Consider the following 225218-nt stretch of genomic DNA (forward strand, 5'->3'; position numbering starts at 1 on the left):
GGGCGTCAGGGCCGAACTGAGCCTGAGCAGCGCACAGGCCGGCCCGGTGGCGCTGCAGCAGCCCATCACGCTGTCGGTGCGCCTGAGCGACGAACTCAGCGGCGCGCCGCTGCGGGGCCTGCGCCCGCGCGTCTGGCTGAGCCGGCAAGGCACCGACCAAGCCCGAGGCCTGCGCGCCCCAGATCCGCCGCTTTGCCAGCGGCCGCCTGGCGCAGCGCGCCGACCGCGACCTGAACGGCTTCCAGCTCATCACGCTCAACGCTGACGCCAGCGTCTCGATCATCAACCCGCAGGTGCAGCTCAACAACACCCGGCTGGAGGCGCTGATCACGCTGCCGGGCGTCGGCACCGACTGGGTGCACGCCAAGGCGCTCGACCGGCTCTACATCACCCTGGCCGACCGGGGCGAGCTGGCGGTGGTGGACCTGAGCACGAACAAACTCGTCCACGTCAATTCCGCTCGGCACCGGCAAGCCGCGCCGGCTGGTGCTCAGCCCGGACGAAAGCACGGTCTGGGTCGCCGATGGACGACACCGACCGCCTGCATGGCCGTCGACACCGCCACTGCTCGCCGTGCGCCATGAACTCAAGATCGGCCGCGGCGCGCATGCGCTGGCCATCAGCGACGACGGTCGCCGCGTGGTGGTGAGCGCCAGCACCGACAACCGCGTCAGCGTGATCGACGCCCAGGCCGGGCGCGTGCTGGCCGACCTGTCGGTCAAGGGCACGCCGCTGGCGGTCGACTACAGCCCGCTGTCGCGCCGCGCCTATGTGGCCACGCTCAACGCGCCCAAGGTCACGGTGATCGACACCGAGACAGCGCGTCTGGAGCGCGAGATCAAGCTGCCCGTGCCGCTGTCGACCCTGCGCGTGGACAACAGCGGCCGGCACGTGCTGGGTGTCAACACCAGGTCGAGCCAGCTGGTGGTGATCGACGCCGCCAGCGCCCGGCTGGTGACCAGCGCCAAGACCGTGGCCCAGCCCGACCAGATCGCCTACACGCAGAAGTTCGCCTTCATTCGCGGACTGGGCAGCCTGACGGTGCAGATGGTCGAGCTGCGCGCGCTCAACGAGGGCCGGCTGGCGCTCAACGAGATTCCCATCTTCCAGAAACTGCCCAGCAGTCAGCCTGAGAACATCGGCCCGGCCGACCTGATGGCGCCCTCGCCCGAAGGCGACAGCATGGTGATGGGCAACGCCCCGGACACCGCGCTGTACTACTACACCGAGGGCATGATGGCGCCGCAAGGCACCTACCGCACCTACAGCCGCGCGGCGCGGGCGCTCAAGGTGGTCGACCGCAGCCTGCGCGAGACCGCGCCGGGCCTCTACACCGCCCGCTTCAAGCTCGACCGCGGCGGCCGCTACAGCCTGCCGCTGCTGCTGGACCAGCCGCGGGTGGTGCACTGTTTTGCGCTCGCGGTCGACGACACCGGCGCCACGCAGGACGGCCGCAAGCTGGAAATCGACTACGCGTGGTCCGCCGCCTCAGGCACCCAGGCGCCCGTGACCGAACTGACGGCCGGCGCCGAGCATCAGCTGCGCCTGAGCCTGCGTGACGCCCGCAGCGGCGAGCCGCTGACCGGCGTGCGCGACCTGCAGGTCATGGCGCTCGAAAAACCCGGCCTGTCGCAGCAGCGCGTGTTTGCGCGCGAGGCCGAACCCGGCGTCTACATCGCCCCGCTGCGCCCGCTGCGCGCCGGACTCTGGCGCCTGAGCGCGCAAAGCGTCAGCCAGGGCCTGAGCTTCGACCGCTCGCCGGTACTCGACTTCACCGTGCGCGGCGAGACGCCCGCTACGCCTGCCTTACCTGCCCCGCAATGAAATCCGCCATGTCGCTGACCTCTTACCTGAAACGCGCCGCCTGCGGCCTGTCGCTGCTGGCCGCCGCCGGCCTGATGCCGGCCACGGCGCAGGCGCAGAACGCCACCACGCCGCCGCCCGCGACCAGCACGCTCAAGGTCGACCTGCCCGATGTGGTCGTGCAGGACCAGAACGGCCAGAACCGCCGCTTCTTCAAGGACCTGGTGGCCGGGCGCAGCGTGGCGGTGAACTTCATCTTCACCTCGTGCACGTCGATCTGCTCGCCGCTGTCGGCCACCTTCAAGGCCATGCAGACCGAACTGGCCGCGCGCAAGCCCGCCGGCAGCGAGGACGTGCAGCTGATCTCGATCAGCGTCGACCCGCTCACCGACACACCCGAGGAGCTGCGCAAGTTCGGCGCCAAGTTCGACGCCGGTCCGGGCTGGACCTTCGTGACCGGTTCGCGCAAGAACATCGACGCGCTGCTCAAGGCCTTCGGCGTCGGCAACGGCGACCCCAACGACCACTCGCCGATGGTCTTTCTGGGCCATGAGCCCAGCAAGCGCTGGGTGCGCACCTACGGCCTGGCCAGCCCGCAGAAGCTGGCCGACCGGCTGCTGAGCCTGCGTCAGGCCACGGCCGCTGCGGACACGCCCGACCTCGCCCCCATGCGCCAGCTCGCCGCCCAGCAAGCCAGCCAGGCCAGCAGCGTGGCGGCCGGCAAGGGCACGCGCGGCGCCGAGTACTTCACCAACCTGCCGTTGATGACGCAGGACCGGCCGCGCGTGCGCTTCTATGACGACCTGATCCGCAACCGCGTGGTGCTGGTCACTTCGTTCTATACCAACTGCCGCGACGTCTGCTCGCCGGTGAGCTTCAACCTGCAGAAGGCGCAGGCGCTGCTGCAGGCGCAGATCAATATCCCTGTGCAGATGGTGTCGATCAGCGTCGATCCGGGCATCGACACGCCCGAGGTGCTGCGCGAGTTCGCCAAGCGCCATGGCGCCAAGCCGGGCTGGTCGTTCGTGACCGGCAAGAAAGAGAACATCGACTGGGTACTGCACAAGCTGGGGCTCTACCAGGAGAAGGTGGAGCAGCACACCGCCGTGCTGTGGATCGGCAACGACCGCAACGGTCAGTGGCTCAAGCTGCACGCGCTGGCACCGCCCGAGGCGATCGTCGACGCCGTGCGCAAGGTGCTCTGATGCGGGCTCGCGTGCGGTCGGCCGTGCTGCTGGCCGTGCTGGGGTGGAGCGCGTCGCTGTCGGCGGCACCCACTCCAACGGCGCCGACCGACAGCGACGCCGCCGCCCAGGCCGGTCAGCAGCTCTACCGCACCGGCCGCAACCGCTGGGGGGGCGAGCTGCAAGGTCAGGTCGGCTCGGGCGTCACGCTGTCGGGCCAGATGGCGGCCTGTGCGCGCTGCCACGGCAACGATGGCGCGGGGGGCCGTGAGGCCGGGTTGACTGCGCCGCCGCTGCGCTGGTCGGCACTGACGCAAGCCCGCGTCGGCCAGCTCGGTATGACCGACCGGGCCGGCTACGACACCGCCCGCCTGCTCGACGCCATCCGCCAGGGTGTCGACGCCAATGGCCGCCCGCTCGCCTCGGCCATGCCGCGTTTCGAGCTGCAGCCGCGCGAGGTGGCCGACCTGATCGCCCACCTGCAGCGCCTGGGCACCGAGCAGGACCGCGAACCGGGCGTGCATCCGGACCGCATCGTGCTGGCCAGCGTGCTGCCGCTGACCGGCGTCCGCGCCGCTCAAGGCCACGCCGCACGCGCCGCGCTGGCGGCCTGCGTGGCGCGCGGCAACCGCAGCGGCGGGCTGTACGGCCGGCGCATCGAGTTGCAGGTGCACGACGCGGCCGATCCCGCTGGCGATACCGCCATCGCGGCCCGCCTGCAGACCGAGGCCGTGGCCGTGATCGCACCCTGGTGGCGCGACAAGAGCGCCCGCGACATTGCCACGCTGCTGCCCGGCCTGCCGGTCCTCGGCCCGCTGGGCGCCGCCAGCGAACTCGAACCCGGCGGCGGCGATGTCTACGCCGTGGCACCGCAACTGAGCGAACAGGTGCGCGTGCTGATCGACGCCTACGCGCGCGGCGAGTTGAATCCGGCACCCCTGCCCGTCCGCAGTCGCCCTGCACGCCTGTTGCTGATGGCATCGCAAGAGCCGCAGCACCGCAGCGCCAGCCTGGCTGCGCAACGCCAGGCGCTGCTGTATGGCGCGCTGGACGTGCGGCTCTGGCCTGGAGCCAGCCCGCTGCAGCCCAGCAGCCCCGGCGCGTTGAGCGCCGCGCTGGCGTGGCTGGCGCAACAGGACCTGCAGCCCCAGGACGCCGTGCTGGTGCTGGGGCCGTCGACGTGGCTGCGCACCACGGCCGAGACGCTGGCCCGCGATGCCCAGGACGGATCTGCCCCGCTGCTGCTGGCCAGCGACGGACAAGCCGGGCGTGATCTGCTCGACGCGCCGGCTGCGCTCTGGGCGCGAACGGTGTTCAGCCACAGCCTGCCCGCGGCACAGGATCTCGACCCCCGGCCGCTGCAGCAGGATCTGCAACAGGTCAACGCCCGGCTCGATGCGCCAGCGCTGCAGAGCCTGGCCTACGCGGCGTCCTGCCTCGGGGTGGAAGCGCTGCGCCGCAGCGGACGGCTGGTCACGCGCGACCGGCTGCGCCTCAGCCTGGAAGCACTGCATGATTTCCGCACCGGCGTGCTGCCGCCGATCAGTTATGTGCAAGGGCAACGGCTGGGCGTGACCGGCGCTGCGCTGGTGCGCCTGAGCCCCCCATCCAGCGGGCAACCGGCCGGTTTGCGACCCGTATTGCCCTGGCGGCTGCCGCAACCCTGGTGAGTCCAAAGATGCGGGACCGGTCAATTTCCGCATGACATTGCGCGCGATCAAACCACCTAGGCATCAGAAACCGATGATGGGTATTGAACGTGAAACCCGCCACATTCCGGGCGGCAGGAGGTTCCAAATGCAACACTGGCACGCGTGGTTCAGTGACCGCGATGACGATGACAAGATCTTCGACCCCGCCCACTGGCGCTGGAATGAAGTGATGGAGACACAGCAACGCTTCTGGACCGAATGCGCAGAAGCCGGCCAGATCTGGCTCTCCTGGTGGGTGTCGGTCCTGCCGCCCATGAACTGGCCGCCCGTGGGCGTGGTGTTGCCTCCCGGCGAAACCAAGGCCACCGGCAACAGCAAGGATCCGGCTTCAGAGGCGCGCAGCGCCAGACTTAGCCCACCCGCAGACACCGCCTCCGCCGCTGCGCACAAGCAGCGCAGCGCGGTGGCACGCCATCACTGAGACCGGCCTTACAGCGGCTCGATGCGCTCGGCCTTGATGGTCACGTCCATCGACTTGCCCTTGCGGGCGCGCTTGCTGGTGTAGGCGCTCAGCGCCACCGGCTTGAAGGTGTCCTCGCGCATCTTGCCGCCCCGGCCCACGCCGGTCACGCGCACTCCCTGCGCCAGCGTGGTCACGGCGGCCAGCGTGTCGCCGGCCTCCACATCCATCAACACCAGACCCCGGCCACCGCCGGACTGGTGCTTGAGTTCGCTCAGCGGATACACCAGCAGGCGGCCGCTCTGCGTCGCGCAGGCCACTTGCGTGTGGGCCGGCGCGACCCGCACCGGCGGGAACCAGACTTCGGCGCCTTCAAGCGTCAGGAAGCTCTTGCCACCCTTTTGCCGCCCGACCATGTCACCCACCCGCGCCAGCAGGCCGGTGGCACCGCTGTGCGCCAGCAGGAGCAGCGTGTCAGCCGGTGCGGCCAGGTAGTGCAGGATCTGGCTGCCCGATTCAAGCTCGATCAGGCTGGTGATCGGCACGCCGTCACCCCGCGCACCGGGCAGCACGCTCACCGGCACCGAATAGACCCGGCCGTTGCTGCCCATCACCAGCAGCGGATCGGTGGTGCGGCACTCGAAGGTGCCGTACAGCCCGTCGCCCGCCTTGAAGGCGAAGCCCGCCGCGTCGTGGCCGTGGCCGGTGCGGGCGCGCACCCAGCCCTTCTGGCTCACGACCACCGTCACCGGCTCGTCGACCACGCGAAGCTCGACCACCGCCTTCTTCTCGGTCTGGATCAGCGTGCGGCGCGCGTCGCCGTGCAGCTTGACGTCGGCCTCGATCTCGCGGATCACCAGCCGCTTGAGCGTGCCGGGGTTGGCCAGAATGTCCTCGAGCCGGCTCTGGTCGCCGCGCAGTTCGGTCAGCTCCTGCTCGATCTTGATCGCTTCCAGCCGCGCCAGCTGACGCAGGCGGATCTCCAGGATGTCCTCAGCCTGGCGCTCGCTGAGCTTGAAACGGGCGATCAGCGCGGCTTTGGGTTCATCGCTCTCGCGGATGAGGTGGATGACCTCGTCGATGTTGAGCAGCACCAGCTGCCGGCCTTCGAGCACGTGGATGCGGTCGCGCACGCGCTGCAGGCGGTGTTCGGTGCGGCGGCGCACCGTCGCCATCCGGAAGCCGATCCACTCGGCCAGCATCTGGCGCAGGCCCTTCTGCGTCGGCCGGCCGTCGGCGCCGACCATGGTCATGTTGATCGACGCGGAGCTTTCCAGGCTGGTGTGCGCCAGCAGCGTCGTGATGAGCTCCTGCTGCCCGGTGGTGCGGGTCTTGGGCTCGAACACCAGCCGCACGGCGGCATCCTTGCTGGACTCGTCGCGCACGCAGTCCAGCACCGCCAGCACGGTGGCCTTGAGCTGGACCTGCTCGGGGCTGAGCGCCTTCTTGCCGGTCTTGATCTTGGGGTTGGTGAGTTCCTCGATCTCTTCCAGCACGCGCTGAGAGCTGGCGCCGGGCGGCAGCTCGGTCACCACCAGCTGCCACTGGCCGCGCGCCAGGTCCTCGATCTTCCAGCGCGCCCGCACCTTCAGGCTGCCACGCCCGGTGCGATAGGCCTCGGCAATGTCGGTGGCGCTGCTGATGATCTGGCCGCCGCCGGGGTAGTCCGGGCCGGGCACGAGGTCGAGCAAGGCGGCGTCACTCAGCGCCTCATCGCGGATCAGCGCGATGGCGGCAGCAGCCACCTCGCGCAGGTTGTGGCTCGGGATCTCGGTGGCCAGGCCGACCGCGATGCCGCTGGCGCCGTTGAGCAGCACGAAGGGCAGGCGCGCGGGCAGCTGGCGCGGCTCTTCGGTCGAACCGTCGTAGTTGGGGATGAAGTCGACCGTGCCTTCGTCGATCTCGTCGAGCAGCAGGCGGGCAATCGGCGACAGGCGCGCTTCGGTGTAGCGCATGGCGGCGGCGCCGTCACCGTCGCGGCTGCCGAAGTTGCCCTGGCCGTCGATCAGCGGGTAGCGCAGCGCAAAGTCCTGCGCCATGCGCACCAGCGCGTCATAGGCCGCCGTGTCGCCGTGCGGGTGGTAGCGACCCAGCACGTCACCGACCACGCGGGCGCTCTTGACCGGCTTGGAGCCGTTGGCCGCCAGCCCCATGCGCTGCATGGCGTAGAGGATGCGGCGCTGCACCGGCTTCTGGCCGTCGCAGACATCGGGCAAGGCGCGGCCCTTGACGACGCTCAATGCATATTCAAGGTAGGCGCGCTCGGCGTAGTGGGCCAGCGTCAGGGCGTCGTCCCCCACCGGCGAGGTGACATCAATTTCCATGTTTTTCAGGTGCGGGCGGCTCAGAGCCGGCGGAGTCTAGCAGCGCTCTTTTGCGCCGCACCACCCGTCATCGGCCCGCTTTTCAGGCCACGCGGCGCGGCTCATCCATGGGAACCAGCACAGTTTCCTGCGCATCAGGCGGCACGGCCGAGGCTGGCTTGGACGCAGCCAGATGCGCCGTTCGCTGCTCCAGCTCGAACTGCGCTTTCTGCAGCAGCGACACCATCTGCTGCATGCGCTCCAGCAGCAGGTCGCGCTCTTCGCGCACTGCAGCCAGCTGGCCGGTCAACTGGGTGTGCTCGCCCTCATGCAGGCCCAGCATCTGCGCCAGTTCGGCGCGGGTGGTGACGACCTGCTTGCGCAGCACGTCGACCTCTTCGCGGGCACGCTGGCGCTCCTGCAGCACGGTACGGCGCGCGGTTTCAGCCTTGGCCAGGTCCTGGTTGGCCTTGAGCAGCACGCCCGACAGTTCCTTGAGTTGCTGGTCGCGCTGCGCGAGCTTGACCTGCACGCTGGTGGCTTCGTTGCGGGTCTGCTCCAGCGAGCGGGCGATGTCGCGGCGGGCCTGTTCCAGCGCAGCCAGCGAGTTTTCATGGTCGGCGCTGAAAAAAGCCAACTGCTCGGAGTGGCGCGACTCGGCTGCCTGCATGGTCTCCTGGAAATCGGCACGCTTGGTCTCGAGACGCCGACCACGCCAGGCGCCACCCACCAGCGCGCCCATCAAGCCGGCCAGTAACAAGGACAAGCCGATCTGGCTGAGTAGAAACATCATGAACTCCCCGAAATTTTGAAAATGGACCTGATCGTGCGCAGCGTCAGCGGGTGGCTGTCGCGGTGGCAGCCGCTGGCACGGCGCGGAAATCGAGGCGCCCCATCTCGACACGCGCCACAGCGCTGGCGCCCGTGCTGTTGGCGTCCGCGCGGCGTGTGTCGATCTGCTGCAGCGGCACGCCCGCCATGATCAGCACGGCAGCAGCGGCGCGGGCGCGCTGGTCAGCAAGCTGACCGTCGACTTCAGCGCGGCTGTCGATCGGGCCGGTGACAACCACGCGCCACTCCGGACAGGCCTTGACCACCGTCGCCACGTCGCCGATCGCCTTGCGCGCGGCGGGTGAGTCAATCGCCACCGATCCCGGCACGAAGCGGATCACGGTGCGGGAAAAGGCGATGCGCAGTGCACGCTCGCAACCCATGCTCCCCACCATGCCACCGGCCGAGGCTGCAGCAGCAGTGGGGGTTGAAGCCGTCTTGGTGGATGCCGCAGGGGCCGCACTCGCCACATCAAGATGCTGCTCCAACGTAAGAAAAACGCCGGGCACGCCCATGTAAGGCGCCAGCAAACCGGCCGCTGCGCGCTGCAACTGGACCAGGCTGTCCTGATCAGGCGCCTGGCCTTTCAGGCGACCGGTCGAGTTCTCCACCTCCAGGCGCGCCCAGCCGAAGCCGGCTTGCATCAAGGCCGTGTCAGCGCTCGCCTGCGCGCGCTGAGTCAGCTGCGCAGGGCGCAGATCACCACGCACCCAACCTGAACCCACCAGCCCCAACGCCGCCATCAAGCCCAGACCCCACCCCCACCTTGAGGCACCGACAGGCATCCAACTTGAAAGCAACGACATTCAAACTCCACGGCTGATGCACGGCACGACAGTGCACCGCGCGACGGGCCAAATCAGAAAAACCCGATTGATTCTGGCCGACGCTCCGTGAAATCGGAGTCACGCATTCGCGGGGTGCTTCATGCATTTTCCGGAAAAAACCACGAAAAATCAGCACTTACCGCGATAAAAGTCGCACTTTATTGATCGACCTTGCGGGCTCAGATGTCGATTTCGACCGCGTCGCCGTGCAGCTCCATCAGTTCGCGGCGCGCTGCGGCCTCGCCCTTGCCCATCAGCTTGGTCAACGCCAGGGTGGTCGCGCCGAAGTCCAGCGCGCCGTAATCGACCCGCAGCAGGCGGCGGGTGTCGGGGTTGAGGGTGGTCTCCCACAGCTGGACGGCGCTCATCTCGCCCAGGCCCTTGAAGCGACTGATGGCCCAGCTGCCGTCGCGTGCGCCTTCCTTGCGCAGCTTGTCGAGAATGGCCTGCAACTCGCCTTCATCAAGCGCATAGAGCTTGGCCGCCGGCTTCTTACCGCGCGCGGGCGCATCGACCCGGAACAGCGGCGGCTTGGCGACGTAGATGTGGCCGGCCTCGACCAGCTTGGGGAAATGGCGGAAGAACAGCGTCAGCAGCAGCACCTGGATGTGCGAACCGTCGACGTCGGCGTCGCTCAGGATGCAAATCTTGCCGTAGCGCAGGCCGCTCATGTCCGGGCTGTCGTTGGCACCGTGCGGGTCGACACCCACCGCCACGGCGATGTCGTGGATCTCGTTGTTGGCAAAGAGCCGGTCGCGCTCGACCTCCCAGGCGTTGAGCACCTTGCCGCGCAGCGGCAGGATCGCTTGCGTTTCCTTGTTGCGGCCCATCTTGGCGCTGCCGCCGGCCGAATCGCCCTCGACCAGGAAGACCTCGTTGAGGCTCAGGTCGCGGCTTTCGCAATCGGTCAGCTTGCCCGGCAGCACGGCCACGCCCGAGCCCTTTTTCTTCTCGACCTTCTGGCCGGCCTTCTGGCGCGCCTGGGCCTGCTTGATGACCAGGTCGGCCAGCTTCTTGCCATGCTCGACGTGCTGGTTGAGCCAGAGTTCGAGCGCCGGCCGCACGAAAGCCGTGACCAGCCGCAGCGCATCGCGGCTGTTGAGGCGCTCCTTGGTCTGGCCCTGGAACTGCGGGTCGAGCACCTTGGCCGACAGCACGAAGCTGGCGCGGCTGAAGACGTCGTCGGGCATCAGCTTGACGCCCTTGGGGCAGAGCGCGTGCATCTCCACGAAGCTCTTGACGGCCTGGAACAGCCCGTCTTTCAGCCCTGCCTCGTGCGTGCCGCCGGCCACGGTCGGGATCAGGTTGACGTAGCTCTCGCGCAGGTTGGCGCCCTCTTCGCTGAAGGCCACGCACCAGGCGGCGCCCTCGCCTTCGGCGAAGGTCTCGGTCTCGCCGGCGCCCGCATATTGCGCGCCCTCGAACACCGGGATCAGCGGCTCGTTGTTGAGGTTCTGCATCAGGTAGTCGCGCAGACCGCCTTGATAAACCCAGGTCTGCACGTCGCCGGTCTTCTCGTTCTTGAGCGTCACGGTCACGCCCGGCATCAGCACGGCCTTGCTGCGCAGCAGGTGCATCAGCTCGTTGCGCGGCAGATCGACGCTCTCGAAGTACCTGGCGTCGGGCCAGACCCGCACGGTCGTGCCGTAGCGGCGCTCGCCGGCGGCCTGCGGACGGGTCTGCAGCGGCTCTATCACATCACCGCCGCTGAAGGCCAGTGTGGCGACCTGCTTGTCGCGGCTGACCTGCACCTGCAGCCGGGTCGACAGCGCATTGGTCACGCTCACGCCCACGCCATGCAAGCCGCCCGAGAAACTGTAGGCGCCGCCCGAACCCTTGTCGAACTTGCCGCCAGCGTGCAGCCGCGTGAAGACGATCTCGACCACCGACACGCCTTCCTCGGGGTGCAGGCCGAAGGGAATGCCGCGGCCGTCGTCCTCGACGCTGATCGAGCCGTCGGCATGCAGCGTCACGCCGATGCGCTTGCCGTGACCGGCCAGCGCCTCGTCGGCGGCGTTGTCGATCACCTCCTGCACGATGTGCAGCGGCGTGTCGGTGCGGGTGTACATGCCCGGGCGCTGCTTGACGGGCTCCAGGCCCTTGAGCACCCGGATCGAGGCTTCGCCGTAGGCGGCAGCGCTCGTGGAGGTGGAGGAAGATGAGTTCGAGGAGGAGTTCCGGCTGGCCATGGGCGCGGATTGTAGGGAGGGCACTGCGGTGCTAGCCTTGCGGCCTTCTGCTGCGGCCCAACTCAGGCCGCGCTCACTGCCAAGAGGGAAAACCATGACGAAAGCGCTGTCCATGCACCTGTCCACCGCCACCCGCGCCCTGGGCGCCGCTGCCTTGCTGGCCACTGCGGCCGGCCAGACCGCGCACGCCGCCGACCTCAGCAACTTCAACAGCCTGACGGCCACCGAGTTCCGCGCCCTGAGCGAAGACCTGGGCGCCGCGTTGTCCTACAAGGCCTTGGTGCCGGCTGAGGGCCTGGGCGTGATCGGCTTTGACCTGGGCGTGGCCGCCACTGGCACTGTGCTGAAGAACCGCGAGGTGTTCAAGAAGGTGGTGAGCGGCGCGTCCGTGCCGGGCTCGCTGCCAGTGGTCAGCGTGCGGGCCGTCAAGGGCCTGCCCTTCGACATCGACGTGGGCGTGGCCCTGGGCGCCGTGCCCGGCACCAATGTGCGCACCGCCGGCGGCGAACTGCGCTGGGCCTTTGTCGGCGGCGGTACGCTGACGCCGGCCATTGCCGTGCGCGCGGCCATCAACCAGGTCAACGGCGTCGACCAGCTCAAGCTCAACACCAGCAGCCTGGACGTGTCGATCTCCAAGGGCTTCGCGCTGTTCACGCCCTACGCCGGTGCCGGCCTGGTGCGCACCAAGTCCGAAGCGACCATCACCAACAGCGAACAGCGCCGCGAATCGTTCAATCAGAACAAGGTGTTTGCGGGCGTGAACGTCAACCTCGGCCTGCTCAATGTCGCCGTCGAGACCGACAAGACGGGCGAAGCCAGCAGCTACGGCGTCAAGCTCGGCCTGCGCTTCTGAGTTGTTGATCTGAATGTCGCACGACGGACTGCACTTGTCCGTCGTGCGGCACCGGGCGCCCGGCACATCGCCTAAAGTGCGCCCATGACCTCCCACACCACTTCGCCCGAGCGCCTGTCCATGCAGCAGGTGCTGCTCTGCGGCGCCCTGATCGTCACGCTGTCCATGGGCATCCGCCACGGCTTCGGCCTGTGGCTGGCGCCCATCACCATGGAGCGCGGCTGGTCGCGCGAGACTTTTTCTTTCGCAATGGCGGTGCAGAACCTCGCCTGGGGCCTGGCCGGCCCGCTGACCGGCATGCTGGCCGACCGCTGGGGCGCACTGCGCGTGCTGCTGCTGGGCAGCCTGCTCTACGCCGGCGGGCTGGTGCTGATGGCGCTGTCCACCTCGGGCTGGGCCTTCACCGCCAGCGCGGGGCTGATGATCGGCGCGGCGCAGTCGGGCACCACCTACGCGGTGATCTACGGCGTGATCGGTCGCAACATCGACCCGATGAAGCGCTCCTGGGCGATGGGCGTAGCGGCCTCGGCCGGCTCGTTCGGGCAGTTCCTGATGGTGCCGGTGGAGAACTGGCTGATCGGCCACCTGGGCTGGCAGACCGCGCTGATTGTGCTGGGCGGCGCGGCGCTGGCCATCATTCCGCTGGCCTTCGGGCTGAATGAGCGCCGCTCGGCGCAGCACGCCAGCAGCGAGCCGCACCAGAGCGTGGGCGCCGCGCTGCGCGAGGCGCTCGGCCACCGCAGCTTCCAGCTGCTGACGGCGGGCTACTTCGTCTGCGGCTTTCAGGTGGTGTTCATCGGCGTGCACATGCCGAGCTACCTCAAGGACCAGGGCCTGGCGCCGGAAGTGGCCACCGGCGCACTGGCGCTGATCGGCCTGTTCAACGTCTTCGGCACCTACGCGGCGGGGGTGCTGGGGCAGAAGTGGCCCAAACGCTACATCCTGAGCACGATCTACCTGGCGCGCGCGGTGGTCATCGGCGTGTTTCTGGCGGTGCCCATCTCGCCACTGAGCGTGTACGTGTTTGCGGCGGTGATGGGCGTGCTGTGGCTGTCGACCGTGCCTCCGACCAACGCGCTGGTGGCGCAGATGTTCGGCGTGCGCCACCTGTCGATGCTGGGCGGCTTCGTGTTCCTGAGCCACCAGATCGGCTCCTTCATGGGTGTCTGGCTGGGCGGGCGGCTCTATGACCTGAGCGGCAACTACACGCCGGTGTGGCTGATCTGCATCGCGCTGGGCGTGGTCGCCGCGCTGCTCAACCTGCCGGTGCGCGAGCACGCCGTCAGCCGCCCGATGCCGGCAGCGGCTTGAGCGGCCTGAGCAGCTCAAATAAAAACATGCCCGCACGCTTCACAGCCGCTTTGCGTCGGACACTGGTGTGGCTCAGTGTGACCGCTGCGCTCGCAGCGGTCACACTGAGCTACTTTCAGCCAGGTTTGACGGTAGACCTGGCCAACCGGATCTGGAGCTGCTTTTGAATCCTTCGACTTGGGTCCTGCGCTTTGCCGCACAACTGCCCCCCGCCTCACGCGTGCTGGACCTGGCCTGCGGCAGCGGTCGCCACGCCAAAGCCCTGATCACGCGCGGCCACAAGGTCACGGCGGTCGACAAGGACGGCGCGGCGCTGGCGAGCCTGCCGGTGGTGGCAGAGCGCGTCCCGGCCGATCTGGAAACCCGGCCCTGGCCACTCGCGGGCCGCACCTTCGACCTCGTGCTGGTGACACATTACCTGTGGCGCCCGCTGCTGCCGCACATCCTGGCCAGCGTCGCGCCCGGCGGCTGGCTGATCTACGAGACCTTCGCTGCCGGCAACGAGACCATCGGTCGCCCCAGCAACCCGGACTTTCTGCTGCAGCCGGGCGAACTGCTGGATCTGGTCGCCGGCCAGCTGCGCGTCGTCGCCTACGAAGACGGCTACCTGGACGCACCGCCGCGCTTCATCCAGCGCATTGCTGCCGTGCGCCCACCGCTGGTTGTCAGCAGCGATTCAGCGCCGCGATACACCCTTTGAACCCCGTCGGCCCGAGGGCATTTGACCGCCCCACGGGCAGCTAGAATCCGCACTCCTCCAAGGACAGCTTTGTGCACATGAAACCGATAACAGGCAGCATCGTCGCTCTCGTAACGCCCATGTACGACGATGGCAGCGTCGACTACCCCAGCTTGCGCCGCCTGATCGACTGGCACATCGCCGAAGGCACGGCATGCATCGGCGTGGTCGGCACCACGGGCGAGTCGCCCACCGTCACCGTCGATGAGCACTGCGAAATCATCCGCGTGGCCGTCGAGCAGACCGCCGGGCGCGTGCCCGTGATGGCAGGCGCCGGTGGCAACTCGACGCAAGAGGCCATCGAGCTTTCGCGATTCGCGCAGAAAGTCGGCGCCGACTGCACGCTCAGCGTCGTGCCCTACTACAACAAGCCCTCGCAAGAAGGCATGTACCAGCACTTCCGCGCCATCACCGAAGCGGTGGACATTCCGGTGGTGCTCTACAACGTGCCCGGCCGCACCGTCGCAGACATGCTGCCCGAGACCACGCTCCGCCTGGCCCAACTGCCCGGCGTGGTCGGCATCAAGGAAGCCACCGGCAACATCGAGCGCGCCTGCTGGCTGATCAAGCACGCGCCCGCAGGCTTCTCGGTCTATTCGGGCGATGACGGCACCGCCGTCGCGCTGATGCTGATGGGCGGCCAGGGCAACGTGAGCGTGACCGCCAACATCGCCCCGCGCGCCATGGCCGACATGTGTCGCGCCGCCATTGCCGGCGACGTGCAGACCGCACGCGAAATCCACCTGCGCCTGCTCGGCCTGCACAAGCTGCTGTTCGCCGAGCCGAACCCGACGCCGGTCAAGTGGGCCATGCAGCGCCTGGGCCTGTGCGGCGCGGCACAACGCCTGCCACTGGTGCCGATGACCGACGCGCTGGTACCCGGCCTGGAAGGCGCGCTGCGTGAAGCCGGCTTGCTGAGCTGAGTGAACTGAATCGCACGGGCGCGCCATCGTGCGCCCGTCTCTGCCCTGCTGCCTGTCTTCTCAGGCGCGCTGTTGGAGCCGACTTCGTGCGGCTCTGGAGACCCCCCAACGTGACGCGACGTACTGACGTCCCCTGCGACGCCCCCCTGGCCCTTCGCACCGCCATCGCGACCGGCTTGGTCGTGACCCTGGTGGGTCTGAGCGCCTGCTCCACGGTTTCCGATTCGCTGACATCAAGCAAGGTCGACTACCGTGCCGCCTCGACCAAGACGGCGCCGCTGGACGTACCGCCTGACCTGACCCAGCTCACCAACGACCCGCGCTACCAACCGCCCAGCGGCACGTCGGTCAGCGCCACGGCACTGCAGACCCGCGGCACCGCTGCAAGTCCGGCGGCAGCGCCAGCGACCAGCGCGGTGGCACCCAACAGCGCCGGCAAACTGCGTATCGAACGCGCGGGTAACCAGCGCTGGCTGGTCAGCCCGCTGCCCCCCGAGACGCTTTGGCCTCTGCTGCGCACCTATTGGCAGGACAACGGCTTCACCTTGGTCGACGATCGCCCCGAGGTGGGCGTGATGGAGACCGACTGGACCGAAAACCGCGCCAAGCTGCCGCAGGATTTCATCCGCCGCACGCTCGGGCGCGTGATCGACAGCCTCTACGACACGGGCGAGCGTGACCGCTTCCGCACCCGCATCGAACGCACACCGCAAGGCAGCGAGATCTACATCAGCCACCGCAGCAGCGTGGAACTGGCTGTGGGCGACCGCAGCAACGAAACCACGCGCTGGCAGGTGCGCCCGGGCGATCCGCAGTTGGAGGCCGAGATGTTGAGCCGTCTGATGCTCAAGCTGGCAGGCCCGGTCGACGCCACCAAACCGAGTGCACAGAACGTGGCCACCGCCAGCCAAAGCATCATGGCTGCACCCGAGACACCTGCCCGCGCTCGCGTGCTGAACAACGCGACAGCTGCCAGCCTGCAGGTGGACGATGCATTCGACCGCGCCTGGCGCCGGATCGGCCTGGCACTGGACCGCGGCGGTTTCACCGTCGAAGACCGTGATCGCACCCAGGGCGTCTACTTCGTGCGCTATGTCGATCCCAAGCTCGCCGGCCAGGAAGAACCTGGCCTCTTCGCGCGCATGCTGGGCGTCAAGCGCCAGGACCTGAGCGGTACGCGCTATCGACTCAAGGTGGTTGCCGCGGGCACTGCTGCCAGCACCGTGACCGTGCTCGACACCAACGGCGCCGGACTCAACGATGACGGCGCGCGCAGCATCATCTCGCTGTTGGTGACGGAATTGCGCTGAGGCGCACGCAACACACCGGCCTTCCAAGGCCAACCAGAGCCGGCGCGTACAGCGACCGGCTCTTTTTTCGTCTTTTCCCCAGCCTGCCAAAAGGTACAGACGTGAAAAAGCCGCCCGAAGGCGGCTTCTACCTCAAGTCAGCCGAAGCTTACTTGGAAGCAGCAGCGTCAGCAGCCGAAGCAGCAGGAGCCATTTCAGAAGCGGCAGCAGCAGGTGCCGAAGCCTCCATTGCAGGAGCCGAAGCTTCAGCAGCAGGAGCGGCAGCAGCCGGCTCTTCTTTTTTACCGCAAGCGGCCAGGGCAGCAGCAGCGATCAGGGCAGCCATCAGGAGCGATTTGTTCATGCTTATAACCTCAGTCAAAGAGACAACAATTACCGGTAATCGAGGGGCTCTCCGACCGATCTCCAAACAGAGAAGCCAAGTCGTCAAGTCCCGCCAATGATATGGGAAGCTCGAGCATTTCCATATCAAGCCCACTAGTATACATAGTTAACCCGAATGCGCCACTTACAAACCTAGGGTTGTCACGGATAACGCAACACTCGCATGCGCCAGAGATTCACGGACGCGCTCTGAAATGGCCTGAACTCGCCTCGGATCAGTGGTCAGACGCAAGGCCTGAAATCGGTTGGCGGGCGCAGCCATCGCCCAGCCGGGCGCAGCCAGAATGGTGGCCGACAGCCCTGCCACGTCACGCTCATCCGCTTGCCAGCCACTGACCTGATGCAGCCACGGTCGACGCCAGGTCAGCCAGCGCGGATGCTGGCGTGACACAGCGCTGAAATCCGCAGCCAACAACACCAGTCGGTGCCGACGCTGCATCCAGACCGTCAAGGCCTGCAGCACCTTGGCGTCGCTCAGCGGCCAATCGCTGAAATCGGTATCGACCAGCACCAACTCACGCGCGCCGCCGCTGGCCTGGGCAAGTTGTTCCAGCCAGGTGCGATGGGCGTTGGTCCTGCCAGCAGCACCGGTGTCGTCAGCGTCGGAGGACGAATCTGCAGTCGGGTCCACGTTTCGATCCCTCGATTCCAGCGCTCGGCTTGTCAGGCGGCTGTCGGGTGCAGCCAGCCGTCATCGCACCACTGCTCCAGCAGGGCACGCAGATCGGCGCTGGCGCTGCGCAGGCTGGCGGCGTCAAGCGTGCGCGCGTCAGCCAGTTGACGCAGGGTTTGCGCATCGTGACCGGCTGTCAGCCACGAGTCGCCGTTCATGTAGATGTGGTCGTCGTCGTAGAGCATGCAGCTGCGGCGGTCAAGTTGCACGCCACAGTCCGGCGGCAGCGGGTCGCCGAACTCGAAGCTGACCTGCGGCTTGGGCTCGCTCAGGTATTCGCCCAGGGCCCGCTCCAGCGCGCCTTTCTCGTCAAGCACCCGGCGCAAGCCTTCGGCGGCAAAATCGAGCAGCGCCGACGGAATGCGGCCCGGTGCAGCCGTCGCGGCCTGCTCAGGGTCACGGTAGATGATGGGGTGCGCCCCGCTGTCGGCCTCATCATCGACCGCATCAGCCAGGCGCAGCAGGGTTTCCCGCGCCAGCTCGGAGCGCTTGGGCGCACGGAAGCCCACCGAGCAGGTCATGCACTCACCACCCACCGCATCGCCGTCGTGCGCCCAGCCCGGCGGCAGGTAGAGCATGTCGCCCGGCGCCAGCAGCCACTCTTCCTCGAACTCGAAGTCCTCGATGATCTTGACCGGCACGCCGGGCTTGAGCTTGGCATCCGGCATGCGGCCGATGCGCCAGCGCCGCTGGCCGTGCACCTGGATCAGGAAAACATCGTAGGAATCGAAGTGCGGGCCGACGCCGCCGCCCTCGCTCGCCCACGACAGCATCAGGTCGTCGAGTCGCGCCTGCGGAATGAAGCGAAATCGCGTCAACAGATCCTGCGCCGCAGGCAGGTGCTGATCGAGCCCCTGCACCAGCACGGTCCAGCCCGGCTGCTTGAGCGCGGGCAGCGAGCGGCGCGACAGCGGCCCCTGCTTGAGCGTCCAGGTTTGCGCCTCTCCTTCACTGCGGCGCTGCAGCAGGCGCGACTCGACGGTGTCGCTCTCGATCAGCGCGAACAGCTCGGGCCGGCTCAACGGCGGCACCACGCCCGGCAGGGCTTGGCGTACCAGCAGCGGCTTGCGCTGCCAGTGCAGCTCCATGAAGGCCTGCGGACTCAGGCCGCCCAGCAAGGCACAGGGCTGATCCAGCGAGGGCACCGACGCATCCGGATGAACCGACGACGCAGAAGAAGTGGAAATGGAAGTTTTTTTGACCATCCGGTGATTCTGCCGATGAAAACCGCACGGCAGGCGCCAGCGCGCGCGCATGCGATCATTCACACATGCAGATACAAGCCCCCTGTGTCGTCAGCCTGACCTGGCGACTCGAAGACGCTCATGGCCAATTGATCGATGAATTGATTGAGCCCGTTGAATTTTTTTACGGCGGCGACGACCTCTTCGCCAAAGTCGAAGAGGCGCTGACCGACCAGCCCGCCGGCTTCGAAGCCACCCTGCACCTGGAGCCCGAGCACGCCTTCGGCCCCTACGAAGCCGAGCTGGTGTTCTTCGAGGAACGCAGCCTCTTCCCCGAAGTGGTCGCGCCCGGCCTGCAGTTCGAGGGGCCACCCGAAGGCAGCAAGACGCCTGACATGCCGGCCGACGTGATCTACACCGTCACCGAGGTCTACGACAGCCACGTCGTGCTCGACGGCAATCACCCACTGGCCGGCGTGGCACTGGTGCTGCAGGTCAAGGTCTGCGATGTGCGCGAAGCCGACGAAGAAGAGCAGGAAAAACGCACCGTGGAGCGCGCTGAATCCAGCCTCGTCAGCCTTGCGCCCCCGGGGCAGACGCTGCACTGAAATCCGTGCACGGACCTTAATGCACCGGCGCGGCTGCGCGATTGATGCAAATCACCGACTGAAACCGAGCAGCAACATCGCGTTGCTATCTTCGGAACCCTGCCCCTCACGTTGCAAGCCATGGCCAAAAAATCACTGCTCCTGATCCCTCTCGTCGTGACCGCCCTGGGAGCGGGGCTGTGGTGGCAGAGACAAGGCACCAGTAGCACCGCAGCGGCGGCCACAGCCGCTTCAGCCACCCCGGCGGCCTCGGGCGCAGCATCCGGGAGTGGCCGTGGCGGCGTCCAGACCGTGGGCGTGTTCGTGGCGCTCAAGCAGGACGTGCCGGTACAGGTCGAGGCCAACGGCACCGTCGCAGCGCTGAACTCGGTCGACATCCGCCCTCAGGTGTCCAGCACCGTGCGTGACGTCCTGGTCAAGGACGGCCAGGCCGTGCGGCGCGGCGACGTGCTGTTCCGCTTCGACGACCGCGCCGACCGCGCCAACCTCGACAAGGCGCGCGCCCAGCTCACCCGCGACCAGGCCACCCTCGCCGATCTGGAGCGCCAGTTCAAGCGTGCGCAGGAGCTGCGCGAGCAGAACTTCATCGCCCAGAGCGGCGTCGACAGCATCCAGACCCAGGTCGAGGCCCAGCGCGCGCTGCTGCTGTCCGACCAGGCCGCCATCCAGTCGGCCGAAGTCAGCCTGAGCTACCAGACCCTGCGCGCGCCGTTCAACGGCCGCGCCGGTGCGGTGGCCGTGAGCCCGGGCAGTCTCGTCACCAGTTCCACAGCCGTGCCGCTGGTGACCATCAGCCAGCTTGACCCGGTGGGCGTGACCTTCACGCTGCCCGAAGCCCAGGTCCAGCCGCTGCTGCAGGCGCTGCGCGGCAAGACGCCGCTGGAGGCCACCATCGTGGTGGCGGGCAATGCGCGCGGCGGCGACGTTGCCAAAGATGCTGCAAAAAACGCCGCCAAGGATGGGACGCAAGACGCCGTCAAGGGCACGGTCAAGTTCGTCGACAACCTGGTGGACAGCGCCACCGGCACCATCAAGGCCCGCGCCGAGTTCGACAACCGGGCACAGCTGCTCTGGCCCGGCCAGTACGTGCGGCTGCGGCTCAAGCTGCGCACCCTCAAGGACGCCGTGCTGATTCCGCAGGCCGCGCTGATCCTGCGCGGCAACGACCGCTCGGTCTACGTGGTCGACGCCGACAGGAAGGCCCAGATGCGGCCCGTGCAAGTGCGCCAGAACTTCGGTGAACTGGTGGTGGTCGAAGGTGTGCAGGCGGGCGAGAAGGTCGTCGTCGACGGCAAGCAGAACCTGCGCCCGGGTGGCCAGGTCCGGGACGTACCCGTGACGCCGGAAGGCGGCGGCAAGCGCGGTGGCAACGCCGCAGGCGCGGCCAGCGGTCCGGCATCCGCCGGCGCCAGCGACGCCGTGCCCGCTGACCGCAGTGCATCGGGAGCCCGCCCGTGAGCCTCGTCGAAGCCTTCATCCGCCGTCCCGTGATGACGGTGCTGCTCAACCTGGCCGTGCTGGCTGCCGGCCTGGCGGCGTGGTCCAAGATTCCGGTCGCAGCGCTGCCCAGCTACAACACGCCGGTCATCAACGTCAGCGCCAACCTGCCCGGCGCCAGTCCGGAGACCATGGCGGCCTCGGTCGCGCTGCCGCTGGAGAAGCAGTTCTCGACCATCGCCGGCCTGTCGCTGATCTCGTCGACCAGCACGCTTGGCAGCACCTCGCTAACGCTCGAATTCGACGCCGCGCGCGACATCGATGCCGCCGCCGTCGACGTGCAGGCCGCGCTGTTCCGCGCCCAGCGTAGCCTGCCGGCGGACATGACGTCGCCGCCGTCCTACCGCAAGGTCAACCCGGCCGATGCACCGGTGCTGCTGGTGGCGCTGACCTCGCCGTCCATGAACCTGTCGGAGCTGAACGACTTTGCCGAGAACCTGATCTCGCCGAGCTTCTCGACCATCGACGGCGTCGCCCAGGTCTCGATCTTTGGCCAGAAACGCTTTGCAGTGCGCATCAAGGCGCGCTCGGACCTGCTGGCGCAGCGCAACCTGACGCTCGACGAGTTGCAGGCCGCCATCCGCAATGCCAACGCCAACTCGCCGGTGGGCGTACTCGACGGCCCACGCCAGACGCTCACCATCCAGGCCAACAAGCAGCTGCGCAACGCGCGCGAGTTCGGCGCGCTGGTGGTGGCCACCCGCGACGGCGCGCCGGTCTACCTGCGCGACGTGGCCGAGGTGCAGGACAGCTACGAAACCGTCAAGTCCAGCAGCAGCTTCAACGGCGAGCGCTCGATCGTGCTGGCCGTGCAGCGCCAGCCCAACGCCAACACCGTCAAGGTGGTCGATGCGCTCAAGGCCATGCTGCCGCGCTTCGAGGCGCAGCTGCCCGCCTCGGTGCAGATCAGCCTGCTCAACGACCGCTCGGCCTCCGTGCGCGAGGCCCTGCACGACGTCTACCTGACGCTGGCGCTGACCGTCGTGCTGGTGGTGCTGGTGATCTTCCTGTTCCTGCGCCGCGTGGCGGCCACCGTGATCCCGACGCTGTCGCTGCCGGTGTCGCTGATCGGCGCTTTAAGCCTGCTCTACGCGCTGGGCTACAGCCTGGACAACATCTCGCTGCTGGGCATCACGCTGGCGGTGGGGCTGGTGGTCGATGACGCGATCGTGATGCTCGAGAACATCGTGCGCCACGTCGAGGACGGTGTACCGCCATTTGCCGCCGCCATTCGCGGAGCGCGCGAGATGTCGTTCACCATCCTGTCGATCTCGATTTCGCTGGTCGCGGTGCTGATTCCGATCTTCTTCATGCCGGGCGTGATCGGCCTGCTGTTCCATGAATTCGCGGTGGTGGTGTCGCTGGCCATCCTGGTGTCGGCCGTGGTGTCGCTCACGCTGGTGCCCATGCTGTGCAGCCGCTTCCTGCGTCACCACGAGCCCAGGGAAGAAAGTGCGCTCGGCCGTGTGTTCGAGGCCGGCTTCACCCAATTCCAGAACGGCTACATGCGCAGCCTGGACTGGGCGCTGGCGCACCGCTGGGTGATCGGCGTGGTGGCGGCCGGCAGCTTCGTGCTGACGGGCGTGCTGTTCAACGTCATTCCCAAGGGCTTCTTCCCCGAGGAAGACATCGGCCAGATCCAGGCCACCACCGAGGCGTCCGAGGACATCTCGTTCGCTGCCCTGCAGGCCCTGCAGGACCGCGTGGCGGCGCTGGTCGCCAGCGACCCGGCGGTGCTCAGCCTGGCGTCCTCGGTGGGCGGCGGCGGGGGCGGCACGACCAACACCGGCCGCATGTTCATCAACCTGAAACCGCGCGGCGAGCGCCCGCCCATGGCACAGGTGATGGAAGACCTGCGCAAGAAGACCCGGGGCGTGGCCGGCATCCAGGTGTTCCTGCGCCCGGTGCAGAACCTGCAGCTCGGTGGTCGCCAGAGCAAGAGCCGCTACCAGTTCACGCTGCAGAGCGTCAGCGCCGGCTCGCTCAATGAATGGGCCATCAAGCTGCAGGAGAAGCTGCGCGGCGACGCGATCTTCCGTGACGTGACGAGCGACTCGCAGCTGCGCGGCCTGCAGGCCAGCCTGCAGATCGACCGCGAGCGCGCCAACCTGCTGGGCGTCAATATCGCCGACCTGCGCTCGGCGCTCTACAACGCCTTCGGCGAGCGCCAGGTCTCGACCATCTACGGCGAGAGCAACAGCTACCAGGTCATCATGGAAGCGGCCGAGGCCGACCGGCGCGACGAAGACGCCTTCAGCAAGATCCAGCTGCGCGCCAAGAGCGGCGCCTTGGTGCCGCTGACGGCATTTGCCACCGTGCAGCGCACCCTGGGCCCCACGGCGGTCAACCACCAGGGTCAGTTGCAGGCGATCACGCTGAGCTTCAACCTGGCGCCCGACGTGCCGCTGGGCGACGCCACGGCCAGGATCGACGGCTTCGTGCAGGAAATCCGCCTGCCCGCCAGCATCATCACCAACTACGGCGGCGACGCGGCGGTGTTCAAGGACTCGCAAGGCGGCCAGACCCTGCTGCTGGTGATGGCGATCGTGGTGATCTACATCCTGCTGGGCGTGCTGTACGAAAGCTACATCCACCCGCTGACCATCCTGGCCGGCCTGCCCTCGGCCGCCGTGGGTGCGCTGGTGACGCTGTGGTGGTTCAACATGGACCTGACGCTGATCGCCACCATCGGCATCCTGATGCTGATCGGCATCGTCAAGAAGAACGCGATCATGATGATCGACTTCGCCCTCGACGCCCAGCGCCACCGGGGCATGACGCCCGAGGCCGCCATCCGCGAGGCCTGCCTGCTGCGCCTGCGGCCCATCCTGATGACCACGCTGGCCGCGCTGATGGGCGCGCTGCCCATCGCGCTGGGCCTGGGTGCGGGCGCCGAGTTGCGCCAGCCGCTGGGCCTGGCCGTGGTCGGCGGGCTGATCCTGTCGCAGGCGGTCACGCTCTACATCACGCCGGTGATCTACCTGGCGCTCGATCGCTACAGCGGTCGCGGCCCGATCGTCACCACCGTGGCCGATGCACCGCTGACGGCACATTCCTGAGCAGGACGCGCACCATGACCCTGAAACAACTGCCCCTGTTGCTGGCGCTGGCCTGCGGTGCGGCCCTGCACGCACCGGCTCACGCCGAGTCGATCGGTGCCGTCGACACCGTCTTCAAGTTCATCGGCCCCGATCACAAGATCGTGGTCGATGCTTATGACGACCCCAAGGTGGCCGGCGTGACCTGCTATGTCTCGCGCGCCAAGACCGGCGGCATCAAGGGCGCGCTCGGCCTGGCCGAGGACAAGTCAGACGCGTCGATCGCCTGCCGCCAGGTCGGCCCGATCGTGATCGCCAAGCCGCTGCCTGAGCAGGAAGAGGTCTTCAGCGAACGCATCAGCCTCGTCTTCAAGAAGCTGCGCATCGTGCGCATGGTCGACCGCAAGCGCAACACGCTGGTCTACCTGACCTACTCGGACCGGCTGATCGAAGGCTCGCCCCAGAACGCCGTCACCGCCGTGGCGGTCGACCGGGGCACCGTCATTCCGGTGCGCTGAGTCAACTTCAAGCGACAACACCCCGCGCAGCGCTAGGTTCCGCGCCGGAAACAGCCGATGATTTCCAGCCCAACGACTGGAGACCATCATGTTGCAAGACGCACCCGTGACCACCATGCTGCCCGTCAAGGACCTGGACCGCGCCCGGCGGTTCTACGAGGGAAAACTGGGCCTCAAGCCGGGCGGGCTGCGGCCGGACGGCAAGTTCATCTACGCCTGCGGCGGCGCCACGCTGGCCCTGTTCCCGAAAGAAGGCGGCACCAAGGCGGACCACACCGCCGTGAGTTTCCAGGTGCCCGACATTGCCGCCAGCATCGCTGCATTGAAGCGGGCCGGCGTGGTGTTCGAGAGCTACGACCTGCCGGGCCTCAAGACCATCGAGCACGTCTGCGTGCTGGGCTCGGAAAAAGCGGCGTGGTTCCTCGACACCGAGGGCAACGTCCTCTGCCTGCACGAGGCCTTGCCCGCCTAGCGCACGCTGCACCGTCCGCCGGCCTCAGCCGCGCCCGGTCGAGCCGAAGCCACCCTCGCCGCGCTGGCTCAGTCCGAAGTCTTCCACCTGCCGGAAGGTGGCCTGCACCACCGGCACGATCACCAGCTGGGCGATGCGCTCCAGCGGCTGCACCGTGTACGCCGTGTCGCCGCGGTTCCAGCAGCTCACCATCAGCGGGCCCTGGTAGTCGCTGTCGATCAGCCCGACCAGGTTGCCCAGCACGATGCCGTGCTTGTGGCCCAGGCCCGAGCGCGGCAGGATCACCGCCGCCAGGCCCGGATCGTTGAGGTGGATCGCCATGCCGGTGGGCAGCAGCACGGTCTGGCCGGGCGCGATCGTGGTCGGCGCGTCCACGCAAGCGCGCAGGTCCAGGCCGGCAGCGCCGGGCGTGGCGTAGGCCGGCAGCTGATCGGCCAGACGCGCGTCCAGCAGCTTGAAGTCGATTTGGGTGTTCATGGGGTTCTCTTTTCTATTGATGGCATTGGCGCACCACGCCGCCGCGCAATCTCGGCCACCAGTTCGCGCGCCAGCGTGAGCTTGTCCGCCGCACTGCCGTCCACCGGCAACTGCTGCGCGCGGTCGGCATCGACCAGCAGCAGCGCGTTGTCGTCGCGGCCGAAGGTGGCCGGCCCCAGGTTGCCGACGATCAGCGGCAGCTTCTTGCGCAGCAGCTTGGCGCGGGCGTGGGCTTCGAGCTTTTCGCTCTCGGCGGCGAAGCCGACGCAGTAAGGCGCGGCGTTCACCTCCGCCAAGGCCGCGACTGCGGCCAGGATGTCGGGGTTCTCAGTCAGCTCGAAAGTCGGCGCAATCTTCTTGCCGTCCTTCTTGAGCTTGTGCTGCGACAGGTGCGCCGGGCGCCAGTCGGCCACCGCCGCAGTGGCCACGAACACGTCGTGCGCGGCGGCCTGCGGCAGCACCGCGTCCCACATCTGCCGGGCCGATTGCACGTCGGTGCGCGCCACGCCCCGCGGCGTGGGCAGATGCACCGGGCCGGCCACCAGCGTGACCTGCGCGCCGGCCTCATGCGCGGCGCGGGCGATGGCGAAGCCCATCTTGCCGCTGGAATGGTTGGTGATGCCGCGCACCGGGTCGATCGCCTCGAAGGTCGGCCCCGCCGTGATCAGCCAGCGCTGGCCGGCCAGCGGCTTGGGCGCCAGCGCGGTGATCAGGTCTTCGACGATGGCTTCGGGCTCCAGCATGCGGCCGTCGCCCACCTCGCCGCAGGCCTGGAAGCCGGCGTCCACGCCCAGCACCACGGCGCCGTCGGCCATCACCTGGGCCAGGTTGCGCTGCGTGGCCGGGTGGGCCCACATCTCGCGGTTCATGGCCGGCGCCAGCACCAGCGGCACCGGCTGGGCGGCGCTGCTGCCCCAGGGGCGCGCCAGGCAGGTCAGGCTGAGCAGGTCATCGGCCCGGCCTTGCGCCAGCCGGGCGATGAAGTCGGCGCTGGCGGGCGCGACCAGGATGGCGTCCACCGGCAACGCATCCACGCCGCGCGTCAGGTTGATGTGCGGCATGCCGTTGGGCTCGGTAGCGTCCCAGATGTCGGTGGCCACCGGCGCGCCGGAGAGCGCCTGCATCGTCTCGGGCGTGATGAAGCGGCGCGCGCCGTCAGTCATTACCACCCGCACCGTGGCGCCGGCCTTGACCAGCAGGCGCAGCAGTTCGGCGCTCTTGTAGCAGGCGATGCCACCGCTCAGGCCCAGCACGAGGCGGCGGCCAGCCAAGTCGAGTCGTTGATTCATGGGCGGCGAGTCTAATCGGCGCGGCCATGATTTCCCGCCCCGCTTCGGGTCATGCCGACCCAAGGACAATCTGTACCATGCGCGCTCAAAAAACCCAGACCCACCTCCATTTCCAACGGACCCAGCTGACAGCCCTGATGCTGTGCATCGCCTCCGGTGCAGCACTGGCGCAGAACGCACCCGCTCAGACACCGGCAACGGCACCAGCGCCTGTCCCAGCCCCTGAGGCCGCACCCGCCGCGCCCAGCCTGGAACGGGTCGAAATCACCGGCAGCGGCAGCGAGGTGCTTAACGAAACCGCCCTGCGGCGCGAGTCGACCGCCGCCAAGATCGTCATCGGCCGCGAGGAGATCACGCGCATGGGCGACAGCAGCATCACCGAGGTGCTCAAGCGCCTGCCCGGCGTCACGCTCGGTGGCCGCCCCGGGCGCGGGGGCGATGTGCGCATGCGTGGGCTGGGCGGCGGCTACACGCAGATCCTGCTCAACGGCGAGCGCGTCGGGCCGGGCTTCTCACTGGACGCGCTCACGCCCGACCAGATCGAGCGCATCGAGGTGCTGCGCGCCCCCACCGCCGAAACCGGCGCGCAGGCGATTGCCGGCACCATCAACATCGTGCTGCGCGAGGACGTGCGCAAGCGCCTCAACACCGCGCAGCTCACGCTTTCGCATGAGGACGAGCGCTGGCAGCCCAGCGCCACCTGGACGCGCGCCGAGCAGCTCGGCGACTTCAGCTACAGCCTGAGCGGCAGCGCCAACCACAGTGACCGCAACAACGCCAACAGCCTGCGCACCACGACGACCACCACGCCGACCGGTGGCACCGAAGCCCTGAGCCTCGACCAGATCGAGGACGACGCCAGCCGCGACCGGCGCGACAGCATCAGCCTGAACGGCCGGCTGCAGTGGAAACTCGGCGGCCAGGACACGCTGTCGGTCACGCCCTTCCTGCTCAGCGCCCGCAACAGCGGCCACGCCCGCAGCACGCGCACGCTGCTGGCCGGCACCAGCCCCAACCCTTACGACACCAGCACGACCGATTCGAGCGGCGGCTATGACGTCGCCCGCGTCAACGCGCAGTGGCAGACCCGGCTGGAGAACCGCGCCAGGCTGGAGATCAAGGGCAGCCTCAGCGCCATGCGCTACGGCAGCGACAGCACACGGCAGGAGTTCCAGTCCGGCAGCGCCAGCCGCCAGCTGGTCGACCGCAGCCGGGTGCGCGACCAGTGGTGGAGCCAGAGCGGCAAGTACAGCCAGTCAATCGACGGCGAACACCTGCTCGCCGCCGGCTGGGACATCGAGCGCGGCCAGCGCCAGGAAAGCCGCAGCAGCGTGCAGACCAGCGGCGGCACCACCACCTCGCTGCTCGACGACGGCAGCGGCGACCTGCAGGCGCGCAGCCTGCGCACCGCGCTGTGGGCGCAGGACGAGTGGAGCGTGTCGCCCACCTGGTCGCTGCACGGCGGCCTGCGCTGGGAGGGCATCGGCTCGGCCAGTGACTCCGGCGGGCAGCGCGTGCGCAACCAGAGCAGCGTCTGGTCACCGTTGCTGCACGCGCTGTGGCGGCTCGACGAAGGCAGCAAGGACCAGATCCGCGCCAGCCTGACGCGCAGCTACCGCGCACCATCGCTGCAGAACCTAGTCGCGCGCCGCAGCATCTCCAGCCGCTACCCCACCAGTGGCGGCAACGAGCCGACCAGCCCGGACCGCATCGGCAACCCCGACCTGAAGCCTGAACTCGCCACCGGCCTGGACGTGGCCTACGAGCACTACCTGAGCGGTGGCGGACTGCTGAGCGCGAGCGTGTTCAGCCGCCGCATCGAGAACCTGATCCGCAACGTCACCACGCTGCAGGGCGTGGACTACGCCAGCGCGCCGCGCTGGGTGTCGCAGCCGCAGAACATCGGCACGGCGCGCACCAGCGGCATCGAGCTGGAAGCCAAGTTCCGCCTGGCCGAAGTCATCAAGACGACCACTGCGCTCGACCTGCGCAGCAACCTGAGCGTGTTCCGCTCCAAGGTGGAAGGCGTCGGCGGCCCCGACAACCGCCTCGACCAGCAGCCCGACTGGACTGCCAACCTGGGCGCCGACTACCGCGTGCCCGGCTGGCCGCTGATGCTGGGCGGCAACCTCAACTACACACCCACCTACGCCGTGCAGCAAAGCGAGCTGCAGCGCAATGACATTGCCACCAAGCGCGTGGTCGACCTCTACGCACTCTGGACCTTCAACCCCACGGTGCAGCTGCGCCTGAGCGCGGCCAACCTCGTCCCGCTCGACTGGCGCACCAGCAGCACCGTGACCGCCACCGACAGCACCGGCACCACCCGCCAGACGGCCGTCAACAGTGCACCGGGCGAAACCTACTGGGGCGTGAAGCTGGAGTTGAAGCTGTAAGGCGCAGAGGCGTGCCTATGATCCGCCGCATGCGCGCGCCAGCCCACACCCTCGCCACCCTGCTTCGTGCCGACCTGGCGTTGCTGCGCCAGAACCCCAAGTTCGCGGTGGCCGTGATCGGCTCGCTGTTCATTCCGGCGCTGTATGCGCTGATCTACCTGTCGAGCCTGTGGGATCCGGCCGCGCGCAGCCATGCGCTGCCGGCGGGCATTGTCAACAGCGATCAGGGCATGGTCTATCGCGGCCAGGAAGTGGCCCTCGGCACCGAGGTGCTGACCGCACTGCAAAGCCACGGCGACTTCGCCTGGCGGGTGTACGCCGACGCCGAGAGCGCCCGGCGCGCAGTGCGGCGCGGCGAGCTGGACTTTGCCGTGCTGCTGCCCGGGAACTTCAGCCGGCTGGCGGTGCCGGGCGCGGAAGCCGGCGGCGCCAAGCTGGTGATCTACACGTCAGAGGGCAACAACTACGCCGGCGCCGGGCTGGCGCGGCGTTTTGCGCCCGAGCTGGCGCACCGCGTCAACGAGTCGCTCAACGCGCGGCGCTGGCAGCTGGTGCTGGACTCGGCGGCCGGCTCCAAGCTCAGCCTGACGTCGTTGCGCGACGGGGTCGAGGCGCTGCGTGCAGGCTCATCCGAGCTGGTTCAAGGCAGCCAGCGTGCCAGCACCGGTGCGATTGATCTGGAACGCGGCCTGGCGCAGGCCGCCAGCGGCAGCAGCCAGTTGCGCCGCAGCGGCAACCAGCTGGCCGAAGGCAGCAGCGCGCTGGCGGGCGGCGCGCGCCAGCTGGGCAGCGGCTTGCGACAGCTGGATGCACGCCGCCCCAGCGAAGCGGACCTGCAGCCGCTGCGCAGCGGCACGCAGAGTCTGGTCAGCGCCCACCAGGACCTCGGCCGCGGCCTGAACCGGCTGCACAACGGCGCGCTGGCCCTGCAGGATGGCACCAGCCAGCTCAAGGCCGGCGCCGAGCGCATTCCGTTGGTGGGCGGCGATGTGGCTGCGGGCGCGGGCCAGCTGGAAGCCGGCAGCACCGCGCTGGCCGAGGGTCTGAACCAGGCGCGCGACGCGCAGGCGCACCTCCAGACCGGCTCGCAGCACCTGCAGCAGGGCGTGGCCACGCTGGCGGACGGCTTTCTGCAATACGGCGCCGGCGTGCATCAGCTGGCCGCCAACCTGCCCGACGACAGCCGGCTCGACGCCCTGGCCAGCGGCAGCGCCCAGCTCGCCCAGGGCCAAGCCACGCTGGACGAGGCGCTCAAGCGGCTCAGCGACGGCAGCGGCCAGCTCAAGGGCGGCCTGCTGCGTCTGCAGGACGGCACCGAGCGCCTGCACGCCGGGCTGGACGTGCTGGTCCACGCCCTGCCCGCCGATCTGCCGGTGCTGGAGGGCAGCGCCGCCGGGCTGGCCGATTCAGTGGCCGCCGTGGTGGAGGTGGCCGCACCGGTGGCCAACAACGGCAGCGGTTTTGCGCCCAACTTCGTGCCGCTGGCGCTGTGGGTCGGCGCGGTCATGACCGCGTTCCTGTTCCACCTGCGCCATGTGCCCGAGGCCGTGCCGGGCGATATCGCCCGGCGTTCGCGCCTGGCGCTGGCACTGGGCAAGCTCGCGCTGCCGGCGGCCGTGGTGGTGAGCCAATCGCTGGTGATGCTGGCCATGCTGCTGGGCGTGCTGGGAATTCAAGTCGCGCACACGGCGCAGCTGGCGGCCACGGCCTGTGCCACGTCGCTGGCGTTCCTGCTGATCCTGTTCACGCTGGTGCGCTGGCTGGGCGACCTGGGCAAGGTGCTGGGCGTGCTGCTGCTGATCGTGCAGATCTCGGCAGCGGACGCGGCCATGCCGATCCAGCTGGCCGAGCCGCTGTTCCAGACCCTGCACCCCTGGCTGCCCTTCACCTGGGTGGTCAAGACGTTCCGCGCCAGCCTGTTCGGCGCCTACGACGGCCTGTGGCTGCAGTACTGGGGTGTGATCGTGGCCTGCGCGGCCACGGCGCTGCTGCTGGCGACCTGCTTCGGCCGCTGGAAGCCGGTGCCGGCTGACGCCTACCATCCCGGCATAGAAATAGACTGATACCCATGTTCACCACCCTGATCGACCAAGACCAGCCCGACGTTCGCGCACAGGCACCCGACGCCCGCGAGCGCTTTCTGCGCCTGCTGACCACCGCCATCACCACACGTACGCTCAACAAGCTGGTGCTGGGCCAATACGTGGGTGATGAAGCCGGCCTGGAGCGCGTGCTGGTGCGCCCGGTGAGCCTGCGCGGCCAGCCGCACCTGCAGCTGGTCTGGCGCCATGCGACCAAGGACATCACCAAGAACCATCCCGACGCCGAAGCCGCTGTCGTGCTGGCCGCGCTGATCGGCCCGAGCTTCCGCAATGCCCACCTGATGACGGCCACGCAGGAGGTGCAGTTGAGCGTCAAGGAAAAAGGCGGGCGCGACAAGAGCCTGCTGCGCGTGGGCAAGGTCAAGGCATCAGACACGCCCACTGACACCGACACACCCGCCGGCCACAACCGCGAGAAGCAGCGCATGCTGCAACTCGCCAACCCCTACTGGCAGGATTTGGGCGTGGCCACAGCGCAGGGTGAGCTGGTGCCGGCCATGGCGCGCAAGTGGAAGCAGATCAACAAGTTCGTCGAGGTGTTTGCCAGCGCGCTGGCCGCCTCGCCGCTGGCGCAGCAGACGGACATCAGCGCGGTCGACTTCGGCTGTGGCAAGGCCTACCTGACATTCGCGCTACATGAATACCTGCGCGCCCAGGGCAAGACGCCCCGCGTCACCGGCGTGGAGTTGCGCGCCGAGCTGACCGAGCTGTGCAGCCGCGCCGTGCAGCACCACGGCCTGCAGGGCCTGCGCTTCGATGCCGGCGACGTGCGCAGCTACACGCCGGCCCAGGTCGACGTGATGATCGCGCTGCACGCCTGCGACACCGCCACCGACCACGCCATCCACCTGGGGCTGCGTGCCGGGGCCAGCATCATCATGTGCTCGCCGTGCTGCCACAAGGAGTTGCGCCCGCAGATGCAGACCCCCGCGCTGCTGCGCCCGCTGCTGCAGCACGGCGTGCACCTGGGCCAGGAGGCCGAGATGGTCACCGACAGCCTGCGTGCGCTGCTGCTGGACGCGGCCGGCTACGACACCCAGATCTTCGAGTTCGTGACCCTTGAGCACACCAACAAGAACAAGATGATCCTGGCCGTCAAGCGCCCCACCTCACCCGAGTTGCAGGAAGCGCAGGACGCCCACGCCCGCCAGGTGCGGCAGCAGATCGCCGATATCAAGGCCTTCTACGGCATTCGCGAGCACTGCCTGGAAGGTTTGATGCAAATCTGATGCACCCGACTTATCCACAGATTTCGCATTAATTCTGCGTGTCAGGATCTTGACAAATTCTTGACAGGGCCATGACGGGCTTGGCGCACCGGTACTGCCTCAATATCGGGCAATCCAAGAAAAATCCAGCATTGGCGCCACCTGGAACAAAGTTTCCCAGCACTTTCCACAGAGTTATCCAGAGCGTCTGTGGAATCACTCGGGCAGAGTGAGCGCCCGATAGTTATCCACAGACACGCCAGCGAACCCAGGCATCAGGGCTGGTATTTCCAGGCGCCGTTCTCGATCTTGACCATCACGCGGGCGCGCTGGTCGAGGCCCAGGTGGTCGGTGGCCGACATGTTGAAGATGCCATGCGCGCCGGGCAGTTCCTTGACGGTCTCCAGCGCATCGCGCAAGGCGGCGCGGAAGGCCGGCGTGCCGGGCTGGGCTTTCTTCAGCGCGGCAGGCACGGCCGCCGTCATCAGCAGGCCGGCGTCCCAGGCGTGGGCGCCGAAGGTGCTGACGCTGCCCTTGCCGTTGGCGGCCTCGTACTTGTCGACATAGGCCTTGGCGCTTTTCTTGAGCGGGTGGTTGGCGGGCAACTGGTCGACCACCAGCACCGGGCCGGCCGGCAGGTAGGTGCCCTCGACGTCCTTGCCGCCCACGCGCAGGAAGTCGTTGTTGGCCACGCCGTGGGTCTGGTAGATCTTGCCGGCGTAGCCGCGCTCCTTGAGCGTCTTGGCCGGCAGCGCGGCGGGCGTGCCCGAGCCGGCGATCAGCACCGCGTCGGGCGCGGCGGCCTGCAGCTTGAGGATCTGGCCGGTGACCGAGGTGTCGGCGCGCGCATAACGCTCGCTCGCCACCACCTGGATGCCCTTCAGGCCGGCGGCCTTGCTGAACTCCTGGAACCAGCCTTCACCGTAGGCGTCGGCAAAGCCGATGAAGGCGACCTTCTTGACGCCGGTGTCGGCCATGTGCGAGGCAATCGCCAGCGACATCATGATGTCGTTCTGCGGCGTCTTGAAGACCCAGCGCTTCTTGGCGTCCATCGGCTCGACGATGCGGGCCGAGGCGGCCATCGAGATCATCGGCGTCTGCGACTCGGCCGCGGCGTCGATCATCGCCAGCGAGTTGGGCGTGGTGGTCGAGCCCAGGATCACATCGACCTTGTCCTCGCTCACCAGCTTGCGCACGTTGGCAACGGCCTTGGTGGTGTCGGAGGCATCATCGAGCACGATGTAGTTGACCTTCTGCCCGGCGATGGTCGTGGGCATCAGCGCGATGGTGTTCTTCTCGGGAATGCCCAGCGACGCGGCCGGCCCGGTGGCCGACACACTGACGCCCACGTTGATATCGGCCAGCGCTGCGCCACTGAGGGTCAGCAGCGCGGCAGAGGCGAGCAGGGAAAAAGTGGTTTTCATGCGTAGGGCTCCGGAGCAATTCAGCGGGATTCAGCAGGGATGAGGCGGGAGATGCAGGCCGGATCAAATCTTGACCGACCGGTCGGTAAATCGTAGCCTTCGCGTCCGGGTTCAACAAGACCAGCCACGCTGGGAACAACCCTGATAGCGCCACATACAGAGCCACACGCCAACCGACACCCCCGGAGACCGCCCCATGCCCTGTTATTCCATCGACGGCGTGATTCCCGTCGTGCACCCAAGCGCCCATGTGCACCCGACCGCCGTGCTGATCGGCGACGTCATCATCGGCCCCGACGTCTATATCGGCCCGCTGGCCAGCCTGCGCGGCGACTTCGGCCGCATCCGCATCGAGGCCGGCGCCAACGTGCAGGACACCTGCGTGATGCACGGCTTTCCGGGCGCGGACACCGTCGTCGAGGTCAACGGCCACATCGGCCACGGCGCGGTGCTGCACGGCTGCGTGGTGCGGCGCGATGCGCTGGTGGGCATGAACGCGGTGGTGATGGACGAGGCCGAAATCGGCGCGCAGAGCATCGTCGCCGCCTGCGCCTTCGTGCGCGCCGGGCAGAAGATCCCGCCACGCTCGCTCGCCGCCGGCCTGCCCGCCAAGGTGATGCGCGCGTTGAGCGACGCCGAGATCCAGTGGAAACTGGAAGGCACGCTGGTCTACCAGGACCTGACCCGGCGCTGCCGCGAAAGCCTGGTCGAGGTGACGCCGCTCACCGAGGTCGAGGCCGACCGACCGCGCACCCAGGCGCCAGACGTGAAATCGCTGATCGCCACCAAGCGCGGGGAGGCGGCTTGATGCATCGGTCTTGATGCATCGGCTTGACCCTGGCGCCGGGCCGGCACTACATTACTGACCAGTCAGTCATTTAATGCAACCCTCCGTGCAGCCCGTGCCCTCCTTGCCTGAAGACCCTCGCCCTGCCCCGGCCCAAGGCCATCAACGCCGCAAGGCCGAGCGGCCGCAGGAGTTGCTCGATGCGGCGCTCGCCCTGTTCGTCGAGAAAGGCTTTGCCGCGACCAAGTCCGAGGACGTCGCCAAGCGCGCCGGCGTGTCCAAGGGCACGCTCTACCTCTACTACCCCAGCAAGGAAGACCTGCTCAAGGCGGTGATCGAGCAACGACTGTCGCAGCAGATCACTGCGGGCGCCCAGGCCGTGGCCGAGCACCAGGGCAGCAGTGCGCAGCTGCTGGAGGACGTGCTGTCGCGCTGGTGGATCGACGTGCTGGAGAGCGATGCCTCGGGCGTCTTCAAGCTCATCATCACCGAGGTGCGCAACTTCCCCGAGATCGCCACCTTCTACCAGCGCGAAGTGGTGCAGCCCGGCCAGATGCTGATCGGCCAGATCGTGCAGCGCGGCATCGATGCGGGCGAGTTCCGCGCCGTCGATGTGGCGTCCACCGTGCAATCCCTGGTGCTGCCGATGGTGATGCTGTGCGTGCACAAGCATTCGCTGGGCGCCTGCACGCCCGCCGACCAGCCACTGGACGCGAAAGCCTTCATCCGGGCCCACATGAGCCTGATCCTGCACGGTTTGCACCACGCACCCACGACGTTCTTCATACCGGCAGCACCGGCCGCCTCCTAAAATGCGCCGCTTTGTCGCGCCCGCGGCAGCTCCGCTTTAGCTCAAGTCAAGGTAAACCCATGAATCTCGAACAAGCCCGCTTCAACATGATCGAGCAGCAGATCCGCCCCTGGAACGTGCTGGACGGCTCGGTGCTGCAGTTGCTGGCGGTGGTCAAGCGCGAAGACTTCACCCCGGCGGCGCACCGCAGCGCCGCGCTGATGGATCTGGAAGTGCCGCTGCCCGGCGGCCAGGTCATGCTCGCGCCCAAGGTCGAAGCCCGCCTGCTGCAGGAACTCGCCCCGCACCGGCACGAACGGGTGCTCGAGATCGGCACCGGCTCGGGTTTCATGGCCGCGCTGCTGGCACACAAGGCCCAGCAGGTCGTCACGCTGGAGAGCCGCCCGGAGCTGGTCGCCATGGCGCGCGAGAACCTGCGCCACGCCGCCGTGATGAACGTCGAAGTACGCCAGGCCGACGGCAGCGCGGGCGTGATCGCCGGTGGTCCGTGGGACGCGGTGCTGCTGTCGGGCTCGGTGGCCGAGGTACCGCCATCGCTGCTGCAGCAATTGAAGGTGGGCGGCCGGCTGGTCGGCATCGTCGGCCAGGAGCCGGTGATGCGGGCGCTGCGCATCACGCGCACCAGCGAGCGCGACTTCCGCACCGACGTGCTGTTCGACACCGTCGCCCCGCGCCTGGACGGCTTCGGCGAACCCAGCCGCTTCGTTTTCTGAGCCCGGACGCGCCCGTGCAACAGGTCTCCGTCCGTGACGTGGCCGCGCTGGCAGCCCAGTGCCGCGACAACGGCCAGCCCGCCGTGCTGCTCGACGTCCGCGAGCCCTGGGAAGTGGCGCTGGCGCGCATCGAGCCTGCCGGCCTGCCGCTGGTGACGATCCCGATGCAGCAGATCCCCGCCCGCCTCGCTGAACTCGACCCCGCGCAGCCCGTGCTGGTGCTCTGCCACCACGGCATGCGCAGCCTGCAGGTCGCGCTGTTCCTGGAGCGCCACGGCCACGCCGAGGTCTTCAACATCCACGGCGGCATCGACGCCTGGTCGCGCGAGGTTGATCCCGACGTGGCGCAGTACTGACTGATCTTTGGTTCATTCCCTCTCTCTTTAGCCGACAAGGAAGTCCGCATGTCTCTCCCGCTCCCGAACAAGCCCCTGGGCTGGCTGACCCTGGCGGCGCTGAGCGCGCTGACTCTCCCGGCGCAGGCCCAAAGCCTCAAGGAGCTGTACGACGCCGCGCGCAGCTATGACGCGACCTACCAGTCGGCCCGCGCCCAGGCGGATTCGACCCAGTACCGCATCGAGCAGACCGAGGCGCTGCTGCGCCCCAACGTCGGCCTGCAGGGCAGCCTGTCACGCACCGAGAGCGACACGCCAGCCGCCGACCGCCGCAACCTCACCACCGCCGCCGTGGGCGTCACCGCCGTGCAGCCGCTCTACAACCGCGCCAACGGCCTGCAGATCGACAAGGCCCGCAAGACGCTGGATGCCGCCCAGGCCGACCTGGCCAACGCCGAGCAGGACCTGATCGTGCGCGTGGCGCAGGCCTACTTCGACGTGCTGGGCGCGCAGGACACGCTGACCACCACGCAGGCCAGCAAGAAAGCCATCAGCGAGCAACTGGCCTCGGCCAAGCGCAACTTCGAGGTCGGCACCGCCACCATCACCGACACGCGTGAAGCGCAGGCCCGCTTCGACCTGGCCACCGCGCTGGAAATCGCCGCCGACAACGACCTGCGCAGCAAGCGCATCGCACTCGACCAGCTGGTCGGCAGCAACGGTGTCATGCCCCTGCCGCTGATCACCCGCAACGCCCTGCCCAATCTGGCCGACAGCGGCGTGGAAACCTGGGTCGAGAAGGTCGAGCAGGCGCCCACCGTGCGCAAAGCCCGTGCCGGCTACGAGATCGCCAAGCTCGAAACCCGCCGCACGCAGGCGACCTCGCAGCCGACGGTCGACCTCGAAGGCAGCGTCGCCGGCAGCAACAACCGCGGTACGGCGGCTGTCTCGTCCGGCGGCGCCGGCACCAGCAGCAACGCCAAGATCGGCGTGACACTCAAGATGCCGCTCTACACCGGTGGCTCGATCCAGAACCAGGTCAAGGAAGCGGTCGTGCTGGAAGAGAAGTCGCGCAACGACCTCGACGCCGCCCGCCGCGCCGTCGCCCAGGTCACGCGCCAGGTCTACTTCGGCGTGCAGTCGGGCCAGGCCCAGGTGAACGCACTGCAGGCGGCCGAATCGTCGAGCAAGCTGGCACTGGAAGCCACGCAGCTCGGCTACAAGGTCGGCGTGCGCGTCAACCTGGACGTGCTCAACGCCCAGACCCAGCTCTACACCACCCAGCGCGACCTGGCCAAGGCGCGCTACGACGTGCTGGTCAACGGCCTCAAGCTGCGCCAGGCTGCTGGCGTGCTGTCGCCCGCCGATGTGGACACCATCAACGGGCTGCTGGGCAAGTAAGCGCCTGAGGGAATCGCGGCGGCAGACGTCGTGATTCCCGCATTTACCGCATCAGCCCCAGCAACTGCCTGGCCATTCGCCGCGCCGCGCCCTGATGCGCGGCGGCAAACGCCAGCGCCGCAGCTGAAGTCTTGGCGTGATCCAACGGATCACCTGCCAGTCTCAGCGTCTGCGCCACACCGTCGGCCATGTCGGCCACCCGCAGCGCGGCGCCCTGCGCCTGCGCCAGCTGAGCCGCCTCGGCAAAGTTGAAGGTGTGCGGGCCCATCACCACCGGGCAGCCGCAGGCCGCCGCCTCGATCAGGTTCTGGCCACCCAGCGGCGCGAAGCTGCCACCCAGCAAGGCCACGTCCGCCGCGGCGTAATAGGCCGGCATTTCGCGCATCGAATCACCCAGCCAGACATCGGCTGATGCGGCGGTGGCGTCAGGCATATCGCCTTGCCAACTGCTGCGGCGCGACAGGCTCAGACCCGCCGCCTGCACCAGCGCAGCCACGGCGTCGAAGCGTTGTGGGTGGCGTGGCACCAGCAGCAGCAGCGGGCGCGGCCCGGTCTGTGCGGCCTGCTTGGCCAACACCTGCTGCCAGGCGTGCAGCAAGGGCTCGTCTTCACCCTCGCGCCAGCTGGCGGCCAGCACGACCGGCCGGCCTGCGGAGGCATGCCAGCCCCGACCGCGCGCCAGCAAGGCCGGCTCGGGCTGCAGGTCGAACTTGATGTTGCCGCAGACCTGTACCTGCCGCGCGCCCGCCTGGAGCAGCCGCTGCGCGTCGATTTCGGTCTGTGCCAGCACCATCGTCATCGACTCGACCGCCGGGCGCAGCAGCGCATCGAAGCGCAGCGACTGGCGCAGACTTTTCTCGGACAGGCGCGCGTTGGCCAGCACCATCGGCACGCCGGCATCGGCGGCTTCGAGCAGCAGATTCGGCCAGACCTCGGTTTCCATCAGCACGCCAATGGCGGGCCGGTGGCGGCGCAGAAAACGCTGCACCGCGCCGGGCGTATCAAGCGGCAGCCAGCGTTGCGCATCGCCCCGCTGCAGCAGCGCCGCGCCGGTTTCGCGCCCGGTGGCGGTGCCGTGCGTCAGCAGCAGGCGCATGCCGGGATGGGCGGTGCGCAAGGCCTGGATCAACGGCTCGGCCGCACGCGTTTCGCCCAGCGACACCGCGTGAAGCCAGAGCGCACCGGGCGGCGTGGCCGCGCCGAAACCGAGCCGCTCCCCCAGCGCATGGCCGTAGACCGGCTCTTGGCGCGCGCGCCACAGCAGCCGCAGCAGCAGCGCCGGCAACAGCAGCCGCAGCAGCGTGCTGTAGGCCAGCCGCGCCAGAAATTCCGTAGCCACCCGCTTCAGGGAGCGCGTCAGATCCTGCACCGGCACCTGCACCGGCTTCAGTGCGCAGCCTGCTGCACTTGCGCTTCAGGCATGACACGGCGCAGCGCAGCCATGAAGTCGGCTTCGATGCGGTGCAGCGCCGCCTCGGTGTGGCCCTCGAAGCGCAGCACCAGCACCGGCGTGGTGTTGCTGGCGCGGATCAGGCCGAAGCCGTCCGGGTAGTCGCCGCGCAGGCCGTCGATGGTGCCCAGGGTCGCGCCAGGGAAATCGGCCTGGGCGATGAGCTTGTCGACGATCTCGTGCTGGTTGCCGGCCGGTACCGCCACGTTCAACTCGGGCGTGCTGAAGCTGGTGGGCAGGGCCTTGAGCACGGCGCTCGGGTCGGCAAAGCGCGACAGGATTTCCAGCAGGCGGGCCGCCGTGTAGGTCGCGTCATCGAAGCCATACCAGCGCTCGCCGAAGAAGATGTGGCCGCTCATTTCGCCGGCGATCGGCGCGCCGGTCTCGCGCAGCTTGGCCTTGACCAGCGAGTGGCCGGTCTTCCACATCAGCGGCACGCCACCGGCTTCCAGAATGCCGGCGCTCAGGCGCTGCGAGCACTTGACGTCGAAGATGATCGTGCCACCCGGGTGCCGGCTCAGGATGTCGCGCGCAAACAGTAGCATCTGGCGGTCGGGGAAGATGATTTCGCCGTCCTTGGTGACCAGGCCCAGGCGGTCGCCGTCGCCGTCAAAGGCCAGGCCCAGGTCGTAGTCGGTCGCGTGCACGACCTTGATCAGGTCGGCCAGGTTTTCCAGCTTGCTGGGGTCCGGATGGTGGTTGGGGAAATCGCCGTCGACGCGGCTGTACAACTCGATCACCTCGCAGCCGAGCGCACGCAGGATGCCGGGGGCCGACGCACCGGGAATGCCGTTGCCCGAATCGACCACGATCCTGAGCGGCCGCGCCAATTGGCAGTCGCTGGTGATGCGGTGGCGGTACTCGGGCAGGATGTCCATGGTGCCGATGCGGCCGGGCACGGTCTTGCGCTTGCCCTTCGGGGGCTTGACCTGCAGGTAGTCCTCGGCCTCCATGCGCTGGCGCAAGCGCTGAATGGCCTCACCGTGGATCGCCACGCCGGCCAGCACCATCTTGAAGCCGTTGTAGTCCTTCGGGTTGTGGCTGCCCGTGACCTGGATGCCGCTGCGGCAGCCGTGCTCGCCGCGCGTGGCGGCCACGTAGTACAGCATCGGCGTGGTGACCGCGCCCAGGTCCACCACATCCAGCCCGGTCCAGGCCAGGCCACGCATCAACGCCGCCACCAGCGACGGACCGGACACCCGGCCATCGCGGCCCACCGCCACGGCGCGCTCGCCCGCTGCAATCGCCTCGCTGCCGAAGGCGCGGCCCAGGTGCTCGGCAAACTGCTCGTCGATGGCTTGGCCGACGATGCCGCGAATGTCATAGGCCTTGAAGGCCTGGGTGTTGACTTGCATGGTGCTGCGTTTCCCTTGTGGTGTGACGTCTGTGCGTTGACTCAAAATCCGGCGCGATTGTAGGCAGCGCCACCTGCCGGCCTGAGCGTCGCCGCCCCCGCAGGCGCGGGGTGGGCGCACGTCGTGCGCGCATGGTTATGCTCATTTCATGCCTTCACCACACCCGCAAGCTTCCCTGCTGCCCGACGAGCCCGCCGACGCACCGGGCGTCATGCCCATGCCGCAGCCCGACGACGTCATTGCGCTGGCGCAGCAGCTGTCGCCGCACATCCACCTCGGCACCTCGTCATGGAGCTTTCCGGGCTGGCAGGGCCTGGTATGGGCCGGCGCGCACAGCGAGGCCGTGCTGGCGCGCGACGGGCTGGCCGCCTACGCGCGGCACCCGCTGCTGCGCACGGCCAGCATCGACCGCAGCTTCTACCGGCCCCTGACCGCCAACCAGTACGCCGTCTACGCCGCGCAGGTGCCGGCCGATTTCCGCTTCATGGTCAAGGCGCCGGCGCTCATCACCGACGCCGTACTGCGTGACGCCCACGGTCGCGGCCTGCAACCCAACCCGGCTTTTCTGGATGCGTCGCTCGCAACAGAAGAGTTCATCCAACCCGCGCTGCAAGGTCTGGGCGACAAGATCGGCGCGCTGGTGTTCGAAATCAGCCCGCTGCCGCCCGCATTTCGGCGCGATATGCCGGCGCTGATTGACCGCCTGGGCCGCATGCTGGCGGCGCTGCCCGCGCTGCAGCCCACCGCGCCCGAAGGCGTGATCGCCGTCGAGGTGCGCGACCCCGACTGGCTCAGCCCTCAAACCGCCCCGCGCCTGCGCGACGCGCTGCGCGCCAGCCACGCGCGCTACTGCCTGGGCCTGCACCCGCGCCTGCCGCCGCTCGATGCGCAATTGCCGCTGCTGCGTGCCATGTGGCCCGGCCCGCTGGTGTGCCGCTGGAACCTCAACCGCCGCCATGGCGCGCTCGGCTACGAGGCCGCCAAATCGACCTACGCGCCCTTCAACCGGCTGGTCGACCCCGACCCCGCCACGCGCAGCACGCTGGCGCGCGTCATCCGCGCCACGGCGGCGGCCGGCCAGCCGGTCTATGTCTCGATCAACAACAAGGCCGAGGGCAGCGCGCCGCTGTCGGTGCTGGCGTTGGCGCAGACCGTTGTGTCAGACACAGCGGAGGCTCGCGGCTGAAACAGCGCCAGAGTCCGGGCGGCAGGGTCAATCGCCGCGGGTGGCGTCCACGTCGTTGTCACGCGTGCTGGCCGACTGCCCACCGCGGCGGATCTGCTTCTTGCGCACCCGTTCGGCCTGCAGCGCGGCTTCAGCCGCTTCGGCGTCGCTGACCCAGCGGTTGAATTCCTCAGGTGTTTCCAGCGTGATGCGGCCGAGCTTGCCGGCGCGGAATTCGTACATCACGATCTCGGCCGCCTTCTGCAGGTTGGGACGACCGCCGCCCAGCACCGCGCCGCGCTTGCGGGCGATGGCTTCGAGCAGCTGGACCTCGTCCAGCGCCGCCACGTTGGTGAGCTTGTAGCGCTCCTCGACCTGGCCAGCGTAGTGCTGGCGCAGGATCTGCAGCAGTTCCACCGCCACCTCTTCCTCATCGAAAGCGTTGCGGCCGACCGCGCCGCTGGCAGCGAGGTTGTAGCCCGCCTGCTCGACCACGATCTTGGGCCAGAGCATGCCGGGCGTGTCGAACAGGTAGGCGTCGCTGGCCAGCGCCAGCTGCTGCTCGATCTTGGTGATGCCGGGCTCGTCGCCGGTCTTGGCGGCGCGCTTGCCCATCAGCGTGTTGATGAGGGTGGATTTGCCGACGTTGGGGATGCCGCAGATCAGCATGCGCAGCGGCTTGACCATGCCGCCACGCAGTGGCGCCAGCGCGCGGCAGGCGGTGACCAGGCGCTGGGCGGGCGCGGTGACGCTGGCGTCCAGGCCGATGGCGCGGGTGTCGGGCAGCGCGTTGTAGTAGGCCAGCCAGGCCTCGGTGCGCACCGGGTCGGCCAGGTCCTGCTTGTTGAGCAGCTTGAGCGTGGGCCGGCCTTCGGTCAGCTGGGCCAGCAGCGGGTTGGCGCTGGAGCCCGGCAGGCGGGCGTCGAGCAGCTCGATCACCACATCGATGCCCAGCTTGACGCGCTCGGTGATCGCCTTGCGCGTGGCGTGCATGTGGCCGGGAAACCATTGGATGGCCATCGGTGGGACTTTCTCAAAGCGGTGGCGGGCCGGCAGTGTGCCATTGACCGGCCCGACCACGGCACGCGCGCGGCGCCGGGCGCGACAATATCGACCCTTCCAGCCGCCAAGCCGCACCATGAAAAAAATCACCACTGTCGAGATCCAGCGTTACCGATCGGCCCGCAACGCCCACGGCCTGGTGGAGATCGGCTTTGACGGTCTGTTCGTCCAGAAACCGGCGCCTGAAGACCGCGAAGCCCTGCACATGCTCAGCATGAGCGAGGCCGACGCCCGCTCGCTCTTCATGCTGCTGAAGGCGCAGCTGGCTGAACTCGACGCACGCAAGCCGAAGTCGCGCCACGGCCGGCCGGGATAATCCCGCCATGACCGATACCCTGAACTCCTTCGCCGCCCTGCCGCTCTCGCCGGCCACGCTCGCCAACCTGAGCCAGCTGGGCTATGCGGAGATGACGCCCATCCAGGCCGCTGCCCTGCCCCACGCGCTGGCCGGCAAGGACGTGATCGCCCAGGCCGCCACCGGCAGCGGCAAGACCGCCGCCTTCGCGCTGGCGCTGCTACAGCGCCTGGACGGCGCCGACCTGCGCCCGCAGGCGCTGGTGCTGTGCCCCACGCGTGAACTGGCCGACCAGGTCACGCAGGAAATCCGCCGGCTCGCGCGCGCCGAGGACAACCTCAAGGTGCTGACGCTGTGCGGCGGCGCACCCATCAAGCCGCAGGCGCAGAGCCTGGAGTACGGCGCCCACGTCATCGTCGGCACGCCGGGCCGGGTGATGGACCACCTGGAGCGCGGCAGCCTCGTACTCGCCAGCCTGCGCACGCTGGTGCTCGACGAGGCCGACCGCATGCTCGACATGGGCTTCATCGACGACATCCGCACCGTCGCCAAGCAGTGCCCGCGCGATCGCCAGACGCTGCTGTTCTCGGCCACCTACCCCGAAGGCATTGCCAACCTGGCGCAGAACTTCATGCGCGCGCCGGTGCAGGTCAAGGTCGCCACCCAGCACAGCGGCGCGACCATTGCCCAGCACTGGTTCGAGGTCGCGGAATCCGGGCGCCTGCACGCCGTGTCGCAACTGCTGGCGCACTACCGCCCCACCACCACGCTGGCGTTCTGCAACACCCGCCAGCAGTGCCGCGACCTGGTCGAGGTGCTCAACGCCCAGGGCTACGAAGCCCTTGCCCTGCACGGCGACCTGGAGCAACGCGAGCGCGATCAGGTGCTGCTGCAGTTCGCCAACCGCAGCATCTCGGTGCTGGTGGCCACCGACGTGGCCGCGCGCGGGCTCGACATTGCCGATCTGGACGCCGTCATCAACGTCGAAGTCACGCCTGATACCGAAGTGCACGTCCACCGCATTGGCCGCACCGGCCGCGCCGGCGCCAGCGGCCTGGCGCTGAACCTGGCCAGCATGGAGGAGATGGGCCGCGTCGGCCGCATCGAAGTCCTGCAGGGCAAGACCACCGTCTGGACCGAACTGAACACGCTGGAACCCGCCAGCGCCAAGCCGCTGCAGCCCGCCATGGTGACGCTGCAGATCCTGGGCGGCCGCAAGGACAAGCTGCGCCCCGGCGACGTGCTGGGCGCCCTCACCGGCGAGGCCGGGCTGACGGCCGCGCAGGTCGGCAAGATCAACGTGGGCGACTACACCACCCACGTCGCCATCGCCCGCGACATCGCCGACCAGACCCTGCAGCGCCTGAGCGCCGGCAAGGTCAAGGGCCGCAAGGTCAAGGTGCGCTATCTGAAGGATGTGATGGGGGACATCAGCGCGGGGTGAGTTCGAACTCAAACTTAAACCACCCCTACCCTTACCCCTTCAACCGCCCCGGCAGCCCCAACCCCAGCACCAGCACCGCCGCCATGCCGCGAAACAGCACGGCGGTGCCCAGGCTGGCGCCCAGCACGCCGAAGCCCAGGGGCAGCAGGGTGGATGAAAAGTTGATCAGCGCCGAGCGCAGCGCAATCGCCTCACCCTGACGATCGGGTGGCGCCAGGTGGTGCAGCGTGGTCAGGATCATCGGCTGGGCCGAGCCGAGCGCCAGGCCCAGCACCAGCGCGCAGGCCGCCATGGTGGGCGCGGTGGTGGCCCAGGGGTAGACGATGAAGATGGCGGCGGCCACCGCCATCGCGCCGCGCAGGGTCTGCACCTCGCTCAGATGCCGCGCCAGTAAAGGCACGGCCAGCCGCACCGCCGTCACCGCTGCCGAGAACACACCCAGCACCAGGCCGATGGCCGAGGCGCTCAGGCCGCGCTCATGGCCCAGCACCGGCACCAGGAAAGTGTGAAGATCCCAGCTGGTCGAGAAAAACCAGTTCATCAGCAGCAGTCGGCGCATGCCGGGCACGGCCAGCAACTCGCGCGCCGGACGGCGCTGGCGCGGGGCGGCATCGGGCTGGGCTGCGCTGCCGGCCGTCAGCGCCACCGGCACCCGTCGGCTGCACCATGCCGTGCCCAGCGGCAGCGCGGCGAGCGCGCCAAACGCGAGCGCGAAGCCGCCCACGTCGATCAGCACCCCCGCCAGCACGGGCCCCAACACATTGCTGAACGGCGGTGCCATGCCGACCCAGCTGAAGACGCGCTTGAGTTCGGCCGAGCGGGCATCGGGGTCGATGGTGGCGTCCACCGCCGCATCCACCAGCCGCCCGGCGCTGCGCTGGATCGCGATCAGCCCCAGGTTCGAGCCCGCCCCGCAGCACAACGCCGCCAGCGCCAGCAGCACGCCCTGCGGCCAGCCGCTCAGCCACGCGGCCGGCTGCGCCAGCAACGCACCCAGCAGTACCAGCACCACGGCAGCGCGCACCGGGCGGTGGTAGCCGCGCCGATCCGCCCAGCGACCCGCCGGCAGCGCCGTGACCACCGGTGCCACCGCGAACAGGCCCAGCAGCAGCCCGGCCATGGCCTCAGCCGGCAGACCCGCCACTCCCACACCCTGGCGCAGCAGCATCAACGGCCCGGCCATGCGCAGGCCGGACATGGCCGAATGCAGGCAGATCTGGCCGGCGATGAGTGCCAGCAAAGGACGGTGAGTGGAGGATTTGCATTCACTCACCATCGTCATCCCCCACCGCCGCCGGACCGAGCAGCGCCTGCGCGTCGGGCTCCGGCAGCGCCTCCACCGCCTTCAGCTGGCGCGCCATCGCGCGGCTGCGCACCTCGGCGGCGTCGATGCTGTGGGTGGCTTCCTGCAGCTTCTTCTTGGTCTTGGCGAGTACGTCGCCGAACTTGCCGAACTCGGTCTTGACGGCGCCCAGCACGCTCCAGACCTCGGAGCTGCGCTGCTCCAGCGCCAGGGTGCGAAAACCCATCTGCAGGCTGTTGAGCATGGCCAGCAGCGTGGTCGGCCCGGCCAGCGTGACGCGGTGCTGGCGCTGCAGCGCCTCGCTCAGGCCGGGGCGGCGCAGCAACTCGGCGTAGAGGCCTTCGGTGGGCAGGAACAGGATGGCGAAGTCGGTGGTGTGCGGCGGCGCCAGGTACTTGGCCGCGATGGTCCGGGCCTCGTCGCGGATGCGCTGCTCCAGCGCGCGGGCCGAGACCTCGACCGCGTCACGATCGGCGCGGTCGTGCGCGTCCAGCAGGCGCTCGTAGTCTTCGCGCGGGAACTTGGCGTCGATGGGCAGCCAGACCGGCGCTTCCAGCCCGCCCAGGCCACCCGCCGCGCGGCCCGGCAGGCGAATGGCGAACTCGACCCGCTCGTTGCTGCCCGGCACGGTGGCGACGTTGACAGCGTACTGCTCCAGCGTGAAGACCTGCTCCAGCAGGCCGGCGAGTTGCACTTCGCCGAAGATGCCGCGCGACTTGACGTTGGTGAGCACGCGTTTCAAGTCACCCACGCCCTGCGCCAGCGTCTGCATTTCGCCCAGGCCGCGGTGGACCTGCTCCAGCCGCTCGGCCACCTGCTTGAAGCTCTCGCCCAGGCGGGTTTCCAGCGTGGCGTGGAGCTTTTCGTCGACGGTGGCGCGCATCTGTTCGAGCTTGCGCTCGTTGTCGCCCTGCATCTGCTGCAGGCGCTGCTCGACCCGCTCGGACAGGTGGTGCAACTGCGCATTGAGCTGCTCGTTCTGCGTGCGCGCCAGTTCGCCGGACTGGTTGAGCAGCAGACGCTGGAACTCGGCCAGCGTGGCGCTCAACTCCTGGCGCGTACCGCGCGCGCTGGCCTGCACTTCGGTGCGCAGTTCGCGCTCCAGGCGCTCATTGGCAGCGCGCAGCGCGTCGAACTCATCGAGCACCGCATCAGCGCCTTGATCCCCGCGATGCCAGATCAACCACAGCGTCAGGCCCTGCAGCAGCGCCAGCGCCCCCAGAACCCACCACAGCGCAGCGTCGGCCATTCGGCGATCAGGCGATCAGCGCGCGGATGGGCTCCGGCAGCGGCACCGACTTCTGCGCCCGGGCGTCCACCCACACCGTCTTGGCGCCGCCAGCGGCGTAGATCACGCCGGGCTGGTCGGCGCGCTCCAGCGTGGCGAACGCATCGAAGCTGCTGCGGCCGAGATTGGCGACGTAGTGCTTGGCGATGATGTCGCCGGGGTACTCAAGCTGCTTGTAGAAGTTGCAGAAGGCGTTGACCACCACCGGCCCGATGCCGCCCGGGTTGGGCAGGCAGGCGATGCGCTCGAACCAGTCGACGCGCACGATTTCCAGGTAGCGGAAGTAGATCGTGTTGTTGACGTGGCCCATCGCGTCCATGTCGCCCCAGCGGATGGGGATGCGCATTTCGTGGGTGAAACGCTTGTCTTCAGGCAAATCGAAACGCATGGTGGGCGGTCAGTGAAAGATCAAAAAGGGTCAGAGCTCGGCGCCCAGCGATTCGGCCAGCTTGTGCAACTGTGCGCGCAGCTCGGTCAGTTCCTGGGCCATGCGCTGCTGCTCGGCGCGCAGGAAGGCCACTTCGGCAACCAGACCGGAGTCGGCCTCCGCAGAGGCTTCGCTGGCGAACGCCTGCAGCGCGAACTCGCCGCACAGCAGGTGCGCCCAGCGCGATTCGCGGGCGCCCGGTGCGCGTGGCAGCTTGACGACGCGCGGCGGCTCCTTCCCGGCCTGCTCGTCCAGAAAGCCTTCGACCGACGACACGTCGGCGAAGCGGTGCAGGCGCTCGCTGTGCAGGCGTAACTCGGCCGCGGTTTGCGGGCCGCGCAGCATCAGCGTGGCCAGCAGCGCCACGGCTGCGCCGGGCGCGCCCAGCACGCGGGGCAGGTTGTGCTCGAAGCGCACCACGCGGCTGCCGCTGACCTCGTGCACCAGGTGCAATTCCTTGAGCGATTCGATGGCGGCCAGCACGTCGGCCTCGGACGCAGCCATGACCGGCTCGCGTGCGGTCTTCTGGTTGCAGCCGGCCGTCAGCGCGTTGAGCGACAGCGGGTAGGTGTCAGGCACGGTGGCCTGTTTCTCGACCAGCACCGCGACGATGCGGGCTTCGAGCAGGGAGAGCGTGCGCAGACTCATCGGCACGGCGCTCCTCAAAGGCCGAAGCCGTCGTCGGCCTGGATCACGGCGCCGTTGATGAAATGGCTCTCGTTGGCACACAGCATCAGCAGCGCGGTGTCGAGATCCTTGGGCTGGCCGATGCGCTTGCGCGGCAGCATGTTGACCAGCTTCTGGCCGCCTTCGGTTTCCCAGTGGTGGTGGTTGATCTCGGTGTCGATGTAGCCCGGGCAGATGGCGTTGACGTTGATGTCGAACTTGCCCCACTCCAGCGCCATGGCGCGGGTCATGTGGATCACGGCGGCCTTGCTCATCGAATAGACACCGATCTGGCTCAGCACGCGCAGGCCGGCCATCGAGGCAATGTTGACGATGCGCCCGCCGGTGTAGGTGCCGGGCGCAGCGCCGCGCGCCCGCGCCACCATGCGCTTGCCGACTTCCTGCGCCACGAAGAAGCTGCCGCGCACGTTGGTGTCGAAGACGAAGTCGTAGTCTTCGGCGGTGACATCGACCAGCTTCTGCGTCGTGCTGACGCCGGAGTTGTTGATGAGGATGTCGAGCGTGCCGACCTCGGTCTCGGCATGCGCCACGGCGCTCTTGATGCTGTCGATGTCGGTCACGTCCAGCTCGACCACGTGGGCGTCGCCGTCGGCAGCCTCGATCTCGGCGCGCAGCTCCTTCAGTCGCTCGGTGCGGCGGCCGGCCAGCACCACGGCGGCGCCGGCCTTGGCCAGCGTGCGGGCAAACTGTGCGCCCAGGCCGCTGGAGGCGCCCGTGACCAGCGCAACGCGGCCGGAGAGATCAATGGAATAGCTCATGTTGTCGGACTCCGAAAGGGGGACGGGATGCCGGTCAGCCCAGGGGCTGCGGCGTCAAGGGTGGGGTCGGCGGCAAGGTCGATAAGGGCAGGATCAGGGGCTGAGCCAGCGGCAACTGTGGCGCGGCGCCCGTGCGGCCGCGCATGCACTCGACCCAGTCGTCCACCGGCATCGGGCGGGCGAAGTAATAGCCCTGGAATTCCTGGATGCCGAGCGCGCGCAGCGTGTTGAACTGCGCCTCGGTCTCGACACCCTCGGCCACGGTCCGCATGCCCAGGTCGGCGCACAGGCGCACGATGTGTTCGAGCATGCGGGCGGCGCGGCGGTCCTGGTCGACGTCGAGCACGAAACTGCGGTCGATCTTGATCTTCTGGAACGGCAGGTGGCGCAGGTAGCTCAGCGACGAGTAGCCGGTGCCGAAGTCGTCCAGCGCCAGCTCGAAGCCCAGCTGGCGCAGCCGCTTCAGGCGCGGCGCGACCACGTCCATGCCACCGACGAGCGCGGATTCGGTCAGCTCCAGCTCCAGCAGGCCCGGCTCGATCTGGGCGCGCTCGCACGCCAGCAGCAGTTGCCGGTCCAGGCCGGGCTGCATCAGCTGCTTGGGCGAGAGGTTGACGGCCACCGGCAGGCGCACACCCGCTTCGATGCCGCGCGCGATCAGGCGGGCGGCGGCGTGCATGGCATGGCGGCCCATCAGGCCGATCAGGCCGATCTTCTCGGCGATCGGGATGAACTCGACCGGCGACACCGGCCCGAACGCGGTGGTGTTCCAGCGCATCAGCAGCTCGGAGCCGACCGCCTGGCCCTGCGCGTCGACCTTGGGCTGGGCGACGTAGCTGAAGCCGTTGCGCTCGACGTCGACCCGCAGCAGCGCATGCATGCGCACGCGGCGCTGCGCGTCGGTGTCGAGCGAGATGTCATAGAACGCCAGGCAGTTGCGTCCGCGCTCCTTGGCGGCGTACATGGCACTGTCGACCTTGCGCAGCAGCACGCCGACCTCGTTGCCGTCGCGCGGGCACAGCACCGCGCCGATGCTGGGCGTGACCGAGACCTGGTTGGCGTCGATGTCGACCGTGCGGCTGAGCGCGGCAATCACGCCCTGCGCGACCGAGCGCACCTCGGTTTCGCCGCTGCCCGCCGGCAGCGCCAGCACGAACTCGTCGCCGCCCCAGCGGCCCAGAAAGCCGTCGTCCTGCAGCACGTCCTGCAGGCGCCGGGCGATTTCGCGCAGCACGATGTCGCCGGCGTCGTGGCCGAAGGAATCGTTGATTTCCTTGAAACCGTCCAGGTCCAGAAACAGCAGCGCGAACGACTCATCTGCGGCCAGCTTCTGCGCCAGCGTCTGCTCCAGCGCGGCGCGGTTGGGCAGGCCGGTGAGCGTGTCGGACAGCGCCAGCCGCTCCAGGCGCGCTTCGGCGCGACGCTGCGAGCTGAGATCCGACAGCGACACGATGTAGCAGGCCTCGTGCGCCGCCTGCTTCTGCAGCGCCGTGATGCTGATGCGCACCGGCAGGCGCGCGGTGGCGGCGGTGCGCAGTTCACCCTCGCCGCTCCAGACGCCGTGGGCCTCCATCTCGCTGCGGTAGCTGGCCGGCCACGACAGCCAGGTGTCGAGCTGAAGGCCATCGAGCACAGCCTCGTTCCGGGCCGCATTCACGCCCAGCAGGTTGGTGAAGGCCTCGTTGGACTCGATCACGCGCCAGCGCAGATCCGTCACCACCAGGGCATCGCGGGTGCTATGGAAGGTGTTGGCCATCAGGCGCAGGGATTCCTCGGCCTGATGCTCTTCAGTCGTGTCCTTGATGGTGCCGCCGACGCGGAGGGCGCGGCCCGAGGCGTCACGCTCCAGGGCTCGACCGCGCATGCGCATCCAGTGGGTTTCGCCATCGATCAAGGCACGAAACGAGGCGGCGAACTCGCTGCTGGCGCCGCTGACGTGCAGGCGCCAGCTCAGGCGCACGGTTTCGAGGTCGCGCGCGTCGACCATCCCGAGCCACTGCTGCAGCGGCATCGACGGCCATGCGAATTTCCGGGCGTTGGCCTCCACGGCTTCGATCAGCATCTGGCCGGTGGCCGCGTCCCAGGTCCAGACGCTCTTGTCGCTGGCCCACAGCACCAGTCGCAGCCGGTCTTCGACCAGACGCACACGCTCAAGCTCGGCTGCGGCATGCCCCGGTGGCAAAACCGCGCTCATACGGCGCTGACCATCGACATGAAAAAATCTTTCTTCGGCATGACAACTTCGGATTTTGACCCATCTTGCACCCGCGCTGACTGGGGCAGGAAACGGCTGCCGTGCAATGACAAACGACAAGCCGACGCCAGACAGCCGGCCTGCTGCGCTGAGGCGACAAAATAAAAGCACGATCGTTCTTTTTATCTTGCGTGCCCGCTAGAATCCGGCGCGCCGCAAACCCGCCTCACATGAACCAAGGAAGCCCATGAACGCGCAGGAGATTCTTGACCAGTTCGGACCGCGAGAGTCCATGGAATACGACGTGGTCATCGTCGGCGCCGGGCCTGCGGGTCTGTCGGCGGCCATCCGCGTCAAGCAACTGGCGGCCGAAAAGGGCCAGGACGTGTCGGTGGTGGTGCTGGAGAAAGGCTCGGAGCCGGGCGCGCACATCCTCTCGGGCGCCGTGATGGACCCGATCGCCCTCACCGAACTGTTTCCGAACTGGAAGGAGCTGGGCGCGCCGCTCAACCAGCCCGTCACCGCCGACGAGGTGCTGTTCCTGAGCGAGACCGGCGCCACCCAGACGCCGCAGGCGCTGATTCCCGAGTGCTTCCACAACCACGGCAACTACATCGTCAGTCTGGGCAATGTGGTGCGCTGGCTGTCGCAGCAGGCCGAGAACCTGGGCGTGGAGATCTTCCCCGGCTTTGCCGCCGCCGAGGTGCTCTACAACGCCGACGGCTCGGTCAAGGGCGTGGCCACCGGCAACATGGGCGTGGGCAAGGACGGCACGCCGGGCGACAGCTTCCAGCTCGGCATGGAACTGCTCGGCAAGTACACGCTGTTGGCCGAAGGCTCGCGCGGCCACCTGGGCAAGCAGCTGATCGCCCACTTCAAGCTCGACGCCGGCGCCGATCCGCAGAGCTACGGCCTGGGCATCAAGGAGCTGTGGGAGATCGAGCCCGCCAACCACCAGCCCGGCCTGGTGGTGCACACCGCCGGCTGGCCGATGACGAGCGACACCTACGGCGGCGGCTTCCTCTATCACGCGGAAGACAACAAGGTCACGCTCGGCTTCGTCACCGGGCTGGACTACAGCAACCCCTACCTGAGCCCGTTCGAGGAAATGCAGCGCTGGAAGACCCACCCCAGCATCAGCAAGTACCTGAAGGGCGGCAAGCGCATCGGCTACGGCGCGCGCGCCATCACCGCCGGCGGCCTGCTGAGTCTGCCCAAGACGGTGTTCCCGGGCGGTGCGCTGATCGGCTGCGACGCCGGCTACCTGAACGCCGCGCGCATCAAGGGCAGCCACGCTGCCATCAAGACCGGCATGCTGGCCGCAGAAGCCGCCTACGAGGCGGTGACCGCCAGCCGCCAGCACGACGAGCTGGCCGCCTACCCGGCCGCGTTCCAGCAGAGCTGGCTGCACGCCGAGCTGAACCAGTCGCGCAACTTCAAGACCTGGTTCAAGAAGGGCGTGTACGTCGGCTCGCTGATGACCGGCATCGAGCAGTGGCTGCTGCCCAAGCTCGGCATCAAGAGCCCACCGTGGACGCTGCACCGCAACCAGCCCGACCACAGCTACCTCAAGCCGGCAGCTGAGTGCGCCAGGATCGACTACCCCAAGCCGGACGGCAAGCTGACCTTCGACCGGCTCAGCTCGGTCTTCATCAGCAACACCAACCACGAGGAACACCAGCCGGCGCACCTGACGCTCAAGAACGCCAGCGTGCCGGTGGCCATCAACCTGGCCCGGTTCGCCGGCCCCGAGAGCCGCTACTGCCCGGCGGGCGTGTACGAGTTCGTCAAGAACGAGGACAACTCCGACCGCCTGCAGATCAACGCGCAGAACTGCGTGCACTGCAAGACCTGCGACATCAAGGACCCGACCCAGAACATCGTCTGGGTCACGCCCGAAGGCGGCGGCGGACCGAACTACGCCGGCATGTGAGCCAGCCGGCCAGCGCTGCTCAGGCCCAGTCGGGCTTGCGCTTGTCGATGAAGGCCTGCACGCCCTCCAGCGCGCTGGCCTCCATCATGTTGCAAGCCATGGTCTGGGTCGCAGCCTGGTACGCCGCGCCAATGCCCATTTCCAGCTGGCGGTAGAACAGTTCCTTGCCCATGGCCACCGCCTCGCGCGGCTTGGCGACGATGCTGGCGGCGAGCTTGTCCACCTCGGCGTCCAGCGCCTCCAACTCCACCACGCGGTTGACCAGCCCGCGCTCCCGCGCCTGTTCGGCGCTGATGAAGTCGCCGGTCACCAACATCTCAAAGGCCTGCTTGCGGCCGATGTTGCGGCTTAAAGCGACGCTGGGCGTGGCGCAGAACAGGCCGAGGTTGACGCCGCTGACGGCAAAGCGCGCCGTGCTGGCCGCCACCGCCAGGTCGCACATTGCCACCAGCTGGCAGCCGGCTGCGGTGGCAATGCCATGCACGCGGGCAATCACCGGCACCGGCAGGCGCTGGATGGCCATCATGACCTGGCCGCAGGCGGCGAACAGCTCGCGGTAGTACGCCAGGCTGGGCGCAGCGCGCATTTCGCGCAGGTCGTGGCCGGCGCAGAAAGCCTTGCCAGCGGCGGCCAGCACGACCACGCGCACGCTGTCGTCGCGGGCGATGGCCTCGAACTCACGGCGCAGCGCCTGCAGCATCGCTTCGGACAGCGCGTTGAAGGCCTGCGGGCGGTCGAGCGTCAAGGTCAGCACGCCGCGGGCGTCCTGGCTGCGCAGCAAAAGCGGGTCGTCGAGGGTCAGCATGGCGGTGTCTCCGTCGGTTTATGGGGTCGCCGATCACTCTAGCCTAGGGCGCATGCGCCACACCATGGACAATCCCGCCCTTGCCATGGGGATCAACCCGGGTTGCCTACTTCGTCTGAATCTGATGCCTGACCGTTTCTCTAGATTTCTGAACCTGATCTGCTGCGGCCTGGCCATGCTGTTGGTCAGCGGCGTGGCCCATGCCCAGGCGCGCAAGCCGGCGCTGGCCGTGGCTGCGGCGGCACCCGCTCTGCCTTCGTACAGCGAGCGCGCCGAGGTGGTCGACTTCGCCCAGGCACTGGCCGAGCGCGAGCCGAGCCTGAACGCCGCCGCCATCCTGCAGACGCTGGCGCAGGCGCGCTACCAGAGCGCCACCGCCCGGCTCATCATGCCGGCCGCCACGGGCGTGGCCAAGAACTGGGCGGCCTACCGCGCCCGCTTCATCGAGGCCAGGCGCCTGCGCGCCGGGCTGGCCTTCTGGGCCGACAACGAGCGCTGGCTGGCACTGGCCGAGGCGCGCTGGGGCGTACCGGCGCAGGTGATCGTCGGGCTGATTGGCGTCGAGACCTTCTACGGCCAGCAGATGGGCAACTTCCGCGCCGTCGACACGCTCGCCACGCTGGGCTTTGACTTTCCCACCGGCCGCAGCGACCGCAGCGCCTTCTTCCGCGACGAACTGGCCGCCCTGCTGGTGCTGGCGCAGCGCGACGGCGTCGAGCCGCTCAGCCTGCGTGGCTCGTATGCCGGCGCGCTGGGCTGGCCGCAGTTCATGCCGAGCTCGTGGCTCAAGCAGGCGGTCGATCTGGATGGCGACGGCCGCATCGACCTGATCAACAGCCCGGCCGACGCCATCGGCAGCATCGCCAACTACCTGGTCGCCTACGGCTGGCAGGCCGGCCTGCCGACGCACTACCCGGTGCTGCCGCCCATGGACACCACGCAACGCGCAGCGCTGCTGGCGCCCGACATCCGCCCCACCTTCACGCCCGCGCAGATGGAAGCAGCCGGCGCGGCGCTCGACAGCCGCGCGCTGGCCCACACCGGCCTGCTGGCGCTGGTCGAGCTGCAGAACGGCGCCGAGCCGTCCAGCCACGTGGCGGGCACGCAGAACTTCTGGGCCATCACGCGCTACAACCAATCGTCCTATTACGCGCTGGCAGTGATCGAGCTGGGTGAGACCCTGGCCGCACTGCGCACCGCACGCTAAAGCCATTCAATTAAAGCCTTCACAAACGACATGCTTCAACTCAAGAACGTCACCCTGCGCCGTGGCACCAAAGTCGTGCTCAACCAGACCGGCTTCACGCTGCAACCGGGCGAAAAAGCCAGCCTGGTCGGCCGCAACGGCGCGGGCAAGTCCAGCCTGTTTGCGCTGCTGACGCACCGCCTGCAGTCCGACGGCGGCGACGTGGAAATGCCGCCGCGCTGGCGCATCGCCGAAGTCGCGCAGGAAATGCCCGAGACCGAGCAAGGCGCGACCGACTTCGTGCTCGAAGGCGACGTGCCGCTGATGACCGCCCGCGCCGCGCTGGCCGCTGCCGAAGCGGCTGACGACGGCAACGCCATCGGCGAGGCGTACATGGCGCTGGCCGAGGCCGGTGAATTCGATGCCACCGCCCGCGCGCAGACGCTGCTGATGGGCCTGGGCTTCTCGATGGCGCAGGTCGATGCGCCGGTCAACAGCTTCTCGGGCGGCTGGCGCATGCGCCTGCAACTGGCCCGCGCGCTGATGTTCCCGGGCGAGCTGCTGCTGCTGGACGAGCCGACCAACCACCTGGACCTGGACGCGCTGGTGTGGCTGGAAGCGTGGCTGCAGCGCTTCGACGGCACGATGCTGGTCATCAGCCACGACCGCGAATTCCTGGACGCCGTCACCAAGGTCACGCTGCACCTGGACGAGACCAAGCTGACGCGCTACGGCAGCAACTATTCGGGCTTCGAGCTGATGCGCGCCGAGCGCCTGGAACAGCAGCAGGCGGCCTACGGCAAGCAGCAGGAGAAAGTGGCGCACCTGCAGCGCTTCATCGACCGCTTCAAGGCCAAGGCCAGCAAGGCCAAGCAGGCGCAGAGCCGGGTCAAGGCGCTGGCACGGATGGAAAAACTCGCGCCGATCCTCACCAGTGCCGACTTCCAGTTCGAGTTCCGCGAACCCGCCAACCTGCCCAACCCGATGCTGGTGATGGACGACATCGAGGTCGGCTACGCCGGCGTCGACGGCGGCCCGGCCAAGAGCATCGTGCAGCACATCAACAAGAGCGTGATGCCGGGCCAGCGCATCGGCATCCTGGGCGCCAACGGCCAGGGCAAGTCGACGCTGGTCAAGACGCTGGCGCGCATGCAGGGCGCGCTGAGCGGCAACATCCAGGAAGGCAAAGGCCTGGCGATCGGCTACTTCGCCCAGCAGGAAATGGACGTGCTGCGGCCCGACGAAGGCCCGCTGGCGCACATGGTGCGGCTGGCGCGCGACGTGTCGCCGCAGGCGCGCGAGCAGGAGTTGCGTGACTTCCTGGGCCGCTTCCGCTTCACCGGGCCGATGGTGCAGCAGGAGGTCGGCAGCCTCTCCGGCGGCGAGAAGGCGCGGCTGGTGCTGGCGATGCTGGTCTGGCAGCGCCCCAACCTGCTGCTGCTCGACGAGCCGACCAACCACCTCGACCTGACCACGCGCGAGGCGCTCAGCATGGCGCTCAACGAGTACGAAGGCACCGTGATGCTCGTCAGCCACGACCGTGCCCTGCTGCGCGAGGTCTGCGACGAGTTCTGGCTGGTGGCCAAGGGCAAGGTCGAACCCTTCGACGGCGATCTGGACGACTACCAGAAGTGGCTGCTGGAGCAGAGCCGCGAGGCCGCCCGCGCCGCGCGTGAACCGGCCAGCAAGCCAGCCGCCGCACCAGTCGCCGCGCCGAAAGCCGTCCAGGCGCCTGTCGCCTCCCCCGCCGTGCGGCAGAAATCGGCCGACGAAGCCAAGCCGCTCAAGAAGGAGCAGGCCAAGGTCGAGCAGGAACTGGCCAAGGCGCAAGGCGCGCACGCCGAGTTGCTGGAAGCGCTGGGCCGCGCCGACATGTCGCCGGCCGTGCGGGCCGAGCAGGGGCGCACGCTCAAGCAACTGGCCGACAGCATCGAGGGGCTGGAGCAGCGCTGGATGGAAATCGGCGAATCGCTGGAAGCGCTATCGCGTGATTGATGCGCGGCTGATGTGATGAACGGTTGATACGCACCATGGAAGCCGGCCACCGCGCCGGCTTTTTCGCATCAACCCTGTTTCGAACAATTGTATTGTTCACAATCTACATTAACGTCATGCCTTCCGAAACAGCCCTCCTCCACTCCGCCAACCCGCTGGCCGACGCCGCGCTGCGGCTGGACCAGCAGCTGTGCTTTGCGCTGTATTCGGCCTCGCTGGCCATGACCAAGCTCTACCGGCCGCTGCTCGACGAGCTGGAGCTGACCTACCCGCAGTACCTCGTCATGCTGACGCTCTGGGAGCGCGATGGCGCCAGCGTCGGCGAGATCGGCGCGCAGCTGACGCTCGACTCCGGCACGCTGACGCCGCTGCTCAAGCGCCTGGAAACCGCCGGCTGGCTGCAACGCCAGCGCAGCGAGGGCGACGAGCGCCGCGTCGAGGTCCACCTGACCGACGCCGGCCGCGCCCTGAAGGAACAGGCCCGCAGCCTGCCGCCGCGCATTGCTGCGGCCACCGGTTGCACGCTCGACGAGTTGCGCTCGCTCACCCAAAGGCTGCAGGGCCTGCGCTCATCGCTGAGCCATTCCGTGCCCCCGACCTGATTTCCTTTTCGCCCGATCTCCGGGTAACTCCATGTCCCGAAAGGACCTCCACATGTCGATCGAAAAAGTCCTCTACACCGCCCACGCCACCTCGCAAGGCGGCCGTGCCGGCACCTCGGCTTCTGATGACAACCGCCTGTCGGTGACGCTGTCGACACCCAAGGCGCTTGGCGGCGATGACGGCGCCGGCACCAACCCCGAGCAGCTGTTCGCTGCTGGCTACTCGGCCTGCTTCCTGGGCGCGCTGAAGTTCGTCGCCGGCCAGAAGAAGGTGCCTGTGCCGGCCGGCACCACCATCAGCGCCGACATCGGCATCGGCCCGATCCCCACCGGCTTCGGCATCCAGGCTGCACTGACCATCAACCTGCCGGGCGTGGACCGCGCCGTGGCCGAAGAGCTGGTGCAAGCTGCCCACATCGTCTGCCCGTACTCGAACGCCACGCGCGGCAACATCGACGTCACGCTGACGACGGTGGTCTGACCAGCCGCTGATCAATGCTGCGCCAGCAGGCGCAGCAGCAACTCCACCCGCGCCTGCGCTGCCGTCAAGGCACCGGCGTGGGGCAAGGCGGCCTCGGCGTTCTCGACGATGCTGCCCGCACCACCCCGCAAGGCCCGCAGCACCGCCACGCCCCGCTGGCGCGCGCGCTGCAGCACGGCCAGCAGGTCGTCATGCACCGTGCCATTGCCGGTGCAGGCCACCACCAGGCCTTGCACCCCTGCGTCAACCACCAGCTGCGCCAGCGCACCGTCGCTGCCGGCGTGGCTGTGAATGATCTCGACCTGCGGCCAGATCTCGCGCGCCAGCACCTCGACGCCCAGCGCCTGCCCGCCCGGCCAGGGCCGCAACTGCCGCAAGCGCCCTTCTTCCAGATACGCCAGCGCACCGGCATCCCCGGCGTTGAAGGCATCCAGCCGGTACGGATGGACCTTGCGCGCCTCATCGGCCGCCCAGATGCAGCCCGCCAGACAGGCCAGCACGCCATGCACGCCGGGCGTGGCCGCGAGCGTGAGCGCGTCGAGCAGGTTCTGCGGGCCATCGGTGTGCAAGGCGGTGGCGGGTCGCATCGCGGCGGTCAGCACCAGCGGCTTGACGGGCGCCAGCACGCGCTGCAGCAGGTAGCCGGTTTCCTCCAGCGTGTCGGTGCCGTGGGTGATGACCACGCCGACCACCTCGGGCCGGGCCAGATGGGCTTGGCTGCGCTCGGCCAGCCGGCGCCACACCGCATGGCTCATGTCCTTGCTGTCGAGCTGGGCGACCTGCTCGAACTCCAGCCGCAAGCCCGTCTGCAGGCGCTGCGCCAGCCCGGATTGCGCGACCAGATCGGCCACATCCAGCTCGGCCGCCTTGTAGCCGACGTTGTCCGCCGCGTGGCGCGAGCGCCCGGCAATGGTGCCGCCGGTGCCCAGCACCACCAGACATGACGCCGGGGCAGAAGAACTTTCGAATTCCGCTGAATAAGCCACAGTGCTTGTCATTCTTGTTGTGCTGTATAAAAATACAGCCTCAGATTAAAGGGAAACATCTTGGAACACAGCCCCAAACTCACCGCACGCCAGCAGCAGGTTCTGGAGCTGATCCAGAGCGCCATCGAGCGCAGTGGCGCCCCGCCCACCCGGGCCGAGATCGCCACCAAGCTCGGCTTCCGGTCAGCCAACGCCGCTGAAGACCACCTGCAGGCGCTGGCGCGCAAGGGCGTGATCGAGCTGATCGGCGGCACCTCGCGCGGCATCCGTCTCAAGTCTGACATATTGCGCAGCATCAACGAGTCACGCGCCAAGGGCATCGGCGAGCAGTTCACCCTGCCGCTGGCGAGCCTGGCGCAGTTGTCGCTGCCGCTGGTCGGCCGCGTGGCCGCCGGCAGCCCGATCCTGGCGCAGCAGCACATCGACCAGAGCTACACGGTGGAAGCGCACCTGTTTGCGCGCCAGCCCGACTTCCTGCTCAAGGTGCGCGGCATGAGCATGCGCGACGCCGGCATCCTGGACGGCGACCTGCTCGCCGTGCAGAAGGTCAGCGAGGCCAAGAATGGACAGATCGTCGTGGCACGGCTGGACGACGAGGTCACGGTCAAGCGCTTCCGGCGCAGCAAGAACGGCATCGAACTGGTGCCCGAGAACCCCGACTTCGACATCATTCACGTCAAGGACGAGGCCAACTTCGTCATCGAAGGTCTCGCGGTCGGCCTGATTCGCAACACCCTGCTGGTCTGAAGATCGACTGCAACCAGCAGGTCGGGTCAACTGCCGTGCGTAAGTCGCAAAGCAGCCTCCAAATTTTTCATTTATGGCATCAAGCTTTGCGGTGGTCCGTCGAGATCAAGGCATCGAACGTTTTCCATGATCGCCTGACAGGAGACTCACCATGACCGGCTCACTGCTTCGTTTTCTCAGCCGCCGCCCGCTGACGATGCCCGGCGCCGCCCTGCTGCAGGGACACATGGCCCTGAGCACGGCGCTCTTTGCCGTCAACCGGCCCGCCGCACGACATGCCCCGGTGCTGCGCCTGAGCATCGATCCGCGCGACGCACGGCGCACCGTGATCAGCGGCCGCATGAACGAGGTCTGCGATGCGCTGGACGCACTCATTCACCAGCAGGCACAAGCCGCACGCTGAAAACGCCCGCGCTGCGCAGACAATCACGCCATGTCTCTGCAACGCCTCCATGCCAGCCAGGTGCTGGCCGAAACCACCCCTTTTGACGCCATCATCGATGCGCGCTCACCCAGCGAATTCGCGCTCGACCACCTGCCCGGCGCAGTGAACTGGCCGGTGCTCGACGATGAGGAACGTCGCCTGGTCGGCACCGACTACAAGCAGGTCTCCGCCTTCGAGGCCCGCAAGATGGGCGCAGCGATGGTGGCGCGCAACATTGCCGACCACATCGACCGCTGGACCGGCCCGCTGCCGCGCAACTGGCGCCCGCTGGTCTACTGCTGGCGCGGCGGCGACCGCTCCGGCACGCTGGCGTGGTTCCTGGACCGCATCGGCTTCAAGACCACCGTGCTCGACGGCGGCTACAAGGGCTTTCGCGCGGTCGTCCGGCAAGAGCTGGATGAACTGCCCGCCCGCTTCGACTGGCGCGTGCTGTGCGGCAAGACCGGCAGCGGCAAGACCCGCCTGCTGCAGGCCTTGCGGGCTGAAGGCGCGCAGGTGCTGGACCTGGAGGCGCTCGCCCACCACCGCGGCTCGGTGCTCGGATTGGTGCCGGGCGACCAGCAGCCCAGCCAGAAAGCGATGGACAGCGCCGTCTGGAGCGCACTGCGCCAGCTGGACCCGGCGCGTCCGGTCTACGTCGAGAGCGAGAGCAAGAAGATCGGCCACATCCGCGTGCCCGACATGCTGATCGAGACGCTGATGCAGCGCGGCCGCTGCCTGCTGGTCGACCTGCCCCAGCCCAGCCGGCTGCAGTTGCTGCTGGAGGACTATGACTTTCTGGTCAAAGATCCTGAACACCTGTGCCGCCAGCTGGATGCGCTGGTGAGCTTGCGCGGCAAGGAACAGGTCAAAGCCTGGCAAGACGCAGCGCGCGCCGGCCAGATGGCCGAGGTGTTTGACGAGCTGATGCTGCGCCACTACGACCCAGGCTACATGAAGTCGCTCAGCAACCACTACGAGGGGCTGGCCCAGGCGCCGACCGTGCAGTTGGAAACCGCCACGCCCGAGGACCTGACCCGCGCGGCGCGACTTCTGATCGCGCCATGAAAAAAACCGGCCGAGGCCGGTTTTCTTGAGCGCATTTCGCCCTCAACCCATGTGCAGGCCACCGTTGCAGCTGAAGTCTGCGCCGGTGGTGAAGCCGGAGTCCTCGCCCGCAAGCCAGGCGCAGATCGAGCCGATCTCGTCGGGCGTGCCCAGGCGCTTGACGGGAATGGTGGCGACGATCTTCTCCAGCACTTCCGGCTTGATGGCGCGGACCATGTCGGTGCCGATGTAGCCCGGGCTGACGGTGTTCACGGTCACGCCCTTGGAGGCCATTTCCTGGGCGAGAGCCATCGTGAAGCCGTGCATGCCGGCCTTGGCCGCCGAGTAGTTGGTCTGGCCGGCCTGGCCCTTCTCGCCGTTGACCGACGAGATCTGGATGATGCGGCCCCAGCCCTTTTCCACCATGCCCGGCACCACCTGCTTGGTGACGTTGAACATGCTGTTGAGGTTGGTGTCGATGACAGCCTTCCAGTCATCGGGCGTCATCTTCAGGAACATGCGGTCGCGCGTGATGCCGGCGTTGTTGACCAGCACGTCGATCGGGCCATGCTCTGCCACGGCCTTGGTGAAGGCCTCGACGGTGGAGTCCCAGTCGGCGACGTTGCCGGCCGATGCGTAGAAGGTGTAGCCGAGCGCCTTCTGCTCGTCGATCCACTTGACGAAGTCACGGCTCGGGCCGCAGCCGGCGATGACCTTGAAGCCTTCCTTGTGCAGGCGCTGGCAGATGGCGGTTCCGATGCCACCCATGCCACCGGTGACGTATGCAACTTTTTGACTCATGCTCTTCTCCTTGGTTTTGAAGCTTGCTCACGATAGGCAAGCCGATGTGTCGTGACCATAGGGTGCAGCCCTTGCGCGGTGGCAAGGCTGCAACACCAATTGATAACGCTCAATGTGATCAGGCGCGCTCGACCGTCAGCGCCACGCCCATGCCGCCGCCGATGCACAGCGAGGCGATGCCTTTCTTGGCATCGCGGCGCTGCATCTCGTGCAGCAGCGTGACCAAGATGCGGCAGCCGGACGCGCCGATCGGGTGGCCGATGGCAATCGCGCCGCCGTTGACGTTGACACGGCTCGTGTCCCAGCCCATTTCCTGGTGCACGGCGCAGGCTTGCGCGGCAAAGGCTTCGTTGATTTCCAGCAGATCCAGATCGGCCGGCTTCCAGCCGGCGCGCTCCAGCGCCTTGCGGGCGGCGGGCACGGGGCCCATGCCCATGTAGGCCGGGTCGAGGCCCGCCGAGGCGTAGCTGGCGATGCGGGCCAGCGGCGTCAGGCCCAGCGCTGCGGCCTTGGCCGCGCTCATGACCATCACGCCGGCGGCGCCGTCGTTCAGGCCCGAGGCGTTGCCCGCCGTAACCGAGCCGGCCTTGTCGAACGCCGGACGCAGGCCGCCAAGCACGTCGCCGCTGGTCTTGCGGTTGATGAACTCATCGGCGCTGAAGACCAGCGCGTCGCCCTTCTTCTGCGGAATCGTCACGCCGACGATCTCGTCCTTGAACTTGCCGGCGTCCTGGGCGGCTGCAGCCTTCTGCTGGCTGCCGAGCGCCAGCGCGTCCTGCATGTCGCGGGTGATGCCGTACTTCTTGGCCACGTTCTCGGCCGTGATGCCCATGTGGTACTGGTTATAGACGTCCCACAGGCCGTCGTTGATCATGGTGTCGACCAGCTTCCAGTCGCCCATGCGCTGGCCGTCGCGGCTGCCGGGCAGCACGTGGGGCGCCAGGCTCATGTTTTCCTGGCCGCCGGCGATGATGATCTCGCTGTCGCCGTCACGGATGGCTTGTGCGGCCAGCATCACGGCCTTCAGGCCCGAGCCGCAGACCTTGTTGATGGTCATGGCAGGCACACCGTGCGGCAGCCCGGCCTTGACGACCGACTGGCGCGCCGGGTTCTGGCCCGAACCGGCGGTCAGCACCTGGCCGAGGATGACCTCGCCGATCTGCTCGCCGCTCAGGCCCGAGCGCTCCAGCAGCGCGCCAATGACGGTGGCGCCCAGTTCAGGCGCGGCCACCTTGGCCAGGCTGCCTCCAAATTTGCCCACGGCGGTGCGGGCGGCGGCCACGATGACGATGTCGGTCATGCTTGTTTCTCCTTCAATCAGGGTTGGAACAGGTATTTTTGACTCAGGCGGAGGCCTTGGCCTTGACGTAACGCCCCGGCGCCGGCTCGATCGCCTTGTATTTGCGGTTGCCGGGCGTCTTGGGCGCTGCCTTGAGCTTGCCGGCGTGGCCCTTGAGCCACTCGGCCCAATCCGGCCACCAGCTGCCGGGCTGCTCGGTGGCCTGGGCCAGCCAGGCCTCGGCAGTGGCGGGCAGGCCGTTGCCGATCCAGTGGCTGCGCTTTTTCTTGGCCGGCGGGTTGATGACGCCGGCAATGTGGCCGGACGCGCCCAGCACGAAGCGCTTGGGGCCCTTGAGCACCTGGGTGTTCAGGTAGGCCGAATCCCAGGGCACGATGTGGTCTTCACGCGAGGCGAACAGGTAGACCGGCGCTTCGATGGCGCCCAGGTCGATCTTCTCGCCGCACACCGTCAGCGCGCCGGGCACCTTGAGCTTGTTTTCGAGATAGGTGTGGCGCAGGTACCAGCAGTACATCGGCCCGGGCAGGTTGGTGCTGTCGGAGTTCCAGTACAGCAGGTCGAACGCGGGCGGCTTCTCGCCCTTGAGGTAGTTGCCCACCACGTAGTTCCAGACCAGGTCGTTCGGGCGCAGGAAGCTGAAGGTCGAGGCCAGCTCCTTGCCCTTGAGCAGGCCGGGGCCCTTGGGCGCGTCGGCGCCGAGGCTCAACTCGCGCACCTGCACCATGGCCTCGTCGATGAACAGGTCGAGGATGCCGGTGCTGCTGAAGTCGAGGAAGGTGGTCAGCAGCGTCACGCTGGCGGCGGGCTGCTCGCCCCGCGCGGCCAGCACGGCCAGCGCAGTGCTCAAAATGGTGCCGCCGACGCAGAAACCCAGTGTGTCGATGGTCTTGGCGCCGGTGATCTCCTGCACCACGCGGATGGCGCGGATGGCGGCGTCCTCGATGTAGTCGTCCCAGGTCTTGGCGGCCAGGCTGTCATCGGGGTTGCGCCAGCTCACCACGAAGACGCGGTGGCCTTGCTCGACCGTGTAGCGGATCAGCGAGTTATCCGGCTGCAGGTCGAGGATGTAGAACTTGTTGATGCACGGCGGCACGAACAGCATCGGCCGCTCATGCACCTGGGCCGTCAGCGGCTTGTATTCGAGCAGCTGGAAGAGCTCGTTCTCGAACACCACCGAACCTTCGGTGGTGGCGACGTTGCGGCCGACCTCGAACAGGCTCTCGTCCGTCTGCGACACATAGCCCTGCTGCATGTCCTGCAACAGGTGCGACATGCCCTGGGCGATGCTTTCGCCGCGGGTGTCGAGCGCCTTCTTCTGCGCCTCGGGGTTGAAGGCCAGGTAGTTGGACGGCGCGGCAATGTCGATCCACTGCTGCACCGCAAACCGCAGCCGGTTCTGGGTCTTGGCGTCGCCCTGCACCGCGTCGGTCAGCTGCATCAGCGTGCGGGCATTGAGCAGGTAGAGCGCGGCGGTGTAGCCCGCCATCGGCTGGGCCGACCATTCGGCGCCCGCAAAGCGGCGGTCCTTGGCCGGCGGCGCGGCCTGGCCCGTCAGACGGCCGTTCCACAACTCGGCCGCTTCACGCAGGTATTCGGCCTGGATGCGCGACAGCTCGGTGGGTGGAATCTGCAGTTGCGCCAGCGGCTTGAGGTTGTCGCTCAGACTGGTGCCGAGCGAGCCGAGCTTGGCGCTGACCTGGCCGGTGTCGGTGCCACCGAGGCCCCAGGCACTGCGCAGCAGGTTGCTCAAGTCCAGCGCGCCGGGGATGGCGGCCATCGGATGGGTCGTTTGATTCACGGGCTTCTCCTCCATCAAACACAATCGGCGGCGCGGCGGGTGCGCGCTCTGGCTTTGATCACGCATGGACAAGAGTGAGCAAGCACCGACTTATCCACATCGTGAAATAAAATTCTAGTTCACGAAATTGACAATTTGCACCTCAGGAACCCGGATGTATCTGATTGCCATCGCATGGATTTACGTCGCGCTCATGATGGCGCTGGCCGAAGCCACGCACCCGCAAGGCAGCGTGTTGGGTGCGGTGTTCACGTTCATGCTGTACGGCGTCGGCCCGATGGCACTGGTGATGTATCTGCTGGGCACGCCAATGCGGCGCGAGGCGCGCAAGAAGCAGGAAGCCCGCGAGGAACTGGCCGCACAAGCCGAAGTGAACGCAGACACGACGTCAACCGCGCAGCCAGATCAAGGCAGCCATGCGGCCGGTGCGGGCGTGGCGCCGGAAGGAAAAATACCTTGACGGATTGCCGTGCGTGCACCACGGTGCACTGCCGTCATTGCCGCTGAGGGCGCGCGCACCGGCACGCAGCAATCGGTCACGCGCCAGGCCGGGCAGATCGGCCCACCATTTGCCTTCCACGCCCAACTCGGGTCGAGGCTGGAAACGCGGCCCCGGCACCGCAGCGCTGCCGCCAAAGGCCCGCACGACATCCACGCCAACCTCGAACGCCTGCGGGCCGATGCAGGCACCCAGCCAGACCTCGATGTCTTCGGCGGGCGCCTCGGCCAGCACGCAGACCTGCTGCAGCGTCGCCTCCAGCACACCACCGGCCAGACCGCGCCAGCCGGCGTGAGCCGCGCCCACCGCGCGGCCATCACGGTGCGCAAACAGCACGGGCAGGCAGTCGGCGGTCTGGACCTCGCACGCCAGGACGGACGATGACGTCACGCTGGCATCGGCCACCGGGATCGGATCGACAAGCTCAGCGCCGATGGCATGCACCGCCACACCGTGCACCTGATTCAGCCGCTGCGACTCACGTCCAACCCAGCCTTGCAGCAGCGCCCGGTTGCGCGCCACGTCCTGCGGCACATCGCCCACCTCGGCACGCAGGTTGAGGCCGGCGAAATCGCCCTGGCTGACACCGCCCGCGCGGGTCGTCATCAAGGCGCCCACACGGGCAGAGGTGAACTGCGGGCGCAGCAGGTCGGACGGTTGAAGCTCAAGCATCGGCGTCGGGGCAGGCCGAGGGCTGTGCCTGCTGGACGGCAGGCAGCGCCATGCAGGCGTCGAAAATGCGCATCACGGTGGGCACATGGTCGAGGCGGCAGTCGAAGCGCTGGGCATTGAATATCTGCGGCACCAGCACGCAGTCGGCCAGGCCGGGCTGATCGCCATGGCAGAAGGCGCCCGTGGCCGCATCCGCCACCAGGCGGCGCTCCAGCGACTCCAGCCCGGTCTCGACCCAGTGCCGATACCAGCCGTTCTTGGCGTCTTCGCTGACACCCAGTTCCTTGACCAGGTAGCGCAGCACGCGCAGGTTGTTGAGCGGGTGGATCTCGCAGGCAATGTCCAGCGCCAGCGACCGCACCCGCGCCCGGCCCGCCGCATCGACAGGCAGCAACGGCGGGCTGGGATGGGTCTCGTCGAGGTATTCGATGATGGCCAGCGACTGGCTCAGGTACTGATCCTTGGCGGCGTCGCCGTGCTCGTCCTGATCAACCAGCAACGGCACCAGACGCTGCGGCGACAGGGCGGCGAAGTCGGCCCCGAGCTGCTCGTTGCGCACCAGGTGAACCGGGCGGTAGTCATAGGGCAAGCCCTTGAGCGCCAGCGCAATCCGTACACGAAACGAGGCTGAAGAACGGAAATAGTTGTACAGCTGCACGGGATGTCCTCAGATGAAAATACAGGCCATTGCCCGATGATCATGCCACGCCGACCCCCGCGATACACTGACGCGATGCTCTCGACACGCCGCATCAAGCACTGCCGCGAATGCGGCTCCCCGGTGGAATACCGCGTTCCCGCCGACGACAACCGGGAGCGCGCCACCTGCCTGGCCTGCCTGACGGTCGACTATGAAAACCCCCTCAACGTGGTCGGCACCGTACCGGCGTGGGGCGATCAGGTGCTGCTGTGCCGGCGCAACATCGAGCCGCGCCGCGGCTTCTGGACGCTGCCGGCCGGCTTCATGGAGCACGGCGAGACCACTGGCCAGGGCGCGCTGCGCGAAACCATCGAGGAAGCCGGCGCCCACATCGACCTGCACGGCCTCTACAGCGTGCTCAACCTGGTCCGGGTCGGCCAGGTGCACCTGTTCTACCGCGCCACGCTGCTCAGCACGGAGTTCGATCCGGGGCCTGAGACCATCGAGGTCGGCCTGTTCAGCGAGGCGGATATTCCCTGGGACGAACTGGCCTTCACCACGGTGCGGGTGACGCTCGAACATTACTTCGCCGACCACCGCCGGGGTCAATTTGGCATGCACTGTGTCGATATCACCTGAGCTTATTGACGCACGACACCCATGACCCGCCAACCCCCGCCTCAAGCCTCCGCTGCCGCTGCGACCGCCACACCTTCTGCCCCGAACACCGCTGCCAGCGGTCCGCGCCTGCGCGAAGACCTGCTGCACGCCGATCCGCTGCTCGACTGCCTGCTGGAAATCTGCCGCGTGCAGGGGGTGAACGCTTCGCGCGCCTCGCTGAGTGCGGGCCTGCCGCTGCAGGACGGCAAGCTCACGCTTGATCTGGTCGACCGCGCCGCCGCCCGGGTGGGTTTCGCAACGCGACTGGTGCGGCTGCGGCCGTCCAGGATCGACCCCAACACGCTGCCGGCCATCATGCTGCTCGAAGGCCAGGAAGCCTGCGTGCTGCTGGGCTGGACCCCGGCGGGCGACGCCCGCGTGCTGCTGCCCGAGACCGGCCAGGGCGCGGTCGTCATGCCGCGCAAGGAATTCTCCAGGCGCCACAGCGGCGTGGTGCTGTTCGTGCGGCCGCATTTCCGCTTCGACGAACGCACGCCCGAAGTGCGCGCCACCCGCAGCAGCCACTGGTTCTGGGGCGCCATCATGAGCCAGCGCGGCGTCTACCGCGACGTGCTGTGGGCGGCGCTGCTGATCAACCTGTTCGCGCTGGCCTTCCCGATCTTCACCATGAACGTCTATGACCGCGTGGTGCCCAACCATGCGGTGGAAACGCTCTGGGCCATGGGCATCGGCCTGGTGCTGGTGCTGGGCGCCGACCTGTACCTGCGCCTGCTGCGCAGCCACTTCGTCGACCAGGCGAGCGCGCGCATCGACGTGCAGCTCTCGGCCCGCCTGATGGAGCGCGTGCTCGGCATGCGGCTGGAGACGCGGCCGCAGTCGGTCGGCTCGTTTGCCGCCAACCTGCGCGGCTATGAACAGGTGCGCGACTTCATCGCCAGCAGCACGGTCACCGCGCTGATCGACCTGCCGTTCGCGTTGATCTTCCTGATCGCGATGGGCTGGATCTCCATGTGGCTGGTCACGCCGGTGGTGATCGCCTTCGTCGTGATCCTGGCCATGGGCTTCCTGCTTCAAGGCCGCCTGCACGAGCTGGCGCAGACCACCTACCAGGCCGGCGCGCAGCGCAACGCCACGCTGGTGGAGGCGCTCGGCGGCATCGAGACCATCAAGACCCAGGGCGCCGAGAGCGTGATCCAGTCGCGCTGGGAGCGCGGCAACCGCTTCCTGGCCGAGGCCCAGGTGCGCATGCGCGAGATTTCGAGCAAGGCCAACTACGGCACCAACTGGGTGGCGCAGATCGTCAACCTGTCGGTGATGTTCATCGGCGTCTACCTCATCAACGACCGCCAGCTGACCATGGGCGCGCTGATCGCCTGCACCACGCTGTCGTCGCGGGCGCTGGCGCCCGCCGGCCAGATCATCGGCCTGCTGATGCAGTACCAGGGCGCGCGCACCGCGCTGGAGTCGCTCGACAGCGTGATGGCCAAGCCCGTCGAGCGCGAGCCGGGCCAGAACTTCCTGCACCGGCGCGAACTCAAGGGCGAGATCGAATTCCGCAACGTGCGCTTTGCCTATCCGGGCCGCGATGACGCCGTGCTCGACGGCGTGAGCTTCCGCGTCGCCCCGGGCGAGCGCGTGGCGCTGATCGGCCGGGTCGGCTCCGGCAAGACCACGCTGCAGAAGCTGATGCTCGGCCTCTACCAGCCGACCGATGGCGCGGTGCTGCTCGACGGCATCGACCTGCGCCAGCTCGACCCGGCCGACGTGCGCCGCAACCTCGCCTACGTCTCGCAGGACGTCGGCCTGTTCTACGGCACGCTGCGCGAGAACATCACCCTCGGCCTGCCCTACGCAGACGACTCCGCCGTGCTGGCCGCGGCCGAAACCGCCTGCCTGATGGACTTCGTCAACCGCCACCCGCGCGGCTTCGACCTGCAGGTGGGTGAACGCGGCGAGCTGCTCTCGGGCGGCCAGCGCCAGAGCGTGGGCATTGCGCGCGCCGTGCTGCACAACGCGCCGCTGCTGCTGCTCGATGAACCCACCAGCGCAATGGACTTCTCGACCGAAGCGCAGATCACCCGCCGCGTCACCGACTACGCGCAGGACAAGACCGTGGTGCTGGTGACGCACCGCACCTCGATGCTGGCGCTGGTGACACGCGTGATCGTGATCGACGGCGGCAAGGTCGTCGCCGACGGCCCGCGCGACCGCATCCTCGAAGCCCTGCAGGCAGGCCGCATTGCGAGGGCAGCATGAGCAAGAAGACCGTGAACAACGCCGATCCCCGACCCCGCCTCGCCCAGCGCTTGGCCAAGCTGCTGGGACGCCAGTCCCGCACTGAATCAGGCGCCAGCACCCAGGCGGACAAACCCGGCCGGGAAGCTGCCGATCCGCCCGAGCTGCGCAGCTTCGAGCAGGAAGCCAGTGAGCTGATGTCGCGCGACCGCGTCGTGCGGGCGCAGAAGATCGTGCGCGCCGCCGTGGTGATCGTGCTGCTGCTGCTGGTGTGGTCGGCGCTGGCGCGCATCGACGAGGTCACGCGCGGCGAAGGCAAGGTGATCCCGTCGCAGCAGCTGCAGGTGGTGCAGTCGCTCGACGGCGGCGTGGTGTCGGAGATTCTGGTGCGCGAGGGCGAGCAGGTCGAAGCCGGCCAGCTGCTGCTGCGCGTCGAGGAAACCCGCGCCACCTCCGGCGTGCGCGAGAGCGCCGCCCAGGCGTTTGCGCTCAAGGTCAAGCAGGCCCGCCTGCGCGCACTGGCCGAGAACAGCGCCTTCATCCCGCCGGCCGGCCACACCACCGACCCGCAGGAAGGCCGCATCATCGACGAGGAGCGCAACCTCTACCAGTCGCGCGTGACCGAGCTGCGCGCCATGCTGTCGATCAACCAGCAGCAGCTGATGCAGCGCGAGCAGGAGCTGTCCGAAGCCCGCTCGCGCCGCTCGGCCGCCCAGCGTGCCTTCGACTCGTCCGAGCAGGAGTTGCGCAAGACCCGGCCATTGCTGGCCTCGGGCGCCATTTCGGAAGTCGAGATCCTGCGCGTCGAGCGTGACGTCAGCCGCAGCCGCGGCGACATGGAACAGGCCACCGCCCAGATCGCCCGCGTGCAGGCCGCCATCGGCGAAGCGCAGCGCAAGACCCAGGAGACCGAACTGGCCTTCCGCAACGAGGCACGGCGCGAAATGGCCGACGTCATGGGCCGCCTCAACGCGCTCAACCAGGGTGCGGTGGCGCTGGAAGACAAGGTCAGCAAGGCGCAGGTCAAGTCACCGGTGCGCGGCCGCGTCCAGCGCCTGCTGGCCAACACCGTGGGCGGCGTGGTGCAGCCCGGCAAGGACATCGTCGAGATCGTGCCGCTCGACGACGCGCTGGTGCTGGAGGCCAAGGTCCAGCCCAAGGACATCGCCTTCATCCACCCCGGCCAGCTGGCCACGGTCAAGTTCACCGCCTACGATTTCTCGATTTATGGTGGCCTGGAAGCCAAGGTCGAAAACATCAGCCCCGACACCCAGGTCGACGAACGCGGCAACGCCTTCTATCTGGTGCGGGTGCGCACCGTGCAGCCACGCTTCGGGGCCGATCAGCCCATCATCCCCGGCATGACGGCCGAGGTGGACATGCTCACGGGCAAGAAAACGGTGCTGTCCTACCTGCTCAAGCCCATCCTGAAAGCGCGGGCCTACGCCTTGAGCGAACGCTGAAACCACGCTGGCAACCGCTCATCTGCAACAGCCGCCCCTGGCAACACGGGCGGCTTTTTCATGCATTCCCATGCAAACGCTATATCTTTTTTCAAGCCATCAAGCGCGAATATTTTCACGATTTTTTGGCTTTATCAACCTATAAGGTAGGCGGGCATACTCATGTCCACGCTGTGCGGCGCAGATTGACGCCAGCACGCACCACCGCCCCCGAGGCAGCCCACGAAAGGCACATCATGGCGACCAGCAGCAAGACTTCCAAGACTTCCCCGGCCGCGTCGGCAAAGCCTGATGCAGGCGAGTTGACGCTGGACATGGCCTACGTGCCTGCGCGCCTGCCCACCGGGACGGTGCGGGGGGTCTGGGGCAGCGTGATGATCCGCACTGTTGAGGGCGAACTGCGGCCGCTGGAGGTGGGTGACCTGGTCCGCAAGGGCGACGTGATCATGACGGCGCAGGACGGCATCGTCGAACTCGACGCCGACGGCAACCGCCTGGCCCGCCTGCCGGCACAGGACGATTTCCAGAGCCTGGCGGTGGCGCCAGTCGACCTCAACCAGCTGGAGCCCACCGCTGCCGGTGAAGAACCGGCCGGCTCGCTCAACCGCTCCGACAGCGTGCTGCGCGTCAACGAAACCACCACCGGCACCCAATACGACTTCGGCCAGACGCAGACGGGCACGGCGCCCACCGCCTTCGTGGCTGCCGTGCAGCAAGGCACAGTCTTCCCGACCCTGCAGGTCAGCAGCCCCGTCGCGACGGAGAGCGACGGATTCGCCGTCTTCACCGTGGCCCTGAGCGGCGCCTCCGACGTGGACACCAGCCTGTCGTTTGCGCTGACCAGCGGCGCTGCGGGCGACCTGGGGGTCGACTTCGGCTCGCGCGAGTCCAACAACCTGCAGGTCTCGACCGATGGCGGCGCCACCTGGATCGACGCCACGACCACCACCCTTCTGCCCGGCCAGAGCAGCGTGCTGGTGCGCACGCCGCTGGTGGACGACACCCTCAACGAGGCCGCCGAAACCTTCACCCTGGTGGCGACCACCACGGCGGGCAACACCCTCAACGGCAACGCCACCGGCACCGCGACCATCACCGACAACGACGCCCAGCCGTCGTTGAGCCTCAGTGACGTCAGCGTCGACGAGGCGGCCGGCACCGCCACCTTCACCGTCACGCTGTCGGCTGCCTCAGGCCAGAACGTGAGCGTGCGCTACGACACCGTCGACGCCAGCGCCACGGCAGCGACCGCGACAGCCAGCGGCGACTACACCGCCAACAGCGGCACCCTGACCTTCGCGCCCGGCGAGACCACCCGGACCGTCACGGTGGCCATCACCGACGACACGGTGTTCGAAAGCGCCGAGACCTTCCAGCTGCAGTTGAGCCAGGCAGTCAACGCCAGCCTGAGCACGGCCGCCGGCGTGGGCACGATTGTCGACAACGACACGGCGCCCCGCGTGGCGTCGGTCGAGCCCGGCATCGCCGGCACGACTGATGACGCCGTGGCTGAAGGCACCCCACTGGTCTACAACGTCAGCCTCACCAACGCCTCCGCAACGCCCGCGACCTACGCCTTCAACCTCGGCAACGCCGTCACCGGCCCCGGCCTGGCGTCGGCTGCCGACTTCGGCGCGCCCACGTTCTCGAACGGCGTGACCTACGACCCCGCCACCGGCCTGATCACCGTGCCCGCCAACGTCGCGGCCTTCACCGTCACCGTGCCCACCGTGGCGGACAGCCTGTACGAACCCGGCGCCGCCGAGGCGCTGCCGCTGACCGTGGGCGGCATCACCGCCACCGGCCTGATCACCGATGCCAACACCGCGCCGACGATCCGCAGCGTCGAGCCGGGTGCGGCCGGCACGGCGGATGACACCGCGCCGGAAGGCAGCTCGCTGGTGTACAACGTCGGCCTGTCGAATGCTTCAACGACGCCGACGACGTTTGCATTCGCTCTGGGTGGCGGCACGGCGTCGGCCACCGACTTCGGCGCGCCCACGTTCTCCAACGGCGTGACCTACGACCCCGCCACCGGCCTGATTACCGTGCCCGCCAACGTGACGGCCTTCGCCGTCACCGTGCCCGCGCTGGCCGACGGCCTGTACGAGCCGGGCGCCGCTGAAACGCTGCCGCTCGCCATCGGTGGTGTCACGGCCACCGGCCTGATCACCGATGCCGACGTCGCCCCGACCATCCGCAGCGTCGAGCCCGGTGCGGCCGGCACGGCGGGTGACACCGCGCCGGAAGGCAGCTCGCTGGTCTACAACGTCGGCCTGAGCAACGCATCCGCCTCGCCCACGACCTTCGCGTTCAACCTGGGCGGCGGCACGGCGTCGGCCACCGACTTCGGCGCGCCCACGTTCTCCAACGGCGTGACCTTCGACGCCACCACCGGCCTGATTACCGTGCCCGCCAATGTCACGGCCTTCACCGTCACCGTGCCCGCGCTGGCCGATGGCCTGTACGAGCCGGGCGCCGCTGAAACGCTGCCGCTCGCCATCGGTGGCGTCACGGCGACGGGCCTGATCACCGACGCTGACGTTGCCCCGACCATCCGCAGCGTCGAGCCGGGTGCGGCCGGCACGGCGGATGACACCGCGCCGGAAGGCAGCTCGCTGGTCTACAACGTCGGCCTGTCGAATGCTTCAACGACGCCGACGACGTTTGCATTCGCTCTGGGCGGCGGCACGGCGTCGGCCACCGACTTCGGCGCGCCCACGTTCTCCAACGGCGTGACCTACGACCCCGCCACCGGCCTGATTACCGTGCCCGCCAACGTCACGGCCTTCACCGTCACCGTGCCCGCGCTGGCCGACGGCCTGTACGAGCCGGGCGCCGCTGAAACGCTGCCGCTCGCCATCGGTGGTGTCACGGCCACCGGCCTGATCACCGACACCACCACCGCGCCCACCGTCACCAGCGTGGAGCCGGGTGCGGCGGGCACGGCGGATGACAGCGTGGTCGAAGGCACCGGCGCCGGCAACGGCGGCGTGATCGTCTTCAATGTGGCGCTGTCCAATGCGTCCACGGTGGCGCAAAGCTACGCCTTCACCCTCGGCGGCACGGGCGTCAACCCGGTCGATGCAGCCGACCAGGCCGCACCGGTCTTCTCCAATGGCGTCACCTACGACGCCATTGCCGGGCTGATCAGCGTGCCGGCGGGCGTGACGGGCTTCACCGTCAGCATCACCGCCACGCCGGACGCCCTGGCAGAGGCCAACGAAGGCCTGCAGGTCACGGTCGGCGGCCTGCAGGGCACGGCCACACTCACCAACGACGACTTCGCGCCCGTGCTGGCGCAAGCTCAGACCACCAGCACCGGCCCGGAAGACCAGGCCCAGACCGGCAACGTGCTCACCGGCAACGCCAGCGACGCCAATGGCGATGCGCTGGTGGTCAGCAGCTACACCGTGGGCGGACTGACCGCTGTGGCCGGCACCGCCCTGCCCCTGGACGGCGTGGGCACGCTGACGATCAACCCGAACGGCAGCTTCAACTTCACCCCGGCCGCCAACTACAACGGTGCGGTGCCCGAGGCCACCTTCACGGTGAGCGACGGCACCAACAGCACGACCGGCACCCTGGCCATCAGCATCACGCCGGTCAACGACGCGCCGGTGCTGGCCGGTGACCTGCAGGCGGTCGTGGCCGAGGGCGGCACTTACGCCCTCACCGCCGCCGACCTGGGCTACACCGACGTGGACAACACGGCAGCCGAAGTGACCTTCACCATCAGCGCGCCGACCAACGGCGTCGTCACGGTCAACGGTGTGACAGCGACCACCTTCTCCGGCACCCAGCTTGCCGATGGTCTGGTGAGCTTTGTGCACGACGGCAGCGAAACCCTGACCGCAACATTCAACGTCAGCGTCGAGGACGGCAATCAGGACTTGTCCACGCCGGTGGCCAGCCTCTTCAGCCTGACCGTCACGCCCGTCAACGATGCACCGGTGGTGGGCCTTGCCGCACCGCTGAGCCTGTCGGAAGAAGGCCTGCTCACGACGACGACAGGACTGCCCCTCGGCCTGCCTGATACGGCGGGCACGCCCGACACGACCGATGCGGTCACCTTCAGCGGCACGCTGTCCATCACCGACTCGGACAGCCCGGCGCTGGCGGCCACGCTGACGCCACCAGCCACCGCCCTCACCTCGGGTGGCGTGGCACTGGTCTGGACCGGCAGCGGCACCACCGCCAGCCCGCTGGAAGGCCGCGCCGGCAGCGACGGCCCGCTGATCATCACCGCCACCATCGCCAGCAATGGCAGCTATGCCGTGACGCTGGACGGACCGGTCGACCACCCTGCGACCAACGTGGAGGACGCGCTGGCCGTGACTTTCGGCATCAGCGTCACCGATGGCCTGCTCACCAGCACCGGCAGCCTGACGGTCAACATCGAGGACGATTCGCCCGCCGTCATCACGCCCCAGACCACCACCGTGGCGCTGAACAACACCAACCTGATGATCGTGCTGGACCTGTCAGGCTCCATGAACGGCTTCGTGACCGGCACCTCCGGCGCCACACGGCTGGACATCGCCAAGAGTTCGATCACTCAGTTGATCGACGCCTACGACCGCTACGGTGACGTGATGGTGCGGTTGGTGACCTTCTCCAGCGGTGCTGCCGAGCGCGCACCGGTCTGGCTCAGCGCCGCCGACGCCAAGAGCCTGCTGGCAGGACTTATCGCCAGCGGCAACACCAACTACGACGCTGCGCTCACGACGGCACAAAGCGCCTACGCCGACGGCGGCAAGCTTGCCAGCGCGCAGAACCTGTCCTATTTCTTCTCGGACGGCGAACCCAACGTGCCCACCGGCAGCATTGGGGTCAACGCCGCCGAGGAAGCGGCCTGGACCGGCTTTCTGGACACCAACGACATCACCTCGTTCGCCATCGGCCTGGGCACCGGGGTCAGCCCGACCGCGCTCAACCCGATTGCCTACAACGGCGCCGCAGCCGCCGGTGCACAGGAAAGCAGCGCACTGATCGCCACATCGTTCACGGACTTGAACACCGTGTTGAATTCGACCATCCCGGTCTCCCAGACCGGCCAACTGGTCGTGGGCGGCACGATTGGCGCGGGGGGTCAGGTGGGCGCCGATGGTGGATCCATCAACACCCTGACCCTCGACGGCATCACCTACACCTACACCGAGGCCACCGCCACGGTCGCGGCCCAGGTGGCGGCCAGCGATGGTCGCGTGATCGGCACGGCGTTTGATCCCGTCACCAACAGCCTGACCGTCGACACGACCGCTCAGGGCCGCTTTGTCGTCGACCTGGACGGCGGCAGCTACTCCTACCTGCCACCGGCCGGCCTGACCGCCGGCATCACGGAAGTGCTGAATTACACGGTGCGGGACGGCGACGGCGACACGGTCGCCTCCAGCGTGACCATTGCCGTCAATCCGTCGATTGCCACGACCCTGGCAGGCACGGACGCCGGGAACGCGCTCACCGGCACGGCATCGGCCGATGCCATTCGCGGCTTTGCCGGTGACGACACGATCCTGGGCGGCGACGGCAATGACCTGATCGTGGGCGGCAGCGGCAACGACCTGTTGACCGGGGGTCTGGGCAGTGACGTGTTCGCCTGGAACCTGACCGATCGCGGCACCACCGCAGCGCCGGCGCGCGACACCATCACCGACTTCAACGCGGCAGCGTCAAGCGCGGGTGGCGACATCCTCGATCTGCGTGATCTGCTGGCGGGCGAGCACAGCGGCCTGGGCGCCAGCGCACTCAACCTCGGCAGCTACCTGCACTTCAACGATGTCAGTGCAGGCAGCACGGTGATCGATGTCACCTCGACGGGCGTCGCCGGCACGGTGGACCAGCAGATCGTGCTGGAAAACCTCGACCTGCGCTCGGCCTTGGGGTTGACTGCGGCGGCCACCGACGCGGCCATCATTTCCGAGCTGCTCACCCGCGGCAAGCTGGTGGTGGACGGCAACTGATTGGCTGACCGAGGTGCGGCCTGCCCGGTCGCACCTCGGGGTCGCACCTCGGATTCGGTTCGCAGCCTTCAGTTCGCCAGCGCAATCCGCACGGCCGGTCCCGTGGCGCCATCCACACCACAGTCCCACAGGCAGCTCAGGTCGTCCGGTTCCTGCACGCCTTCGGCGTACACCTGCAGGCCCAGGCCGTGCAGCAGCGTGACGGTGCCGCGCACCAGGGCCTGGCGGGCGGTGTCGCCGGCGACGTCGCGCACCACGCTGGCGTCAAGCTTGATGAAGTCCAGCCCGGCCTCCAGCAAGTGCGCCACAGCGGCCACCCGCTCGCCCGCATGCTCCAGCCCCAGATGAACACCGAGCGGGCGCAGCTGAGCGCATAGCTCGACGACAGCCGCAGCGCTGCTGTAGACGGCCGTCTCGTCAACCTCGATCCAGAGCCTCTGCGCCACGGTGCCCGCCTTGGCGATGCGACTGCGCAAGCGCGGCACGAAGCCGGCGTCCAGCAACGAAAGCGGTGAGATGTTGATGCCGCGCGCCTGACCGTCGGCGGCGATCGCGTCCAGTGCCAGCGTCACCGCCACCTCGTCGGTGTGAGGCGTCAGCTGGGTGCGGATGGCGTAGGGCAGCCAGTGGGCCGCCGGCTGGTAGGCGCCGTGGCCGTCAAGCTGGATGCGCAGCGGGCATTCATGGTGCAGCAGGGCGCCCAGGCGATCGACCACCGGGAACTGCACCAGCTGGGTCCGGTGCAGACTGAGGGCCGCCTCGATGTTGCGCCGCCAGGCATCCTCGCCGCCCAGCAGGTCAGGCGCCAGGGGCTGGTCCTGCTGCTCCAGCACGAAGTCGCCGCGCGCCTCGGCACGCGCCAGGGCCGCATCCGCACGGGTCATGACAGCCGCGACGGTGTCGCCGTGGCGCCAGTTGACGGTCGAGATCACGACCGCTGCGCCGTCCATGTCGGCGAGAAGCTGGCGCAGGCGGGCCTGGAGGGCCGTTGCGTCACGCGGATCGATGCTGCGCAGCAGCAAGGCGAAATCTGTCCCGTTGAGCCGGCCGGCGGCTTCCGGCGCCGAGGGCAGCGCCAGGCCGTCGCCCTGCGCCAGCATCTGCGCCATGGACTGCAGCAGCCCGTCGGTGCGGCTGTGGCCGAGCTTGCGGTTGAGGTCAGCCAACCGCAGCACCCGTACGAGCCAGAGATGACCATCGGCCCAGCCGTCTTCGCCGGTCAGCAGCGAATCAAAGCGGGCCAGGAAATGGCGCCGGTGCGACAGACCGGTCAGCGTGTCGCAATTGGCCTGCCGGCGCAGTTGCTGCAGTTGCTCGGACTGCTCGGCAAATTGCAGGCGCAGGCGCTCGACCATCGAGTTCATGGCCTGCGCCACGCGCCGCAACTCGGGGGTGCGGGGTTCAGGCACGGTGATGAAGCGCCGCTCGGTGAGGGCGGCCGCCTGGTCGACCACCGCATCCAGCGGACGCCTCAGACGCCGCACGCCCAGCTGTCCGGCCAGCACGGCCAGCGCGCCCAGCAAGCCCATCCAGATGCTGGTGCGCACGGCGCCAGACCAGAGTTCGGCATAGGCAAAGATCGGCTGGCTGACGACCTCGACCGAGCCCAGCGCCTTCCAGCCGCTGGAGACCTGCGCCACGCCGGCAGGCGACGCGATCGGTACGGCGCGCATGAACCAGCTGGGCGCATGAATCGTCACCTCGCCGGCCAAGCGCTCAGCCAGCACGCGGCCATCGGGCGAGCGCAGTCGAATCGACTGATAGGAGCCGGTGTCGAACTGCGCGGCCAGCGCCAACTCCATCATGGCGGCGTCGCCACCCTGCTGCGACAAGGTCAACGCCAGCGACTGGGCGTTGTCGCTGTTCTTGAGGGTCAGCTGGGTTTCAAGATAGGCCCGTGCCGCGCCGATCGACACCAGCACGCTGCCGACAAACGCCAATGCAATAACGCCCAGCACCAGCATCCAGACTTGACGAATCAAGGACATGACTGCACTCCGCGTTCACTCGAATTCATAAAAACCCCTCTGCTCTGACCTTGGTCAACAAATCTCTCCACCGTGACAACCGCGCCACCGGATCGCCCGCACCCGTGCCCTGCGTGCCGTTCCACAAGCCCTCGGTATTGAAGCTGAAAACCGGTGTGAGGTCAGGCCGCAGGGAGGCCGGCCGTATCTCGCTGATCAGATTGTCCAGAATGAGCGGCTCATCGGTCGCATTGCCGGGATAGTAGGCCAGCACCATATGAGCCTGCTGCGGCCCGCCAGGCAGTCCGCCCAGGCGCGCTCGCACATAAACCATGCGCAATTTTTTGGGCGCCACACCGGCCATCAGCAGACTGAAATACTTGCCGATCGCGTAGTCCTCGCAATCACCCTGCCCACGCGCCAGCATCTCGAGCGGACTGGCCCAGTAATCAGTCTGGCCCCAGACATCGACGTCATCGCGAAAGAACACGCGCCGGTTGAAGAACTGGTTCACCGCTTGCAATTTATCGGACTCATCCTGGCCTGAAACGGCCGAAATCGTCTCCAGCAGCAGTCGCGCACCCTGCTGCGCCAGCGGGCCGTGGCGGGCTGCCGCCTGCGCGATGCGGTCGGCATCCCAGGCCACAGCGCTCAAGCCCATCGACAGCATCGCTGCGGCCGTCAGGCCGCAAATCACGCGCGTCAACCCCTTCGGCGCAAGTTTGCTGCCAGTACGGCGCAGGTGGCGAAGAATGAGGGGTGAAAGCATGCGCAGGTCGGTTCTCGGCAAGAGCAGCGCGGCTTGCAGGGCAGACACTCCTACGAGGTCAATATGTGGCTTGTCAACGCTGAAGCAGCACATTGTGGCAGTGCCCTCTGTGCCGGACATGCAACATATGGAATACTGATTTGTGAAATTCCCGCTCTCCACGCACTAATATTCATTTGCGGCCAAGACCGCATCATTGGTGCCGGTAGCCTAGGCCATCCGGCTCGCGGCGGCACTCAAGCAAGGACCCCTTGAAAATGAAAAAACTTGCACTGCCCTTCATTGGTCTCATCGCCCTGGCGTGCCAAAGCAGCTTCGCGCAGACCTCGGACACCCTCAAGGACGCTACACAGCGTGCGCTCGCGACCAACCCCGAGGTCACTGCCAAGCTCAACGCATTCCGGGCTGCCGTGGACGAGACCAAGGCCGCACGCGGGGCCTATCTGCCGCGCCTGGACCTGAGCGGCAGCACCGAAATCATCCGTCAGCGCAACAACGGCGTGCCTGCGAGCGACAACTATTCCAGCACCGGCTTGGCACTGACGGCATCGCAACTGCTGTGGGACGGCCTGTCGACCAAGAATCAGGTATCACGGCTGGACCATGCGCGCCTGGTGCGCTATTTCGAATTTCTGGATGCCAGCGAGCAAACCGCCCTGGAAAGCGCCAAGGCCTATACCGACGTGATTCGCGCCCGCAATCTGGTCAAGCTCGCAGAAGAAAACTACGTCAACCACCGCGTTTTCGTCGAACAGATTCAAAGTCGGGTCAAGGCCGGTTTTGACCGTGCATCCGACTTGGAACAAGCCACGGCCCGACTGGCGCTGGCGGAATCCAACCTCGCCACGGAAACCTCCAATCTGCATGACATCACCGAGCGTTATCGACGCTTGGTGGGCACCGTGCCGCCAACGGACATGAACCTGCCCGCCACGCTCGACCGCGGCCTGCCCGCCAGCGCCGCAGCCTTGCTGGAGCAAAGCGCCAAACGCAACGCAGCCGTCGCGGCTGCTGTAGAAAATCTGCGTGCGGCACAAGCCCAGAGCAAGAGCAGCGAAAGCGCCTACCAGCCCCGCGTGGAAGCCCGACTGCGCGGTGCAGCAGGCCATAACCTCGACGGCGTCATCGATCAGAAGCGCGAAGCACGTGCCGGGGTTTACCTGAACTGGAATCTATTCAACGGCGGCGCCGATCAAGCCCGCATTCGCCAGCAAACCAACCTGCTGGCGCAAACGTCCGATACCCGCGACAAGGTCTGCCGCGATATTCGACAAACCGCCTCCATTGCGTTCAACGACGTGCGCAAGTTGAATGAGCAGCTGGTGTATCTCGACACCAACGCCAAGTCGACCAGCAAGGCCCGTGACGCTTACCGTGACCAGTTCAACATCGGCAGGCGCAGCCTGCTCGACGTGCTCAACACGGAGAGCGATCTCTACACGGCACGCCGCGCCTATGTCAACGCAGAAATGGATCTGGCGGTGGCCAAGGTCCGCACACACGCCGCCAGCAGTTCGCTGGTCGCAGCGCTGGGTCTGACCCGCGCGGGCAACCAGGACGAAGCCCCCGCTGATGCGCTGGACTGGCAAGCCGGTGACGACGCGGCTACGCGCTGCCCGCTGACCCCGACCGACCTGACGCTGACACCCAAGTCAGAACTCGATGATCGTGCCCGCCAAATGCAGGGCGGCCTGCCGGCGCTGTCCGCAGCGCCGGCCGCACCCGCACTGGCTGCGACACCCATTCCCAGCCTCAAGCCCGAACCTGCCGTCCGCCCGGCGACGCCCACCCGTGCCGACCCTCCGCCGTCCACCCCGGTGTCACAACGCCTGCTGGACTGGGCCAGTTCGTGGTCGGAAAAAGACGTGACACGCTACCTCAGTTTCTACGACGCGAAGTTCAGCACGCCCGGCACCACCCGCGCCAAGTGGTTTGCCAACCGCACCAAGCTGCTCAAGAAAGACGGCCCGATCGAGCTGAAAATCAGCAATATCCAGCGTCGGTCCATTTCTTCAGAATTGGTCGAAATGAAGTTTGATCAAAACTACGTCTCATCGAACTTCAAGGACCGCACGCAGAAAACCCTGATCTGGAAGCGCTCCGGCACCGATTGGTACATCATCAAAGAAAGCAACCGCTGACACGGCGGCTTGACATACCCTTGATTCACCAATGAGAAACAGCCCGGAAAATCCGGGCTGTTCTTGTTTCAAGCAGCCTGATCTTGATGGTGAGGAAACGCCATGAACCCTTTCAGGAAACTGCCCGGCTTTGTCACATCAGCCCCTGGTTTGGAATGGGCGCTATGGCGACTCCTGCCGGCCTTGCTGTTGTGGGGCACGCTGCTGCCACTGTTGATCGCAGGTGTCCGTTGGTGGGCAGCGCCCCACACCTCTGGTGCGGGCACAGACGCTGCGCTACTTTTGTGGACTTACAAGGTCATCGGTGCCGTCGTCCTGCATTGGACGCTGATCCTGACGCTCGCCATCGGTTGCTGGATCGTCATCGTCATGAAAGGCCCCGCCTACGTTGCGGATGCCTATCCAATGCCAGACGCTGACGCGCCTGATCGAGGCGACAAATCCTAAGACTGTGCCGTTGAGCGATTGATGACCGCAGTTTCAAGCAAAAGCTGGCCTGCTCCCCAGGGGCAACGCAGTCAATGACCGCGCGGAATCAAGCACATCGTGGCCCAGCGGTAAAAAATCAACCAAAAGCTGGCCAAAAAAAACAGGCCCAGAACAAGCCGGCCTTTCGTTGAGCGAGGGCTTAGCCGCTTCGCACACCGACTGTCGTGGTGGAAATCCTGGGAGCGTACACCGTCATCGACCAGGTGCTGGTCGGAATGAACGTCTCAACGGTGCCGTTGCGGGGTGGCGCCGGCCCTTCGGACGGTTGGCCGCCGTGCGGCCTGACAGGCAACTAGCCTCGCTCGCCCGGCGCCTTCCAGCGTAGGAGCTGGTCCAACGGGTTGTCGTTCCCGACCAGCTCTTTGGCGAGCGCGATGCGGTGGAGCAGCCGTTGGCGCTCATCACCATCGAACTGCTGGGCGGCGCACTCCACCTCGGCGAAGTACTCAGCGATGACCTGGGCTTCGTCCCATGCGGCAATGGCAGCAATCAGGTCCTTCCGGGCTTCCTGGCGGCGCTTTTCTTGGAGCGCACGAGCTTCCGCTTCGCGGCGTCGCCGGTCTTCTTCTTCCCACTTTCTTCGCTCTTCCTCGGCCTTTATCCTCGCAGCCTCGACCTGCACGGCAAGCATCGGGCCGGCGGCTTCGAGCTCCCGGACGATGTCAGGCACCATCGAAGCGAACTGCCCCGGCTTGGCCTCGGACCACTGCTGCACCCATGTCACCCGCCTCGCGGGGCAGTACGCCTGAAGTCGAAGGCGCTTGGACGGCCGTTCCTGGGTCGTCGTCCAGTACCGTGACTGCTCGTACCGGCGCAGTTGTGCGGGCGACAAGCTTCTGACCGGAACGTAAGTGCTGTTGCCGACGTACTGCATTTCAGTCGCCTCGGTCATCTCGAACAGCGTCAGACCGATGGGTTCTTCTCCGACGTACACCAGCGTTGGCCGTTCTGGGGACCATGCGTTCCGAACGTAGTGGTCCTTCCGGGGGACTTCGCGCAGGTCAACCTCAGCGCGGCGCGACTGCCCGCCGTGCGGAGCAATCGTCACACGGTGGCCGCGTGCGGTCAGCGCTTGGAACAGTTGGTCGGCCGCACCCATCGCGGCATCCAGCCCTTCCTTCGATGAGAGGATGTCGACCATCAGCCGTTTGAACGGGCGCAGGATGCCCGTGTCGCTGTCACGTGTCTTTGCGAAGTGTGGCTTCACGCCGACCAGGAGCGGGTGGCACCTCTCGACAACCCGATTCTCGCGCGGACGCCGTTGCACGATTTTCTCCGGGGTCGAGGAACCACTGTCGTCCACCGACACAGCGTTCTTCCCCCGGCGGCCAGCTTCACGCTCGTTCGTGCCGATGACGGCACCCGGCTGCCACTCGGTGACGTCTCCTGGTCTCGACTTCGGCAGCGCAGGCCGCTCCGGCGCTTTGCCGAACTCCAGCTTCGCCCAGTAGCCACGGGGAGGCCGAGGAACGCGGAGCTCCGTGCAGACCCGCGCCATGTAGCTCGACGACACCCCAAGGCGCTCGCCGATTCTCAACATGGGCTCTTGCCAGACCATGTCGAATAGCTGCTCTCGCGTCACCGTACCGTGGTCTGGGACGTTCATGGAGGTAGCCGATGATTCTTCTGCACCTTCGGTCACCCGCTCTCCTTTCCGGTGGCATCCGTTGCCATGACGATGGCGTCAAGGGCCGGGCACACATGCCGTTTTGCCACGACGCGGATGCGGGGTCATTCGTCCCCGACTTGCTTGCGTCTGTTGGCCGTCATGGCCCTCAGTTCAGCCAAGACGCTATCGACCGGGTGGCTCACACCCGTGCGCCGGTAGTCCTGCCAGGCGTCCTCTCCACGAGCCGAGAAGTCCGTCTGCTCGAGGCGGATGTCAACGGCACGGCGAACGGCGGCCTCAACGAACTGCTCGACGGTCTCGCCGTCGCGGAGCACGGCCTCGAGGGCTGCTCGGAAGGTTGAATCGACCAGGATTTCTGGGAGAAGTTCGTTCTTCACTTCGGTTCGACTCCTGAAGTTCCGGCGTGATGGCGGCCTGGCGGCAAATCATCCTGCAGGGACGCGCCGCAGAAAAACCAGCCATACGAATGTCGCACAGCCGCCCAACCGGTCCGAGTAACGTCTCAGACAGTCCTACCCTGACCAACGCATCGCCAAGACGAGCGGTTCACATGCGCGCCAGCAGCAACCGCATGGCTCACGCCTTGACTCGCAGCGGCACAGACCCCGAGCTGCCCTCGGCCATCGCCAGGTGAGTCTGCACGTCTTTCAACACATCGAGCAACTGCGGAACAGAGTTGAGAACCTCCGCTGGCACCATGGCGGAGATGCTCCTGCGTGTCACCGCGCGGCCCTGATGCAGCAGTTCGATGCAAGCCGCTTCCAGATGAGGCCAAGCGCGGACAACCGCCGCTTCCTGGCGCCGCCGGATGTAATCGAGCCATCGTTTGCCCAACATCCGGGTGGTCTTGTTGGCACGCAGGTAGAGTTGTCTCGCCTCCAAATCGACCCGCTGCGCGGCTTCGATGACGCTGATGGGCGTGGGCAGCAGCAAGAAGGCCTGAAGCTGTTCCTCGACGTGCGCCCAGTCCAAGTCACGTGGCGAGGTCCGCTCCTCGCGTTCCGGGCACAGGAACTTGAAGGCCAGCTGCTGCGTTGGCGTCGGCGGGTGCCAGTCGTCGATGTTGCCCGTGAGCAGTTGCGTCAGGCTCAGTCCGGACTGCGCAGCAATGTTCAGGCTCACGCCCAGGGTCGGCGTCCCGGAGCCCTTGAGCCAGTGGTGGACTGTGCTCTTGCCGACGCCCACCCGACGGGCAAAGCCGGCACTGCGTCCACCGTCCATCTGCAGGATGACGCCCTCCAAGGCCTGCATCACCTTCGCCCGCGTCGGCGCTGATGGGAGCTTGTGCTGCACGGCGAGCAACTGCGCGACCTGACGAGCCTGCCACAGGGCCGATGGGTCGAGCACTGCCTCGTCGGCCTGGTCAGCATCAACCTGCCTCAGGAATTCGCCACAGCGGGTGCACCAGCCGGGCACCACGAATGCCGCCGCGTGGCGCACGTTGTCTTTGCCGCAACACGGGCAACGCGTGCGCAGCGGCGTTCTGTGTCGATGGCACACAGTCACCAGCGTCGACTCCCAGCTGAGTCGGAAGTACGGGGTCCGACCTTCTGCGCGGTCTTCGGCCAGGCAGTGCGTGCAGAACTGGCCCCGCGGCACGACGGAGACGCCGTTTGACGAGACGACATCTCGCCATGGCAGAAACGTCAGGCCATCGAGGCCTTCAACCGTCGTCAACGCCGAGAGCGCTGCCGACATGTTCAGTGCAGACTCGCCAATGCCAGCGAGCTTGCGCTCGTGCCAGTCGAAGCCCGGTGCGATGTCGTGCTCGGCACGCTCAGCGACGACGCGGGACAGACTCAAGGTCGACGTGCTGTGCGACACGGCAAGGCGGCAGAGGTAGCTCGGCAAGCTCTCCACCTCCGTTGTTCCGCGCCCGATGGGCTGCAGGGCGTGCAGGGCCGAGCGCGGGTTGGCCGTCGGCGCGCTCATGCGGCGCTCCGGCCCGCAGAGGGACGCGTGCCCAGGGCAGCGCGTGGCATGTTCCGGGTCAGCCCAGGATTGATGGCGGCTTCGCCATCGAGAATCTCCTCCAGGATTTGCTTTCGTTGCGCTTCCGTGAGCAGCGCGCGGCGCAACGCGTCCACCGACCACCGGCCCTCTGACTGCGCCAGCCTTGCCGCTCGAATCAACACGGCGCTGAGCGTGCCGATGCAGCCCAGCGTGTTTTCGTGCAGCGCCGGTGCGTGCTGAAGCAGTTGCTGTCCCCAAAGGCCCGGGAGCGCGTCCTGGAACTTCAGCACGCAGGCTCCGAACGCACGCAGGTCTTCGTCTTTGTCTTCGCGGTAGCGCTCGAAATGCATCACGTGGCTGCGCCGGGCGAGCTGCCCCGACAGCGACATGAGTTGATAGAGGTCATACGAACCGATGAGCACCATCTGCGTGCCGCACTCGTTGGCGAGCGACTTCAGGGTGTCGAGCTGGATTTCGAGGCGATTGCGTCGGGTCTGGCGAATCAGATGAGCGGCCTCGTCGATGACCAGGAACCGGGTGCCCCGCTCGCGCAACGCACGCTCGACGGCAGTCCGGAGCGCCGCCAGGCTGTTGCTCGAAGGTCCCCCGGCGCGCATCAGGCGTCCTGACTGTGGGTCGATGCCGAAGTGGTGCTTGGGCATGGACATGTCGCCGTCGAGCTGCGCGAGGATGCGCTGGTAGAACAGACGCCAAGAGAAGTCGGTTTCCCCTGAAGATGGGGCTTCGACATAGACGGCAGGAATCAGGCCGGCGTCGTCATTCATCTCCTGGGCTGCGGCGCTCAGGGCGCCGTCGACCATGTGCCGCGCGAGCGTGGTCTTGCCGACGCCGGTGGGGCCGCAGACCAGCAAGATGCTGTCCTGGCTTTCGGGATAGATGAGGGTGTTGAGCTCATCCATCATTTGTCGGATGCGCGTGTGCTTGATGCGCAGGCCGTTGAGGGTTGCAGCCGTGGGTGGCACGGCGCTGAGCGAGGGGTTGTGGGTGGAAGACGGAGGCATGAGACAGCTTTCAGAAAACGTCAAAGTCAGGAAGGGAGTCCGAAGCCGTTGTCTCAGGCGGCGTTGCGGACGGGTTGTCGGAGATGGACCTCGTGCGCGTCACCGTGACGCGCTCTTCCACTGTTTCCTCGATGAGACAAGTCTTTGCTGGCGGCGCAACCGGGTGGATGCTCGACAGCTGAAGTTGGTTGTACAGGGCCTTGTTTTCGGCTTCGCGCTCCAGCGCGGCGGCCAAGGCGCCCTCGGGCGTGAAGGTCTGCAGGAACTCGCGCAGGCGCTGCTGTGACTTTTCGTCGCCAGCATGCTCACCGCCCTTGCGGATGAACTCTTCCGTCAGCGCCCGCCGCTCGAAGTCCGTCAGCTGACCCAGGTGCAGCAGGTTGCGGCAGCGCGCCTGGACCCAGCGGTCTTTCACGCGCACGTAAGCCGACGAAGCATCCCAGGGGTCATAGCGGACGGGCAGCATTTGCCCCGCAATGCCGGGGTCACGGAACTCCGGGCTCCAAAAGAGCATGTCGTTGACTTTGACGCCGCGTTGCCTATGCACCTTGCGCAGGCCCGTGCGGTCCACCGGGGGGCATGTCGCAATCAGGAAGTCCTGGTTGAAATAAATCTGCCGCTGCGCACGGGCACCGCTCTCCTGGATGCCCCGTTGGAACATCTCACGCGGGCTGCAGTCCAGTGCCGGATGTGTCTGCTGGTCGTAGAACTCGGTGGCCCAGTGCTGGATGCCGAAATACATGGCCTCCAGCGTCCATTCGGCAAAGTTCACCGGCATGTGCTTGCCCGTCACCATGCGGACGTGCTTGGTCGCCTTGGTGTTGCCGGCAAGGTTGTGGACGTACTGCGTGTGCAGGCTGCCGAAGACGCGTTCGAGCACGGCACCATGACGAGGCTGACCGGCGGGCCGCAGCCGCAGATGCACACCCATGGCCTTCAAGAACGCCTCGAACGCGACCGACCTGAAGTCAGGGCCGTTGTCGACCACGACGAACTGCGGCATCCGCTGATGCCGGCGCACGAGGTCGCGCAAGACCATCATCGTCGACTCGTAGCTGGGCGAGTCGAAGGTCAGATAGAACGCCACGATGCGGCGCGACCAACTGTCGATGGCGAACGACAGCCACGGACGTCCCAGCGGCTGGCCCGTTCGGCCCGAAATCAGCTCGATGTCGAGCTGCGTGTGGTCGATGTGAACGTACTGGAGCGGCCGACTGCCGTGGACCGGCGTGTCGACGTACAAGACATCGACATAGTCGCTGAGCTGGTAGGCCATCCGCTTGCCATGGCGCGTGCGCAGGTCGCGGTTCGTTTCCTGTGCCCGGATGTGCTCAATCAGCGTGGGATAGGACGGCGCCTTGACGCCAGCAGCAGCGCAGGCGTCCTGAAGGAAACGATGGCAACTTTTGAAGTTCGCAGCCTCGTGGCTGCGCCACTTCGTGTCTATCGTGTGCTGCATCAGCTCGACTTGTTCGCGGGTGAGGCGGTCCGAGCGATTTCCACGGGCGGCGGTGTTGGGCACCAGCGCCAGGACTTCGTTGCCGCCGTTCGCCGCAGCCGCGTTCTGGCGCGCCTTCCAACGCCGCTGCGTCCTGTCACTGACCCCGCCCGGCTTGGTGCTGTCGTTCAGAAGGGCCTGGCGCCGCAGTGCGGCTTCGAGGTCCTTCTGCGAATGTCGCGACAGGTCTTGCATCAAGGGCGCGTGCGCGCTCACCGCGCAGACCTGGCCGGCCTCGATGGCGTCGTCCAGCCAGACTCGGGTAAGCGTCAGCGTTGAGCCGCTGTGCTGGGTGCAGACGACCTCCCGCTCGCCCAGCAACGAGATGGTCAGGACCTGCCCTTCATAGTGGAGCTGGGTGCCCTGGACCAGGTCGAGCACAAACTTGTCCTGGCCGGGAACCTTTCCCTCGAACGACTGCGCGGCGGTGAACTCGCGCAAGGTGACATCGCGATAGAGCCGGCACCGGCGTGGCTGCGACAGCTGTTCCCGGTCGAGGTCGGCCACCACCAGGTGGTCCGCAATGGCTTTGAAGATGTCGTCGGCGGCGAAGGACAGCGGCGGGGCGAGCAGGTCGGCGAGGAAGACCGTGCCTTCTTCGCGCAGAAGATGCCGCAGCCGCGCCAGTTCCGTCAGAGGGCAGGGTTCGGCGGCAGGGTGGTAGTAATCGGCCAGATGGAGCAGGTTCTCGACGCGGCGGCGGGGGATATCGTCGTCGCTGCGGATGCGGTAACCGATGCCAAGCTCGGCCAGTTGCTCCTCGATTTGGGGCGCGTACCACCGGCCGTCGCTGCCTCGAACGTAGCGGTAGCCATATCTTTCGGCGAGGCGCTCGAGCTTCGCGGTGGACTTCCATTCTTCGAGCGTGATGCGGTCGGCCCGAATTTCGAGGAAATCCGGGAAGTGCCGGATGTTGCGTATTTCGCCGGTGGTGTGGTCAATGAGTTCCAGCTTGAGCTCGCACGGCTGGGCGTAGTATTCGAGCACCGCGGCGTCGTACTCCTTGTCGATGGCACCTGCAAACTCGATGTGACGGCTCTCGGTACGGATTTCGGTGCCCATCTTCGGGCTCGCCAGATACGTGATGACATTGCCGCCGCGCGACTGCACTGGGCGCACAGGTGCCTGCGTGCGAGCGAGCAAGACGAGTTCGCGCCCGGCGCTGGGTGTTTGCAGCCGGTCGAACAGGTCGATGAGTTGGGCCTTGTCGAGCATGAGTGCCATCAAGAAGTAGTAAGTCAATTTCTTGATGTAGCGCCCACGCCAGAGCATGAAGACCAAATCGGTCGTATGTGACCGATAACTGCGTATAGTCCGCGACCATGCAAGTTGGCCAGACGACCGAAAGCCCCGGAACGGAACCTCCGGAGCAGGACGAGGGGCAGAGTTCGCCCGATGTCTGGGCTGGCTGGGAGGACGCGGCCCGGGATACGCTGGTGGAAGCGATGCGCGAGGCGAAGGTCGGCTACAAGGAGCTGTCGTGGCGTCTTGGGACCATGGGTATCCACGAGAGCCCAGACCGATTGAACCGCAAGGTCAATCGCAAGCGGTTCTCCGCTGCGTTCCTGCTGGCCTGCCTTGAGGCGATAGAACCGGACTCGCCAAGTTCGGATGCCTGAGTGGAGACAGGGTGGAGCATCCCGCAGGCGCCAGTGTGCAGCCCTGCTTGCCCTGTGGGCAGAGCGCTTCCTGTCAAACCATCGGGCAATCATTTCCACGGGGCACCATTTTTGAGTCCTCTCAAAAAATGGCGACCTGACCCGTGGTGACAACCACGGGACGCGATGGCAGCAAACAGCTGGTCAACGACCGGGGTTGAGGGTACTCCCATCCATGGGCGGCAGCAAGCAGGGTGCTCACGTCCATGCCCGCGCAGGAACGATACGCAACTTCTTCCAAATTACTCGGCTACTGGTTGTCGGTCGGCCGCAGGTCAGCCCGTCTGAGCGCAGTTCGCGGGTGTTACGGCTGCGCGTATAGCGTCATTTGTGCAATTGCAGCCGCAGGGACGGCGCCGCAAGCAGTTCCACGATGGTTTCGCGGCCTTCGTTCAGCGGAAGTCGTCGGTGAACGCGTACAGCGTTCAGAAATTGCGGTGCCGCGCCAGCGGCAAGCCGTGCCGCTCGACATATGAGTTGGAGCTGTTAATTGCAGCCGCGTTCTCAGCAAGCCAACGAAGTTGGCAGCCCTGCACGGGAGCAGCGGGGTCGGCTGCACGTGCATCGGTGAGCGAACCGGACTCCCTCGCAGCCCCCTTCCCCCGTGCGGGCCTCCCGTGGTCATGTCGACGACACACGACGTCAACGCGAAGAAGTGAGCTCTCCTTCCAGTCGTGTTCGTAGAGCAGCAGTTGCTCGCTGACCTCGAGGCCGTGCTACGGGATGGCGAGACCGTCGCCGATTTCGGGGTAGTGGCCGCCAGCCAGTACGTGCATCGGCGGTAGGTCGATTCCGATTTCTGCGGAAGCGTCAAGGCAACTGGGCAAGAGTGTCAGCAGGCTGCGGCTGCCGTGGCAGCAAGACACTATTCCGGAAGAATCCAACCCGGCCGCATCACCAGCAATCTCGTTCCGTCTGCCGTGAACTGATAGTGAGTGACTCTGCAGCATTCTGGAGCCCGTTCGCCCTTCATCTTTTCAAGTGCCTTCACGAGGCTGGACTTGAAATTCCTCAGGTGCGACTCATAGCCACTCATGTGGTGCAGCCACTCGACTGCAAGCCACTTTGCCGTCGAGTGTCCAGCGTAAAAACTCGCAAGCCAACCGAGTAATCCATCGAAACCGACCGCTTCTTTGTCAACAGCAGTCCACGATTTAGGACCAAAGAGCCCGGCCACCGACGAGGAAACCCTGAAAAGCAGGATGTCGCTGCCTCTGTAAGCACCTGAACTCTTGCCATCCTCAAAACTCACAGTCAAAAGCTTGGGGATTTCAAGATTCCAACTCTCGTAGTGCAATCTGATTTGCGCAAAGCTGAGGCGCAAAAGGCTGGCACGAATGGCGCGGTGCGTATTGAGTCCGTACGCATGGCCCAGTCTTGTTGAAAATTCGTAGAAGCTCGTCGGAACATACTCGGTCGAGTCTTCGCCTGACAACGGAATGTCGCGATAGTAGTCAAGGCAGGTTGAATAAACCAGACGGTCAAACTGACACAGTTTGTAGCCAGACAGCGTCAGCGTCACGGTGTCGTACGAAAAGATGGGCTCATCAACCACCAGAATGCTGGGGTCTGAAGCCATCACCTTGCACGAGTCCGATTGAACGCTGCTGGATACCGAAAACAACGCTGACCTAAGAAATGCATTCGGGAGCGCTTGGGCCATCGCTGACCAGCTTGGCAGGTAGAAGAGTTCTCCGCGGCGAGTGGCCTGCCGTCGCCGAGATTTACGCATCTCCGCAACGGTCGCGTTGTCGGGTAGCACCGCGATGGCCGATTCACTCGCCTGTGCTTTGCGCTCAATGCGAGCAGCAATCTTGGCAAGATTTTCAGCGGCGGTCAGTACGACAGGCTGATGATTCGGTGCTGCGGTAATCGCCGCAGTAGCCGTCGCAGATGCCAACGCGCTGTAGTCCGCCGCCACCTTGGACAGGTAGTGGTTCTCATGCATCGTGGCGCTCCCCGTCGGCAAGAGAGTTCGCCTGACTGGCCAATTGGACGAACTGGGACATGATGCTCCTGAGCATCACGGAGCCCGTGGTACATCGTAACTTGCAAACGCGATAGAACTGCTCGTGCAGGGTGCGCGGTACTCGAACAGCGAGTTGAATCGTGTCCGTGTCATGCCGCGACGACGTGGATTGACGCTGAATGGTTTTGATGTGCATACAACGTATATGCACAGGAATCATGCATGAAGTCATGCATGTCCATCATCGCGCCAAAGCCTCCCAAACCATCGCGTTCACGCCGACATCGTCAAGCAGTTTGGAACTTGACGTGGGCAGCGTTTTTACTTGACATACACATCGCCTCTACTTGACATCGGCATCGCAGCCACTTGACTTGCGCATCGCCGTTACTTGACGCACGCAGCGCAACAGGCGCCGGACTGAGAAAACCACTGCGGAATCACAGTGGGTGTTTTGTGTATATATGACTGCTTAGGTAGGTGTAGTACTGATAGTATCTCTTAGCGCCACACAGCAAGGCTGGACACATTGCCGACAGCACGGGGATGGACGGCGCCCACGCAATCTGATGGGTTATCTCCGTGAGCAAAGTAACTTCACATGCGTCGTCGTCTTTGCCTGGTTGCCCTTTGCGCCATTGATGAGGCGATGCTCCAGAGGCGTCCGCTGTATAGCGTGGGTATCACACCGATTGCGCCTGCGAATATGGATTTGGGCAACCAGGTCGAGCGGCTTATGGGCAAGGCGACGGGCATCGGCTTCGTCGAGAACCTGGGCAGGCGCGCCAGAAGTACGGCGCTGCAGCTCTGCATGCCGCCCGACGGCAAGCCGGGGCTCTCGACGACTGCCACGGTGGCATGGCGCAGTCCTGCATTCAAGGTGCTGGAGGAGTTCTTGCCATTTCAAGCACTTGCCCGGTGCTGTCTCGCTTCCTGAATGGTTGCCTGCAGGGCCTCCAACGCATCGGGCCAAGTGATGCGCTCCTGCTCGAGGCGAAGCTTCACGCCCCAGCGACCTGAGCGCAGGCCGCCGAACACGTCGCGCTCTTCCGCTGTCAACTCCGCGAGCTCAGCGTCGACATGCTGGACTGGCTCTTGAACCGTCAGCTCGGCATACCGCTGAAGGGTGGCCGCATCCATCATCACGGACCGCGCCGATGGGAAGACTCGCCTGGCACGCGCCAGGATGGCGAGTCCGTGGGTGTCGATGTCACCCCAGTAGACCGCAGGACACCCCTTGAGCCAAGGAATCGCATCTAAGGTCGACACCGCACCGCCCAATCGCATGAACGCGACGACACCGTTCATGTCCGGCAGCGCGACGCCGGTCTCCTGGTTCTCGACCATCAGAAGCACCTGCGGCGTGAGCTGGATGGTCGCCAGTTCTTCCACCGGCGCCTCAATGTCCCTCAAACCACCGACCTGCGCCCTGAGAGCAGGACACAAGACCCGCATGCGCACCCGATGGGGTGTGCGAACGAGGCCGCAAGCCGCGTAGAAGTCTGTCCCGTCCTCGCCGCCACGAAGCAGCCCCAGCAGGTCCACGATAAGACCTCGGCGCTTCTCCAGCCACTTGGTGTCCACACCCTCGAGAGGCAGCTGCCGGACGTAGAGACCCGATGCTGGGTGGGTCAGCATCCAGGCCAAGGTGGTCTGGAGTCGAGCGTAGTCCGCATCGGTGTAGTCGGCCAGCACGTCGAAGTACCGCGCCAATCCCTGGCGCTCCAGAAATTGCGGCCACCTCGACACCAGGCTGGCGTAGCGGGAAGCCGCGCGATGCCAGCGCCGCTCCTGTCCGCACCAGGCGGCGACTTCTTCGGGGCCCTGCAGGATGACCATAGCGGGCAGCGTCTGTGACCCGAGGCGCATGTACCTGCGCGACTCCTGGCGCATCTCTCCGGCACCACGCCAGTTCGCCCAGGCATCGACCCAGTGGCGAACCGCTGAGATGTCCGACGTGAAATCAGCCTCGGTGGGGGCGCCGAGGTTGACCTCCAGAGGCCACTCACCGGCACCTTCGAGCCAGGCGCGATGCTGGGTGTTGTACCGCCTAACGAGCCAGTCCTTGACCTTCTCAGGCATTTGCAGCTTCTTCGACATCGTCGGTGCTTGAAGTCAACAGAAGGCGCTTGCCCTCGGTGTCGTAGTCGATGGGGATGGCGCAGGAGGTCTTGCGGTCCTTGATGTGGACAAAGCAGGCGCCGCCGATGAAGGGTTCGAGCGTCATCACGGACTTCAGCGGCGTGGCCACGACCATCTGGAAGCCGAAGGTCTTGAAGATGTTCATCGCCATGGTCGTGAACTCCGCGTCGGCCTTGTCGAAGGCTTCGTCCAGGAAGACCGTCGAGAAGCGCGGCAGCGCACGGTCTTGTCCGCCCAGCTGGTAGCGCAGCGCCGCAGCCAGGCAGGTTGCCGCCAGCTTCTGTCGCTGACCACCGGACTTGCCTGCGCCGCTGCGGTAGACCTCCACCTCCTTGCCGAACTCGTTGAGCTCGCGCGCGATGAATTCCACGTGCTGCCGGACATCGAGGACCAGTGCACGCCAGTTCTTGTCCGCCGTTTCCTGGCTGGCCAACCGCTTGACCAGACGGCTGATGACCTCGAAGCGCTGCTCGGCTTCCTTCGCGTTGGTCGTCAACATGTTGCTGAGGGCGCTCTTGAGGGTCTGCTTGAAGGCCACCACGTCCTCCAGCAGCTTCTCCTGCGTCTCGATGACCAGGTGCGTGCCGGGCCCGAACGGTGCCGTCTCCAGGCTCTCGTTGACGAGCGTCATGCGGTCCCGAATCGCCTTGCGCTCCTGGTCCAGCTGTGTCTGCAACATGGTCAGGTTCTGGGCGCTCTGGTCGCGCAACAGCTCGAGGAAGCGCTGCTCGTATTTCGGCAGGCCATCCGTTTCCAGGCGCGTCAGCTTGGCGAAGAAGTCGGGCGCGCTGGCCATCCTGGGGTCCAGGCCGCCCGAGTCGGCCGGCCACAGGCGCACGAAGTCCGCCAGTCGGCGCTCGATGCTGTTCTCCAGCTGAAGGATGCGCTGGTTGACCTCCCGCTCGTCGGCATTGATGCCGCGAACCACCTGAATGGATGCGTTGTCGAGCGTCTCCCAGGTCATGTCGGGCAGGTAGCGGGCGTACCGCTCGTCGAGGCCACGCCGCTGGAATGGCGTGAGCGCGACCATCAGGAGCTCAGGGCGGAGCCCTTCAAGGCGCCGTTGGAGCTCCTGCAGCTTTCGGCTCTCCGCGGACATCCTCCCCAGGTACTCGCTGTGGGCTCGCCGAGCCTTGTCGTGCACGTTCTCTTGCGCCTTGATGTCGTCGTCGAGCCGAGCCAGGTCGGGGTGCGAGGCTTTCTCGCGTTCGATGCGCGCCGTCAACGTCTCGATTTGCTCGATGGCCGAGTTCACATCGACCTCGTCCCACTCCGTGTTCGCGAGCTGGGCGTAGGCCTTCAGCCGTTCACGTTCGGTGGATTCTTCGGCCTTCGCAGCTTCGAGCGCCTTGCGCAGGTCTTCAATCTGCACAGACAGGCGGTGTGCCTCGTCCTGGAAGTGGGCCAGCTTGGCGGCGTTGTCGAAGCCCAGCACCCAGCGGCTGGGGTCGTCGACCCGGTGGCGGTCGTTCTTCTCGTGCCGGGTGCTGTTGTGCTTGACCTGCCCCTCGCGGGTGATGGCGCGGGTGGCGGCACGGAAGGCGTGGACGGTTTCCGCGCAGTCGTAGTCGAAGTGCGCTTTGAGCTCATCCTTGACCCAGTCTGCCTGCGGCGCGTTGGCGAAGTCGAGCTTGAGAATCAGGGAGTTCTGGCCGGGGCCGCGCGGCACAGAGGTCGGTGGCGTGGTCCGGAAATAGACGACGCGCTCACCGACGTTCGTCTCGTTGAGATAGGCCGCGACCTGGGCGTAGTGGCGGTCCTCGACCAGCAGCGATTGCGCGAAGCCGTTGAGCACCCGCTCGATGGCACCCCGCCATGGCGCTTCGTCCTTTCGAACCTCGATGAGTTCGCCGGCGAACGGCAAACGCTCTTCAGCGATGCCCAGCACATGGGCCATGCGTTCGCGCACCGCCAGCATCCTGGCGGGGATGTTCGAGCGCTGCCGTTGGAGGGCCTTGACCTCGGTGACGACCTTCTGGAACTTGTCTGCGGCCTCGTCGGACTGTTTGCGCAGCTTGTAGGTCTTGTCCGTCTGCTCCTCGCGTTTGGCATCGGCTTCGAGCAGGGCCGTCTTGGCCGCGTCCTTGCGCTGGGTGAACCACACCGCGCTGTCCGGTGGCGCCCAGCCCAGGGTGTCGCACGCGGCTCGGACGGTCTCGCGCTTGGCAAACCGCTTGAGCCGCGTCGTCTCGGCGGATTCCAGCTGGACGGACAGGTCCTCCAGCAGACTGCCGCCCATGCCGCTGCGCTGGTCTTGCAGGGAGCGCAGCGTCGCAAACGCGTTCTTTTCGACCCCTTCCAGGCGGGCCGCTTCGTGTGCCATGCCGGCCAGGTCGGTCTGCTGTTCCGCAACGGCTTCATCGAGCAGACGCTTGCGCGTCTGCTCCTTGTACTTGTCCACGCCGGTCGACAGCTCGTCGAGTTCGTTCTTGGCGAGACGCGCTTTCTCCAGCTCCTGTGCCTCCTCCTGGGCAGGCTTGAGCGTCTCGATTTGCAGTCGCGCCGAGACCACCGCGCGGTGGGCCTCGTTGAGCTCGGCGAACTGGTCGACGAGCTTCTCGGCCAGCTTGAAGGTTTCCGGCGGCTCCAGCATGAAGTCGCGCATGAACTCGTTCAGGTCACCCAGGTTCTTGGCGGCCTGCGTCTTGTGCAGCAGGCGCAGGGCGCGTTCACTCTCGATGCCCAGCAGCCGACGGAAGCGCTCCTGGTAAGCGCTGAACTCGTCCCGGACGAAGGCATCGGGCATGTCGAATTTGAAGCGCCGAACGTCAAAGTCGTGTTCCGGGAAGAACTGCAGTTCCTGCAGGTCCAAATCCCGTTCGAGCACGAGGTAGAGCCGCTTCACGTCGGAGGGGCTGGTCGACTTGCCACGCACCCAGAGCACCTGGGCCAGCACGACGATGCGCCCGTTGCCGTCGCGGTAGGTCTCCGCGACGGCCGTCCAGGTGGTGTCGGCACGCAGGAACTGGGAGGCGTATTCGCCCGAGTCGGTGGTCTGCTGGGCCCAGGCGCCTCGCACATAGGTCAGCAGGTTGCGGTCCTTCGAGCGCTTCTCGGCCTCTCGCGCAGCCACGTTGAAGTCGACCCACTTCGGCGGGGTGGTCAGCGACGCATGGGCGTCGAGGATGGTCGACTTGCCGGAACCGGAGGGCCCGACGAACAGGTAGCCCTGCTCGGCGATGTTCAAGCGCAGCAGGCCCTCGAAGGTGCCCCAGTTGAAGAGCTGAATCTGCCGGAGCTTCATCTGGTCGCGCTCGCCCGCGTCGACAGGCAGCTCGTCCATCGGGAAGAGGTTTGGGGTGGTCATGACCGCGCTCACTCGAGTGCCTCCTCGCCGCTGTCGTCGACCTCGGCTTCAGACGGGGTGGTGCGTCCTCCCTGGCCGCTGCTCGTGCCGGCGGTGTCGGGCGTCTCATCGGATGGCTGTGACCCTGCGCGGGCGATGGTCGCGTAGGACTGCGCCAGGGCCTGTATCTCTTCGGCCGGGAACAGCAGCTTGAGCGTCGGCGAAACCTCGAAGCGCTCATCGCTACCGCGGAGCTTGTGCAGCAGGCTCAGCTTCTTGGCCTTCTCGACGGCGTTTTCCATCTGCCGCTCGAAGCGGGCGTGGTCCACGTTCTTGTCCTGCTCGAAGACGCGCAGGTGCTCGACCACCTCGGTCTTGGAGACCACCGCACGCTCGCCCTGGGCGTCCGCGTGGGTCAGGCGTTGGCGCAGGAACAGGACGAGCGCCGACTCCAGAAAGGTGAGCGAAGCTCGCCGCAGCAGAACGGGGGCGTCGATGTTGTCTGCGACCACCTGGCGGGTGAAGGCGACCTTCTGCTCGCGGTCCACGACCAGGTCGAGAAAGAGGTCGTGCAGTCGGGAGCGCAGGATGGTTTCGTCACGCAACAGCACGAGCCAGAGCTTGGGCTGGCGGTGTCCATCGACCGAAGGGCCCAGCAGCAACTGCACGAGCGCGCGGCGCGTATCGAGCACCAACTGACCGGTATCCCCTGCGAAGGTTGCGCCCGCATCGCTCGGAGGGGCGGCGTCTGCTGGGTCGGCGCGGTCCTCGTCCACGGGTTCACTGGGATAGTTCACTCACCCTCTCCCTCAGGAAATAGATGGCAGGGACGTGGGCACTGCGGCGCTGACCGTCCTTGCCTTGCCAGCTGACCTGTTGCATGACCTCAGTCACTTCCCCATGCTTGGCACCGAGCGCCACGTAGCCCACCACCGAGCCGAAGCCCTGTTCGGCCGGGAAGCGCGCGAGCACGTCGGCGATGGACGCCTGGGACGTTTCGAGCAGCGCGGCCCTGATGTTCCCGCGCAGCGTGCGGAAGTCGATTTCCGAGTGCCGCACCAGCTCTTCGACGTCTTCGATGCGCCAGTGCGATGGCGCAGCATCGTCCATGCTGGCATCCGGCACCCGCAGGTTTGGGTCGTACAGGCCCCACTGCGCGACCGAGCGGATGCGGCTGCTGGTCAACGACAGGTCGAAGTCCATCGACTCATTGGCACGGACGTGGTCCTTCGCGGCCAGGGCGGCCAACTGGGCTTGTTTCAACAGCGCATGCAGACGGCGTTGTTCCTGGAACTCCCGGCTCTGCACGAAGCTCTTGAGGCTGCGTGCGAACTGCTGCAGCACTTCGTGCACCTCGCCGCCTTCGGCCATCAGCGTCGCGGTCAAGGACTGCAGGAAGCGGCGCTCCCGTGCATCCAGGCGCCGTGCGAATCCGCGGCTGGTGACCGCGTCCAGGGCCTCGGTCAGCGCGAAGGACTGCTCGCCATCTGTCAGCAGGCGCCAGAACGCCGTGAAGGTGCGCCCCGGGTCGCTTTCTGCAATCAGGTCCACGCCGGCGAACAGGTGCTCCAGCACGTCGCCTCGGCTGCCGTCGTTTTCCATCAGACTTTGGCGCAGCTCGCGATTGAGCCGGTCGAAGGCGTCGCGCACATTCCGAAAGTCGGCCGCCAGGTCCTGGGCGAGCACGATGACCTCTCGTGCGCGCTCGACCGCCCGTTCCTCCGGCAGGGTCCTCACGCCTCCGCCTTGAACCGCGGCAATCTCCTGGTCGATGCGCTCGCGCTCGGCCATCAGCGCGGCGAGGCGAGTCTGGGGGTTCGCATCGGTCTCCTCCGCCAGGCGAATCACCTGCTGCATGACGTTGGCCAAGCGGCTCTCGGTTGCCGCCGTGCGTGGGCGTTGGATGCTGTTGATGAGGCGCAAGGCGGTGGCCGCCTCGGCGGTGAGCTCGTAGACCTCTTCGGACGCACCCGCTGGAAACCTCCGGGTGAGCCAGCCTTGGGCGAGCCAGTCAGCGGTGTAGGCCTGCGCCGCCTGAGGGAGCACGTGCCCCTGCCCGCGCAAGGCGTCGATGTCCCGGGTGAGCCGCTCAAACAGGACCGACCCAGGCAGCACCTTGTCCTCTTCCATGAAGAGGGAGTTCAGCATGGCCAGCACGACCGGACCCAGGTCGGCGGCCAGCAGCTTCCACACGCGCCCCTCACGCAGCGCTTGGTAGGCCTCTGAGGTGCGCAGCACCTTCACAGCGCTCACCCTCGGAGGCCGTGAACACGGCGCCCATGTTGGCCGCGCGGAATCGGAATCGAGCGTCCTTCCAACGTCATCTCCCTGGTCAGCTCTGAGTTCGCTTGTTCTTGCTCCTATTATGAGCATAGTTTTTATATGCGTCTACTCTATAGACGTGTGCAACAATCAAACCCATGCAAACACCGCCCGCCGCACCGCCAGCGAAGCAGGTGCCCAACCCAGAGCCTCGAGTCGTGTCGCGCTGGGGGCAGGACCGGCGTCTAGAGTTCATCGACTTTCGCCTGCGGTGGGATGGCCGCCTCAACAGGTCGGACCTCATCGGATTCTTCGGCATCTCGGTGCCGCAGGCGTCGCTGGACATCGCGAGGTACACCGAACTTGCGCCGGCCAACCTGGTGTACGACCGCAGTGCTCGGGTCTACGTCAGTGGCAGCCAGTTCGTACCGCTGTATCCGAGCACCAGCAGTTCGCACTATCTCAGCGAACTGCTGGCTGTCGAGGCCGAGCTGCTCACGACAGAGGCAACTTTCCTCGGCTGGCGGCCGCCCGTGGGGTTCGTGTCCAGCCCTAGTCGAGCCGTCCTTGCGGACACACTGGTGCCCCTGCTGCGCGCCATCCGCGAGGGGCGTGGCATCCGAGCGAGATACCAGTCCATGTCGCGCCCGGAGCCCCAGGAACGCAGGCTGACGCCGCACGCGTTGGCGCACGACGGTTTTCGGTGGCATGTGCGCGCCTACTGCGAGTCCCGAGCCGAGTTCCGGGACTTCGTCATCGCTCGGATGAGCGATATTCAATTGGACGAGCCCTCTGGGCCTGGTTCGGCTGGCGACGCCGCCTGGAACACGATGACCGAGCTGGTCCTGGTCCCGAACCCCAAGCTGGAGCTACCGCACCGTCGCGCGCTCGAGGTCGACTACGGGATGGTGGACGGCGAAGCGCGGATGCAGTGCCGCGAGGCGCTGGTGTTCTACGTGCTCCGGCATCTTGGGCTTCACGTCGACCTGTCAGAGCACCCCGAGAGTCAACAGGTGGTTCTCAAGGACAAGTCGCAAGTGGTCAAGTACTTAGCCCCTTCGTTACTTCCATAGCGCCCGGGCACGAAACGACATGCCTCGTTGACCTTCGCTGCCCGTCTCGAAAACCAGCGTTTGAGAGACGCTCAACGCCGTACCCCTCAACCTGCCCTGAAGCCGGGTCGTTGTGCCTCAAATGCCTGTCTTGTTTTCTATGTCTCATCTGCGGGGAGCGGCACGGCGATGGAGACAGTCCCGTTGACTTAGCGTAGCGCTTGCATTACGGTTGCTGAATTCGTAATACTTGCGGACAAGAAAGACCATGGCTGACCCCACAACGCTGACAAGCAAAGGCCAAGTCACCGTGCCTCGTGAAATCCGCGACCGCCTTGGCCTGAAAGCAGGCGACAAGCTGACGTTCACGCTGCTGAGCGATGGCACCGTCATCATGCGGGCCAAGACCAAACGGCTGGCGGACTTGGCGGGCTTGCTCACACGGCCCGGCCAGCCACAGGTCTCGGTTGAGGACATGAACCCGTTCCGATGAGCATCGCCATCGACACCAACGTCCTGGTTCGACTGCTCGTCCAGGACGACGAAGCGCAGTTCGCCGCAGCCCGCCGTCTGGTCGATGAAGCCGCGGAGGCCGAAGAGCCTGTCCTCATCATGCTCTGTGTGCTGCTGGAGACCGAGTGGGCACTCCGCAGCCGCTACAAGCTCGACAAAGCGGTCATCGCGGGCGCCTTCGCGCAACTGCTCGAAAGCGGCGATGTCGAGTTCGAACACGAGCCTACAGTCGAGGAAGCGCTGCACCTCTGGAGCCAGCAGTCGCGAGCGGACTTCGCCGATTGCCTGCTCAGCGCGCGAGCGGTTCACCTGGGCCGGTCAAGGTTTCTGACGTTTGACGTTGGAGCATCGAAGCTGCCGCGGGCTGAACTGCTGCTCGACAGAACAGCCCAGACCTAGTTACCTGAACCGCGCCTGATTGGGCGCATAGACCGAGCGGTAGCGACAGCTGGCACAGCACGCCAACTCGAGTGCCAGCTTCGACGCATTGACCTCGCATGGCATAAGTTCGATGTTGGCCAACCTTGCCTAGTAGCCTTTGTAGGACACTTCGTATCAAAACAAAAAACGAAGTGTCAAAACGGGAGGAACAGAATTGGAAATCGTTTCCGTCGAGCAGAAGCTCAAAGAAGTGGGGCTTGAACATCCGCGGCTGAATGCGCTACAGGCGGACGAAACGCTTTACACGGTGCTCGCCCATCAGCCTGCGGGCCGCATCCGCATCGCTACGGACTCGATTGGTCATGCGGACTCAACCGATGCAAAGCAGCGCACAGATTCGCTATTCCGTCTTGTAACGGGCCTAGAGAACCAGCCGGACTTGCTCGTCAGTCCAGAGTACAGCGTTCCTTGGGATGCACTGGTGGAAGCCATTCAGCAGGGTCACACGCCGGCTTCGGGCAAGCTATGGGTACTGGGTTGCGAAAGCCTCCCGCTGAACGGTCTCGACCAAGTTCGGGGCCGGCTTGGCGAACGAGCGATTGTTATTGATGACGATAGTTCTCCGGTGGCACGAACCACCCAACGGTATCGGAATCCGCTGGCCTACGTATTTAGAACGATGGTCGCCGGAGGCCAAGCCGACAGGATTGTGCTTTTGGTTCAGTACAAAACAGTCGCATCCGGCGACCCAGGAAATACTGAGGCGGCTGGAATGCTCCCTGGTAAGTGCGTGTACTCATTTGGAAATCCCCCTAGTGAAGTTCGGCTCATAACCCTTATCTGTTCTGACGTCTTTGGCTTTGATAAGACGATACTAGAGCAGTATTACGACGGTTTGCTCTTAATTCACATCCAGCTCAACAACAGCCCTCGCCATCTCTTATACAAGAAGTATCGACAGGAACTCTTTGCCTCGGCCGGGCGGACGGAGTTATTATGCTTGAACTGGGCAGAAAATATAGTCTCGGTTGACGAAGGCGGTGGCAACGCTCATCCTTGGAAGAACATCTGCGGGTCGGCTTGGTATCTAATTTCCCCGGAAATGGACATCTCTGATGCCGGAATCCACGAAAATCACAAGAACGGCGTTTACTACACACGCCATGAGCCGGTGCGCGCCCATGCTCTGCAGTTCCACTACCATCCACGCATCTTTTTTCTCCAGGCAACCAAAGTCTTCCACCACGCAATTCCAAAGCCGCGCTCGACACGCTCTGGGCCCAAGGCGCTGAAGACATTTATCTGGGCACATGACCAAATTAATTGGGTCGAGCCACGGACCCCTGGCGAGCAGCCAGACGATGGGTTCTTAGAACAGTTGCATAGGGTCGGCGCTGGCGTGGAGCTCGACGATGTTCAACTCCTGTATCAAACGGGCCCAGTTGCGGTGGAACGGGCTATGGCCATAACCGCTGGGCAGTTTGGAATTCGGACAGATTGGCATATGCCGTCTCGCATCGATTCAATGCAACTATGCGAACAAGAAATCGTGCGGCGAATTACGGTAGCCCAAGACCCTGCACCTGAAGCAACCCAATTTCGGTCAACGAGGTTCGCTTCGATGCGAGCAGTCGCCGAGTTGCGCCTTGGTGGCTACGCTTGGCCGTCTACGGTAGAGGCGCTCCGTCAAGGTTTCAAATTCAACTGGTCGCCGAAATATCCAAACAGAAACGTGGTTTCCGCCGACGGCACTCTGGCGACAGTCGTTCATGCTGGTTTGCTTGGTGACCCTCAGGTACTGGATGTACTCGACCAGCAGGTTCGCAAGGCATTGGCTGGACCGCCACCGGAATCTGAACGCGAGCTTTCAATCGACCAAGAAAGGCACTTCTTTCGCCAGCACTACGCAACGCGTGCTGAGCGCTTTTGCATCGTCTACTCCACAGCGACAGGTGCCAAGAACTTTGACAGCGGTCGTGGCACTTCCTTCACCAGGCCGGAGGGACAGTCACAGGTGGACATTGGCGTGCCTTCCTTTAAACTATTCTCGGGTAATACCCAGGGGCCTCAGCAATGAATATTCAGTCCGTGCGCGAGAAGCTTGGACGGAAATTCGCTAGCGTCTCCGAAGTTTCTGCAGGAGTCCTTAAGGGAATTCGGCGTAATGGTGAGCGCGATGTTGCAGCCTACGTCTTCGACCTGAACAATCGCCTGCCTGAAACCGTTGGAGAATTGAGCAACTACCTTGATGAAGTGATGGGGCCAGCCTACTTCGACAAGGACGCATCACCTGACCTACGATGGAACAATTACCTTTATTTCGTTGTCGACAAAGGAGTTTCTGGCAACCAGAGCTTTCAGGCGGCAAGGCGAAATTTAGAGGCGGACAGGAACTATGCCCGCAAGTTCGTAGTCGCAGAGGACGAATTCGACCGCGTATTGGATGAACTTGACTCCGTTGCGGCTGTCGACAAGGGGATTGCCGCTGCGGATGTCGTTCAAGCTTGGTCGGATGGGCTTAGAGCGTGTTATGAACTTGCCGCAAGCCGTCCGGCGCTGAAGATAAGCTGACCCCGTGACCCGAAAACCCTACCCGAGCGACATCAGCGAAGAGGAATGGCATTTCGTGGCGCCGTACCTGACGCTGATGGATGTCAATGCCCCGCAGCGCCGGCACGACCTGCGCGAGGTGTTCAACGCGCTGCGCTGGCTGGCGCGCGCGGGAGCCCCTTGGCGACTGCTGCCGCACGACTTGCCGCCTTGGCAGATGGTCTACCAGCAGTTCCGAGCGCTGGGACGAGTCGGGGCTGCTTCGAGGCGATGGTCGCTGACATGCGCTCGGTCATCCGGGTCAGCGAAGGCCGTCAGGGCCAACCCAGCGCGGTGATTTTGGACGGGCGCACGCTGCAAAGCAGTTGCGAGAGCGGGGTGCGAGCCGGCTACGACGGCTACAAACCGCCGGCGCGGCAGCAAGGTGCACATGGCCGTCGACACGCTGGGGCAGTTGATTGCGATGACGGTTACACCGGCCGACGAGCAGGAGCGCGCCCAGGTCAAGGCGCTGTGCGAGGCGGTGCAAGTGGCCACCGGCGAGACGGTCAAGCTGGCGTGGGCGGACCAGGGCTACACGGGCGAACAGGCCCGGCAAGACGCCCAGGCAAGCGGTATCGACCTGCAAATCGTCAAACTTCCCGAGGCAAGGAAGGGATTTGTTTTGCTGCCCCGGCGCTGGGTGGTCGAGCGCAGTTTCGGGTGGCTGTCGCGGTTTCGACGGCTCAGCCGCGATTTCGAGCGCTTGCCTCAGGTGCTGGCCAGTTTGCATTTTGTGGTCTTCGCCATCCTCATGCTTCCCAAGGCCGCAGCGGTGCTGGCTTCGGGTGGAAGTTCATAACACGCTCTAGCGCTATCGGATTGGAAGATGTGCTGGATGGAGAGCGGCCGATTACCGATGTTGTCAGTGAGCATATCCTCCGGAACAGCAAAGCAGTCTGTTCGGACCAAGAAGACGACCGGTGCCGAGGCAAGTCAATTGCTTGCCGATTCACACATTGCAAGCGTCAATCTCAGTCGATTCCGTCCCTATCCGAAGCAAAAGTCATTCGAGGGATTCGGCAGGGCCAATCTAATCTTCGGTTCGAACGGGGCAGGGAAAACTTCGCTTCTCGAAGGGTTGGAGTTTCTCTACTGCGGTGCCAACAGGCGTTCCGGTGCTTCCATAAGCGCCGCTGTGGAAGGTTTGTTGGTGTCTGGGCACCCCGCCAAGACATCCGCTCAGCAACCCCTTACTGACTTCAAGACGCGTCAGCGGATGTGGTACGGCGGTGATGACAATAGCCGCCAAAACAAGCTGCCAAACCAGTTCGCACGCTTCAATTTTCTCAACACTGATGCAGCAGCAGAACTTTCGCTGGTTAAGAACGACACTGCTGAGGGCAATGCCGAGAGCCTCGCCGCCTTGCTGAGCGGACATGAGGCCACTCTGATGTGGCGCCGTATTCAGGATGTCCGAAAGGCTGTTTCAGAGGAAATCCGCTCTAAACGCTCAGAGCGCGCAGTAGCTGAATCGGAACACAAGGCTAAAGAGCACGAGCGGTCGGAGCTTGAGGCAGCGCCGGGGCAGTCGGATGCAGCTTTCTCAGTGTTCACCAAAGACCTCGAGCGCATAGGCTGGCGAGAATGCCCAAGTAGCAAAGAGGCAGTAACGGAGCAACTTGCTGGAAATCTGTCAGAACTGACGTCTCAGCTGAGGGTAGTTCAGAAAGTTGACTGGCTCTCGGGGCCGGTGACCGCCAATGTCATCGCGCTACAAGCGGCGGCATTGCAAAGGGCTTGCGAGGGCGTAAATAGCAAACTCCCTGCAGCAAGGGATGATGAGCGATTTCGCAGTGTCCTTGTGCAGCGACAGAGTTTGGCCCAATCTAGGCTGACTGCCTTGGCTGCCATTTCTCCTTCTGCGCTGTCTGAGCTGAACATATTTTCATCAGCATTAAAACAGGCCAACGACGAACTGGCACTTAGTGCCCCTGTATTCGCTGCATTGCCGTCAGATACCCCGTCTGACGGCTGGGATTCCTCATTGGGAATCAAGTCGATTGTGGCCGCGAAAGAAGAATCAACTGCTATTCTTCGCGACATAGCGAGCCAAATCAAAGAGTGTGAGCAACGCCATGCAGCCATGGCGAGCAATCGGTCCCAATTGCAGCGAGCAATGGCGGAGCTTCAGGGTTGGGCGCAGAAAGTCGTTGAGCATCGGCACTCAGATACCAATTGCCCAGTTTGCGGAACCGAGTTTGTTCCGGGTGAACTCCTTCAACGCTTGCGTGCGCTTTCGCTAACGCCGTCGGACAACGAAATTTCCGAGCTTCGATTGCGTATTGAACGCCTCGCTTCCGACAGAAATCGAATTGGCGGTGAATTGTCTTGGCTTGAGCAACTCGACAAATTTTCTCGGACCCTTCCTAAAACCACGTCATTGGTCACGGTCCAAGATGCTCAACGGGCTGCTTCTGACAGTGTTGAGCGGCAGCACAGATTGCTTCGGGCAAGACAGACAGCTGAGCAAGGGCTCAGCGGCTACGCGCGCGCTGGATTGTCATTGGACGCTATCGAACGACTCTGCCGGCCTGTTGATGGGGATGACCAGCCGAGACTTGTATCGCTAGAGCGTGTTATGAACTTCCACCCGAAGCCAGCACCGCTGCGGCCTTGGGAAGCATGAGGATGGCGAAGACCACAAAATGCAAACTGGCCAGCACCTGAGGCAAGCGCTCGAAATCGCGGCTGAGCCGTCGAAACCGCGACAGCCACCCGAAACTGCGCTCGACCACCCAGCGCCGGGGCAGCAAAACAAATCCCTTCCTTGCCTCGGGAAGTTTGACGATTTGCAGGTCGATACCGCTTGCCTGGGCGTCTTGCCGGGCCTGTTCGCCCGTGTAGCCCTGGTCCGCCCACGCCAGCTTGACCGTCTCGCCGGTGGCCACTTGCACCGCCTCGCACAGCGCCTTGACCTGGGCGCGCTCCTGCTCGTCGGCCGGTGTAACCGTCATCGCAATCAACTGCCCCAGCGTGTCGACGGCCATGTGCACCTTGCTGCCGCGCCGGCGTTTGTAGCCGTCGTAGCCGGCTCGCACCCCGCTCTCGCAACTGCTTTGCAGCGTGCGCCCGTCCAAAATCACCGCGCTGGGTTGGCCCTGACGGCCTTCGCTGACCCGGATGACCGAGCGCATGTCAGCGACCATCGCCTCGAAGCAGCCCGACTCGTCCCAGCGCCGGAACTGCTGGTAGACCATCTGCCAAGGCGGCAAGTCGTGCGGCAGCAGTCGCCAAGGGGCTCCCGCGCGCGCCAGCCAGCGCAGCGCGTTGAACACCTCGCGCAGGTCGTGCCGGCGCTGCGGGGCATTGACATCCATCAGCGTCAGGTACGGCGCCACGAAATGCCATTCCTCTTCGCTGATGTCGCTCGGGTAGGGTTTTCGGGTCACGGGGTCAGCTTATCTTCAGCGCCGGACGGCTTGCGGCAAGTTCATAACACGCTCTAGACGTACTGGAGGCCCAAGGCCGCACTGAAAAATATTTACAGCACCTTCAAGTCGCGATTGACGAGTTGGACAAGAGGGTTCTGCTGCGTAACGAGGAACTGCGCCAGCTGTTGGGCGCTGTCGAAATTGAGCACGGAGAATCACTAGAAATCGCCATCCATCAACTGAATATTCGACAACGAACAGCGCAGCGTGCCAACGAAGTTTGCGTTTCAGCGCGGCGCGTTCTAGACCTCGCACCTACATCCGATATAGGTTCGCTTTTGACCGGGCTGGAATCCTCCGTCCTTGGAGCAAAGAAGGTAATTGCCGCGCTACATGCCGATAGCAGTTCCACTACTCGTTTGACCACGCTTCGGACGCATCTAGGTCAACTTTCTGACCGCCTTGCCCGTGTTGGTGCGGCGATTGACCGGCTAGCGTCGGCGCAGCGTGTGCTTGACGACGTCATCGAAAACCAATCGCTGGACGCAGCAAGCGCAGCCGTCGTTGCGGCCACGCACAAAGTTGCAGACAACATTTTCTCTCGAATTCACGCACCGTCTGAATACATGGTTACCGCTGAGGCCGGAGCGCCACTCAGGCGACGTGAAAGTAATTCACCAGTTCAGCTCAATCAAGTCAGCACGGGGCAACGAGCGGCCTATGCTTTGTCAATGTTCTTGGCGATGAATGCCCAAGTCAAAGCGGGTCCGAAGGTGATTCTGTTGGATGACCCAATTTCCCACGTCGATGACCTTAATGCATTGTCTTTCCTGGACTACTTGAGAAATCTCGTCCTTAAGTCGGACCGTCAAGTGTTTTTTGCTACTGCCGACGAAAAAGTTGCAGGACTGTTTCTTCACAAGTTCGCCTTCCTCGGCAATGACTTCCGAACCATTGAGTTGGCGCGCGGATAATCGGCGCGAAGCACGTGTACTTGACACCTCCCGTTTTCCAAGAAAGTTACTGAATGCTCACCGGCGAACTCCGCTCCCAAGTCGACGCCATCTGGAACGCATTCTGGTCCGGCGGCATCTCCAACCCGATGGAGGTGCTTGAACAAATCACCTACCTGCTCTTCATCCGGCGCCTGGACGACGCCCACACGCTGGAGGAGAGCAAGGCCATCACACTGGGCCGCCCCATCGAGAACCGCGTGTTCCCGGCGGGCACCGACGCCAAAGGCCGTGACCACCAGGACCTGCGCTGGTCGCGCTTCAAGAACTTCGCGCCGGCCGAGATGCACGCCGTGGTGGGCGAGCATGTGTTCCCCTTCCTGCGCAACCTGGGTGGCCAGGGCAGCAGCTACGCGCAGCACATGAAGGACGCGCGCTTCACCATCCCCACGCCCGGCCTGCTGGCCAAGGTGGTGGACCTGCTGGACCACGTGCCGATGGAGGACCGCGACACCAAGGGCGACCTCTACGAGTACATGCTCGGCAAGATTGCCGCAGCCGGGCAGAACGGCCAGTTCCGCACGCCGCGCCACATCATCAAGCTGATGGTGGCGCTGACGCAGCCCACGCCCAAAGACGTCATCTGCGACCCGGCCAGCGGCACCTGCGGCTTCCTGGTGGCCGCGGGCGAGTACCTGCGCGAGACACATCCGCAGCTGTTCCGTGACGCCACGGCCCGTGCCCACTTCCACCACGGCATGTTCCACGGCTACGACTTCGACAACACCATGCTGCGCATCGGCAGCATGAACATGACGCTGCACGGCGTGGACGGGCCGGACATCCGCTACAAGGATTCGCTGGCCGAGGAGCACGCGGGCGACGAGGAGAAGTACAGCCTCATCCTGGCCAACCCGCCGTTCGCGGGCAGCCTGGACTACGAGAACACCGCCAAGGACCTGCTGGCCATCGTCAAGACGAAGAAGACCGAGCTGCTCTTCCTGGCCCTGTTCCTGCGGCTGCTCAAGCCCGGTGGCCGGGCGGCGGTCATCGTGCCGGACGGCGTGCTGTTCGGCAGCAGCAAGGCGCACAAGGAACTGCGCCGCACGCTGGTGGAAGACCACAAGCTCGACGGCGTGGTGTCGCTGCCGGCGGGGGCCTTCAAGCCCTATGCAGGCGTGTCCACCGCCATCCTTCTGTTCACCAAGACCAACTCCGGCGGCACCGACCAGGTGTGGTTCTACGACCTGCAGGCCGACGGCTGGAGCTTGGACGACAAGCGCCAGCCACTGCTGGACGAGGCCAAGCTGGGCCCGGTGCCGGCCTCAGCCTTGAGCGAGGCCGAGCACGCGAAGAACAACCTGCCCGATGCCCTGACGCGCTGGGCGCAGCGCGGCGGCAGCGAACGCCAGCGGCCGCGCACGGCACAGAGCTTCTGCGTGCCCAAGGCGGACATTGCGGCGCAGGGGTATGACTTGAGCCTCAATCGCTACAAGGAAGTGGTGAATGAGACGGTGGAGCATGAATCGCCGCTGGAGATTCTGGCGAAGCTGAAGGTTTTGGAGGCAGAGATTCAGGCGGGGATGGCGGAGTTGGAAGGGATGTTGAAGTGAGCAGCCGGTGGCCGACCGCGAAGCTAGGTGACCTTTGCGAAATTCAACGAGGTGGCTCACCGCGACCGATTGACGACTACATCACGGACTCTCCGGATGGCATCAACTGGATAAAGATTGGCGACGTCGGTGAGGGCGAAAAGTACATTCGGTCTACGAAACAGAAGATTCGTCCGGAAGGCGCCCAACGGTCCAGATTTGTCGAGGCTGGAGACTTCCTGCTCACCAACTCGATGAGCTTCGGTCGTCCGTACATTCTTCGGACATCCGGCTGCATCCATGACGGATGGCTTGTGCTTCGGTATGACGAGGGGCGACTATGTGAAGACTATCTGTACCATGTACTCAGCTCGTCCGACGTATACGCGCAGTTCGTGAAGATGGCGTCGGGCGCTGTCGTCAAGAATTTGAACAGCGAAGTTGTGAAGGCAGTAGAAATACTGCTTCCGCCCCTCGCCGAACAACGCCGCATCGCCGCCATCCTCGACCAAGCCGAAGCCCTGCGCGCCAAGCGCCGCGAGGCCTTGGCCCAGCTCGACCGGCTGGCGCAGGCGATTTTTGTGGAGATGTTTGGTGACCCGGTGGGCAGCAAAGGGAAGTGGCCAAGCAAATCGCTCTCCGATTGTTGCGATGCAATCAACGATTGCCCGCACTCCACTCCCGATTGGGCGGACGAAGGCTATGTTTGCCTCCGAACTTCAAATTTGACGGAGGGCGACTGGAATTGGAGCGACGAGCGATTTGTAAGTGAGGCTGACTATCACGAGCGCTCCAAGCGTGGGTATATCCGTGCGGGCGACATAGTCTTGAGTCGCGAAGGAACAGTTGGGATTGCCGCTATCGTTCAGCCAGGAATGGAGGTCTGTATGGGGCAGCGACTAGTTCAGGTTCGATGCACCAATAAATTTCTGACTCCAGAGTATCTATTACAGCATTTTCTATACGTTCTTGAGCCAAGTCGAATCTCTAGGCTAATGGTTGGTTCCACAGCCCAACACTTGAACGTCAAAGAACTAAGAGCACTGTCCATTCCGTTACCCCCACTGTTAGACCAACAGAAGTTTGGCGCGCGAATGCATAGTCTCAAGGCCCTTCGGTCGAAACATCGGGATGCGATTGGCGTATTGGATAGTGTCTTTGCCTCCGTCCAGCACCGCGCCTTCCGCGGAGAACTCTGAGCCCCACCCTCCAGCCACCTCATGTCGCCCAACTGCCAAAACACCGACACGAGTGATGGACATGTCGCCGCCAGCGACATAAGGTGAAGACGTGTCGCCAAAACGCTGAAACGTCATCATGAACTGGCAACCGGACCGCCCCTTCAACGACCTGCCGCCCGTGCCGGCGGCCGAGGTGCTGGAGACGCGCTCGGTGCTGAAGGCCTGCATCCCGGCCCGGGCCGCGCTGGCGGCGCTGAACCAGGCCGCCGCGCTGATGCCCAACCCGGCGATGCTGGTGAACACGCTGCCGATGCTGGAGGCGCGGGACAGCTCGGAAATCGAGAACATCGTCACCACGGCCGACCGGCTGTTCCAGCATGCCGGCGGCGCCGAAGCCCAAGCCGACCCCGCCACCAAGGAGGCGCTGCGCTACCGCGGCGCGCTGTACTGGGGCGCGGCCTCGCTGCGCGAGCGGCCGCTCAGCACTGCCACGGCGGTCGAGGTGTGCCGGCAAATCAAAGGCGTGGACCTGGACGTGCGCCGCACGCCCGGCACCCAGCTGGTCAACGACCGCAGCGGTGAGGTCGTCTACACCCCACCCCAGGGCGAGGCCGTGCTGCGCAGCCTGCTGGCCGACTGGGAGCATTTCCTGCACGAGGCCACCGACGTGGACCCGCTGGTGCGCATGGCGGCGGCGCACTACCAGTTCGAGGCCATCCACCCCTTCGTCGACGGCAACGGCCGCACGGGCCGGGTGCTGAATCTGCTGTTCCTGCTGCAGGCGGGCCTGCTGGACCTGCCCATCCTCTACCTCAGCCGCGCCATCCTGCGCCGCAAGGCGGACTACTACCGGCTGCTGCGCGAAGTGACGCAGACCGGCGGTCAGGCGGGATGGGAGCCCTGGCTGCTGTTCATGCTTCAAGGGGTGGAAGAAACCGCTCAGTGGACGACGGCCAAGATACTGGCCATCCGCGCCCTGGCCGACCACACCGCCCTGCATGTGCGCGACCGAGCGCCCAAAATCTACAGCCGCGAGCTGGTGGACGTGGTGTTCGAGCAGCCGTATTGCCGAATCGCCAACCTGGTGGAACGCGGCGTCGCCCAGCGCCAGGCTGCGTCGCGCTACCTTCATGCCTTGGCCGAGCTGGGTGTGCTGACGCCGACCGAGGTGGGCAAGGAGAAGCTGTTCGTCCACCCTCGTCTGCTGCGACTGCTGGCCAGCGAAACCCATGAGGTGGTCCGATACACCTAACTCAGCCCAGACCTGTCATCAGAAGCAGGCAGGCCAAGAACGAATCAGGGAACCCACACGATGAGCAATTTCGCCTTCCTCCAGGCCGAATGGGGCACGGTGTTCGAGGCCGCCCAGCGGGCCGAGAGCGCCGTCCACAGCGACGCACGCGTCTCATGCTTCTACGCGCGCCGAGCCCTGGAGCTGGCGGTGGACTGGTTGTTCAAGCACGACGGCGCCTTCAAGCTGCCCTACCAGGACAACCTGAGCGCCCTCATCCACGAGCCGTCCTTCCGGCGAGGCGTGGGCGACGCGCTGTTCACCAAGGCCCGGCTCATCCAGAAGATGGGCAACGAGGCCGTGCACAGCACCAGGAAGGTGGCACCGACCGATGCACTGACCGCCAGCCGTGAGCTGTTCCACGTCTGCTACTGGCTGGCCCGCACCTACGGGCGCGGGCAGCGGCCCGAGCCGGGCCTGAGCTTCCAGAGCGGCCTGGTTCCGGCAGCCAGCGGCGCGGTGGCGCCCGCGCAGTCGGCCGAGCAGCTGCAGAAGCTCGGCGCCCAGCTGCAGGAGAAGGACCAGAAGCTCTCGGAGGTGCTGTCCAAGCACGCGGTGCTGGATGCCGAGCTGCAGCAGTTGCGCGCGCAGGTGGCGGCAGCCAAGCTGGCCAACGCCCAGGTGCCCGACACGCACGACTATTCCGAGGCCGAGACGCGCAAGGCCTTCATCGACGTGCTGCTGCGCGAGGCCGGCTGGCAGCTGGACCCGGCGAAGAACTTCGAGATTGAAGTGCAGGGCATGCCCAACGGCGAAGGCAAAGGCTTTGTGGACTATGTGCTGTGGGGCGACGACAGCAAGCCGCTGATGCTGGTCGAGGCCAAGCGCACCACCAAGAGCCCGGCGGTCGGCCAGCAGCAGGCCAAGCTGTATGCCGATTACCTGGAAGCGCAGTTCGGGCAGCGTCCGGTCATCTTCTATTCCAACGGCTACGAGCACTGGATGTGGGACGACCTGGCCCACCCGCCGCGGCCGGTGCAAGGCTTCTACAAGAAAGACGAGCTGCAGCTGCTGGTGCAGCGCCGCGCCTCACGCAAGGCGCTGGCCGAGGCCACCGTCAGCGGCACCATCATCGAGCGCTATTACCAGACCCGCGCCGTTCGGCGTGTGGGCGCCAGCTTCGAGGTGGACCACCTGCGCAAGTCGCTGCTGGTGATGGCCACGGGCAGCGGCAAGACGCGCACCGTCATCGCCCTGGTCGACGTGCTGATGCGCTGCAACTGGGCCAAGCGCGTGCTGTTCCTGGCCGACCGGGTGGCGCTGGTGAACCAGGCCGTCAACGCATTCAAGGCCCACCTGCCCGACGCAGCACCGGTGAACCTAGTGACCGACAAGGTGACGGACGGGCGCGTCTTCGTGTCGACCTACCCGACGATGATGGGGCTCATCGACGAGACCCACGACGGCCAGCGCCGCTTCGGCGTGGGCCACTTCGACCTCATCGTCATCGACGAGGCGCACCGCTCGGTCTACCAGAAGTACGGCGCCATCTTCCAGTACTTCGACAGCCTGCTGGTGGGCCTGACGGCCACGCCCAAGGACGACATCGACAAGAACACCTACGGGCTGTTCGAGCTGGAGACCGGCGTTCCCACCGACGCCTACGACCTGGACCAGGCCGTGGCGGACGGCCACCTGGTGCCACCGGTGGCGATTTCGGTGCCGCTGCGGTTCCAGCGCGAGGGCATCAAGTACAGCGAGCTGAGCGATGAGGACAAGGCGCAGTGGGACGAGCTGGAGTGGAATGACGAAGGCACCGCGCCCGACGAGGTGAGCGCCGAGGAGCTGAACAAGTGGTTCTTCAACACCGACACCGTCGACAAGGTGCTCGAGGTGCTGATGACCCAGGGCCAGAAGGTGGCGGGCGGCGACCGCCTGGGCAAGACCATTGTCTTCGCCAAAAACAACCACCACGCCGAGTTCATCGAACGGCGCTTCAACGCCAATTACCCCGAGCACAAGGGGCACTTCGCGCGGGTGGTGACCTACAAGACGGAATACGCCCAGAGCCTCATCGACGACTTCTCGAAGAAGGACAAGGCGCCGCACATCGCCGTGTCGGTGGACATGCTGGACACTGGCATCGACGTGCCGGAGGTGCTGAACCTGGTCTTCTTCAAGCCGGTGCGCTCGAAGACCAAGTTCTGGCAGATGCTGGGGCGCGGCACGCGCCTGTGCAAGAACCTGTTCGGCCCGGACGAGGACAAGAAGTGCTTCTATGTCTTCGACTTCTGCCAGAACCTGGAGTACTTCAGCCAGAACCCGGCCAGCGCCGACGGCGCCTCGGCAGAGTCGCTGAGCACGCGGCTGTTCAAGGCGCGGCTGGACCTCATCGGTGAGCTCGACCAGCGGCTCGCACGGGGCGACGGTGTCGGGGAGTCGCCGCCATCGGCCTACGGCGGACACCCCACGCTGGCCGAACTGCGCGCCGCGACCGCCTCGATGCTGCACGAGCGCGTCGGGGCGATGAACGTGGACAACTTCGTCGTCCGTCCGCACCGGCAAGCCGTGGAGCGCTACGTCAAGGCCGACGCCTGGCAAGCCCTGAATGCAGATGACTTCGACACGCTGGCCGCGCAGGTGGCCGGTCTGCCCACGCAGGTGCAGGACGACGACGAGGAAGCCAAGCGCTTCGACATGCTGCTGCTGCGCGCGCAGCTGTCTGTGCTGCAGGCGCGGCCGGACTTCATGAGCCTACGCGAGAAGATTCAAGGCATCGCCACGCACCTCGAGGACGAGATGGCCATCCCGGCCATCAAGGCCGAGGCGCCGCTGATTCACGCCGTCGCCAGCGACGACTGGTGGCAGGACGTAACCGTGCCGATGCTGGAGACCGTGCGCCGACGCCTGCGCGCCCTCATCAAGCTGCTGCCCAAGGGCCAGAAGAAGGTCGTCTACACCGACTTCGAGGACGAAGTGGGCGAGGCGGTCCGCATCGACCTGCCGCAGGTCACCTCGGGCTTGAACATGGCCAAGTTCAAGGACAAGGCCCGGGCCTTCCTGCGCGACCATGAATCGCATCTGGCCCTGCAGCGCCTGCGGCGCAATCAGCCGCTGACCGCGCTGGACCTGGCCGAGCTGGAGAAGATGCTCATCGCTGCAGGGGGCACGGAGCCCCTGCTGACCGAAGCGCGCAGCCAGGGCCTGGGCCTGTTCGTGCGCTCATTGGTGGGCCTGGACCGCGAGGCCGCCATGCAGGCCTTCGGCGACCTGCTCCAGGGCGGCAAGGCGACGCCTGAGCAGATTGAGTTTCTGGAGCTTGTCATCGACGAGCTGACTCAGAACGGCGTGATGCCGCCGGAACGGCTGTTCGAGTCGCCGTTCACCGATGTCAACGCGCAGGGGCCGCTGGGGGTGTTTCCGCCGACGCAGGTGACGCGCATCGTGTCGACGTTGAATGAGATTCGGACGCGGGCTGTGGCTTGACATGCCTAGTGCGAGTTCAGCGTACAGCGATTGACATTGCTAGACGGACCGAACCAACCGAATAGCACCAGGCACCAAAGTGAAGACCACACACCCTCACCGGCGGTGAGTCCAAATCTGATACCGGGCGTAGCCACAATGACAGAACAAGAAATGGCACGGGAGGCCACAACGATGGACAGCCAGACAAGCGTCGCCAGCGAACCCACCGGCGTGGCGACGGAGGCAGACAAACCGACGGGCGTCGAGATTGAAATCGAGGCGGACGCGACGCTTGGTTACGTGTCCATCCAAAACTCCGTGCCGGTTGTCCGGTCCTTGCGCCTGACCAACCACGGGACGGACCCGCTGGAGAACTTGCAGGTGCTTATCACCTGCAATCCGCGGTTCGCGCAGGGCATCAAGCTGCGCTTCGACCGCTTGGCGCCCAGCGAAAGCCGCCGTGTTTCACCGGTGGACCTTCACCCCGACCACAGCTACTTGGCTGAGCTTCAGGAGGCTGTTCAGGCGGTCGTGAAGGTAACCGTACTCACCGGGACCAACGAACTCGCACACAAGGCGCAGCCGCTGGAGGTTCTCGCCTACGACCAGTGGGCAGGCACGCGAGCTCTGCCAGAGTTGTTGGCGGCGTTTTGCATGCCGAACAATCCGGCCGTAGACGTGCTCATTGGGAAGGCTTCCAAGCTCCTTCGCGCACAGCACAGCGAGTTGTCGATGAATGGCTACCAGTCCAAGAACCGCGAGGTTGTCTGGAAGCAGGTGTCGGCTCTGTACAGCACCATCTCGGCCGAGGCGCTCCAATACTCCGAGCCTCCGGCATCGTTCGGCTCCGACGGACAGAAGATTCGCACACCGGAGCGAATCCTTGAGGCCCGGGTCGCGACCTGCCTCGACTTGGCCATGCTGTTCGCATCGTGCCTAGAGCAGGCAGGACTCCGCCCAGTCGTACTCATCAAGGACGGTCACGCATGGGTGGGCGTTTGGCTTCACTCAGCCTGCTTCCCTGACCCGCTCACGGACGACGTCCAGGCCGTTCGCAAGCGTGTTGACAGTGGCGAGTTCCTCGTCTTCGAGACCACCGGGGTCGCCCAACATCACAGTCATCGGCCGTCCCTGCGCATCGCGATGGAGCAAGGCCATGCGCACTTACTGGAGGAGGGCTCGTTCCGCTACGCGGTGGACGTCCACCGCGCCCGCGAGGTCCAAATCAAACCGCTGCCGTCGCGCACAGCGCCGCTTAAGCGGACGGAAGTAGAGACGGAGGTGCCGGAGGCCATCGAGCCCACGCCGCACCTTCCGCCGCTCGACCCAGAGTTCCTGACACCGCTCGACCTACCCACGGAAGACACGCCTGAGGGGCGGTTGTCGAAGTGGAAGTCCAAACTTCTGGACCTGACGTTGCGTAACCGGCTGCTGAACTTCAAGCCGACCAAATCGACGTTGCAGTTCGTGGCGCCAGACCTGGCGAAGCTCGAAGACGCCCTGGCCGACGGAACCGAGTTCAGGGTTCGGCCACTGCCGGGAATCATGGAAGGAGCCGACCCTCGCATGGCGCAGGTACACACGAATCGTGTGGGCCGCACCCCCATAGACGACATGGCGCTCGAAGCGCTGGCCAACAAGGAACTGCTCGCCCGAGTGCAGCAAGACTCCTTGGATGGCAACCTACTGGCCATCTTCAGCGCTGCCCGTACGGGTCTGGAGGAAGGCGGCGCCAACACGCTGTACCTGGCCATCGGCCTGCTGAAGTGGACGGAGGCAGAGAAGGCCGATACCACGCACCTCGCACCCATCTTGTTGGTGCCGGTCAGCCTGCAGCGGCAGTCCGTGCGTAGCGGCTTCAGGCTGAGCCGCCATGATGACGAGGCCATCGTCAACCCGACTCTGCTTCAGCTCCTGAAGAGCAAATTCGAGCTGCGAGTTGCGGGCCTTGATGTCGTCCCCACCGACGAACGCGGCATCGACGTTGGGAAGGTGCTGCAGTCGTTCAGGCTTGCCGTGCGGGAGATTCCGAAGTGGGAAGTGCTTGAGCAGGCCCACCTGGGCATCTTCTCCTTCACGAAGTACCTGATGTGGAAGGACCTGCAGGACCGAACCGAGGCGCTGAAGGGCAATCGGGTCGTCAAGCACCTCATCGAGAACCCCGGCCAAGCGTTTGCGCACGAGGGTCGCGACGGTGACTTCGAACGCCTGGACGACACCCACCGCCCTCAGGACATCCTCGCTCCACTCTTGTCGGACTCGTCCCAGATGAAGGCCATCTGCGCGATTGACGCTGGACGCGACCTCGTACTGGAAGGCCCCCCAGGCACCGGGAAGAGCCAGACCATCACCAACCTCATCGCTCACAGCCTTGCCAAAGGCAAGACGGTGTTGTTCGTGTCCGAGAAGATGGCAGCCCTGGAGGTCGTCCATCGCAGGCTCACCGACATCGGGCTGGGCCCGTTCTGCCTGGAACTTCACTCGTCCAAGACCAAGAAGTCGGAAGTTCTTCAGCAACTGGGCAAAGCCTTGGACATCGCTGGGCAGCGCACCGCGGAGGACTGGTCACGCGAAGCGGACCGCCTTGCCCAACTCCGGCTGGAACTGAACGGACTGGTCGATTCTCTGCATCGCCAGCACCCAAGCGGGTTGACCGTCTTCGATGCCATTGGCACCTGCATTCAGCACGCCGGCAAGGAGCCTTCCCCCATGCCTTGGGCTGACGCGCTGGCGCACAGCCGTGATGATGTCGACCGGCTCAGGGAAACGAGCCGGAAGATGTCTGCCCTTGCAGGCGCGCTTGGCCGAATCGATGGCCATGCCCTCAGCCAGCTCGGACGCTCCGACTGGGCGCCCAGTTGGCAGGATGACCTCCTGAGCGCGGCTCAGGCCTTGGACGGCGCCATCCGCTTCCTGAAAGCCAAAGCAGAACCACTTGGCAGCTTGATTGAACTGCCTCTGGCTGGCCTGAGCCTGGATGGCTACAGCCGGATTGATGCCCTTGCCGACGTCCTGTTGGCTGCGCCAAAGGTGCCATCGGGGCTCGCAAGACAAGCCCATGACCCGGCCGCCAGGGCTCGTCTCCATGCCCTGGCAAAGCATGGCGAGGCACGCAATGGGCACTGGGGCCGCGTCGGACAAGGCTGGACTGCACAGCTCGCAAAGCTCAACGGTACCGAACTGCAGGCCCAGTGGGGGCAGGCCACATCGACGTGGTGGCCGAAGTCTGCCCTCGCCAAGGGAGCTGTCAAGGCACGACTTGCCACCTTCCGCGAAGACGGCAAGCGCCCAACGGACGCTGCTGTCTGCTCCCTGCTGGCGCCACTGGTCGACCTCAACGAGGAAGACCAGATGCTTCGTTCAATGGAGGCGGATGCCCAAGCGCTGCTCCTGGATGCCTATGCCGGACCCAACACGGACTGGGCCACCGTGGGAAGACACGAGGACTGGGCGAACAAGTTTTCCAGTGCTGTCACGCTCGTCGCAGGTCCCGATGCGGGCGTTGCGGGTGCACTGAGGCAGCGGCTACAGCCGTTGGTTGGTGAAGACCGCGCAGCACTGGCACCCGGTGCGTATGGTGGACGCGCGCTGCTTGAGTTTCGGGATGCGTGGCGGGACCTGCGGCAAAAGCTGGAGACCGTGGAGGGCTTGGCGAAGCCCTTGAGCCCCTTGCAAGGGGCAGCGGACGCCGACGGCGCCCTGGAGCGAATCCAGGCCGTCCTCGTAGGCTGGCAAGGCGCCAAGCGACTGCTGCAGCCCTGGTGTCTCTGGCGAAGCGTTCGTGACCAAGCTGTGGCGCAGGGACTTCAGGGCATCGTGACCAGCCTCGAAGCAGGTGCGGTGCCTTTGCGAGAGGTCGAGGAGCACTTCGAATTCAGCTACCGACACTGGTGGGTCAAGAAGACCATCGACAACGACCCCGTACTGCGTGGATTCTCGAGCGCTGACCACGAGCGGAAGATTCGCGAATTCCGGCAGGCGGACACCAAGTTCCAGAAGCTCACCGAGAAGTACATCGCAGCAGTATTGTCTGGCCGTGTGCCTTCAGGTATCGGCGCGGCGGTCAGTCCAGACAGTGAACTCGGGAAGCTGAGACGGGAGCTCCAGAAGCAGCGCAAGCAGATGCCAGTCCGGCAACTGGTTCAGGGGCTTCCCACATTGCTGCCCAAGCTCAAGCCTTGTCTGCTGATGTCACCGCTCTCGGTGGCGCAGTACCTTGACGCAGGCTACGCGCAGTTCGACTTGGTCGTCTTCGACGAAGCTTCCCAGATACCTGTCTGGGACGCCGTTGGCGCCATCGCACGTGGCAAGCAACTCGCGGTGGTCGGTGACCCGAAGCAGTTGCCGCCGACAAACTTCTTCAACAAATCAAGCGACTCAGACGACGGTCCGTCCGGCGACGAGCAGGTTGAGGACTTGGAGAGCATCCTGGACGAGTGCCTTGGTGCAGGCATGAACCGCCTGAGCCTGCAGTGGCACTACCGCAGCCGCCACGAGAGCCTCATCACCTTCAGCAACGTCGCCTACTACGACTCCAAGCTCATCACTTTCCCATCCCCGGTTACCGACGATGTGGCCGTCAGATTCGAGCGAGTACACGGCGTCTATGACCGTGGCGGAACCCGCACGAACCGTTCGGAAGCCGAGGCCATCGTCAAGGGCATCGAAGCCCACTACCTCTCGAATTCGAAGAAGGACCACACGCTGGGCGTTGTGACCTTCAACCAACCGCAGCAGTCGCTCATCGAGACTCTTCTGGATGCCCGTCGCCGAGCGAGCCAAGCCTTGGACCGAGCGATTGCAGCCAGCTCGCACGAACCGCTGTTCATCAAGAACCTCGAAAACGTCCAAGGAGATGAGCGGGACGTCATTTTCTTCTCCATCACCTATGGGCCGGACGCCGCGGGCAAAACCACGATGAACTTCGGTCCGCTCAACGGTGAAGGCGGGCACCGCCGGCTGAACGTCGCCATCTCGCGAGCCCGTGAAGGTGTGGTCATCTACAGCACTTTGATGCCCCAGCAAATTGACTTGGCAAAGGTTCGGGCAGCCGGTGTGCGAGACCTCAAGAACTACCTCGAGTTCGCGCTGAAGGGTCCAAGGGCGCTGGTCGAGCAGTCCATGCCTACCGGACTGGAGCCAGACAGTCCATTCGAGACCGCGGTCATCAAAGTATTGCGAGACCGCAACTGGGTCGTCCATCCGCAGGTTGGCTGCTCAGGCTACCGAATCGACCTTGGTGTGGTCGACCCTAGAGCACCCGGCCGTTATCTGGTCGGCATCGAGTGCGACGGTCGTTCGTACCACTCCGGTGCAACGGCCCGCGACCGGGACCGCTTGCGGCAGCACGTTCTTGAAGGCCTAGGCTGGCGCATACACCGCATCTGGTCCACCGACTGGTGGCTCAACCCGGAGGCCGAGGTCGACAAGGTCCTGGCTCGCCTGCAGGAGATTCTTGAGCGGGACGAGAACAGGGACGATGAGCCGGTGGTATCCGCTGAGCCCAGTGCCCTGACCGATACCTCGGTAGATGAAGAAGTGGCGCAGGATGCTGAAAGCCCACAAGGGACCGTTGGCGCCTCCGTCCCGCCAATCGTGCCTGAGTCGCCGGCGTACCCGGTTTACAGGCCGGTCTCGCTCACAGCAGGTGACCCCGTCAAGTTCTACGAACCCGGTGCCTCGCGTTCCCTCACGCTCCAACTTCAGCAAGCGATTGATGCAGAAGGCCCGCTGCCAGAGCTGGTGCTGTTCCGTCGCGTGGCCCGCGCATGGGGTCTTGAGCGGACGGGTTCAAGAATTGTCGAACGCCTCAAGAGCCTTGTGCTGCCCTCTGCCGGTAGAACTAACGAGGGCGAGGCCACCTACTACTGGCCTTCATCAGCCAGCGCGGCGACCTGGACAGGTTTCAGGCTGGCGGACCAGGACGAGGCCTCAAGGCGCCACATCGTCGATGTCGCCATCGAGGAGGTGAGCAATCTTGTGCTCCACGTGCTCGAAGTGGGAGGAGCGGCCCCCCGGTCGGATGTCGCCAAGTCGGTCTGCCGCCTGATAGGGATGGCGCGGACCACAGCGGATGCAGAGGCACGAGTATCCAGGGCGATGGACCTCCTGTGCATTCAAGGGAAGCTGGTAGACATGGGCACGTCCATCCGACTTGCCCAAGGATGAGGCTAGTCGCTCGGGCAGGCAACGAAGAGATGGCGAAATGGTAGGAGAGACGGTGCTGCGACAGGCTGAGTCGATGTCAGCAGAGTGGGTTGCGATTTTGATGGGTCCAACAAGTACAAAAATGAACGACACCGCTTTGCTACGTCGCAATTGCGTAACTGCATCGCTGCGCTACTGGCCAGACAAAGAATGAATTCGAACAACTTCCAACCTTTGAGGGGCCGCTGGCCCCAGTTGTACCAACACGCAGCCTTCGCAGAGCATTACGCGCACACGGACCCCCATACGGTGGCCGTAAAATTGCGCTGCTTCGCAGAAGAACTCGTTGGTTTTGTCTATAGAGAACTGAGGCTTCCGAGCCTGCCATCTGACGGATTTTTCGAGAAACTAAAATCCCCCTCCTTCCAAGATGCCGCTGGCGAAGCTGTAGTGCAGAAGCTTCATGCCTTGCGCATACTCGGCAATAAGGCTGCCCACGGCGGCTCAATGGACGCCAATACGTCTCTACCTCTTATTGAGGAGGCCTACCTTCTTGGGCAGTGGCTATGTAAGACCTACGGCGAGGAGCATGCTGAATATTATATGCCATACCAACCACCAGCGAAACAAGCTGCTCCAGCCGAGACGGCAGCAGCTCTAGCAGAACAGCTGGCGGCAGCAATAGCAGAATTGAATCGCTTGGAGGCTTCTGAAAAGGCCTTTCAAGCGCCAATCACCGAACTTGGGCAAGTTCTCGACGAGACCAGAATTCGGGACTTCAAGCAGGCTTCCGCAAGGGCTGCAGAAACAATGGACTTCAAGTCTGCTAACACACGCAGGCTGGTGAGCATCCACGATGCCTTTGCTGGGTATTCACTGACGAATGGTCAAGCGGAACTCGTCAACAACCTAGAACGATTCCTCGACGGCAAGACGGAAAGTGTCTTCCTGCTCAAAGGCTACGCCGGCACGGGGAAAACTTTTGTCACCAAGGGATTGACCGAGTATTTCAGAGCAATCGGTCGCAACTATGTCCTTGCTGCACCAACAGGCAAGGCTTCGAAGGTGATTGCAAGCAAGACCAAGTCGCCGGCGTACACCATTCACAAGAGCATTTACTCATTCGACGACATTGCCGAGTATCGCGACGACGATACTGATGGAACCGAGACGTTCAAGTTTTACGCCAAGCTTGCTGTGAACAGTCTCTCGGCAGACACGGTCTACATCGTGGACGAAGCATCCATGATTTCCGATAACTACCAGGAGGCCGAGTTTTTCCGCTTCGGAACCGGGCATTTGCTTGCTGACTTTCTGAATTTCGTTAACTTGGACCACAACGACCACAGCAAGAAGATTATTTTCATCGGTGACGATGCCCAATTGCCGCCTGTTGGCATGAACTTTTCGCCAGCCCTGGATGCCGGTTACCTTTACCGGGAGCACGGCGCACGGTCTACGGGCTTCGAGCTCTCTGAGGTCGTGCGTCAAAAATCGGAAAGCGGCGTTATCGCGAACGCAATTCCGCTCCGCAAGGCATTGAAGGAAAAGTCATTCAATCGGCTGACAGTGGAATTTGGCTACCCCGATGTACAAAAGGTCGAGCACGTCGACCTGATGGACCGCTATCTCGAATCATGCGGCGGTAAAATCAATGCGGAAGCAATAGTAATCGCGCACTCAAATTCAGACGTCGGAGACTACAACCGGCGAATTCGGGAGCACTTTTTTCCCGGCCGCCCTGAAATTGAGCAAGGGGACAAGGTGATGGCTGTCTCCAACAGCGATGCATACGGTCTATTCATATCGAACGGCGACTTTGGCCAGATAAGGCAGGTCCTCACCGACTCCGAAAAGCGCACCGTCACCCTGAAACGAAAATCCCCCGACACCGGAACAGTTGAGGAAATACCAGTTCCCTTGCTTTTCAAGGATGTCGTTATTGGCTTCAAAGACCTCGAAGGTGTCTCCCATTTCTTCAAGGCCAAAATCATCGAGGACCTGCTGTACTGCAAAGAGATTGCACTCTCCTCCGACCAGAACAAGGCTCTCTATCTCGACTTCTGTATACGGAACAAGAACCTTAAACGGGGAAGCAGTGAGTTCAAGCACACATTGAAAGCTGACCCGTATTTCAACGCGCTCAGACTGAAGTTTGGATACGCAATCACTTGCCACAAGGCTCAAGGAAGTGAGTGGAATAGCGTATTCGTCAAATGCAAGAGCCACCAGAGCCAATTGACCGCAGATTATTTTCGCTGGCTCTACACTGCCATAACCCGAACGGCCAAGAATCTCTATCTGCTTGACCCGCCCGACATCCAGCCGTGGAGCGGCATCAAAATGGTCTCGAACCCCGCGTTGGACGTTCTTGTGTCAACGGAGGCTTCCGAGTCAACTGCAGTCGCCATCATTCCTTCGCTGCAACATGCTCGTACATCCTCGCCGCAAGACTCCGGCACTTTTGGCATCCCCGAGAGCGCGACGGTCCTTCTCTCGCTACTTGCGGAGGTGCGCAGGCTGACTGACGGGAAGGGCATCGTCGTTGACGACGTGCACCACAACCAGTGGCAGGAGTCTTACCATTTCAAGCGTGGAGTCGAGACCGCCCGCGTGGCCATCTCTTACACGAGCAAGAACAGGATTTCTTCCGTCACGCCCCATGGCCTTGGAGGTCTTGGCTCCGAGTTGCTAGACCTGCTCTTGCCGCTCAAAGGTCGGCCGCTTCTCGCCTCCGAAGGCTCGGCGGTCGCGCAATCGTCGTTCTCCAAGCAGTTTCTCAACGACTTCCATGACAAGGTTCTGGCGATGTGCAGCGCGAGCGAAATCGCGGTCCAAAATGTCGTCGTGCAGCAATGGTCCCAGCGATATAGCTTCGTCAAGGAGGGCGCGGTTGCCGTGTACGACATCTGGTACAACGGCAAAGACCGGTTTACCAAGTGCCAGCCCGTGCTAACTGCCTGCTCTCCCGGCCCTCTGGTCGCCACAGTAGGTCAATTGCTTACTGAGGGTATGCAGCAATGATGACAAGCAAGGAGGTATTCGCAAAACGCAGGGAAGGCGCTATCGACGAAGCATATCGGATGGCATTGGAACTCATGGGCTCTCCGAATGCAGACGCTTGGGACAGGAAGGCCTTTTGCTGGTGCCTCATTGACATTATCAAACGTGACGCCGGAAGCGGGGAGACCTCGAACCTATCACATTACCGGATGCAACTAGAGAGCATCGAGGCAGACGCCTCGGACGACGTACTCGCAAAAGGGCGTCGGAACGCCCTCAATCTATGCAATCCCAGTGGTCGAGAAATTAGCAAGGCAAAGGCCCTGAGCAAGGAAGGCCGCCATGCAGAAGCCGCGTCCGCATACCGTAAGGCCTTGGCCGCCTACCCGACGGACAGGGAGGTCCAGGCTGGACTCGGCTGGGAGTTGTTTAAGCACTCCAAAGATTTAATGGCTGCCGAGAACTTCAATCTCGGAGCTGTTAAGCGTAATCTTAGTGACTACCTCAGGCTAGATGTCGAGAAGCCCTCGCTGCTGCACTCCTGTGTTCTGCAACTCGCCGCCAAGCTAGTCAGTCAAGACAAGTTCAGCATGCTTGTATTTTCCCGCCTGTGGAATTTGGAAAATCTGCGGCAAGAGGATTTCGAGCGTTTCCGCACGCCGGACGGCAAGGAATACCCGTCGCTAGCTGAGAAAGTTATCCAGCAGGCGGGGAAGGAGGCTGCTGCGTCTGATGATGCGCGGGAGCAGAAACAGGTCCTCCCCCATCTCGATGCAGCGATTGAGCGGTATCCAGATAACGTCTGGCTAAAGCTGGACAAGGCCAAGGTGCTTCTTGCCTTGGGCATGAATGATGAGGCTCTTGAGTTCGCGCTAATAATTGCAAAGGCCAAGCCGAACGACTACTGGGCCTGGGGATTGCTGGGAGACATCGTTTCGCAGACAGACCGCGATGCAGCCCTTGGCTGCTACTGCAAGGCCCTATCCTGTCCTAGCGAAGACAAGTTCACAGGAAAAATCAGGCTAAAGGTCGCCCAGCGTATGCTGGAAGGCAATCACCTCTCTGCTGCAAAGTTCGAGGTTGAAACCGTCGTTCGCACGAAGGAGCGCGAAGGGTACAAGATACCGGAGGAGGTTGCTGAAATCACCACTCAACCTTGGTTTTCAGCAACCGCGGCAGCCTCGTCAAACCGCGACTTTTACAAGTCAAAGCTCCCTGCCGCTGAAGCACTGCTGTTTGGTGGCTTACCTTGGATAGACGCCTGCGTAGGCGAAGGTTTTTCTGTTTTCGACAAAGAAGGCAAATCTAAGCAAAAGCGAAAGATATTCCTAAGAACGCCCTCGATTCCTATGGAGGCAATCATCCCGGAATCGAAGCTCGGCCGAGGAAAATGGGCTGATGGCGACACGATAAGCGTCAAGGGAGAGTTAGAGGACGGCAAGGGATTCAAGCTCTATGTGCTCGAAGTCAGGGACGCGAATGCGCGATGGGACATTTTCACTGACAACATTGGCATCGTCGACCACGTCAACGTAGAAAAGGACGTTCTGCATTTCATTGTCAACCGCGAGATTGATGGCGTCATCCCTCTCTCTGAGCTTGACCACTCCTTCGTCGAAGGTGATTCGATTGCCTTGCGGTTATCGAGATACACGTCAAGGCACGGCGCGGCATACAAGGTGCTTTTGGCAAAAGCGTCGGACAAACAGCCCCATCCGGACGTCAAGAAGGAGTTCTGTGCTGAAGTTCGGCTGTCCAACGGAATGGGATTCACGGAAAGTGATGTTTTCATTCCTCCGCCTCTTGTTTCAATGCACCGAATCGAGGATGGTCAACGCATATCAGGTACTGCAGTTCTTGGTTTCAATAAAAAGAAAGGAAACTGGGGGTGGAGAGCAGTTTCGATTGCACATATCGGGAATGTCGAGGCCGCCCAGTGATTGGGGAAACATGTAGGCTGCGGTGCCAGAGGTTGGGGGCATAGCGCTGGGTCGCAAAGGGGGAAGTCAAATCGGGCGTGGGCGTAACGCCGTTCATCCCTGACCAGTACAACACTCGCCTCGGCCGTGAGCGCCGCTGGGTACACAGTGCGTTGAGCCACTGTCCACTCATTGCCGTTGCGAGGAGCGTGGAGCACGTGTGTGCTCGCCAAGGCATACCAGCGCTGGGGTAGACGAGTCAGGCACGTCGCCTCAGGCGAGACCAAAGGATGGAGCAGCTACAAAGGCCTCATTGTGCGGCGAGCGACATATGGGGACCTGTACTGCGGTGCAGGTCACACCCTCTCGCTCAACATTGCCGAGCCACTCTGCCGACACGTGAGCAATCGCCAGTCAACTTTTTCAACTGAGCAGGACGCTTACCACAACAAAGCGAAAAAGCAAAATGTGACCCATCGGAAGTTAGCCCAAAAGCTGGCCAGACGGCCACTTTATGCTTAACGGGACAAGACGAAAAAACCCCGAAATACGGGGCTTTGGCGGAAGCGGTGAGATTCGAACTCACGGTGGGGTCACCCCCACGGCAGTTTTCAAGACTGCAGCCTTAAACCACTCGGCCACGCTTCCTTCGCTGCACCGTCCCCGGTGCGCGAGCGGCGGATTGTGGCAGATTGCCGGGCGCGGCTCAACCGGGCGCCTGTGCCTGATCGCACGGCACACTGATGAGTTCTCGGCGGCCACCGTCGATGCGGGCCGCGGTCAGCGCGCCGCCCCAGACGCAGCCGGTGTCGAGCGCCAGCAGGTCGTCGCGCTGCAGCGCGCCCAGCGTAGACCAGTGGCCGAACGCGATCGGCACGCCGGCGGTGCGGCGCCGGGGCGCATCGAACCAGGGCAGCAGGCCGGGCGGCGCGCTGTCGGCGCTTTCCTTGAGCTTGAAATCGAGCGTGCCGTCGGCGCTGCAGAAGCGGATGCGGGTCAGTACGTTGATGACGAAGCGCCAGCGGTCGGCGCCCTGCAGCGCATCGTCCCAGCGCGCGGGTTCGTTGCCGTACATCACGGCCAGAAAGGCCGGCAGGTCGGCGCTGCGCAGCAACTGGTGCACTTCGTCAGCCAATGCCAGTGTTTGATCAGCGGTCCACTGTGGCACGACACCCGCATGCACCATCAGCCAGCCATGCGCTCGCACCGCCAGGGGTTGCTGGCGCACCCAATCGAGCCAGTGCTCGCGACGAGGGCTCTGCAGGATGGGGGCGAGCGTATCGCTGCGGTGCTCGCGCCGCACACCATGCGCAACGGCCAGCAGGTGCAGATCGTGGTTGCCGAGCAGGCAGGTCGCGGCATCGCCCAGGCCGGACAGCCGCTCCAGAACGGGCAGCGACTGCGGCCCGCGGTTGACCAGATCGCCCAGGATGTAGAGCCGATCACGCGAGGGCGAGAAGTCGATTTTTACCAGCAGGCGCTCGAATGCGTCGCAGCAGCCTTGCAGGTCACCAATGAGATAAATCATGGGGCGCGATTCTGCTACGCTGCCAGCCGCTTTGACTTTGGCGCGGGCTGTGCTCCGTGCCCGCTATGGACGTTGCATTACTGATTTTTCTCATCCTCATCAACGGCTTGTTCGCCATGTCGGAGATGGCGCTGGCCTCCAGCCGCAAGGCCCGGCTGCAGGTCTTCGTTGAATCCGGTGACACGGGCGCACGTGCGGCGATGGCGCTGCACGACAACCCGACGCAGTTTCTGTCGACGGTGCAGATCGGCATCACGTCGATCGGCGTGCTCAACGGTATCGTGGGTGATGCAGCTTTTTCGGGGCCGCTGGCGCAATGGCTGGTCAGCACCCTGCCGGTCACGCACTCGGCGGCTGAAATCGGCGCCACGGCGCTGGTGGTGGTGATCATCACGTTCATCACCATCATCTTTGGCGAACTGGTGCCCAAGCGCATCGGCCAGTTGCACCCCGAAACGGTGGCGCGCCTGATGGCCAAGCCGATGAACGGCATCTCGATTGCCGCCAAGCCCTTCGTCAAGCTGCTGTCGGGCACGACCCAGGCCGTGCTCAGCCTGATGGGGGTGCGCGACACCGGCAGCCGGGGCGTGACCGAAGAAGAAATCGCCGCCAGCCTGGAAGAAGGTCTGGATGCGGGTGTGATCGAGGCGCACGAGCACCAGATGGTGCGCAACGTCTTCCGGCTGGATGACCGCCAGATCGGCAGCATGATGATTCCGCGCGGCGACATCGCCTGGCTGGATGCGGCCGGCAGCCGCGAGCAGATCCTGGCGGTGCTGGTCGAGCACGGCCACTCGCGCTACCCGATCTGCCGCCACGGACTCGACGATGTGCTGGGTGTCGTCACCGCGCAGCAACTGCTGATGCAGCTGGCGCGCAGCAGCGAACTGTCGCTGATCGACGCCATGCAGCCCGCCGTCTTCGTGCCGGAGACCCTCTCCGGCATGGAATTGCTGGAACACTTCCGTGGTTCAGAAGTGCAGATGGTGTTCGTGGTGGATGAATACGGCGTCGTGCAGGGCGTGATCACGCTGCGCGATGTGCTCGAAGCCATCACCGGCGAGTTCACGCCCGCGCTGGCCGAGGATGCCTGGACGGTACAGCGCGACGACGGCTCGTGGCTGGTCGACGGCCTGATTCCCGTGCACGAATTGAAAGACCGCCTCGGCCTCAAGCAACTGCCCGATGAGGACCGCGGCCGCTACAACACCCTGGCCGGCATGGTCATGCTGCTGCTGGGCCGCCTGCCGCAGACCACCGACGTGGTCGAGTGGGACGGCTGGCGCTTCGAGGTGGTCGACCTTGACGGCAAGCGCGTCGACAAGGTGCTGGCCAGCCGACAGACCCCGAACGAAGACAACTCATGAGCCAAGACAACTCGAAATCCGCCCCCGCTGCAGCCCCCGTGGCGGGCCTCTACCGCGACCTGGTCCTGCTCGACCCCCGGCTGCACGCCGGCAAGCGCGTGACATCCATTCAGGACTGGCGCATGGCCCGCGAGACCAACGCCGTCGCGCTGACGGTGTCGGAATTTGCTGCCGCCGCACGCGAGGTGCCGATAGGCTTCGTGGTGGCGGGCGTCGACGACACCGGCCGCCAGCGCCTGAGCGCCGTCGCGCTGCTCGGCCTGCAGGACAAGCAGAACCTGTTCGTGACCGCAGACGGCCGCTGGGACGCCCAGTGGCTGCCGGGCTACCTGCGCCGCTTCCCGTTCGCCTACGTGCGCACCGACACCGAGCGCTACAGCCTCGCCGTCGACCAGGCCTGGGCCGGCTTCAATGACGCGGACGGCGAACTGCTGCTGACCGACACCAGCGAACCCACCGACTACCTGCAGGCCGTGATGCGATTCCTGGACCGCTACGAGCAGGACCTGGCCACCACGCAGCAGCTGTGCGACAAGCTGGTCGAGCTGAACCTGCTGCGCGGCGCCGAGATCAATGGCGAACTCGCCAACGGCCAGAAAATCCAGGCTGGCGGCTTCTTCATGGTCGACCACGCCAAGCTGAGCGCCCTGCCCGACGCCACGGTGCTGGAAATGCACCGCAACGGCATGCTGGGCCTGATCCACGCACACCTGCTGTCGATCGGCCAGATCGAGAACCTGGCCCGCCGCATCACCGGCTGATCACCAACTCACTTCGCGGTCGGGCGTAGAGCCGATCTTGTGGATCGACAGGTCGGCGCCCTCGAACTCTTCTTCCTGACTCAGGCGCAGGCTGGTGAAGGCGCGGATCGTGCCGTAGACCGCCAGGCCGCCGCCAAACGCCCAGACCACCGCCAGCAGCGTGCCCACCGTCTGGCTGGCGAGACTGACGCCACCCATGCCGCCCAACGCCGTCTGGCCGAAGATGCCACAGGCGATGCCGCCCCAGGCGCCACACAGCCCGTGCAGCGGCCAGACGCCCAGCACATCATCGATCTTCCATTTGTTCTGCGTCAACGTGAACAGGCTGACGAAGATGGCGCCGGCAATGCCGCCCACCACCAGCGCGCCCGCCGGGTGCATCAGGTCCGAGCCCGCGCAGACCGCCACCAGACCGGCGAGCGGTCCGTTATAGGTGAAGCCGGGATCATTCTTGCCCATCAGCACGGCCACCAGCGTGCCGCCCACCATCGCCATCAGCGAATTGACCGCGACCAGGCCGGAGATCTTGTCGAGCGTCTGCGCGCTCATCACGTTGAAGCCGAACCAGCCCACGGCCAGGATCCACGCGCCCAGCGCGAGAAAGGGAATGCTCGACGGCGGGTGCGCCGACATCGCCCCATCCTTGCGGTAGCGGTTGGCGCGTGCGCCCAGCAGCAGCACGGCGGCCAGGCCGATCCAGCCACCGACGGCGTGCACCACCACGCTGCCGGCGAAGTCATGGAACTCGGCGCCGAACGCGCCCTTGAGCCACGCCTGCAGGCCGAATTTCTGGTTCCAGGCCACGCCTTCGGAGAGCGGATAGATCACGCCGACGATCACGGCCGTGGCGATCAGTTGCGGACCGAAGCGCGCGCGCTCGGCAATGCCGCCCGAGACAATGGCCGGAATCGCCGCAGCGAAAGTCAGCAGGAAGAAGAACTTGACCAGGTCGTAGCCGTTCCTGGCCGCCAGCGCCTCGGCCCCGGTGAAGAAGTTCACGCCGTAAGCCACGGTGTAGCCGACAAAGAAATAGGCCACGGTCGAGACCGCAAAGTCGACCAGGATCTTGACCAGCGCATTGACCTGGTTCTTCTTGCGCACCGTACCGAGTTCCAGGAACGCGAACCCCGCGTGCATGGCCAGCACCATGATGGCGCCCAGCAGGATGAACAGCGCGTCAGCGCCTTGTTTGTAGGTATCCATGAATCGATCTGAAGGTTGGATATGCACCTGGCAGGCGCAAAGCGCACCAATAAAGCAAATCACGTACCCAACACGGTGCAACTGCCGGGCCTGAATGCATCGATGCGTCGCACCACAACAGCGCAAAAGCATTTTCTTGGACGCACGAATTCAGTGCGATCAAAACAACCAGGAACCATCTTGGTGCCTGAGCGGATTCGCTCCTCGGGTAAACACCCGATCGGCACCATGCTGCACCGCCGCATGCAACTACAATGCGCCCCGGCATGCCTGCACCAGTCAGGGCATGACAGTCGTTTCTGACTCCCACGCCTCCGGTAGGGCCTGAGACTGGCGCTCGCGCAAGGCGAGGCTGCAGACCCGATCGACCCGCCCTTGAGCGGTACCCCCCTGTCTCCATGACTTTTGACGATCTGGGCCTGGCCCAGCCGATCCTCCGTGCCGTGCACGAAGAAGGCTACGAAATCCCCACCCCGATTCAGGCGCAAGCCATTCCTGCGGTGCTCGCAGGCGGCGACCTGCTGGCAGGTGCCCAAACCGGCACCGGCAAGACCGCCGGCTTCACGCTGCCGCTGCTGCACCTGCTGGCCGCCGGCGAGCCGGCCAAGAACCGCAATGGCCGCAACGCCATTCGCGCGCTGATCCTGACGCCCACGCGTGAACTCGCCGCCCAGGTCGAGGAAAGCGTGCGCACCTATGGCAAGTACCTGCCGCTCACCAGCATGGTGATGTTCGGCGGCGTCGGCATGGGCCCGCAGATCGAGCGCCTGCGCAAGGGCGTCGACATCCTGGTGGCCACCCCGGGCCGCCTGCTGGACCACCACCAGCAAGGCACGCTCGACCTGAGCCAGGTGCAGTTCTTCGTGCTGGACGAGGCCGACCGCATGCTCGACATGGGCTTCGTGCACGACATCAAGAAGGTGCTGGCCATCATCCCGGCCAAGAAGCAGAGCCTGCTGTTCAGCGCCACCTTCAGCGACGAGATCAAGACGCTGGCCGACCGCCTGCTCAACAAGCCGCAGGTGATCGAGGTCGCGCGCCGCAACACCACCGCCGAGACCATCGCCCAGCGCGTGATCAAGGTCGGTCGCGAGAACAAGAAAGACCTGCTGGTCCACCTGATCAAGAGCCAGAAATGGGAGCAGGTGCTGGTCTTCACGCGCATGAAGCACGGCGCCAACCGCCTGTGCGAGTTCCTGAACAAGAACGACATCAGCGCGATGGCGATCCACGGCAACAAGAGCCAGGGTGCGCGCACCAAGGCGCTGGCCGAGTTCAAGACCGGTGACCTGACCGTGCTGGTGGCGACCGACATCGCCGCGCGCGGCATCGACATCGACCAGCTGCCGCACGTCATCAACTACGAGCTGCCCAACGTGCCGGAAGACTACGTGCACCGCATCGGCCGCACCGGCCGCGCGGGCGCGCAGGGCGAGGCGCTGTCGCTGGTCTGCGTCGACGAAGACGGCTTCCTGGCCGACATCGAGAAGCTGATCAAGCGCAGCATTCCGCGCGAAATCATCGCCGGCTACGAGCCGAACCCGAACGAGCGCGCCGAGCCGATCCAGATCGGCCGCCGCACACTCAACGGCAGCGGTGCCCCTGCGGGCCGTGGCGGCCGCAGCCATAACGGCGGCGGTGGCGGTCAAGGCCAGCCGCGCAGCGGCCAAGGTGCGGGTCGTGGTCAGGGCGGTCAACGCGCTGGTGCGCCCGGCCAGGCCCCGCGCCCGGCCAATCACGGTGGCCACCGCACGCCGGGTCAACGCTCCTCGCAAGGCGCGCCCAGCCGCGTCCCGGGTCGCCCGCGCGAAGACTGATCCGCGTCAACACTTGTTGACCTGAGCCTGCTGACAGCGGGCCGCCTGACCCGCAACGGGTCAGGCCGGTGGCATGCTGGGACCTCCATGTTCCCGGGCTGCCACCATGCAAATCCAATTTCTGGGCGCCGCTGACGGCGTGACGGGTTCGCGCCACCTGGTCACCACGGCTGCGGGCGAACGCGTGCTGCTCGACTGCGGCATGTTCCAGGGCTTCAAGGCGCACCGCGTGCGCAACTGGGCGCCGCTGGCCGTGCCGCCGCACGAGATCGATGCGGTCATCCTGAGCCACGCCCACCTCGACCACAGCGGCTGGTTGCCCGCGCTGGTCAAGCAGGGCTTTCGCGGCCCGATCTGGTGCAGCGCCGCCACGCGCGACCTGGCCGAGATCATGCTGCTGGACTCCGCCCACCTGCAGGAAGAAGACGCCCACCGCGCCAACCGGGGCGGCTGGTCACGCCACCAGCCGGCCAAGCCGCTCTACACCAAGCGCGATGCCGAACGGGCGATTTCGCAACTGCAGCCGGTGGCCACGCTCAAGACCTGGCAGGCCACCCCGTCGCTGCAGGCGCTGCTGACGCCTGCCGGCCACCTGCTGGGCGCCTGCTCCATCACCGTTACCGACAGCGAGCGCACGCTGGTGTTTTCCGGCGATATCGGCCGCGACGACGATCTGCTCATGCCACCGCCGCAGACCGTGGCCGCGCACGCCGACGTGCTGCTGGTGGAGAGCACCTACGGTGACCGCTTGCACACGACCGAGGACAGCCAGGCGCGGCTCGGCGAGATCATCCGCCAGACCGTGCACCGGGGCGGCAAGGTGCTGATCCCGACCTTCGCCGTGGGCCGCGCCCAGGCGCTGATGACGGTGCTGCAGCGCCTGCGCCGCGCGGGCGAGATTCCGGCAGATCTGCCGGTCTACCTCGACAGCCCCATGGCGCAGCGCGCCACGCTGGTCTACAACAGCCACCGCAAGCTCATGCGCCTGTCGGCCGCCGAAGCGCGCCAGATGGGCGACAAGGTTCATCTGGTCCAGACGCCGCAGGAATCGCAGCGGCTGAGCCGCCAGCGCTGGCCGTCGGTGATCCTGTCATCGAGCGGCATGGCCACCGGCGGGCGGGTGCTGCAGCATCTGGCCGCGCTCGCTCCCAACCCGCACAACGCAGTGGTGTTTCCCGGCTTTCAGGTCGGCGGCAGCCGGGGCGACAAGCTGGTGCACGGCGCCCATGAAGTGAAGATCCAGGGCCAGTACGTGGCCGTCAAGGCCGAGGTCCATCACCTGGAAGGCTTCTCGGGCCATGCGGATGCCGACGGCCTGATGCAATGGCTCAGGAAACTGCCGCACGCGCCCGGCCAGGTGCTGGTGGTGCACGGCGAGCCGGCGGCGTCCGATGCGCTGCGGCTGCGCATCGAGGAAACACTCGGCTGGCCGGCCCGCGTGCCGCAGCACGGCGAGGTGCTGGCGTTCTGACCTCAGGGCATCGAACCATCGTCACGGCGCATGACGGGCGCCGCCGCAGACATCTTCTTGACCGGCTTGTCGCGCTGTACCGCGCGGGCTTTCTTGACCGGCCTGGTCTTTCCGGCAGCCGTGGCCTTGACCGGTTTGACCGCCTTCTTCGCCGTCAAGGCAGTGGCCATCGGCTTCTTGACCGCCTTGTTCTTGCTGGCGTCCGCCTTCTGGGCTTTTTGCACCTTCTGCACCTGAGCGTTCGGCTTCTTGAGCACGGCAGGTGCCGTCGCGTTCTGCGCCATCGCCAGCGGGGCCAGCAGGGTCAGGCTCAACAGGGCCAGCAGGGATTGCAGGTGTCGCATGGTGATCTCCTCGGGGGTTGAAAAATTCAGTCGAAGCGGCCTTCGCGCAGCCACTTGGTGGCCACCCACTTCTCGCCGCTGATGACCGGCGCGCCGCCGTGCAGCGTGCGCGTCTGTGGATGCGGGCGGTCGTAGCTGAAGAAGACCGCATGGCCTTGCAGGGGCGCGATCTCCAGCTGCACATCGGGGAAGGTGGTGCCGCCGCCCTGCTCTGGCGTGTTCAGGTACATCACCAGCGTGCCCACGCGCTGGCCGCCGCGCTTGAGGATGGTGGGCGTGCCCGGCTGCGCGGGGTCGAAATAGTCATAGTGCGGTTTGTACTCGGCGCCGGGCAGGTAGTGCAAGACCTGCAGACCCTCGCCACGCTCGACCGGCCAGTGCAGCAGCGCGGCAATGCGCGCCTCGATGCGCTCGATCAACGCCGTCTCGCCCCGGCTGAAGAACATGCCCGAGCTGGTGCGCGCGGCGTTCACCTCGCTGCCGCCAGTCTCGTTGTCGACCGTCTGCGAGCGCGCCGTGCGCGGCTGCGCCAGCGCCACCACCTGCGCGCATTCTTCGGCGCTCAACAGGCCGCCGAACACCACCACGCGCGGGTTGTGCAAGTTCATCAGCACCTGCACCTGGCGGTCATGCGCCCAGACGCTGGCGGGCGAGTTCTCCAGCGCCGGCGCGGGCAGCGCCACTGCGGTGGGCGCCTGCGGCTCGGCCACCACGGCGGTGGCGCGGGTGCGCTCGGCCAGGTGGTCGCGCAGCGTTTCCTCCAGCGCGGCAATCGCCACGTCCTCCAGCCAGCCCGAGGCCAGCATGGCCTGCAGCACCGCGTCCGGCGTGTGGCCGGCGGTAGCTTGTTCGATGATCCAGCGCCGCAATTCGGGCGTGACAGTCTGGTCGCTCATCTCTTCCTCCCTTTGAATTCCTCAGGCCTCCAGCCGGCGGCGGAACACCAGCCGGTCGGCGCTGGATGTGTCGGCGTCGCAGGCATAGCCGTCCAAATCGAAGCCCTGCAGCTGCTCGACGCGCTGCAGGCGCTGCGTGATGGCGTAGCGCGCCATCAGCCCGCGTGCGCGCTTGGCGTAGAAGCTGATGATCTTGTAGTCGCCGCCCTTCCAGTCCTCGAACACGCAGTCGACCACGCGCGCCTTCAGGCTCTTGCGCAGCGCGGCACGGGCGTATTCCTGCGAGGCCAGGTTGACGATCACCGGCGCGGCGGCCTGGGCCTGGCGGTGGTTGAGTTCAGCGGCAATCGTGTCGCCCCACCAGCTGTAGAGATCCTTGCCGCGCGGGTTGGTCAGGCGCGTGCCCATCTCCAGCCGGTAGGGCTGCAACGCGTCCAGCGGCCGCAGCACGCCGTAGAGGCCCGACAGGATCACCAGATGATCCTGTGCCCAGGCCAGGTCGGCTTCGCTCAGGCTGCCGGCGGCCAGACCGTCGTAGACATCGCCGTTGAACGCCAGCAGCGCCGGCTTGCTGTTGGCGGGCGTGGCCTTGGAGCGCCAGGCGGCGTAGCGGGCCACGTTGAGGCTGGCGAGCTTGTCGGACAGCGTCATCAGGCTGGCAATCTGCGCAGACGTCTGCGTGCGCAGCACGTCGATCAACTCGGCCGCCTCGGCGTGGAACTTGGGCCGGGTGGCGGCCACCGTGGTGGGCGTGTCGTAGTCGAGCGACTTGGCAGGCGAGAGCAGAAACAGCATGGGCAGAGGAAACCGGCAAAGGGAAGGCGGCAGCGCGAACAGCGCAGGTGATTATCAGCGCCGCGACAATCGCGCCATGTCTGCGCCTGTAACCGTTTTCCACCCTCCCGCCCAACCCTGCCCTTGCGGCAGCGGCGCCACGCTGGCGGCCTGCTGCGGCCGCTTTCATGCCGGTGAGCTGCACCTGCAGGCGCCCAGCGCCGAGGCGCTGATGCGCTCGCGCTACAGCGCCTTCGTGCTGGCTGAATCACCGCCCATGCGCGACTACCTGCGCGCCACCTGGCACGCCCGCACCCGCCCGGCGGAGATCGAGCCGCCCGAGCCCGGCTTGCGCTGGCTGGGCCTGAGCGTCAAGCGCTGCGCGGTGCAGGACGCCGACCATGCCACGGTCGAGTTCATTGCCCGCAGCAAGCTGGCGGGGCGCGCCCACCGCCTGCACGAGACCAGCCGCTTCGTGCGCGAGGGCGAGCGATGGTTCTACCTCGACGGCGACCTGCATTCCTGATCCGGAGAACCGCATCCATGACCCCTGCCCAGATCCAGCGCTTCTTCACCGTCCTGCACGACGCCAACCCGATGCCGGCGTCGGAGCTGGAATACAGCTCGGTGTTCGAGCTGCTCGCCGCCGTGCTGATGTCGGCCCAGGCCACCGACGTGAGCGTCAACAAGGCCACCCGCCAGCTGTTCCCGGTGGCCAACACCCCCGCCAAGATCGTGGCGCTGGGCGTCGAAGGCGTGATGGGCTACATCCGCACCATCGGCCTGTTTCGCAACAAGGCGAAGAACCTGGTAGAGACCAGTCGCATCCTGCTGGAACAGCACGGCGGCCAGGTGCCACGCAGCCGCGAGGCGCTCGAAGCCCTGCCCGGCGTCGGCCGCAAGACCGCCAACGTGGTGCTCAACGTCGCCTGGGGGGAGCCGACCTGTGCGGTCGACACCCACCTGTTCCGCCTCGGCAACCGCACCGGGCTGGCGCCGGGCAAGACGCCGTACGAGGTCGAGATGAAGCTGCTCAAGCGCATCCCGAAGGAATTTGCCGTGGACGCCCACCACTGGCTGATCCTGCACGGCCGCTACATCTGCCAGGCGCGCAAGCCGCGCTGCTGGGAATGCAGCGTGGCCGACTGCTGCGACTTCAAGCCGAAGACGGCGGCGCCTTGAGCGGCGGATCAGTGATCAGCGCCCGTCACACCGTCGTGCGCAGCCCCAGTTTGTCGAGCAGCGCGCGATCGCGATCGGCCTGCGGGTTGCCGGTGGTCAGCAGCTTGTCGCCATAGAAGATCGAGTTGGCGCCGGCCAGGAAGCACAGCGCCTGGAGGGCCTCGCTCATCTGCTCGCGCCCGGCTGACAGACGCACGCGCGCCGTCGGCATGGTGATGCGGGCGACCGCGATGGTGCGCACGAACTCGAACGGATCGAGCTTGTCCACGCCCGCCAGCGGCGTGCCTTCGACCTGCACCAGCTCGTTGATGGGCACCGACTCCGGGTACGGCGTCAGGTTGGCCAGTTGCGCGATCAGGCCGGCGCGCTCGGTACGGCTCTCGCCCATGCCGACGATGCCGCCGCAGCAGACCGACATGCCCGCCGCGCGCACATGCGCCAGCGTGTCCAGCCGTGCCTGGTAGTCGCGGGTGGTGATGACGCGGCCGTAGGCCTCGGGCGCGGTGTCGAGGTTGTGGTTGTAGTAGTCGAGGCCGGCATCCTTCAGGCTCAGCGCCTGGGTTTCAGTCAGCATGCCCAGCGTGCAGCAGGTCTCCAGGCCCAGGCCCTTGACGCCCACGATCAGCTCGGCGACTTTCTCGATGTCGCGGTCCTTGGGCTCGCGCCACGCCGCGCCCATGCAGAAGCGGGTCGCGCCCTGCGCCTTGGCGCCCTGGGCGGCTTCGAGCACCGCGCCGATGTCCATCAGCTTGCTGGCCTCGACGCCGGTGTCGTAGTGGACTGATTGCGGGCAATAGCCGCAGTCCTCGGGACAGCCGCCGGTCTTGATCGACAGCAGCGTGGAGAGCTGCACCTCATTGGCCTCGAAGTGCGCGCGGTGCACCTGCTGGGCCTGCCAGAGCAGGTCGTTGAAGGGCAGCGCGAACAGCGCCTCAATCTGCGTGACGCTCCAGCGGGCGTCGGCGGCCGACTCGACGGGCTTGAGCGGGCGGACCAGGGTGATCGGCTGGGAGGTCGAGGATTCTTGCGTCATGAATGCTTTCAGCGCAGCGGCGAGGTCTGCTCGGGGTTTTCGGGGTGGGCGCGCAGTTCCTTGACGCGGTTGGCCTCGTCCATGAACACCAGCTTGGGCGCGTGGCCGGCCACTTCAGCCTCGGTCACCAGACCGAAGGCGGCAATGATGATCAGGTCGCCCACGGCGGCACGGCGCGCCGCCGAGCCGTTCAACGAGAAGATGCCGCTGCCGCGCGGCGCCTTGATCGCGTAGGTGACGAAGCGTTCGCCGTTGTTGATGTTCCAGACGTGGATCTGCTCGTTCTCGCAGAGGTTGGCGGCGTCCATCAGGTCTTCGTCGATGCCGCAGGAGCCTTCGTAATGCAGCTCGCAGTGGGTGACGCTGGCGCGGTGGATCTTGGATTTCAGCAGGGTACGAAACATGGCGCCTCAGGCAGAAGTCGTTGAAAAACGCAGGCGCGCACCATAACCCAGCGCGGCCGGCCAGGTGGCAGCGGTCGGCAGGTCACGGTCCAAGCCGCGCAGCAGGTTGGCCCAGCCGGCATGGCCGACGATGAGGCGGGGCGACGCCTCCACCTCCGCCACGAACGCCGCCACCCGCGCCCGCATCGCCTGCAGGCTCTCGCCGCCGCCGGGCGCGTGGGCGGCGAAATCGGCCTCCCACGCCGCCACCTCGGCGTACGAAATCTGCGGCCAGCGCAAGCCGTCCCAGGCGCCGAAATCCAGCTCGATCAGCCGGTGGTCGATGCGATGCGTCCAGCCCCAGCGGCGCAACCAGCGGCCCACGTCGGCGCAGCGCCGCAGCGATGAGGTGTGGACGACACGCGGCAGACCTTCACGACGGGCCGCCGCGCGCACCCGATGCGCCAACCGCTTGGTGCGGCGCGGGTCGACGGCCAGGTCGGTGCGGCCGATGCAGCGGCCCGCCGCACCGATGGGGCGCGGATGGCGCCAGAAATGAATCTCAGCCACCCGACGCTCCCGCATGCAAGGCCGCCAGCCAGCCCAGATACGCCGCCAGCTCCGTCAACTGCTGCGCTGCGCCCAGCGTGTCGCCGGTGTAGCCGCCCAGGCGCTGGTGGAACCAGCGGCGGCAGAAAGCGGTCATCAGCGCCAGGCCCAGCAGCGCGGTGGCCAGCGTGGTCCCAGCCACGCCTGCGGCCAGCGCCGCGCCGCACGCCAGCGCGCCCCAGCCCAGCGCCGCGGCCAGGCCGGCGTGGGACACCTGCTGCGCCATCGGCTTGGCCTTGGCATGCTCGGCGTCACCCGCATACGGCAACAGCCGCAACAACAGCACTGGCACGACGCGTGAGGCGGCGTGCGCCCACACCAGCGCCAGCGCCGCCTGCGCCAGGTTGACGCTAGCCAGCCCCTGCAGCGCCACCGCCTTCAGCCCCAGCACGCCGACCAGCCCGAGCGCGCCGTAGCTGCCCAGGCGCGAGTCCTTCATGATCAACAGCGCCCGCTCACGGCTGACCGTGCCGCCCAGGCCGTCGCAGGTATCGGCCAGCCCATCTTCATGGAAGCCGCCCGTCAGCCAGACCGTGGCCGCCATGCTCAGGCCCACTGCCACGGTGATTGGCCAGAGGGCGCTGCCCAGCAGCAGCACGCCCGCCGCCACCACGCCGACAGCGGCACCCACCGCCGGGTAATGGCGCGCGCTGGCGTGCATCCACTCCGGCGTGTAGCCGACCCAGCGCGGCACCGGCACGCGGGTGAAGAACTGCAGCGCGATGAAGAACAGGCGCAGCTCGTGCGTCAGCCCCCGCAGCGGATTCATGGCTCAGCCCGCCTGGTCGCTGACGCCGGCGGACTCGAAGCTCGCCATCTGCGCCAGGATGCGGCAGGCCGACTCCAGCAGCGGCCACGCCAGCGCTCCGCCCGAGCCTTCGCCCAGGCGCAGGCCCAGGTTCAGCAGCGGCTTGGCGCTCAGCTGCGCCAGCATCAGCTGGTGGCCGGCTTCGTCGGACTGGTGCGCGAACACGCAGCGCTGCAGCACGGCCGGCTGCAGGCGTGCGGCCACCAGCAAGGCGGCGCTGACGATGAAGCCGTCCACCACGATCACGCGCCGCTCGGCCGCAGCCTGCAGGAGGGCGCCGACCATCATGGCGATCTCGAAACCGCCCATGGCCGCCAGCGCGTCCAGCGGCTCGGTGGCCTGCGCGTGCACTTCCATCACGGCGCGCAGCACGCTGGTCTTGTGCGCCAGCGCCAGGTCGTCCAGCCCGGTGCCCCGGCCGACGCAGCGCGAGATCGGCTCGCCGCTCAGCCGCGCCAGCAACAAGGCGGCGGCCGAGGTGTTGCCGATGCCCATCTCGCCCAGCAGCAGCGCATTGCCCGGCAGGCTGCACACCACGTCGCGGCCGGCGGCGATGGCCGCGTCGCGCTGTTCGGGTGTCATGGCCGGGCCGGCCATCATGTCAGCGGTGCCGGGGGCGATCTTGCGCAGCTGCAGGCCGGGGCGCGGCGCAAAGTCGTGCCGCACACCGGCATCGACCACCGTCAGCGCCAGCCCGTGTTGCCGCGCCAGCACGCTGACCGCTGCACCGCCGGCCAGGAAGTTCTCGACCATTTGCCAGGTGACGTCGCTCGGATACGCCGACACGCCGCGCGCCGCCAGGCCGTGGTCGGCAGCAAACACCACCAGCTGCGGGTCGACCAGCGCGGGCCGCTCGCGGCCCTGGATCAGCGCCAGCCGCAGGCCGAGCGCCTCCAGTTGGCCGAGCGAGCCGAGCGGCTTGGTCTTGCGGTCGATCTGGTGCTGCACGCGCGCCGCCAGGCTGAAATCATGCAGGTCTTCGATGGTGGGGATCAGGGGCGTGAGGGTCATGAGATTCTTTCGGGGGTCAACAGGTTCATCAGCGCGCCGGGCGCGAAGTGCGCGTCGGCAAAGTCGGCCAGGCCGTCGAACACCGCGTCGAGCGTGCGCACCTGCGCGCCGAACAGCGCGCGCAGCACGGCGGGCGACTCGAACAGGCCGTGGGCGTAGAGGCCCAGCACGTTGCCGCTGTGGCCGTTGACGCCGGATTGCCAGCCGATCACCTCGCCGCTGTCGCTGTGCAGCGCCTCAGCCGCCGGCGCCATGGCCGGATGCGCCACGCTGCGGCCGTGGTGGATTTCATAGCCCTCGAACGCGACGCCGGCCAGCGCCGACCACACGCCCGCCGGTCCCCCCGTCAAAGCGCCAAAGCGCGCCTGGGTCGGGCGCAGCAGCTTGTCCGCCTCGAAGCGCGTCACCAGCGGCAGCAGGCCCAGGCCGGGGCCGCTGGCGTCCAGCGCGGCCACGCCTTCGACGCCGTCCAGATCGATCAGCGCCTCGCCCAGCATCTGCAGGCCGCCGCACAGGCCCAGCACCGCGCCACCGGCGGCGGCATGGCGGGCGATGGCCGCGTCCAGCCCCTGCGCGCGCAGCCAGGCCAGATCGGCGCGGGTGCTCTTGGAGCCGGGCAGCACGATCCAGTCGGCGCCCGCCACATCGGCCGGGCTGCGCGCCCAGAGCAGCTGCACGTCGGGCAGATTGGCCAGCGGCTGGAATTCGTCCAGATTGCTGATGCGCGGGTAGGCGATCACGGCCACGCGCTGGCCCGCGACCGAGCCGCTGCCACTTCTTGGGGTTGTGGTGCCGTACCAGCCGTCTTCCTCGGGCAGGCCGTGGTCGCGCCACATCGGCAGCACCGCCACGGTGGGCACGCCGGTGAGCGCCTGCAACTGCTGCGGCCCCGGCGCCAGCAGCGCCGCGTCACCCCGGAATCGGTTGAGCACGAAGCCTCGGATCAGTGCCCGCTCATCGGCCGGTAGCAACTGGTGCGTGCCGTAGAGGTGGGCGAAGGCGCCGCCGCGGTCGATGTCGGTCACCAGCAGGCAGGCGGCCTGCACCTCGCGGGCGGTGCGCATGTTGACGTAGTCGCTGGCGTGCAGGTTGATCTCGGCGGGCGAACCGGCGCCTTCGATCACGACCACGTCGTTCTGCGCCTCAGGAGCCATCAGCGCCTGCAGCGCGGCGCGGGCGTGCGGCCAGAGCGCCTCGCTGCGCTGGCGCCACGGCACCTCGGCCAAGTCGCGGCGCACCTCGCCCATCACCACCACCTGGCTGCGCGTGTCGGCCTCGGGCTTGAGCAGGATGGGGTTGTGCTGCACGCCCGGCGCACAGCGCGCGGCCAGCGCCTGGAAGTACTGCGCGCTGCCGATCTCGCCCATGCGCTGCGCGCCGTCCGGGCCGATCAGGCCGGGCACGACGCGCGCGTTGTTGCTCATGTTCTGGGCCTTGAACGGCGCCACCTTGAGGCCCTGGCGCGCATACCAGCGGCACAGCGCGGTCGCCAGCCAGCTTTTGCCGGCACCACTGGTGGTGCCGAGCACCATCACGGCTCGGGCGGTCATGGCTCAGTCCTCGATGCCGCGCTGCGCCGGCACGCCGGCGTTGTAGTGGTGCTTGATGAGCGTCATTTCGGTCACGGTATCGGCCAGCTCGATCAGCTCGGCTGGCGCCTGCCGCCCGGTCAGCACGACGTTGACATGCGCCGGGCGCTCGCGCAGCGCCTTGAGCACCGGCTCCAGCGGCACCCAGCCGTAGCGCAGCGGGTAGGTGATTTCGTCGAGCACGACCATGAAGTGCTCGCCCGCACGAATGGTGGCCTCGGCGCGCTGCCAGCCTTCGAGCGCGAGCTGGGCCGAATGCTCCAGATCCTGGCTCTTCCAGCTGAAGCCGTCGCCCAGGCCTTCGATGGGAATGCCCAGCTGCTCGAACATGCGGTGCTCGCCGAAGCGGGCGCTCGGCACCTTCATGAACTGATAGATCTTGACCGGCTTGCCGCGCCCGTGCGCCCGCAGCGCCAGACCGAAGGCCGCCGTGCTCTTGCCCTTGCCGTCACCGGTGTGGATGAGCACGAGGCCCCGGCGCTCGCCGGTGGGTTTGGGGCCGCTGCAGGCGTCGACGGGGGGTTGTTCGATTTGCATGAGGTTCGTCCAGTCAGTGAAATTCAACGGCCCAGCTCGGGCACCGCGACCCAGTGCGCGCCGAGCCGTTCGATGCGGATGGCGTGGTGAAACACCTCGGCCAGCGCGGCGTGCACCGCCGGGTCATCGCTGCGGCCGGTGGCGCGGACGTGGCCCGCCGCCAGCACGATGACGCGGTCAGCGGCCAGCGCCAGGCTCAGGTCATGCAGCACGCTGACCACCACCTGCGTGGATGCCAAAGCCTGCATCAGCCGCACCAAGGCGACCTGATGCGGCGGGTCCAGGTGCGTGGTCGGCTCGTCCAGCAGCAGCACCGGCGCCTGCACGGCCAGGGCGCGGGCCAGCAGCGCGCGCTGGCGTTCGCCGCCGGACAGCTCGGCCAGCCGGCGGTGCTGCCAGTCGGCGCATTCGGTGTCGCGCATGGCCTGCTGGACGATGGCTTCGTCGCGCACGCCGGGCGCACCGAACAGGCCCAGGTGCGGCAGACGGCCCAGGTGCACCACGTCGCGCACGGTGAGTTCGCCGCTGGCGTCGCTCTGCTGCGCCAGCCAGGCCAGGCGCTGCGCACGCTCACGCGCCGACCAGCTCGCCAGCGGCTGCCCAGCCAGCGTCACCGTGCCGGACGTGGCCGGCAGCAGCCCGGCCAAGCCGCGCAGCAGCGTCGATTTGCCCGCGCCGTTGGGGCCGACGATGGCGGTCCAGCCGGGCTCGAAGCCCAGCGTGATGTCGCGCAGCACCGGTGCGCCGCCGGCCACGGGCGCGAGTTGCAGGCGCTCGCAGGACAGCATCATCCCGTCAGCCCCCGCCGCCGCAACAGCCACAGCAGATAGCAGCCACCGAAGACCGCCGTCAGCACGCCCACCGGCAACTCCTGCGGCGCGATCACGCTGCGCGCGGCCACGTCGGCCACCAGCAGCAGCGCGCCGCCCATCGCCGCGCTGGCGATCAGGCGATAGCCGTGCGTGGCATGCACGAAGCGCCGCACCAGATGCGGCGCCACCAGCCCCACAAACGCCACCAGCCCGGCCTGCGCCACCGCCGTGCCGGTGGCCAGCGCCATCAGCACCACCAGCGCGGCGCGCAGGCGTGGCAGCGCGAGGCCCAGGCTGGCGGCGCTGTCTTCGCCCAGCGTCAGCGCGTCCAGCACGCGCGACAGGCGCCAGACCAGCGGCAGGCAAAGCGCCAGCACCGCAGCCAGCACACCAACGCTGCTCCAGCCCAGAAAGCCGGTGCTGCCGAGCAGAAAGGCCTGCTTGCCGCGCAGCGCCTCGGGCGACAGCATGGTCACCAGATCATTGACCGCGCCCAGCAGCACGCCCACCACCACGCCGGCCAGCAGCAGCCGCGTGGTGTGCTCGGCGCCGCGTGCCAGCAGCAGCGTGACACTCACGCCCAGCAGCGCACCGGCAAACGCCGCGCCAACCAGCCCGAAGCGCGCCAGCAGCCCGGCGCCCGCCAGGCTCAGTCCCGTGCCCACCAGCGCACTGGCCGCCAGCACCAGGACCACACCCAGCGAGGCACCGGCCGCCGAGCCGAGCAGGTACGGGTCCGCCAGCGGATTGCGGAACAGCCCCTGCGCCAGCGCGCCGGCCAGCCCGAACAGCGCGCCCACCAGCCACGCGCCGACGCTGCGCGGGGCGCGGATCTGCCACAGGATGAGGTCGGCGCCCACGTCGCCCGTGGCCGTCAGATCAGCCAGGCCGCCAGCCCTCGCTGCCCGCCAGCAGGCCGCCGAGCAGGCCCAACGCGCTGACGATCAGCAGCCCCATGGCAAGCCGGCGGCGGCGGCGCTGTTCGTGCTCGCTCATCTTGGTGGCGGCAGGCCGGCCAGACAGTCGGCCAGCAGGAGGGCGGCCTCGCCCAGGCGCGGGCCGGGGCGCACCAGCACGTCGTAAGGCGCGGGGGCGAAGCCGCAGACCTGGCCGGTTTTCAGGCCACGCAGGCGGTCCCAGCCGGGGCGGCGCGGCATCTCGGCGGTGTAGCGCTCGGCGGCCATCAGCACGTCGGGCTGGGCACGCACGACAAATTCAGGGTTGAGCTTGGGGAACGGTCCCAGCTCCGGGCCGACGATGTTGCCCAGGCCGAGCCGGGCCAGCGTCTCGCCGATGAAGGACGACGCGCCAGCCGCGTACGGCGTGGACGCGATCTCGAAATAGACCCGCTTGCCACGCCACGCGGCGGGCACGCGCTGGGTGGCACGGGCCAAGTCAGCGTTGATGCCGGCCCACAGCGCCTCGGCCCGCGCCGGCTCGCCCAGCAGGCGCGCCAGCAGCGCGAGGGAGGACTGCACCTCGGCATGCGTCTCGGCCTGCACCACCACGACCTTGAGGCCGAGCGCTTCCAGCCGCTCGATCACGCGCGCCGAACGCGCCGCCAGCACCACATCGGGCCGCAGCGCGACGATGCGCTCGACCTGCGCGTCCTCGAGCCCGCCCAGGCGCGGCAGGCGCTCGATGCTGGCCGGCCAGTTGGAGTAGCGGTCCACGCCGACCAGCCGCGCGCAGGCGCCCAGCGCGCAGACGCTCTCGGTGATCGACGGCAGCAGGCTGACGATGCGCTGCGGCGGCGCGGGCCACTGCTGGGCCACGCCGCGCGCATCGGTGATCTGCACCGGTGCGGCTTGCGCCACGACAGCGAGCAGCCACCAACTCAATGAGAAAAGAAGACGTTTCATCAGACGCAGTCCAATTCAGGCCGAACGCTTCACCGGCAACTCCAGCCCCGCCACCATCAGCGTGACGTGCGGGCACAGCGCGGCCACACGCTGGTGCAGGCTGCCGAGCGCATCGAGAAACGCACGGGTCTCGCGCCCCAGCGGCGCCACGCCGAGGCTGATTTCGTTGGACACCAGCACGACCGGGCCGGGTGCGGCGGGCAAGGCGGCGCAAAGCTGGTCGATCTGCGTGGCCACCTCGTCCGCAGCAGGCACAGGCCCATCAAGCGGCATCAGCAACTGCGTGAGCCAGAGCGTGAGGCAGTCGATCACGATCAGCCGCTGCGGCGCGCTGTGCTGGCGCAGCGCCGCGCCCAGGGCGGCGCTGACCTCCAGCGTGGCGAGCGCCGGCACGCGCTGGGCACGGTCTTGGCGGTGACGCTCGATGCGCAAGCGCATCTCATCGTCACCGGCCAGGGCCGTGGCCAGCAGCAAGGCCTCACGGCCCCCGCCCCGCGCCAGCCAGGCGGCAGCGCGCGCTTCAGCGGTGCGCGACTTGCCGCTTTTCTGGCCACCGAGGAGGAGTTCGTGGGGCGTCATGCTGACTGCTTTCTCTTGGCGGGTCCGATCAGAAACGCCAGCGCGCGGCGGCGTTGACGGTGCGACCGGCTTCCGGGTAGATGCTCTGCGTCACACCGGCCGTGCAGCCGAAGGCCTGGGTGTAGTGCTTGCGATCAGTCGCGTTGCCCACGCCCACGCTCAACTCGCCCGCCGTCAGCTGGTAGGCGTAGCGCAGGTCCAGCGTGGTGATGGACGGCATCGAGCAGCTGTTGTTGAAGTCGGGGTGGCGCTGCGAGGCGTAGAACAGGTTGGCCGCCAGCTGATGCTGGGCCGCCACCTGCCAGTCGGCGCCGACCGACGCGGTGCGGTGCGACGTCAGGGGCACCTGCTTGCCGGCGTAGGTGCCCGACAGGAAGCGCGCGTCACGCCATGCCAGGTTGGCGCGCAGTTGCACGGCCCGGGTCAGGCTGTGGCTGGCGTCGAACTCCACACCCTGGCGGCGCGTCGGGTCGAAGTTGACGTTGGCACCGAAGGGCGTGGTGGTGTCGAACGGGCCGAAAGCCAGCGGGTCGTAGCCGATCTCGTTCTTGAGCTTGTTGCGGTAGGCGCGCAGTTCCAGACGGGTGGCCTCCAAACGCCAGCGCGCACCGATTTCGGTGTCGCGCGAGGTCTGCGGGCTGAGGTCGCCGCCCTGGGCCGCGTAGTTGTACTCGTCGGCATTGGCGAGCCGGAAGCTGTTGCCGACACGGGCAAACACGCTCAACTGCTCGGACACCGGCTGCACCACGCCGAATTCCCAGGCGCGCTGGCGGCGGTCGAGCCCCAGGCCGCTGTCGTTGCCCTTCTGGATGGACTCGCTGCGGGCGCCCGCGCTCAGGCGGGTGCCGCCCGCCAGCGTCAGCTCGTCACGCAGGTAGACGGCCTGGTTGTCCTGCGTCGACACGCTGCCGAACGAGCCCTGCACCGTGCGCCGCCACTCGCCACCGTCCACCCCGACGATCAGGCTGTTGCCCAGGCCCGCCAGCGTGCCGCGGTGACGCGCACGCAGGGCGTAGTTCTGCGACGCCACGTCGTAGTCGTAGCGGGAAGCGCCGAAAGAGCTGACCGAGACGCTGCGCAGCGCCTTGTCGCGCACGCCGAAGTCGAGGCCCAGCTCCCAGTCGCCCAGCCGCGCTTCGCCCAGCAGCGTGGTGCGGGCGTTGCTGATGCTGGCGCGGTTGTCCGGCGAGGTGGTCTGGCGCGGGTTGCTGGCGTACTGCGCGGCGGTCAGCGCACCGGGTAGACCGGTTTCGAGCTTGTCGGCGGCGTGGCGCACGGCCAGACGCAGGTCGTCGCGGCTCCATTGCGCGCCGATCGAGCCGCCTCGGGCATCGGACTTGAAGTTGTCGCGGTGGTTGTCGGCGGTGCGCTGGTTGCCGGCCACGTCGAGCGAGAAATCGCCTTCGGCGAGGGTGGCACTGGCGCGCGCCTCGCGGGTGTTGAAGCTGCCCACGCCGCCGTAGAGTTGCGCCCGGTTGCTGCGCGCCACGCCGCGGCCGGCCTTGGTGGTGACGACGATCACGCCACCGGTGGCGCCTTCGCCGTAGAGGACGGTGCCGCTGCCACGCAGCACTTCGATGCGGTCGACGGTGTCGATCGCGATGCCGGCCAGGCGGCTGCCGCTCAGGTCGGCCTCGTTAAGGCGTACCCCGTCGACGATCACGATCTGGTTGCTGCCGGACGTGCCGCCGAAGCCGCGCAGGTCCAGTGCGTAGTCGCCGCCGCCGTAGAAATCCAGCCGGCCGGGCACGCCCAGCAGCTTCATCACGGCTTCGTTGACGGTGGTGACACCGGAGCGCTCGATCTCACGCGCCGTGATGACGCTGACGCCGAAGGGCAGGGTCTGGGCGTCGTCGTTGAAACGAGTCCCGGTGACCACGACTTGTGGCAGGGCGGTCTGGGCGATCGCAGGGCCGGCAGCACCGGCAAACAGGGCGACCAGCGCCGTGCCCACCATGGACAGACGCGCAGGAACAGGCGCACGCAGCGCCGTTGAACAGAAATTCATGGAAGGATCAATACACAGGCATGTGTCGGTGTCCCGCTTCCCCGCAGGCACTGACGACGTGAGCGTCGATCACAGATCGACGCTCTCCTGTTGGCCGGTATCCGGGCTGACGAACGAACCCTTGTGACCTTCCCAGCGTCGCAGGGACGCCAGTGGTTTGAGCACAAAAGCAGAGTGTGTTGCCACGCTCGTTCGCTTACCGTTGCGGGGGCAGCGCAGGTTGGGTGTCGCCCGTGGGGTTCGACCTTCCTGCTTCCCGTTTAACCGTGCCGGCGTGAACACCGGCACGAGCACCAACGGCGTGCATTCTAAACAGTGCTGCACTGCGCCATTTCCTGCAGTGGGCGCCCATACAATGGTTTGAACCCGGGGGAGACCCCTCCACCACGCCTCTGATTGCCGCGCAATGTCCACCATTGAAGACCTCGCCGAACGGGTAGAACGACTGCTTCTGCGCCATGAAGAACTCAAGCGCACCAACGCGCTGCTGGAACAGCAGGTGGCCACGATTGCCGCCGAGCGCGACAACCTGCGCTCCCGCCTGGCGGCGGCGCGCAACCGCATCGACGCGCTGATCGAGCGCCTGCCGGCGCACGACGCCGATGAATCCTCGACCCAGGGCGGCGCGGCATGAAGCAACTCGAAGTCACCATCATGGGCCAGAGCTACGTACTCGGCTGCCCGGACGGCCACGAGACCGAACTGCTCGAAGCGGTAGGCAACGTCGACCGCGAGATGTGCAACATCCGCGACGCCGGCAAGGTCAAGTCGCGTGAGCGCATGGCTGTGCTGGCCGCGCTGAACCTGGCCTACACACTGGCCGGCAGCCACCCGGAGACCCGGCCCACCCATGCCGTGACCGTCGCCACGGGCGAGCTGTCACCGCCGGCGCAGCCCGCCTACGGCTTCGATGTCGATGCGCTGGTGCAGCGGCTGGATGCGGCCCTCGGCGACGAAGGCCATCCGGTCTGACCGGCCCGGTCGGCGCGGCGGCTGTGCTTAGAATCTGCGCTGTCCGCTGCGTTCGCGAAGGTTTTAATTTCCTGAACCGATGCTCATATGAGCCTGGGCTTGGAATATTGCCTAGCTGGTGTGATCGTCTCGCGTCAGATGAACCCGAAGCCAGGCTGACCTCGCCCACCTGAATCCCCTGGGTTCAGGAATGCGGCCTTCGGCTCGCGGCGGACACCCCATCCCCCTCTCGCCTGCCTCACTCCCCTGCCCATGAGCCTGGACCCGGCACTGATTGCTGAACTTCTGTTGCTGGGCTGCTGCACCGGTTTTCTGGCCGGGCTGCTGGGCATTGGCGGCGGCATGCTGATGGTGCCGTTCCTGACGCTGCTGCTCGGCCAGCGCGGCGTGGACACCGCACTCGCCGTCAAGATGGCGATCGCCACGTCGATGGCGACCATCCTGTTCACCTCGATTTCCAGCGTGCGCGCCCACCACCGCCGTGGCGCCGTGCGCTGGGACGTCGTGCGGCGGCTCGGCCCCGGCATCGTGCTGGGTGGTTTGCTGGGTGGTGCGGGCGTGTTCTCGGTGCTCAAGGGCAGCACGCTGGCGTTGGTGTTCGCGGTCTTCGTCAGCTTCTCGGCCACGCAGATGCTCATCAACCGCAAGCCGGCCCCCAGCCGTCAGATGCCCGGTGCGGCCGGCAGCCTGGGGGCGGGCGGCGCCATCGGCTTCATCTCGGGCCTGGTGGGCGCGGGCGGTGGCTTCATCTCGGTGCCCTTCATGGCGTGGTGCAACGTGGCCATGCATCAGGCGGTGGCCACGTCGGCCGCGTTGGGGTTTCCGATCGCACTGGCCAACACGGTGGGCTATCTGATCGGTGGTCGCAGCGTGACCAGCGGACTGCCAGGTGCGGTGGGCTATCTGTGGCTGCCGGCGCTGGTCGTGATCGCCTGCGCCAGCGTGCTGACGGCGCCGCTGGGCGCCAGGACCGCGCACGCCATGAACGTGGCGCAACTCAAGCGCGTGTTTGCGCTGGTGCTCTACGGGCTGGCCGCGTACATGCTAACCAAGGCGATCAGCTTCTGATCCCGACCCAGGCCGGATCTCAATTCGCGTTGAGCGACTGCGGCTCAGGCAGGCGGATCCTGGCCAGCGCGACCTGATTGCCACCGCGCGCCCGCGCATCGGTCAGCGCGCTGGAAGCCGCGGTGCTGAGCGCATCCAGGCTCTGTGCGGTGTGCGGAAAGCTCGCGATGCCCGCCGAGATCTCGAAGTGCACCGGCTTGCCGTCCTGCACCACGATCTGCGTCGCGCAGGCGCGGCGCAGCTGCTCGACCCGCGCGTGCGCCGTCGCCAGCCCCACGCCCGAGAACAGGATCGCGAACCGGTCGTCGCCCAGTTGTGCCAGCACGTCCATGGCGCGGGTGTTGCGGCGCATCAGTTCGCCGATCGACTCGACCACGCGCTGCAGGGCCGCCGGGCCAGCGGTGTCGCACAGCGCCTCGGGCGCGTCGATGGCCAGCAGCACGAGCGCGAATTCACGCTCCTCACGCTGCGACAGCGCCACCTCGCGGCGCAGGTGCTCGTCAAAGTGCTCGCGCCGGAACAGCTCCGACGGCCGGTCCATGCCCTGCGCGTGCTCGCGCCGCAGTGCCTCGAGGGCGGTCTGCTGGCGCTCGATCTGCGCCAGGCTTTGCTGCCACTGCTCGGTCTGGCGCCGGGCAGCGCCGGCATCGCGCCAGACGTTCAGGATGCAGGGTGATGCACCCTCTTGCGCCGCCGGCAGCACGGCACGCCAGGCCGCAAATTCATGCCGCTGGGTGGCGCGCTCGAAACGGTGGTCATCGACCACGCTGTCCAGGCCCGAGGCCAGCGCACGCTGGTCGGCAGCACGCAGCGCGGTGGCGTCTGCCGGCGGCAGCAGGTCCAGATCGGTGCGGCCGGACAGCCGTTCTGCATCCACCCCCAACCACGCCAGCATCGGCGCGTTGGCCCACAGGTAGCGGCCCGTGCCGGCATCCTTGAGCGACAACAGAACATCGTCGCGCTGCAGCACGGTCAGCAGGCTCCGCGTCAGGGCGGGCAAGGAGACGAAGGCGCTCAGGTCAGACATCGCAGGCATCGGGAGCAGCGGCGGGGCAGCGCCGGTTCTGGACAGGACGGCCTGCATGATACGCAGAGACCCGGCGCCCGGGCTTGATGCCGATCAGGCCGCTTTCCGCCATCGCTCAAGCCATCAGCGTCTGCAGGCTGTGCTCGTATTCGTCGGTCAGGCGCTCGAACAGATCCAGCAAGGCCTCGCTGCTGGCACCCAGCTGGCGCCGGCCTTCGGGCGTGTCCATCGCGGTGCAGGCCTGCAGCAGATCGCCCCAGACCGCGCGCGCCTGTGTCAGGTGCTCGGTGATGGCCTGGGTGCGCAGCGGCAGCGCTTCCAGCTGCGCCAGCGCCTGCTCGAACTCGTCGCGGCAGAGCGTGACGTCCTCGGCGCGCGCCATGCGCCGCTCCAGCAGCAGCTGCTGCTTGACCAGGCGCTGCGACAGCATGCGCTGGCGCCCGGCCAGGTTGATGACGCGCAGTGGCGCATCCAGCGCGGCAGCCTCCAGCACCTGGGTGAGTGCGTCGGCGCGCTGCAGCAACTGCTCGGCCCAGTGCTCGATGCGCTCCAGCCGCGCCTCGGTCAAGGCCGCCACCGGCTCGCGCAGCGCGTCGCCCAGCGACTGCCAGGCCTGCGCGGCGGCCTCGATCAGGTCGCCATAAGTGGGCGCCGACAGGTTGCGGCGCAGCAGCGCCAGGTTCTCGGCGATGCGGGTGCTGGTCTGCACCATCAGCGCGGCGGCGGCGGCCGGCTCGGTGCCGGCGTCTAGCAGCAGGTCGAGCTTGACCAGCCGCTGCGACAGCATGCGCAGCTGGCCGGCACGGTTGATGGCCTCGGCGTCGCGCGCAGCGTGGATGATCTGGCGCGACAGGTCGCCCACCCGGCGGCGCATGCGCTGCGAGGCGCCGCGCAGGGTGCGGAAGGCGTCGTCCTCGCTCATGCTGCCGCCGCGCATCAGCAGGCCCTTGGCGCGGTCGACCAGCTTGCGTTCCTCGAAGCGCGACTGCAGCTCTTCCCGCTCCAGCTGCTGCGCCGTCTCCTGCCGGCAGCGCAGCTGCGCCTGGTGCACCACCGCGCGCAGCCGGTGCCGGCCGTAGCCCTGCACCTCCCACGCGTGGACGCCCTGTTTCAGGGCCTGCTCGATCAGGTCGACGTCCGGGTCGTTGGTGAACACCACCACCGGCGTGGGCGCAGCCAGCCGCAGCGCAGAGAGCTGGGCGAAGAAGCGGGCATCGGGCTGATCGAGCCAGGCGATGACCACATCTGGTGCATGGCGCAGCACATCACGCACCAGATCGCGGCATGGCGTCTGCGCCAGCGGGCGCAGACCGACCGCATCGAGGTCTTCGCGCAGCGAGGCGGGAATCACCTCGTCGTCACTGAGAAGCAGGGCTGAAATCATGTCGGATCAGAGATTGGTAATTCACCATTATCGACAGCGCACAAGCACGTCGCGGGCCATTGCATGCACCCTGGCACGTCGATTGCTGCAATCACGGCAGATGCGACGCTGCATCCTGGCCCTTGCGCCCCGTTCAAGCTGATCTCGCACGGCCCGGCTCCCGCCGCTGCCCACTCCCCACCACCCACTGTCCCAGGCAAAGCGCCCATCGCCGATGCGCGCCTGCCGGGCTGTCTGCATTGCCCACCATGGCCGACTACAAGACCTTCCTCAAGTCAGGACACTGGCCCACGCTGGCTGCGTCCTTCCTGTACTTCGACTTCTGCTTCGCGATCTGGGTGCTCAACGGCGCCATGGGCCCGTTCATCAGCGAGACCTACGGCCTCGACGCGGCGCAGAAGGGTTTCATGATCTCGGTGCCCATCCTGGCCGGCGCGCTGATGCGCTTCCCGCTGGGCGTGCTGTCGCAGTACATCGGGCGCAAGAACGCCGCCATGGTCGAGATGTCGCTGATCGTCGCGGCCCTGGCCGGCGGCTATTTCTTCGTCAACAGCTATGACGGCGTGCTGGCCATGGGCGTGCTGCTGGGCATTGCCGGCGCGAGTTTCGGCGTGGCGCTGTCGCTGGGTTCGGGCTGGTATCCGCCCAAGTACAAGGGCCTGGCGATGGGCATTGCCGGCGCGGGCAATTCCGGCACCGTGCTGGCGGTGCTGTTCGCGCCGCCGCTGGCGGTCAAGTTCGGCTGGCAGGCCGTCTACGGCCTGGCCGCCTTCACCATGCTGCTGCCGATGGCGGTCATGTGGTTTGCCGCCAAGGAGCCGCCTGACACCGAGCACCAGAGCCTGCGCGAGCACACCGCCTGCCTGTTTGAGAAAGACGGCTGGGTCTTCAGCCTGATCTACGTCATCACCTTCGGCGGCTTCATCGGCCTGGCGAGCTTTCTGCCGACCTACTTCTACGACCAGTTCAAGGTCACCAAGGTCGAGGCCGGCCAGCTCACCATGCTGGCCACGCTGATGGGTTCGGCCGTGCGCGTGGTGGGCGGCTACATCTCCGACCGCATCGGCGGCATCAACACCCTCAGCGGCGTGCTGGTGGTGGTGGCGATCACGCTGGTGGCCTGCGGCATGGCGGGTCAGTCGATCGCGGTGACCACGCTGCTGTTCATGTTCTGCTTTGCCGCGCTCGGCGCCGGCAACGGCGCGCTGTTCCAGCTGGTGCCACTGCGCTGGCCGCTCACCACGGCGGTGGCGGGCTCGATGATCGGTGAGGTCGGCGCGCTCGGCGGCGGCTTCCTGCCCAACGCCATGGGCCTGTCCAAGCAGCACGCCGGCACCTACCTGTGGGGCTTCGTGGCGTTTGCCGTGCTGGCCGTGGTGATGCTGGTGATGCTGCGCCGCGTGCAGATCCGCTGGACCCGCACCTGGGCCGAAAAGGGCGGCCGCGCCCGCAGCGTGCCGACCACGGTCGGCAGCTGAAGGAAAACTTCAACGCGGCAAAAACAGCACCCAGAAAATCAGCAGCAGGTTGAACAGCACCGACACGGCGCAGCCCAGCTGCCACAGCCGCAGCGGGTCACGCAGCGCCAGCGGCGTGGCGGGCGGCGCAGCCAGCGGGCGGGCAGCGCCGCGCTCCAGCGCCAGCAGCAGTTCCTCGGCGGTCTCGAAGCGCTGACGCGCATCGCGCGCCACCGCCTTGAGCAGCAGGTGGTCGAGCCAGATCGGCACGTCCGGGCGCAGCCGTGACGGCGCGGCGGGATCGCGCCGGAAGCGGGCGGTCTGGTAGGGCTCGATCTCGCCATAGGGCAGCCGCCCGGTCAGCCACTGGTAGAGCGTCACGCCCAGCGCGTACAGGTCGCTGCGCGCGTCGACCGGCTGCGGCGGGTCGCCCCACTGCTCGGGGTTCATGTAGCTGGGCGTGCCGGCGTGCAGGCTGCGCTGGCTGGCCGGTTCACGGCCTGAGACCGCCACGCCCAGATCCAGGATGCGCCAGCGCCCGTCTTCGCCCCGGTGCAGGTTGCCAGGCTTGATGTCGCGGTGCACCACGCCCGCCCGGTGCAGCCGGCCCAGCGCGCGCGCCAGCGTGATGCCGGCGCGCACCACCTCGGCCATCGGCACGGGGGACTGGGGGTCGGCGGCGTGCATCAGTTGCTCCAGCGTGCTGCCGCTGTGCCAGTCGAACACGCTGTAGAAGGCGGTGGCCGACTTGATTTCATGCACGCGAACGAAGCCGACGTCATCGGCCTGAGTGGCGCCGGCACCCGCCCGCTCGGTCAGGCGCAGGCCCAGCCAGGCTTCGTGGGCGAGCATGGCGCGCTCCTCGGCATCGCTGGCGCGGCTCTCGTGCAGGGTCTTGATGGCGACCAGCTTGCGCGTGACCGTGTCGCGCGCCTGGTAGAGGCGGTGCACGCCGGTGTCGGCCACCAGCGCGGTGATGGCGTAGCCATCCAGCACCTCGCCGACCTTGAGCCTGGGCGGCGTGGGCAGCTGGCGCCCGGCGCGCAGGATGTCCTCATAGCGCCCCGCCGCCAGCCCGCGCACGCGCAGGACCAGGGCGGTGCAGTTGTCATGGCTGCCCGCTGCCAGTGCAGCCTGCACCAAAGCGGTGCTGGCTTGCGCCGCCGTGCCGGCCAGCGCCAGCGCCTGCAGTTGCGCGCGGCGCAGCACGCCGTGCACGCCGTCGCAGGTCAGCACCAGGGTGTCGCCCACCATCAGCTCGCCCTGCTGGTAGTCGATGCGCAGGGCGTCTTCCAGCCCCACCGCCCGGGTGAGACCGCCGCTGAAGTCGCGCTGCTCGACGCTGTGGTCCTGCGTCAGCTGGCTGATCTCGCCGCCGCGCAGCAGCCAGGCGCGCGTGTCGCCCACATGCGCCACGGTATAGCTGTGGCCGCGCAGCACCAGCGCGGTGAGCGTGGTCAACGCCGAAACCGGGCTGGCAGACTTATTGCTAATGCTTTCATGCCGCCGGTTCTGGGCGGCCAGCCAGGCATTCTGGGCACTGATGATGCGGTCGAGGGCGACCGTGGTGTCCCAGGTGGCCGGAGCGCTGAAGTAGTCCTGCACCAGCGTCATCACGGTGGTTTGGGCGGCGACGCTGCCGCCCCCCCCTGAAGACACTCCATCGGCGATGGCGGCAATCCAGCCCATCGCCTCATCCTGGGGAGCTGGTCGTTGCACAGCAACGAAGTCTTCGTTGCTCTCGCGCTCGCCGCGTTCACTGGCGTGGCCGATCTCGATATCAAAACTCATGGCGCGCGATTGTGCGGGCGCCGTCAGATTCCACTCATTTGTTTTGCTGCAAAGCCCCTGGAGGTCTCCCCATGAAGAAGATGAAGCTCGTGATGGTCGGCAACGGCATGGCCGGCGTGCGCACGCTCGAAGAGCTGCTCAAGATCGCCCCCGACCTCTACGACATCACTGTCTTTGGCGCCGAGCCGCATCCCAACTACAACCGCATCCTGCTGTCGCCGGTGCTGGCGGGTGAGCAGACGCTCGACGAGATCATCCTCAACCCGGTGAGCTGGTACGAGGAAAACAACATTCACCTGCACCTGGGCAAGAAGGTCATCAAGGTCGACCGCACCAAGCGCATGGTCTACGCCGAGGACGCCCACGGCCAGATCACCATGGCCGAGTACGACCGCCTGCTGATCGCCACCGGCTCCAACCCCTTCATCCTGCCGGTGCCGGGCCACAAGCTCGAAGGCGTGATCGCCTACCGCGACATCGCCGACACCAACACGATGATCGAGACCGCCAAGACCCACCAGCACGCGGTGGTGATCGGCGGCGGCCTGCTCGGCCTGGAAGCGGCCAACGGCCTGATGCTGCGCGGCATGCAGGTCACGGTGGTGCACATCGGCGACTGGCTGATGGAGCGCCAGCTCGACGACGTCGCCGGCGGCCTGCTGCGCCAATCGCTGGAAGAGCGCGGCCTGAAGTTCGAGCTGGGTGCGCAGACCGCCGCGCTGATCGGCGACAAGGAAGCCGGCCTCGCGGGCCGCGTGCTGGCCGTCAAGTTCAAGGACGGCCGCGAGATCCCCGCCGACCTGGTCGTGATGGCCGCCGGCATCCGCCCCAACACCGACCTGGCCAAGGCCATGGGCCTGCTGTGTGCGCATGACGGCCGCGGCGGCATCGTCGTGTCCGACACCATGCAGACCACCACCGATGCGCGCATCTACTCGGTGGGCGAATGCGCCAGCCACCGCGGCATCGCCTACGGCCTGGTCGCGCCGCTGTTCGAGCAGGGCAAGGTCTGCGCCACGCACTTGGCAGAGTTCGGCATCGGCCGCTACGTCGGCAGCCAGACCAGCACCAAGCTCAAGGTCACGGGCATCGACCTGTTCAGCGCCGGCAACTTCACCGGCGGCGACGGGTTCGAGGAAATCGTGCTGTCCGACCCGCAGGGCGGCGTCTACAAGAAGCTCGTCATCAAGGACGACAAGCTGGTCGGCGCCTGCCTGTACGGCGACACCGTCGACGGCAGCTGGTACTTCAAGCTGCTGCGCGAAGGCCGCAAGGTGCACGACATCCGCGACAAGCTGATGTTCGGCGAGTCGAACATCGGCGACGTCGGCCACGAAGGCCACAACAAGGCCTCGGCCATGGCCGACAACGACGAGGTCTGCGGCTGCAACGGCGTCAACAAGGGCGCCATCTGCAAGGCCATCAAGGACAAGGGCCTGTTCACGCTCGATGAGGTGCGCAAGCACACCAAGGCCAGCGCGTCGTGCGGCTCCTGCACCGGCCTGGTCGAGCAGCTGCTGATGTTCACCGCCGGCGGCGACTACAGCGCCACGCCCAAGATGAAGGCCATGTGCGGCTGCACCGAACTCGGCCACCAGGCCGTGCGCGACGGCATCCGCGAGCAGAAGCTGCTCAACGCCGTCGACGCCCGCGCGGCGCTCGGCTGGAAGACGCCCGACGGCTGCGCCAGCTGCCGCCCGGCCATGAACTACTACCTCATCAGCACCTGGCCGAAAGAGGCGCAGGACGACCCGCAAAGCCGTTTCATCAACGAGCGCAGCCACGCCAACATCCAGAAGGACGGCACCTACTCGGTGATTCCGCGCATGTGGGGCGGTGAAACCACCGCCGCCGACCTGCGCCGCATCGCCGACGTGGCCGACAAGTACGCCGTGCCGACCGTCAAGGTCACCGGCGGCCAGCGCATCGACCTGCTGGGCGTCAAGAAAGAAGACCTCAAGGGCGTCTGGGCCGATCTGGGCATGCCCTCGGGCTTCGCCTACGGCAAGTCGCTGCGCACGGTGAAGACCTGCGTCGGCAGCGACTGGTGCCGCTTCGGCACCCAGGACAGCACGCAGATGGGCAAGGACCTGGAACGCGCGCTGTGGGCGATGTACTCGCCGCACAAGGTCAAGCTGGCCGTCAGCGGCTGCCCGCGCAACTGCGCCGAGGCCGGCATCAAGGACGTCGGCATCATCGGCGTCGACTCCGGCTGGGAGATGTACGTCGGCGGCAACGGCGGCATCAAGACCGAGGTGGCGCAGTTCTTCGTCAAGGTAAAAACCGCCCCCGAAGTGCTGGAATTCGCCGGCGCCTTCCTGCAGCTCTACCGCGAAGAAGGCTGGTACCTGGAGCGCACGGTGCACTACATCCACCGCGTCGGCCTCGACTACGTCAAGGACAAGATCATCAACAACGCCGAGCTGCGCAAGCAACTGTGGGAGCGCCTGCAGTTCGCCCTCGACGGCGCCGCCGACCCGTGGCTGGAGTCGCTGGACGCCAGCGTCGACGTGCGGCAGTTCGAGCCGGTGGCCGTCGCCTCGGTCTGATCGCACCGGCCCGACTCCCTGAACAATCTACCGAAAGAAATCCCATGAGCGACTGGAAATTGATCTGCCGGGTCGAAGACATCCCCGTGCTGGGCGCGCGCCGCGTCAACCGCCCCGGCTCGACCGAGGTGGCGGTGTTCCGCAACAGCGAGGACAAGGTCTTCGCGCTGCTCGACCGCTGCCCGCACAAGGGCGGCCCGCTGAGTCAGGGCATCGTCTTCGGCGAAAGCGTCGCCTGCCCGCTGCACAACTGGACCATCGGCCTGTCCGACGGCTGCGCCCGCCAGCCCGACGAAGGCTGCACGCCGCGCTTTGCCGTCAAGGTCGACGCCGGCCAGGTGTTCCTGGACGCGGACGAGCTGCAGAGCGTGGCCGTGGGCGAGCTGCCCACCTGCGCCTGACGCGCCTGAGACAACCGCCCGCCCTGCCCCGCCCCCCTTCCGAGCCTGAGCGCCACGATGACTGAAACCAAGTCCACCTGTCCTTATTGCGGCGTCGGCTGCGGCGTGGTCATCGAGAGCGATGGCGCGCAGATCACCGGAGTGCGGGGCGATCCGGACCATCCCGCCAACTTCGGCCGCCTCTGCACCAAGGGCAGCACGCTGCACCTGACCGCCAGCGCCGCCGTGACGCAAGCCACCCGGCTGCTGCAGCCACTGCAGCGCCTGGTGCGCAACGCGGCGCCGCAGCCCATCGAGTGGCACAGCGCGCTCGACCTGGCCGCCGACCGCTTCGCCCGTGTCATTGAACAGCACGGCCCGGACTCGGTCGGCTTCTACCTCTCCGGCCAGCTGCTGACCGAGGACTACTACGTCTTCAACAAGCTCGCCAAGGGCCTGATCGGCACCAACAACGTCGACACCAACTCGCGCCTGTGCATGAGCAGCGCGGTGGCCGGCTACAAGGCCACGCTCGGCGCCGACGCGCCGCCGTGCAGCTACGAAGACCTCCACCACGCCGACACGGTGTTCATCACCGGCAGCAACACCGCCTGGGCGCACCCGATCCTGTTCCGCCGCCTGGAAGACGCCAAGCGCGCCAAGCCCGACCAGCGCTGGATCGTGGTCGACGTGCGCCGCACCGAAACCGCGGCCCTGGCCGACCTGTTCCTGCAGATCCAGCCCGGCACCGACGTGGCGCTCTACCACGGCATGTTGCACGTCATGCTGTGGGACGGCCTGACCGACGGCCGCTACATCGCCGCCCACACCACCGGCTTCGAGGCCCTGCGCGACGCCGTGCGCGCCTGGACACCCAAGGAAGCCGCACGCGTCTGCGGCATCCAGGAAGAGGACCTGATCACCGCCGCGCGCTGGTTTGCGCAGAGCGACCGCCAAGGCGCGTCCACGCTGTCGCTCTACTGCCAGGGCCTGAACCAGAGCAGCGCCGGCACCGACAAGAACGCCGCGCTGATCAACCTGCACCTGGCCACCGGCCAGATCGGCAAAGCCGGCGCCGGGCCGTTCTCGCTCACGGGCCAGCCCAATGCGATGGGCGGGCGCGAGGTCGGCGGGCTGGCGAACCTGCTCACGGCGCACCGCGATTTGGCAAATCCAGCGCACCGCGCCGAAGTCGCCGCGCTGTGGGGCGTGGCTGACGTACCCGCCACGCCGGGCAAGAGCGCGGTCGAGATGTTCCAGGCCGCCGCCGACGGCGAGATCAAGGCGCTGTGGATCGCCTGCACCAACCCGGCGCAATCGCTGCCCGACCAGGCCACCGTGCGCCGCGCGCTCGAACGCTGTGAATTCGTCGTCGTGCAAGAAGCCTTCTCCACTACCGCCACCGCCGCCTACGCCGACCTGCTGCTGCCCGCCACCACCTGGGGCGAGAAGATCGGCAGCGTCACCAACTCCGAGCGCCGCATCAGCCTCGTGCGCCCCGCCGTCAGCGCGCCCGGCAGCACCCGGCACGACTGGGCGATGGCGGTCGACTTTGCGCAGCGCCTGGAGGCCCGTTTGCCCGCGCGCCTCAACGGCCAGCCGACGCTGTTCCCGTATGCGCTCGACGACAGCGGCGCCGAGGCGATCTGGAACGAACACCGCGAAAGCACGCGCGGCCGCGACCTCGACATCACCGGCCTGAGCTGGACCATGCTCAATGAAGCCGGCCCGCAGCAATGGCCGCTGCCCACCGGCGCGGCCAGCGGCAGGGCGCGCCTGTACGAGGACGGCCAGTTCCCGACCGCCGACGGCCGCGCCCGCTTTGTCGCCATGGCCTTCCGCCCGGTGGCCGAGCCACGCGATGCGCGCTACCCGTTTGCGCTCACCACCGGCCGGCTGCGCGACCAGTGGCACGGCATGAGCCGCACCGGCACGCTCGGGCGGCTGTTCGGCCACATCGCCGAGCCCAGCATCGAACTGCATCCCACCGACATCGCCCGCCGCGGCCTGAAGGACGGCGAGCTGGTCGAGGTGCGCTCGCGCCGTGGCAGCGTCGTGCTGCCGGTGCAGAGCAGCACCGACGTCGCGCCCACGCAGGCCTCCATCCCGATGCACTGGGGTGAAGAGGTGCTGGGCGGCGTCGATGCCCAGGGCGCGCGCCGCCTGGGCGTCAACGGCCTGACGCTGCCGACGTTCTGCCCGACATCGAAGCAACCTGAACTCAAGCACTGCGCCGTGCGCATCGAACCCGCCGCGCTGCCCTGGCGCATGCTCGGCCTGACGTGGCTGCCGCAGGAACAGGCGCTCAAGGCCCGCGAAGGCCTGCGCGCGCTGATGGGCGAATTCGGCCACGCGCTGGTGCTGCCCTTCGGCCGTGAACCGCACGAATTGGGCATGGGCGGCCTGCTGTGGCGCGCCGCCGCGCCGGCGGCGCTGGGCGATGAGCTGGTGCAGCAGATCGAGTCGTTGCTCGGCCTCGACAACCCGCACACCCTGCACTACCACGACCGCCAGCGGGGCCAGCACCGCAGCATCCTGCTGGAGAACGAGCGCGGCAACCGCATCCTGCGCGGCGTGCTGCTGGCCGGCGACACCCGTGCCGAAGCCTGGATCAAGACCCTGCTGCAGGACGAGCTGCCCGCCCAGGACTACGGCCGCGCCCTGCTCGCCGGCAGCGCCACGCCGCCGGTGGCGGTAGCCAGTCGCGGCAAGCAGGTCTGCACCTGCTTCAACGTCACCGAGCCGCAGATCCACGCCACACTGGCCCGCTGCACCGGCTCAACCGATGAGCGACTGGCGCAATTGCAGGGCGAGCTGAAGTGCGGCACCAATTGCGGGTCGTGTTTGCCGGTGTTGCGCGGGATGGCAAAGGTGGCGGTGGCGGTGGCGGCGCAGGCGGTTTGAGGGCAAATCCCCCTCGGTCCCCCTTCACCCACCCAACCCCGCCACCAGCGCATCAATCAACACCCGGCACTTGGGCACCGTGTAACGGTTGGGCGGAAACAGCAGGTAGGCGTGGCCCTGGTAGTTGCCCTGGAACTGCCAGTCCGGCAGCACGGGCACCAGCGCACCGCCCTGCAGCGCGTCACGCGCGATGAAATCCGGCAGGCAGGCCACGCCCAGATCGGCCAGCGCGCCATCGAGCCGCACCTCGCTGTGATTGGCGACGTAGCGGCCCTGCACCAGCACCTCAGCCACCTCATCGCCGCGCCGCAAGCGCCAGCGGTTGTCGCGCTCCAGCTCGCCCAGCGACAGGCAGCTGTGCACCAGCAGATCCTGCGGATGCGTGATCGGCGCGGCCTGCGCCAGGTAGCGCGGCGTGGCACACAACACATGCTCGACCGGGCACAGCGCCCGTGCCGCCAGGCCCAGCGGCGGCGTCTGCGTCAGGCGCACGACCAGGTCGACGCCCTCGCGGATCGGGTCGATGTCGCGGTCGGTGACGATCAGTTGCACATCGACCTCTGGGTAGCACCGCAGAAAATCCAGCAGCAGCGGATGCAGCACCCGGCGCGCAAACGCCTTGGGTGCGCTCAGGCGCACGCGGCCACGCGGCGCCAGCGTGTGCTGCTGCGCCACCTGCAAGGTGGCCTGGGCGGCGGCAACCAGTTCGGTGCCATGCGCGAAGGCTTCCACGCCCGGCTCAGTCAGCCGCAGCTGCCGGGTGGTCCGCTGCAGCAGCTGCACGCCCAGCACCTTTTCCAGCCGCGTGATCTGCCGGCTGACGGCCGAAGGCGTCAGCCCCAGCTGCCGCGCCGCCGCTGAAAAGCTGCCCTGCTCGGCCACGCGCACGAAGGTCACCATCTCGGGCAGCACCTTCAAGAAGTCATTCGTTCCCACAGCGCAAAGATCCTGTTCCGTTGGACGGGCTGGTCGGGCATGGCGCTTCTGCGAAGAATGCGACGCCAAGTCACCTGCCCCATTCCCATGAATTCTAGAAACCCGGCTCTCACCCACTCCAGCCACCCCACCGCCTTCGGCCCGGCCGAGCTGATGCTGCTGATGGTCGCGGCCATCTGGGGCAGCAGCTACGCCCTCACCAAGCAGGCCACCCAGCAGTTGCCGGTGCTGGACTTCCTGGCGCTGCGCTTCGGCCTGACCTTTCTGGTGCTGCTGCCGGCACTCAAGCCACTGCTCGATGGTCAGGCACGCGCCGGCTTGAGCGTCGGCGGCCTGCTCGGCGCCAACCTCCTGGCGATCTTTCTGTGCGAGACCTTCGGCGTGTCGCTGACCTCCGCCGCCAACGCCGCTTTCCTGATCAGCCTGTGCGTGGTGCTGACGCCGCTGGCCGAATGGTGGCTGCTGGGCCAGCGCCCGGCGGCGGCACTGTGGTGGGCGGCTGGCGCCTCGCTGCTGGGCGTGGCCTTGCTCGCAGCGCCAGCCGCCAGTGATGTCGCACTCAACGGCGGCGACGCGCTGATGCTGCTGGCCGCCGTCCTGCGCGCCGTGCTGGTCTGCCTGACGCAGAAACTCGCGGGCCGCCACCGCCTGCCCGCCCTCACGCTGACCGCCGTGCAGACCGGCGTGATGGCACTCGGCGCGCTGGCGCTCTCGCTGTCGGTGCACGGGCTGCACCGGCCCGACTGGCCCACGCAGCCCGGCTTCTGGCTGAGCATCGGCTTTCTGGTGCTGTTCTGCACCGTGTTCGCCTTCTACGCCCAAAACCACGCCGCCCGCCGCACCACGCCCACCCGCGTGGCGCTGCTGACCGGCAGCGAACCGGCCTTCGGTGCGCTGGTGGCCGTGCTCGGCCTCGGTGAAAGCCTGAGCGCCTGGGGCTGGGCCGGCGGCGGCTTGATCGTGGTGGCCACGGGGGTGGTGGCCTTGCGGCGTTCCATGTGACCGTGTCGCGACGCGACAAACGCCGACAATCTGCCCATGACCATCGCCCCCTACCTCAAGACCATCGGCCGCGGCAAGGACGGCGCCCGGCCGCTCAACCGTGAACAGGCTTTCGACCTGATGTCGCGCATCCTCGAAGGCCGCGTCAGCGACCTCGAACTGGGCGGCTTTGCGCTGGCCATGCGCATCAAGGGCGAGTCGGCCGAGGAACTGGCCGCGTTTGTCGATGCGGCCCTGGCACACACGCTGCCGATCGCCGCACCGCCCTCACCGGCCGTGCTGCTGCCCAGCTACAACGGCGCGCGCAAGCTGCCCAACTTCACGCCACTGCTGGCGCTGCTGCTGGCGCGGCGCGGCGTGGCGGTGCTGGTGCATGGGCCGTTGACGGATGCAGGCCGCGTCACCAGCGCCGAGATCTTCACCGCCCTCGGCCTGCCGCCGCTGGCCGATGCCGCCGCGCTGCAGGCGCGCTGGGCAGCGGGCGAGCCGGGCTTCATGGCACTGGACGTGCTCAACCGCCCGCTGGCGCAACTGCTGGCGCTGCGCCAGGTGCTGGGCCTGCGCAACAGCGGCCACACCATCGCCAAGCTGCTGCCGGCTGTGCCGGACGCGTGGCGGGTGGTCAACCACACGCATCCGGAATACGCCATCAGCCTGTCGCAATACCTGCAGGACAGCCACGCCAACGCCGTGCTGATGCGCGGCACCGAGGGCGAGCCGGTGGCCGACGCCCGCCGCCAGCCCCGGCTGGACGTGTACCGCAGCGGCGTCAAGGACGAGGCGTTGAGCCTTGCGCCGCAGGACGGCGTGCTGCTGGAATTGCCGGTGCTGCCGGCCGCGATGGATGCAGAGAGCACCGCCGCGCACATTCGTGCCGTGCTGGCGGGAGCGGTGGCCGTGCCCAAGCCGATTGCGCAGCAGGTGGAGTTGCTGTGCGGCTTGGCGGGCCGTGGGGTGAGCATCGACCGCTGAGCCGCGAAAATCGCGCGCATGCCCACACTCCATCTCCCCGCCTGGTGGTCGCTGTCGACCGCGCAAATCCTGATTGAGGCCGCTGCGACGTTCGCGTTTGCGCTGTCGGGTCTGTTCGCCGCCGCGCGCAAGGAGCTGGACGCTGTCGGCGTCTGCGTCGTCGCCGGGCTGGCTGCGTTTGGCGGCGGCACGCTGCGCGATGTGCTGCTGGACCGGCGGCCGTTCTTCTGGGTCGAGCACTCGATCTACGTCTGGGGCGTGCTGCTGCTGTGCGTGGTAGCCATGATTTTTCTGCGCGCGCGCCACTTCCGCCCGACCGAGCAGGCCATGCAGTGGCCCGATGCGCTCGGGCTCGGCCTGTTCACCGCCGCCGGCACGCAGATCGCTCTGGGCGCGCAGATGCCGGCTTTGATCGCCGTGCTGATGGGCATGGTCACGGCCACCTTTGGCGGCGTGCTGCGCGACATCGTCTGCAACGAGATTCCTGCCGCCTTCAGCGACCACCGCCCCTACGCGGTGTGCAGCTTTGCCGGCGGCTGGGCGCTGGTCGCCGCCAACGCCTGGGGCGCCAGCAGCGAGACCAGCCTGGCTGCGGGCGCGGCCACCGCCACGCTGCTGCGGCTGCTGGCCCTGTGGCGCGGCTGGCAGTTGCCGGTGTGGAGGACGGAGGATTGAGCGCCCCGCACGCGCCCGGCGCGGCAGCCACGCTGACCGACGCCGACCTGTCCCGCATCGTCGAAATGGCCTGGGAAGACCGCACGCCGTTCGAAGCCATCGAAGCGCAGTTCGGCCTCACCGAATCCCAGGTCATCGCGCTGATGCGCGGCCACATGAAGAAAAGCTCCTTCCAGATGTGGCGGCAGCGCATGAGCGGTCGCACCACCAAGCACGGCGCGCTGCGACCTGAGTCGATGCGCTCCGGCGCGCGGCACGTGGCGGGTGGCCGCAGTCCGAAGCGCTGAGGTTCAGTAGGTCTCCAGGTGCAGCCGCGCCTCGCGCTTGAGCGACGCGCCCAGCGCCTCCCAGTCCAGCCCCGCACCCCGGGCGACGTCGCGCAGCGCCAGCACCACGCCTTCCTCCATGCTCTTCAAGCCGCAGACGTAGAAGTAGGTGTTGCCATCCTTGAGCAAGGGCGCGATGTCGGCCGCGCGCTCGCGGATCAGGTCTTGCACATAGCGCTTGGGCGCCTCCGGCACGCGCGAGAACGCCAGGTTGATGTCGATGAAGTCGTGCGGCAACTTCTGCAGCGGCCCGAAATACGGCAGTTCCTGCGGCGTGCGGGCGCCGAAGAACAGCATCAGCTTGCCACCTTCAAATTTGCCGGACGCACGCAGGCGCCGGCGCCATTCGGTCATGGCCCGCATCGGCGCGCTGCCGGTGCCGGTGCAGATCATCACGATGTTGGAGTGGGGGTGGTTCGGCATCAGGAAGCTGGCGCCGAACGGGCCGACCACCTGCACCGTGTCGGCCACCTTCAGGTCGCAGACGTAGTTGGACGCCACGCCACGCACCGGCTTGCCGGCGTGGTCGGACACCACGCGTTTGACGGTGATGGCGACGTTGTTGTAGCCCGGCCGCTCGCCGTTGCGCGGGCTGGCGATGCTGTACTGGCGGGCGTGGTGGGCGCGGCCGCTGGCGTCGGTGCCAGGCGGAATGATGGCGATGCTCTGGCCTTCCAACACCGGGAACGGCACGCTGCCGAAGTCGAGCACGACGTGGTGAGTCTCGCTGTCGAAACCGGCCTCGGTGCAGTTGAAGTTGCCGACCACGGTCGCGGTGGTGGGCGACTTGGGCGGATAGAGGTTGGTGTAGGCGTGTGCGGCCGACCACGGCGGCAGGGTCGCGCCGAAGGCGGCGGAGTTGAACGCCACCTCGGTCGCCGCAGGCACTGCGGACGCCACCGGCGCTGCTTCAGTCGCACCCGCCACCGTTGCGGAAGTCGAAACTGCAGCCGCAGCCGCCAGCGCCGCCAGATCGTTCAGGGCGACCACGGGCGCGTCACCTTCCGGCGCGGCCACCCCCGCCTCGGCCCACTGCGGCGCGCTCCACTCGGCGGGCAGGTCGTCCCAGGTCAGCTGTTCCTCGACCGAGTAGGCACGGGTCGACGTGACGTGGCGCCAGTTGTCGATCGAGCCGGTCGGGCACGGCGAGATGCAGGCCATGCAGCCATTGCAGACATCGGCGTTGACGACGTAGTTGCGGTCGTCATGGGTGATGGCACCGATCGGGCACGTGGCCTCGCAGGTGTTGCAGCGAATGCAGATCTCGGGGTCGATCAGGTGCTGGCGGATGACCGCGACGGGGGTGGCCATGTCCATGGCGTGTCTCCTTTGAGTGGTTCTGAATGTCAAAAAGCGGGGGCGCCCGTTCCTGTCATTCCCGCGCAGGCGGGAATCCAGTCACTGCAGCGAACCCGCTGGATTCCCGCCTGCGCGGGAATGACACAGAAAGCCTAATTCAATTGAACCGGATGTACTCGAAATCCTGCGGCTGGCGGTTGATGCCCATGACCGGCGGCGAGATCCAGTTGGCGAACTTGCCCGGCTCGACCACGCGACCCATCAGCGAGGCCACGTAGGCGCGGTCCTGCGGCGTGGCCAGCCACTGGTCCTTCTTCATTTCCCATTCGGTGGCGCTGATCGGCTGGCCGTCAGGGTTGACGTGCACGCCGGCCAGCGCGCCGATCTGGCGGTGGAACGCCTTGTGCGGCACCTTCAACTTGAAGGCGATGCCGGCCTTGTCGATCACCTTGTTCCAGCGCTCCACACCGGCCATCGAGTCCTTGATGTAGTCGTCGCGCAGCACCTCGTTCAGGGCGTTGAGCAGCGGCACTTCCTTCTCCAGCAGCTGGCCGTTGACGACTTCCAGCACCTTGTAATGCTGGCCCTTGAGCACGTGGTCATCGGTGCGCTTGCCTTCTTCGTAACGGCCCTTCAGGCCCGACGAGTAGAAGGTAGCGGCGTTGGACGACTGGTCGGCGCCGAACAGGTCGATGGTGACGCTGTAGTGGAAGTTCAGGTAGCGCTGGATCGTGGGCAGGTCGATCACGCCGGCGGCGCGCAGCTGGCCCACGTCGTCGGTCCTGAGCTGGTTCATGACCTGGCAGGTGCGCGCGATGACGCGCGAGATGCCGCTCTCGCCCACGAACATGTGGTGCGCTTCCTCGGTCAGCATGAACTTGGTCGTGCGGGCCAGCGGGTCGAAGGCGCTCTCGGACAGCGCGGCGAGCTGGAACTTGCCGTCGCGATCGGTGAAGTAGGTGAACATGAAGAAGCTCAGCCAGTCCGGCGTCTTCTCGTTGAACGCACCCAGGATGCGCGGGTTGTCCGCGTCGCCACTGCGGCGCTCCAGCAGCGCGTCTGCCTCTTCGCGGCCGTCGCGGCCGAAGTGCTTGTGCAGCAGGTAGACCATCGCCCACAGGTGGCGGCCTTCCTCGACGTTGATCTGGAACAGGTTGCGCAAGTCGTACATGCTGGGCGCGGTCAGGCCCAGGTGGCGCTGCTGCTCGACCGACGCCGGCTCGGTATCGCCCTGCGTGACGATGATGCGGCGCAGGTTGGCGCGGTGCTCGCCGGGCACGTCCTGCCAGGCCTTCTCGCCCTGGTGGTCGCCGAAGCCGACCTTGCGCTCGGCGTCGCCCGGGTTCAGGAAGATGCCCCAGCGGTAGTCGCGCATCTTGACGTGGCCGAACTGGGCCCAGCCCTGCGGGTCGACGCTCACGGCGGTGCGCAGGTAGACCTCGTAGTCGGTCGAGCCCTCGGGGCCGACGTCGTCCCACCAGTTGATGAAGTTGGGCTGCCAGCCTTCGAGCGCGCGCTGCAGCGTGCGGTCCTCGCTCAGGTTGACGTTGTTGGGAATGCGTTCGCTGTAGTTGATCGTCGACATGTCGGGTCTCCGTGAACTTCAAAAGCGGGGGAGCAGAACGTTCGGTTGCGGCGCGCTCCACCCGGATTCGCGCCGCACAACAGGAATATCTTTAGACGCGGTTCAGGTCGAAGACGGCCTTGTCGCCCTTGCCGTAAACCTTCAAGGCGCCCTTCTCGCCCACCGCGTTAGGGCGCTGGAAGATCCAGTTCTGCCACGCGGTCAGGCGGCCGAAGATGCGGGTGGCCATGTTTTCCTTGCTGCAGAAGCGCAGGTTGGCTTCCAGGCCGGTCAGCGCGTCGGGCGACATGGCGGCACGCTCCTCGATGGCGATGCGCAACTCATCGTCCCAGTCGATGTCGTCCGGCGCGGCCGTCACCAGGCCCAGCGCCAGCGCGGCGTCGGCGTCCAGCGCCTGGCCGATGGCTGCGCGCGCGGCGGCCAGCGGCGCGGCTTCGTCGTAGAAACGGCGCGCCAGGCGGCTCTGGTCGGTCACCAGCGGGAAGGTGCCGAAGTTGATCTCGCCCAGCGTCAGGCGCGGGGCGCGCACCTCGTCGTCCGGCAGGGCCAGGTGGTAGACGCGGTCGGCGCAGAAGGCCAGCTCGGCCAGCGTGCCGGCGAAGCAGCTGCCCGGCTCGATCAGCGCAAACAGGCTGCGCGACGACACATCCAGCCGCGCCAGCGTGCGGCGCAGCGCGCCGAGCGTCTCGCGCACCAGCCAGTGGTCCTGATGCGCCAGCAGCGTGGCGTCGGACGCCAACACGGCGGCAGCGTCGCCCTGGGTCTTCAGGAGCCAGGTGCCGATGTCGAGTTCATTGGTGCGCAGGTGCAGGATGGCGTCATCCAGCTGGCGTTGCATCGCCAGCGGCCACCAGGCGGCGCCGGCGGCTTCGATGCCGGCGATGTCGGTCGGCTGCGCCACGGCGGGCGCCTTGACGGTGAAGGTGGCCGTGCGCTTGGCGCGGTCGATCTCGATCGTGACGTGCTCGTAGCGCACCGCGTCGGCGGATTCTTCGCGCTCGATGCGCGGCAGCGCCACGCCCTGGCCGTCGGCCGGACGATGACTGCCAGCGGCGAGCTGCTGGGCGCGCTCCTGCACATGGGCGCCGAACTGCGCCGGCTTGACCACCGCGTCCACCAGACGCCAGTCGACCGCACGCTGGCCGCGCACGCCTTCGACGCTGGTGCAGAAGATGTCGGCCAGGTCATGGCGCACATGGCGCTTGTCGGTGATGCGGGTCAGGCCACCAGTGCCGGGCAGCACGCCCAGCAGCGGCACTTCGGGCAGGCTGACCGAGGAACTGCGGTCGTCGACCAGCACGATCTCGTCGCAGGCCAGCGCCAGCTCGTAGCCGCCGCCGGCGCAGGCGCCGTTGACGGCAGCGATGAACTTCAGGCCGGAATGCCTGGACGAATCTTCGATGCCGTTGCGCGTTTCATTGGTGAACTTGCAGAAGTTCACCTTCCAGGCGTGCGTGGACACGCCCAGCATGAAGATGTTGGCGCCCGAGCAGAAGATGCGGTCGCGGTTGCTGGTCAGGATGACCGAGCGCACTTCCGGATGCTCGAAGCGGATGCGGTTGAGCGCATCGTGCAACTCGATGTCCACGCCCAGGTCGTAGCTGTTGAGCTTGAGCTTGTAGCCAGGGCGGATGCCGCCGTCTTCGGCGATGTCGATCGCCAGCCGGGCCACGGCGCCCTCAAAGCTCAGCTTGAAGTGGCGGTACTGCGACGGGTCGGTGCGGTAATCGACTTGGGGGCTGGCAACGGCAGTGCTCATGAAGTCTCCTGGTGGGCGATGCGCAAAATACTGCATCAATCGAATCAATGGCATGCATCATATTTCCAGTCGACGTCGAGGTCAACGCTCACATGCAGCAAAGTGCACTATGACTAACCCGTATAAGCGTCAATACGCGCCGGCGATGGCTCAGGGTAAACGCCATAAATGCAATATAGTGCTTGACGCTTGCGGAGTGGCTGACTATCGTTGATGAACACGCACCATATTGCATGTTTGTTTTGCACCGTACTTTTGCAGCCGAGTCCGCCATGTCCCTTCCGCCATCGCAGCAACACTTTCACCAGCTGATCGCCAGCCTGACCGCAGAAATCGCCGGCCAGCCGCTGGATGCCACGCTGGACTCTTGGCTCAACCAGCACCACGGCGCCGGCAGCGCGACCTTCACCGTCCTCCAGCAAGCCTGCGTCCAAGGCGTGGCCGAGGGCTGGCTGTGCGAGCGCGAAGGTGGCGGCATCCGCTATGGCCGCATCTTCAAGGCGCAGGATGAGCTGCAGCGCTTCTCCGTCGACGTGGTTGACATGCAAGATATTGCCGGCCCGCACCACAGCCACCCGCAAGGCGAGATCGACCTGATCATGCCCATGGACGGCGCCGCGCAATTCGACGGCCGCCCCGCCGGCTGGTGCGTCTACGGCCCCGGCACGGCCCACCGCCCCACGGTCACACAGGGCCGCGCGCTGGTGCTGTATCTGCTGCCGGAAGGGCAGATCCAATTCACGCCCATCACGAAGCCCTGATCCGGGACGCCCACCATGACTGAACTGCTTTCCAACTACTTCGGCGGCCGCTGGCAAACGGGCAGCGGCGCCGGCACGCCCCTGGTCGATCCGGTGCTGGGCACCGAGCTGGTCCGCGTCGACAACACCGGCCTCGACCTGGCCGGTGGCTTTGCGTTTGCACGGGACGTCGGCGGTGCCGCGCTGCGCGCCCTGACCTACGGCCAGCGCGCCGAGATGCTGGCCGCTGCCGTCAAGGTGCTGCAGGCCCACCGCGACGCGTACTACGAGATCAGCACCGCCAACAGCGGCACGGTCAAGAACGACACCGCCGTGGACGTGGACGGCGCGATCTTCACGCTCGGCCAGTACGCCAAGCTGGGCGCGAACTTGCCGAACGGCGCCAGCGCGCAACGCTTCCTGCTCGATGGCGACGCCACGCGCCTGAGCAAGGAGCCGCTGTTCCAGAGCCAGCACATCCTGACGCCCACCCAGGGCGTGGCGCTGTTCATCAACGCCTTCAACTTTCCGGCCTGGGGCTTGTGGGAGAAGGCGGCGCCCGCGCTGCTGTCGGGCGTGCCGGTGATCATCAAGCCGGCCACGGCCACCGCATGGCTGACGCAGCGCATGGTGCGCGATGTGGTCGACGCCGGCATCTTCCCCGCCGGCGCACTGAACGTGATCTGCGGCAGCTCGGCGGGCTTGCTCGATCCATTGCAGCCGTTTGACGTGCTGTCCTTCACCGGCTCGGCCGAGACCGCCGCACTGCTGCGCCGGCATCCGGCGGTGGCCGAGCGCTCGGTGCGCGTCAACATCGAGGCCGACAGCGTCAACTCGGCGCTGCTGATGCCGGGTGCGGTGCCTGGCGCCGCCGCCGGATCAGGTGCTTTCGACCTGCTGGTCAAGGAAGTGGCGCGCGAGATGACGGTCAAGGCCGGCCAGAAGTGCACCGCCATCCGCCGCATCTTCGTGCCGGAGGCGCTGTATGAATCCGCTGCGGCGGCCATCGGCGCCCGACTGGCCAAGACCCTGGTCGGCAATCCGCGCCATGAGTCGGTGCGCATGGGCGCGCTGGTGAGCCGCGCGCAGCTCAACGCCGTGCGCGAGGGGCTGGCGGCGCTGCAGGCCAGCGGCGCCGAGGTGCTGTTCGACGGCCGCAACGCGCCGCTGGTGGACGCCGATGAGAACTCGGCCTGCCACGCGCCGGTGCTGCTGGGTTGCAAGGATGTGGATGGCAACGCCGTGATCCACACCACGGAAGTCTTCGGCCCTGTCGCCACCCTGCTGCCCTACCGCGATCTGGCGCACGCGCAAGCCCTGATCCAGCGCGGCGAAGGCTCGCTGGTGTGCTCGCTGTACGGTGAAGACGGCGCCGAATCGGCTCAGGCGCTGGCCGCCACCGCGCTGGCGCTGGGCAGCAGCCACGGACGCGTCCACATCATCACGCCCGAAGTAGCTGCCACGCAGACCGGCCACGGCAACGTCATGCCGCAGTCGCTGCACGGCGGCCCGGGCCGCGCCGGCGGCGGCGAGGAACTGGGCGGCCTGCGGGCGCTGAACTTCTATCACCGCCGCAGCGCGGTACAGGCCAGCGCCGCCGTGCTGGCGGCGCTGCAAGGCTGACTGCAGCGCCACGGCACCTCTGGCCCCCAAGCATCCAGGAGACACGACATGACCACGACCCCCGTGGCGCCGCCCGGCGCGTCCTTCAACTTTGCGCAACACCTGCTGGCGCTGAACGCCCGGCGCGCGCCCCAGACGGCTTACATCGACGACGCCGGCACGCTGAGCTACGGCGACCTGGCCGTGCAGGTGCGCCGCATGGCGGCGGCGCTGCAGGCACTGGGCCTCAAGCGCGAAGACCGCGTGCTGCTGCTGATGCACGACTGCATCGACTGGCCGGTGAGCTTTCTGGGCGCGATGTACGCCGGCATCGTGCCAGTGGCCGTCAACACCCTGCTGACCGCCGACGACTACGCCTACATGCTGGGCCACAGCCGCGCCCAGGCCGCGCTGGTATCAGCCGCGCTGCTGCCCACGCTGCAGGCGGCGATGGCGCAGGGCGAGCACGAGCTGCGCCACGTGGTGGTGTCCAACGCCCCGGGCGAGCTGCCCGCCGCGCCTGGCGTGGCCCTGCACCCGCTGCGCCCGCTGCTGGCGGCCCAGCCGGACGCCGCCTCGGTGTGCCTGCCGGCGGACACGTCGGCCGATGACCATGGCTTCTGGCTCTACTCGTCGGGCTCCACCGGCCGGCCCAAGGGCGCCGTGCACACCCATGGCAACCCCTACTGGACGGCGGCGCTCTACGGCACGCCAGTGCTGGGTCTGACGGAAGCGGACGTGTGTTTCTCCGCTGCCAAGCTGTTCTTCGCCTACGGCCTGGGCAACGGCCTGACCTTCCCGCTGAGCGTGGGCGCGACCACGGTGCTGATGGCCGAGCGGCCCACGCCCGACGCGGTGTTCAAACGCTGGACCGGCGCCACGCCCACGCTGCAAGGCATCAAGCCGACGGTGTTCTTCGGCGCGCCCACCGGCTATGCCGGCATGCTGGCCCACCCGGCCCTGCCGGCGCGCGCCGACGTGGCGCTGCGCATGGGCTCGTCGGCCGGCGAGGCGCTGCCCGCGGAGATCGGCCAGCGCTTTGCCGCGCACTTTGGCGCCGAGATCATCGACGGCCTGGGCTCGACCGAGATGCTGCACATCTTCCTCTCCAACCGCCCGGACGACGTGCGCCACGGCACCTCCGGCAAGCCGGTGGCCGGCTACACGCTGGAACTGCGCGGCGAGGACGGCCGCCCGGTGCCGCAGGGCGAGATTGGTGACCTGTACATCCACGGCCCCAGCGCCGCGCTGATGTACTGGGCCAACCGCGAAAAATCCATGGAAACCTTCCAGGGCGCCTGGACCAAGAGCGGCGACAAGTACAGCATCGACGCCGACGGCTACTACACCTACGCCGGCCGCAGCGACGACATGCTCAAGGTCAGCGGCATCTATGTCTCGCCCTTCGAGGTCGAGGCCACGCTGATGAAGCACCCCGCCGTGCTGGAGGCCGCCGTCATCGGCAAGGAAGACGCCGACGGCCTGACCAAGACCAAGGCCTTCGTGGTGCTGAAAGCCGGGCAGACCGTCGACGAGGCCGCGCTGAAAGCCTTCGTCAAGGAACACCTGGCGCCCTACAAGTACCCGCGCTTCATCGAGTTCATCGACGAGCTGCCCAAGACCGCCACCGGCAAGATCCAGCGCTTCAAGCTGCGCGAGATCGAGCGCAAGCGGGGGCCACAGGCATGACGGCAGTGGCTGAACAAGTCGGCATCGACTGGGCCGGGCGCGCGGTGCAGATCGAATACGTGCGGCTCAACGCGGCACGCACCGACCGACCGCTGATGGTCTTCCTGCACGAGGGCCTGGGTTCGGTGTCGATGTGGCGGGACTTTCCGCAGCAACTGTGCAACGCACTGAATATGCGCGGGCTGGTCTATTCACGCCCCGGCTACGGCCAGTCCACCCCGCGTGCGGCGGACGAGCACTGGGGCCTGGACTTCATGCACCGCCAGGCCAACGAGGTGCTGCCCGCGCTGCTGCAGGCGCTGCACATCACCGAGCCGGTCTGGCTGCTGGGCCACAGCGACGGCGGCTCGATCGCGCTGATCCACGCCGCGCAGCACCCCGAGCGCGTCGCCGGCACGGTGGTGATGGCGCCGCACATCCTGGTCGAGGAGTTCGGCCTCATCAGCATCCGCAAGGCGCGCGACGCTTACGAGACGACCGACCTGCGCCAGAAGCTCGCCCGCCACCACGCCGATGTCGATTCGGCCTTTCGCGGCTGGAACGACATCTGGCTGCACCCGGATTTCCCGCGCTGGACGATCGAGGCCGAGCTGGGCGCCATCACCGGCCCGCTGCTGGCGGTGCAGGGGCTGGACGACGAGTACGGCACGCTGGAGCAGATTCGCGGCATCGCCCGCCGCGTGCCGCAAACGCTGTTGGTGGAGTTGCCCGCCTGCGGCCATTCGCCGCACCGCGACCAGCCGGCAGCGCTGATCGCGGCGGTGACGGATTTCGTCGCCACGGCCATCGCAGCCACCGCGACTACCGCACCTCAAGGAGCCTGACGATGGACTTCGCCACCTTCCTGATCCAGTGCCTGAACGCGCTGCAGTACGGCCTGCTGCTGTTCCTGGTCGCCTCCGGCCTGACGCTGATCTTCGGCATCATGGGCGTGATCAACCTGGCGCACGGCAGCTTCTACATGATCGGCGCCTACATGGCCTACGCGCTGGCGCCGATCGTCAACAGCACCTTCGGCGGCGGTTTCTTCTCCACGCTGGCCGTCGGCCTGGTGCTGGCGGTGCTGCTGGGCTATGTGCTGGAGTGGGCCTTCTTCAGCTTCCTGTACGAGCGCGAGCACCTGCAGCAGGTGCTGATGACCTACGGGCTGATCCTGGTGTTCGAGGAGTTGCGCAGCCTCCTGCTCGGTGACGACGTGCATGGCGTGCAGCCGCCCGACTGGCTGACCGGCAGCATCGCTTTAGGCGAGCTGATGAGCTACCCGGTCTACCGGCTGTTCATCTCGGCCGTGTGCCTGGCGCTGGGCCTGGGCATGTACCTGGTGTTCACGCGCACGCGGCTGGGCATGATGATCCGCGCCGGCAGCACCAACCGCGAGATGGTGCAGTCGCTGGGCATCGACATCAAGTTCCTCTACCGCATCGTCTTTGCCGCCGGCATGGCGCTGGCGGTGTTTGCCGGCATGGTGGCCGCACCGGTGTCGTCGGTCTATCCGGGCATGGGCAATCAGGTGCTGATCATCTGCTTCGTGGTGGTGGTGATCGGCGGCATCGGCTCGATCCGCGGCGCGCTGCTGGCGGCGCTGCTGATCGGCGTGGTCGACACCTTCGGCAAGGTGGTGTTTCCGCAGGCGGCCGGCGTGCTGGTCTATGTGCTGATGGCGCTGATCCTGCTGTGGAAGCCCGAAGGTCTCTTTAAAGCTGGATGAGTCGACCCCCATGAACAACAAATGGATTTCTGTCGGGCTGGCCGGTGCGGCGCTCGCGCTCTACCCGCTGGTCGCGGGCGGCTACGGCATCGACCTGGCGACCAAGATCATGATCTACGCCATCTTCGCGCTCAGCCTGGAGCTGCTGGTGGGCACGACCGGGCTGGTGTGCTTCGGCCAGTCGGCGCTGTTCGGGCTGGCGGGCTATGCGGTGGTGCTGCTGTCGCCCGAGGGCGCGGCCGCGTCGCTGTGGTGGCTGCTGCCGGCGGCGATGGGCTCGGCGGCGCTGTACGCGCTGTTCATGGGCGCGCTGTCGCTGCGCACCAAGGGCGTGTACTTCATCATGGTGACGCTGGCGTTTGCGCAGATGGCCTACTACGTGGCGCACGACACGCCGCTATTCGGCGGCAGCGACGGCATCTACCTGTACGTCAAGCCGACGCTCACGCTGGGCAGCCTGACGCTGCTCGACACCGACAAGCCGGTCGCCCTGTACTACGCCGTGCTGACGGCGCTGGCGGCGAGCTTCGGCGGGCTGGCGCTGCTGCTGCGCTCGCGGCTGGGCCGGGCACTGGCGGGCATCAAGGCCAATGAGCAGCGCATGCGGGCGACCGGGTTTTCGACCTACCCGTACAAGCTGGCGGCCTTCGTGATCTCGGGCGCGCTGGCCGGGCTGGCCGGGGCGCTGTTCGCGATCAAGGACGGCGTGGTCAACCCCGAGCTGCTGAGCTGGCACCTGTCGGGCGCCGTGCTGATCATGATCATCCTGGGCGGCCTGGGCCATTTGCGTGGCGCGGTGCTGGGCGCGTTTGCGTTTGCGCTGCTGCAGGAGCTGTTCAAGTCCGAAGCCATCTTCGGCAGCTTCGCCCGGCACTGGAACCTGGGCCTGGGGCTGACCATCATCGCCAGCGTGGCCGTGCTGCCGCGCGGGCTGATCGGCCTGTCAGGGCTGATGCAACGCCGCCTCATAGGTCAAGGCGCGCGCACCACCGGAGGCTCACATGGCCAGGTCTGATCTTCAACTGACCCCTCAAAACGGCGACGTGCTGCTGCGCTGCCGTGACATCAGCCGCCGCTGGGGCGGGCTGGTCGCCGTCGACAAAGTCTCGGCCGAATTCCGGCGCGGCCAGGTGCACGCGGTGATCGGCACCAACGGCGCGGGCAAGTCGACGCTGATCAACATGCTCTCGGGCGAGCTGGCTGCATCAAGCGGCACGGTCGAACTGCTGGGCCAGGACGTCACCGGCTGGACCCAGCCCCGGCGCGCCCGCGCCGGCCTGGGCCGCAGCTACCAGCGCAACACCATCTTTGCGCAGTTCAGTGTGTTCGAGAACTGCCGCCTTTCGGCCCAAGCGCGCAAGCCGCAGCCGTGGGCCGTGTGGCAATCGGCCTCAGCCTGCCGCTTCAGCGGTGACGCCGCGCGCGACGCCGCCGCCAAGGCCGGCCTGGGCGATCTGCTCGACCGCCCGGCCGGCCTGCTCTCGCACGGCCAGAAGCGCCAGCTGGAGATCGCCATGTGCCTGGCGACCGCGCCACAGGTCCTGCTGCTCGACGAGCCGCTGGCCGGCATGGGCGCCGAGGAAACCGAGCGCATGCTCGCGCTGCTGGCCGAACTGCGCGCTGAGCACGCCATCCTGCTGGTCGAGCACGACATGGACGCGGTCTTCCGCATCGCCGACCGCATCACCGTGATGGTCAACGGCACGGTGATCGCCAGCGACGCCCCCGACGCCATCCGCACCAACGCCGCCGTGCAATCGGCCTACCTCGGGGATCACTGATGTCAGCACATGAAACTCTGGTCGAGGCCCAGGGCCTGCACGCCTGGTACGGGTCGAGCCACGTGCTGCACGGCATCGACCTGAAGATCGCCCGCGGCGAGACCGTCGGCCTGCTGGGCCGCCAACGGCATGGGCAAGTCGACGCTGATCCGCACGCTGCTCGGCCACGTCAGGCAACGCGAGGGCCGCATCACCATCAACGGTGCCGACCTGTCGCACGGCCAGCCGCATGATGTGGCGCGGTGCGGCGTGGCCTACGTGCCCGAAGGCCGGGGCGTGTTCGCCAACCTGAGCGTGCGCGAAAACCTCGTCATGGCCGCCCGCCCCAGCCGCGACGGCACGCGCCACTGGACGCTGGAGCGCGTGCTGGCCACCTTCCCGCGCCTGGGCGAGCGCATGACGAATCTGGGCGGCCAGCTCTCGGGCGGCGAGCAGCAGATGCTGTCCATCGGCCGCGCGCTGATGACGCACCCCGAACTCATCATCCTCGACGAAGCCACTGAAGGCCTGGCACCGCTGATCGTGGCCGAGATCTGGCGCGTGATCGCCGCCATCCGCGCCACCGGCATCGCCACGCTGATCGTCGACCGTGACTACCGCAAAGTGCTGGCGCAGACCAACCGCGCGGTGGTACTGCAAAAAGGTCTGGTGGTGCTGGACGCACCGTCCGTCACGCTGCGCGACAGCAGCGAACTGGCGGGTTACCTGGGCGTCTGATCGGGCACGGGCCGGGGCGGTCGCGTCAGCGCCATCACCAGCCCGACCGCCAGCCCCGACACCAGCAGGCAGACGATCCAGGCCAGCCGCACGGCGGGTGAGGCGTTGGCCTCGGCAAACTGCGGGGTGGCGCGCACCTCCAGCCGCCAGACGCGCTGACCGAACTCGAAGCCCACCGTACCGGCAAAGTCTGCCGCTTCGGTGGCGGCATCGCCCGTGCCGGTATCGAAGACCCGTTGTTCCGTAGCCAGCGCCGAGGCGTCCACCAGCCGGTAGACCAACCCCGCCGGCACATCGCCGCTGCGCTCCAGCGCCGCCACGGCAAATCGAACCAGATCACCCACCGCCACCGCCGCCGAGACAAAGCCGGTGACAGCGCCCGCCGGTCCACCCTCCAGGCTGCGCACGGGTGCAAAGATCTGCCAGCCTTGACGCGTGCGGCCCGTTGCGGCCAGGCCGCCCGACTTCTCGGCCTGCGCCAATGCCGCGCCCAGCGGCGGCTGCGCAGAGAGGTCGACCTGCTGCGCCAGCAGATCCGCATCCGGCGGCTCGGTATGACGCAGTCGCACGGGCCGCGCATCGGCTGCGCGGCCCGTGACCTGGTACCAGGACAGACGATGCAGAAAATTGGCCTTGTAGGTCAGCGCCTGAGCCACCACCGCAAAGCCGGCCGCATCCAGCGAAGGCGCGGCGCGTATGAACGCTGCCAGCGCGGTGATCGCCTCTTCCTGCATGTCCAGATCGGCCGTGATGGCACGCCCGAGTTCGGCCACGTGATGGTCGAAGCGCTGTTGCAGCCGCTCGCGCTCCCAGCGCGCGACCGACGTGATCACCAGCGTGGAAGCCAGCGCGGCGGCCAGTACCGCCACCGCAAGACGCCGGGTGCGCGGCGCAATCGTCATCGACATTCAAAGCCTCGAAAAATGAAAGCCCCACGGCCCATCACGACCCGCACCGCAGGCATGATCAGGCCCCCCTGACGAGCCAGCGAGCATCTCACGCCATGCGATTTCATCCCTTTTCAACGGCCACTCTGCCGCGTATGGCCGCCCTCCTGTCGTGCGGTGCCGTGACGCTGGCTGCCGCACAGAGTCCCGGCACCCAGCCGCTGTGGGAAGTGGGCGCCGTGGGCCTGGCCGTCAACCAGCAGGCCTATCCGGGTGCCGAGCAGCAATTGAACCGCGCGCTGGTGCTGCCGTTTTTCATCTACCGGGGCCAGGTACTGCGGGCGGACCGCGAGTCCGCTGGACTGCGCGCCATCAAGACCGACCAGTACGAGCTTGACATCGGCGTGGCCGGCTCGTTCGGCAGCAACTCCGACGAGATCGACGCCCGACGCGGCATGCCCGCGCTGGGCACGCTGGTCGAATTCGGCCCGCGCCTGAAAGTGTTCCTCGGCCCGGGCCCGGGCAACGGCCGCTGGCGCGCCGAATTTCCGGTGCGCGGCGTGTTCGACCTGAGCCGCAGCGCAGCGCACCGCGGCACCTCGTTCGAGCCTGAGCTGATCTTCGAACGCGAAACCGCCAGCCGCTGGCGCTACAGCACCCGCCTGAGCGCCATCCTGGCCGACCAGCGCCTGGCCAGCACCTTCTACGGCGTCGACACCGCCTACGCGACCACCGACCGCCCCGCCTACCGGGCCGCCAGCGGCCTGGTCTCGACCCGACTGGCGGTTTCGCTGTCCTACAGCCCCTCGCGCGACTGGCGGCTGTTCAGCGTCGCCCGCCTCAACACCGTCAGCGGCAGCGCCAACGAAGCCAGCCCACTGGTCCGGCAAAGCACCGGTACCTCGGTGGGCGTAGGCGTGGTCTACACGGGGTTCCGGTCGGAGCGGATGGCGGTGGAGTGACATCGTTTTGGGTGGGCCTCTTCAACTCTCCTGCAAATTCAAGAGGCCGTCAGGGCGCTGCGGCCTGCGCCTTGGTGGCCAGGAAGCGTTGCGTCAGCAGCACCCAATAGGCGCTGCCCACGGCGACGTTGTCGTCGTTGAAGTCGTAGCCAGGGTTGTGGACCATGCAGCCACCTTCGCCCGGGGCGCCGCCGGTGCCGTTGCCGATCAGCACGTAGCTGCCGGGCACGCGCTCCAGCATGAAGGCGAAGTCTTCGCTGCCGGTCAGCGGCGGGCCTTGCGGCGTGACACGGTCGGCGCCCACCAGTTCGGTCGCGACGCGGCGCGCAAACGCGGTCTCGGCTGGCGTGTTGACCAGCACCGCATAGCCCGGCCGCCAGTCGATCTGCGCCTGGACGTCGAAGCTCTCGGCCTGCGCCGTCACCAGCGCCTTGATGCGACGCTCCAGGGTGGCGCGCACCTCGCGATCCAGCGCCCGCACGCTGAGTTCCAGCGTGGCGCTGGCCGGGATCACGTTGTTGGCCTTGCCGGCGTGCAGCGCACCGACCGTCACCACCGCCGCCTGCAGCGGATCGATGTTGCGCGAGACCACGGTCTGCAGCGCCATGACGATGCTGGCCGCCGCCACGATCGGGTCGGCCGCCCGGTGCGGCATGGCGCCGTGCCCGCCGGTGCCGGTGAGCGTGAGGGTGATGTAGTCCGACGAGGCCATGGCCGCCCCTTCGCGCAGCACCAGGCGGCCTTGCTCGATGCCCGGCATGTTGTGCATGGCGAAGATGGCGTCGCAGGGAAAGCGCTCGAACAGGCCGTCGGCCATCATGCGCAGCGCGCCGCCGCCGCCCTCTTCGGCGGGCTGAAAGATCAGGTGCAGCGTGCCGTCGAAGTCGCCGTGCTCGGCCAGGTGACGCGCCGCCGCCAGCAGCATGGCGGTGTGGCCATCGTGGCCGCAGGCGTGCATCAGACCGGGCCGGGCGCTGGACCAGGCGGCGCCAGTGGCCTCGTCGATGGGCAAAGCGTCCATGTCGGCGCGCAGGCCCAAGCGCCGGGTGCCGCGGCCGCGCACCAGGGTGCCCACCACGCCGGTGCCGCCGATGCCGCGCTCGACCGCATAGCCCCAGCCCTCCAGCTTGTCGGCCACCAGCGCGGCGGTGCGGTGTTCCTCGAAGGCCAGCTCGGGGTGCTGGTGGATGTCGCGGCGCAGGTGGATGAACTCACCCGCCCGGGCCTGCAGTGCATTCAACAGGTAGGTCACGGCCGGCTCACTGCGGCTGCAGGTTGATCTGCTTGGCAATGGCGCGGTAGCGCGCCGTCTCGACCTCGAAGTACTTGGCCGACTCGGCCAGCGTCATCGGCGCCGAAGCCACCTGGGTCTGCGCCGCCAGCTGCGCCCGCACCGTCGGGTCTTGCAGCGTCTTGCCGATGGCGGCGTGCAGGCGCACCACGACGTCCTCGGGCGTGTTCTTGGGCACCATGAAGCCGGTCCAGATCTTGTACGAAAAGTTCTTCAGGGCCTGGCCTTCATTGGCCGCCGGCACGTTCTTGAGCAGTTCAGAGCGCTGCGCGCCGAGTTGGCCAATCACCTTCATGCGCCCTTGCTCGGCCATCGCGCCCATCGCCGCGCTGTAGACCAGCACGGCAAAGTCGACCTGGCCGCCGCCGATGTCCTGCAGCAGCGGCGCGTTGCCCTTGTAGGGTACATGCGCCAGCTTGACGCCGGTCTGCGCCTGCACGTTCTCCAGAATCAGGTGGTAGAGCGAGCCGACGCCCACGCTGCCATAGGTCAGCGGCCGGTCGGCCGACTTGCGGGCCAGCGCGATCAGTTCGTCGACGCTGTTGACCGGCAGGTCCTTGCGCGTGACGAAGACCATCACCGCGTCGGCGACCGGATGCACCAGGCGGAAGTCTTCGGTCTTGAGCTTCACGGCGGCATTGGCCAGCGGCGACAGGATCACCTCGTTGGGCGAGCCCTGGAACACGTTGTAGCCGTCGGCTGGCGCTGCGAGCACCTTCTGTGCCGCCAGCGCGCCACTGACGCCGCCGAGGTTCTCCACCAGCACCTGCTGGCCCAGTTCCTTGCCGAGCGGGTTGAAGAAGATGCGCGCGATCGCATCCGATGGACCGCCCGCCGGGTACGGCACCATCAGGTTGACCGGCTTGACGGGCCAGGTCTGTGCGAGGACAGCGCCTGCGCTGAGCAGCAGGCCGGCCATCAGGGTCAGCGATCGTTGGAACTTCGTCATGGCAAATCCTGTCGGTGTGGGCAAGGGGTTGGGGCGATAAAGGCTGTCGGCAATCCCAATGTAGGAGCCAAAAAATGCAACGTCCAATGCATTGTTGACCTCGTTATGATGAGTTCGATGAATGCATTGATCGGGTTTCCCCGATGACCCTGGTTCAACTCCGACACCTGATCTCGCTGGCACAGAGCGGCTCGTTCACGCGATCTGCAGAAGCGCTGTTCCTGACACAGCCTGCGCTCAGCCGCAGCATCCGGGCGCTGGAAGAAGAGCTGGGCCAGCCCCTGTTCGACCGCGTGGGACGGCGCAGCGCCCTGACGCCCTTCGGGGTCGAGACGCTGCAGCGCGCGCGGCAGCTGGTCTTCGATGCCGATGAACTCGAAGGCAGCGGACGGCAGATGCGGGAGGGAAGGTCAGGCACCGTGCGCATCGGCCTGGGCTCGGGGCCCGGCGCGATGCTGATGACGCCGCTGCTCAAGACCATGGCGAAGTCGCACCCGACCATTCACATCGAGGTCGCGCGGGGCCCCACCGATGTGCTCGCCCGCCGGTTGCGAGAACGTGAGCTCGACGCCCTGGTGGTCGATGCCCGCTCGCTGTCGCCGGCATCGGACCTGCGGGTGGCCAATCTGGTCGAGATGCGCGGCGCCTTCATGGTGCGTGAAGACCATCCGTTGACCCGCTGGAAGGGCGCGCTGCGATTCGACGCCCTGCGCCAGTTCCCGATCGCCTCGACGCCCCTGAGCGAGGAAGTGGCACGCGTGATGGTGGAACGCTACGGGCCGGCCGCCCATCCGTCCGAGTGCGTGACGCTGCGCTGCGAAGAAATTCCCAGCCTGGTCGAGGTCGTGCGCGACAGCGACGCGGTGCTGATCGCGATCCGCGCAGCAGCGCCTGACCTGGTGGAGCTGACCCTCAAGCCTGCGATGAACGCCATGGCCCGCTTCGGCATCGTCACGCTCGCCCGCCGGGCTGAGCCGCCCGCGCTGCACATCGTTCGCAAACTGATCACCGAACTGATGCATGACTGACGGACGCCAGAAACAACAAAGCCCCGGCTTGTGGCCGAGGCTAGGTGCTTTGTTTCTTTGGGGTGGCTGATGGGGCTCGAACATATGAACAGGGGTTTTAGGGGTAATTGAGGGCGGTTCCTGCAGGTGGCACCCCCTTTGCGTCCCCTTTGTTCCCCGCATTCTTCCCTGAGTTCCTCCCTGAATGGATCACTCCGCCCGCATCACCGGTGTCGTCGTCACCCACCGCAGCGCCAGATTGACCGCCCCCAGCGCTCCCAGCACCGCCGCGCCCTTCGGCCCCAGTAGCGGCAGCAGCAGCTCGCCGCCTGTGGTGAGCAAGTCGACGATGGGGATCAGGCAGACGGCGCCGTTGACGAGCAGCGTTCTGTAGCCCTTCATGACAGCCACCCGGCGTATTTCGGCGCCCGCACGGTAAGCACGTCCCGCACGTGGTGCCGGTTGATGTCGCACGCGCTGCGGCTGGCGTAGAGCGCGACTTGTGATTTTGTGCAAGTTCGCTCGACGTGGCCCCACCATCGCTGCGGATCGCATCCTGCTGTGACCTGGCAGGCCCGGCGATCAGTGCGGACGCCGCCCAGGCCGCCGTTGTACGCAGCATCGGCAAACGCCAGGCGCTCGAACGGATCACGGATCGTGCTCAGGGCACCATAGTTGTCGCGCCCCATCAACACCAGGGCACGCAGTTGCAGGTCAGGCTGAGCGTAGACGTTGGACCAGGACAGCGCCCGCAGCTCGGGATGACGGGCCCGCATGTCGGCCAGCGCATCGAAGCGCAGCGAGCCGTCAGGCCGCCAGGTGCGCGTGAGTTGGCCAAGGCCGGCGCCCTCCTCCCGCTGGGTCTTGAGCCGCGACGTGGCCGACCAGCAGCGCGGATGGCGCAGCGTGACGCAGCTCTCGTGCTCGATCAGCGCCGGCACCGCGGCGGGCATGGGATGCGCCGGCCAGTACAGCCCGAGCTCGGTGCGCAGCGTGTCGCGGTGTGCCTCGGCAGCGGCGGGGATCTCGCCGGCCCGCGCCACACCGCCGAACAACCCCAGCAGCGCCGACGTGACGATAGCGATGGCCACGAGCGCGAGGCCCGCGCCGATGGAGCTTTCGCCCGCGATCACGAACAGCCGGCGCGCGTCGGCGCCTGGGTAGTCGTGCAGCGCCTTGCGGGCGTAATGGGCGAACACCACGGCCAGCACGGGCGTGACCAGTGCGAGCAGCAGCATGCCGGTGCTGACGCCTCGATCCGGGTCGGTCAGGAACAGGCCAGCCAGCACGATCAGCGAGCCGGCGGCGAAGAACAGGTGGCGGAATCTCATGGGGTCTCCGGGGTTGTTGAGCGAATGGCGCGGCGGTTGGCGGCATCGGCGGCCCACAGCGCAGCGCGGCGCTGCTGCAGGGCGTGTTCCAGGCGATCAAGGGCTTCGGCGTCGAGCGTGACCAGCAGTTCGTCGCCGCGCTTGATGATCCCGAACGAGCTGTCCGGGGCGATGGCGGCTTGCACCGGGGCGCGGGGCGCTGACTTGCCGCCCCACATGAGCCAGATTGAGCGGAAGGGGTTCATCGGGTTTCGTCCAGTAAGGGGGCAGGCCGGGTGGAATCGGGCAGCAGGCCGGCGCTGGCGTCCTGGTAGCCCATCAGATAAGCGCTGGCCATTTCTCGCGCGTTGACGCTGTGAATATCTCCGCCCGAGCGCAACAGCGCCACAACGACAGTGCCGACGCTACAGCCGACCAGCAGGCCGATCATCAGGAAAACGGCGTGTTCGATAGTCATGACGGCCACTTGCTCCAGACCATGAACAGGGTTGACGCGATCGCCCACGCCCCGATGCCGTAGCTGATCCACTCGTTCAGGCGGGCGGCGGTCGCGCTGGCCTTGCCTTCGAGCAGCGTGACGCGCTCGCGCAGCTGCTCGTGCAGCACGGCGGCGTGCGCCTGGCGCTCGGCCACCACGATCAGCTGCTGCAGCGCCTGCGCGATGCTGTCGAGCCTGTCAGTGACGTGCTCATGCACGCGATCAATCCGGTCGCCGAGCTTCGATTCGAGGCGCACGAAATCAGAGTGACTCGGCGAACTGGGGGCGCCCCATTGGCCGGATCGGGTCGGGTCGAAGTCGGTAGGCGGCGGGCTCATGCGGGGCTCCAGGTGATGTTGTTGAGTTCGTCGGTCGAGGTGGCGGCGTCGATCCGTGCGCGCAGCACGCGGCTCTGTGCGTGCGCGGCGCTGATCTGGCGCCCGAGCGAGAGGCCGACATCGACCATCTGCGCTGCGCTGAGCACGGTGCTGCTGTTGTCCGACAAGGTCCACGCGATCTCGAACTCCGCGCCCTGCCCTGCGGCAAGGGCCAGCGATGCCATTTGCACCGCGCCCGCAATGCGCTGTGCGCTGGCAGCGTCGGCGTCGTAAGTGCGACCAGCCACGGTCAGTGGCGAGGCTTCAGCAGCAGCGCGGGCGGCTTTGATGCGCTCCCATGCCTCGGCTTTCAGTTCGTCGAGGGTGCGGGGGTCGATCCAGGCTTTAGCGACAGCGTCCCATTGATACGTGTCGCCAGGACTCTCTGGGCGAATAACCCATGCTTCGGTCGAATAATCCCACCAAGCTGCCCCATTCGGCGGCTCTAGCTCGATAAAGTCGCGGCCGTTCGGGTGTCTACCTCCCAATATTACGGACTCGTGCTGAGACGAAGACCGCTGAATAATTTCGCCACTTTCGTCAACCGATGTGATGTGAAACATTTTATCTCTTTGTCACCAAAATCATTAGCCTGGAACTATTGGCCGCAGACCCACTAAAGTCTGCGGCAACAGTTACCGTCTGAGGTCCAGAAAATGCAGCCGTATGCTGAACAACACCGGAGCCTCTCACGGAGTATTGGGCAGATGATCCAGACCCTCCCAAGGAAAAGGTTCCAGTCGAAAAAATGTTGCTATCCACTTGGCTGCCGTTGTACAAAAGAATCCCCCGCGCAGTCGCTGTCCCTGTGCCGCCAGAGTTGACGGTTATTGTGTGAGAAACATCAAGCGACGCAATTGCGGTGATTTGGTACGTGGAACCAGATGGGACAACAACACCGTAGGAGCAGGAAGGATGAGCCGAGCCCGCGCCACTTGCCAAGTAGCTTTCTGTGATGGCGCCGCCCGCAACCTGTAAAGTATTGATGACATTCGCCTGAGATATTGTCAGGACTCCGTTCGACACACTAAACCCAGGCGAATTTATGTCGCCATTCGAGATTAGCTGCAAATATTTTCCATCGCTGGCATTTCCGAGCAGCAACCCGTTTGGCCCAAGGTAGAAGCCCGGCCCTGATCCAGCAGCAGGCCACGCCCAGCCTGTGATCGCGCCCCCCGACAGTTCGCCGCGCAGGTACAGGTCGTTGAACACCGCCCGGCCTCCCTTGCCGATGCCCCAGCCCACGGTGCCATAGCCCAGGATGTTGCCGTTGCCGTCGATGCTGCCGTTGAAGTTGTCGGAGTACAGGGCCTTGGCGACCTGCGCGTTTCCGATGGCCAAGTCGGCGATGTAGGTGGAGACGTTGCCGGGCGTGATCTTGTTTTGATCGTCAATACTGTTGTCGCGGTACACAACCAAGTCGGCAATCGAGACCGTTGTGCTCGCGGGCACTGACGAGACAACACCGACGTAAGTTGCAGTATCGTGATTTGACCCGACAACAAAATCCAACCCGCCATCAGATGATTGGATATATTGCCGAATAGTAACTGGTATCCAAACCGGTGATGTCGAGTTCGTGGTTGCAATTTGGTACTTCGAGCCTAGCCACGATGATCCGTTAGTGGCTGACACCACGATTGACATACCAGCAACGACGTATACCTTCAATGAACAGGTATACCAACCAGCTGGCCGTCCGGCAGCAGGGAACACACGATAGTGCACGTAGCTCCCGGATGCGTTCAGCGTCACATTTACTGCCGTCGAACCTCCGCGTGGATCGCCAACCCCAGTAGCAGAGATACTTGCGCTGAGCACACTTGTTGGGGTAGACAGCGAGCCTGTCCACAAATTCTCCCCCGAAGAAGTTGGTCCGTAACTGCTCGGCAGCGCATTCCCCGCCGCCAGGATCACATTCCCGAACTGATCCTTGATGCTCAGGCCTCGGCTGTCGATTTTCTGTGCGATGACCGTCCCGTCGACCAGCAGCGAGCCGTTGAAATAGGCCGCCAGCGTCTGCCAGCCAGCGCTGTAGACCTTCGTCAGCGAGAACGGCGGGGTTGAGCCGGTGTTGTAGAGCGTGACCACATCGCCACTGAGCGGGGATCCGTAGCCGTTGGATGTCAGCGCGGTGTTCGCTTCGGCATCGCTCCAGGCGGTACCTGCGATAGCGCGGGCAAGCTGCACGGTGCTGCGCGGGCCGGTCGGGCCGGTGTTGCCCGTGGCGCCCGTCGCGCCCGTCGCGCCCGTCGCGCCCGCCAGAGCCTTGCTGATCGAAAACCGTGCCGTCAGCGTGGGGTTGCCGGGCTTGGTGGCGCTGACGTCGACATAGCCCACGTCGGCGGCCATCGCGGTGACAGTGACGGTGGCCGCCGACAGCGTGCTGGTGACGTTGGTGTCGACCTTGCTGATCGTCCAGCCGGCGTCCGCCGCTTGGCCCTTGTAGACCGTGGCGGTGGTGAAGGCGCCGGCAAAGCTGCTGACCACCCCGGCGCTGCTTGCCGGCACGACGTGCGCGCCATTGGACAGGCTCAGGCTCAGGGCGTCGGCACCGGCGGCGCCGGTCGGCCCAGCGGAGCCTACTGCCCCGGCCGCCCCGCCCTTCGCTTTTGCGACGCTGAAGCGCCCGGTCAGCGTGGCGTAGCCGGTGCGCGTGGCCGTGACGGTGACATACCCGGCATCTGCGCTCAATGCCGTGACGGTGATGACGCCGCCGGCGAAGGTGCTAGTGCAGTTGGTGTCGGTGGTGGTGATACCCCACGCGCTGGTGACGTCCTGCGTGCCCTGGGTGACCAGCACGGCGCTGGTGGCGCCCGTGTAGCTGCTGACGACGCCGGCACTGTCGGCGGGGACGAGGAACGAGGTGGCGCCAAGCTGCAAACTCAGGCCACCGGTCAGGCTGGTGCCGAGCGCAGCGGTGCCGGCGGCGATGGTGGCGTCATCGCGCGTCAGGCCCTCGATGCTGAGGCTGTAGCTGGCACGACCCGTGGGCCGCACGCCGCTGAAGCTGAAGTCGGCCAGCCAGCCGAGTGCCCGGGTGGCCTCGTAGGTGTCGTCGAGCGACCAGTACACGACCGCGCCGCCGCGCAGGCTCTCCAGTCGATCCCGCACGTTGGTGACGTCGGCGGCCAGCACGGTGCAGTTGCCGCGCAGCTTGCGCGAATAGCCCCCCTTCTGGATGTCACTGCCGTCGGCGCTCTTGGTGCTGAAGTCGGTGATACCGACCTCGCAATCCAGCGTCTCGCCCAGGTCCACCCACGTGCCCACGCTGATGTGCGCCACGGCCAGCGTGCCGCTGCCGGTCACGGTCACGACCGTGTTGCTGCCTGAGGCGATCGACAGCCCGGTGATCATGACGGTCGACGAGGTCGACGGCGACACCGGCGCCGGCACGGCCACGGTGCGCACCAGCGTGGCGCCGGCAAACACTTGCACCTGGCTGGCGACCACGCCCAGCAGCACCACGCCCGTGACGGTGCCTACTGCCGTGCCAGCGCTGATCGTCACGCTGATGCTGGTGGCGCCGGTGCTGGCCGTGGCCAGGCTGCTGTCGAACATCGCCCAGCGGTTGGTAGGCCCGACGTTTTTCCAGTTGGCGGCGTCGGACTCGGGTGCTGTCGCGGTCGTCCCGGCGATCAGGCGCTCGTAGATCCGGTGCGTGCTGGTGCGGATGACTCGGTTGCCGACCGTGTAGGCCGTGGCCGCGGCCCAGGCGGTGTAGTCGTTTTCGGCCAGACTGGCGCTGACGAGCGTCGCGTCGGTGACGGGGGCGGGGTTGAGGTATTGGGTCATGTCGCTGTCGTCCTGCCTCAGCCCACGGCCAGAGATTCAAGCTGCACGGTGCCGCGCGCAATGCCGCGCTGGCGCTTGAGCGTCCATTCGCGCGGCCAGCCGTACAGCGCCGCGCCCGGCAGCGACGGCACGCCCAGCCAGACGCAGGGCGTGGAGCGCACGGCGGTCAGCACGCGGGCGAGCTGATCGAAGGTGGCCAGCGGGGTGGTGACGGAGATCTCTTGCCGGCTGGCGTAGGGGCCGGGCGTGATCTGGGGGTTGCCGGCGGTGTCGAAGGTCTTGGTGCTGCCGTCGAGCATGCCGAGCGTGAGCGTGCCGTCGGTGTCGCCGGCGGCGGTGAAGGTGCCCACGGCCAGGGTGGCGATGCCGACCGCGCCGGTGCCGGTCAGACTGACTTGCAGCGTGCTGGCAGCAGCGGCCAGCCCGGTGACGATGACGGTGCTGCCCTTGGCACCCACGGCCGGCGCTGGCACGGCCACGGTGCGCACCATGGTGCCGCCCACGCTCACGGTCACGGTGGTGCCGATGACGCCCAGCAGCACCAGGTCGTTGTACGCAGCCGGCAGGGCCAGCACCACGGTCAGCGGGCTGGTGACGCGGGTTTGGCTGGCGGCGTTGCGGTCGAACATAGCCCAGCGGTTGGTGGAGCTGATCAGCTTCCAGTTCACGCTGTCGCTCTCAGGTGCGGTGGCCGTCGTGCCCGCGATCAGCCGCTGGTAGATGCGATGCGTGCTGGTGCGGATGACCTTGTCGCCCACGGCATAGGCAGTGGTCGCCACCCAGGAGGCAGCGTCGTTTTCCGTGGCGGTGCTGCTGGTGAGCACGGCGTCGGTGATGGTGGCAGGGACGAGGACTTGCATGGGCGCAGTGACTCAGGCTCAGGTCAGGATGCGGACTTGCACCGCATCGTTCGGGGCGATGCGTGTCAGCAGGCGCTGCATGCGGTCGGTGTTGGTGGCGGTGGCGCTGCCGTTGGTTTCCTGCTCGGCGCGCAGGGCGGCCACTTCGGCACGCAGGGCGCGCAGCTCGGCCAGCAGGTCGGCGTTGGTTTGCTGCGCGGGTGTGGCTGTGGCAGCAGGCGTGGCTGGCGCGGGGACAGCCGGCGCATCTGCCGTGGCGGCGGCGGGCGCGGCAGGCTGCTGCTGGGCAGCGTCCAGCGTGGATTGCAGGCTGTCGGCGATGCTGGCTTGCAAAGCAGCCTGGGCCGTGCGGTCACGGCCGGCGGTGTCGGCCAGGTCAATCAGCGCGCGACTGGCGTCGGGCAGCGCGGCCATGGCGGCGGCGTCGCCCGCACGGGCCTGTGCGGTGGTGATGGCGAACTGAGACTGGGCTTCGGCGAAGGTGCGCGCCTTGCCGCCACCGGCGGCAGTCAGGCCCCGGATGCGCTTGATTTCGTCGCTCACGGTGGCGCCGGCTTTCTCCATGGCGCTGGCAACCTGTTCCACGGCGGTCGAGACTTTGTCCGTCAGCGGGTACAGCTCGGCAAATGCACCGTTCAGGCTCATCAGCGCGGCGTAGTTGCGCCGGCCGGCGTCGGTGTTCAGATCCTGCTGCTCCACCAGCGCGCGGAACGCGGCGTTGGTGGTGGGCATCTCAAGCCCCAGGCGACCCAGTGCTTTGGCCATCTGCCCGGTCTGGGTGACGGTGCGCTCGGCTTCACCGTAGAAATTGGCGAAGTAGCTGCTGGTCAGGCTGTCGAAGTTGCCGACGCCGCCGAAGGCGTTCAGCAGCGCGTCGGCTGCTGCGCCGCCGTCCAGGCTGGCAGCCAGCGCGGCCTGACCCAGCAGCCCGAGCGTGTCGTTCACGGTGGTGAGTGCGCCGCCCAGTCGCGCGAGGGTGTCGCCGGCCTTCTCGCCGCGCAGCGCCACGCGGTCGAGCCCTGCCCCCAGACTGGCAGCCAAGCCATTGGCGAAGTCGGACAGCGCGCCGTCAATGGCCTTGGTCTGGTCGGCCTCGCTCAGGCCCATCAGGTTGAGCTTGATCCTCTGGGTGTAGGTGCCCACCGAATCGGCGCCAAGCCCCAACGCGGCCGCGTAGTCGCGGGTCTGGGTGCGCAGGGTGTCGACCGCACCAGAGAAGGCGCTGGTGGTGCCCGCATCCAGGGCGCTGGTGCGCGTGCGGTCGCTGCGGAACCAGCCGCCTTTTTCCTTGGTGTAGGCGTTGCCGCTGAAGCCGGCGTCGCCGCCAAGGGTGCCCTCGATGCCGGTCTCGGTCAACTTGCGGCCGAAGGCGCGGTTGACCACGCCACCGATGGCGCCGCCGATGGCCGCGCCCAGCGGGCCGCCAACGATGGCACCCACCACCATGCCGGTGTTGACGACCCCGTTGCCGGACTTGCCACCGATGCCGTAGCCGTTGCTGATGCCGCGCCCGATGGCGCCGCCTGCCATTGCAGCCATTGCCCACGGGGCCAGCGCACCGGCGCCCTGAGCCGCGCCGGCCGCATAGGAGCCGCTGCCGATCATGGAGCCAGCACCCTCCAGCGCCAATCCAGTGCCGCCCGCGCCGCTCATGGTCAGGGCGCTGCCGGCCTTGAATGCGCTGCCCAAGCCGGCCAGCCCTGACAGGCTGCTCATCATGCTGCCCATCCCACCGGTGCCGCCCGCGCCACCTGAGGCTGACGCCGTGCCAGGCAGGCCCAGCGAAGCCGTCATAGCGCCCATCACCGGCTGCATCAGGGGCCGCAGCACCATGGTGCGGAACAGGTCCTTGATGTACTGGCTGGCGCTCTTGCCGCCGTTCATCAGGTTGTCGGCGAAGCTCTGGCCGACCTGCTCCCAGGTCTTGGCCCATTCGGCGGTTTCGCGCTTGCGCAGTTCGTCGCCGGCCTCACGCGCGGCCTTCTGGCCAACCAGGCCAGCCAGTTCGCGACGCGCAGCAATTTCGGCGTTGATGGCGGCCACGGCGGCGTTGTTGCCGAGCGCCCGGGCCTGCTCGCGCTGGTCTTCCAGACGCTTGATGATGACTTCTTCCATCGCAGCGGCCAGGGTCAGGTTGCCGGCCTTCATCAGGGCGGCTGCAGCCTCTTCATCGCGCAGACCCTGCACACGGCCGGCGACAGCGGCGGCGCTCTGCTCGGCATCGTTGCGCAGCTTGTTGTAACCCTCGGCGAAGGCCTTGTTGAGCGCCTCGCGGGCATCGGCTTCGGCCTTGGCCTGGGCGACGGCGAAGGGCTGCTTGTTGATCAGCGCCTCCACCGCCTGGCGGTAGCGGGTGGCGGCCTCTGCGCTCTTGTCCGTCAGCGCGTAGCCTCGCGCCAGCACGTTGGCCTGCTCGTTGAAGTTCGCGGCCAGTCCACTGCCGCTGTTGGTCAGGTCGGCCACCAGGTCGGCGTACTGCTTGGCGTAGTCGATTCCTTCCTTGACGGGCTTGGTGAACTTGGCGCGGATGCGGGCCTCAAGATCGGGCGGGATGACGCCGCCCAACTCCTCGCGCACCTTCTTGAGTTCGGCCTGCAGCTTTTCGGCGTCGTTGGCGTACTTCTCCATGTAGGCCGACAACTTGGACTGCTGACCGATGGCGTCGAGCTTCTTCTGCTCGTCGCCCACCTGCTGCATGCGCGAGTACAGCGCGGCGTACTGTTGAATGGTCGTCTGCAAGATGGCTTGCCGCGCCATGTCGTTGACGCCGGTGGCTTCACCCTTGCCGGCGGTGAAGTCATCGATCTTTTTCTGCAGGCGCCCCAGTTCTTCAGCGCCCTCGCCACCACCCTTGGCGATGCCAGCTGCCCCAGCTGCGGCCAAGCGGTTGCGCTCTTGCAGCTTGGCAATCTGCTTGTCCAGCGAAGCAATGATGTCGCCGGTACTGCGCTCGACATTGCCCGTGGCGGCGGCCTCTGAGGCCTTGGAAGAGTCGCCCCACATCTGCCATGCCGCAACGCCCAGGCTCAGCGCGGTGGTCACCAGCCCGATGGGCCCACCCAACAGACCCAGCGCACGCGCGCCCAGCGTGGCTGCGGCGCTGGTGGACGCCACAGCCGCTTGCGCCGCGCCCTGCGCCGCCAGGGCCGCCGTGTGCCGCTGCGTGGCGGCCACCACGGCGTTCTGCGCCACCACCGATGCACCGAAGCCCGAGGCCGATGCCAGCGTGGCGCGGGCATCGGCCAGGACGAAGCCGGTGTGAATGGCCACCGCTTCCGTTTGGGCCACCGTGGCCTGCAGCGAAGCAATTCGCGCAGTCCTGTCGGCCAGTGTTGCGGTGACGCCGGCATACACGGAGGCAGCCATGCGCCCGGCCATCACGCCGGCCAACACGGTGGCCACCGAGACCAGCGTGCCCATGTTCTGCGCCAGAGTGCTGATACCCGAAGCCAGCCCGCTGGACAGTCCGTTGGCCTGGTCGAACACGCCCACGGCTTGCAGCAGGCTGTTCTGCACCTGCGTCATGGCCTGGCCCACGGTCAGCGGCAGCTTGCTGAAGTCGCTGTCGACCTTCTTGGCGCTTTGCTCCAAGGCGTTGACGACGACTTCGGACGTCAGCTTGCCCTCCTCCCCCAGCTTGCGCAGCGCGCCCACGGTGGTGCCCATGCCGGTGGCGATGGCCTGCGCCAGCGCGGGCGCCTGCTCCAGGATCGAGTTCAGCTCCTCGCCGCGCAGCACCCCTGCCGACATACCCTGGCCGAGTTGCATCAGCGCGGCGGTCATGCTCTCGGCGCTGCTGCCACTCAGCGTCATGGTCTTGCCGATGGTGCCGGTGATGGCCAGCAGGCGCTCCTGGCTGATGCCGGTGCCGTCGGTGCTTTGGCGCAGCTTGACGAACACATCGCTCAGGCCCGCCACGCCCGTGCGGGTTTGCTGCGCCAGGTCGAACAACTTGGCTTGTGCGGCTGTGGCCTGGGCCGTCGAGTCGGAGACGAGGTTAAGGCGGCCCGCCATGTTGGCGTACTCATCGGCCAGGCGGATGAGTTGCCCGCCGGTCTGCCCAATCTGGTTGAGCGCCACCAGCCCAGCGGCGTAGTGGCCGACTCGGGCGACATTGGCGCTGAGGCGTTCGGCCGCGGCGGCGGCGCGGTCGCTTTGGCCGCCGAAGCGGTCCAGCTGTGCGCCAGCGCCGTTCATGCCCGTGACGAAGGCGCCGTTGTCGAGCGCCAAGCGGAACTTGAGTTCGTTCACGCCAGCACCCCGGACAGTAAAATCGATTGCATGTTCAGCCTCATTCGCACAGCAGCGTTCGTGTTCTTCGGGGGCCTGACCGCCTTGATCGGGCTCTTGTTCTTGCTATCGAGTAGCGGGGCGTGGGTGATCTTTCTGGCGCTGGGCGTGCTGCTGGCTGTGGTGTCGCCGTGGCAAAAGCGCTGGCAAGCAGAGCAGCAGCGGCAGAAAGCGGCCCGGGCTGAGCGCTGCTGATCACTTCTCCCGCCTCTCGGCCCAGACTTCCAATACCGCCCGCTCCATGCGCTGGATCGCGGCGAACGCCTCATCTCTTCGCCGCCTCGGCAGCGCCCGGTCGATCACGCTCCAGACGCTCGGGTAATGCAGCCCGGTGGCGCCGGCCATGCTGGTCTGCCACTGGGTTTGCAGGCCGCACCAGACCGCCCAGACCGGCGCGTTGCCCGGCCACAGATACCAGAGCTCAGGCGTGGCGCGGGCGGCGACAGTGGCATCTGCACCGTTGCCATCCACCGCGCGCACGCCCATCTGCGCCAGGATGCGGGCCATGCGTTCGCCCTCGCTGTCCGGGCCGGCGGCGGGGGACTCATCGGCAGCGTCCTGGAACAGGCGTTGCGCCGAGAGCCGCGCCGCCTCAGTCAGTTTCCCGCGCGGCCCGCCGGGGTTTCACTGACCTGCAGGGCCTTGAGGTATGCCTGGAAGCAGGTCTGCTCCATGCCCACAATGCCGATCAGGCAGCCGAACGCCTCGGGGCTGTAGCTGGCCGGGGCGTCGCTGTCGTCAACGACCAGGCGCTGACCGCGCCAGCCGCGCACGTTGTCGACCAGGAAGTCACGCACGAGCACCTCGCTCTCGGGCTTGAGCACCTCGCGGTACTCGGCCAACGGCAGGCGGCGGGCCTGCAGCGTGAAGTTGAAGGTGACAGCGCCCGAGCCGTCCTTGACGCTGCCCTTCACGGGCACGTCGATCACATCGCCGATGGTGAGTTTGAAACCCATGTTCTTCTCCTGTCTTAGGCCTGAACCAGGCGCCATTCGTCGTTGCCCGACGCGGATGGCAGCAGCTTGCCGTCGAAGCCCACGAAGCGCACGCCATCGCGGTTGACCTTCTTGGCGGCGGTGCGCTGCATGTTGGGCGCGAACAAGATCAGCTTCGAGCCGACGGTGTTGCCGATGGCGAAGCCGATGCTGGTGAGCGTGTTGCTGATCATGGCGGCGTGCGCGGCCACTTCCTGCGTGGCCGTCAACTCCAGCTCGAAGTTACAGGTGCTGCTGCGGTCGGTGATCTCGGCTCGCTCGCTGCTGCCACCGATCAAGTAGCCCAGCTTGTTGCCGAAATCGATCTCCAGGCCGCTGCTGTTGTAGCTGGTGCCGCCCGAGAGCGCGCCGGCCGCATAGGCGCCGCCCAGCGTCACGTCGATGATGCTCGCCTTGGCCACCGGCAATGGTGGCTTCCAGGCCGACAGTGCGATCGACGGCAGAGCCGCGACGCTGGTGGTGTTGTAGGTGCCCAGCAGATCAAAGGTGAGCTTGGGCGTCTCGCTCACCTTGGCGCTGAGCTTCATATTGCCCATGGCGCCGGTCAGCTCGTGCAGCACGCCGTCGTCGTTGAGGTCGACCGTCAGGGTCTTGAGGCCGGTGCTCACCGGCGTGTGCTCGATGCGCGCCGGTGTGGCGAGCGTGGCCTGGCCGGCGGCGCAGGCCTGGATCAGCGCCGACCAGGCAGCCGCAGTGCCGGCGGTGCCCGAGGGCGCCCACTCGACGCTGAAGCTCATCTTGGCGTTGACCGAGGCGATCAGGCTCTGGCTGCCACCGAAGTACGGCAGCAGCAGATTGCGCTCGGCCATCGTGAGGTTCAGTGGCTCGATGCTGATGTCACCGGCGATCAGCAGGCCATCGGTCGCAGCAGACGGCAAGGCGTTGACGCCGGCCGTCGTCTCGATCTTGGCCGTGACGCCCATGTTGCGGGTGTAGCGGGGCATGGGTTACTCCTGCGCCGGGGCGCTTTGGACGGGCCGCGTCTCGACCCAGGCGCCGGCTTCGGCGTCCCAGGTCCAGGCGCCGCCGCCGGGGATGGGGGTGTTGTCGGGGGTGCGGGCGTGGTCGGCCGCGGTTGGGGTGAGCTTGGGCATGTCAGGGTTCCAGGGTGTTGCTGTTGGCGGTGCGCCAGCGGACGCCAAGCACCAGGGTGGCCGAGCCGATGCGGGCATCAAGCGACTCCTGGTCTTCGTCCAGGTCGAAATCCGGCTGCACCTGAAAGCCGGCGGCCAGCAGGGATCCGGCCGTCATCAGGGCGGCATGCCCCGCAAGCAGCAGCGGGGCAACAGCCTCATCAGCGGCCTGGCCTGGGGCCGCGCGGGCCACGCAGTCGATGAGCAGCTGGCTGGTGCAATCCACCGGTGCCGCGCCGCCCATCAGATAGGCATTGCCTCGCGTGCGGCCCACGCGCACGTTGATGGCCTGTGCGATGTCGGTCCCGACGGGTCGGTCGGACTGGCGCAGCACGGCCACGCCGGGCAGCGCTGCCTGCAGGGCGGCAATCGCCAAGGCGCGGAGTTGCTGGGTGCCGAGCATCAGGCGCGCTCCAGCGTGAGGCTGACCTGGCCGAGGTCGGTGCGGTCGGTGCGCACGACGACTCGGTAGGCGCCCGCCGGCAGGCTGACGGCTGTGCCGGCGACCGCCCAGTCGGGTAGATCAGCGGCCAAGCAGTCAAACTGCAGCGCATGGGCTTGTGCAGCCAAGCCGCCAAGGGGTGCGAGCTCCGGCGCATCCGTGAGCAAGCCCACCACGGGCACGCCATCCACCGAGGCCTCCACGTTGGCCAGCCGACGCAGCATGGCAACGCCCGCCCGGGCCATGGCGGGCCCGAAGGAGTCAGAAGTGAGCGTCAGTGTGGCCATGGCGATCAGGCTTCAACAGGATCAGCGAACGACACCGTCCAGGTAGACGCGGGCCGTAGCTGCGCCAGCGGCCTTGGCGACCGTCAGCGCGCCGATCAGCGTGTTCGAACCTGCAGTGACCGTGAGCCGACGGTTCGTGTTGTCCCAGTACATCTTGGTGCCCTGAGAAGCAGAATCGGTCGACAGCGCTGCGAGGTCGAACACGCCCTCGTTCTTGATTTCGACATCGGCGCCGCTGGCCGCAGCGTTGCCAGCAACGCCGAAGAGGCTGCCAACGAGCACGCCGTCGCCGCTGTTCACGGCGTAGGGGGCGATGACGGCGAGGGTGTCACCGGCCTGGACGAAGTTCTTCATGGTGGGGATTCCGTGTGTGCGGGGATAGGCAGTGGCGGCGCGGGCTCAGTGCTTGAGTCCGCGCTGTGCGTCATCAGGCGCCGGTGGCCTTGTACAGACCGCGGTAGTCGATGGTCTTGGCGGCGAAGTCCTCGCGGCACTTGAAGCTGATGCCGTCGACCTCGAAGCCCATTTCGCTCTCGACCACCGGGCCTTCGGCGCCGTCGAGGTAGCAGTACTCCACCGTGTCGACCTGGCTGTTCTGGGCGGCCAGATACCAGGCCGTGGCGCTGCTGGCGTCCAGGATGGGCTCGACGATCGGGTCCAGCGCGGTGCGGCCGCCGGCGCGGAACTCGTTGACATCGCTCTGCTTGGCAGGCACGTACTGGCTGCTGGTGAATTGGTAGGCCTGCTGCTCCAGCGCCACCGGCACGATCAGGTAGGACGGCGCCAGGTTGAGCTCTTCAGCCTGCAGACCTTTTTGCAGGCGCATGGCTTTGCGGCCGTCGGCCAGGGCGTTGAAGGCCAGCGCACTGCCGGCGCCGCTGCCCAGGTTACCGTGGTTGGCATGGAACAGCGCGGTGCCGTCGCCCATGTTGGCGTTGGCAGTGAGCTGGCTGTAGACCAGGCGGTTTTCCAGGCGGGCAGAGCTGGCGCCGAAGCCGGCGATCATGCGATCGAAGGCGCGCAGGTCGTCGTTGATGACGGCCTGGCGGCTCAGGCTGACGATGCGGCCGTAGGTGACCAGCTTGTAGGTCTCGGCACCGTCGGTCAGGGCGGCGTACTTGAACTCGCCGGCTTCGTTGACCTGCAGCAGGTCCGGCATGGCGGCGAGTTGCACGACAGACATGCTCTTGAAGTCCGGTGCATTGGGCGCGCGGCGGGCCCAGCGGGTGTAAGTGCCAGGGTTTTCTTCGTAGCCAAAGCGCAGGCGCTTGCTGGCGACGTTGGCCATCAGCGAGCTGAAGTCGCTGGTGCCCATGAGGCCGGCGCCAGAGCGGAAGGTCATGACGCGGGTCGCCAGCGACATCTTGTCCAAGCCACGGGTGTTGACGCCTTGCCAGTCGAGCATTTCGCGGCCGATCTCCAGTAGACCCATGCCACGGAACTGGCGACCGTTGTCGGTAAGCGGTGCGCGGACATCGACCCGGGCCAGCAAGGCTTCCTGCACGCCTGCCATGCGGGTCTGCATCTCGTCACGCACGGTCTCGACACGCACGTTGATGTGGCCGCCAGCAGCAGCATCCCGGCGGGCCAGTTCTTCCAGCACCTGGCTGCGAGCCTGGTCCAGCGTCTGACCGCTGCGGATCATGGAGACGGCGAGCTGCTGAACGCCGTGGCGGGTGCACAACTCGGTGATGTCGGCGGCCAGCGCGGCGGCGTTGGTGGCGGCGCGCTGCGCGAGGTCTGCGGTGGTGGTGTCGGGTTGGGCGGTGGTGGTGCCCTGCTCGGTGTTGACGGGTGCGGGCATACGATGCTCCAGGGTGGGGGTGGGATGAGAAGCGGCCGCAGCCGATCGGACAAACTCGCACGGCAGCCCGCGCGGCGCGGCAGCACCGGCAGGCGCTACGGGGCTGGGGTGTTGAGAACGGGTCGAAGCGCCGGGATCAGCCGGCACGGTGACGAAGCTGATTTCTTGCGGCGTCCAGCGCACGGCGCGGTATAGAGCGGCAGGTTGACGCCGTCGGTGCGGTCCTGGGCGCGGGTGATCTCGTAGCGCTCGACGCTGTAGCCGAACGAGATGCTGCGGATGATCCCGGCCTGGATGTCGCGCACGATGCCGGCGACCTCGTCGCGCTGGCTGAGGCGCAGCGTGGCGCGGCCCTCGCCGCCGGTGATCCAGGCACGCTGGGCGATGCCAAGGATGTTGGCCACGCCGCCATAGACGCGGTGGCCGTCCAGCACCTGCACGACGCCGGCGTCGAAGCGGGTCATGTCGACCGCCTCAGGGGTGACAGCCAGTTCTTCTTCGTAGGGCCGGTCGTTGTACCAGTCGTAGGCGCGGCGGCGGGCGCCGGCGGTCCAGACCACTTCGACGGTGTTGTCGTCGGCGTTATAGGTGCTGGGCACCAGGGTCGCTTCGCGCAGCTGCGTGGGCAGGTCGCGCACCTCGCGCGCTACTTCGCGGAACTGGACGTCAGTGACGGGATCGACGGTGGCGGTGGCTGCAGAGGGCATGCTCGGCATCGTGCCGAGCGTGCTGTCTCATTTCCATAAAACGCTGAGACGATTTTCAGGCGAAGCCATCGGCGCCGTGGACGCGCACCGTGACGACGACCTCGACCGTGCCCTGCGTGGTCTGCAGCTGCAGGCGCAGGGGGAAGTCCGCATACGCAGTGCCAGGCAGTGCAGCACCGCCGGATAAGCGCACCTCGGCATACAGGCCCTGACGCACCCGAGCAGACCCCACGGTAAGCCCCGGCGCCTGCACCTCCAGGACGGACCGAACCAGCTCATGTTCGCGCAGCAGCGCGCTGCAATCGACCCGGTAATCGCGCGAATCGCCGGGGCGCTTTTCGATGCGCCCGGAGGGCTGGCCAGGCGGGCGGGCCTTGACATCAGCAGGCAGGAAGGGGGGGCTCATAGCCAGACCCGCGCCGGCTGCTGCGGCGCCGTGGCCATGCCATCAGCCCCGACCACAAACCACCGCGCCAGATCCCCCAGCCCGGCCTGCACTGCCGGGTCGTCCGACGCCTGCGCCAGATCCATCAAGCTCGCGTCGATGCGCAGGTTGGCGTGCCAATAGGGCTGGCCATCGGGGCTGCAGATCGGCGCAGTGACGGGCGACTCGATGCCCCCCACATCCAGCATCTCGCCGGTCGGGCGGTAGATCGGGCCGACCACATCCCACGCGCCAGAGTGCGGCGGCGCGACGGTGTGGGCATCGGTGTCGGGCACGGGCTGCAGCACGCCCAGCGCGCCGGCCAAGGCATAGAGCGCGGGCACGTCGGACTCGACGCAGCGGACGAAGTAGTCGTTCATTTGGTAAGGGCCTGCAAAGTGGCTGCAGGGAGCGCGGCGGGGTAGTAGCGGACGCGGCGGATGTGGATTGGCTGATGAGCAGATGGTGAATAGGTCCAACGCCCGAGGTGGAGCGTCCCATCATTCACAGAGTTGGTCGGTATAGTGAACTGCACCGGAGTTGACCCGGAGATTGAGTTTGTAGCCACACAGTCGTCATGTTGAAAGCCGTTGCCGAAGAGCCGTCAGCACCCGTAACCGAAGGCCCAAGGAATCCTCCAGCCCACTGCGCTCTTGAGTTGCTGTTACTAAGCAGAGCCAAAGACGAAAGCGACGAGCCAAGCGAGTACGGTGAGTTAAACCCGATTGGAGTACTCACGTAGGTGTGGCTCTCACAGATAGTCCCTGCCGTATTCCATCCACCAATTCCAGATACTGCCTTGCTGCACACCTCGGCCGCCCGCGTCGCACTCGCTCCAGCAGTCGGGATGTAGCTTGTGGCGACGGGGCCGGCCTCAAACTGATTTCCAGAAACTCGCACGCGAAAATCAACTGCAGTACCAGCCGCTACGCTTGGAACAAATGCAATTCGCAACTTTGCTGTAGTCGCATTGGCGGGTGCAGCACCTGTAGCAACGAGCTTTGTTACGAAATCAACAGCGCCACCAGACCCAGCACTGGATTGGGATATGAAGGCAGAGCTGGCGTCGTACCAAAGAATTGCGATATTTGCAGAGGATACAGCCGCCGTTCCAGAAACACGTTGGACGTTCGCCCGGTAGGTGTAAGTTGCACCTGACGAAACGCCAATAGCTACGGAATCGAGCAAAAAATGGTTGATGTTTGCCGTTGTGCCAGCCAGCCGATAGCTTGATCCATCGTAGCCAAGCGGGTCGGTATCGGATAGCTCTTCGGTAGGCTCGGCGCCGTTGCCGAATGCTTGCGCTCTCCCCCACTGAGTACTCAAGATGCTGCCCTTGCTGTTCGGGACGAGATTCGTCGCCGCAGGCTCCATCAGCAGCCCCCGACACGCGAGCGTCGCCGGGTCATATTCGATGCGCGGGCCGTAGTAGGCCGAGCCGGTGGTGGGGTAGTAGGGCTGGAGGGGGCCCGCGTTGACCTGAAGTCCGTACATCTCGATGACTTGCCCGCTGACGGCAGACCGGTCAATGCGAACTTGACCTGCCCCGCCCTGAGTTAGCCCGGTAGAAGTCACCGAGAGGCGCTGCCATGTCGACGTGACAGTGACGCCCGAGCCGGTATCTAGGTGGGTGCAAAGAGTCAAAACTCGGCTTCCAGACGAAACTCGAAACCATCCAGAAACCGTGACGGTCGAGTTGGGGATCGTGTAAGCCTGCTGCAGCCCTGCGCCACCCAGCGCACCGACCGTCCATTGCTGGGCACCCATCCCGCCGAATGGGTCAGCCACCGAGGTGACGGTGCCGCCGTTTGACTTGTTCCAGACCGCATTCGAGATGTCGCCGCTGTAGAGCAGCAAGTTATGCGGCGCCCACCCCACCAGCCCATCCTTGCCGATCATCGTGGCGTTGCTGGCGCGGCTGAACGTCAGGCCGGGCGGCATGGTGCCGCTGGCGAAGTTGAGGTCGAGGGTGGGCTGCACCTGGCTGATGGCGGGCCCCAGCACTGGCCGCCACGCACTGCGAACGGCAGAGGAAATGGGGCTGCGGATCATTGGTCGGCCTGCACGATGGGGCCGCCAGAGCGCGAGACGAATTTGTAGATCGCGCCTGCAACTGGGTTCGACACGGTTACCGCGCTGCCGTTTTGCAGCGCGCCGGCAATCGCCCAGGCGGCGCCGGCCGTTTGCTTACGGTACAGGTAGACGTCGCCACTGGTGACTTGGGCGTTGAATTCGCCCGATGCGGGCGTGAACTCGGTTTCGAGCGCGGTGGTGAGCGTGGCCATGCGGTGCTTTCGTGGAGGTGTGGGTGTTGGGAATCTCAGGACTCTTCGACGAGGACGATGAATTCGTCTTCCAAGCGGCTGGTCACGCCGCCCATGACGACGTCGGACAGCAACGTCCATTTGTAGGTTTGCCCTGACGTCCCGCCAGCGATGACGAGCTGTACCGTGGTGCCTGACACTACGGTGGCTGACAGGGTCATGCCAGCAGGCACTTCGACGCTGGGCGTGATGGACGAGTAGGTCCGCGCGCCAATGGCTTTCGCGTAGCTGATGTCCACTGGAAGAATTTCCCGTGGTTGCTTAAGAACGGTACCGATGAGGGCCATGGAAGATGTCTCGCAGTCAAGCGGCCCGGTCGGGGCTGCTGAGGGAGGCGCGCAGCGCGCTCTCCAGGGTCTTGATGCGCTCGGGCGCGATGAGCTGGCGCAGCGACGGGGCGTAGGTCACGAGCCAGGGCGCCGAGAAATTGACGTCGGCCCCAGGCCAGTACGGCGCATCCGTCCCGATGCAGGCACGGATGCGCCGATAGCGGGCCACCCGGCCGGCGGGTGGGGCGATATCGAGCGGGTCCAGGCGTACGGCCACGTCGCCCGTGTAGCCCGCCGGCAGCGTCACCGTGGCGCTGAGGCCCAGCCACTGCCCGGCGCCGGGGTCGGTCGGCAGGGTGAGGTACTGCAGGCGCGTGAGCGTCGCCGCATCCGTGGTGCCAATGAACAGCGAGGTCGGCTCGGCAAACTCGCACCACACGTCAGCGGCCAAGGTGTAGGTCCGGTGGCCGGGCACTTGCGCAAAGCTGCGGGCCAGTGACAGGTCACCAACACCGCTGTGCAGGTAGGTGCACACGAGCTGGTGTTCCCCATCATGTGCGGCATCGGCCAGCGCACTGTCGGCCAGCGCGCTGCGCTGCCAGCCGGCGGCGTTGCGGGCCAGCAGGTTGTGCGGCAGGGTGTCGAGGGTGGCAGTGGCCATGGGCTGGGGGAGCGGTCAGGGCGCAGGGGCTGGCGGCGGGGCAGCGGTGGTGGACGCCTTGCCCTTGAGCAGCATCACCAGCGCATCCCAGATGCCCCGGTCCTGCAGGCCCTTGATGTCTGCTGCGAGCTCATCGAACACGACCTCGGGGTCATAGCCCCGGCGGCGCAGTTTTTCGGAGAAGCTGCTGAGGCCCCCGGCGATCTCAGCCAGGTCGGCGTCGATGTCCTGCTGCGGGTTGATGTAGTCCCACTTGGGCGTGGAGTGCTCGACCGTGAAGCTGGGCTTGCCCGGCAGCCGGCCAGCCAGGGCGGCGTAGGCAGCAAATTCGGTGCAGATGCGGTCACACAGCGCTGGGATGACGGTGAGCCACTGCAGCTGCTCGATCTCGCGCCGGAAGTCCAACATGCGCACGCGGGCGCTGCTGAAGTTGACCTCGCGCATGTCGCCGGTGGCCTGCTCGTAGGTGAAGCCACCGCCGGCACAGATCAGGTGGATGTTGTATTTGCAGTAGTCCACGAAGCCCGGCGCTGCCTTGGGCTCGATGACGGTGAGGTTGAGGCCGGCAGGCACCTGGGTGATACCGCCACTGGCGAATTCACCCAGGCTGTTGGCGTCGCGGCCACCCTGGCCGAACTGGCTGCCGTCAGCCATGGCGGCGACATCACCACTGGCCAGCACGGAGAGACGGCCCTCGAGGTTCTTGCGCTGCAGCTCCGCGTCTTCGAGCAGCTGCAGATCTCGCGCACGCGGGATGACCGGCGACAGGCGCGGGAAGCCCCGGCCCTGCCCTGGCCGGCCGGGGTTGAAGAGGTGGATGATCTGCTCGGCAGGCACGCGGCTGCTCTGCATGCCGCGCCCGCGCAGCGTGCCGGTGCTGCCGGGGTGCTGGGCCCAGAGCCAGTAGGCGACGACACGGCCCAGGGCGTCATATTCAATGCCGCTGATGACTTGGTTGTTGCCCTGCGCGCCGTTGTTGCGCTGGGTGTCGAGGTGGTCGATCTCCAGCAGCTGCAGCTGCAGGGGCACCGGCAGTCCGTCGGCAGCGGTGCGGGTGCGCAGGCGGATGAGCACCTCGCCATCGGCGTCCATGGCGCGCACGGCGGCGGCCTGGATGCCGTAGAGGTCACGCACGCCATCGGCATCGGCCACCTTGACCCACTGAGGCCACAGGGCGGCCAGACGGGCACCATCGCGGCCGGTCCACTTGGGCACGATGCCGGTGCCGACGATGTGCGCGACGCGAGCGGACATGCCGGCGCTGATGTACTCGATGTTCTCGATCAGGCTGCGGCTCTTGGCGCGCAGCGTGGCGGCGCTGGCCTGGTGCTCGGCATTGGCGCTGGCGCCGGCGCGCTTGGGGCGCCAACTGTCGCCGGGCAGCGCAGCGGCGTAGGCGCGGGTGAGCATCTGCCGGTGCTGGTACCGCAGCAGGCCGGCGCGGGGGTTGAGCCAGCCGACGACACGGTCTAGCGCGGTGGGGGGCGCGAGCGGGGTCATGGCTCAGCGCTCCCGCGAGGTGATGAACACCGGATACCCGGTGCGCCGCCCGGTCTGGCCGGTGGCGCTGACGCTGGAAAGCACGCTGGCCACATGGGACCGCGCCGCCTGCAACTCCGGGATGGAGCGGTAGCGGACACGGCGGCCGTCCACTTCCACCTCCAGTTCGGAGGTGGCAATGGCTTGGTCGAGCCGGTCGAGGTCTGATTGCGTGAGGGCCATCCGCTCAGGCTACCGAGCGGGGTGTCTCATTTCCATAAAAGTCTGAGACGACTTTAGCCGGTGGGCTGCCCAGGCTGCTTGAGCACCCGATAGACCGTCGCCCGGCTGATGCCCAGGCACCGTGCTACCTCTGTCGCATTGCGGCCGTTGAATTGAGCAAGCACCTGTGATGCCAACAAGGATGACTTTGATGGCCGGCGGGCGCTGATGTACTCCATCGTCCCTGCAAACTCATCGCGCACAGCCATCTTCATTGCTGCGAGCTGTGCAGCGTCTTCGGCCAATGCGGGCTTGATCTGCAGCAGGTAGTCAAACAGCCTGTCGATCAGGTCGCTGTCGTCAAGAGCGTGGGTCATGGTTAGGGATGGGGTTATGGCGTGCAGAGCTCATCCGAGCCGGCGGGGCGCCTGCCGTGCAGCCAGCATGCGTGACGGCAGTTCAGGCAGCGTGGCTGGGTGAGGGATTTCAATCGGAGTCGGCAGAGGTGCCGAGATGACGATGTCAGGTGGGCTGAACAGGTCGCGGGCGGGCTGCACGGCTTGCTCCAGGCGCAGCCAGTCGGCATCTCGCTTGGCTTGCAGGCCCAGCATGTAGGCGCTGTGCAGCGCGTAGTTGCGGGTGTCGAGCACCTCGTTGCGTGCACGGCGTTTGACCCAGCGGTAGCTCTCGCCAGTGGCGGTGCGCGAGAGGATGCGCTGCTCAGCTGTGAGTTGCTCGTACCACTCACGCGGCAGCTGGTCGCTGAAGTGCACGTAGCCAGGGCCAGGCGCTGCGATGCTGAGCTGGCCGTGCAACAGATCTTTGGCGGTGTCGACACCGATCTCCCAGTTCTTGACGCCGTTGGGCCACTTCTGGCCGCGCCAGGTGACGTCCTGGCTGCTGGCGGTGCCCTTGATGGGCTTGCCTTCCTGGCTGGAGCCTTTGACCGAAAACACGCGCAGGCGGCCCTGCTGCTGGCGCACGAAGTTGTAGACGGCGTGGGTGTGGTGGCCCGAGTCGATACTGATGGCATCGATGCCCATCGATCCGCCGTGCCACGCCTGCGGGTAGCGGCGCTGCAGGTACTGCTCGACGGCGGCCCAGTCGCGCTCATCGGCGGGGTTACCTTCGATGATGTGGTGGTCGATCGGCCAGGACTCCATGCCGCGACCCCAGGCCCAGACGCCGATCTCCCAGCGGTTGCCCTGCAGGTCGACGCCAGCGGTGAGCACCAGGCCACCAACAGGCACCACACGCAGAGGGAACGGCTCAGCACGTGCCTGTAGCGCGTGCTCTTCGGTGCGGTCGCCGACGATTTCCCAGGTTTCGCCGAGCGTCTCGTTGACGAAGCCCTGCATCGGCCCGACGTTGCCCTCGGCCAGCGCAGCGAGCGCCTGTTCGAACTCGCGCACGATGTCGGCCCAGGTGCGCTGTGGGCTGTAGCCGGCCCAGATCTGGAATGCGACGTGGCGCGGGGGGCGGATGGGCTGGCCGGCGGCATCGCGCCAGATGCGGTCCTGGCCGTAGCGGATGCCGGTCTTGATGCAGACCCACTCGCCCAGCCAGGCGCGCAGGTAGTCGCCCTGCAAGATCTCGCCGCCGCAGTGCGGGCAGACGTGGCGCACGGTGTCGGGCTGGCCACGGGTCCACTTGATGCCGTGCGCTGCGTCCTTGCCGCCCCAGCTGAGCGGGTGCTCTTCCTGGCAGTGCGGGCAGCGGATGTTGTACCGCATGTCCGCGTCGGCGTTGAGGCGTGATCGCTCGACGTGGCACAGGCCCTTGATGCGCGGCGTGCTGCCGCCGACGAACTTGGGGTATGGCGCGCCCTCCAGTCGACCCTTGGCCAACGTGCCGGGATCGGAAGATTTTTCGATCTGCGCATCGAAGCCCGACCATTCGTCGAGGATGGACACGGCCACGGTGATGCGGCGGTAAGCACGCGCGGCCTTGCCACCCAGGAAGTGCGCCACCGAGTCACGGAAGGACTTGAAGGCGATGGTGTCTTTGTGCGCGCCGGCCTTGCTCTTGCGCCGTGCGGCGCGCACGGCGGCCACACCGTCGAGCACGGGGTCGATCTCGGACTTGACGAAGCTGTCGCGGTCGTCGTCGGTCGGCTGCCAGACGGCTTGCTTGCGGCGGCGGTGCGCGATGTTGTAGGCCACGAATGCGGCCACGGTCTTGGTGTAGCCGACGCGCTTGGACTTCTGGACGTCGACGTGCTCGATGTCGTCGTTGCTGAAGGCATCCATCCAGCCGATCTGGAACGGCCAGGATTCCCAGGCGCCCTTCTGGTGGCTGGATTCGCCGGCGAGCTTGAAGTGGTCAGCAGCCCAGTCGCTCAGGCGCTGGGGCGGCTCAGCGCGCAGGCTGTCGAGACCCAGGCGCACAGCAGCAATCGCAGCCCGGCGGGCCTCATGGCTGCAGCGATAGCGGCGCAGGGTGCGTGTCATTCGGTGTCGGCCTCATCAAAGGCATCGTGCTCATCGGCCACGTCATCGGGCTCATCCAGCTGCGCCTCGATCAGCGAGGCGGTGGAGCGGATCCACTCGTTGCGGGCCGAGGCGATCACCTGCTGGACTGCCACGCGCGCGGCCTCGGGCAGGTCGGGGCAGGCCTTGCGCAGTGAGCTGTCGAGCTGGTCGAAGCGGTCGACCACGGCAGACGACGCAGCGCCCAGCACGTCAGCCAGCAGGCCGATGGGGGCGTAGTCGCCGCGCGCCACGGCGTTCTTCATGTCCTGCGCCTCGCGCTGCGAGCGGGCCAGCGCGGCGCGCTCCTGCACCAGGTCGAGCCCGGCACCATCGCCCGACATGCGGCCGGCGGCTTGCTCGCGTAGGCGGCCACAGTAGGCCAGCAGCCAGGCATGCGACGTGGCGCCGGCATCGAGCACGCCACTGGTTTTCATCTGCGAAACGGCGGCCTCGCTGAGGCCGACCATCTGTGCGAATTCGGCCTGTGTCACCGGGGCCTGCAGGGCGAGTACGACCTTCACTTAACCCCCTTAGGAGAGTCCTGCAACAGCGCGAGAACGGGGTCCGAATTACCCGCACCGGAGGGAGCTGGGGAGGACCCGAGACCGGGGGGGTGGGCGGTCATGCGGCACCTCGGGCAGCCAGGCGGGCGGCGGATTCGCGCACCGCCTGCGCCACCTCTTCAGGCAGCACACGCTCCGCAGCGCGGCGTGCGATGCCATCGAAGTCGAAGCGCGGCTTGTACGTGGCCGCCTTGACGTAGACGAGCACCGGCGTGAGGTTGCGGCCGATGCGCTCGCGCTGGTACACGCCAGGCTTGAGCCTGCCGCCACGGCCAGGCAGCACGGCGATGAACTGGCCGCCGGCTTTGCGCTGCGCTGACACCTTGGCCTTGATGCTCTGCGGCGTGTTGGTGTAGCCGCTGAGCAGCTCGGTGCCCAGCTGGCTGATGATCTGCGCGATCTGCCCGCGGCTGACGTTGCCGTAGGCATCCAGCCGTGCACCGGCACCCGGCACCGACACCCAGCCCTTGGGCATGGCGCCCTTGGCCTGCAACGCCAGCTCATAGCGCTTGACGCGGCGGGTGCCGCCATCTACCTGGAACTGCAGGTACTTGCTGGCCGGCGTGTCGTTGCCGGTCTGGATGTAGCGCTGTACCTGGCCACGCTCGTTGCTGACGGCCTCGATGTCGAAGCCCACCACCGCCGCCAGCGACTTGGCCGTGGCACCGGTGTAGCGGATGTTGCGCGTGGTGTAAGCCGATGGCCGGTCAAACACGCTGGGCAACTCGCGCTGGACTTCAGTGCGGACCTTGGCGGCGGTGCGCGTCAACGCCGTGGCCAGCGCCGCATTCATGCGCCGGGCGGTGAAATCCTTGATCGCATCCTGCACCTCGCGCAAGCCCTTGATGTCCACCATGATCTTCATGCCGCCACCTGAAACTGCGCAGCGGCCACCGATACATCCACATCCCTGGGCAGGCCCAACCCCAGGCGCCACGACTCTCGCTGTGACAGCCCCAGCTTCTCGCCGCGTACCTCGCGCTGCATCAGCTTGTGCGCCCAGTCCCGGCCTGACCGGTACGGCGTAGGTGCCAGCTGGCTCAGTACCGCTGCAGCGCGCCGCACATCAGCGGGCGCAGGTGCAGGCTCAGCAGGGGCCGAGGGCTCTGGTGCCTGAGCGCACAAGGCCCGGAACGTCAGCACCGTCATCGGCAGCTTCAGCGGCAGATGCGCCAGGGCGTAGGCGATCGCCCACGGCTTCGTGCGGAACCCGCCCAGCTCACAGGCCCAGTCCTGCTTCACGGCCTCAGGCGGCAGCCCGTGCCACTGGAACAGGAAGTCCCGGCCATAGGTCACGGTCAGCTTCGACCAGACGGCGTCGACTTGATCAGGCGATAACTGCATGCTGCTGCTCCTCAAGGTACTTGACGATTCGTTCACCCAATGGCGTGCCCTTGAACAGGCCCGGCATCAGGCGGTAGTTCTGCAACTCGGCTTGCGTGGGCGGCTTCTCAGCCGGCACCGCTGCCACAGCGGGTACCTGCTGCGCCTCCATCGATGCCCCCTTCAGCGCGGCCAGCGCATAGGCAAAGCCCTTGCTCTTCTCGACGGCCACACCCGCAGCCCACTGGAACTGCGCATCCGACAGGCCCGAGCCAATCAACGCCAGCAGCTTCGGGTTTCCCGGATTCGTATCCGCCACGCCTTGCTGCCGCATCAGCCGACAGATGCGGCCGGCTTCCGTCGGGCTGGTCATCGGGGCTGCAGCACCTGCAACGGTTGCAGGTCGCGTTGCAGGTCGCGTTTCAGGCTGGGTGTCGTCCAGATCCCTGGTGACGTATTCGGGCTCTAGGGGGGTGCTCCCCTGCCCTGGCTGCTCAACCTCGTTCAAAGCAGCGTCAGAACACGCACCTGCAACGGTGGAAGTAAGTCCAGTGGTGTGTGTGTCTTTATTCTTTATTGGGAGTTGGGAGCTGGTAGCTGGGTTAGCCGTTGCAAGGCCGTTTCGAGCGCGTTGCAGGTCCGTTGCAGGTGGCGTTGCAGGTGATGCCTCAGGCGCCGATGCACTGGCTACCCCGTATTGCTTGGCCAGCTCGCGCACACGGCCCATCGGCGTGTTCCACGGCAGGCTGACGCCATGCGCCCGCAGGCCCGCAAACAGATCACTGCGCTCCTGGCGGTGTCGGCGCAGGCGCTCATGCTCTGCCGCCTTGGCCGCATCAGCACCGGCCTGCGTGGCCTGATAGGCCGCAATCTCGGCATCGCACCGCGACTGGTGATAGCCGTCATCGCACAACTCGAAATACTCCGCCAGCACCGTGTCCACGGCCTGGCGTTCGACCTTGCTGCGTGCGCCCACCACCCGGCACAGCTCGGCATGGTCGACCGGCAGCGCGGCCTCGGTGTTGTAGTAGCGCCGGATCAGGCGCCCATAAACGGCATCCTCGACCATCGTCAGGTGCGCCGTCGCCGCGGCCCAATCGCCCAGGTGAAACCGGAAAAAGTTCATCGCCGTGCTCTGTTGTTGTCGTGCTCAGCCCGGCCTCAGTCGAGGTCGGACCCTTCACCGTCTGCCGCATCCGAAAAAAAGCCCCCGGCCTGCTCAGCAGACGCGGGGGCAAAGGCTGCTGACGGCAACCCAGGGAGGAAACAGGCAGTGGACAGAGGCAGGCCCCGTGCGGCGCAGAGCGCGGCGCGGATAGCTGCCGTGTGAATGATGTTTTCGCGCTGCTGGGCGCAGGGGGTAGCGCAGGTCATCGGCCGTGCACGCCGTCGCTGAAGTCGGTATCGGCAAAGTCAGGCCCTTCGAGTCCCGACGAATCACCGCGATTCCGCTGGGCACGGCGCCGTGCCAGGCCGACACTGCCAAACGTGGCCAGCAACCAACCCTTCCGCAGCACATCAGCATTCGCAAGGTCTTGCGCCTGCGCCTGCTCGTACACGGTCAGCATTTCGTCATCGCTCAGGGCGACCTTGACGATGTGGGGGCGCTTGATACTCATCTTGTCAATCCACCTTTGGGGCGATAGGCGGGCGCCCTGCCTCAAGTACGCTGGCAGCTCTCACCCACACCAACGCCTCGAGGAGGGCACCCATGAAACTCGACTCAGACCGGCAGGGCATCGAACGCCCCTGCCCTTGGTTCAATACGTGCACCAAGACGCTGCAAAGCAATCAAATAACTGCCCACCAGCAACAAGAAGATCTGCAGCCCTACGAAGTGACGTGGTGCAACCATGAGCACAGCCCATTGCGAGAGCCCGTGGCAATGAAGATCGCTCGCAGCCACCTGCTGCTCACATGCGGCGGCAACTTGGCGCAATGCACGGTGCCGGAGGCGCAGCGGTAGGAGCTTCATGCAACGACCATCACAGCCACACCATTGAAACTGCCCAGGGAGGGCCCCCATGAACCAACCTCGAATCGTTCCCGGCAACACCGTCATGAAGTGGGCTGTGCACGCCACGGCGCAAGGCAGCATCGCCTTCATCGAAGGCATGACGGAGCACTGGCCGCGCACGCTGCCCCATGTAGGCGACACGCTGAACGTGCCTTTTCTGGTCGACCCGGTCACTCGACAGCCTGTGCCGGTGATGGTTCTGCAGCTGGTGGAATATCTCCAGCATCAGCCACCTGCCATTGCGATCGTCGTGGGTCGTCCGCACTGAGGCACAGCGGCTGGCTTTCGTCGCTCAAGAAGCGCACGTCATCGGTACAGGTGGGATTGCGCTCAGCCATGTCAGGCCACCGCTTTCTCTGCCACCGCGTTCTGCCGCAGCACCACCCAATCGACGTCCGGGCGCAACTCTTCGCACAGCACGGGTTGACCGACCGCTCGGGTGGCGCGCTCGATGGCGGGGCAGTGGCCGGCGGGAACCTTTTTCTGCTTCCAACCTTGTACGGACTGGTAATTCCTCAGGCCGATTGCCTTCGCTAGACCGATCGGTCCGCAGAGAGCTTTAATCGCTCGATCGAGGGGAGATAGCGTGTTCTGCATTCTTGCATTTTGCACAAGAAAAACTAGTAATGCAAAACAATCTTGTATCGACACAAACAAAACTTGTGTTCAGCATCGTGCCCATGTCAATCCACGACCGCATCAAAGCCCGCCGAAGCGCTCTGGAGCTCTCGATGGAGCAGCTTGCCGCACTGGTTGGAGTTACTTGGCAAACAGTGCAGCAGTGGGAAAAGTCGACCGCCCCAACGCGCAAGAGGCTGCCGCTTGTTGCCACTTCTCTGAAGTGTGATGAAGGGTGGCTGACCACGGGGAAGACTAGTGAATCAGGGTCAGACCGGCCCCAATCGCCAGAAGCTCTTCTTCAAGACTGGCGTTTGCGCGCTTCTGCGAAGTCGGTGGCCGTGATCGACACCTTGACCTTGCTGGCCAAGAAAAACGAACTCAGGGAAGAAGATTGGCAACTCATCGACGACCTCGCGCATCGCATGCGAAACCGCTGACGGCACACAGCGCCAACGAAGGGACTTACCACCCCACAGCAGCCCCAGTGGAGTTGCTGACGCTGAACCTTGGGGCCACGCGCGTGATGCGTGACCTGGAGGCCAGCAAGCCAGATGAACTGTGGGTGGCCTCTGGCCGCAGGGCATCGGACGAAACCGACGTCAGCCTTTACTTGCGGGTGGGGCCGCCGAGGCAGATGGCGGCGGAACTGGTGTGCGCCGTCATTGGCCGAGCACTGGGGCTGGCCGTGCCGGAGCCGTTCATCGTACGGATACCCGCAGGTGCACTGCCAGGCTCCCAGCTCACGAAGGCTTCACCTCAGGACACCCTCGCGGTTGGCACCAAGCACCTGGGCGGCGGCAGCTTTGACCAGCTGCTGAACAAGCGAGCTGCGATGGCCACCAAGCTGCTGCTGCAATGGCCTGACCTTATGGCGGTGACAGCATTCGACGGCTGGCTGGCCAACATCGACCGCAACCTGGGCAACTTCGTCTACGCGCGTCGCAGGCTGTGGCTCATTGACCATGCCGAGGCCATCGGCGGGCCGATGCTCGACAAGTTCGACTACGCCGACCTGGTCGATGCGCCGCTGACCAACAAGATCACACTCATACTCAACGAGTTCTTCGACGCCGGAGAGCGTCTGGGCCTGCTCGACGCGGCAGCCCAGTGGCTGCGGTTTCCAGCCGCCGCACTCAGCGTCGCCGAGGCCATGGACTCGATTCCATTGCACCATTGGCACTCCGACGCCGAGCGAAACAACCTGCTGGCCTTTGTGCGCGAACGCTTCACCCACACCCACACCTTTCTATGCCAACAACTTGGACACCCCCAACTGGCATTGCCGAAGCCCTTACAGCGGAACACACCGGCATCAGCGGGCGGCGCGGCGTCATTGAGTTCACCCCCAACCTGATCTCGGGCGAGCGCATCTGCGCCGGGGTGGTGCTGCAGCTGATGAATGGCGAAACCGTCTACCGCAGTGCGGTCAACACCGCTACCGCAGAGCGCTTGTTCGGCGCTGCGGGCGCAGCACTGGCCGATGTGACACAGTTCCTGTGCGAGTCTCTTGCCGCCCACTGGAATAGCGGCGCTGAATCAGAGTGGATCCCCCCTTTCCGCCACGCCCACTTGAGCAACGTCAGCCCGTTCTCAGCAGCCAACGCTGAGGCTGCGCTCAGTCACGCGTTGAGCATGCACAGCACCTTGCACCAGCTGTTCGCTGAAGCCCAGGCAGAGGCCGCACCGCGCCAGCGGTCCTTGGTGGAACAGGTCAAGCAGCACATCCGCCGCAGTGTGCGCACCAAGCACCTGTCACAGCGCTTTGGGCGCTACCTGACATTGGGTGACCGCGCTGCGCCACTGAGGGTGGACTTTCTGGGCCGCCAAGCCGTGTGTTACTTCCTGCAGGTCACGCAGAGCGACCGCATGCTGGACACCAACCTCACCCAAGCCTACGGCAAGCTCTTCGAACTGGCTGCCCTGCGCCGCTTCGTCTCCAACCAGCCGACCACCCTAGGCCTGCTGGCCAACGAACGGCCCCGGCACTTCGAGCTCATCTTGGTTGGCGACCCGCAGAACCCTGTGCGGCGCAGTGCACTGGCGCAAATCGAGGCCATCGCCGATAACCAAAAAGTGTTGTCCCGCACCATACCGACAGCTGCCGCTGCAGCCGAGCGGGTCGTCCAACTGGAGCGGTTAGCGGCCTGATTGATGGGATGGGATGGAACCACCGCATGCGTTGAACTGCGGCATTTGTCGCGTGATGCACACGTCTGCACTGACATACCCCAATGCCAGGTTGGCAGCTTAAGGGTACATTTCGGTTGTTTATGCTGCGCAGCAGCATTTACCGGAAAACTACAAACATGACTACAAAGCCCAATCCGCTTCGGGGCAAGAACGCGATCGAAGCTGCTGTCTTTGCCGTCACCCTCATGGAGCCGATTGACCAAATGGCCATGAGTGCCGTGGTGGACGCGATTCAGGCAAAGTTTCAAGATGACTTGCCCGGCGAGGAACGGCCACAAACGATCAGCTTGGCGATTGGGCCAGGCGCTTCTATGCCTGTTCAGACACACTCTGTCGGTGGCATTCATCGGTTTCTCACGAAGAACGATGGCCAGTTGGTTTGGAGCCTTCGGGTGGATGCAACCGGTATGCAGGTGGCCTGCTTCGATTACACCGACTACAAATCAGTCAGTGAAAAAGCACTGAGCTATCTCAGTTTTTCACTTGAAGCAATTGGCCACTCACTGCCAGTGGGTGAACTGGCTTTTCATGTAATAGATAAATTTTTATATCCGCTTCAGTGTGAAGACTCTGACCTGAATCGAGATAATTTATTCAGGCAGAATACAGACTACCTCACGGGGAAAACGCATTCAACCGGAAGATACTGGCATGTGTTTCAAGGTTGGTTTGATGACTATACGGACGATTTGCATATATTAAACCAGTTAAATATAAACAGTACAAAAATACTGCCAACTGGCAATACAGGTGTATTTATTGATCACCGTATTTCGCTCAGAACAATATCAGGTGAAAAAGCATTTGACTCAAGCGCCATAGATAAAGGCGATGGGTTGCTTGAGGGTTTAAAGAAAATTTTTTACAAGTTGCATCAAAAAAATAGCTACGCAATCCGAGGTTTACTTACCGATGAGATGCTTCAAGCTGTTGGCATGGAGGACAAATAATGAGCAGCCTTGGATACAGGCAGCATCAACCAATGTTAACAACAGCCGCTATCGGTTCAGTTTTTGAAGATTTTTATGCCAGCGATACCTCGCTTGGTGCACATTTGACTGCCACGCGTGCATCGAATGCTACTGGCCAACATCACGTTTTGGCTACTGAAACAGCAAGACACGATCAAAACCCTGCCGCGACATCAGCTCTCCGCAAGAGTTTTTTGTCGCTAAGAGCGGCCCAATTTACATTGGGAATAACATGCCTTGGGCTGGCCCCTCCATATACTGAGACCTACACCCAACCTCAAGCTTTGGTTGCTCTGTCGTTAAGCTGGGCCAACGATACGGTCAAACATTTTTTACGCGATGCACGCACCGTAAATCAATATGGGCTTGAGAAAATAAATTTTTTGATTCTCTCTAAATTTCCACAGGCAGATATTATTTATTCTACTGATTTTGATCCAGATCGACCCGAGACACCTGTTTTGTTGATTAATGTAGATACTGCCGATATGCCGATTAGAAAACAGATGGAGCTTGAGGAACAAGTACATCAGGCCATTATGTCTGACGCTTCATCTCTTTCTGCCAAGCGGCATGTATTGATAAACGTTTTTTAATGGCCCTCACGCCCGTCGATTATTTCCGGCTGGCTGAAAAGTTGCTTTCAGACGCCAATGGGGATGGCGCTGAATTGCGCAGTGCCGCATCTCGCGCCTACTATGCTGGACTATTGTCCGCAAGGGAGAAGATGAATTCCTCAACGACTGGAGAAAGTGGTCATCAGAGAGTTATTGATCAACTCACAGAGCGTCATCGCCCTGCTGGAGATTGGCTCAAACTCGCAAAAATTGTCAGAGTCAAGGCGGACTATAAGATAAACGAATCTTGCAGTCGAAGCGAAGTAAAAAATTCAGTGAATTCGGTGAGAAAGCTTCTGGTTTGGCTCAAGGTCATTTCGGATTAATATTCGACAGCAGCATATAAAATACTGCCTCACACAGAGCTTTGTGCCCAATCAGCCGTGGTTCGTCGTAATACTCTGGTTTAACGGCTATAGCTCTGTGCTTATCCACCAGCCACCACGGACGGTTTGCAACACCACTTTTACGGCAACGTCACCGGAATGGGCCTGAAGTAGCCCTTGATCATGGCCGGCTTTCGCACTGCAATCTGAATGTGGTTGCGTGCCGTGATGCCGGCACCGCCGTACAACGGTCCGCCTTCAGCGAAGGCACCACGCACGGTGTCATACGAGGCCAGGCCGTTGACGACACGGGCACCGCACATGAACTCAATCACCGCACGATCCAAGAACCGCCTCGGGTAGTCCGGTGCGGGCCCCTTGTTCTTGGGCATCTCCTTGCCCTGTGATGCCAGCGACAGGCTCATGGACAGCCATGCGGCTGCCAGTTCATCCAAGGCCGCTTGGTCGAACAAACTGCAGCATGTCCCCAGGTCGATGATGGCGCCCACAACCGCTGGCGTCTTGATAATGCCCTTCGACAGCAGGGCGTTGTGGGCTGCATCCTCAGCCCACTGCATGGCACGCTGCGGGCTGGCCTCCCAGAAGTAGATGCCGTCACCCAGCCAGTCATGATCGTTGCCACTGGGCTTGAGCTTCGCCTTGCCGGCGAACACCTTTTCGGCGATCGACTCATCGCATCCGTGAAAACCGAGCACCCAGTTGGGCTGGGTCTTGTAGAGATCCCACATCGGCTGCGCCAATCAGCCGCCGAAGCTCTTCTTCAGGTTGCCCGCCTTGGTCAGCAGGCCAGCGCTGGTCAACATCTCGCGCGCAAACTCCGGGTCACTGGCCAGCTTGGCATTGAAGGCCTTGAGCCGCTCGGCGAACTCAGGATCCGTCAGACGCTGGATTCGCCCCTGTGCGAGCGTGGCTGTCGCACGGGTGGACACCGTAGCGCTGGCGCTCAGTGTGTGCTCGCGCACCGCCGACGTCTTGCGCGCCACTGGCGCTTTGCGTGCCACTGTCGTTGCCGTAGCTGCTTGTGCTTTGCTCATTTCGTTCCCCTTTCAGCAGGCGGTCCTTGCCGTATTCACTGCCGGGTTTTGATCTCTGGTAATGCACAGTCATTTGTGCAAACCTCAAGTGTCACACAGCAATTTGCGCTACTGCCGATGAACGTATCAACTGGTCAACCAATATTTCTATCGCAGATCCAGTGAGACGCATACAACCCACACGGCATGTAAGTGTCGACGCTGGAGTGGCCTATGACCATCCCCCTTCGGGGGGATGGCTCCGTCAGCAGCGTCGTGCGCCAATCAACGCATGCAATCCATCACAGACCCCGTAGCGTTGGTCGCTGCACTGCAGCGTGTCATTGGCCAGGCCGTGATCGCCGAGTCAGGCGCTGAAGCCTGGGATGGCGTGCGGCGTCGGGCCTTGGCCCGATTGGATGAGTTCACCGCAGTGGTCGAGGTTGATCCTGCTGGTGATGAGTTGCTGGCGGCTTGGGTGGCTGGGCTGCAAGTGTGAAAAAGCCGCCTCGGAGGGCGGCTGTAGCGCGGCCAAAGGCGCGTCAAACCTGGGCGCCAGGTTGCATCAGGTTCATCATGTCTCTGGACTGCTGGAGCTGGGTCACCGCTTCGTTGTCAGCCAGGGCATCGCGCAGCTTGTAGTCGGCCAGCACGCGTCTATCGCGCAGGGTCTGGAGCTTGATCGCCAGCTTGCGCGAAAGCTTTTTCAACTCCTGCGGAATACCAGGACCAGGGTTCTGCAACTGATTGATCAGCTCTTGATGCTTGCCACCCGCTTTGCCTGCAACTGACCCGGGCTCAGGCAACGCCTGATGCCAGTCCAGGCAGAGGTGGTAGGCCGCGTAGTAGCTGCGGCTGATGCTGGCTCTGCGGTCACACTCCGCGCCAGTTTCAAGACGCTCTGCCAAGTCCAGTAGATCGGTAGGCTGGATGCTCATCAGGCCTCCTGGATGTTGTCCGGCAGAAAGCTGAACGCCAACCCGGGTCGATCCAGGTCGCGGTCGATCATGAGGTCGATCACCCGGTCAGTGAGTGCAGACGCGCGTGCGGCAGAGCCGTCGACGTAGTACTGATAAAGCAGCCCCGTGTCGTCTGAAGTGTTGGTCACGCGGACCACTGGCGCGAAGCGCAACCACATTTCCCTCTCTGCGCGCAGAACCTCTCCGGCCACATCCAGCATGGCTTGCACGTCGGTTTCGTTCAGGCCCATGCGGTCCAGAACTTCGACTGCTGCAGTCGCCACGTCCGCTGCGGCATCATTTTCAGCACCCCAGGCCAACTGGCTGCGGCGTTGCGCGTCGATGTTCACAATCATGGCGTTGAAGGCTCCGCAGACCAATCCAGAGCAGAAATTGTCGATCAGATTGTTGTTCTCCAGTGCCACGGCCGCACCGTAAAGCTCTGCTGAACGTGTGAAGTAGCCCAGATTGCCATACGTGCCCATTTGTACCCCAGCGCAGAGGTACTTGGGGGCGCCCACAAGTCGAGCATTGTGAATCCAGCGGTGCGCAGCCTCCATGTCCCCCGTCATGGACACCAGTTCCGCCATACGAAGGCTGCCATCCAGGGCATCAACCTTCATCAGATTTTGAATCGAGCGCTCGATCTTTCGAAACGTGAACGACGATGGATCCAGCCACTTGACGGTGGCTTCAATCAGGATCCGCAGTTCTTCGCTGATTTCGTTGTTCTTGGTAGCCGGCTTGAGCACTAGACCTCATCCCCTGTTTGCTGCGCCACAACACCACGTCGCCATCGCATCTGATGCGGAACGGTCGTGAATCTGGGTCTGCCGTGCAGACGTTGCACCAGGCCGAGTGTCACACAGCAATTTGCACTGAAGTCGGCGGCTCAATACAAAATCCTCTTGTATTACTAGTTTTTCTTGTGTAATCTTCGCCCCATCGCACCCCACAGCGCCGCCGGCGCCGGTCGCGACAGAGGTCAGAGATGGACGAGATCGAGACCATCGTCATCACCAAGACGATGCTGAGTGAGGCGCTGGCCGAGCACATGCTGCTGGGCCGCAACCCGCCGACCGACGGTGACTTCGCCATGCTGGCGGCGTTCACCCACCTGCTCTGGGCCTCGCTGGCGGCGGATGCGCAATGAGCGCGATCGCCCCGCTGCCCCTCATGCGCGCCCTCAACGTGCGCTTCTCGTGCCCCGCCGGGCTGCTGATTCGCCAGGCCGAGCCGCTGCACATCACGCGCCGTGGCCTGCTGCTGGTGCGCATGCTCGACAACGGCGAGCGCCGGCTGATCGACAGCAGCAGCCTCATCCAGCCGGCCGAACTGGCCGCCGCCCAAGCCGAAGTCGACGACTGGGCGCCACACACCCAGCCCAGCGTCTACGCCCACGAAATGCCGGCCTGCCGTGGCACCTGCCTGCAGGGCCAGCAGCGCTGTGAGCACCCGGCGCACTGCGCCACGGCCACCACGCGCAACGCTGATCTGGACGATGACCAGGACGACGACGACCTGCCCACGTTCACGGGCTCGCTCGACGTGGCACCGGCCCGCCGCGCGCCCGCCCGCCGCCGCGCATGGCTGCCCCACGCTGCGGCGGATTACGCCCTCGCGATCGCCCTGGGCATCGTGCTGGGCCAACTGCTGCCGGCCTGGACGCTGTGATGGCACTCCGGCCCGACCGCAACGAACAAGCCGCTTGCAGCGGCCCCTGGCGCCGCGCCAGCCTGCTGCGCCGCATCTGGTGGTGGCTGCTGGGGCCAAGGCCATGAGCACCCAGCGCCTCTACGGCGTGCTGGTCCGAGATGCCGAGGCCCGCATCACTGCCCCCGACGGCGCATGGCGCATCTACGTGGAGCTGGAAGCCACGCCTGACATGCCTGCTGTGTGCGCCTACCGCCAGTACGGCGCCGGCCAGGTCGCAGCCATGGTCGTGCGCAGCGCCGCACGCGAGCTGCCCCGGGGCGCCCGCGTGTACGTGCATTGCCGCGGCCTGCAACACAGCGAAACCCGCGATGGCCTGATCCTGCTGTGCCATGCCGTTGAGCAGATCGAGCCGCTGGGTAAGGCCAGCGATCGCACAGAAGCCGCGCCGCGCCAGCCCCAGGGCGAACTGACACGCGGCGGCGTGATGCGGCTGTGAGCATGATCACCCCACGTCAAGCCACAGCTGTGGCCGCAACGATCACCTCGGTGATTGGCGTTGCCATGGCCGCCGCTGCCGCGATGGAGCGCAGCACAGCGCCGGCTGATCGCGCGCTCGTCATGGCCGCTGCCGTTGTCATCACACTGGCCGCGCACCTGCTGCCCACCATTGCGAACAACCGCACAAGGGGGAAAGGGGCCGCTGCCTGGGCGCTTTGGGCGGTCTGCATGGCGCTCACGGTGTATGGGCACATGGTGTTCTTCGCATCAGCAGCAGGCCACGCTGGCAGCAGCCGGGCGGCTACGGTGGAAGAGACTGCGCACAGCCGCGCCCTGCGCGAGCAGCTGGCCAGCATCAGCGCCAGGCCGCTCGGCACGGTCGCAGCCGACCTGGTCATGGTCCAGCACCGCGCCAGCGCAGCCAACCTGCAGGCACAGCGCTGCGAGCAGGCCACCCCGGGCCGCTGCGCCAGCCGCCGCACCGCCGCCCAGCAGGCGCACGACCAGGTCGAAGCGCTCAGGACCGAACACACCGAGGCCCAGCGCGCCGCCGACCTGCGCGGCCAGCTGACCACCGCTGCTGCCAGTTTGGACACGCGCCGCACCAGTGCCGCCTCCGACCCCGTTGCCTCGCAGCTGAACCGCCTGACCGGCACAGGCGCCGATGCGCTGCCGCTGATGGTGGCCGTGCTGTCGTCGATCGTGGTCGAGTTGCTGGCTGCGCTGTTGTGGTCAGAAGCGCTGCGCGATGCGCGCGCGCCAGAGGCCGCAGAACAGGCCGTTCCTGACTTCCGCCAACGCCATGTGCTGGCGGAACTGCTCGACACCGGCACCAGGCCGCGCGCGCCGATTCCGGCCATGAGCCCCGCCCGCCGCGTCCGGCCTCAGAGCACCGCCCCGCCAAACGCCGCGCCTGCGACTTGATCACCCCCACCACCCAGCACCACGAGCACCCCCATGCGTCAACCGAAATTCAAGCCCCTTGGCATTGCCGAACCCACCGAGCCGATTCCTGAGCTGGCCGGCTCACTGCGCCACAACAGCATGAACCCGGGCCACACCAGCAACGGCCTGTTCGTGCCGGCCTACGTGCCGCGCGCCGGCAGCATGGACTTTGCCGCGCACCCCAGCCGCAACGGCCGCGACCTGCACTTCCGCAACGGCCAGCGCGGCGTGACGGACCACGCGCTGACGAACGCGCCTGCGCACTGACGCCCCTTTTCCCATCGACCCACCCACCCCTCAAGGAGAACCTGATGAGCATCCGCCCCATCACCGACACGCTACGCCTCTTGGACGGCGGCGCATTCATTGACCTGTGCAGCCAGAAGCTGGCCGACGCCGTGCGCGCCGTGGAAGAGACCGGCAAGGCCGGCAAGGTGACGATCACGTTGGACCTCAAGCGCAGCAGCAGCGCCATCGAAGTGACCCCGCGCTGCACCAACAAGGTCCCCGAGCCCAAGCCCGACAGCTCGCTGCTGTGGGCCACGGTCGAGGGGAACCTGACCGAACAAAACCCCAACCAGCAGACGCTGGAACTGCGCCCGGTGGCGGCGCCCGCCGTCACGTTGCGCGCCGCCACCCCTGAAACCGCCCTTGCACAAACGCTGCGTGCCGGCTGATCCGTTCCCCCACCCACGACCTTGAAAGATCCCATGAACGAAACCACCAACAACCTGGCCGAAACTCTGGCCGAAGTACTGCCCAAGCCCGAGCTGCTGGACAAAATCGATTTCCTCGTCGACGGCCTGACCGTTCTTCACTACGCCGTGCCCAAGGGCCACGACGTTAAGGAACTGCGCGTCGATCTCGAGAAGCACCTGCCGGCGCCGCGCGAATTGAAAGCAGCCGCCGAATTCCATGACGCATCCAGCTTCCTGAACTACATCGCCCGCCACGCAAACGAGCACAGCACCTGCTGGTGCGACTTCAACCCGCAGACCTTCGCCCTGTCGTTCCGCGCCGTGATCGACGAGCACGGCAAGGACTCCCCCGCCTGGCGCCGCCACGTCGCCGCCTACACCCCGCGCATGTCCGCTGAGTGGAAAGAGTGGAAGGGCAAGGACCGCAGCGGCTTCGGCCAGGTCGAGTTTGCCGAGTGGCTGCAGGACCACGAAGGCGACATCGCCAGCTTCGAGGGCTACCCCACCTGCGCACAGATGCTGCAGATGGCCACCAACTTCCAGTACCAGGAAGACCGCCGCCTGAAGTCTGCTGTTCGCCTGCAGAGCGGCGGCGTGCGGCTCGACTATGTGGCCGACGCTGACGCTGGCACGGTCGAGTCGATGACGATGTTCGAGAAGTTCACCCTCGGCATCCCAGTCTTCCACGCCGCACCCACCGCTGAGCTGCTGATCGCCCGCCTGAAGTACCGGCTGGACAACGGCAAGGTGCGTTTCACCTACGAGCTGCAGCGCGCCGACAAAGCCCACGAGAAAGCCGCGCTGGACCTGATCGAAACCGTGCGCGCCGGCCTGGCTGGCGTGCCGCTCATGTTCGGCACCTGCGCATGACCATCATCGAACGCACCCACGTCCGTGCTGCGTTCGAGCGAGCCCTGGCCCTCGACGGCCGGGGCTGCCGC

At 66.3% G+C, this 225218-nt stretch carries 207 protein-coding genes, 1 tRNA gene, 1 other RNA gene, 3 pseudogenes and 1 riboswitch (1 of these 213 running past the window's edge); of the genes and pseudogenes, 106 read left to right on the top strand and 106 right to left on the bottom strand.

Going from position 1 to position 225218, the window contains the following annotated elements; translation table 11 throughout:
* From AC5IG3_RS14450 to AC5IG3_RS14475, 6 genes are all read left to right on the top strand, one after another.
* Nucleotides 1–265: hypothetical protein (locus tag AC5IG3_RS14450; RefSeq protein WP_491906998.1), on the top strand; the 265-nt coding region annotated here is incomplete at its 5' end.
* A 28-nt stretch (nt 266–293) separates the two neighbouring features.
* Nucleotides 294–584, top strand: coding sequence for a hypothetical protein (locus AC5IG3_RS14455; protein ID WP_491906999.1), 291 nt, complete (start codon nt 294–296; stop codon nt 582–584).
* Nucleotides 574–1824 carry a YncE family protein gene (locus AC5IG3_RS14460; RefSeq protein WP_491907000.1) on the top strand — a complete coding sequence of 417 codons (1251 nt, stop codon included), beginning with the start codon at nt 574–576 and terminating at the stop codon, nt 1822–1824. Before AC5IG3_RS14455 ends, AC5IG3_RS14460 begins: the two co-directional genes overlap by 11 nt.
* 8 nt (nt 1825–1832) lie before the next feature.
* Nucleotides 1833–3008 (top strand): SCO family protein, encoded by a 1176-nt coding sequence (locus AC5IG3_RS14465; protein ID WP_491907001.1) that lies wholly within the window; start codon nt 1833–1835, stop codon nt 3006–3008.
* The gene (locus AC5IG3_RS14470) at nt 3008–4657 is read left to right on the top strand and encodes an ABC transporter substrate-binding protein (RefSeq protein WP_491907002.1); all 1650 of its coding nucleotides are present in this window, start codon (nt 3008–3010) and stop codon (nt 4655–4657) included. Before AC5IG3_RS14465 ends, AC5IG3_RS14470 begins: the two co-directional genes overlap by 1 nt.
* A 127-nt stretch (nt 4658–4784) precedes the next feature.
* Entirely contained in the window at nt 4785–5120 is a 336-nt protein-coding gene (locus tag AC5IG3_RS14475) for a hypothetical protein (protein ID WP_491907003.1), read from the top strand.
* Nucleotides 5121–5128: 8 nt separating this feature from the next.
* On the opposite strand, the gene parC is transcribed toward AC5IG3_RS14475, so the two are convergent.
* The 4 genes from parC to AC5IG3_RS14495 all read right to left on the bottom strand — a co-directional run bounded on the left by parC (nt 5129) and on the right by AC5IG3_RS14495 (nt 11249).
* Entirely contained in the window at nt 5129–7423 is a 2295-nt protein-coding gene (parC, locus tag AC5IG3_RS14480) for a DNA topoisomerase IV subunit A (RefSeq protein WP_491907004.1), read from the bottom strand.
* A gap of 82 nt (nt 7424–7505) precedes the next feature.
* The gene (locus tag AC5IG3_RS14485) at nt 7506–8192 is read right to left on the bottom strand and encodes a hypothetical protein (protein WP_491907005.1); all 687 of its coding nucleotides are present in this window, start codon (nt 8190–8192) and stop codon (nt 7506–7508) included.
* A gap of 46 nt (nt 8193–8238) precedes the next feature.
* On the bottom strand, nt 8239–8877 hold the full coding sequence (locus AC5IG3_RS14490) for an OmpA family protein (RefSeq protein ID WP_491907006.1): 639 nt from the start codon (nt 8875–8877) through the stop codon (nt 8239–8241).
* Between the two features lie 362 nt (nt 8878–9239).
* Complete coding sequence (locus AC5IG3_RS14495) at nt 9240–11249, bottom strand: DNA topoisomerase IV subunit B (protein WP_491907007.1); 2010 nt, start codon at nt 11247–11249, stop codon at nt 9240–9242.
* Between the two features lie 94 nt (nt 11250–11343).
* Between AC5IG3_RS14495 and AC5IG3_RS14500 the strand changes: the two genes are divergently transcribed.
* The 5 genes from AC5IG3_RS14500 to bamC all read left to right on the top strand — a co-directional run bounded on the left by AC5IG3_RS14500 (nt 11344) and on the right by bamC (nt 16385).
* Nucleotides 11344–12102: a hypothetical protein gene (locus tag AC5IG3_RS14500; protein WP_491907008.1), complete on the top strand. Its 759-nt coding sequence runs from the start codon at nt 11344–11346 to the stop codon at nt 12100–12102.
* 84 nt (nt 12103–12186) lie between these two features.
* Nucleotides 12187–13413, top strand: coding sequence for an MFS transporter (locus tag AC5IG3_RS14505; RefSeq protein ID WP_491907009.1), 1227 nt, complete (start codon nt 12187–12189; stop codon nt 13411–13413).
* A 163-nt stretch (nt 13414–13576) separates the two neighbouring features.
* On the top strand, nt 13577–14113 hold the full coding sequence (locus tag AC5IG3_RS14510; RefSeq protein ID WP_491907010.1) for a class I SAM-dependent methyltransferase: 537 nt from the start codon (nt 13577–13579) through the stop codon (nt 14111–14113).
* Between the two features lie 77 nt (nt 14114–14190).
* On the top strand, nt 14191–15075 hold the full coding sequence (gene dapA, locus AC5IG3_RS14515; RefSeq protein WP_491907011.1) for a 4-hydroxy-tetrahydrodipicolinate synthase: 885 nt from the start codon (nt 14191–14193) through the stop codon (nt 15073–15075).
* Between the two features lie 110 nt (nt 15076–15185).
* Entirely contained in the window at nt 15186–16385 is a 1200-nt protein-coding gene (gene bamC / locus AC5IG3_RS14520; RefSeq protein WP_491907012.1) for an NlpB/DapX family lipoprotein, read from the top strand.
* Nucleotides 16386–16533: 148 nt separating this feature from the next.
* On the opposite strand, the gene AC5IG3_RS14525 is transcribed toward bamC, so the two are convergent.
* From AC5IG3_RS14525 to AC5IG3_RS14535, 3 genes are all read right to left on the bottom strand, one after another.
* A complete protein-coding gene (locus AC5IG3_RS14525; RefSeq protein ID WP_491907013.1) occupies nt 16534–16728 on the bottom strand; it encodes a hypothetical protein in 195 nt (64 codons plus the stop codon).
* A gap of 165 nt (nt 16729–16893) precedes the next feature.
* Complete coding sequence (locus AC5IG3_RS14530) at nt 16894–17400, bottom strand: hypothetical protein (protein WP_491907014.1); 507 nt, start codon at nt 17398–17400, stop codon at nt 16894–16896.
* Between the two features lie 32 nt (nt 17401–17432).
* Nucleotides 17433–18647 (bottom strand): JmjC domain-containing protein, encoded by a 1215-nt coding sequence (locus tag AC5IG3_RS14535; RefSeq protein ID WP_491907015.1) that lies wholly within the window; start codon nt 18645–18647, stop codon nt 17433–17435.
* Between the two features lie 65 nt (nt 18648–18712).
* Here AC5IG3_RS14535 and AC5IG3_RS14540 point away from each other — a divergent pair, with 65 nt between their 5' ends.
* The 5 genes from AC5IG3_RS14540 (at nt 18713) to AC5IG3_RS14560 (ending at nt 24759) form a co-directional block, all read left to right on the top strand.
* Nucleotides 18713–19234: an FKBP-type peptidyl-prolyl cis-trans isomerase gene (locus AC5IG3_RS14540; RefSeq protein WP_491907016.1), complete on the top strand. Its 522-nt coding sequence runs from the start codon at nt 18713–18715 to the stop codon at nt 19232–19234.
* Between the two features lie 120 nt (nt 19235–19354).
* The gene (locus AC5IG3_RS14545; RefSeq protein WP_491907017.1) at nt 19355–20692 is read left to right on the top strand and encodes an efflux RND transporter periplasmic adaptor subunit; all 1338 of its coding nucleotides are present in this window, start codon (nt 19355–19357) and stop codon (nt 20690–20692) included.
* A complete protein-coding gene (locus AC5IG3_RS14550) occupies nt 20689–23790 on the top strand; it encodes an efflux RND transporter permease subunit (RefSeq protein ID WP_491907018.1) in 3102 nt (1033 codons plus the stop codon). The genes AC5IG3_RS14545 and AC5IG3_RS14550 overlap by 4 nt, the downstream gene beginning before the upstream one ends.
* Nucleotides 23791–23804: 14 nt before the next feature.
* A complete protein-coding gene (locus AC5IG3_RS14555) occupies nt 23805–24287 on the top strand; it encodes a CreA family protein (protein ID WP_491907019.1) in 483 nt (160 codons plus the stop codon).
* An 88-nt stretch (nt 24288–24375) separates the two neighbouring features.
* Complete coding sequence (locus tag AC5IG3_RS14560; protein WP_491907020.1) at nt 24376–24759, top strand: VOC family protein; 384 nt, start codon at nt 24376–24378, stop codon at nt 24757–24759.
* A gap of 24 nt (nt 24760–24783) precedes the next feature.
* Here AC5IG3_RS14560 and dut read toward each other — a convergent pair whose 3' ends face one another.
* Nucleotides 24784–25236, bottom strand: coding sequence for a dUTP diphosphatase (gene dut, locus AC5IG3_RS14565; protein WP_491907021.1), 453 nt, complete (start codon nt 25234–25236; stop codon nt 24784–24786).
* On the bottom strand, nt 25233–26525 hold the full coding sequence (coaBC, locus tag AC5IG3_RS14570) for a bifunctional phosphopantothenoylcysteine decarboxylase/phosphopantothenate--cysteine ligase CoaBC (protein WP_491907022.1): 1293 nt from the start codon (nt 26523–26525) through the stop codon (nt 25233–25235). The genes dut and coaBC overlap by 4 nt, the downstream gene beginning before the upstream one ends.
* A gap of 77 nt (nt 26526–26602) precedes the next feature.
* On the opposite strand from coaBC, the gene AC5IG3_RS14575 reads away from it, so the two are divergent.
* The 3 genes from AC5IG3_RS14575 to AC5IG3_RS14585 are packed head-to-tail and all read left to right on the top strand — an operon-like array spanning nt 26603 to nt 32252.
* Nucleotides 26603–28921: a TonB-dependent receptor plug domain-containing protein gene (locus AC5IG3_RS14575; protein WP_491907023.1), complete on the top strand. Its 2319-nt coding sequence runs from the start codon at nt 26603–26605 to the stop codon at nt 28919–28921.
* Nucleotides 28922–28938: 17 nt separating this feature from the next.
* Nucleotides 28939–30984 carry a YhgE/Pip domain-containing protein gene (locus AC5IG3_RS14580; protein WP_491907585.1) on the top strand — a complete coding sequence of 682 codons (2046 nt, stop codon included), beginning with the start codon at nt 28939–28941 and terminating at the stop codon, nt 30982–30984.
* Between the two features lie 5 nt (nt 30985–30989).
* A complete protein-coding gene (locus AC5IG3_RS14585; protein ID WP_491907024.1) occupies nt 30990–32252 on the top strand; it encodes a class I SAM-dependent methyltransferase in 1263 nt (420 codons plus the stop codon).
* A 254-nt stretch (nt 32253–32506) separates the two neighbouring features.
* Here AC5IG3_RS14585 and AC5IG3_RS14590 read toward each other — a convergent pair whose 3' ends face one another.
* Complete coding sequence (locus AC5IG3_RS14590; RefSeq protein ID WP_491907025.1) at nt 32507–33655, bottom strand: ABC transporter substrate-binding protein; 1149 nt, start codon at nt 33653–33655, stop codon at nt 32507–32509.
* Nucleotides 33656–33851: 196 nt separating this feature from the next.
* Between AC5IG3_RS14590 and AC5IG3_RS14595 the strand changes: the two genes are divergently transcribed.
* From AC5IG3_RS14595 to AC5IG3_RS14615, 5 genes are all read left to right on the top strand, one after another.
* The gene (locus AC5IG3_RS14595) at nt 33852–34463 is read left to right on the top strand and encodes a phenylacetic acid degradation protein PaaY (RefSeq protein WP_491907026.1); all 612 of its coding nucleotides are present in this window, start codon (nt 33852–33854) and stop codon (nt 34461–34463) included.
* A 73-nt stretch (nt 34464–34536) separates the two neighbouring features.
* The gene (locus AC5IG3_RS14600) at nt 34537–35253 is read left to right on the top strand and encodes a TetR/AcrR family transcriptional regulator (protein WP_491907027.1); all 717 of its coding nucleotides are present in this window, start codon (nt 34537–34539) and stop codon (nt 35251–35253) included.
* Nucleotides 35254–35312: 59 nt separating this feature from the next.
* The gene (locus AC5IG3_RS14605; RefSeq protein WP_491907028.1) at nt 35313–35966 is read left to right on the top strand and encodes a protein-L-isoaspartate O-methyltransferase family protein; all 654 of its coding nucleotides are present in this window, start codon (nt 35313–35315) and stop codon (nt 35964–35966) included.
* Nucleotides 35967–35980: 14 nt separating this feature from the next.
* Complete coding sequence (locus AC5IG3_RS14610) at nt 35981–36322, top strand: rhodanese-like domain-containing protein (RefSeq protein ID WP_491907029.1); 342 nt, start codon at nt 35981–35983, stop codon at nt 36320–36322.
* A 48-nt stretch (nt 36323–36370) separates the two neighbouring features.
* Nucleotides 36371–37702, top strand: a complete 1332-nt coding sequence (locus AC5IG3_RS14615; protein WP_491907030.1) for a TolC family outer membrane protein — start codon at nt 36371–36373, stop codon at nt 37700–37702.
* 43 nt (nt 37703–37745) lie between these two features.
* Here the strand turns inward: AC5IG3_RS14615 and AC5IG3_RS14620 are convergent, their stop codons facing one another.
* Nucleotides 37746–39041, bottom strand: coding sequence for a 3-deoxy-D-manno-octulosonic acid transferase (locus AC5IG3_RS14620; RefSeq protein ID WP_491907031.1), 1296 nt, complete (start codon nt 39039–39041; stop codon nt 37746–37748).
* Between the two features lie 47 nt (nt 39042–39088).
* Entirely contained in the window at nt 39089–40507 is a 1419-nt protein-coding gene (locus AC5IG3_RS14625) for a phosphomannomutase/phosphoglucomutase (RefSeq protein ID WP_491907032.1), read from the bottom strand.
* A 148-nt stretch (nt 40508–40655) separates the two neighbouring features.
* Between AC5IG3_RS14625 and AC5IG3_RS14630 the strand changes: the two genes are divergently transcribed.
* Entirely contained in the window at nt 40656–41693 is a 1038-nt protein-coding gene (locus tag AC5IG3_RS14630) for a DUF72 domain-containing protein (RefSeq protein WP_491907033.1), read from the top strand.
* Between the two features lie 27 nt (nt 41694–41720).
* On the opposite strand, the gene ylqF is transcribed toward AC5IG3_RS14630, so the two are convergent.
* The gene (gene ylqF / locus AC5IG3_RS14635; RefSeq protein ID WP_491907034.1) at nt 41721–42692 is read right to left on the bottom strand and encodes a ribosome biogenesis GTPase YlqF; all 972 of its coding nucleotides are present in this window, start codon (nt 42690–42692) and stop codon (nt 41721–41723) included.
* Between the two features lie 118 nt (nt 42693–42810).
* Between ylqF and AC5IG3_RS14640 the strand changes: the two genes are divergently transcribed.
* Nucleotides 42811–43050 carry a hypothetical protein gene (locus AC5IG3_RS14640; RefSeq protein ID WP_491907035.1) on the top strand — a complete coding sequence of 80 codons (240 nt, stop codon included), beginning with the start codon at nt 42811–42813 and terminating at the stop codon, nt 43048–43050.
* Nucleotides 43051–43057: 7 nt separating this feature from the next.
* The gene (gene dbpA / locus AC5IG3_RS14645) at nt 43058–44473 is read left to right on the top strand and encodes an ATP-dependent RNA helicase DbpA (protein WP_491907036.1); all 1416 of its coding nucleotides are present in this window, start codon (nt 43058–43060) and stop codon (nt 44471–44473) included.
* 31 nt (nt 44474–44504) lie between these two features.
* On the opposite strand, the gene AC5IG3_RS14650 is transcribed toward dbpA, so the two are convergent.
* The 6 genes from AC5IG3_RS14650 to AC5IG3_RS14675 are packed head-to-tail and all read right to left on the bottom strand — an operon-like array spanning nt 44505 to nt 51130.
* Entirely contained in the window at nt 44505–45713 is a 1209-nt protein-coding gene (locus AC5IG3_RS14650; protein WP_491907037.1) for an MFS transporter, read from the bottom strand.
* A gap of 25 nt (nt 45714–45738) precedes the next feature.
* Entirely contained in the window at nt 45739–47025 is a 1287-nt protein-coding gene (rmuC, locus tag AC5IG3_RS14655) for a DNA recombination protein RmuC (protein WP_491907038.1), read from the bottom strand.
* A 7-nt stretch (nt 47026–47032) separates the two neighbouring features.
* Nucleotides 47033–47452, bottom strand: coding sequence for an acyl-CoA thioesterase (locus AC5IG3_RS14660; RefSeq protein ID WP_491907039.1), 420 nt, complete (start codon nt 47450–47452; stop codon nt 47033–47035).
* 30 nt (nt 47453–47482) lie between these two features.
* Nucleotides 47483–48139: a YceH family protein gene (locus tag AC5IG3_RS14665; protein ID WP_491907040.1), complete on the bottom strand. Its 657-nt coding sequence runs from the start codon at nt 48137–48139 to the stop codon at nt 47483–47485.
* A gap of 14 nt (nt 48140–48153) precedes the next feature.
* On the bottom strand, nt 48154–48936 hold the full coding sequence (locus AC5IG3_RS14670; RefSeq protein ID WP_491907041.1) for an SDR family oxidoreductase: 783 nt from the start codon (nt 48934–48936) through the stop codon (nt 48154–48156).
* Nucleotides 48937–48970: 34 nt separating this feature from the next.
* Nucleotides 48971–51130 carry a putative bifunctional diguanylate cyclase/phosphodiesterase gene (locus tag AC5IG3_RS14675; protein ID WP_491907042.1) on the bottom strand — a complete coding sequence of 720 codons (2160 nt, stop codon included), beginning with the start codon at nt 51128–51130 and terminating at the stop codon, nt 48971–48973.
* Between the two features lie 247 nt (nt 51131–51377).
* Between AC5IG3_RS14675 and AC5IG3_RS14680 the strand changes: the two genes are divergently transcribed.
* Nucleotides 51378–53063: an electron transfer flavoprotein-ubiquinone oxidoreductase gene (locus AC5IG3_RS14680; RefSeq protein ID WP_491907043.1), complete on the top strand. Its 1686-nt coding sequence runs from the start codon at nt 51378–51380 to the stop codon at nt 53061–53063.
* A 19-nt stretch (nt 53064–53082) separates the two neighbouring features.
* On the opposite strand, the gene AC5IG3_RS14685 is transcribed toward AC5IG3_RS14680, so the two are convergent.
* The gene (locus tag AC5IG3_RS14685; RefSeq protein ID WP_491907044.1) at nt 53083–53868 is read right to left on the bottom strand and encodes an enoyl-CoA hydratase; all 786 of its coding nucleotides are present in this window, start codon (nt 53866–53868) and stop codon (nt 53083–53085) included.
* 124 nt (nt 53869–53992) lie between these two features.
* Here AC5IG3_RS14685 and mltB point away from each other — a divergent pair, with 124 nt between their 5' ends.
* The 4 genes from mltB to AC5IG3_RS14705 all read left to right on the top strand — a co-directional run bounded on the left by mltB (nt 53993) and on the right by AC5IG3_RS14705 (nt 58132).
* On the top strand, nt 53993–55075 hold the full coding sequence (gene mltB, locus AC5IG3_RS14690; RefSeq protein WP_491907045.1) for a lytic murein transglycosylase B: 1083 nt from the start codon (nt 53993–53995) through the stop codon (nt 55073–55075).
* A 30-nt stretch (nt 55076–55105) separates the two neighbouring features.
* A complete protein-coding gene (locus AC5IG3_RS14695; RefSeq protein ID WP_491907046.1) occupies nt 55106–57049 on the top strand; it encodes an ABC-F family ATP-binding cassette domain-containing protein in 1944 nt (647 codons plus the stop codon).
* Nucleotides 57050–57165: 116 nt separating this feature from the next.
* Nucleotides 57166–57651 (top strand): MarR family winged helix-turn-helix transcriptional regulator, encoded by a 486-nt coding sequence (locus AC5IG3_RS14700; RefSeq protein WP_491907047.1) that lies wholly within the window; start codon nt 57166–57168, stop codon nt 57649–57651.
* A 52-nt stretch (nt 57652–57703) separates the two neighbouring features.
* Entirely contained in the window at nt 57704–58132 is a 429-nt protein-coding gene (locus AC5IG3_RS14705) for an organic hydroperoxide resistance protein (protein ID WP_491907048.1), read from the top strand.
* Between the two features lie 11 nt (nt 58133–58143).
* Here the strand turns inward: AC5IG3_RS14705 and AC5IG3_RS14710 are convergent, their stop codons facing one another.
* Entirely contained in the window at nt 58144–59130 is a 987-nt protein-coding gene (locus tag AC5IG3_RS14710) for an asparaginase (protein ID WP_491907049.1), read from the bottom strand.
* A 48-nt stretch (nt 59131–59178) separates the two neighbouring features.
* On the opposite strand from AC5IG3_RS14710, the gene lexA reads away from it, so the two are divergent.
* The 3 genes from lexA to mnmH all read left to right on the top strand — a co-directional run bounded on the left by lexA (nt 59179) and on the right by mnmH (nt 61357).
* The gene (lexA, locus tag AC5IG3_RS14715) at nt 59179–59865 is read left to right on the top strand and encodes a transcriptional repressor LexA (RefSeq protein ID WP_491907050.1); all 687 of its coding nucleotides are present in this window, start codon (nt 59179–59181) and stop codon (nt 59863–59865) included.
* A gap of 151 nt (nt 59866–60016) precedes the next feature.
* On the top strand, nt 60017–60268 hold the full coding sequence (locus tag AC5IG3_RS14720) for a hypothetical protein (RefSeq protein ID WP_491907051.1): 252 nt from the start codon (nt 60017–60019) through the stop codon (nt 60266–60268).
* A gap of 30 nt (nt 60269–60298) precedes the next feature.
* The gene (mnmH, locus tag AC5IG3_RS14725; protein WP_491907052.1) at nt 60299–61357 is read left to right on the top strand and encodes a tRNA 2-selenouridine(34) synthase MnmH; all 1059 of its coding nucleotides are present in this window, start codon (nt 60299–60301) and stop codon (nt 61355–61357) included.
* Nucleotides 61358–61399: 42 nt separating this feature from the next.
* Here the strand turns inward: mnmH and phbB are convergent, their stop codons facing one another.
* From phbB to phaC, 3 genes are all read right to left on the bottom strand, one after another.
* Complete coding sequence (gene phbB / locus AC5IG3_RS14730; protein WP_491907053.1) at nt 61400–62137, bottom strand: acetoacetyl-CoA reductase; 738 nt, start codon at nt 62135–62137, stop codon at nt 61400–61402.
* Nucleotides 62138–62255: 118 nt separating this feature from the next.
* Nucleotides 62256–63437: an acetyl-CoA C-acetyltransferase gene (locus AC5IG3_RS14735; RefSeq protein WP_491907054.1), complete on the bottom strand. Its 1182-nt coding sequence runs from the start codon at nt 63435–63437 to the stop codon at nt 62256–62258.
* A 43-nt stretch (nt 63438–63480) separates the two neighbouring features.
* Complete coding sequence (gene phaC / locus AC5IG3_RS14740; protein ID WP_491907586.1) at nt 63481–65214, bottom strand: class I poly(R)-hydroxyalkanoic acid synthase; 1734 nt, start codon at nt 65212–65214, stop codon at nt 63481–63483.
* A gap of 175 nt (nt 65215–65389) precedes the next feature.
* On the opposite strand from phaC, the gene AC5IG3_RS14745 reads away from it, so the two are divergent.
* On the top strand, nt 65390–65695 hold the full coding sequence (locus AC5IG3_RS14745) for a hypothetical protein (protein ID WP_491907055.1): 306 nt from the start codon (nt 65390–65392) through the stop codon (nt 65693–65695).
* On the opposite strand, the gene AC5IG3_RS14750 is transcribed toward AC5IG3_RS14745, so the two are convergent.
* Both AC5IG3_RS14750 and maiA read right to left on the bottom strand, forming a co-directional pair.
* Entirely contained in the window at nt 65624–66406 is a 783-nt protein-coding gene (locus AC5IG3_RS14750) for a purine nucleoside phosphorylase YfiH/LACC1 family protein (protein WP_491907056.1), read from the bottom strand. The two genes, AC5IG3_RS14745 and AC5IG3_RS14750, sit on opposite strands and share 72 nt — an antisense overlap.
* On the bottom strand, nt 66399–67064 hold the full coding sequence (maiA, locus tag AC5IG3_RS14755; RefSeq protein WP_491907057.1) for a maleylacetoacetate isomerase: 666 nt from the start codon (nt 67062–67064) through the stop codon (nt 66399–66401). Before maiA ends, AC5IG3_RS14750 begins: the two co-directional genes overlap by 8 nt.
* 75 nt (nt 67065–67139) lie before the next feature.
* Between maiA and AC5IG3_RS14760 the strand changes: the two genes are divergently transcribed.
* The 4 genes from AC5IG3_RS14760 to AC5IG3_RS14775 all read left to right on the top strand — a co-directional run bounded on the left by AC5IG3_RS14760 (nt 67140) and on the right by AC5IG3_RS14775 (nt 77328).
* The gene (locus AC5IG3_RS14760) at nt 67140–67685 is read left to right on the top strand and encodes an NUDIX hydrolase (RefSeq protein WP_491907058.1); all 546 of its coding nucleotides are present in this window, start codon (nt 67140–67142) and stop codon (nt 67683–67685) included.
* Between the two features lie 21 nt (nt 67686–67706).
* Nucleotides 67707–69923 (top strand): type I secretion system permease/ATPase, encoded by a 2217-nt coding sequence (locus AC5IG3_RS14765; protein ID WP_491907059.1) that lies wholly within the window; start codon nt 67707–67709, stop codon nt 69921–69923.
* The gene (locus AC5IG3_RS14770) at nt 69920–71365 is read left to right on the top strand and encodes an HlyD family type I secretion periplasmic adaptor subunit (RefSeq protein ID WP_491907060.1); all 1446 of its coding nucleotides are present in this window, start codon (nt 69920–69922) and stop codon (nt 71363–71365) included. Before AC5IG3_RS14765 ends, AC5IG3_RS14770 begins: the two co-directional genes overlap by 4 nt.
* 236 nt (nt 71366–71601) lie before the next feature.
* Nucleotides 71602–77328 (top strand): beta strand repeat-containing protein, encoded by a 5727-nt coding sequence (locus AC5IG3_RS14775; RefSeq protein ID WP_491907061.1) that lies wholly within the window; start codon nt 71602–71604, stop codon nt 77326–77328.
* A 68-nt stretch (nt 77329–77396) separates the two neighbouring features.
* On the opposite strand, the gene AC5IG3_RS14780 is transcribed toward AC5IG3_RS14775, so the two are convergent.
* Both AC5IG3_RS14780 and AC5IG3_RS14785 read right to left on the bottom strand, forming a co-directional pair.
* The gene (locus AC5IG3_RS14780; protein WP_491907062.1) at nt 77397–79316 is read right to left on the bottom strand and encodes an EAL domain-containing protein; all 1920 of its coding nucleotides are present in this window, start codon (nt 79314–79316) and stop codon (nt 77397–77399) included.
* 25 nt (nt 79317–79341) lie between these two features.
* Nucleotides 79342–80064 carry a transglutaminase-like cysteine peptidase gene (locus AC5IG3_RS14785; RefSeq protein WP_491907063.1) on the bottom strand — a complete coding sequence of 241 codons (723 nt, stop codon included), beginning with the start codon at nt 80062–80064 and terminating at the stop codon, nt 79342–79344.
* 257 nt (nt 80065–80321) lie between these two features.
* On the opposite strand from AC5IG3_RS14785, the gene AC5IG3_RS14790 reads away from it, so the two are divergent.
* On the top strand, nt 80322–82205 hold the full coding sequence (locus AC5IG3_RS14790; RefSeq protein WP_491907064.1) for a TolC family outer membrane protein: 1884 nt from the start codon (nt 80322–80324) through the stop codon (nt 82203–82205).
* Between the two features lie 102 nt (nt 82206–82307).
* Nucleotides 82308–82652 (top strand): hypothetical protein, encoded by a 345-nt coding sequence (locus tag AC5IG3_RS14795; RefSeq protein ID WP_491907065.1) that lies wholly within the window; start codon nt 82308–82310, stop codon nt 82650–82652.
* A 334-nt stretch (nt 82653–82986) separates the two neighbouring features.
* Here the strand turns inward: AC5IG3_RS14795 and AC5IG3_RS14800 are convergent, their stop codons facing one another.
* From AC5IG3_RS14800 to AC5IG3_RS14820, 5 genes are all read right to left on the bottom strand, one after another.
* The gene (locus tag AC5IG3_RS14800; protein WP_491907066.1) at nt 82987–84300 is read right to left on the bottom strand and encodes a hypothetical protein; all 1314 of its coding nucleotides are present in this window, start codon (nt 84298–84300) and stop codon (nt 82987–82989) included.
* 125 nt (nt 84301–84425) lie between these two features.
* On the bottom strand, nt 84426–84701 hold the full coding sequence (locus tag AC5IG3_RS14805) for a YlcI/YnfO family protein (RefSeq protein WP_491907067.1): 276 nt from the start codon (nt 84699–84701) through the stop codon (nt 84426–84428).
* 199 nt (nt 84702–84900) lie between these two features.
* Nucleotides 84901–86256, bottom strand: coding sequence for a TniQ family protein (locus AC5IG3_RS14810; RefSeq protein WP_491907068.1), 1356 nt, complete (start codon nt 86254–86256; stop codon nt 84901–84903).
* Nucleotides 86253–87299, bottom strand: a complete 1047-nt coding sequence (locus AC5IG3_RS14815) for an AAA family ATPase (RefSeq protein WP_491907069.1) — start codon at nt 87297–87299, stop codon at nt 86253–86255. The genes AC5IG3_RS14810 and AC5IG3_RS14815 overlap by 4 nt, the downstream gene beginning before the upstream one ends.
* Before the next feature lie 10 nt (nt 87300–87309).
* Nucleotides 87310–90069: a TnsB C-terminal domain-containing protein gene (locus AC5IG3_RS14820; protein ID WP_491907587.1), complete on the bottom strand. Its 2760-nt coding sequence runs from the start codon at nt 90067–90069 to the stop codon at nt 87310–87312.
* 50 nt (nt 90070–90119) lie between these two features.
* Here AC5IG3_RS14820 and AC5IG3_RS14825 point away from each other — a divergent pair, with 50 nt between their 5' ends.
* Nucleotides 90120–90416 (top strand): DUF6471 domain-containing protein, encoded by a 297-nt coding sequence (locus tag AC5IG3_RS14825; RefSeq protein ID WP_491907070.1) that lies wholly within the window; start codon nt 90120–90122, stop codon nt 90414–90416.
* A 464-nt stretch (nt 90417–90880) separates the two neighbouring features.
* On the opposite strand, the gene AC5IG3_RS14830 is transcribed toward AC5IG3_RS14825, so the two are convergent.
* Nucleotides 90881–91093: a type II toxin-antitoxin system CcdA family antitoxin gene (locus AC5IG3_RS14830; protein WP_491907071.1), complete on the bottom strand. Its 213-nt coding sequence runs from the start codon at nt 91091–91093 to the stop codon at nt 90881–90883.
* A gap of 227 nt (nt 91094–91320) precedes the next feature.
* Entirely contained in the window at nt 91321–92403 is a 1083-nt protein-coding gene (locus tag AC5IG3_RS14835) for a replication initiation protein (RefSeq protein ID WP_491907072.1), read from the bottom strand.
* Between the two features lie 622 nt (nt 92404–93025).
* Here AC5IG3_RS14835 and AC5IG3_RS14840 point away from each other — a divergent pair.
* Nucleotides 93026–93361: a hypothetical protein gene (locus AC5IG3_RS14840; protein ID WP_491907073.1), complete on the top strand. Its 336-nt coding sequence runs from the start codon at nt 93026–93028 to the stop codon at nt 93359–93361.
* Here AC5IG3_RS14840 and AC5IG3_RS14845 read toward each other — a convergent pair.
* Genes AC5IG3_RS14845 through AC5IG3_RS14860 form a run of 4 tightly spaced genes read right to left on the bottom strand, consistent with a single transcriptional unit; the run spans nt 93328 to nt 100096 of the window.
* A complete protein-coding gene (locus AC5IG3_RS14845) occupies nt 93328–94524 on the bottom strand; it encodes a DUF3322 domain-containing protein (RefSeq protein ID WP_491907074.1) in 1197 nt (398 codons plus the stop codon). The two genes, AC5IG3_RS14840 and AC5IG3_RS14845, sit on opposite strands and share 34 nt — an antisense overlap.
* On the bottom strand, nt 94499–97885 hold the full coding sequence (locus AC5IG3_RS14850; RefSeq protein WP_491907075.1) for an ATP-binding protein: 3387 nt from the start codon (nt 97883–97885) through the stop codon (nt 94499–94501). The genes AC5IG3_RS14845 and AC5IG3_RS14850 overlap by 26 nt, the downstream gene beginning before the upstream one ends.
* Nucleotides 97882–98649: a DUF4194 domain-containing protein gene (locus AC5IG3_RS14855; RefSeq protein WP_491907076.1), complete on the bottom strand. Its 768-nt coding sequence runs from the start codon at nt 98647–98649 to the stop codon at nt 97882–97884. Before AC5IG3_RS14855 ends, AC5IG3_RS14850 begins: the two co-directional genes overlap by 4 nt.
* Entirely contained in the window at nt 98633–100096 is a 1464-nt protein-coding gene (locus AC5IG3_RS14860; RefSeq protein ID WP_491907077.1) for a DUF3375 domain-containing protein, read from the bottom strand. Before AC5IG3_RS14860 ends, AC5IG3_RS14855 begins: the two co-directional genes overlap by 17 nt.
* 176 nt (nt 100097–100272) lie before the next feature.
* On the opposite strand from AC5IG3_RS14860, the gene AC5IG3_RS14865 reads away from it, so the two are divergent.
* The 7 genes and pseudogenes from AC5IG3_RS14865 to AC5IG3_RS14895 all read left to right on the top strand — a co-directional run bounded on the left by AC5IG3_RS14865 (nt 100273) and on the right by AC5IG3_RS14895 (nt 107278).
* Nucleotides 100273–101187 (top strand): helix-turn-helix transcriptional regulator, encoded by a 915-nt coding sequence (locus AC5IG3_RS14865; RefSeq protein ID WP_491907078.1) that lies wholly within the window; start codon nt 100273–100275, stop codon nt 101185–101187.
* A gap of 247 nt (nt 101188–101434) precedes the next feature.
* Nucleotides 101435–101659 (top strand): AbrB/MazE/SpoVT family DNA-binding domain-containing protein, encoded by a 225-nt coding sequence (locus tag AC5IG3_RS14870; RefSeq protein WP_491907079.1) that lies wholly within the window; start codon nt 101435–101437, stop codon nt 101657–101659.
* The gene (locus AC5IG3_RS14875; protein ID WP_491907080.1) at nt 101656–102078 is read left to right on the top strand and encodes a type II toxin-antitoxin system VapC family toxin; all 423 of its coding nucleotides are present in this window, start codon (nt 101656–101658) and stop codon (nt 102076–102078) included. The genes AC5IG3_RS14870 and AC5IG3_RS14875 overlap by 4 nt, the downstream gene beginning before the upstream one ends.
* 196 nt (nt 102079–102274) lie before the next feature.
* On the top strand, nt 102275–104137 hold the full coding sequence (locus AC5IG3_RS14880; protein WP_491907081.1) for a hypothetical protein: 1863 nt from the start codon (nt 102275–102277) through the stop codon (nt 104135–104137).
* Complete coding sequence (locus AC5IG3_RS14885) at nt 104134–104631, top strand: hypothetical protein (RefSeq protein WP_491907082.1); 498 nt, start codon at nt 104134–104136, stop codon at nt 104629–104631. The genes AC5IG3_RS14880 and AC5IG3_RS14885 overlap by 4 nt, the downstream gene beginning before the upstream one ends.
* Nucleotides 104632–104635: 4 nt before the next feature.
* Nucleotides 104636–105451 (top strand): annotated as a pseudogene (locus tag AC5IG3_RS14890) (IS5 family transposase).
* Nucleotides 105452–105517: 66 nt separating this feature from the next.
* Nucleotides 105518–107278, top strand: coding sequence for a hypothetical protein (locus AC5IG3_RS14895; RefSeq protein ID WP_491907083.1), 1761 nt, complete (start codon nt 105518–105520; stop codon nt 107276–107278).
* Here the strand turns inward: AC5IG3_RS14895 and AC5IG3_RS14900 are convergent.
* Nucleotides 107229–108041 (bottom strand): IS5 family transposase, encoded by an 813-nt coding sequence (locus AC5IG3_RS14900; protein ID WP_491904994.1) that lies wholly within the window; start codon nt 108039–108041, stop codon nt 107229–107231. The two genes, AC5IG3_RS14895 and AC5IG3_RS14900, sit on opposite strands and share 50 nt — an antisense overlap.
* A gap of 122 nt (nt 108042–108163) precedes the next feature.
* Here AC5IG3_RS14900 and AC5IG3_RS14905 point away from each other — a divergent pair, with 122 nt between their 5' ends.
* The 8 genes from AC5IG3_RS14905 to AC5IG3_RS14940 all read left to right on the top strand — a co-directional run bounded on the left by AC5IG3_RS14905 (nt 108164) and on the right by AC5IG3_RS14940 (nt 127538).
* Nucleotides 108164–108997, top strand: coding sequence for an ATP-binding cassette domain-containing protein (locus AC5IG3_RS14905; protein ID WP_491907084.1), 834 nt, complete (start codon nt 108164–108166; stop codon nt 108995–108997).
* A 53-nt stretch (nt 108998–109050) separates the two neighbouring features.
* Nucleotides 109051–110589 carry a type I restriction-modification system subunit M gene (locus AC5IG3_RS14910; RefSeq protein ID WP_491907085.1) on the top strand — a complete coding sequence of 513 codons (1539 nt, stop codon included), beginning with the start codon at nt 109051–109053 and terminating at the stop codon, nt 110587–110589.
* Nucleotides 110586–111767 (top strand): restriction endonuclease subunit S, encoded by a 1182-nt coding sequence (locus tag AC5IG3_RS14915; protein ID WP_491907086.1) that lies wholly within the window; start codon nt 110586–110588, stop codon nt 111765–111767. Before AC5IG3_RS14910 ends, AC5IG3_RS14915 begins: the two co-directional genes overlap by 4 nt.
* A 118-nt stretch (nt 111768–111885) precedes the next feature.
* Nucleotides 111886–113001 carry a protein adenylyltransferase Fic gene (gene fic, locus AC5IG3_RS14920; protein WP_491907087.1) on the top strand — a complete coding sequence of 372 codons (1116 nt, stop codon included), beginning with the start codon at nt 111886–111888 and terminating at the stop codon, nt 112999–113001.
* Between the two features lie 60 nt (nt 113002–113061).
* Nucleotides 113062–116466 (top strand): DEAD/DEAH box helicase family protein, encoded by a 3405-nt coding sequence (locus AC5IG3_RS14925; protein WP_491907088.1) that lies wholly within the window; start codon nt 113062–113064, stop codon nt 116464–116466.
* 174 nt (nt 116467–116640) lie between these two features.
* A complete protein-coding gene (proA, locus tag AC5IG3_RS14930; RefSeq protein ID WP_491907089.1) occupies nt 116641–122616 on the top strand; it encodes an anti-phage protein ProA in 5976 nt (1991 codons plus the stop codon).
* A 189-nt stretch (nt 122617–122805) separates the two neighbouring features.
* Nucleotides 122806–125619, top strand: a complete 2814-nt coding sequence (locus AC5IG3_RS14935; protein WP_491907090.1) for an ATP-dependent DNA helicase — start codon at nt 122806–122808, stop codon at nt 125617–125619.
* Between the two features lie 59 nt (nt 125620–125678).
* Nucleotides 125679–127538 carry a tetratricopeptide repeat protein gene (locus AC5IG3_RS14940; protein WP_491907091.1) on the top strand — a complete coding sequence of 620 codons (1860 nt, stop codon included), beginning with the start codon at nt 125679–125681 and terminating at the stop codon, nt 127536–127538.
* Nucleotides 127539–128075: 537 nt separating this feature from the next.
* Here the strand turns inward: AC5IG3_RS14940 and AC5IG3_RS14945 are convergent.
* Both AC5IG3_RS14945 and AC5IG3_RS14950 read right to left on the bottom strand, forming a co-directional pair.
* A tRNA-Ser gene (locus AC5IG3_RS14945) sits at nt 128076–128165 on the bottom strand.
* A 58-nt stretch (nt 128166–128223) separates the two neighbouring features.
* Nucleotides 128224–129045, bottom strand: a complete 822-nt coding sequence (locus AC5IG3_RS14950; protein ID WP_491907092.1) for a symmetrical bis(5'-nucleosyl)-tetraphosphatase — start codon at nt 129043–129045, stop codon at nt 128224–128226.
* A 65-nt stretch (nt 129046–129110) separates the two neighbouring features.
* Between AC5IG3_RS14950 and AC5IG3_RS14955 the strand changes: the two genes are divergently transcribed.
* Together AC5IG3_RS14955 and AC5IG3_RS14960 are read left to right on the top strand one after the other, a co-directional pair.
* A complete protein-coding gene (locus AC5IG3_RS14955) occupies nt 129111–130412 on the top strand; it encodes a hemolysin family protein (protein ID WP_491907093.1) in 1302 nt (433 codons plus the stop codon).
* Nucleotides 130409–131173, top strand: a complete 765-nt coding sequence (locus AC5IG3_RS14960; RefSeq protein WP_491907094.1) for a SapC family protein — start codon at nt 130409–130411, stop codon at nt 131171–131173. The genes AC5IG3_RS14955 and AC5IG3_RS14960 overlap by 4 nt, the downstream gene beginning before the upstream one ends.
* Here the strand turns inward: AC5IG3_RS14960 and AC5IG3_RS14965 are convergent, their stop codons facing one another.
* Nucleotides 131174–132376, bottom strand: coding sequence for an ammonium transporter (locus tag AC5IG3_RS14965; protein WP_491907095.1), 1203 nt, complete (start codon nt 132374–132376; stop codon nt 131174–131176).
* A gap of 21 nt (nt 132377–132397) precedes the next feature.
* On the opposite strand from AC5IG3_RS14965, the gene AC5IG3_RS14970 reads away from it, so the two are divergent.
* From AC5IG3_RS14970 to AC5IG3_RS14980, 3 genes are all read left to right on the top strand, one after another.
* On the top strand, nt 132398–132679 hold the full coding sequence (locus AC5IG3_RS14970) for a hypothetical protein (RefSeq protein WP_491907096.1): 282 nt from the start codon (nt 132398–132400) through the stop codon (nt 132677–132679).
* Nucleotides 132680–132774: 95 nt separating this feature from the next.
* Entirely contained in the window at nt 132775–134193 is a 1419-nt protein-coding gene (locus tag AC5IG3_RS14975; RefSeq protein ID WP_491907097.1) for a DEAD/DEAH box helicase, read from the top strand.
* Nucleotides 134194–134299: 106 nt separating this feature from the next.
* Nucleotides 134300–135664, top strand: a complete 1365-nt coding sequence (locus tag AC5IG3_RS14980; RefSeq protein WP_491907098.1) for an MBL fold metallo-hydrolase RNA specificity domain-containing protein — start codon at nt 134300–134302, stop codon at nt 135662–135664.
* Nucleotides 135665–135666: 2 nt separating this feature from the next.
* Here AC5IG3_RS14980 and AC5IG3_RS14985 read toward each other — a convergent pair whose 3' ends face one another.
* The 3 genes from AC5IG3_RS14985 to yaaA are packed head-to-tail and all read right to left on the bottom strand — an operon-like array spanning nt 135667 to nt 137699.
* Nucleotides 135667–136008, bottom strand: coding sequence for a hypothetical protein (locus AC5IG3_RS14985; RefSeq protein WP_491907099.1), 342 nt, complete (start codon nt 136006–136008; stop codon nt 135667–135669).
* A gap of 26 nt (nt 136009–136034) precedes the next feature.
* Nucleotides 136035–136904, bottom strand: a complete 870-nt coding sequence (locus AC5IG3_RS14990; RefSeq protein ID WP_491907100.1) for a 2OG-Fe(II) oxygenase — start codon at nt 136902–136904, stop codon at nt 136035–136037.
* 21 nt (nt 136905–136925) lie between these two features.
* Nucleotides 136926–137699, bottom strand: a complete 774-nt coding sequence (yaaA, locus tag AC5IG3_RS14995) for a peroxide stress protein YaaA (protein WP_491907101.1) — start codon at nt 137697–137699, stop codon at nt 136926–136928.
* A gap of 76 nt (nt 137700–137775) precedes the next feature.
* Between yaaA and AC5IG3_RS15000 the strand changes: the two genes are divergently transcribed.
* Both AC5IG3_RS15000 and nth read left to right on the top strand, forming a co-directional pair.
* Nucleotides 137776–138204 (top strand): YchJ family protein, encoded by a 429-nt coding sequence (locus AC5IG3_RS15000; RefSeq protein WP_491907102.1) that lies wholly within the window; start codon nt 137776–137778, stop codon nt 138202–138204.
* 17 nt (nt 138205–138221) lie between these two features.
* A complete protein-coding gene (gene nth, locus AC5IG3_RS15005; protein ID WP_491907103.1) occupies nt 138222–138860 on the top strand; it encodes an endonuclease III in 639 nt (212 codons plus the stop codon).
* Nucleotides 138861–138885: 25 nt separating this feature from the next.
* On the opposite strand, the gene bioB is transcribed toward nth, so the two are convergent.
* The 12 genes and pseudogenes from bioB to AC5IG3_RS15065 form a co-directional block, all read right to left on the bottom strand.
* Nucleotides 138886–139893: a biotin synthase BioB gene (gene bioB / locus AC5IG3_RS15010; protein WP_491907104.1), complete on the bottom strand. Its 1008-nt coding sequence runs from the start codon at nt 139891–139893 to the stop codon at nt 138886–138888.
* An 8-nt stretch (nt 139894–139901) separates the two neighbouring features.
* Entirely contained in the window at nt 139902–140297 is a 396-nt protein-coding gene (panD, locus tag AC5IG3_RS15015) for an aspartate 1-decarboxylase (RefSeq protein WP_491907105.1), read from the bottom strand.
* A 6-nt stretch (nt 140298–140303) separates the two neighbouring features.
* A complete protein-coding gene (locus tag AC5IG3_RS15020; protein WP_491907106.1) occupies nt 140304–140846 on the bottom strand; it encodes a histidine phosphatase family protein in 543 nt (180 codons plus the stop codon).
* A complete protein-coding gene (locus tag AC5IG3_RS15025) occupies nt 140839–141654 on the bottom strand; it encodes an adenosylcobinamide-GDP ribazoletransferase (protein ID WP_491907107.1) in 816 nt (271 codons plus the stop codon). Before AC5IG3_RS15025 ends, AC5IG3_RS15020 begins: the two co-directional genes overlap by 8 nt.
* A 3-nt stretch (nt 141655–141657) precedes the next feature.
* Nucleotides 141658–142704: a nicotinate-nucleotide--dimethylbenzimidazole phosphoribosyltransferase gene (gene cobT, locus AC5IG3_RS15030; protein ID WP_491907108.1), complete on the bottom strand. Its 1047-nt coding sequence runs from the start codon at nt 142702–142704 to the stop codon at nt 141658–141660.
* Nucleotides 142701–144254 carry a cobyric acid synthase gene (locus AC5IG3_RS15035; RefSeq protein ID WP_491907109.1) on the bottom strand — a complete coding sequence of 518 codons (1554 nt, stop codon included), beginning with the start codon at nt 144252–144254 and terminating at the stop codon, nt 142701–142703. The genes cobT and AC5IG3_RS15035 overlap by 4 nt, the downstream gene beginning before the upstream one ends.
* Nucleotides 144255–144257: 3 nt before the next feature.
* Nucleotides 144258–144830: a cob(I)yrinic acid a,c-diamide adenosyltransferase gene (cobO, locus tag AC5IG3_RS15040; RefSeq protein WP_491907110.1), complete on the bottom strand. Its 573-nt coding sequence runs from the start codon at nt 144828–144830 to the stop codon at nt 144258–144260.
* Nucleotides 144831–144853: 23 nt separating this feature from the next.
* Nucleotides 144854–145621: an ABC transporter ATP-binding protein gene (locus tag AC5IG3_RS15045; protein ID WP_491907111.1), complete on the bottom strand. Its 768-nt coding sequence runs from the start codon at nt 145619–145621 to the stop codon at nt 144854–144856.
* Nucleotides 145618–146638, bottom strand: a pseudogene (locus tag AC5IG3_RS15050) (FecCD family ABC transporter permease). Before AC5IG3_RS15050 ends, AC5IG3_RS15045 begins: the two are co-directional and overlap by 4 nt.
* A complete protein-coding gene (locus AC5IG3_RS15055; protein ID WP_491907112.1) occupies nt 146635–147504 on the bottom strand; it encodes an ABC transporter substrate-binding protein in 870 nt (289 codons plus the stop codon). Before AC5IG3_RS15055 ends, AC5IG3_RS15050 begins: the two are co-directional and overlap by 4 nt.
* Nucleotides 147505–147519: 15 nt before the next feature.
* Nucleotides 147520–148083: a bifunctional adenosylcobinamide kinase/adenosylcobinamide-phosphate guanylyltransferase gene (locus tag AC5IG3_RS15060; RefSeq protein WP_491907113.1), complete on the bottom strand. Its 564-nt coding sequence runs from the start codon at nt 148081–148083 to the stop codon at nt 147520–147522.
* A gap of 28 nt (nt 148084–148111) precedes the next feature.
* Entirely contained in the window at nt 148112–150091 is a 1980-nt protein-coding gene (locus AC5IG3_RS15065; RefSeq protein ID WP_491907114.1) for a TonB-dependent receptor, read from the bottom strand.
* Nucleotides 150092–150165: 74 nt separating this feature from the next.
* Nucleotides 150166–150404: riboswitch (cobalamin riboswitch) on the bottom strand.
* A gap of 93 nt (nt 150405–150497) precedes the next feature.
* On the opposite strand from AC5IG3_RS15065, the gene AC5IG3_RS15070 reads away from it, so the two are divergent.
* The 4 genes from AC5IG3_RS15070 (at nt 150498) to AC5IG3_RS15085 (ending at nt 152131) form a co-directional block, all read left to right on the top strand.
* Complete coding sequence (locus AC5IG3_RS15070) at nt 150498–150725, top strand: coiled-coil domain-containing protein (protein ID WP_491907115.1); 228 nt, start codon at nt 150498–150500, stop codon at nt 150723–150725.
* Nucleotides 150722–151063 (top strand): cell division protein ZapA, encoded by a 342-nt coding sequence (locus AC5IG3_RS15075; protein WP_491907116.1) that lies wholly within the window; start codon nt 150722–150724, stop codon nt 151061–151063. Before AC5IG3_RS15070 ends, AC5IG3_RS15075 begins: the two co-directional genes overlap by 4 nt.
* 37 nt (nt 151064–151100) lie before the next feature.
* A non-coding RNA gene (ssrS, locus tag AC5IG3_RS15080) (6S RNA) lies at nt 151101–151283 on the top strand.
* A 32-nt stretch (nt 151284–151315) separates the two neighbouring features.
* Nucleotides 151316–152131: a sulfite exporter TauE/SafE family protein gene (locus tag AC5IG3_RS15085; RefSeq protein WP_491907117.1), complete on the top strand. Its 816-nt coding sequence runs from the start codon at nt 151316–151318 to the stop codon at nt 152129–152131.
* A 19-nt stretch (nt 152132–152150) separates the two neighbouring features.
* On the opposite strand, the gene AC5IG3_RS15090 is transcribed toward AC5IG3_RS15085, so the two are convergent.
* Together AC5IG3_RS15090 and AC5IG3_RS15095 are read right to left on the bottom strand one after the other, a co-directional pair.
* Nucleotides 152151–153167 carry a GGDEF domain-containing protein gene (locus AC5IG3_RS15090; protein ID WP_491907118.1) on the bottom strand — a complete coding sequence of 339 codons (1017 nt, stop codon included), beginning with the start codon at nt 153165–153167 and terminating at the stop codon, nt 152151–152153.
* A gap of 106 nt (nt 153168–153273) precedes the next feature.
* Complete coding sequence (locus AC5IG3_RS15095; protein ID WP_491907119.1) at nt 153274–154542, bottom strand: type IV pili methyl-accepting chemotaxis transducer N-terminal domain-containing protein; 1269 nt, start codon at nt 154540–154542, stop codon at nt 153274–153276.
* A gap of 248 nt (nt 154543–154790) precedes the next feature.
* On the opposite strand from AC5IG3_RS15095, the gene AC5IG3_RS15100 reads away from it, so the two are divergent.
* A complete protein-coding gene (locus tag AC5IG3_RS15100; protein ID WP_491907120.1) occupies nt 154791–156020 on the top strand; it encodes an MFS transporter in 1230 nt (409 codons plus the stop codon).
* Nucleotides 156021–156029: 9 nt separating this feature from the next.
* Here the strand turns inward: AC5IG3_RS15100 and AC5IG3_RS15105 are convergent, their stop codons facing one another.
* Nucleotides 156030–157790 (bottom strand): bifunctional protein-serine/threonine kinase/phosphatase, encoded by a 1761-nt coding sequence (locus tag AC5IG3_RS15105; protein ID WP_491907121.1) that lies wholly within the window; start codon nt 157788–157790, stop codon nt 156030–156032.
* A 71-nt stretch (nt 157791–157861) separates the two neighbouring features.
* Between AC5IG3_RS15105 and nirB the strand changes: the two genes are divergently transcribed.
* Genes nirB through AC5IG3_RS15120 form a run of 3 tightly spaced genes read left to right on the top strand, consistent with a single transcriptional unit; the run spans nt 157862 to nt 163623 of the window.
* The gene (nirB, locus tag AC5IG3_RS15110; protein WP_491907122.1) at nt 157862–160339 is read left to right on the top strand and encodes a nitrite reductase large subunit NirB; all 2478 of its coding nucleotides are present in this window, start codon (nt 157862–157864) and stop codon (nt 160337–160339) included.
* Nucleotides 160340–160383: 44 nt separating this feature from the next.
* Nucleotides 160384–160740 (top strand): nitrite reductase small subunit NirD, encoded by a 357-nt coding sequence (gene nirD, locus AC5IG3_RS15115; RefSeq protein ID WP_491907123.1) that lies wholly within the window; start codon nt 160384–160386, stop codon nt 160738–160740.
* A gap of 57 nt (nt 160741–160797) precedes the next feature.
* Nucleotides 160798–163623 (top strand): nitrate reductase, encoded by a 2826-nt coding sequence (locus AC5IG3_RS15120; RefSeq protein WP_491907124.1) that lies wholly within the window; start codon nt 160798–160800, stop codon nt 163621–163623.
* A 24-nt stretch (nt 163624–163647) separates the two neighbouring features.
* Here the strand turns inward: AC5IG3_RS15120 and AC5IG3_RS15125 are convergent, their stop codons facing one another.
* Complete coding sequence (locus AC5IG3_RS15125; RefSeq protein WP_491907125.1) at nt 163648–164559, bottom strand: LysR family transcriptional regulator; 912 nt, start codon at nt 164557–164559, stop codon at nt 163648–163650.
* 87 nt (nt 164560–164646) lie between these two features.
* Between AC5IG3_RS15125 and AC5IG3_RS15130 the strand changes: the two genes are divergently transcribed.
* Genes AC5IG3_RS15130 through AC5IG3_RS15145 form a run of 4 tightly spaced genes read left to right on the top strand, consistent with a single transcriptional unit; the run spans nt 164647 to nt 167495 of the window.
* Nucleotides 164647–165561 carry a DMT family transporter gene (locus AC5IG3_RS15130; protein ID WP_491907126.1) on the top strand — a complete coding sequence of 305 codons (915 nt, stop codon included), beginning with the start codon at nt 164647–164649 and terminating at the stop codon, nt 165559–165561.
* Nucleotides 165562–165597: 36 nt separating this feature from the next.
* Complete coding sequence (ybiB, locus tag AC5IG3_RS15135) at nt 165598–166533, top strand: DNA-binding protein YbiB (protein WP_491907127.1); 936 nt, start codon at nt 165598–165600, stop codon at nt 166531–166533.
* Between the two features lie 18 nt (nt 166534–166551).
* The gene (locus tag AC5IG3_RS15140) at nt 166552–167208 is read left to right on the top strand and encodes a trimeric intracellular cation channel family protein (RefSeq protein ID WP_491907128.1); all 657 of its coding nucleotides are present in this window, start codon (nt 166552–166554) and stop codon (nt 167206–167208) included.
* Nucleotides 167205–167495 carry a TIGR03643 family protein gene (locus AC5IG3_RS15145; protein ID WP_491907129.1) on the top strand — a complete coding sequence of 97 codons (291 nt, stop codon included), beginning with the start codon at nt 167205–167207 and terminating at the stop codon, nt 167493–167495. Before AC5IG3_RS15140 ends, AC5IG3_RS15145 begins: the two co-directional genes overlap by 4 nt.
* 3 nt (nt 167496–167498) lie before the next feature.
* On the opposite strand, the gene boxA is transcribed toward AC5IG3_RS15145, so the two are convergent.
* From boxA to boxC, 3 genes are all read right to left on the bottom strand, one after another.
* Nucleotides 167499–168851: a benzoyl-CoA 2,3-epoxidase subunit BoxA gene (gene boxA, locus AC5IG3_RS15150; protein WP_491907130.1), complete on the bottom strand. Its 1353-nt coding sequence runs from the start codon at nt 168849–168851 to the stop codon at nt 167499–167501.
* A 139-nt stretch (nt 168852–168990) separates the two neighbouring features.
* The gene (gene boxB / locus AC5IG3_RS15155) at nt 168991–170418 is read right to left on the bottom strand and encodes a benzoyl-CoA 2,3-epoxidase subunit BoxB (protein ID WP_491907131.1); all 1428 of its coding nucleotides are present in this window, start codon (nt 170416–170418) and stop codon (nt 168991–168993) included.
* A 91-nt stretch (nt 170419–170509) separates the two neighbouring features.
* Complete coding sequence (boxC, locus tag AC5IG3_RS15160; RefSeq protein ID WP_491907132.1) at nt 170510–172177, bottom strand: 2,3-epoxybenzoyl-CoA dihydrolase; 1668 nt, start codon at nt 172175–172177, stop codon at nt 170510–170512.
* A gap of 272 nt (nt 172178–172449) precedes the next feature.
* Here boxC and AC5IG3_RS15165 point away from each other — a divergent pair, with 272 nt between their 5' ends.
* The 8 genes and pseudogenes from AC5IG3_RS15165 (at nt 172450) to AC5IG3_RS15200 (ending at nt 180414) form a co-directional block, all read left to right on the top strand.
* Nucleotides 172450–172938: a DUF4863 family protein gene (locus tag AC5IG3_RS15165; RefSeq protein WP_491907133.1), complete on the top strand. Its 489-nt coding sequence runs from the start codon at nt 172450–172452 to the stop codon at nt 172936–172938.
* Nucleotides 172939–172953: 15 nt separating this feature from the next.
* Nucleotides 172954–174540, top strand: coding sequence for a 3,4-dehydroadipyl-CoA semialdehyde dehydrogenase (locus tag AC5IG3_RS15170; protein WP_491907134.1), 1587 nt, complete (start codon nt 172954–172956; stop codon nt 174538–174540).
* Nucleotides 174541–174588: 48 nt separating this feature from the next.
* A complete protein-coding gene (locus tag AC5IG3_RS15175; protein WP_491907135.1) occupies nt 174589–176208 on the top strand; it encodes a benzoate-CoA ligase family protein in 1620 nt (539 codons plus the stop codon).
* Entirely contained in the window at nt 176205–177032 is an 828-nt protein-coding gene (locus AC5IG3_RS15180) for an alpha/beta fold hydrolase (RefSeq protein ID WP_491907136.1), read from the top strand. Before AC5IG3_RS15175 ends, AC5IG3_RS15180 begins: the two co-directional genes overlap by 4 nt.
* A 2-nt stretch (nt 177033–177034) precedes the next feature.
* Nucleotides 177035–177916 carry a branched-chain amino acid ABC transporter permease gene (locus AC5IG3_RS15185; RefSeq protein WP_491907137.1) on the top strand — a complete coding sequence of 294 codons (882 nt, stop codon included), beginning with the start codon at nt 177035–177037 and terminating at the stop codon, nt 177914–177916.
* A 10-nt stretch (nt 177917–177926) separates the two neighbouring features.
* Nucleotides 177927–178931: a branched-chain amino acid ABC transporter permease gene (locus tag AC5IG3_RS15190; protein ID WP_491907138.1), complete on the top strand. Its 1005-nt coding sequence runs from the start codon at nt 177927–177929 to the stop codon at nt 178929–178931.
* The gene (locus AC5IG3_RS15195; RefSeq protein ID WP_491907139.1) at nt 178918–179697 is read left to right on the top strand and encodes an ABC transporter ATP-binding protein; all 780 of its coding nucleotides are present in this window, start codon (nt 178918–178920) and stop codon (nt 179695–179697) included. Before AC5IG3_RS15190 ends, AC5IG3_RS15195 begins: the two co-directional genes overlap by 14 nt.
* A pseudogene (locus AC5IG3_RS15200) lies at nt 179697–180414 on the top strand (ABC transporter ATP-binding protein). Before AC5IG3_RS15195 ends, AC5IG3_RS15200 begins: the two are co-directional and overlap by 1 nt.
* Here AC5IG3_RS15200 and AC5IG3_RS15205 read toward each other — a convergent pair.
* On the bottom strand, nt 180399–181322 hold the full coding sequence (locus tag AC5IG3_RS15205; RefSeq protein WP_491907140.1) for a hypothetical protein: 924 nt from the start codon (nt 181320–181322) through the stop codon (nt 180399–180401). The pseudogene AC5IG3_RS15200 and the gene AC5IG3_RS15205 overlap by 16 nt on opposite strands.
* A 134-nt stretch (nt 181323–181456) precedes the next feature.
* Here AC5IG3_RS15205 and AC5IG3_RS15210 point away from each other — a divergent pair, with 134 nt between their 5' ends.
* Complete coding sequence (locus AC5IG3_RS15210; protein WP_491907141.1) at nt 181457–182263, top strand: MipA/OmpV family protein; 807 nt, start codon at nt 181457–181459, stop codon at nt 182261–182263.
* A 49-nt stretch (nt 182264–182312) separates the two neighbouring features.
* Here AC5IG3_RS15210 and AC5IG3_RS15215 read toward each other — a convergent pair whose 3' ends face one another.
* Together AC5IG3_RS15215 and AC5IG3_RS15220 are read right to left on the bottom strand one after the other, a co-directional pair.
* On the bottom strand, nt 182313–183515 hold the full coding sequence (locus AC5IG3_RS15215; RefSeq protein WP_491907142.1) for a M20 aminoacylase family protein: 1203 nt from the start codon (nt 183513–183515) through the stop codon (nt 182313–182315).
* A gap of 7 nt (nt 183516–183522) precedes the next feature.
* Complete coding sequence (locus AC5IG3_RS15220) at nt 183523–184503, bottom strand: Bug family tripartite tricarboxylate transporter substrate binding protein (protein ID WP_491907143.1); 981 nt, start codon at nt 184501–184503, stop codon at nt 183523–183525.
* Between the two features lie 143 nt (nt 184504–184646).
* Here AC5IG3_RS15220 and AC5IG3_RS15225 point away from each other — a divergent pair, with 143 nt between their 5' ends.
* On the top strand, nt 184647–185531 hold the full coding sequence (locus AC5IG3_RS15225; protein ID WP_491907144.1) for a LysR family transcriptional regulator: 885 nt from the start codon (nt 184647–184649) through the stop codon (nt 185529–185531).
* A gap of 189 nt (nt 185532–185720) precedes the next feature.
* On the opposite strand, the gene AC5IG3_RS15230 is transcribed toward AC5IG3_RS15225, so the two are convergent.
* The 9 genes from AC5IG3_RS15230 to AC5IG3_RS15270 are packed head-to-tail and all read right to left on the bottom strand — an operon-like array spanning nt 185721 to nt 196602.
* A complete protein-coding gene (locus AC5IG3_RS15230) occupies nt 185721–185912 on the bottom strand; it encodes a hypothetical protein (protein WP_491907145.1) in 192 nt (63 codons plus the stop codon).
* Nucleotides 185909–186841, bottom strand: coding sequence for a hypothetical protein (locus tag AC5IG3_RS15235; protein ID WP_491907146.1), 933 nt, complete (start codon nt 186839–186841; stop codon nt 185909–185911). Before AC5IG3_RS15235 ends, AC5IG3_RS15230 begins: the two co-directional genes overlap by 4 nt.
* Complete coding sequence (locus AC5IG3_RS15240) at nt 186838–187086, bottom strand: hypothetical protein (protein ID WP_491907147.1); 249 nt, start codon at nt 187084–187086, stop codon at nt 186838–186840. The genes AC5IG3_RS15235 and AC5IG3_RS15240 overlap by 4 nt, the downstream gene beginning before the upstream one ends.
* Complete coding sequence (locus tag AC5IG3_RS15245) at nt 187083–187298, bottom strand: hypothetical protein (RefSeq protein WP_491907148.1); 216 nt, start codon at nt 187296–187298, stop codon at nt 187083–187085. Before AC5IG3_RS15245 ends, AC5IG3_RS15240 begins: the two co-directional genes overlap by 4 nt.
* The gene (locus AC5IG3_RS15250; RefSeq protein WP_491907149.1) at nt 187295–187657 is read right to left on the bottom strand and encodes a hypothetical protein; all 363 of its coding nucleotides are present in this window, start codon (nt 187655–187657) and stop codon (nt 187295–187297) included. The genes AC5IG3_RS15245 and AC5IG3_RS15250 overlap by 4 nt, the downstream gene beginning before the upstream one ends.
* Nucleotides 187654–188259, bottom strand: a complete 606-nt coding sequence (locus tag AC5IG3_RS15255; RefSeq protein ID WP_491907150.1) for a DUF4376 domain-containing protein — start codon at nt 188257–188259, stop codon at nt 187654–187656. Before AC5IG3_RS15255 ends, AC5IG3_RS15250 begins: the two co-directional genes overlap by 4 nt.
* A 1-nt stretch (nt 188260) precedes the next feature.
* Nucleotides 188261–191491, bottom strand: a complete 3231-nt coding sequence (locus AC5IG3_RS15260) for a beta strand repeat-containing protein (protein WP_491907151.1) — start codon at nt 191489–191491, stop codon at nt 188261–188263.
* 17 nt (nt 191492–191508) lie between these two features.
* On the bottom strand, nt 191509–192351 hold the full coding sequence (locus AC5IG3_RS15265) for a hypothetical protein (protein ID WP_491907152.1): 843 nt from the start codon (nt 192349–192351) through the stop codon (nt 191509–191511).
* 18 nt (nt 192352–192369) lie between these two features.
* Nucleotides 192370–196602, bottom strand: coding sequence for a tape measure protein (locus tag AC5IG3_RS15270; protein ID WP_491907153.1), 4233 nt, complete (start codon nt 196600–196602; stop codon nt 192370–192372).
* Nucleotides 196603–196632: 30 nt separating this feature from the next.
* Between AC5IG3_RS15270 and AC5IG3_RS15275 the strand changes: the two genes are divergently transcribed.
* Nucleotides 196633–196836, top strand: coding sequence for a hypothetical protein (locus tag AC5IG3_RS15275; RefSeq protein ID WP_491907154.1), 204 nt, complete (start codon nt 196633–196635; stop codon nt 196834–196836).
* Here the strand turns inward: AC5IG3_RS15275 and AC5IG3_RS15280 are convergent, their stop codons facing one another.
* The 24 genes from AC5IG3_RS15280 to AC5IG3_RS15395 all read right to left on the bottom strand — a co-directional run bounded on the left by AC5IG3_RS15280 (nt 196837) and on the right by AC5IG3_RS15395 (nt 213364).
* Nucleotides 196837–197148, bottom strand: a complete 312-nt coding sequence (locus AC5IG3_RS15280) for a DUF1799 domain-containing protein (protein WP_491907155.1) — start codon at nt 197146–197148, stop codon at nt 196837–196839.
* Between the two features lie 89 nt (nt 197149–197237).
* Complete coding sequence (locus tag AC5IG3_RS15285) at nt 197238–197597, bottom strand: hypothetical protein (RefSeq protein WP_491907156.1); 360 nt, start codon at nt 197595–197597, stop codon at nt 197238–197240.
* Between the two features lie 14 nt (nt 197598–197611).
* Nucleotides 197612–198580, bottom strand: coding sequence for a phage tail tube protein (locus tag AC5IG3_RS15290; protein ID WP_491907157.1), 969 nt, complete (start codon nt 198578–198580; stop codon nt 197612–197614).
* Between the two features lie 3 nt (nt 198581–198583).
* Nucleotides 198584–198730, bottom strand: a complete 147-nt coding sequence (locus tag AC5IG3_RS15295) for a hypothetical protein (RefSeq protein WP_491907158.1) — start codon at nt 198728–198730, stop codon at nt 198584–198586.
* 1 nt (nt 198731) lies between these two features.
* Nucleotides 198732–199172 (bottom strand): hypothetical protein, encoded by a 441-nt coding sequence (locus AC5IG3_RS15300; protein WP_491907159.1) that lies wholly within the window; start codon nt 199170–199172, stop codon nt 198732–198734.
* Entirely contained in the window at nt 199172–199498 is a 327-nt protein-coding gene (locus tag AC5IG3_RS15305) for a hypothetical protein (RefSeq protein WP_491907160.1), read from the bottom strand. Before AC5IG3_RS15305 ends, AC5IG3_RS15300 begins: the two co-directional genes overlap by 1 nt.
* Nucleotides 199499–199519: 21 nt before the next feature.
* The gene (locus tag AC5IG3_RS15310; protein WP_491907161.1) at nt 199520–199852 is read right to left on the bottom strand and encodes a DUF2190 family protein; all 333 of its coding nucleotides are present in this window, start codon (nt 199850–199852) and stop codon (nt 199520–199522) included.
* 73 nt (nt 199853–199925) lie between these two features.
* Nucleotides 199926–201485: a prohead protease/major capsid protein fusion protein gene (locus AC5IG3_RS15315; protein WP_491907162.1), complete on the bottom strand. Its 1560-nt coding sequence runs from the start codon at nt 201483–201485 to the stop codon at nt 199926–199928.
* Nucleotides 201398–202009, bottom strand: a complete 612-nt coding sequence (locus AC5IG3_RS15320; protein WP_491907163.1) for a hypothetical protein — start codon at nt 202007–202009, stop codon at nt 201398–201400. Before AC5IG3_RS15320 ends, AC5IG3_RS15315 begins: the two co-directional genes overlap by 88 nt.
* A 55-nt stretch (nt 202010–202064) precedes the next feature.
* Complete coding sequence (locus AC5IG3_RS15325) at nt 202065–202415, bottom strand: phage fiber-tail adaptor protein (RefSeq protein ID WP_491907164.1); 351 nt, start codon at nt 202413–202415, stop codon at nt 202065–202067.
* Nucleotides 202412–202813, bottom strand: a complete 402-nt coding sequence (locus tag AC5IG3_RS15330) for a hypothetical protein (protein WP_491907165.1) — start codon at nt 202811–202813, stop codon at nt 202412–202414. Before AC5IG3_RS15330 ends, AC5IG3_RS15325 begins: the two co-directional genes overlap by 4 nt.
* Before the next feature lie 124 nt (nt 202814–202937).
* Nucleotides 202938–204485 carry a phage head spike fiber domain-containing protein gene (locus AC5IG3_RS15335; RefSeq protein WP_491907166.1) on the bottom strand — a complete coding sequence of 516 codons (1548 nt, stop codon included), beginning with the start codon at nt 204483–204485 and terminating at the stop codon, nt 202938–202940.
* The gene (locus AC5IG3_RS15340; protein ID WP_491907167.1) at nt 204482–204718 is read right to left on the bottom strand and encodes a hypothetical protein; all 237 of its coding nucleotides are present in this window, start codon (nt 204716–204718) and stop codon (nt 204482–204484) included. Before AC5IG3_RS15340 ends, AC5IG3_RS15335 begins: the two co-directional genes overlap by 4 nt.
* A 35-nt stretch (nt 204719–204753) precedes the next feature.
* A complete protein-coding gene (locus tag AC5IG3_RS15345; RefSeq protein WP_491907168.1) occupies nt 204754–205044 on the bottom strand; it encodes a phage fiber-tail adaptor protein in 291 nt (96 codons plus the stop codon).
* 16 nt (nt 205045–205060) lie between these two features.
* On the bottom strand, nt 205061–205687 hold the full coding sequence (locus AC5IG3_RS15350; RefSeq protein ID WP_491907169.1) for a hypothetical protein: 627 nt from the start codon (nt 205685–205687) through the stop codon (nt 205061–205063).
* A 15-nt stretch (nt 205688–205702) separates the two neighbouring features.
* Entirely contained in the window at nt 205703–207187 is a 1485-nt protein-coding gene (locus AC5IG3_RS15355; protein WP_491907170.1) for a phage portal protein, read from the bottom strand.
* Nucleotides 207188–207190: 3 nt separating this feature from the next.
* Nucleotides 207191–207409, bottom strand: coding sequence for a phage head-tail joining protein (locus AC5IG3_RS15360; protein WP_491907171.1), 219 nt, complete (start codon nt 207407–207409; stop codon nt 207191–207193).
* A gap of 53 nt (nt 207410–207462) precedes the next feature.
* Complete coding sequence (locus tag AC5IG3_RS15365) at nt 207463–207765, bottom strand: Mor transcription activator family protein (protein WP_491907172.1); 303 nt, start codon at nt 207763–207765, stop codon at nt 207463–207465.
* A 30-nt stretch (nt 207766–207795) separates the two neighbouring features.
* Nucleotides 207796–209838, bottom strand: a complete 2043-nt coding sequence (locus tag AC5IG3_RS15370) for a phage terminase large subunit family protein (RefSeq protein WP_491907173.1) — start codon at nt 209836–209838, stop codon at nt 207796–207798.
* The gene (locus AC5IG3_RS15375; protein WP_491907174.1) at nt 209835–210380 is read right to left on the bottom strand and encodes a hypothetical protein; all 546 of its coding nucleotides are present in this window, start codon (nt 210378–210380) and stop codon (nt 209835–209837) included. Before AC5IG3_RS15375 ends, AC5IG3_RS15370 begins: the two co-directional genes overlap by 4 nt.
* Nucleotides 210381–210480: 100 nt before the next feature.
* The gene (locus AC5IG3_RS15380) at nt 210481–211287 is read right to left on the bottom strand and encodes a hypothetical protein (RefSeq protein ID WP_491907175.1); all 807 of its coding nucleotides are present in this window, start codon (nt 211285–211287) and stop codon (nt 210481–210483) included.
* Nucleotides 211284–211766 carry a hypothetical protein gene (locus tag AC5IG3_RS15385; protein WP_491907176.1) on the bottom strand — a complete coding sequence of 161 codons (483 nt, stop codon included), beginning with the start codon at nt 211764–211766 and terminating at the stop codon, nt 211284–211286. Before AC5IG3_RS15385 ends, AC5IG3_RS15380 begins: the two co-directional genes overlap by 4 nt.
* On the bottom strand, nt 211750–212871 hold the full coding sequence (locus tag AC5IG3_RS15390; RefSeq protein ID WP_491907177.1) for a YdaU family protein: 1122 nt from the start codon (nt 212869–212871) through the stop codon (nt 211750–211752). The genes AC5IG3_RS15385 and AC5IG3_RS15390 overlap by 17 nt, the downstream gene beginning before the upstream one ends.
* Nucleotides 212872–213115: 244 nt before the next feature.
* Entirely contained in the window at nt 213116–213364 is a 249-nt protein-coding gene (locus AC5IG3_RS15395; RefSeq protein WP_491907178.1) for a hypothetical protein, read from the bottom strand.
* A 92-nt stretch (nt 213365–213456) separates the two neighbouring features.
* Between AC5IG3_RS15395 and AC5IG3_RS15400 the strand changes: the two genes are divergently transcribed.
* Nucleotides 213457–213711 (top strand): hypothetical protein, encoded by a 255-nt coding sequence (locus AC5IG3_RS15400; RefSeq protein WP_491907179.1) that lies wholly within the window; start codon nt 213457–213459, stop codon nt 213709–213711.
* A 58-nt stretch (nt 213712–213769) separates the two neighbouring features.
* Entirely contained in the window at nt 213770–214030 is a 261-nt protein-coding gene (locus AC5IG3_RS15405) for a hypothetical protein (RefSeq protein WP_491907180.1), read from the top strand.
* 71 nt (nt 214031–214101) lie between these two features.
* Here AC5IG3_RS15405 and AC5IG3_RS15410 read toward each other — a convergent pair whose 3' ends face one another.
* Nucleotides 214102–214359: a transcriptional regulator gene (locus AC5IG3_RS15410; protein ID WP_491907181.1), complete on the bottom strand. Its 258-nt coding sequence runs from the start codon at nt 214357–214359 to the stop codon at nt 214102–214104.
* A gap of 29 nt (nt 214360–214388) precedes the next feature.
* On the opposite strand from AC5IG3_RS15410, the gene AC5IG3_RS15415 reads away from it, so the two are divergent.
* From AC5IG3_RS15415 to AC5IG3_RS15440, 6 genes are all read left to right on the top strand, one after another.
* Complete coding sequence (locus tag AC5IG3_RS15415; protein WP_491907182.1) at nt 214389–214820, top strand: helix-turn-helix domain-containing protein; 432 nt, start codon at nt 214389–214391, stop codon at nt 214818–214820.
* 53 nt (nt 214821–214873) lie between these two features.
* Complete coding sequence (locus tag AC5IG3_RS15420) at nt 214874–215737, top strand: HipA family kinase (protein ID WP_491907183.1); 864 nt, start codon at nt 214874–214876, stop codon at nt 215735–215737.
* A 26-nt stretch (nt 215738–215763) separates the two neighbouring features.
* A complete protein-coding gene (locus AC5IG3_RS15425; protein ID WP_491907184.1) occupies nt 215764–216531 on the top strand; it encodes a hypothetical protein in 768 nt (255 codons plus the stop codon).
* A gap of 158 nt (nt 216532–216689) precedes the next feature.
* Nucleotides 216690–217523, top strand: coding sequence for a TIGR04255 family protein (locus tag AC5IG3_RS15430; RefSeq protein ID WP_491907185.1), 834 nt, complete (start codon nt 216690–216692; stop codon nt 217521–217523).
* The gene (locus AC5IG3_RS15435) at nt 217523–218140 is read left to right on the top strand and encodes a hypothetical protein (RefSeq protein WP_491907186.1); all 618 of its coding nucleotides are present in this window, start codon (nt 217523–217525) and stop codon (nt 218138–218140) included. Before AC5IG3_RS15430 ends, AC5IG3_RS15435 begins: the two co-directional genes overlap by 1 nt.
* Nucleotides 218140–218487 (top strand): hypothetical protein, encoded by a 348-nt coding sequence (locus tag AC5IG3_RS15440; RefSeq protein WP_491907187.1) that lies wholly within the window; start codon nt 218140–218142, stop codon nt 218485–218487. The genes AC5IG3_RS15435 and AC5IG3_RS15440 overlap by 1 nt, the downstream gene beginning before the upstream one ends.
* Nucleotides 218488–218627: 140 nt before the next feature.
* On the opposite strand, the gene AC5IG3_RS15445 is transcribed toward AC5IG3_RS15440, so the two are convergent.
* Entirely contained in the window at nt 218628–219236 is a 609-nt protein-coding gene (locus tag AC5IG3_RS15445; RefSeq protein WP_491907188.1) for a hypothetical protein, read from the bottom strand.
* A gap of 12 nt (nt 219237–219248) precedes the next feature.
* On the bottom strand, nt 219249–219542 hold the full coding sequence (locus AC5IG3_RS15450; RefSeq protein ID WP_491907189.1) for a hypothetical protein: 294 nt from the start codon (nt 219540–219542) through the stop codon (nt 219249–219251).
* A gap of 271 nt (nt 219543–219813) precedes the next feature.
* Between AC5IG3_RS15450 and AC5IG3_RS15455 the strand changes: the two genes are divergently transcribed.
* Entirely contained in the window at nt 219814–220020 is a 207-nt protein-coding gene (locus AC5IG3_RS15455; RefSeq protein WP_491907190.1) for a hypothetical protein, read from the top strand.
* Nucleotides 220021–220063: 43 nt separating this feature from the next.
* Here AC5IG3_RS15455 and AC5IG3_RS15460 read toward each other — a convergent pair whose 3' ends face one another.
* Both AC5IG3_RS15460 and AC5IG3_RS15465 read right to left on the bottom strand, forming a co-directional pair.
* Nucleotides 220064–220459, bottom strand: a complete 396-nt coding sequence (locus tag AC5IG3_RS15460; RefSeq protein WP_491907191.1) for a hypothetical protein — start codon at nt 220457–220459, stop codon at nt 220064–220066.
* The gene (locus AC5IG3_RS15465; protein WP_491907192.1) at nt 220459–221232 is read right to left on the bottom strand and encodes a hypothetical protein; all 774 of its coding nucleotides are present in this window, start codon (nt 221230–221232) and stop codon (nt 220459–220461) included. Before AC5IG3_RS15465 ends, AC5IG3_RS15460 begins: the two co-directional genes overlap by 1 nt.
* A 239-nt stretch (nt 221233–221471) precedes the next feature.
* Here AC5IG3_RS15465 and AC5IG3_RS15470 point away from each other — a divergent pair, with 239 nt between their 5' ends.
* From AC5IG3_RS15470 to AC5IG3_RS15505, 8 genes are all read left to right on the top strand, one after another.
* A complete protein-coding gene (locus tag AC5IG3_RS15470) occupies nt 221472–221633 on the top strand; it encodes a hypothetical protein (protein WP_491907193.1) in 162 nt (53 codons plus the stop codon).
* Nucleotides 221630–222154, top strand: coding sequence for a hypothetical protein (locus tag AC5IG3_RS15475; protein ID WP_491907194.1), 525 nt, complete (start codon nt 221630–221632; stop codon nt 222152–222154). The genes AC5IG3_RS15470 and AC5IG3_RS15475 overlap by 4 nt, the downstream gene beginning before the upstream one ends.
* Before the next feature lie 103 nt (nt 222155–222257).
* Nucleotides 222258–222632 carry a hypothetical protein gene (locus AC5IG3_RS15480; RefSeq protein WP_491907195.1) on the top strand — a complete coding sequence of 125 codons (375 nt, stop codon included), beginning with the start codon at nt 222258–222260 and terminating at the stop codon, nt 222630–222632.
* Nucleotides 222633–222661: 29 nt separating this feature from the next.
* Entirely contained in the window at nt 222662–223558 is an 897-nt protein-coding gene (locus AC5IG3_RS15485; RefSeq protein ID WP_491907196.1) for a hypothetical protein, read from the top strand.
* Between the two features lie 33 nt (nt 223559–223591).
* Nucleotides 223592–223846, top strand: a complete 255-nt coding sequence (locus AC5IG3_RS15490) for a hypothetical protein (protein ID WP_491907197.1) — start codon at nt 223592–223594, stop codon at nt 223844–223846.
* A gap of 44 nt (nt 223847–223890) precedes the next feature.
* Entirely contained in the window at nt 223891–224256 is a 366-nt protein-coding gene (locus AC5IG3_RS15495) for a YfdP family phage-associated protein (RefSeq protein WP_491907198.1), read from the top strand.
* Nucleotides 224257–224289: 33 nt separating this feature from the next.
* Entirely contained in the window at nt 224290–225147 is an 858-nt protein-coding gene (locus AC5IG3_RS15500) for a DUF2303 family protein (RefSeq protein ID WP_491907199.1), read from the top strand.
* Nucleotides 225144–225218: the 5' end (the start) of a hypothetical protein gene (locus AC5IG3_RS15505; RefSeq protein ID WP_491907200.1), read on the top strand. The gene runs 90 nt beyond the window's last position; only the first 75 of its 165 coding nucleotides appear in the window; its start codon is at nt 225144–225146; its stop codon lies beyond the right edge, outside the window. Before AC5IG3_RS15500 ends, AC5IG3_RS15505 begins: the two co-directional genes overlap by 4 nt.

This window comes from Leptothrix sp. (in: b-proteobacteria), assembly GCF_965250675.1.
Classification (GTDB): Bacteria; Pseudomonadota; Gammaproteobacteria; order Burkholderiales; family Burkholderiaceae_C; genus Sphaerotilus.

Coding starts and splice junctions, on each gene's coding strand:
- AC5IG3_RS14580 (WP_491907585.1), top strand. CDS start 28,939: ATGATCCGCCGCATGCGCGCGCCAGCCCACACCCTCGCCACCCTGCTT.
- AC5IG3_RS14965 (WP_491907095.1), bottom strand. CDS start 132,376: ATGGATACCTACAAACAAGGCGCTGACGCGCTGTTCATCCTGCTGGGC.
- AC5IG3_RS14495 (WP_491907007.1), bottom strand. CDS start 11,249: ATGGCCAGCCGGAACTCCTCCTCGAACTCATCTTCCTCCACCTCCACG.
- AC5IG3_RS15120 (WP_491907124.1), top strand. CDS start 160,798: ATGACTGAAACCAAGTCCACCTGTCCTTATTGCGGCGTCGGCTGCGGC.
- AC5IG3_RS14775 (WP_491907061.1), top strand. CDS start 71,602: ATGGCGACCAGCAGCAAGACTTCCAAGACTTCCCCGGCCGCGTCGGCA.
- AC5IG3_RS14845 (WP_491907074.1), bottom strand. CDS start 94,524: ATGTCGAAGAAGCTGCAAATGCCTGAGAAGGTCAAGGACTGGCTCGTT.
- AC5IG3_RS15235 (WP_491907146.1), bottom strand. CDS start 186,841: ATGAGATTCCGCCACCTGTTCTTCGCCGCCGGCTCGCTGATCGTGCTG.
- AC5IG3_RS15000 (WP_491907102.1), top strand. CDS start 137,776: ATGTCTGCGCCTGTAACCGTTTTCCACCCTCCCGCCCAACCCTGCCCT.
- AC5IG3_RS14600 (WP_491907027.1), top strand. CDS start 34,537: ATGCAACCCTCCGTGCAGCCCGTGCCCTCCTTGCCTGAAGACCCTCGC.
- AC5IG3_RS15400 (WP_491907179.1), top strand. CDS start 213,457: ATGAAACTCGACTCAGACCGGCAGGGCATCGAACGCCCCTGCCCTTGG.
- AC5IG3_RS15295 (WP_491907158.1), bottom strand. CDS start 198,730: ATGCCCAAGCTCACCCCAACCGCGGCCGACCACGCCCGCACCCCCGAC.
- AC5IG3_RS15105 (WP_491907121.1), bottom strand. CDS start 157,790: ATGAGTTTTGATATCGAGATCGGCCACGCCAGTGAACGCGGCGAGCGC.
- AC5IG3_RS14960 (WP_491907094.1), top strand. CDS start 130,409: ATGAGCCAAGACAACTCGAAATCCGCCCCCGCTGCAGCCCCCGTGGCG.
- cobO (WP_491907110.1), bottom strand. CDS start 144,830: ATGCAAATCGAACAACCCCCCGTCGACGCCTGCAGCGGCCCCAAACCC.
- coaBC (WP_491907022.1), bottom strand. CDS start 26,525: ATGAATCAACGACTCGACTTGGCTGGCCGCCGCCTCGTGCTGGGCCTG.
- AC5IG3_RS14935 (WP_491907090.1), top strand. CDS start 122,806: ATGAATTCGAACAACTTCCAACCTTTGAGGGGCCGCTGGCCCCAGTTG.
- AC5IG3_RS15475 (WP_491907194.1), top strand. CDS start 221,630: ATGAGCGCGATCGCCCCGCTGCCCCTCATGCGCGCCCTCAACGTGCGC.
- AC5IG3_RS15500 (WP_491907199.1), top strand. CDS start 224,290: ATGAACGAAACCACCAACAACCTGGCCGAAACTCTGGCCGAAGTACTG.
- AC5IG3_RS14745 (WP_491907055.1), top strand. CDS start 65,390: ATGTATCTGATTGCCATCGCATGGATTTACGTCGCGCTCATGATGGCG.
- dbpA (WP_491907036.1), top strand. CDS start 43,058: ATGACCGATACCCTGAACTCCTTCGCCGCCCTGCCGCTCTCGCCGGCC.
- AC5IG3_RS14770 (WP_491907060.1), top strand. CDS start 69,920: ATGAGCAAGAAGACCGTGAACAACGCCGATCCCCGACCCCGCCTCGCC.
- AC5IG3_RS14465 (WP_491907001.1), top strand. CDS start 1,833: ATGTCGCTGACCTCTTACCTGAAACGCGCCGCCTGCGGCCTGTCGCTG.
- AC5IG3_RS15045 (WP_491907111.1), bottom strand. CDS start 145,621: ATGATGCTGTCCTGCGAGCGCCTGCAACTCGCGCCCGTGGCCGGCGGC.
- AC5IG3_RS15325 (WP_491907164.1), bottom strand. CDS start 202,415: ATGAGCCCCCCCTTCCTGCCTGCTGATGTCAAGGCCCGCCCGCCTGGC.
- mnmH (WP_491907052.1), top strand. CDS start 60,299: ATGTCTCTGCAACGCCTCCATGCCAGCCAGGTGCTGGCCGAAACCACC.
- AC5IG3_RS15380 (WP_491907175.1), bottom strand. CDS start 211,287: ATGAAGATCATGGTGGACATCAAGGGCTTGCGCGAGGTGCAGGATGCG.
- AC5IG3_RS14835 (WP_491907072.1), bottom strand. CDS start 92,403: ATGCATGAGAACCACTACCTGTCCAAGGTGGCGGCGGACTACAGCGCG.
- AC5IG3_RS14525 (WP_491907013.1), bottom strand. CDS start 16,728: ATGAACAAATCGCTCCTGATGGCTGCCCTGATCGCTGCTGCTGCCCTG.
- AC5IG3_RS15060 (WP_491907113.1), bottom strand. CDS start 148,083: ATGACGCCCCACGAACTCCTCCTCGGTGGCCAGAAAAGCGGCAAGTCG.
- AC5IG3_RS14700 (WP_491907047.1), top strand. CDS start 57,166: ATGCCTTCCGAAACAGCCCTCCTCCACTCCGCCAACCCGCTGGCCGAC.
- yaaA (WP_491907101.1), bottom strand. CDS start 137,699: ATGCTGTTTCTGCTCTCGCCTGCCAAGTCGCTCGACTACGACACGCCC.
- AC5IG3_RS15445 (WP_491907188.1), bottom strand. CDS start 219,236: ATGTGGGATCTCTACAAGACCCAGCCCAACTGGGTGCTCGGTTTTCAC.
- AC5IG3_RS14810 (WP_491907068.1), bottom strand. CDS start 86,256: ATGAGCGCGCCGACGGCCAACCCGCGCTCGGCCCTGCACGCCCTGCAG.
- AC5IG3_RS15405 (WP_491907180.1), top strand. CDS start 213,770: ATGAACCAACCTCGAATCGTTCCCGGCAACACCGTCATGAAGTGGGCT.
- AC5IG3_RS14680 (WP_491907043.1), top strand. CDS start 51,378: ATGAACGCGCAGGAGATTCTTGACCAGTTCGGACCGCGAGAGTCCATG.
- AC5IG3_RS14535 (WP_491907015.1), bottom strand. CDS start 18,647: ATGGTCAAAAAAACTTCCATTTCCACTTCTTCTGCGTCGTCGGTTCAT.
- AC5IG3_RS15180 (WP_491907136.1), top strand. CDS start 176,205: ATGACGGCAGTGGCTGAACAAGTCGGCATCGACTGGGCCGGGCGCGCG.
- AC5IG3_RS14675 (WP_491907042.1), bottom strand. CDS start 51,130: ATGAGCGCGGTTTTGCCACCGGGGCATGCCGCAGCCGAGCTTGAGCGT.
- AC5IG3_RS14705 (WP_491907048.1), top strand. CDS start 57,704: ATGTCGATCGAAAAAGTCCTCTACACCGCCCACGCCACCTCGCAAGGC.
- AC5IG3_RS15305 (WP_491907160.1), bottom strand. CDS start 199,498: ATGGCCACACTGACGCTCACTTCTGACTCCTTCGGGCCCGCCATGGCC.
- AC5IG3_RS15165 (WP_491907133.1), top strand. CDS start 172,450: ATGTCCCTTCCGCCATCGCAGCAACACTTTCACCAGCTGATCGCCAGC.
- AC5IG3_RS15230 (WP_491907145.1), bottom strand. CDS start 185,912: ATGAAGGGCTACAGAACGCTGCTCGTCAACGGCGCCGTCTGCCTGATC.
- AC5IG3_RS15055 (WP_491907112.1), bottom strand. CDS start 147,504: ATGAAACGTCTTCTTTTCTCATTGAGTTGGTGGCTGCTCGCTGTCGTG.
- AC5IG3_RS14490 (WP_491907006.1), bottom strand. CDS start 8,877: ATGCAAGCCGGCTTCGGCTGGGCGCGCCTGGAGGTGGAGAACTCGACC.
- AC5IG3_RS15440 (WP_491907187.1), top strand. CDS start 218,140: ATGGCCCTCACGCCCGTCGATTATTTCCGGCTGGCTGAAAAGTTGCTT.
- AC5IG3_RS14720 (WP_491907051.1), top strand. CDS start 60,017: ATGACCGGCTCACTGCTTCGTTTTCTCAGCCGCCGCCCGCTGACGATG.
- nirB (WP_491907122.1), top strand. CDS start 157,862: ATGAAGAAGATGAAGCTCGTGATGGTCGGCAACGGCATGGCCGGCGTG.
- AC5IG3_RS14870 (WP_491907079.1), top strand. CDS start 101,435: ATGGCTGACCCCACAACGCTGACAAGCAAAGGCCAAGTCACCGTGCCT.
- AC5IG3_RS14665 (WP_491907040.1), bottom strand. CDS start 48,139: ATGAGTCTGCGCACGCTCTCCCTGCTCGAAGCCCGCATCGTCGCGGTG.
- AC5IG3_RS14940 (WP_491907091.1), top strand. CDS start 125,679: ATGGCATTGGAACTCATGGGCTCTCCGAATGCAGACGCTTGGGACAGG.
- AC5IG3_RS14875 (WP_491907080.1), top strand. CDS start 101,656: ATGAGCATCGCCATCGACACCAACGTCCTGGTTCGACTGCTCGTCCAG.
- AC5IG3_RS15225 (WP_491907144.1), top strand. CDS start 184,647: ATGACCCTGGTTCAACTCCGACACCTGATCTCGCTGGCACAGAGCGGC.
- boxB (WP_491907131.1), bottom strand. CDS start 170,418: ATGTCGACGATCAACTACAGCGAACGCATTCCCAACAACGTCAACCTG.
- dapA (WP_491907011.1), top strand. CDS start 14,191: ATGAAACCGATAACAGGCAGCATCGTCGCTCTCGTAACGCCCATGTAC.
- AC5IG3_RS15090 (WP_491907118.1), bottom strand. CDS start 153,167: ATGCCTGCGATGTCTGACCTGAGCGCCTTCGTCTCCTTGCCCGCCCTG.
- AC5IG3_RS15035 (WP_491907109.1), bottom strand. CDS start 144,254: ATGACCGCCCGAGCCGTGATGGTGCTCGGCACCACCAGTGGTGCCGGC.
- AC5IG3_RS15210 (WP_491907141.1), top strand. CDS start 181,457: ATGGCCGCCCTCCTGTCGTGCGGTGCCGTGACGCTGGCTGCCGCACAG.
- AC5IG3_RS15340 (WP_491907167.1), bottom strand. CDS start 204,718: ATGGCCACGCTCACCACCGCGCTCGAAACCGAGTTCACGCCCGCATCG.
- AC5IG3_RS14630 (WP_491907033.1), top strand. CDS start 40,656: ATGCCTTCACCACACCCGCAAGCTTCCCTGCTGCCCGACGAGCCCGCC.
- AC5IG3_RS15170 (WP_491907134.1), top strand. CDS start 172,954: ATGACTGAACTGCTTTCCAACTACTTCGGCGGCCGCTGGCAAACGGGC.
- AC5IG3_RS15255 (WP_491907150.1), bottom strand. CDS start 188,259: ATGTTTCACATCACATCGGTTGACGAAAGTGGCGAAATTATTCAGCGG.
- AC5IG3_RS15265 (WP_491907152.1), bottom strand. CDS start 192,351: ATGCAAGTCCTCGTCCCTGCCACCATCACCGACGCCGTGCTCACCAGC.
- proA (WP_491907089.1), top strand. CDS start 116,641: ATGGACAGCCAGACAAGCGTCGCCAGCGAACCCACCGGCGTGGCGACG.
- AC5IG3_RS14540 (WP_491907016.1), top strand. CDS start 18,713: ATGCAGATACAAGCCCCCTGTGTCGTCAGCCTGACCTGGCGACTCGAA.
- AC5IG3_RS15350 (WP_491907169.1), bottom strand. CDS start 205,687: ATGGCCACTGCCACCCTCGACACCCTGCCGCACAACCTGCTGGCCCGC.
- AC5IG3_RS14575 (WP_491907023.1), top strand. CDS start 26,603: ATGCGCGCTCAAAAAACCCAGACCCACCTCCATTTCCAACGGACCCAG.
- AC5IG3_RS14590 (WP_491907025.1), bottom strand. CDS start 33,655: ATGAAAACCACTTTTTCCCTGCTCGCCTCTGCCGCGCTGCTGACCCTC.
- AC5IG3_RS14955 (WP_491907093.1), top strand. CDS start 129,111: ATGGACGTTGCATTACTGATTTTTCTCATCCTCATCAACGGCTTGTTC.
- AC5IG3_RS15100 (WP_491907120.1), top strand. CDS start 154,791: ATGGCCGACTACAAGACCTTCCTCAAGTCAGGACACTGGCCCACGCTG.
- AC5IG3_RS14820 (WP_491907587.1), bottom strand. CDS start 90,069: ATGCTCTGGCGTGGGCGCTACATCAAGAAATTGACTTACTACTTCTTG.
- AC5IG3_RS15260 (WP_491907151.1), bottom strand. CDS start 191,491: ATGACCCAATACCTCAACCCCGCCCCCGTCACCGACGCGACGCTCGTC.
- AC5IG3_RS15450 (WP_491907189.1), bottom strand. CDS start 219,542: ATGAGCAAAGCACAAGCAGCTACGGCAACGACAGTGGCACGCAAAGCG.
- AC5IG3_RS15395 (WP_491907178.1), bottom strand. CDS start 213,364: ATGAGTATCAAGCGCCCCCACATCGTCAAGGTCGCCCTGAGCGATGAC.
- AC5IG3_RS15415 (WP_491907182.1), top strand. CDS start 214,389: ATGCAAAACAATCTTGTATCGACACAAACAAAACTTGTGTTCAGCATC.
- AC5IG3_RS15130 (WP_491907126.1), top strand. CDS start 164,647: ATGAATTCTAGAAACCCGGCTCTCACCCACTCCAGCCACCCCACCGCC.
- AC5IG3_RS15250 (WP_491907149.1), bottom strand. CDS start 187,657: ATGAGCCCGCCGCCTACCGACTTCGACCCGACCCGATCCGGCCAATGG.
- AC5IG3_RS15285 (WP_491907156.1), bottom strand. CDS start 197,597: ATGGGTTTCAAACTCACCATCGGCGATGTGATCGACGTGCCCGTGAAG.
- AC5IG3_RS14950 (WP_491907092.1), bottom strand. CDS start 129,045: ATGATTTATCTCATTGGTGACCTGCAAGGCTGCTGCGACGCATTCGAG.
- AC5IG3_RS14910 (WP_491907085.1), top strand. CDS start 109,051: ATGCTCACCGGCGAACTCCGCTCCCAAGTCGACGCCATCTGGAACGCA.
- AC5IG3_RS14555 (WP_491907019.1), top strand. CDS start 23,805: ATGACCCTGAAACAACTGCCCCTGTTGCTGGCGCTGGCCTGCGGTGCG.
- AC5IG3_RS14985 (WP_491907099.1), bottom strand. CDS start 136,008: ATGCGACACCTGCAATCCCTGCTGGCCCTGTTGAGCCTGACCCTGCTG.
- dut (WP_491907021.1), bottom strand. CDS start 25,236: ATGAACACCCAAATCGACTTCAAGCTGCTGGACGCGCGTCTGGCCGAT.
- AC5IG3_RS14785 (WP_491907063.1), bottom strand. CDS start 80,064: ATGCTTTCACCCCTCATTCTTCGCCACCTGCGCCGTACTGGCAGCAAA.
- AC5IG3_RS14790 (WP_491907064.1), top strand. CDS start 80,322: ATGAAAAAACTTGCACTGCCCTTCATTGGTCTCATCGCCCTGGCGTGC.
- AC5IG3_RS15410 (WP_491907181.1), bottom strand. CDS start 214,359: ATGCAGAACACGCTATCTCCCCTCGATCGAGCGATTAAAGCTCTCTGC.
- AC5IG3_RS15275 (WP_491907154.1), top strand. CDS start 196,633: ATGTTCAGCCTCATTCGCACAGCAGCGTTCGTGTTCTTCGGGGGCCTG.
- nirD (WP_491907123.1), top strand. CDS start 160,384: ATGAGCGACTGGAAATTGATCTGCCGGGTCGAAGACATCCCCGTGCTG.
- AC5IG3_RS15370 (WP_491907173.1), bottom strand. CDS start 209,838: ATGACACGCACCCTGCGCCGCTATCGCTGCAGCCATGAGGCCCGCCGG.
- AC5IG3_RS15435 (WP_491907186.1), top strand. CDS start 217,523: ATGAGCAGCCTTGGATACAGGCAGCATCAACCAATGTTAACAACAGCC.
- AC5IG3_RS15345 (WP_491907168.1), bottom strand. CDS start 205,044: ATGGCCCTCATCGGTACCGTTCTTAAGCAACCACGGGAAATTCTTCCA.
- AC5IG3_RS15175 (WP_491907135.1), top strand. CDS start 174,589: ATGACCACGACCCCCGTGGCGCCGCCCGGCGCGTCCTTCAACTTTGCG.
- AC5IG3_RS14605 (WP_491907028.1), top strand. CDS start 35,313: ATGAATCTCGAACAAGCCCGCTTCAACATGATCGAGCAGCAGATCCGC.
- AC5IG3_RS14640 (WP_491907035.1), top strand. CDS start 42,811: ATGAAAAAAATCACCACTGTCGAGATCCAGCGTTACCGATCGGCCCGC.
- AC5IG3_RS15140 (WP_491907128.1), top strand. CDS start 166,552: ATGCCCACACTCCATCTCCCCGCCTGGTGGTCGCTGTCGACCGCGCAA.
- AC5IG3_RS15095 (WP_491907119.1), bottom strand. CDS start 154,542: ATGATTTCAGCCCTGCTTCTCAGTGACGACGAGGTGATTCCCGCCTCG.
- AC5IG3_RS15075 (WP_491907116.1), top strand. CDS start 150,722: ATGAAGCAACTCGAAGTCACCATCATGGGCCAGAGCTACGTACTCGGC.
- AC5IG3_RS14925 (WP_491907088.1), top strand. CDS start 113,062: ATGAGCAATTTCGCCTTCCTCCAGGCCGAATGGGGCACGGTGTTCGAG.
- AC5IG3_RS14500 (WP_491907008.1), top strand. CDS start 11,344: ATGACGAAAGCGCTGTCCATGCACCTGTCCACCGCCACCCGCGCCCTG.
- AC5IG3_RS15190 (WP_491907138.1), top strand. CDS start 177,927: ATGAACAACAAATGGATTTCTGTCGGGCTGGCCGGTGCGGCGCTCGCG.
- AC5IG3_RS14800 (WP_491907066.1), bottom strand. CDS start 84,300: ATGAACGTCCCAGACCACGGTACGGTGACGCGAGAGCAGCTATTCGAC.
- AC5IG3_RS15490 (WP_491907197.1), top strand. CDS start 223,592: ATGCGTCAACCGAAATTCAAGCCCCTTGGCATTGCCGAACCCACCGAG.
- AC5IG3_RS15460 (WP_491907191.1), bottom strand. CDS start 220,459: ATGAGCATCCAGCCTACCGATCTACTGGACTTGGCAGAGCGTCTTGAA.
- parC (WP_491907004.1), bottom strand. CDS start 7,423: ATGGAAATTGATGTCACCTCGCCGGTGGGGGACGACGCCCTGACGCTG.
- AC5IG3_RS15355 (WP_491907170.1), bottom strand. CDS start 207,187: ATGACCCCGCTCGCGCCCCCCACCGCGCTAGACCGTGTCGTCGGCTGG.
- phbB (WP_491907053.1), bottom strand. CDS start 62,137: ATGAGTCAAAAAGTTGCATACGTCACCGGTGGCATGGGTGGCATCGGA.
- fic (WP_491907087.1), top strand. CDS start 111,886: ATGAACTGGCAACCGGACCGCCCCTTCAACGACCTGCCGCCCGTGCCG.
- AC5IG3_RS15185 (WP_491907137.1), top strand. CDS start 177,035: ATGGACTTCGCCACCTTCCTGATCCAGTGCCTGAACGCGCTGCAGTAC.
- AC5IG3_RS15220 (WP_491907143.1), bottom strand. CDS start 184,503: ATGACGAAGTTCCAACGATCGCTGACCCTGATGGCCGGCCTGCTGCTC.
- ybiB (WP_491907127.1), top strand. CDS start 165,598: ATGACCATCGCCCCCTACCTCAAGACCATCGGCCGCGGCAAGGACGGC.
- AC5IG3_RS15205 (WP_491907140.1), bottom strand. CDS start 181,322: ATGTCGATGACGATTGCGCCGCGCACCCGGCGTCTTGCGGTGGCGGTA.
- AC5IG3_RS14545 (WP_491907017.1), top strand. CDS start 19,355: ATGGCCAAAAAATCACTGCTCCTGATCCCTCTCGTCGTGACCGCCCTG.
- AC5IG3_RS15025 (WP_491907107.1), bottom strand. CDS start 141,654: ATGAATCCGCTGCGGGGGCTGACGCACGAGCTGCGCCTGTTCTTCATC.
- AC5IG3_RS14750 (WP_491907056.1), bottom strand. CDS start 66,406: ATGCTTGAGCTTCAACCGTCCGACCTGCTGCGCCCGCAGTTCACCTCT.
- phaC (WP_491907586.1), bottom strand. CDS start 65,214: ATGGCCGCCATCCCCGGCGCGCTGGACTTGAGCAACCTGCTGCGCAGT.
- rmuC (WP_491907038.1), bottom strand. CDS start 47,025: ATGGCCGACGCTGCGCTGTGGTGGGTTCTGGGGGCGCTGGCGCTGCTG.
- AC5IG3_RS15360 (WP_491907171.1), bottom strand. CDS start 207,409: ATGGCCCTCACGCAATCAGACCTCGACCGGCTCGACCAAGCCATTGCC.
- AC5IG3_RS14585 (WP_491907024.1), top strand. CDS start 30,990: ATGTTCACCACCCTGATCGACCAAGACCAGCCCGACGTTCGCGCACAG.
- AC5IG3_RS14560 (WP_491907020.1), top strand. CDS start 24,376: ATGTTGCAAGACGCACCCGTGACCACCATGCTGCCCGTCAAGGACCTG.
- boxA (WP_491907130.1), bottom strand. CDS start 168,851: ATGGACATGGCCACCCCCGTCGCGGTCATCCGCCAGCACCTGATCGAC.
- nth (WP_491907103.1), top strand. CDS start 138,222: ATGACCCCTGCCCAGATCCAGCGCTTCTTCACCGTCCTGCACGACGCC.
- AC5IG3_RS14765 (WP_491907059.1), top strand. CDS start 67,707: ATGACCCGCCAACCCCCGCCTCAAGCCTCCGCTGCCGCTGCGACCGCC.
- AC5IG3_RS14970 (WP_491907096.1), top strand. CDS start 132,398: ATGCACCTGGCAGGCGCAAAGCGCACCAATAAAGCAAATCACGTACCC.
- AC5IG3_RS14990 (WP_491907100.1), bottom strand. CDS start 136,904: ATGAGCGACCAGACTGTCACGCCCGAATTGCGGCGCTGGATCATCGAA.
- AC5IG3_RS14475 (WP_491907003.1), top strand. CDS start 4,785: ATGCAACACTGGCACGCGTGGTTCAGTGACCGCGATGACGATGACAAG.
- AC5IG3_RS14865 (WP_491907078.1), top strand. CDS start 100,273: ATGCAAACACCGCCCGCCGCACCGCCAGCGAAGCAGGTGCCCAACCCA.
- AC5IG3_RS15065 (WP_491907114.1), bottom strand. CDS start 150,091: ATGAATTTCTGTTCAACGGCGCTGCGTGCGCCTGTTCCTGCGCGTCTG.
- ylqF (WP_491907034.1), bottom strand. CDS start 42,692: ATGGCCATCCAATGGTTTCCCGGCCACATGCACGCCACGCGCAAGGCG.
- AC5IG3_RS14825 (WP_491907070.1), top strand. CDS start 90,120: ATGCAAGTTGGCCAGACGACCGAAAGCCCCGGAACGGAACCTCCGGAG.
- AC5IG3_RS15390 (WP_491907177.1), bottom strand. CDS start 212,871: ATGAACTTTTTCCGGTTTCACCTGGGCGATTGGGCCGCGGCGACGGCG.
- AC5IG3_RS15335 (WP_491907166.1), bottom strand. CDS start 204,485: ATGATCCGCAGCCCCATTTCCTCTGCCGTTCGCAGTGCGTGGCGGCCA.
- AC5IG3_RS15495 (WP_491907198.1), top strand. CDS start 223,891: ATGAGCATCCGCCCCATCACCGACACGCTACGCCTCTTGGACGGCGGC.
- AC5IG3_RS15320 (WP_491907163.1), bottom strand. CDS start 202,009: ATGCCCTCTGCAGCCACCGCCACCGTCGATCCCGTCACTGACGTCCAG.
- boxC (WP_491907132.1), bottom strand. CDS start 172,177: ATGAGCACTGCCGTTGCCAGCCCCCAAGTCGATTACCGCACCGACCCG.
- AC5IG3_RS15300 (WP_491907159.1), bottom strand. CDS start 199,172: ATGCTCGGCACCCAGCAACTCCGCGCCTTGGCGATTGCCGCCCTGCAG.
- AC5IG3_RS14780 (WP_491907062.1), bottom strand. CDS start 79,316: ATGTCCTTGATTCGTCAAGTCTGGATGCTGGTGCTGGGCGTTATTGCA.
- bioB (WP_491907104.1), bottom strand. CDS start 139,893: ATGACGCAAGAATCCTCGACCTCCCAGCCGATCACCCTGGTCCGCCCG.
- AC5IG3_RS15455 (WP_491907190.1), top strand. CDS start 219,814: ATGCAATCCATCACAGACCCCGTAGCGTTGGTCGCTGCACTGCAGCGT.
- AC5IG3_RS15195 (WP_491907139.1), top strand. CDS start 178,918: ATGGCCAGGTCTGATCTTCAACTGACCCCTCAAAACGGCGACGTGCTG.
- AC5IG3_RS14595 (WP_491907026.1), top strand. CDS start 33,852: ATGCCCTGTTATTCCATCGACGGCGTGATTCCCGTCGTGCACCCAAGC.
- AC5IG3_RS15310 (WP_491907161.1), bottom strand. CDS start 199,852: ATGAAGAACTTCGTCCAGGCCGGTGACACCCTCGCCGTCATCGCCCCC.
- AC5IG3_RS15330 (WP_491907165.1), bottom strand. CDS start 202,813: ATGAACGACTACTTCGTCCGCTGCGTCGAGTCCGACGTGCCCGCGCTC.
- AC5IG3_RS15240 (WP_491907147.1), bottom strand. CDS start 187,086: ATGAACCCCTTCCGCTCAATCTGGCTCATGTGGGGCGGCAAGTCAGCG.
- AC5IG3_RS14660 (WP_491907039.1), bottom strand. CDS start 47,452: ATGCGTTTCGATTTGCCTGAAGACAAGCGTTTCACCCACGAAATGCGC.
- AC5IG3_RS15280 (WP_491907155.1), bottom strand. CDS start 197,148: ATGGCCCGCATCCTGGCGCAGATGGGCGTGCGCGCGGTGGATGGCAAC.
- AC5IG3_RS15385 (WP_491907176.1), bottom strand. CDS start 211,766: ATGCAGTTATCGCCTGATCAAGTCGACGCCGTCTGGTCGAAGCTGACC.
- AC5IG3_RS14760 (WP_491907058.1), top strand. CDS start 67,140: ATGCTCTCGACACGCCGCATCAAGCACTGCCGCGAATGCGGCTCCCCG.
- AC5IG3_RS15070 (WP_491907115.1), top strand. CDS start 150,498: ATGTCCACCATTGAAGACCTCGCCGAACGGGTAGAACGACTGCTTCTG.
- AC5IG3_RS15365 (WP_491907172.1), bottom strand. CDS start 207,765: ATGACCCACGCTCTTGACGACAGCGACCTGATCGACAGGCTGTTTGAC.
- AC5IG3_RS14735 (WP_491907054.1), bottom strand. CDS start 63,437: ATGACCGACATCGTCATCGTGGCCGCCGCCCGCACCGCCGTGGGCAAA.
- AC5IG3_RS14795 (WP_491907065.1), top strand. CDS start 82,308: ATGAACCCTTTCAGGAAACTGCCCGGCTTTGTCACATCAGCCCCTGGT.
- AC5IG3_RS14975 (WP_491907097.1), top strand. CDS start 132,775: ATGACTTTTGACGATCTGGGCCTGGCCCAGCCGATCCTCCGTGCCGTG.
- AC5IG3_RS14485 (WP_491907005.1), bottom strand. CDS start 8,192: ATGTTTCTACTCAGCCAGATCGGCTTGTCCTTGTTACTGGCCGGCTTG.
- panD (WP_491907105.1), bottom strand. CDS start 140,297: ATGTTTCGTACCCTGCTGAAATCCAAGATCCACCGCGCCAGCGTCACC.
- AC5IG3_RS14625 (WP_491907032.1), bottom strand. CDS start 40,507: ATGCAAGTCAACACCCAGGCCTTCAAGGCCTATGACATTCGCGGCATC.
- AC5IG3_RS14885 (WP_491907082.1), top strand. CDS start 104,134: ATGAATATTCAGTCCGTGCGCGAGAAGCTTGGACGGAAATTCGCTAGC.
- AC5IG3_RS14685 (WP_491907044.1), bottom strand. CDS start 53,868: ATGCTGACCCTCGACGACCCGCTTTTGCTGCGCAGCCAGGACGCCCGC.
- AC5IG3_RS15290 (WP_491907157.1), bottom strand. CDS start 198,580: ATGCCCCGCTACACCCGCAACATGGGCGTCACGGCCAAGATCGAGACG.
- AC5IG3_RS14815 (WP_491907069.1), bottom strand. CDS start 87,299: ATGCCTCCGTCTTCCACCCACAACCCCTCGCTCAGCGCCGTGCCACCC.
- AC5IG3_RS14710 (WP_491907049.1), bottom strand. CDS start 59,130: ATGACAAGCACTGTGGCTTATTCAGCGGAATTCGAAAGTTCTTCTGCC.
- AC5IG3_RS14470 (WP_491907002.1), top strand. CDS start 3,008: ATGCGGGCTCGCGTGCGGTCGGCCGTGCTGCTGGCCGTGCTGGGGTGG.
- AC5IG3_RS14615 (WP_491907030.1), top strand. CDS start 36,371: ATGTCTCTCCCGCTCCCGAACAAGCCCCTGGGCTGGCTGACCCTGGCG.
- AC5IG3_RS14505 (WP_491907009.1), top strand. CDS start 12,187: ATGACCTCCCACACCACTTCGCCCGAGCGCCTGTCCATGCAGCAGGTG.
- AC5IG3_RS14980 (WP_491907098.1), top strand. CDS start 134,300: ATGCAAATCCAATTTCTGGGCGCCGCTGACGGCGTGACGGGTTCGCGC.
- AC5IG3_RS15480 (WP_491907195.1), top strand. CDS start 222,258: ATGAGCACCCAGCGCCTCTACGGCGTGCTGGTCCGAGATGCCGAGGCC.
- AC5IG3_RS14840 (WP_491907073.1), top strand. CDS start 93,026: ATGCGTCGTCGTCTTTGCCTGGTTGCCCTTTGCGCCATTGATGAGGCG.
- AC5IG3_RS15430 (WP_491907185.1), top strand. CDS start 216,690: ATGACTACAAAGCCCAATCCGCTTCGGGGCAAGAACGCGATCGAAGCT.
- AC5IG3_RS14670 (WP_491907041.1), bottom strand. CDS start 48,936: ATGAGCTATTCCATTGATCTCTCCGGCCGCGTTGCGCTGGTCACGGGC.
- mltB (WP_491907045.1), top strand. CDS start 53,993: ATGCCTGACCGTTTCTCTAGATTTCTGAACCTGATCTGCTGCGGCCTG.
- AC5IG3_RS15245 (WP_491907148.1), bottom strand. CDS start 187,298: ATGACTATCGAACACGCCGTTTTCCTGATGATCGGCCTGCTGGTCGGC.
- AC5IG3_RS14695 (WP_491907046.1), top strand. CDS start 55,106: ATGCTTCAACTCAAGAACGTCACCCTGCGCCGTGGCACCAAAGTCGTG.
- AC5IG3_RS15470 (WP_491907193.1), top strand. CDS start 221,472: ATGGACGAGATCGAGACCATCGTCATCACCAAGACGATGCTGAGTGAG.
- AC5IG3_RS15085 (WP_491907117.1), top strand. CDS start 151,316: ATGAGCCTGGACCCGGCACTGATTGCTGAACTTCTGTTGCTGGGCTGC.
- cobT (WP_491907108.1), bottom strand. CDS start 142,704: ATGACCCTCACGCCCCTGATCCCCACCATCGAAGACCTGCATGATTTC.